A 187,037-nucleotide genomic window follows, 5' to 3' on the forward strand; every position below is an offset into this window, starting at 1 on the left:
TTCGGGCCCTTCGGCCCGGTGGGGAAATACACCTTGGTGAAGATCTCCAGGCCGGCGCGCCGTTGACCGGCCAGCGCCCTGCCCAGCACGACCTCGGCCGCGGTGTTCGCGTAGGTGTCGGCCGTGTCGAACGTGGTGATGCCGGCGTCCAACGCGGCGTGCACGGTCTTCACCGCCGCATCGTCGTCCACCTGTGACGCGTGGGTCACCCAGTTGCCGTAGGTGATCTCCGAGACCTTGAGACCGCTGTTGCCGAGGAAGCGATAGTTGACCATCACTCCACGCTACTGGGCGGCCACAGCCGCAGGGTCAGACCCCGGCGCGTACCGGTTCGCCCGCAGCCGCAGCGGGTTCGGGGGCGGCGGATGCGGGAACGGCGGATGCCGTCGCCGGCGCGGCCGCGGATGTCGCGGCATCCGCCGACGTGACGATCGCTGCCCGATCGCGGAAGCCCTCCGCGGTGACACGGTCGAGGTCGACCTGCCGGCGGATCGCGAGCGCCTTCTCGTACAGCGACGGCTCGCCGTAGCTGGTGAGCACCTTCACGATGACGGGCAGCAGTTCGATCATGAAGAACAGTGCGGCGATCAGCCAGTGCGCCCAGAAGATCGTGGGCTCCTTCTCGCCGAGTCGGTTCAGACCGGTGATCTGGCTGAGCAGGCCGATGGCACCGGCGTTGCCCTGCGCGACGGCATCCGCTCTGGCGTTGTACGCGGCGAGTGCGCGCTCGTAGGTGTCGCGCGCGGCCGGGAGCTGATCCCTGGCCTGCTCACGGTTGGCCGCCTCGGACGCGGAGGTGTTCTGCTTCGCGGCCGACTCCGCCGCGGACAGCTCGTCGTTGGCGGTGCGCAGCTGCGCGGCCAGCGCGTCGTAGGTCTGCTGCGCCTGGGCGAGCTGCGCCTTGGCGGCGTCGGAGCTGGAGCCCTCCCCGTTCACACCGGTGCAGCCGGGAACCGTGCCGGCGCCCTCACCGGTGAGCTCGCACTGGTACAGCGCGCGGGCGGAGTCGATGACCTTCTGCTGCTCGGCCATCTTCGCGGTGAGATCGTCGACCGTGGCCTGCGCGGCGGACGTCGTGGCCGACTCCGACTCGGTCCCGGCGACGATGCCGGTGGCCGCCTGGTTCTCGAGGGCTGCGACCCGTTCGCTCGCCGCGTCGAGGGCCTTCTTCTCGGGGCCCTTCTCCAGCGCGTCCTGATCGGACTGTGCCTGCACGATGTTGGTGGAGGCCACCTCTCGCGCGATGTCGTTGTGGAACACCTGCAGCACGAGCGGCTCGGCGACGAGGAACCCGATCAGCGCCGCCATGGCAACGCGCGGCAGCGCGAGACCGAGCAGCTTGCCGATGCTGCGCGTGGACGTCATGGTCGAGGTGAGGAACCGGTCGAGGTTGAAGATGATCGCCGCCCACACCAGCGCCAGCGGAACGGCGAACCACACCGCCACCTGCACCCCTGTGGTGAGGGCGAACAGCATGGAGATCGCCGACACCAGGGCGGTGCCGGCGAGCACGAAGAACATCTGCACGAAGCGCGGCGTCTCGCCCGGAACCCGGTCGAGCACGTCGCCCTCCGCGCCGCCCAGGATGGCGAGCGTGCGCAGACGTGACCCCGCGGTCCGCGGCTCGCGCTCGCGCTTCTGGCGCCGCGTGCGACGGGGACGGGGAGCGGATGCCGGTGCACCGGCCTCCGCTCCGGGCTCGCGCTCCCGGTCGATGACCTCGGTGGGATGAGTGGGCGCGTCGCCGGCATCCGTCGCCGGGGTCGCCTTGGAACCGGAGGGCTCAAAACTGCGGAGGAACTCGAGGTCGTCGTCGGTGACCGTGCCGTCGGGGGTGTCGGTCTCGAACGAGATCCGCCCCTGGGAATCCATCCGGCCCGGGCGATGCGCGGAGTAAGACATCCTTCGAGGGTACGAAAACGCGGCTGTGCGACTCCCGGGCGAACCCTGCACGCGGTTCTCAGGTTCGGGGTGCGCCCGGGCGCTCACGGTGTCAGGCTGGAGACATGAAGACGCTGCTGCTCGCCCGCCACGCGAAGTCGGACTGGGGGATGCCGGGCTTCGCCGACCACGACCGGCCTCTCAACTCCCGCGGTCTCCGTGACGCGCCGGAGATGGCGCAGCGGCTGGTCGATGAGGAGGTGCCCCTCGAGCGCATCGTGTCGAGCAGCGCGGTGCGCGCCCGCACCACGGCAGACGAGTACGCGACGGCATACGGTCTGCCGGTGGTCGAGGAGCCGCTGCTCTACGCGGCATCCGCTCGGTCGATCCTCGCGATCGCGGCCGCCCTGCCGGACGACTGCCACGTCGCGATGCTCGTCGGACACAACCCTGGTATGAGCGACGCCGTGTCGGAACTCACCCGCGAGTACGTACAGCTGGCGACATGTGCGATCGCGGAGTGCGCCGTCGACGTGGGCTCGTGGGCCGAGCTCATCGAGGGCGCCGGGCGCCTGCTGCGCCTGCGCGCCCCGAAGGACACCGCCTGACCGGAACGGCGCCGAGTGCACGGCATCCCGTCGAGTGCACGGCCGCGCAGCGCCGAGATCCGGTGCACTCGGCGCGAGGCGGTGCACTGGGCGCGGCGGGCGGGCGTCAGCCCATCGCGGCCGCGGCGGCCTCGTCCTCGGTCGTCGCGACCAGCTGCCCGCAGGCGCCGTCGATCTCCTTGCCGCGGGTGTCGCGGAGGGTGGTCGGGATGCCGGCGTCGTTGAGCCGCCGCACGAACTCGTCCTGCACGTCGCGTTCGGATGCCGTCCAGATCGACCCGGGCGTCGGGTTCAGCGGGATCGGGTTGACGTGCACCCACCCGCGGCCGCGGGCGTTGAGCTTGTCCGCGAGCAGGTCGGCCCGCCACGGGTGGTCGTTCATGTCCTTGATGAGCGCGTACTCGATCGACACGCGGCGGCCGGTCTTCTCGAAGTACTCGCGTGCGGCGTCCAGCGCCTCGTCGACCTTCCAGCGCGAGTTCACCGGGATCAGCTCGTCGCGCAGCTCGTCGTCCGGGGCGTGCAACGACAGGGCGAACGTGACCGGGATGTCCTCGTCGGCGAGCTTGCGGATCGCTGGAACCAGCCCGACCGTCGACACTGTGATGCCCCGGGCGCTCATGCCGAGACCCTCCGGTTGCGGGGCGACCATGATCCGCACGGCGTCGAGGACGCGCTTGTAGTTCGCGAGCGGCTCCCCCATGCCCATGAACACGATGTTCGTGACACGCTCGCCCTCGTGGCCCACGCGACGCGGGTCGCCCAGCCCTCCGTCGGCGATGACGCGGTTCGCGCGCACGATCTGCTCGATGATCTCGGCGGTCGACATGTTGCGGGTGAGCCCCGCCTGGCCCGTGGCGCAGAACGGGCAGTTCATGCCGCAGCCGGCCTGGCTCGACACACACAGGGTGATCCGGCCGGGGTAGCGCATGAGCACCGACTCGACCAGGGCGCCGTCGTGCAGCCGCCACAGGAACTTGATCGTGTCGCCGCGGTCGGTCTCCAGGCGCCGCACCTCGGTGAGCAGCGGCGGCAGCATGCCGGCGATGAGTTCCTCGCGCTGCGCGGCGGGCAGGTCGGTCATCGCCGCCGGGTCGGAGGTGTAGTGCGTGAAGTAATGGGTGGCGAGCTGCTTGGCCCGGAACCCGGGCAGGCCCAGCTCCTTCACCTTCTCGATGCGCTCGGCCGGCGTGAGGTCGGCGAGGTGCACCGGAGGCTTGCCGCGCTTCGGGCTCGCGAACTGCAGGAGCGGACGCCCCTCGGCATCCTTCTTCTGTGTCCAGCCCTCGGTCGCGGGGCGGACCTGGGGCGTGCCCGCAGGCGCGGTCGCAGGGCGCGTCACGCGCGTGCGGGGAGTCTCGGTCATACCTCCCAGGGTACGGTGTGGCGCATGGGAGAGACCTGGGCCGATGCCCGGGCCTAGACTCGGCCCATGGAGCTCTTCTGGCTCATCGCGATCCTTGTCGGCGTGGTCGTCGGCGCACTGATCATCGCCGCCGCGCTGCGCGGGATGAGACCGCGGATGCCGGAGGCGCAGACCTTCACCCCCGTGCCCGTGATCCGTTCGGGATCGGGCACTGCGACGAACACCACCCCGGCCGGCACCTCCCCCGAGGTGATCGCCGAGATCGACCGCCTCGTGGCGTTGGGCCAGCGGTCGAAGGCGATCAAGGTGCTCCGCACGCACGCCAAGATCGGCGCGAAGGAGGCGAAGGACCGCATCGCGCACTGGTCGATCAGCACCACGCCCCGCCACGCCGCCGCGGTGTCGCATGCGGAGCCGGCACGTTCTTCCGCCCCGCCGACCCGTGCCGCCTCGCCCACCCGCGCGTCGCTGCCGGCATCCGTCGCTGCGGAGGTCGACCGCCTGCTCGCCGCCGGAGACCCCGTCACCGCGATCAGAACCGTCCGCGCGCACACCCGACTCGGGCTGCGCGAGGCGAAGGACCTGATCGACGCGTGGACACCGCCCCACCGCCGCTGATCACTTGTCATTACAGGCCCGGCTCGGGGAGAATGGCCGGGTCACCGTCCCGAAGGAGCGCCATGTCCGATCGTCTCGCCCGCACCCGTGCCGCAGGAGTGCTCGCCGTGCTGCGGGCGCCCTCACCCGAGCAGGCGCTCGACGCGGCGGAGGCCATCATCCGCGGCGGCATCACCGGCATCGAGGTGACGTACTCCACCCCCGACGCCCCCGCGGTGATCCGTGAGCTCATCGCCCGGCACGGCGACAGCGCGTGCATCGGCGCGGGCACGGTCACCACCGCCGCGGAGGCGATCGACGCCGCCGACGCGGGTGCCGAGTTCCTGGTCAGCCCTGGCACGCTCCCCGGCCTGACCGGTGCGATGCTCGACACCGGGCGGGTGACCATGACCGGCGCGCTCACCCCGACCGAGGTCATGACCGCGCTCGAGCTGGGCGTCGACGTAGTGAAGCTGTTCCCGGCGTCACTCGGCGGCCCGTCGTACCTGCGCGCGCTGCGCGCACCGTTCCCGGACGCGCCGCTCATGCCCACCGGAGGCGTCAAGCCCGACAACCTCGCCGACTGGTTCGGCGCGGGCGCGGTGGCCGTCGGTGCGGGCGGCGACCTCGCAAACTCCGCGTCGATCGCCGCCGGCGACTGGGCCGACCTGGAGCAGCGCTCTGCCCGGTTCGCCGCGGCGCTGGCATCCGTCCGCCGCTGACCCCCGACGATGCTGCGCGCCGCCCTCGCCCTGACCGCCCTCGCGATCGCGCTGACCGGCTGCGCTCCTGACGCGAACGGGCCGAACGCACCCCACCCGACGGAGACGACCATGACCGATGCCACACAGGACCTCTTCGCCGCGGCCGCCGCCGGCGACGCCGACGCCGTGCGCGCGGCCATCGACGCCGGGGCCGACCTCGAGGCGCGCGGCCAGGACGGCATGACCCCGCTCGTCGCGGCGACCAAGGCGAACCACGTCGAGGCCGCACACGTGCTCATCGAGGCGGGCGCCGACGTCAACGCGAAGGACGACATCCAGGACTCCGCCTACCTGTACGCCGGCGCGCGCGGCCACGACGAGATCCTGCGGATGACGCTGGACAACGGCGCCGACCTGACCAGCACCAACCGCTTCGGCGGGACCGCGCTCATCCCGGCATCCGAGCGCGGGCTGCTCACCACCGTCGAGATCCTGCTCGACGCAGGAGTCGACCCGAACCACATCAACAACCTCGGCTGGACCGCGCTGCACGAGGCGATCGTGCTCGGCGACGGGTCGGAGAAGTATGTCAGGGTCGTGCGCGCCCTGATCGACGGCGGCGCCGACGTCACGATCCGCGACGGCGACGGGGTGCTGCCCCGAGACCTCGCCGCACAGCGCGGGTACGACGCGATCGTCGCTGAGCTGGAACGGTGATCGAGCTCGCACCGTGGGCTTGGGTGCTGCTCGGCCTCGGCGCGGTGGTCACAGGCCTGTCGAAGTCGGCGATCCCCGGCAGCGCGACCGTGTCTGTCGTGCTGTTCGCCTCGGTGCTTCCGGCGCGCACCTCGACGGCGGCCATGCTGCTGCTGTTCATCGTCGGCGACGTCTTCGCCCTCTCGGCGTACCGGCGCCACGCGCACTGGCCGACACTGGTGAGGCTCGCGCCGGCGGTCGTCGCCGGCCTCCTCGCGGGGTTCGCGTTGCTCGCCGTCGGCGACGACCGACTGGTGCGGCGGATGATCGGCGTGATCCTGCTCGCCATGGTGGCGGTCACCCTGTGGCGCCGGCACCGGGCCATGGCACCGGCGAAGGGACCGTTCGTGGCCGGCGGCTACGGCGCGCTGGCGGGGTTCACGACGATGGTCGCGAACGCCGGCGGACCGGTCATGGCGATGTACTTCCTCGCGACGCGCACGCCCGTGCAGGTGTTCCTCGGCACGTCGGCCTGGTTCTTCGCGATCGTGAACCTGGCGAAGCTGCCGTTCCTGGCCGGCCTCGGGCTGTTCACGCCGCAGGTGCTGCTCACCGACCTCGCGCTCGCCCCGCTCGTCGTCATCGGCGGGCTGGTCGGGCTCCGGCTCGCGAAGCGGATGCCGCAGCACCTGTTCGACCGGATCGTCATCGCGCTGACAGTGCTCGGCGCGGTCTACCTGCTGTTCTGACGACCTGGCCGCTCAGTCCAGGAAGATGTCCGGGTACAGCGCGTCGTCGGGCGTGCCCGGCACGGCCGCGTACTTCGAGAAGTCGGTCACGCCCTCGGCCTCGAGCACGTCCTCGACGATGAGTTGCTGCCCGGAGTACTCGCGCGCGGGTTTGGTCAGCACCGTGTACGCCGCGTCCGCGTAGATGTCCGCGGTGCGGCTGGCGGCCATCACCCGGTCACCGCCGAGGAGGTTCTGCACGGCGGCGGTCGCGATCGTGGTGCGCGGCCACAGCGTGTTGGCGGCGATTCCGGCATCCGCGAACTCCGCCGCGATGCCGAGGGTGACCATCGTCATGCCGAACTTCGCCAGCGAGTACCCGGTGTGCGCGCCGAGCCAGCGCGGGGTCGGGTTCAGCGGCGGCGACAGCGACAGGATGTGCGGGTTCGCGGAGTCCTTCAGCATCGGGATCGCCGCGCGCGACAGCATGAACGTGCCGCGGACGTTGACGTCCTGCATCAGGTCGTACTTCTTCGCCGAGAGGTCGAGGGAACCCGACAGGTCGACGACGCTGGCGTTGTTGACGACGATGTCGATGCCGCCGAACTCGCCGTGGGTCTTCAGGACCGCCTCTGTGATGTCGTCGTCGTTGCGCACGTCGCCGACGATCGGCAGGGCACGGCCGCCCGCCGCGCGGATGGCATCCGCGGCGGTGTGCACGGTGCCCTCGAGCTTCGGATGCGGGGAGTCGGTCTTCGCCAGAAGTGCGACGTTGGCGCCGTCGGCGGCAGCGCGGAGGGCGATCGCGAGGCCGATGCCGCGGCTGCCGCCGGACATCAGGATGGTCTTGCCTGCGAGGTCTGTCATGGTGCGTGCTCCTTACTTCGGGGCCATGCGGATGGCGCCGTCGAGGCGGATGGTCTCGCCGTTGAGGTACCCGTTGGCGATGATGTGCTCGACGAGCGCGGCGTACTCGTCGGGGCGACCGAGGCGCGCCGGGTACGGCACCTGCTCGCCGAGCGACTGCTGTGCCGCCTCCGGCAGACCTGCGAGCATCGGGGTCTCCATGATCCCGGGCGCGATGGTGCACACCCGGATGCCGTACCGCGCGAGCTCCCGCGCGATCGGCAGCGTCATGGCATGCACGCCGCCCTTCGAGGCGGAGTAGGCGGGCTGGCCGATCTGCCCGTCGAACGCGGCGACGCTCGCGGTGTTGACGATGACGCCGCGGTCGTCGTCGCCACCGTCCCGCCCCTGCCCAGCGGGGTTCTTCGCGATCACGGCGGCGGCCTGGGAGATCACGTTGAACGTCCCGACGAGGTTGATGCGGATGATGCGCTCGAACGCGGCGAGGTCGGCGGGGTTGCCATCGCGATCGATCACCTTCGCGGGCGGAGCGATGCCGGCGCAGTTCACCACGACCCGCAGCGGCGCTGCATCCTGCGCGGCCCGCACGGCGGCCGTCACCTCGTCGGCGCTGGTCACGTCTGCAGGGGCGAACGACCCGCCCAGCTCGGCCGCGATCTCGGCGCCCGCGGACTGCGGCAGGTCGACGATCACGACGTGCGCCCCGGATGCCGCCAGGCGCCGCGCCGTCGCGAGGCCGAGCCCGCTGGCGCCGCCCGTGATGAGCGCGCTGCTTCCCTGGATCTGCATCGTGTTCTCCTTCGAACGGCCCTGCCGGGGTGTCGCTGCGACTGAGTTTCAGCATACGTGACTCTCAGTACCAGCCTCTGGCGAGGCGCAGCGGCGAGGTGTTTGCTGAGCAGATGGAACTGCGTCGAAAGCGAGCCTACGACAGCGCCTCCCCTGATGACGGGTTCCGCGTCCTGGTCGACCGACTCTGGCCGCGCGGGGTCTCGAAGGGGAAGGCGGCGATCGATCTGTGGGCGAAGGACACCGCGCCGAGCCCGGAGCTGCGCCGGGACTGGCACGCGGCAGCGGATGCCGACTGGCACGTCTACGCCGACCGCTACCGCGCCCAGTTGGCCGACGAGAGCGCGGAGGCGCTGCGCGCCCTCGCAGGCGAGGCTCGACGGCATCCGGTCGTCACCCTCGTGTACGCGGCGCACGACCCTGAGCGCAACCACGCCGTCGTGCTGGAGGAGGCACTGCGCCCGCTGCTGTCAGCTCCAGACGAAACGGAAGGTCCCCGCGGCGACGGCCGCGCCGAGTGACAGCGCCATGATCAGGATGCCGGCGGCGAGCGCGACGGCATCCCGCCCGGAGAGTCGCGACGGGCGCGACCAGGTGCGCTCGATGCCCGACCCGAAGCCGCGCGCCTCCATCGCCATGGCGAGCTTCGTGCCGCGGCGCACCGCGAACACCAGCAGCACGAACGCCATCGAGAAGAACCGCCGCAGCGCGCCGCGGTCGCCGACGCCGCGGGCGCGGCGCGCCAGCGCCATGGTGCGCCAGTCGTCGACGAACAGTCCGAGCATGCGGGTGCCGGCGAGGATGCCGAGCACGAACCGGCTCGGCAGGCGCGCCACCTGCGAGAGCGCATCGGCGAGCTCGGTCGGGTCGGTGCGGCCGAAGAGCAGGATGGTCGGCAGCCCGAGCGCGATGACGCGCAGGGTGACCGCGACGGCAAGCGCCAGCGACCCCTCGCTGACCACCGCGAAGCCGAGGCGCCAGTAGATCTCCCCCTCGGGCTCCGCGTACAGCAGCATGCTGAGGCCGGCGAGCGGAGCGAACAGCACCACCGGCGCCATCCGGCGCAGCACGGTCACCGGATGCAGGCCGGTCAGCGGCATGCACAGCAGCTGCAGGGCGATCGCGGTCAGCGCACTGACCACGTCGATGGAGGCGAACAACGGCACCGAGAGCAGCACCGCGAGAAGCAGCTTGGTGACCGGGTTCACCCTGTCGAGCCAGGCGCCGCGTCGCACGAGCACATCGGTCATGCCAGCCGCCGTTCCGCGAGCTCGATGCGACGGCCGCCGAGGTGCTGGGCCACGGCGTCGTCGTGGGTGACCGCCACGATCGCGCGGCCGCGCATGATCTCCTCCTGCAGCAGTGCGACCAGCGAGATCCAGCCCCGCCGATCCTGACCGAACGTGGGCTCGTCGAGCACGATCACAGCGGGGGACGCCGCCAGCACGGTCGCCACGGACAGCCGGCGCTTCTGACCGCCCGACAGCGTGAACGGGTTGGCGAGGGCGAGCGGCGCGAGACCGAGCCTGTCGAGGAGCTCGTCGACGACGGCATCCGTTCTCGTGTCGTCCCAGCCGAGCGCCTTCGGGCCGACCGCGAGCTCGTCGCGCAGGGTCTGGGTGAGGAACTGGTGCTCCGGATCCTGGAAGACGGTGCCGATGCGGGTGAGCAGCTCGCGCGAGGTCCAGCGCGACGGCCGGCGCCCGCGCCGCCCGGCGAGTTCGGGTGCGGAGAGCACCTCGCCGGTGTGCTCGGGGAGGAGACCGGCGAGGGTGAGCGCGAGGGTGGACTTGCCGGCCCCGTTCGGGCCGGTGATGACCGTCGCCGTGGCGCGGGGCACGTGGACGTCCAGCCCGGCCTGCACCACGGTGCGCGCCTCCCGTGCGATCGCCAGACTTTCGGCGGAGAGCACGTCGGCGTGCGCGACGTCGGTGAGGACGGGCAGGTCGATGTCCTGCCCCGGCACCCAGACCCCGGCATCCGCCAGCGCCCGCCCGTGTTCGGCGAAGACGCGCGACGGGTCGCCGTCGGCGAGCAGCCCGCCGTCGGCGGACAGCACGATCACCCGGGTCATGAGATCCACCCACACCGGGGTGCGGTGCTCGATGACGACCAGGGTCGCGCCGGTCGCCTCGACCGTGCGCTCGACGCTCGCCCGCACCTCGCGGACGCCCTCGGGGTCGAGGTTCGCGGTCGGCTCGTCCAGCAGCAGCAGGCCGGGACGCATCGCGAGCGCGCCGGCCAGCACCAGCCGCTGCTTCTGCCCGCCGGAGAGCGCCTTGGTCGGGCGGTCGAGCGGAACGTCCAGCCCGACCGCGTCGAGCGCCTCGCCGACGCGGGCCGGGATGTCGGATGCCGGAATGCCGAGGTTCTCGCATCCGAACGCGACGTCGTCGCCGACTTTGGACAGCACGATGCCGGCGTCCGGGTCCTGCAGCACGAGTCCGACCCGGCCGCGGCTGACCTCGGGAGCGGCGCCGTCGATCAGCAGCGTGCCGGAGCGCTCGCCCTCGTCTGCATCGCCGAGCACGCCGGCCATTCCGGCGAGCAGGGTCGACTTGCCCGACCCCGAGGCGCCGAGCAGCAGCACCCGTTCACCGGGGTCGATCGTGAAGGTGACGTCGTTGACCGCCGGGAGCTTGCGCCCGGCGTAGCGCCAGCCCCACCCCGCCGCCTGCACGCGAGCCGGTGCGGCGTGGGTCATGCTCAGACCTCGCGGACGAGTTCTCGTCCGGCGGCGAAGCGGCTGAGCGCCCCGCTCGCGGCGAGCGCGCGCACCAGCAGCCAGCCGACGACGCCGGCCAGGATCGCACCAGACACGATCAGCGAGCCGAGGTAGATCGCGTTGAACTCGACCGACTTCAGGATGTTCGGCGAGCTGCCGTAGAACAGCTCGAACACCCAGGCCGCTGCGGCCGCGCCGATGCCCGCGAGCGCGGCGACGCCGATGCCGAATCGGCGGTACAGGAACAGGGCGAACACCAGTTCGGCGCCGAGGCCCTGCACGATGCCGGAGAACACGGTGGAGACGCCCCAGACGTTGCCGATCAGCATCGAGACGATGGCGGCGACCACCTCGACGACGAATGCGGCACCGGGCTTGCGGATCACCAGCCCGCCGACGACACCGCCGATCAGCCAGATCCCGACGGCGATGCCGCCGAAGCCCGGAGTGAGGGCGTCGGCAGCGCCGAACCAGGCGCCGCCGATGGCGTTCCATCCCCAGAACACGAGGCCGATCGCGACGCCGAGGACGGCTGCGACGACGATGTCGACGACGCGCCAGCGGAACGGGCTGGTCGCCGGTGCGGACACCGAGGTGTCGGTGGAACGGTGCGTGGATGTACTCATCTGAACTCCTCCCTGCGCTGGCATGACCCAGATCAGGTTCGACGGTCGAAGCGCTTTTCGCTTCCTCTCAGCCCGGCTTGCCGGACTCCCGTGGTTGTGTCTTCGATCATATCCCCTCCCGCCTGTCGGGGGTCGCGGCACTTCGTCACCAACAGGCGGATGCCGGTGGGGGCGGATGCCGGTGCGGTGGATGCCGGTGCGGTGGATGCCGGTGCGGGAGCACCCTGGGACACGGCGGATTCGGTAGCGTATCGGGGTGACCGTCTCCCCCGATCCCTCGCGCCCCGCGACGCGCCGTGACCGCCGCGAGCGCTCTCGACGGTCGGGAGTCTCCGCCGAAGGCGGCACCGGTTCTGCGGAGGGTCCGGCGGCCGGAAACACCGGCACAGCGGTGGGGACCACCACGGCGGTCGTCGAGGCTCCGGGTTCGGACGCTGTCGCGGTGGAGACGGATGCGGCGGATGCCGCAGGCGCTGACGTCTCGGGTGCTGATTCGGGTGTCGGGGACGAGCCGGCCGCGGAACCGGCATCCGTTCCCGTCCAGTGGGCGGACGAGTCCCGCCCGCCCACCGCGCTGACCTGGGTCGATCCGGCGGCGGTCGCGGCGGCATCCGCTGCTCCCGCTTTCGAGACCGCTGTCGCGCCGGACGCGGGCGAGGATCTGCTCGCCGACGCCCGCCTGCTTCCCGGGTGGCTGCGTCCGCGGCTGCTGGTGCCCGTCGGGATCCTGGTCGCGTTGTGCGGCTCCTACACCGGAGCGACCCTCCTGTCGCCGCTGGACGCGGTGGCGCCGACCGTCGAAGCCGTGCAGCTGGAGGTCGCCGCTGCGCCCGCCGCCCAATTGTCCTGGCCGCAGACCGGCAGTGCGGCCGTCGGCATCGAGGGCATGAGTTCGGTCGCGTCGACGACCGGGGCCGACGGGATCGCGAGCATCACGAAGGTGGTGTCGACGCTCATGGTGCTCGACAAGCTGCCGCTCAAGCCGGGCGAGCAGGGGCCGAGCTTCGAGTTCGGCATGAATGATGCCCGCGAGTTCTGGAGCTATCGGCGTGGGAACCAGTCCTCGCTCGACGTTCCGGTGGGCGGCAGCCTGACCGAGTACCAGATGCTGCAGGGCATCCTGCTCGGGTCGGCGAACAACTACATCGACCGCCTGTCCGATGAGATCTGGGGGTCGGATCGCGCGTTCGCGGAGGCGTCCGAGAAATGGCTCGCCGATCACGGGATCGAAGGGGTGCGCCTGGTCTCGCCCTCCGGTTTCGACGAGCGCAACGTCGCGACCCCCGAAGCCCTGGTCGAGATCGGTGAACTGGCGATGCGGCATCCGGTGTTCGCGGAGATCGTCGGGACCCGCACGGCGGAGATCCCCGGCGTCGGGACGGTAACCAACACGAACAGGATGCTGGAGGACCCGGGCGTCGTCGGCATCAAGACCGGTACCCTCGAGCACTGGAACATCCTGACCGCGAAGGATGTCGTCGTCGATGACACGACGGTCCGCGTAGTGGTGGCGGTGCTCGGTCAGGACAGCAACGGCGATCGCCTGGCCGTGACGCGTCAGCTCCTCGCGGAGACCGAAAAGGCGCTCGCCGAGCAGCCGACGACGGTCGAGAAAGGCACCGTCGTCGGACGGGTGACGACGGAGTGGGGCGAAGAGGCCGAGATCGTGACCGACGCCGACGCGGAGGTCGTGCTGTGGAACGGCGCCGCGGCGACCACCGGCGCGGAGTTCGACCTCGACGGCGAGACCGAGGCGGGTGCCGAGGTCGGCACGCTCACGGCGAAGGGCCCTGTGGACACCGCGCAGACGAGCGTCTCGCTGGACGAGCAGATCGATCCGCCCAGCATCTGGTGGCGCCTGACCCATCCGCTGGAGCTGTTCGGGCTCGACTGACGGCGCCCGCCGACGCTCAGGTCGCACAAACCGCCGGAAACACCGCGGGATAACGGCACCATTCGCGACCCGAACACGCACGCCGCGAGCCGAACGGCACCTTTCGCGACCCGAACACGGGAACGCCCGCCCCTCGAGGTGAGGAGCGGGCGTTCGTTGCACGGGTGGGGGCCGGTCAGCGCGGCTCGCCGGCGGGCTCCCGTTCGGCGGATGCCGCGGAGTCGGCATCCGGAGCGGCGCCGCCCTCGCTCGCCTCGGCCGCCTCGACGAGGAGCGCGGCTTCGGCGTCGACGTCCGCCGCGGCCTGCTCGAACTGGGACTGGTACAGCCGCCAGTACGCGCCCTGCTTCGCGATCAGCTCGTCATGGTCGCCCTGCTCGACGATGTCGCCGTGCTCCATCACCAGGATCAGGTCGGCATCGCGGATGGTCGACAGGCGGTGCGCGATCACGAACGAGGTGCGGCCCTGACGCAGCGCCGCCATGGCGTGCTGCAGCAGCAGCTCGGTGCGGGTGTCGACCGCGCTGGTCGCCTCGTCGAGGATCAGGATCGACGGCTGTGCGACGAACGCCCGGGCGATCGTGATCAGCTGGCGCTCACCGGCAGAGACGTTCGACGCGTCCTCGTCGAGCACGGTGTCGTACCCGTCGGGCAGTGAGTGCACGAATCGATCCACGTAGGTCGCCTTCGCGGCCGCCATGATCTCCTCGTCGGTCGCGCTCGCCTTGCCGTAGCGGATGTTGTCACGGATGCTGCCCGCGAACAGCCACGGGTCCTGCAGCACCATGCCGGTGCGAGAGCGCAGGTCTTCGCGGCGCATCTGCGCGATGTCCTGACCGTCGAGCAGGATCCGTCCGGAGTTCAGCTCGTAGAACCGCATGATGAGGTTCACCAGCGTCGTCTTGCCCGCCCCCGTGGGGCCGACGATCGCGACGGTCTGCCCTGGTTCCACCCGGAACGAGAGATCATTGATCAGCGGACGGTCCTCGCTGTACGAGAACGCGACGTTCTGGAACTCGATGACACCCTCTGAGCTGGGGCCCTGCGCCTGTTGACCGGCGTTCGACGCGTCGGCGGCATCGGGGTCCTGCTCGTCGGCGTCGAGCAGGTCGAACACGCGCTCGGCGGACGCCGTACCGGACTGCACCACGGCGGCCATGCCGCCCAGCTCGCTCAGCGGTTGACTGAACTGCTGCGAGTACTGGATGAACGCCTGCACGTCTCCGAGACGCAGGTTTCCACCGGCGACCATGAGCCCGCCGAGCACCGCGATGCCGACGTAGGTCAGGTTCCCGACGAACATCATGGCGGGCATGATGATGCCCGAGAGGAACTGCGCCTTGAAGCTCGCCTCGAACAGCTCCTCGTTCTCGACCTGGAACCGTTCCAGCGCGTCCTTCTCGCGTCCGAACACCTTCACCAGCGCGTGACCGGAGAAGGCCTCCTCCACCCGAGCGTTCAGCCGGCCGACCTTGCGCCACTGCGAACCGAACGCCTTCTGCGAGCGCGGCCCGATGATGCCGAAGATGACACCCATCAGCGGCAGCGACACGAGGGCGACGAGGGCCAGCTGCCAGGAGATGGAGAACATCATGATCAGCACGCCCACGACGGTGAGCACCGACGTCAGCGCGCCCGACAGCGACTGTTGCATGGTCTGCGTGATGTTGTCGATGTCGTTCGTGACGCGCGAGATGAGCTCGCCGCGCTGCACCTTGTCGAAGTACGACAGTGGCAGGCGGTTGATCTTCGCCTCGACCTGCTCGCGGAGACGCCACATGGTGCGGACCATGATCACGTTGATCACGTAGCCCTGGATCCAACTCAGCAGCGCGGAGACGACGTAGATCGCCAGAGCCGCCACGATGATCCAGCGGAGCCGCTCGAAGTCGACGCCGGCGCCGACCGAGAAGTTCTGCATCGCGCCGACCATGTTGGCGAAGTCGTCCTGACCGGCCCCGCGCAGCACCTCTACGACCTGTTCCTTGCTCGTCCCCTGCGGGAAGCCGGGGAAGTCCCCGAACCCCGTGCCGAGGATGTGCGAGATGAAGCCCTCGTAGACGACGTTGGTCGCCTCGCCGAGCACCTTCGGCGCAATCACGGCGAGCACGACTCCGATCGCACCGAGGAACGACACCAGGGCGAACCACACGGCGGACGGCCTGAGCAGCCCGATCATCCGCTTGAAGCTGGGGCCGAAGTGATCCGCCTTGCCCGGGGCGGGGCCGTCGAACATGCCGCCGCCCTCGAGACGTGCCTTCTCGGCGAGCTCCGCCTCCTCCCGCTCCGCCTCGGTCAGCTCCGGCTGCGTCGCGGCGCCGCTCGCCGCTCGGCGCCCGCGCGCGGCGGCCACGCGCTCACGGCGAGCAGCCTTCTTGTCGAGCTTGTCGGCGCTCATGCGTCCACCCCCAGCTGCGACTCGACGATCTCCTTGTAGGTCGCGTTCGATGCCAGCAGCTCTTCGTGCGTGCCGGAACCGACCATCGTGCCGTCCTCCAGCACGACGATGCGGTCGGCGTCGGTGATGGTCGACACGCGCTGCGCGACCACGATCTTGGTGACGTCGGGCAGCTCGCGCCACAGCGCCTGGCGGAGCCGGGCGTCGGTGGTGAGGTCGAGCGCCGAGAACGAGTCGTCGAACACGAGGATCCGCGGCTGGTGCACGAGCGCCCGCGCGATCGCGAGCCGCTGACGCTGACCGCCCGACACGTTCGTGCCGCCCTGCGAGATCCGCGAGTTCAGCCCGTCCGGCATCGCCTCGACGAAGTCACGGCCCTGCGCGATCTCCAGCGCCTTCCACAGTTCCTCGTCGGTGGCGTCCTCCCGCCCGTAGCGAAGGTTGGAGGCCACGGTGCCGGTGAACAGGAAGGGACGCTGCGGCACGAGCCCGATGCTCTTCCAGAGCGCCTCGACGTCGGCATCCCGCACGTCCACGCCGCCGACCCGCACGAGACCGCCGGTGACGTCGAACAGTCGCGGGATCAGCGAGACGAGGGTGGTCTTGCCCGATCCTGTCGAGCCGACGATCGCGACTGTCTGCCCGGGCTCCACCCGGAAGCTGATCCCGGAGAGCACCGGCGCTTCGGCGCCGGGGTAGGTGAACTCGACGTCCTCGAAGGCCACGGAACCGGGAGCGGGGAAGTCGGTGACGCCGTTCTCGGGGCGGGTCATCGACGACTCGGCATCCAGCACCTCGCCCACGCGCTCGGCCGAGACGGCGGCGCGCGGGATCATCATGGCCATGAAGCTCGACATGATGACGCCCATCATGATCTGACCGATGTACTGCATGAATGCGAACAGTGTGCCGACCTCGACATCGCCCTGGTTGACCTCGATGCCGCCGAACCAGATGACGGCGACGACTGTGACGTTCAGGATCAGCATGAACAGCGGGAACAGCAGCACGAACAGCGAGCCGACGTTGCGGCCGACGATCATGATGTCGGTGTTCGCGCCGCGGAACCGCTCCTCCTCGATGCGCTCCCGCACGAAGGCCCGCACCACGCGCACGCCGGTGAGCTGCTCGCGCATGATGCGGTTCACGGTGTCGAGCTTGCTCTGGTAGCTGCGGAACAGCGGGACCATCCGGCCGATGATGATGCCGGCGACGATGAGCAGTGCGGGCACCGAGACGCCGATCAGCCAGCTGAGGCCGACGTTCGTCTGGACGGCCATGATGATGCCGCCGATGGCGAGCAGCGGCGCGGTGACGAACATCGTCGCGCCCATCATCGCCAGCATCTGCACCTGCTGGACGTCGTTGGTGTTGCGAGTGATCAGCGAGCCGGCGCCGAACTGCGACACCTCACGTTCGGAGAAGCCGCTGACGCGGGAGAACACGTCGGCGCGAATGTCGCGCCCTGCCGACATGGCGGCGCGCGCCGCGAAGTAGGTGGCGATGACCGAGGCGACGATCTGGCCGAGCGAGATCATCAGCATGAACGAGCCGTGGGTCCAGATGTAGCCGATGTCGGCCATCGCGACGCCGCGGTCGATGATATCGGCGTTCAGCCGCGGGAGGTACAGCGAGGCCATCGCGCTGGCGAACTGGAACACCAGCACGCCGAGCAGGAGCCATCGATATCGTTTGAGATAGCGGAGCAGGATTCTTCCCAGCACAGGCGGACTTCCTTTTGGGATCGGGGCCGCGATCGGGCCACATGACAGGGTGCCACGAAGGTCCGACATCCGTATCCCCCTGAAGGATGACCTTCGCTGACAGCGAAACGAATCCCGGATCAGCCCAGGTTTCTGCACCGCGTCGAAGAACCTAACCGCACCCCGCGCATAGACTCGCAGGCATGCGAGAAGACGATGCCGCCGCGACCACCGTGCTGCTGGTGTGCGACTACTCGCTGAAGTATCTCGGCGGTGCGCAGACCGCGTTCGTCCGGCAGGCCGAGGCGCTGGCGAGCGAGGGGGTCGGCGTGGTCGTGCTCGCGCCGGATGCCGACGCGCTGCGGCCCCAGCCGGGTCGGGCGGATGCCGGAGAAGCGGATGCCGCTGCCGCCGCCGGCCCGGACGTCCTCGCCCGCGTCGTGACCGTCTCCCCGCCGCGACGCGGAACCATCCCTGTGCTCGACCTGCCGCTGCTCGGACGCGCCGCCGTGCTGGAGCCCCTGGTCGCGGCGACCATCCGCCGACACCGCGTCACCGCCATCGTCGTGCACTCCGAGTTCGCCCTCGCCGCCGCGGCTCTCTCGGTCGGGCGGCGGCTCGGCATCCCCGTGCTGCACACGGTGCACACCTTCTTCTGGCGGGCGCCCGCGGTGCTCGCCCCGTTCGCGCCGGTCGTGTCGGCGGTGCACAGCAGGCTGACCGGCATCCGCGGCGGCGACCGCGCGACGGGCAGCCATCCGCTCAACAACGCCCTGCGCACGATGACCCTGCGCATCGCGCAGCGCGCGGACATCGTGCTGTCGCCGTCGGTGCACCAGGCCGAGGCGCTGCGGGCCGCGGGCGCCGGACGCGTGGAGGCGTTCTCGAACGTGGCACAGCCGCTGCGGACGGCATCCGCTCACTCCGCCGGCGGACCGCTCCGGCTGCTCTGGGTGGCGCGCTTCGCCCCCGAGAAGCGGGTCGGCGTCGCGCTGGACGCGATGCGTCTCGTGATCGAGCGCCTGGGCGCGGGACGGGTGCACCTCGACGTCGCCGGCGGCGAGCACCGTCCGGTCACCGGCGTGACGTTCCACGGCGCGGTCCCTGGCACGAGGGTGAGCGAACTGATGGCGGGCGCCGATGCCGCGCTGATCACGTCGCTGGGCTTCGACAACCAGCCGATGGTCGCGCTCGAGGCGTTCGCGCACGGCCGGCCGGTGATCGTCAGCGATCCCGTGCTCGCGAAGGAGTTCGGCGACGCGGCGATCGGCACTCCGACGCCGGATGCCGAAGGGCTGGCCGACCTGATCGTGCGGCTCGAGGCGGACCGCTCGCTGCTCGACGCCCCGCGCGCCGGCGCGATCGAGTACGCGAAGGAACGGCAGCCCGCGGCGCACGTCGCCCGGTTGCTGCAGCTCATCGCGTCGGTGTGACCCGCGGGCGGGATGCTCGGTCTGCGTCCCCCACCCAGCATGGGATCCGAACGCAGGTACTGAGGCCCGCGAACCGGACTTCGGCTCCCACGCTGCGAGGTTCCACCGTCCGCTTCACCCGAACAGCGGGATCTGCGGCACGTACTCGCGGGCCGGTGCCCCGGCATCCGCGCCCAGCTCGGCGATCGAGGCGGGCTGCCACTTCGGGCTGCGGTCCTTGTCGATCACCTGTGCGCGGATGCCCTCGACGAGGTCCGGATGGTTGTGCACGAACCACATCACGCGGCGGTACTCGCCGACCAGCGCCTCCCGCACCGTCCGCATCCCCCGCGATTCGCGCACGGCGTCGAGGGTGACGGCGAGGCCGGTGGGCGCGAGCTCCTCGAGCGTGGCGAGAGCGGATGCCGCATCCTCGGCATCCGATTCGCGCAGCCGGTCGGCGATCTCGGCGACCGATCCGGCGGAGAAGGCGTCGTCCACCCAGGAGCGCGCCGCGGGCAGGCGGGACGGCTCCGGCGTCTCGTCGAAGAGCAGCACCAGTTCGTTCGGCGTCGAGGGGTCGGCCCGGTTGGCGAGCGCGTCACGCAGGGCGTCGAGGTTCTCCGACGGCACGAAGTGATCGGCGAAGCCCATCGCGATGGCATCCGCTCCGCTCATCGTCGTGCCGGTGAGGCCGAGGTACTCGCCGAGACGGCCGGGCGCGCGGCTGAGCAGCCAGGTGCCCCCGACGTCGGGCGTGAACCCGATGCGCGTCTCCGGCATGGCCAGGCGGGAGCGCTCGGTGACCACCCGCACGGCGGCGTGGCCGGCCAGTCCGATGCCGCCACCCATGGTGATGCCGTCGGCGAAGGCGACGACGGGCTTGGGGTACTCCGCGATCGCGGCGTTCATCGCGTACTCGGTACGGAAGAACTCCCCCGCGAGCTCCGGCTGCCCGCCGCGGATCTGCTCGTACAGCGCGCGAACGTCGCCGCCGGCGCACAGTCCGCGGTCGCCCTCGCCGTCGATGAGCACCGTCTGGATGTCGGTGTCGTCGCGCCACGCGTCGAGGGCGGCGGTGATCTGCAGGATCATGTCGGGGTCGAGCGCGTTGATCGCCCGCGGCCGGTTGAGCGTGATCCGGCCCAGGGAGTTCTCGGTGCGGACGAGGACGTGCTGCGGTGCTTCGGCGTCGGTCACGATCGTCAGGCTACCCCGCGTGGAGGGGTCGCCGCGGATGCCGCCGATGGGCGTTATCGGCAGGTGAACGGGCGAAATCCTGGGATTTCCGCAAAGATGGGGGGAACCGCCCTGATCAGAGAGGTCACGATGCACGAAGGACTGGTGCTCGAGTTCGCACACGTCACGAAGCGCTTCGGCGCCGTGACGGCCGTGTCGGATCTCTCCGTGCGCGTCGAGCCGGGGGCCGTCACCGGCTTCCTCGGACCCAACGGCGCGGGCAAGACGACTTCGCTGCGGATGCTGCTCGGGCAGATCCGCCCCACGTCCGGCACCGCGACGATCGGCGGGGTGAACTACTCGGAGCTGCGCAACCCCGCCCGCGCGATCGGCGCGGTCCTCGAAGAGGCCGCGTACCGGCCGCGGCGCACTGCGGCGCGTCAGCTGTCGATCGCCGCGAAGGCGAACGGCATCCCGGCCAGCCGGGTCGACGAGGTGCTGCGCCTGGTCGGTCTGCAGGACGACGCCGACACGAGGATCGGCGGGTACTCACTGGGCATGCGTCAGCGTCTCAGCGTCGCGACCGCCCTGCTCGGCGATCCGGGCGCCCTCGTGCTCGACGAGCCCGCGAACGGCCTCGACCCGGAGGGTATCCGCTGGATGCGTCTGCTGATGCGACGCCTCGCCGACGAGGGGCGCACCGTGCTGGTGTCGTCTCACGTGCTGAGCGAGATCGAGCAGGTCGCCGACAACGTGGTGGTGCTCTCGAAGGGCACCGCCGTGTACGCGGGCAGCATCGACGACCTCGCCGACCCGAGCGGCGCCGTGATCGTGGACGCTCACGACCGCGAGGGCCTGAAGGCGGCGCTGACCGCAGCCGGTCTGCCGTTCGACGTGCTGCGCTCGGGTCTGACGGTTCGGGGGTCGGATGCCGCGGCCGTCGGCGCCGTCGCCGCCGAGGCGGGCGTCGCCCTGACCACGCTGCAGCAGCGCGGGCCCAGCCTCGAGGAGGTCTTCCTCGACCTGGTCTACGGTCGCCGCGCCGACAGTCCGCGGCTCGACGAGGTCGCCAACCCCGTCGCGCACGCGCCGTCCTCTCAGCCGGATGCCGTCCAGCCCGGCGACCAGTCACTCGCGGCCGCCGGCGTGCCGCTGGCCGGCGCGGGTGCGGCCGCGGGTGCCGGTGCCGCGGCGGGTGCCGGTGCCGCGGCGGGTGCCGGTGCTGCGGTCGGTGCGATCTCGGACACCGGGGCGGATGCCGGTGGGGTTTCGGATGCCGGTGGCGCCGAGAACGCGGACGCCGAGGGCGGGAACACCTCGGACGCCGGTGACGGCGCGGAGACCGAGGAGCAGGGCCGCGGCGATGCCGTCGAGGCGGCGCAGGCGGGCGAACCGTTCGCCGGCGAGTCGGCCCGCGAAGACACGCACGCTGAGGGCGCCGACGCTGAGGGCGCCGACGCTGAGGATGCGGGCACTGAGGATGCAAGCGCTGAGGGTCCCGACACTGGGCGCCCGGACGCTGAGGATGCCGGCGCTGAGGATGCAAGCGCTGAGGGCCCGGACACTGAGGGCGCCGCTCCGCTCGCCGAGGGCGAGCCCGGTGAGCCCGAAGGTGAGCGGGGCGAGCACTTTGCGGCCGAGCCCGCCGAGCACGGCGAGGGCGAGCCGGCCGAGCACCTCGAGGGCGAGCCCGGCGAGCAGTCCCCAGGCGAGCACGGCGAGCAGCCCGAGGGTGCCCAGGGCGAGCACGGCGAGCCCGGTGAGGACGAGCAGCCTGGGGGCGAGCAATCGGCGTCCGAGAACGTGGACGACGACCAGGCCTGGAGCGACGGCGCCGGTCAGCCCGGCGCCGAAGATCGGACACTCGAAGACCGGACACTCGAAGGCAACGGCGACCAGCCCGACGATGAGCAGCAGCCCGAGGGCGAGCGCTTCGCCGCCGAGCACACCGACCACGGCCAGCGGCCGGAGGGCGCGCAGCACGGCGATGACGAGAACCGTTCCGAGCAGTCCGGAGACGACTTCCTGGCCGCATTGAGCACCGTGCGCATCGATTCTCCGGCATCCGATCAGGACGAGCGCCCCGAGCAGGTTGACGACCAGCGCGACTCCGACGAGACCGGGGATCAGCCTGACTCCGGCGACACGGCCGACCATGAAGACGACCGCACGCGCATGATCGAGCTTCCTCCGACCGGGCTGTGGGGCGACGCCGGGCGGGACGAGGACCAGAACCGCGACGACGCCGGCGGCCCCGATGTCCTGCCGATGGCGACACGGTCGGTCTCGCTTCCCGCGCCTGCCGACCGCCTGACGTTCACCGAGCTGATCACCGGCATCCCGGCGGCGCAGGAGTCCGGCGATGAGGAGTCCGGCGAGCCGGCCACCGGCACGGAGGCGCTGTCCGTCTTCGCGCCGCTGATGTCCGACGAGGATGATGACTCGACGGTCGATGACGACGACGATCCCCGCCTGGCGGCGATGCGCACGTCGCTCTCGGCGGCGGCGAGCCGCTTCTTCGAGGGCACCGCGCCCGACTACCCGTACGGCGACGTGCAGCAGCCCGATGCGGACGAGCGGCACGACCAGGGCGACGAGACGCGCGACGGCGACCAGGAGCACAGCGGCGGCGAGCCGTCACACGACCAGCACGGCGGTGACGAGCACCAGCACGACGGCGGTGATCACCACCACCACGGCTGACCGGATGTGACGGTCAGGCGGGCCGCGGGCGCGGCACCGGACGACGACGCGGCTTCTGCGTGCGCACCGGCGCCGTCGACGCGATGTCGGTGACCTCGGCGGGCTCGTCGGAGACCTCCAGCCGCAGTGCCTGGGTGAGCGCGAGTCCGTGCCGCGTGGACAGGATCAGACGCTGGTAGTCGTCGTCGCCCTCGAGGTCGATGACCACCCCCGGGCGGTGCCGACGGATCAACACGAAGTCGGTCGTGCCGGCGGCACGCCAGGTGCCGGCGGCGAGCACGCCGGGGATGTGCGTCCCGGGGCTGCGGACTCCCCGAAGCCAGGTCCAAGCGTCGTCGGTGAGCTGCACGCGGACGATGTGATCGCGCACGATGCGCACGTTGCCGCGGTGGAAGGCCATGGCTCGCTCGACGGGAGACAGCACGATCTCGAGCTGCGTCTGATCGAGCAGGAGTGTCACCATGCGTCCAGTCTGCCAGCGCAGCCCTGCAAGATGCCTGCGACTTGCTCACAAGCAGGCAACGATCCCCCGAACCGCCGCGTCGGCGTGTTCAACTCCGGATGAGGCGCGCCGCGTACGGCGTGTCACACCCCGACACGCCGCGCCGACGGCGTCCGATCCGGGATCCGGCACGGCGGCGCCAAGGACGGCCCGCCCGCGCCGACTCAGGAAGCGGATGCCGCAGCCGCGGCGGCGGCCGGAAGGGCGGCCTCGATCGCCGCGAGCTCGTCCTCGCAGTGCGCGGCCATGAGGAACCAGGCCTCGAACACGCTCGGCGGGAGGGCGACGCCCTGTTCGCGCATCGCGTGGAAGAACGGTGCGTACCGGAACGATTCCTGGGCCTGCGCCTGCGCGTAGTCGCGCGGGACGGCATCCGCGAACACGATCCCGAACAGGTTGCCGGCGCGCGGCACGGCGTGCACGACTCCGGCATCCGTCAGGGCCGCGTCCAGCGCCGTGGCGAGGCGGTCGGCGGCGGCGTCGACGGTGGCGTACACCTCCGGGGTCGCCAGCTGCAGGGTCGCGATACCCGCCGCGACGGACAGCGGGTTCCCCGACAGCGTACCGGCCTGGTAGACCGGACCGACCGGCGCGAGCATGTCCATGACCGCGGCGCGGCCGCCGAGCGCGGCGAGCGGCATCCCTCCACCGACCACCTTGCCGAAGGTGATGATGTCGGGGACGTACTGCTCGCCGGCCTGCTGCTGCAGACCCCAGAACCCCGCGGGGTGCACGCGGAACCCGGTGAGCACCTCGTCGAGGATCATCAGGGCGCCGTGCTCGTGGGCGGTGTCGGCGATGAGCTTGTTGAAGCCGGGCAGCGGCGGGACGACACCCATGTTCGCGGATGCCGCCTCGACGATGACCGCGGCGATGCGCGGCCCGTGCTCGGCGAAGACCGCGGCGAGCGCGTCGGGGTCGTTGTAGTCGATGACGAGCGTCTGCGCGGCGATCGGTGCGGGCACGCCGGCCGATCCGGGAAGTGCGAGCGTGGCGACACCGGAGCCCGCGGCGGCGAGCAGCCCGTCGGAGTGGCCGTGGTAGTGGCCGGCGAATTTCACGAGCAGGTCGCGTCCCGTCGCGCCGCGAGCGAGGCGGATGGCGGTCATGGTCGCCTCGGTTCCGGTGGACACCAGGCGCACCCGCTCCACAGGGCGCACGTCGCCGTGGCGCACCCGCTCCGCGATCAGCTGTGCCAGTTCGACCTCACCCTCGGTCGGCGCGCCGAACGAGAGTCCTCGGGATGCCGCCTCCTGCACCGCCCGGACGACGTCGGGGTGCGCGTGGCCGAGCAGAGCAGGGCCCCAGGACGCCACGAGGTCGATGTACTCGGCGCCGGCGGCATCCGTCACCCGCGCGCCGTTCGCGGAGGCGAGGAAGCGCGGCGTGCCGCCCACCGAGCCGTACGCGCGCACCGGGGAGTTCACTCCGCCGGGGATCACGGCACGCGCGGTGTCGAACAGGGTGTCGTTGCGGTCGGTCATTCGGGATCCTTCGTTTCGTCTCGTCGCTGCGCTCCTCGCTCAACGACCGGGAGAAGGGGTCAGCGCTCGGCGAGCCAGCGGGCCGCTTCGACGGCCCAATACGTCAGCACTGCGTCGGCGCCGGCGCGGCGGATCGACAGCAGCGATTCGAGCACGGCGCGGCGCCGGTCGATCCAGCCGTTCCCGGCGGCAGCCTCGATCATGGCGTACTCGCCCGACACCTGGTAGGCCCACACCGGCACGTCGACGGTGTCGCGCACCTCACGCAACACGTCGAGGAATGCCATGGCGGGCTTCACCATGACGATGTCTGCGCCCTCGTCCTGGTCGAACAGCGCCTCGCGCACGCCCTCACGCCGGTTGCCGGGGTCGAGCTGATAGGTGCGCCGGTCGCCCTGCAGCTGCGAGTCGACCGCCTCGCGGAACGGCCCGTAGAAGGCGCTGGCATACTTGGCCGCGTAGCCCAGCACCAGGGTGTCGTGGAAGCCCTCGGCGTCGAGCTCCTGACGCACGGCGGCGACCTGGCCGTCCATCATCCCGCTGAGTCCGAGCAGCTGCGAACCGGCACGCGCCTGCGCGAGACCCATCGCGACGTACCGCTCCAGAGTGGCGTCGTTGTCGACCGCGCCGGTGGCGCCGAGCACCCCGCAGTGCCCGTGGTCGGTGAACTCGTCCAGGCACAGATCGGTCTGCACGACCAGCGCGTCGCCGACCTCCGCCGCCACCGCCGCCGTCGCGACGTTGAGGATGCCGTCGGGGTCGTCGGCTCCGGAGCCGTGGGCGTCGCGGACCTCCGGAACACCGAACAGCATGATTCCGCCGACGCCGGTCTCCGCGGCATCCGTCGCCGCCGCGCGGAGCGAGTCGAGCGAGTGCTGCACCACGCCGGGCATCGAGCGGATCGGCTGCGGCTCGGACAGCCCTTCGCGCACGAACATGGGCAGCACGAGCTGGCGCGCCTCGAGCGACGTCTCGCGGACCAGGTCGCGCACGGGAGCCGACTGACGCAGCCGCCGCAGGCGGCTCTCCGGGTTCCGGGTCACGGCGCGAACTCGTCTGCGGCGTGCGGGAGCGTGAAGTGCGACACGGCGTCGATGAGCGCGTCGACGGTCTGCTTGTCGGCGACGACCGAGATCGGCAGGCCCGCCTTGCGGGCATCGGATGCCGTCCGAGGGCCGATCGCGGCGAGCAGCGTGGTGTCGGGGATGGACGGGAACTGCTCCCTGACCTGCTGCGCGACCGAACCGCTGGTGATGAGGATCGCGTTGATACGGCCGCTCTCGACGTCGCGCATGATCCGCTCGGTGACGGGGACACCCACCGTGCGGTACGCCACGACGCTGTCGACGTGGTGACCGGCGGCGAGCAGCGACTCGCTCAGCACGGGCTTGGCGATCTCGCTGCGGAGGGTGAGGATGCGACGGGCCTGCGGCTCGAGGGCGATCAGCTGCTGCGCCATACCCTGCGCGGAGTTGTCCTGCTCGGGCACCAGGTCGACCTCGTAGCCGACGGCCTGCAGCGCGGCGGCGGTGGTCTCGCCGACGGCGGCGACCTTGGTGCCGCGCGGGATGTGCACGCGATGGGCGAACAGCACGTCGACCGTGGTCGCGCTCGTGATGGTCAGCCAGTCGTACTCGCCGGCCTGCAGGCGGGCGAACGCAGCGTCGAGCGCCTCCTGGTCGGTGGTCGGTGCGAAGTTGATCAGCGGCGCGACGACGGGAACGGCGCCCTGCGAGCGCAGGCTCGCGGCGACGCCGTCACCCCAGGGGCCGCCGCGCGGCACGAGCACGCGCCAGCCGGCGAGCGGCTTGGCCGGTTTCGTTTCGGAAGCAGTCATCAGGATCACTCTCGGGGGAGGAGGTCGGCCGCTCCCTGTTCGAGCAGCCGATGAGCCACAGACGTGCCGATGTCACGGATCGCGCGCATCGGGTCTGCACCATCGGCAGCATCCGCACCATTGCCACTGCCGTTCCGTCGAATATACCCCCGCTCGAGCCGCTCGGTGACGTCGATGCCGATCCGGCGGTCGCCCGCGGGCTCGTAGACGACGGCTCGCACGCGCAGCGTGCCGTCCGTGACGGCGGCGTGCGCCGCCATCGGCGCCTGGCATCCGGCCTCGAGTCCGGCGAGGATGTCGCGCTCGACCGTCACGGCCATGCGGGTCTCCTCGTGGTCGAGGCGGGAGAGCGCCTCGAGCAGCTCGGCAGGAGCGTCGGTGGTCGTCTCCACTGCGAGCGCACCCTGACCGGGGGCGGTCGGCCACTCGGCGAGGCCCAACTCCTCGCGGCGGAGCGGGGTGTCGGGTCCAAGCCGGGACAGGCCGGCGGCGGCGAGAACGACGGCATCCAGCTCGCCGGATGCCACCCGCTCGAGTCTCGAGTCGACGTTGCCGCGGATGTCGACGACCTGGGCGTGCGGGGCGCGGCGGCGCACCTGCGCGATGCGGCGGGGCGCGCCGGTTCCGACGGTGCTGCCGCTGCGCAGTTCGTGCAGCGGGGTGCCGCCGCGGGTGATCACGACGTCGCGGGCGTCCTCACGCGCAGGGGTCGCGGCGATGACGAGTCCGTCGGGCACGGCGGTCGGAAGATCCTTGAGGGAGTGCACGAGCAGGTCGCACTCGCCGGCCAGCAGTGCCTCGCGCAGGCGGGTGGCGAAGACCCCGCGGCCGCCGATCTCGGAGAGGGATGCCCGGTTCGTGTCTCCCTCGGAGACGATCGGCACCAGCTCGACGGGGCGCCCGGCGATGCGCTCGAGGGCTGCGGCGACCTGACCCGACTGGGCGGTGGCCAGGGCGCTGCGCCGTGTGCCGAGACGGAGGGGGGTGGTCACTGCAGCACGTCGGCGATCTCGTCGAACCGCAGGCGGCGCCCGGTATAGAAGGGCACCTCCTCCTTCACGAAGCGTCGGGCCTCGGTGTAGCGCAGGTCGCGCATCAGGTCGACGAGCTCGGTGACGTCGTCGGCCTCCAGCGGCAGCAGCCACTCGTAGTCGCCGAGCGCGAAGGCCGCCACGGTGTTGGCGATGACGCCGGTGAACGCGGCCCCCTTGCGTCCGTGGTCGGCGAGCATGCGACGGCGGTCCTCCTCGGGGGCGAGGTACCACTCCGGGGTGCGCACGAACGGGTACAGGCACAGCCACTGCTTGGGCTCGACGCCGCGCAGGAACCCGGGCACGTGCTGTCGGTTGAACTCGGCGTCGCGGTGCACACCCATCACGTTCCACACGGGCAGCAGGCTGCGCAGCAGCTCGGTGCGGCGCAGGCGACGCAGCGAGCGCTGCAACTCCTCGGCGGTGTCGCCGTGCAGCCAGACCATCAGGTCGGCTTCGGCCTTCAGCCCGGAGACGTCGTAGAACCCGCGGACGGTGACACCGGCGTCCTCGATGTGCCCGACGATGGTCTCGAGCTCGGTCGAGTCGCTCTCGGAGACCGGGATGTCGGGGTTGCGGCGCCAGACGGCCCACAGGGTGTATCCGGACGGGTTCTGCTCTTCGGACATGCTTCCAGTCTGCCACCCTCAGCTGGGTGCCTGAGCCGGTCGAAGGGCCCCGCCCCGCGACGTCTAGCGCGAGACGGCGCGCGCGATCACCCAGACGACGCCGCCGATCGCCGCGGCGACGCCGACGACCGCGGCCGCCGCGCCGACCGGGTTCCGCTGCGCGAACTCGCGCGCGCGGACGATGCCGCGCTGCGAGGCCTGTTCGATGCGCCGCGGGAAGTTGCCTTTGATCTCGATGGCCGCCAGCGCCGCCTTCAACTCGGCGCGGGCCGACTCGACCGGGTCGATGATCCCGGCAGGCACCGCGGTGCGCGACAGGACGATGTCGCTGCTGGACTCAGAACTGGTCATTGCCGGCCTCCTTGACGATGCGGACGTCGGTCGCCACGGCTTGCCCCGGATTCTCGCGCTTCATGACCTTGCGGAAGCGCAGGATGCCGAGCAGTGCGAACACCACGGCGATCACCAGCAGCAACCCGAACACTGCCAGGGCGGACAGCCACACCGGCCACCACGAGGACAGGCCGGCGATCGCGAAGGTGAGCAGCACCGGGATCGCCCAGAACAGGAAGAAGAGCGTCAGGACGAACCAGACGCTGCCAATTCCGGCATCCTTGGCGGTGCGCGAGACCCACGCCTTGGCGGCGTTGATCTCGGCCGTGACGAGGTTGCGAACCAGCTCGGGAAGGTCGCCGAGCAGAGTCAGCAGGCTGTCGTCGGCCCGGTCGCGGTACGCCCGCCGCACGTCAGGAGCCGTTCTTCTTGGCGGCGCCCTTGCCGGTCGAGTCGGCGGCGGATGCCGTACCGGCGGACGAGCCCGGCTTCTTGGCGGTGTCGGTCTTGGTACCGCTCTTGTCCTCGCGCGCCTCCGCGACGTCGTCGACGGCGTCCTTGGTGGCGTCGATCGCGGAGTCGAGCTTCTGGCCGGGGGTGCCGGATCCGGAGACCGACTTGACGACCTTGACCGCGCCGTTCCAGACGGCACCAGGGACCGCGGCGGCCTGCGAGCGTGCGAACTCCTGCACCTTCGCGACCTGTTCCTGGACGGGCTCGAGGTTCCAGACCTTCTGCCACTGCGTCCTGATCTGCTCGAAGCGCTGACGCCCTGCGCGTGCGCCGAGCACGTATCCTGCGCCGAGTCCTACGATGAGTCCGATCTTCCCCTTCATGGGAGCCTCCTCCGGTTGTAGCGGCGGGGCCGCCGGCGTGCGCCGGTCGCGGCCGGGTTCCAGGCTAGCGGCATATTCCCGATTCGGCATCTAGTCTTGCGCGTCGGCTGATCGTGGAGTAAGAGACGACGATTCAGCGCCAGAGCAGGGCGTGCCGCAGGCGGTCGCCCTCGGCGACGGCATCCGGAATGACCTGTGCGAGTCCCGTGCCGGCGACCCACGCGCCAACGACGGCGAGACCGGGCACCTGCTGCACCGCCTGGCGGACGGCGTCGCGGCGCTCGGACGCGCCGATGAGCGAGGAGGGCTGCGCCTGCACGAAGCGGGAGCGGTGCGCGGCGACCAGTTGCTCGGGGCGCAGCGCGACGCCGAGCATGGCGGACGCCTCGTCGAGGGCGAGCCGCGCCGCCGCGTCGTCGTCGAGGGAGGAGGTGGCGGCGGGCTCGCCCTGGGTGCCGAACGACACCCGCACCACGTGCCGGCCGACCGCCGCTTCGCGCACCCAGCGCCACTTCGCGGACGAGTGGGTGAGCGCTTTGGCTGCGCGGCTGCCCGGTACGGTCAGCACACCGCTGCCGCGCGGGGCGATGTCGAGTTCCGGCGCGGCCAGCAGCAGCGTCACGATCTCGATCTCGGGAGCAGGCGCGGGCTCGCCGAGACCTGCCACGTGCTCCTCGAGCAGGGCACGCGCGGGAGGCTCGGCGGTGGCGACGATCACGCCGGTGGCGACGAGCGGCTCGGGTGCGGCATCCGTCTCGCCGTCGATCGCGACGGTCCAGGTCTTGCCGTCGCGGGTGAGACCGGTGGCGCGGACCCCGGTCCGCACCTCGGCGTCGTATTTCTCGAGGTCGGTGCGCAGCGCGTCGACGAGTCGGGTCATCCCTCCGGCGAGGCCGAGCACCGCGGAGCCGGGCCTGCCGGCCGCCTTCTCCTGCTGCTCCAGACGCAGCGCGGCGACCGCGCCGGTGAGCGAGCCGACGCGGGTGAGAGCGGCGTTCAGCCCGGGGGCTGCGATGTCGGTGTCGACGTCGTCGGGGTGGGCGGAGTAGACCCCCGCCGTGACCGGCGCCACCAGGCGGTCACGGACGCGCGCGCCCATACGCGAGGCGACGAGCCTGCCGAGGCTGCGCTCGTGCCCGATGGTGAGCGGCGGCCGGAGTCGGTCGAGATAGGCGCGCCACGCGCCGCGCCAGCCGATGATGCGGCGGACGTCGTCCTGGAACGGGTTGGCCGGGATGCCGAGGATGCCGCCGACCGGCAGCGGTGCGTCGGGCGCGTCCGGGATGCCGTGAAGCCAAGCACCGCCGCCTCCGGGCGCGACGACGGCGTCGGAGAGTCCGAGCTCGTCGACGAGTGCGCGAACGTGTCCGCCGCGGGTGGCGAAGCTCTCGGCTCCGGTGTCGACGACGACGCCGTCGAGTTCGGCCGAGCGGATGCTGCCGCCCAGCGCGTCGGCCGCCTCGAGCAGCGTCACCCGCATGCCGACCTTCGCGCATTCGCGGGCGGCGACGAGGCCGCCGATGCCTCCGCCGATCACCACGACGTGCTGCTCAGCGGCGCGGGCGGCGAGTTCGGCGGTGTGCTCGGAGGTCATGGGTCAATCCTTCCACCGCTGCGCGTGTGACCGCGGTCTTCGGGTCGTCGCGTGCGCCCACACCCCGGGTTGCCGCCCACACCCCGGCGTACCGGCGTCCGCGGCCCGGGGTATCGACGCGAACCCGGGGTGTCGCGAGCGCTGCGCGAGGCGCGCGGGCACACCGCATGCACCGCGCTCTGTGGTCAGCGCTCCCCGTGCGCCAGCTCCACGATCTTCGTGAGCTGATCCGGGTCGGTCTCCGGCGGAACGCCGTGCCCGAGGTTCAGGATGTGCCCCTTCGCGGCGCGGCCTCGGTCGATCACGTCGCGGACGTGCGCCTCCAGCACCGGCCACGGCGCCTGCAGCAGCGCGGGATCGATGTTGCCCTGCACGACGGCATCCGGTCCGATCAGGCGAACCGCCTCGTCGAGTGGCATCCGCCAGTCCACGCCGACGGCCGATGCGACGCCGCCAAGGCGCATGTCCCCCAGGAACGGCCCGGTGCCGACACCGAAGTGGATCGTCGGGAGTCCGATGTCGTCGAGCGCGGCGCGCGAGTGCGGCGCGACGAACGCGCGGTAGTCGGCGGGGCTGAGCGACCCGGCCCAGGAGTCGAAGAGCTGCACGACCGACGCCCCGGCGTCGCGCTGGATCTCGAGGAACCGCCGCGAGATGCGCGACAGCCAGCCCGCGAGACGGTTCCACGACTCGGGGTCGGCGTGCATCATGGCCCGGGCGCGCAGGTGCTCCTTCGACGGCCCGCCCTCGACGAGGTAGGCCGCGAGCGTGAACGGGGCACCCGCGAAGCCGATCAGCGGGGTGTCACCCAGGTCGCCGACGGTCAGGCGCACGGCCTCGGCGATCGCGGTGCCGTCCAGGTCGGCGGGATCGATCGCGGTGATCCGCTCGACGTCGGCCGTGGTGCGGACCGGACTGGCGAACACCGGGCCGCGGCCCGGCTCGATCTCGACCTCGACGCCGGCCAGACGCAGCGGGATGACGATGTCACTGAAGAACACGGCCGCGTCGACCTTGTGGCGGCGCACCGGCTGCAGGGTGATCTCGGCCGCGACGTCGGGCGTGAGGCACGCGTCCAGCATCCGCGTCCCGACCCGCAGCTCGCGGTACTCGGGCAGCGAGCGCCCCGCCTGACGCATGAACCAGACGGGGGGCTGAGCGGGGCGATCGCCTGCGAGGGCGCGCAGCAGCGGAGCATCGGAGAGGGGCATGCGTTCATCCTTCCACCCGCGTTCTATGGGATTTCTGCGTACGCGAGGGCAGCACATGACGCAGTAAGGCTCGCCTCAGATGCCGCGACACGCCAGGCCGCGTAGAATCGTGGGGTGCTGCTCTGCGTCACGGCGAGTCACAAGACCGCTTCATTCGACCTGCTCGAACGCCTCAGCCGCCACCCCGAAACCGTCGCCCCGACTCTCATCGAAGCCGGCGCGCAGGGAGCCGTCGTGCTCGCCACCTGCAACCGCTTCGAGGCGTACGTCGAGATCGACGACACCGAGACGATGGGATCGGAGGCGCTGCTCGAGGCCGTCGCGCAGGCCACCGGCATCCCCTGCGCCGACCTCGACGGCGCGTACAAGGTCATCAGCGACCGCCGCGTTCCCGAGCACCTTTTCGCCGTGGCATCCGGCCTGGAGTCGGTCGTGTCCGGCGAGGGCGAGATCGCCGGCCAGGTGCGGCGTGCCCTCACCACCGCACGCAAGAGCGGCACCACGTCCCCCGAACTCGAGCGCCTGTTCCAGCGCGCCAGCCAGGCCCAGCGCAAAGTGAAGAACGTCACCGCTCTGCACCGCGCCGGGCGCTCGCTCGTGCGCCTCGCCCTCGAGCTCGCCGACAGCCGCATCGCGGACTGGTCCGCCGAGCGGGTGCTGCTGGTCGGCACCGGCTCGTACGCCGCCGTCACCCTGGCGACCCTCCGCGAGCGCGGGGCCGTCGACATCTCCGTCCACTCGCCGTCGGGACGCGCCGCGATGTTCGCCGAGAAGCACGGCATCCGCGCCATCAGCGCCGACGAGTACGCCGACGTCGCGCAGCGCTCCACGCTGCTGATCACCTGCACGAACGCGACCGAGCCCGTGCTCGGACCGGAGCAGCTGCGCCGCGCGACCGGCGAGACGAGCGGATGCCCGGTGGGCCTCGTCCCCACCCACGCCGGCGCCCCGTTCAACCAGCTCGTCGTCGACCTCGGGATGCCCCGCAACGTCGACCCTGCCGTCGCCCAGCTCGAGGGCGTCGCCCTTCTCGACCTGGAGACGATCCGGCTGCACGCTCCGCTCGAGGAGTTGCACGCCACCGACGCCGCCCGCAGCGTCGTGCGCGAGGCGGCCGAGAAGTTCCACCTCGTCGGGTCGCGGCAGAGCGTCACCCCCGCGGTCGTCGCGCTGCGCACGCACATCTTCGGTCTGCTCGAGGCCGAGATCGAGCGCGCCCGCCGCCGCGGCGACGACGACGGCCGCGTCGAGCAGGCCATGCGCCACCTCGCCGGTGTGCTGCTGCACACCCCCACCTCCCGCGCCCACGAGCTGGCCGCCGAGGGCAGGGCAGACGAGTTCGTCGCCGCTCTCGAGACGCTGTACGGCCTGAAGACGGATGCCGGAGAGGCCGAGGAGTCCGCCACGGCGTGAGGCCCGCGGCGCCTGATGCGCTCTGATGCGCTTCCCTCGGATTTGTGCGCTTCGCTCGGATCCGATCCCGCGATTCGCTCCGAGTCAAGCGCATATCTCCGAGTGACTGCACGCACGGTGCCAGACTGGAACCATGGCCCTTCACATCACCGGAGACACCGCCGCCGACGATCTGCTCACCCACAACCCGCTGGCACTGCTGGTGGGGATGCTGCTGGACCAGCAGGTCCCCATGGAGACCGCGTTCGCCGGCCCACTCAAGATCCAGCAGCGCACCGGAGCGACGGATGCCGCAGCGATCGCCGGCATGGACCCGGATGCCTTCCTCGAAGCGTTCAAGCAGACGCCCGCGGTGCACCGCTTCCCCGGCTCGATGGCGGCCCGGGTGCAGACGCTCTGCCAGACGATCGTCGACGACTGGCACGGCGACGCCGCCGCCATCTGGACCGACGGCGACCCGGACGGCCCCGAGGTGCTCCGCCGGCTGAAGAAGCTCCCCGGGTTCGGGGAGCAGAAGGCGAAGATCTTCCTCGCCCTGCTCGGCAAGCAGTACGGGTTCACCGGCGAAGGCTGGCGTGAGGCGGCCGGCGACTACGGCGACGAGGGCTCGTTCCGTAGCGTCGCCGACATCGTGTCGCCGGAGTCGCTGACCAAGGTGCGAGAGCACAAGAAGGCGATGAAGGCCGCCGCGAAGGCCGCCAAGTGAGTGCCGTGCGCACCGGGGGCCGCGAAGTGAACGCCGAGGTCGCGGCGCTGATCGGCCGCGCCACCCCGGTGGCGCGCAGACGGGATGCGGAGACGCTCGCCGCCCTGATGCAGGAGGTGTCCGGACGCGAGCCGGTCGCCCGTGGCACGATCATCGCGTTCGGCTCCTGCCACTACCGCTACCTCAGCGGCACGGAGGGCGACACGGGGCTGCTGTCCTTCGCGCCGCGAAAGGCCGCGACGACCATCTACCTGCTCGACGGCATCGACGCGCACGCCGAAGCACTCGAGAAGCTGGGCCCGCACACCACGGGTGTCGGATGCCTGTACATCAAGGACCTCGAGCAGATCGACCTGGGCGTGCTGCGCGGCATCCTCGCCCGCTCGCTCGCCTGGGCCGAGGCCGGCGGCAGTGAGGGAATGCGCCTGACCGTCACAAGCTGACCGGGGCGCGCTCCCGAGGTTGCTGCCCCCCCCCCCCGAATACCGCCGAGACCCCGGGCCGCGGACGTCGCCAGGCCGGGGCGTCGACGACAGGTCGGGGTGTCGGCGAAGGGAGCAGGAAGCCACTTCCCGCGGCGGGGACTCGAACGCCCGCAGCGGCGGATGTAGTAGACAGGGGATGCCGCCGAGCAGACGCTCCGGCTCAGCCGACCGCCGAGCGCGGCGGGTGCGCACACCGGGAGGGACCGCCATTTCTTCGCAGCTCTCAGCCGACGCCCCGCTGCGCTTCGGCGCGAATCACACCCCGGCGAAGCACTGGATGCACTCCTGGCTGTCGCTGGACCTCGACGATGTGCGCCGCGACTTCGCGTCCCTCGCCGCTCTCGGACTCGACCACGTGCGACTCTTCCCGCTGTGGACCGCCCTGCAGCCGAACCGCACGCTCATCCGCGAGCAGGCAGTCGCGGACGTGCAGGCGTGGGTCGACGCCTGCGCCGGCGGCGCCGATCCCGCGTTCGTCACCTCGACGACGGCGACGGATGCCGAAGCGCTGGCCGCCGGCGGGATCACCGACCTCATCCGGCCCGGCGCCGGCGAGGCCACGGAGTACAGCTCACAGAACACCGTCGTCGGCTGACAGGAGCCCGCCGTGCACGACCACACCGCCCTCACCTTCGGCCGCGTGAACCGCGTGCTCATCGAGCGCGTGCGCCCCGCGATCCACTCGGCACGCATCCCGCTCCAGATCGCCGCGCACACCCTACCCGGTGAGCCGATCCCGCCGGCGGATGGCATCACCCTGGCCTTCGAGCCGTTCCAGGCGGGCAGCCTGTGGGGTCCGGCGTGGGGCACCACGTGGTTCCGGGTGCGCGGCGAGGTGCCCGCGGAGTGGGCGGGCCGCAGGGCCGAGGCACTCATCGACCTCGGATTCGACGTCAACATGACCGGATTCCAGTGCGAGGCGCTCGCCTACCGCCCCGACGGCACGCCCATCAAGGCGCTCAACCCGCGCAACCAGTGGCTGCCGGTCGACGCCGAGGCGGGGCAGGCGGTCGAGTTCTACCTCGAGGGCGCCGCGAACCCGGTACTGCTCGACTACCACCCGTTCCTGCCGACGCAGCAGGGCGACATCCTCACTTCGTCCCCCGAGCCTCTCTACCGGGTGCGCCACATGGATCTCGCGGTCTTCGAACCGGAGGTGTTCGAGCTCTCGCTCGACCTGGACGTGCTGCTCGAGTTGCAGGCGGAGCTGCCGGCGACCTCGCCGCGACGGATGCAGATCCTGCAGGCCTTCGACGACGCGCTGGACGCGCTCGACCTGCAGCGCATCGCGGAGACGGCATCCGACGCCCGCGCCCGACTGGACGACGTGCTGACGGCGCCCGCCGAGGCGAGCGCGCACCGCATCGCCGCCGTCGGCCACGCCCACATCGACTCCGCCTGGCTGTGGCCGGTGCGCGAGACGATCCGCAAGGTGGCGCGCACCGCGTCGTCGATGACCGCACTCATCGACGAGCACCCCGAGTTCGTGTACGGCATGTCGAGCGCCCAGCAGTATGCGTGGATCAAGGAGCACCGCCCCGAGGTGTACGAGCGGATCAAGGCCGCCGTCGCCGCCGGACGCTTCCTGCCGCTGGGAGGCATGTGGGTGGAGTCCGACACCGTCATGCCCACCGGCGAGTCGCTGGTGCGCCAGTTCTCCCAGGGGCAGCGGTTCTTCGAGCGGGAGTTCGGCGTCCGTTGCAAGGGCGTCTGGCTGCCCGACAGCTTCGGCTACTCCCCCGCCCTGCCGCAGCTGATGCGCCGGGCCGGATTCGAATGGTTCTTCACGCAGAAGATCTCCTGGAATCAGCGCAACGTGTTCCCGCACCACACGTTCCTGTGGGAGGGCATCGACGGGTCGCGCATGTTCACGCACTTCCCGCCGATGGACACCTACAACTCCCAGCTCAGCGGCATGGAGGTGGCCAGGGCGTCGCGCCAATTCAAGGAGAACCGTGTCGCCACCATGTCGCTCGCCCCGGTCGGCTGGGGGGACGGCGGCGGCGGCACGACCCGCGAGATGACGGGACGCGCCGCCCGCATGGCCGATCTCGAAGGCTCGGCGAAGGTGGAGTGGAAGCACCCCGACGCCTTCTTCGCCGACGCCCGCGCCGAGCTGACTGATCCCGCCGTCTGGGTCGGTGAGCTGTACCTCGAGCTGCACCGCGGCACGCTCACCAGCCAGCACGCCACCAAGGCCCTGCACCGTCGGGCCGAGCATGCCCTGATCGAGGCCGAGCTGTGGACGGCGACCGCGGCCGTGCGCCTCGGCGACGAATACCCGCACGACGAGCTGGATCGGCTCTGGCAGCTCGTGCTGCTGCACGAGTTCCACGACATCCTCCCTGGCACGTCGATCGCGTGGGTGCATCGCGAGGCCGTCGAGGTGCTCTCCGGGGTGCTGACGGATGCCAGGGCGCTGTCGTCCTCGGCGCGCGCGGCGCTCGCGGGCGAGGGCGAGCACGAACTCGTCTTCACGCCGACCTCCGTCGGCGGCGGGGTTCCCCTCGGCGCCGCGGCCCGTGCGTCGAGCGAGGACGGCGCAGCCGACCGAGTCGGCACGCGCCTCACGGAGACGCGTGACGGCATCCGCCTCGAGAACGACCTCGTCTCGATCCTCATCGACCGGAACGGGCTGATCACGTCGGCGGTCGAGCTGGCATCCGGGCGGGAGGCGATTCCGGCGGGCAAGCCGGCCAACCTGTTCCAGCTGCACCAGGACTTCCCCAACATGTGGGACGCCTGGGACATCGATCGTTACTACCGCAACCGGGTGGAGGACCTCACCGAGGCGTCGTCGATCACGGCATCCGAGGAGGACGGCGTGGCGACGCTGGTCGTCACCCGCGCGTTCTCGCAGTCGACTATCACGCAGACGATCTCGCTGGCGCCGGGTTCGCGCACGCTGATGCTGCGCACCGAGATCGACTGGCACGAGACCGAGAAGCTGCTGAAGCTGGCGTTCCCGCTCGACGTGTTCGCCCGCGAGACGCTCGCCGAGACCCAGTTCGGGTTCCAGCGCCGCGCCACGCACGTCAACACCAGCTGGGAGGCGGCGAAGTTCGAGACGTCCATGCACCGCTTCGTGCTCGCTGAGGAGGACGGCTTCGGCGTCGCGCTCGTCAACGACTCGCTGTACGGCTTCGACACCAGCCGTGACGCCGACGGCGACCACGTCACGACGACCGTGCGGCTCTCGCTGCTGCGCGCCCCGCGTTTCCCCGACCCCGACACCGATCACGGCCGGCACGAGATCGAGATCGGCCTCGTGATCGGAGCGGATGCCGCCGTCGCGACCGCCGAGGGCATCCGCCTGAACGCGCCGACGACGGTGGTGCGCGGTGCGCACGAGGTCGAGCCGCTCGTCTCCGTCGACGGCGACGGCATCGTGGTCAGCTCGGTGAAGCTGGCCGACGACCGCTCCGGCGACGTGATCGTGCGCGTGTACGAGGCGCTGGGGCGTCGTACCCGAGGAACGCTGAGCGTGGACTTCGCGCATTCCGGCATCCGCGAGGTGTCTCTGATCGAGGACGACCTCGACGACGCACGTACCGGCGGAGAACTGTCGCTGCGGCCGTTCGAGGTGCGCACGCTGCGCATCACGCGCTGAACGCCCCTTCGCATGCTCGACCGAATCCTGCGAACGGTGGAATGTCAAATGTGTACGAAACCGGACGCTGCAAGCATGCCAACCGAAGAGCCGCGAGGGTCGCGCGCTGGAGCACAGCGGTCTTGCTCTTTATGGTTGAAAGCAATTCGCTCTGGAGCACTCGACGAGTGTCGGGAGAACCGGAGGGGGTCAAATGAAAAAATTTAAGTGGGCCAGCGTCGTGGGCAGTTGCCTGCTGGCCGCGTCTCTTCTCGTGGCGTCATCGGCCAGCGCTCGCGTCGATGACGAGCATCTTCCTCGAGCAAAGTCTGTTCTGTCGACTTCAGAACTGGCGGCGATCGGTGCCAACCAGGATCAGGCTACCATCGACCGGATCATTTCGATGGCCAGTCCTCGGCAGAACGTTCAAGTTCTCCTGGATTTCGACACGAAGGAGTACGAGGCCGCCATTTTGGTCGATGAGACGCCGGAACAGAAGCTGAGAGCATTCTTGGGCGAGCTGGGGCGCCAGGCGCCGACGTCACAGGAATTCGGCGAGGCTTCAACGATGGGGTCGAACGGCGTCTACACCTGCCCCTACACCGCAGGTCCCAAGAGTACATCCTTCCACACCTACACCGCATACTACTGGTGCGGTTCTGGCTATTGGACAGGTGGACCGCTCACAGGGTGGACGCAGTACCGCAATTCCACCGCGAAATATCACCTTGTGGGTCCGAGCAACACGAACTGGATGACGTGCCCTGGCTACGCAACATGCACCATTTCCGGCACGACCAACCTGGGTTATGTCAGCTTTAGCTGACCGGCATACCATTTGCCACGGCGTGGAGCCGCGCACGAAGGGGACTTGAACCCTGCAAGACGGCGGCGACTCGGAGGTCGCGCAGGCCGGCTTAAGGGGATAGATTCCAGCGGCGCGTCAGCCGCCCTCGCTTCTTTGCTTCAGTGTGACAGCGGAGATCGAGGGCGGCTCTGGCGCCAGCTCTACCGCCTCAAGGTCCAACGGCGATGCTAACCCTTCACGGGCGCCAGCATCTCTCGCAGTGCAGCTCGCGCCCGCTGATACCGGCCCCGTGCCGTGGACGCCGGTAGATTGAGTATCTTGGCCGCTTCAGCAAGCGAAAAACCATCCCAATGCACCAGTCGGATGAGTTCCGCGAGCTCAAAGTCGAGCCGGTTGATGGCGTCTCTAATTTCCACGCCCAAGTCTGCAGGTGGCGCCGGAGACTGCGAAAGTACGTTTTGTAGTCGGCTCGCGAGCTTCGCTCGTCGGACGTTTCCGCGGATTGCATGCAGCACCGTGTTGCGAGCGATACCGAAAAGCCACATGCGTGCTTCATTGAGTTCAAGGGGCAAACTATCCACGCGGGCCCAGGCAGTCGCCATCACTTCCGCAAGCGCATCTGCCGCATCCTCGCGTTCAAGCCGACGCATGAAATACCGTAGCAAATCGGGCGAGGAGTCTTGCAACGCACGGGTCAGGCGCGTCCTAACGGAGCGCGAAGTCACTGGCATATCCCTTGGCCCTCAAAACTTGCCCATTTCGTATCCAAACCATGCGCCTCGAGGGCATCCTGGACGCGCAGGAACAGAGCCCAATTGTATGCGTTCTGATATATTTCATCATCTTCGAGCACATTATCTGCCGCTCCACTGTACGCCGCGCCATCCAGAATGTCGGCCGTATCTAAACGCAGCCCCGTAAGCGCGTCCCGAATTACCTCATTTGCCTCATCGGGTGCGCCTTGAACATTGCCGATCCGCCTCTCGCAGGATGCACCGCTCGGAAGCTCGTAATGCAATACCGCAAGAGGCTCTTCCTCCGCCCATCCGCTCCAGATGCCACTCGCAGCAGCAGCTGCCATCCCGCCGCCACTAATCAACACGGCGACGAGCGTTCCGATTGCGAGGCGCCTAGATCGGAAGCGACGCCCAGGCGCAGAGTGGTTCGCCATCCTCGTCGCTGCGAGGCGCTGCTCCGGGCTGAGCGGAGCTGCGGGGTCGGCCGCGCTCAAAAGCTGATCCAAGTGGTCAGGTAACAAGTCTCCTCGAACGTAGTCGTCCTATCCCGTACATTCCCGGATGACGTCGAATCGTCCACAGGTATTGCACACCGAGCACGAGTCTTGCGACGCACGCAGAGACGACGAAACCTCGCTCGAGCCCGTTCGAGGTGCGCACGCTGCGCGTCACGCGCTGAGCGCCGCGGGGGCTCCGCAGCCCCCGCCGATGTAACGGTGTGATAACGGGCTTTGCGTCAACGCGTTTGACGTTCCTAGCGTCGCATCAAACGTTTGACGACGCGGGTGGAGAACCTCTCGTCAAACGATTGATGAAGGAGTCGCCGTGATCACACTGAAGGACCTGGCCGCAGCCGTCGGCGTGTCGCCGTCGGCGGTCTCCCTCGTGCTGAACGACCTGCACCGCGGGCGGGTGAACGAGAAGACGGCGGCGCGCGTCCGCGAGATGGCGGACAGCATGGGATACGTACCGAACGCGCTCGCACGCGGTCTGCGCACGAAGAGGACGCACACCGTAGGCGTCTTGTCGGACGGGGTCGCCAGCGTGCCGTTCGCCGGCCGGATGCTGGAGGGCGTCCAGTCCGCGGCCTGGGAGGCCGGCTACCTCGCGATGATCATCGACACGACGAACCGCGCTGAGCTCACCGATCAGTCCTCCAAGTCCCTGCTGCAGCGCGACATCGAGGCCATGATCCTCGCGGCCGATTACCACCGCACCGTCGGTCTCACGGCCGTTCCGCCCGCGATGCCCGTCGTCGTCCTCAACGGCGTCCCTGCGGATGGTTCGGCCGCGGACAGCGTCGTACCGGACGAAGCGGGCGGCGCTCATTCGGCGGTAAGCAGCCTGCTCCAGGCGGGGCACCGGCGCATCGCCTTCTGCGTCGTCGGCGGGGATCGTTTCATCGCCTCCCGGCTGCGTCACGACGGCTACCGGCAGGCGCTCGTCGAGCACGGAGTCGACGAAGACGCGAGCCTGGTGGTCGAGGTCCCCGATCCGAGCACCACGCACGCCTACGAACCCGTGCGCCGCCTCTTGGAGCGCCCGGACCGTCCGACGGCCGTCTTCTGCTTCTCGGACCAGATCGCCTTCGCCGTGTATCAGGCGAGCGACGATCTCGGGATCCGAATCCCGGAGGATCTCTCGGTCATCGGCTTCGACGATCAGGAATTCATCGCCGACGCCCTGCGGCCAGGTCTCACCACGGTGCGCCTGCCGCATTACGCGATGGGCGCATGGGCGGCGCGGCGCGCGATCGAACGACTCCACGGTGACGCTCAGGGTCCCGCGATCGGCGTCACCGTTCCGTGTCCACTGATCGAACGGGGATCGGTGGCTCCGCCACCTCGCTGACCCGCACGTCGAGACATCCCCACAACCTCCGGCGCTCGAGGGCGCCGGTACCCGGCGCGCCCTGGCGCGCGCACCACATCCAACGGAGGAAACACATGGCAACCATCACGCGCACGGCGCTAAGGGTTGCGGTCGGCATCGCCGCCACCGCAGCCACAGCGCTCTCCCTGACGGCCTGCGGGGGCTCTGGCGGCGAGCCAGGCGGCGAGGGGGACGGCACCTTCACGATCCTGCAGTACGAGAACCCCGAGACGGCGCAGGGCCAAGGCTGGCAGCTCGCTCTGGAGATCTTCAAGAAGAAGCATCCGGACGTCAAGGTCGACTTCCAGACGACCAGCTTCGACGCGATGCGCCAGAACGCGAAGATCACGCTCACCGGCGATGATGTCCCCGACGTCATCGAGTTCAACAAGGGCAATGCCGACGGAGGCCAGCTCGCCGGCCAGGGGCTGCTCGCCCCTCTCACCGAGCAGGTGAAGAAGTACGGGTGGGACGAGAAGGTCAAGGGCTCCATGCAGGCCTTCGCCCAGTACGACGAGCAGGGGCTGGCGGGCTCGGGCGACTGGTACGGCGTCCCGAACATCGGCGAGTACGTGATGTTCTACTACAACAAGGACCTCTTCGCGCAGGCGGGCATCACCGAGGAGCCCACCACCCTCGAGGAGTTCGAGGCGGCGATGGACAAGCTGCTCGCGATCGGCGTCACCCCGATCTCGTCCTCGGCGTCCACCAGTCAGGGCTTCAACCAGATGTGGGTCTGGTACTCGCTGGTCGCCGCGGAGGCCGACCGCACCGCGATCGACGACTTCATGTTCCTACGCGAGCCGGTCGACTTCTCGAAGGACCCGTGGAAGGCGGGGGCCGACCGCTTCCAGGAGTGGATCGACAAGGGCTACGTCGGCGAACAGCTCGGCGGACTGAACTTCGAGCAGGCGACGGTGAACTTCCTCAGCGGCGAGAAGGCCATGCTGATCTGGAACCAGGGCGAGTTCTTCCGCATCCGCGAGCAGGCGACGTTCGACTGGGACTACTTCACGCTGCCCGGCGCGAACATGCAGATGGGCTCCAGCGGACACCTGTGGGGCGTTCCGGCGAACGCGAAGAACAAGGAGCTCGCCTACGACTGGATCGACATCACCCTCAGCGAAGAGGTGCAGAACAAGATCGGACAGCTGGGCGGCCTGCCGCTCGCCGGCGACGCCTCCACGATTGAGGACGACCTCACCCGCGAGTACACGGAGCGCTTCAACGAGCTCGTCGAGGCCGACACCCTCGCCTTCTACCCGGACTACCCGGTCCCCGGCTTCCTGGACTTCATCCAGTCGCACATGCAGGCGATGTCGAACCGCAACGAGACGGCGGACGAGTACACCGAAGAGCTGCAGAAGTTTTACGACGAGGGCCGCGAAGCCGCGCTCGCCGGCTGAACGCCCGCGGGGCCGCCCGTCAGGGCGGCCCCGCTCCCACCCGGTCTGATCCTCCCGAAGGAGACATCGATGTCGACGGCAGCCACCAGACGCCGACCGCTGGAGCGGCGCGGCGCGTACTGGCTCTACCTGATCCCGCTCGCGGCCGGCTTCCTGGCCGTGGTCGCCATACCGTTCGCGATGAACATCTACACGAGCCTCTTCCACTGGAAGGGAGGGCTCGCCCCGATGCGCTGGGCGGGCCTGGAGAACTACACCGACCTGTTCGCCGACGATTCGTTCTGGCGTTCGTTCCAGAACACCCTCGCCATGATCATGGCCATCACCGTGATCCCGACCATAATCGGCATCCTGCTGGCAGCGCTGCTGTTCGACTACCTGGGCCGCAAGTTCGGCGACAACGTCATCGCGGTGCTCCGGGCGACGTACTACCTGCCCCAGGTGCTGCCCATCGCCGTCGCCGGGTTCCTGTGGGCCTGGATCCTGGATACCCAGAACGGGTCGATCAACCTGTTCCTGAAGTCCATCGGCACCGCCAGTCTTCCCGACTGGCTCGGCGACTCACGGCTCGCGATCTTCGGGGTGATGCTCATGCTGATCTGGCTGCAGATCGGCTACCCGGTGGTGATCTTCATGTCGGCGCTGCAGCGGGTCGACCCAGAGCTGTACGAGGCGGCGGAGCTCGACGGCGCCGGCTGGTGGCGCCGCTTCGAGGCCATCACGATCCCGCAGATCCGCCCGGAGATCTTCGTCGTCGTGCTGACCGCGACCATCGCGGCGCTGAAGGTGTTCGCCCCGATCCTCATCCTGACCGGCGGCGGCCCTGAGGAGTCCACGATCGTGCCGTCGTACTACGCCTACCGCAACTTCTTCGAGCTGTCCCGCGTCGGGTACGGCTCGGCCATCGCCACTGTCATGTCGGTGGTCATCTTCATCGTCGCCGCGGTGATGCTGTGGTGGCAGCACCGCGAGAACCGGAATGAGGCCCGATCGTGAGCACGACACGCGTGATCACCACCTCCCGCACGAGCACCGCTCCCACGTCGACGCCGATCCGAAACATCCGGCGCACGCCGATGAACTGGCTGCTGCTGGGGCTGGCGATCCTGGTCGCCGTCGCGATGGCATCGCCGTTCCTGCTGCTGGCGCTCAACGCGTTCAAAACGGGCGCCGACTACTCCACGCACGGACCGCTGGCGTGGCCGACGACCTTCACGTTCGACGCCTTCACCGGCTACCTGCAGCGCGTCGACTTCGTGCGTGCATTGTGGAACTCGGTGCTCAGCTCCGCGGTGATCGCGTTCGCCGGCACCGGCCTCGCCCTGCTGGCCTCGTACGCCATCGGCATCGGCAGGATCAAGGCGAACACGGCGATCACGGCCGTCCTGCTCATCGCCACGATGATCCCGCACGAGGCGCTGATCTACCCGCTCTTCTACGGGGCGCAGGCGACGAAGACCCTGAACACGATCTGGTCGATCGTGATCGTCTTCACCCTGCTGTACGCCGCGTTCGGCACGTACATCCTGTCCAGCGTCATGTCGACCTTCCCGCGCGCCGTGCTGGAAGCCGCCGCCATCGACGGCGCCGGTCGCTGGCGGATCCTCTGGCAGGTGGTCTTCCCGATCGTCCGGCCGACGCTGTCGGTGCTGGTCGTGTTCACCTTCATCTGGAGTTGGAACGAGTTCTACATCCCGTTGATCCTGCTCTCCGACCCGGCGGCGCAGACGGTGCCGATCGCCCTGTCGACCCTGCGCGGACAGCATTCGATCGACATCACGGTCATCAACGCCGGTTCACTGCTGTCGCTGTTGCCGACGGTGGTGTTCTTCTTCCTGTTCCAGCGCACGATCAGCCGCGGTGTCTCTGCCGGCGCAGTGAAGTGACCGCATCCGCCCCCGACCTCCGAAGGAAAGAGAGAGAATGACCACTCCGTGGAACCGTCTACGCAATGACGGGACCCTGCGCAGCCACGCCATCAACGCTGAGAACCCGAAGGGCGAGGTCGGTGCGGCCGGCTCGGCGAGTTCGAACCTGGGACCGGGGCGCAAGGGCAGCGCCTGGTACGACCTTCCGGCGGGCAGCACGCTGACCCTCGCCGAGATCGAGGGGTCGGGCGTCATCCGACACATCTGGATGACGATCACCGACAGGACCGAGGCCGGGCCGTTCGTGCTGCGCGACGTGATCCTCCGCGCGTACTGGGACGGCTCGGATCATCCGCAGGTGGAGGTGCCGCTGGGCGACTTCTTCTGCAACGGCTTCGGGACCCGCGCTCTGGTCACGTCGGAACCGATCGTGGTCGCACCGACCGGCGGGATGAACTCGTACTTCCCGATGCCGTTCCGAAGCGGCGCCCGGATCGAGCTCGTGAGCGAGCACGCCGGGGACATCCAGGGCGTGTTCTTCCAGATCGACTACACCCTCGGCGACGACTTCGCGCAGTGGCCCGGCTACTTCCACGCGCAGTGGCGCCGCAGCAACGGCACGACGGCGCTGGGCGAGGACCATGTCATCGTCGACGGCATCGCCGGCTCCGGCACTTATGTCGGGACGTATGTGGCGCTCGCCTCCCTCCAGCGCTTCTGGTGGGGCGAGGGAGAGGTGAAGTTCTTCGTCGACGGGGACACCGACCTCCCGACGCTGTGCAGCACCGGACTCGAGGACTACGCCGGGGGTGCGTGGGGCTTCCAGAACGGCCTGCATCCGGATCCGGAGCCGCTGCCGATCACCTTCAGCGCCCCGTACTTCGGGTACCCGTTCGCCAGCGCCACCGACACCACCAAGGCCTCGGACTTCTGGACGCCGATGCTTCCCATGCACGGCATGTACCGCTGGCACCTGCCCGACCCGATCTTCTTCCGGGAGAGCCTGAGGGTCACTCTGCAGCAGATCGGCACCTGGTCGCACGGACTGTTCGAACGGTCGGACGACATCTCCACGACGGCGTATTGGTATCAGAACGAGATCGGTGCACCATTCCCGCAACTGCCGGGGGTCACCGCGCGTACGCCGCGCTGAGACGCCGGCATGCTGATGGACGCGACGGGCTCACCGCCTGACAGCATCCCGCCCTCGAGTGCACCGCACCGCGCCGGCGCGGATATGCTCGCTCTCGACGAGAGGGGACGTCGATGAAGAGGATCCTGGCTGCAGTCGTGGCGGTCGTCGCGGCCGTTCCGCTGCTCAGCGCGTGCACACCCGGGCCCGACCCCGAGGCGGCGAAAGCAGCGGTGGCGTACGCGCAGAAGCTGGACGCCTGGGCGGACGAGGTGGCGACGGCCGCCGCTGACGCGAAGACGTGGACCGCCGCGGAGATCGAGGCCGCCGGAGACGGTGAGATGCCGTACGAGGAGAAGGGCGTTGGCGCGGTTCTCGACGAGGTGCCGACCCTGAAGAAGTTCGACGCCGACGTCGCAGAACGGACCCCGGAGTACCGGAAGGCCGCGAAGGTGGCCGCCGCGGTCGAGGTGGCCACCGACGAGCTCAAGGGATTGGAGCCCGAATCGCTGCAGCAGCTGCGGCAGGCCGCGTTCTACGCCTACTGGGTCGTCGCCGACCTGTACTACAACACCCTCGGCGGCCCGGCCGCCGCGCGTCGCAGAGCGGATGCCGAGTCGTACGACTACCTGGACGACGATCGCAAGGCGAACGCCATCACGCGCGCTGCTGCCCTGGCGTTCGCCGAGGAGCGGGGGAAGCTGCTGGATGTCGCGATCGACAGCATCCAGAGCACCGAGAAGACCAGCGGCGAGGTCGTCATACCCGACACACCACTCGGCCGTTCCGCCGGTGCGTTCATCGTCGACTGGTTGAAGGAGGAGCGCGCGTTCCAGGCCGACGCCGTCGAGACGCTGTCGGCATTCGACGCGGTCGGCGACGTCTACCGGCCGTTCTGGCCGTTCGCGAACATCAACGCCGCCTTCCGCGTTCCCGCCGACGAGGCGGGACGGATCCGCCCGCTGCTGGTCACCGTGCTGTCCACCCTCGCCGACTCGCTCGGCGGGGGTGACGGCTCGCCGACGGCATCCGGCTCCCCCACGGCATCCGCTTCGCCCGCAGCATCCGGCTCGCCCGCGGCATCCGCGACACCTACCGCGACCCCGACGGCGTCGCCGAGCGCGGCCGCGCCCGCCGAGGTCGCGTCGGCGGGGGACGTGTACCGCAAGCTGCTCATCGACGGCTACATCCCGTGGAACGACGCCAAGGAGAGCCAGGACGCCGTCGTGAGCCGCCTCTGGATGCTGTGGCGCATCCGCGAGCTGGACCAGACGCCCGACCGCGCCTACGCGGCCGCCCGCACGATGCTGCTCGAGGAGCTCGACCGCAGCACGGAGGACACGGCGGTCGACTTCCGGCCGGGATTCAACCGGATGCTGCGGATGCTCGAACTGCACTCGGAGCTCTTCCGTCCCAGCCGTGAGCCGGCCGAGAACGAGTTCATGCTCGACGCGATGCAGGAGGCGGCCGTCTTCGCCAAGACGATGCGCACGTATCCCGTGACGGACGAGGTGGCGAAGGACTTCGACCGCCTGCTCGCCGAGTTCGGCCGCATCAACGTCGCCGTGTCGCGCGTGCTCGAGCAGACGCGCGACGCCGAGAACCCGTGGGAGCAGTACGACGCGCTCGGGGAGATCGCAGACGGCTACCAGGACGGAGCGTTCGATCTGCTGTCCACGTCCGCGACGATGCTCGACGACGACGCCGCGTTCTCGGCCCGGCTGGCGGAGCTCATCCAGGCGACCGCGCCCGGCCGGCACGGAGACTGACCGGACGCGATCTCGCGGCTCAGGCGCCGCGCAGGCGCTCTGCGAGGTATCCCTGCAGCGCGTCCAGGCCGATGCGCTCCTGCGCCATGGTGTCGCGGTCGCGCACGGTGACGGCGCGGTCGTCGAGCGAGTCGAAGTCCACGGTGACGCAGAACGGCGTGCCGATCTCGTCCTGCCGGCGGTAGCGGCGGCCGATGGCGCCGGCGTCGTCGAAGTCGACCGTCCAGTTCCCGCGGATCGCGTCGGCGACCTCGCGGGCGAGCGGCGACAGGCGCTCGTTGCGCGACAACGGCAGCACGGCGACCTTGACCGGCGCCAGACGAGGATCGAGCTTGAGCACGGTGCGGATGTCGGTGCCGCCCTTCGCGTTCGGCACCTCCTCCTCGACGTACGCGTCGACGAGGAACGCCATCATCGAGCGGGTCAGACCGAACGACGGCTCGATCACGTACGGCGTGTACCGCTCGCCGGAGGCCTGGTCGAAGTAGGTCAGGCTCTGGCCCGACGCCTCGGTGTGGCTGGACAGGTCGAAGTCGGTGCGGTTGGCCACGCCCATCAGCTCGCCCCACTCCTTGCCGGGGAAGCCGAAGCGGTACTCGAAGTCGATGGTGCCCGCGGAGTAGTGCGCCCGCTCGTCCTCTGGCACGTCGAACCGGCGCATGTTGTCGGGGTTCACGCCCAGGTCGATGAACCAGTCCCAGCACGCCTCGACCCAGTGCTCGAACCACTCCTGCGCCTCGGCCGGCGGCACGAAGTACTCGATCTCCATCTGCTCGAACTCGCGGGTGCGGAAGATGAAGTTGCCGGGCGTGATCTCGTTGCGGAACGCCTTGCCCACCTGGCCGATGCCGAACGGCGGCTTCTTGCGCGAGGCGGTCAGCACGTTCGAGAAGTTCACGAAGATGCCCTGCGCGGTCTCGGGGCGCATGTAGTGCAGGCCCGATTCGTCGTCGACGACCCCGAGATACGTCTTCACCAGACCGGAGAACGCCTTCGGCTCGGTGTACTGACCCTTGTTGCCGCAGTTCGGGCACGGGATGTCGGCGAGGCCGTTCTCTGCCTTGCGGCCCTTGCGCGCCTCGAAGTCCTCGACGAGGTTGTCGGCGCGGAAGCGCTTGTGGCAGCTGAGGCACTCGACCAACGGGTCGGTGAAGGTCGCGACGTGACCTGACGCCTCCCACACGCGCTTGGGCAGGATGATCGACGAGTCGAGACCCACCATGTCGCCGCGCCCGCGGACGAACGTCTGCCACCACTGCCGGCGGATGTTCTCCTTCAGCTCGGTGCCGAGGGGGCCGTAGTCCCAGGCCGAACGCGAACCGCCGTAGATCTCACCCGCTTGGAACACGAACCCGCGGTGGCGGGCGAGGGCGATGACCTTGTCAAGACGGGACTGTTCGGCCACGGTGGCTCCAATGGTCGGAAGGGTGCGGGGTGTGCGCACGGCGAAGCCGCGGCATCCCAATCCTATCCGCGCCGCCGAGTGCACTCCTTGCCGTCGAGTGGACCGGAAGATCGCGCAGCACGGCCGTGCACTCGCCGACATCACGTGCACTCGCCGAGTGCACGGGAAGGCTGCAGCGACGAGCGCTACTCCGTGAAGAGGTAGCCCCGCTCGACGTCGAACCCGGCGATGCGCAGGCCGCGACCGAGGAGCTCCTCCATCTGGCCGCGCAGGCGCAGGCGCCACTCGTGCGCGGCGGCGGGGTCGCTCTCGCGCATCCCCTCGATGTCCGACGGGATCTCCAGCGTCGCCACGACGGCGTCGGATGCCGGGGGCTGGGCGATGTCGGCCAGCGCCCACTCCACGTCGAGGCGGTCGCTCTCGTCACCGGCGTCCCCGCCGCCGAAGATGCCGTACTGGTTGACGACGTAGCTCGTGACGCGCGCGCCGAGCACCGTCAGGAAGAAGTGCGCGTTGCGCGCGACCAGCGGGTCGTAGGTCCAGGTGATGCGGCCGACCTCGCGCGAGAAGGCCCACTGCCGCTGGTGCTCCTTCAGCTCGCGGCCCCAGCCGCGGCCGCGGTACTCGGGCAGCAGCGCCGTGATGTGCGAGTGCATCGCCCGGCGCGCGGGCTCGCCGAAGAAGGCGATGGACGCGCCGACCATCTTCTCCTGATCGCCCTCCCCGTCGAAGAGGCCGACGACGTAGTTGCCCGACTGCTGCAGCGCCCGCAGGGTGCCGGCGTCGATGACGCGCTCGGGGCCCCGGATCGAGTCGAGCAGCGCCTGGGCGTCGAGGATGAGTTCAACGGTGTCGAGATCGCGGATGGTGCGCACGGAACCAGTCTGCCCTCCACAACGCTCAGGACGAAACACCGGCAGGATCCGGCTCGACTGCGCGGGGCGTCTGCACGGCGACCTCGCGTGCGAGCGCGCGGCGCAGTACGGCATCCACCGCCCAGCCGACCGCGGCGGCGACCACGATCGCCAGCGCGATCGCGAGGAGCGGCTGATTGTGCAGCCAGCGCCCCGCGACGATGCCGAACAGAGCGGAGTACGCCGCCCAGGTGACGCCGGCCGCGACGGAGAGCGGCACGAAACGGCGCAGTGGATAGCCAGTCGCGCCCGCAGTCATATTGACGGCGATGCGTCCGACCGGGATATAACGGGCCGTGAAGATCAGCAGTGCCCCGCGCCGCTCCAGCCCGCGACGCGCCCACTCCAGGATGGCGGCCACCCGGCGGGCGCGCATCCATCGGAACCGAGCCGTGCCCAGCTCGCGGCCGAGGAGGTAGGCGGTGTTGTCGCCCGCGATCGCGCCGACCGCGGCCACGCCGATGAGCAGCAGAACGGGCTCGCCTGTGGCGCTCGCGACGGTGGCGGCCCCCACGACCACCGTCTCGCTGGGCACCGGCGGAAAGAAGCCGTCGACGAGGCAGACGATGAACACGGCCAGGTACAACCAGGGCGACCCGGCCAGGTCGGCGACCAGGCCGTTCAATATCGCGAGAAGGTCCATGCCGGCGACGCTACGGACCAGGCCGGGCCCGCCGCACCGCACGGAAGGCAGGAGAACGCCTGACTTTCGTCAGGTCCGAGCAGGGTCCGCCATTCCTAGGATGAGAGGATGCTGCAGCGCACGGAACGGGCGACGAGCGGATCGTTGCCGGCGCCGATCGGCGCCGCGCTCCTGGTCGCCGCGACGGCCACCACGCTCCCCGTTGCAAAGTGGGGCGATTCGGCGCTCGTGCTGCTCCTCGCCCCAGCGGCGCTGGCCGGGTACGTCGCCGGGCGCCGCCTGCCGGCGCTCGCGCCCGCAGTGATCTCGCTGCTCGCTGCGCTGGCTCTGATGCTGCCCATCTCGTATCTGGCTCCCGACGACGCTCCTCTCGGGGACTGGATGGCGGCTGTGCTCATCGCACTGCTCGCCGTCGTGCTGCCGTGGTGGGCAGGACGGTACCGGCTGCTGCGGGCACGGCAACGCGAATCGGATGCCGCGGTGCTCGCCGGTCGGGCGCAGGCCGAGGAGCGAGCGCGCATCGCCGACGACCTGCACGACACGATCGGACACGAACTCGCCCTCATCGCCGTGCAGGCCGGCGCTCTCGAACTGGGGCGCGGGCTGACCTCTCAGCAGCGCACGCAGTTCCGAGGGCTCCGCGAAGCGGCGGTGCGCGCCAGTGAGCGGCTGCGCGAGGTCGTGCAGCTCTCCGGCTCTGACAGTACGAGCCGCCTTGACCCCCTCGGCGGTGACGGTATCGACGGGCTGATCGCGGGGGCGCGCGCCGCGGGGATGCCGGTCGAGGCGCGCATCGACAGCGACGCCCTGGCCGACGCGCATCCCCTCATCGCAGAGCTCGCCGCCCGCGTGGTGCGCGAGGGTCTGACGAACGCCGCCCGGCATGCCGTCGGCGCCGCCGTCAGGGTCGAGGTTGCCGGTGCGCAATCCGACGGTCTCTCCGTGCGGGTGTGGTCCGGTGCTGGCGACGCTGAGGTCCGCCCGGTGGGCGGAAGCGGTCATGGTATCCCGAGTCTGCGACGCCGTGCGGAACTGCTCGGGGCGGTGGTGACCGCGGATGCGCAGGAGGATGGCTTCGCCCTCACGCTGCATGCGCCGTCCCGGCCCGTAGCGCTGGCTCCGGCATCCGACGGCGTCGACCCTGCGCTGCAGTCCAACGCTCGGAACGCCCGGCGCGGTCTGCTTCAGACGGCGATGGTCCCTGCGGTGATCGTCGCGCTCGCCATGGCGGGATTCCTCGGTGTGCAGGCCATCACGGTCGCCCACACCGCGATCTCTTCCGGGGCGTACGCCCGCATGGAAGTGGGGATGACACGCACGGCGCTCGAACCGATGCTGCCCGCTGGAATACCGCGCCCCGCGCCGGTCGTCGACGAGGCGGAGGCCCCTGACGGGGCGCGGTGCGAGTACTTCGCCGCCCGCGACGGGTGGCTCCACTTCACCGACGCGACGTATCGCCTGTGCTTCCGCGCGGGCGTGCTCGTGCACAAGCTGCGGCTGGAGGCGCGGTGATCCGGGTGCTGATCGCCGACGACGAGGCGATGATCCGGGCCGGGGTGCGCGGCATCCTCGAGTCCGACCCCGGAATCGAAGTGGTGTTCGAGGCGGCAGATGGGCACGAGGCCGTGTCCGGTGCGCAGCGCCACCGTCCCGATGTCGCCGTTCTCGACATCCGGATGCCGGGCCTGGACGGTCTGAGTGCGGCCGCCGAACTCGCCGCCACTCTGCCCGCCACCCGCGTCGTGATCCTGACCACGTTCGGCGAGGACGACTACGTGGAGCGGGCGCTCGGCGGCGGAGCGCTGGGGTTCCTGCTCAAGGCGGCCGATCCCAGGGAGCTGATCGCAGGTGTGCGCGCGGTCGCCGATGGCGGAGCGTATCTGTCTCCCGCCATCGCGCGCCGGGTGATCGCGCCCTACCGGGAGGGACAGAGGGCACGCACTTCTGAAGCGCGACAGGCCGTTTCCGTCCTGACTCAGCGCGAACGAGAAGTGCTGGCGCTGCTCGGCTCCGGCGCATCGAATGTCGAGATCGGTCGCCAGCTGCACCTCGTCGAGGGGACGGTCAAGGGCTACGTCAGCGCCATCCTCGTCAAACTCGGCGCCCGAAACCGCGTGGAAGCCGCGGTGATGGCGCACCGATCCGGCCTCGTAGAGCTCTGACGGCGAGCCTGCTGCACATCAGTGCGCGTACTCCATCAGCTCGACGCCGAGCACTGCGCACGAACCAGCCTGCCCCTCGGAGCGGTCAGGACGAAACGCGACGGGGCCGCGTCATCGCGCGGGGAACGCCACGCCACCGCCCGCGGCGAGCGCGCTCGCAACGATCTCGAGGTACTCCTGCATCAACTCGTCGGGCATCGCAGGCATGCACTGCTCCCAGTAGGGCAGGATGGCGCCGCGCCCCTGCATCATGCCCGCCGGCCGCGCGTAAGCCCAGATGTGCAGGTGCGCCGATCCGTCGTTCCAGCGTGAGAAGTGGCAGCGCGCCACCGCCGGGATCGCCTTCGCCGCCTCGGAGACGCGCTGCAGGATCGGTCCGAGCCCCGCGAGCACGTCCATCGGAGCGTCCTCAAGCCTCACGTGCCGACGCGGGGCGATGGCGCCGACGAAAGGGAGCCCGCTGGGACCCTGCATGCCGCCGCTGACCCGCCACTCGTCGTCCTGCCAGATCGTGCAATCCGACGCCGGACGGCAGTGTCCGCATTCCGACGGGTCCAGCTCGCCGCCCCGGGGCTTCTCCGGCACCATCATCGGTTCGAGAGGCAGCAGCTCGAACGCGGCGATGCTCGGGGCGGGTCCGCTGCCGGGCACCCGGCTGGCGTCGAGGGTTTGCCCGATCGGCGCCCAACGATGCCAATCGGTGTCGGCGGGATGCTGTGCGGAGTCGCTCATCCGGCTATCGAATCATGAAGGGCACTCACCGCCGGGCAGCAACCCCGATTGCACGACGCGGTGTCGGCGGGAACCGGCTCAGATCCGCCGGTAGGTCACGTGCGTGACCAGCGAGGTCGCGCGCCCGCCCATGTCAGTGCGCGTACTCCATCAGCTCGACACCCAGCACACGGAACGCGTCGTGCGCCCGCAGGCGGTGACTGATCGACAGGTCGTCGAAGCAGGCGGTCATCGCGTACGCGACGCCGGCGCGCGGACCCGCGAGAACACCCGCTTCGGCCCGCACGCCGCGGTCGCGACCGGTCTTGTTGATGAACAGCAGGCCGTGCGAGTCGTGGTCGTGGGCGAACGGGTCGAGTCCCGTCGCCGCGCCGACGAGGCTCAGGTCCTGGTTCAGGCTCAGCCACTCCGACACCTGAGAGCTCACCGCGGCGTCGACGACGCTCGCGTTCACCAGGGACGCGAACTGCCTCGCGAACTCGCGCGTGGTGCCGACGGCGACGTGCGGGGCGTCGTCCGGCCCCCTGGTGTCGCGGAACCGGTCGAGCACGGCGCTGCGCGGCATCCCCAGAGACACGATCCGCGCCTGCACCCGCTCGTGGCCGACCAGGTCGAGCAGTGCGTTGGCGGCGTTCGGGTCGCCGGTGGCGGCCGCCATGACGGCAAGGTCGGAGACGGGCAACGCCGGCGCGCGCAGGCTGCGCCACAGGCCGGACCCCGTGACCATCCCGGCATCCGGCCGGTCGACCAGGCGCAGCGCGTCGAGCTCACCCGACTCCAGCGCCGCGGCGACCTCGACCAGCACCGGCACGACGCCCAGGCCGGCGATCGGCAGGGGAACGTGGTCGTCACCGGCGAGCACGGGCTCCGCGGTATCGAGATCCGCGACATGCACCGACACCTGCGCCCCGGACGCGGCGAGCTCCTCCAAGGCCCGGTTCGTCGAGCCGAACGAACGCCGGCCGACGGCCGCGCGACGCGGAACCCGGCGGCCGCGGCGCTGCGAACTGCGCAGCGCCGCGGGAGATCCGTCGGGGGGCTCGGGGGAAATGCCCACGCGTTGTCCTAACCGGGGAGGGGTGTGCGGCATCCGCCGGGCGCGCTCGGCCCGCGCGCCCCGGAATGATGGAGCCATCGTAACCCCGCCGCAGCACCGCGCTCGCCGGTCGCGGCGTTGTTCACCAGATCGTGACGCGCTCCTGCGGGGGAAGGTGCAGGGCGTCACCCTCGCGCACGTCGAACGCGTCGTAGAACGCGTCGATGTTGCGCACGATCTGGTTGCACCGGAACTCGTTCGGCGAATGCGGGTCGATCGTGAGCAGTCGGATGGTCTCGGCGTCGCGGCTCTTCTGCTGCCACACCTGCGCCCAGCTCAGCAGTAGGCGCTGGATGCCAGTGTAGCCGTCGATCACGGGAGCCTGCTGTGCCCCTGAGCCTGTCGAACCGCGCAGCGACAGCTCGTACGCCTTGATCGCGATGCCCAGTCCGCCGAGGTCGCCGATGTTCTCGCCGATCGTGAGGGCTCCGTTGACACGGTGCTCGTCGGGCAGGCCGGCGGGCACGAGCGGGTCGAACTGCGCGATGAGGGCCTTCGTCCGCTCCTCGAACGCGGCGCGGTCGGCATCCGTCCACCAGTCCTGCAGCCGGCCGTCTCCGTCGTAGCGACTGCCCTGGTCGTCGAAGCCGTGCCCGATCTCGTGGCCGATCACGGCGCCGATGCCGCCGTAGTTCGCGGCCGCGTCGCGGTCCGGGTCGAAGAACGGGTACTGCAGGATCGCGGCGGGGAACACGATCTCGTTCATGAGCGGGTTGTAGTACGCGTTGACCATCTGCGGCGGCATGAGCCACTCGTCGCGGTCGATGGGCTTGCCCACCTTCGCCAACTGGCGGTCGTGCTCGTGGATCGTGGCGCGGCGCGCGTTGCCGACCAGGTCGTCGGGCGAGATCTCGACGCCGTCGTACTCCTTCCACTTCTCCGGGTGGCCGATCTTCGGGCGGAAGGTGGCGAGCTTGTCGAGCGCCTTGCGGCGGGTCTCCTCGCTCATCCACTCCAGGTTCTCGATGCTCTGGCGGTACGCCTCGATGAGGTTGGCGACGAGCTCGTCCATCTGCGCTTTCGCGGCCGGCGGGAAGTGTCGCTCGACGTAGATCCTGCCCACCGCGTCGCCCAGCGAGCTCTCGACGAGCGAGACGCCGCGCTTCCAGCGCTCGCGGATCGACGGGGTTCCCGACAGCTCGGTGCCGTAGAACGAGAAGTTCTCGTCCACCAGGTCGTCGGTGAGGTACGGGGCGAGCCCGTGCACGACCTTCGCGCGCAGCCACGCCTTCCAGTCCTCCAGCCGCCCCTCGGTGAGCAGCGCACCCAGCCCCTCGAAGAAGCTCGGCTGGTAGACGACGACCTCCGCGAAGGCGGACGGGTTCTGGGGCGTCACGGCATCCCGCCACGGCGCGAGGTCCACCCCGACCAGCTGCTGGAACTCGTCCCAGCTGCGCAGGTTGTACGTCTTCACCGCGTCGCGCGAGGCGACGTTGTCCCAGTGGTGCGCGGCCACCTCGTGCTCGAGCGAGAACGAGCGGTCGGCGATCGTGGCGGCGTCGTCGAGCCCGGCGAGGGTGAGCAGCCGCTCGAGGTGCGCGCGGTACGCCGCGCGGGTCGCCTCGAAGGTCTCCTGCCGGTAGTAGCTCTCGTCGGGCAGCGACAGACCGCCCTGCAGCACGAACGGCACGTACCGCTCGGGGTCGCCCGGGTCGGGCTCGACGAACACGCCGATGAGGGCGGCGATCCCCTCCCTGTCGAAGGCGCCGACGGTCGCCAGGAACGACGGGATGCTGTCGACCGCGTCGACACGCGCCAGCTGCTCGCGCAGCGGAGCGAGTCCGAGCTCGGCGATGCGCGCGGTGTCCATGAAGCTCGTGTACAGGTCGCCGACCTTGCGGGCGAGGGTGCCCGGCTCGGCATCCGTCGACTCCTCGATGATCGCCCTCACGTCCTTCTCGGCCTGCTCTGCCAGCAGGTGGAACGATCCCCACCTCGCCTTGTCGTCGGGGATCTCGGTGCGGTCGAGCCACGCGCCGTTGACGTGGCGGTAGAGGTCGTCCTGGGGGCGGATGTCGGAGCTGAACTCGGAGACGGCGAGGCCGGAGGGCAGAACGTCTGTCATGCGCTCCAGCCTATGCGCCGCCTCCCCCGCGGCGGCGGCGGCGGAACATGCCCCGCCTCGGCTGCCGGTCGTCGGCGGCGGCTTTGGCTGCGGATGCCGCACCTGCGGCGCGTCTCTCGCGCCAGGCCGCGATCTCGGCATCGACGTCGCGCAGCTTCGTCACGACCGGCGGTCCGCCGAGCAGCTGGCGCCGCGCCTCGCGGACGCGTCGGTTGAAGTCCTCGACGACGGCGCGCACGTCCTCCTCGCGACTGAGAGTGTCGAGCTCGCCGTCGAGCTCGCGGTCTTCGACGCGCAGCATGAGCGCCGGAGGCCCGAGTCCCGACAGGTTCTCGTTCTCGATCTTGCGGCGGATCCACCAGTCCGGGTCGTGGTGCGTCCCGAGGCCGTCGATGGGCTTGCCCGCACCCGGGAGGTTGTCGAAATCGCCGCGCCGGATCGCCTGCTGGATCGCGGTCTCGACGTAGGCCGCCTTGTTCTGCGCGTTCAACGGCGTCGGCGGCTGATCGCGCGGGTCGCCGCCGTCGTCGCTGGAGCCCGGCATCCTCACCCTTCCAGGCTACGCGGCGATGTCGGAGGGTGTCCCTAGTCTGGGTTCAGCAGTTCGCACCGGATGGATGCGCGAGGGACGCTCGTTTCGAGCATGGATGAACAGGCCGGCTGACCCCGTTTGTCGAGTTATCCACAGATGTCGAATCTTTCTTCGAATGTCGGTGGGTGCGGAGTAGGTTGAGAGCATGTCGGAGCACCTGTCGCCGTTGTGTGAGGCCGTCGCGGCCCTGGACGCGGTGTGGGCGGATGCCGACGGGGCGGCCGACCTGTCGCGGTCGCAGCTGGTCGCGGTGAACGACGCGATCGGGCAGGTGCGCCGCCGCCTCGAGGCCCTGCACGCCGAGGTCGCCGCCGCGATCGCGCACGAGTCACGGCCGGAGCTGGGCCCCGATTCCCTGGCGAAGCAGCAGGGATACCGCAACACGGCTCAGTTGATCGCGGCCACGACCGGGTCGTCGGCGGGTGACGCCGCACGGCTGGTGCAGGTCGGCGAGGCCACGGCGGCGCGCGCCGACCTGGTGGGCTCGCCGCGTCCGGCGAAGTACCCGGTGGTGCAGGCCGCGCTCACCGCGGGTTCGCTCGGCGTCCCGGCGGCGAACCTGATCGTCGCGCTCCTGGACCGGGTGCGGGTGCGGCTCGACCGCGACCGGGTCGCCGAGGCGGAGCGGCGACTGGTCGAGAAGGCCGTCGGGTTGTCGCTGGACGAGGTGCGCAGGCTCGTCACCCGCGCCGAGGCGGCGCTCGGGCCCGAACTTCTCGAGCGCCGGGAGGAAGAGCGCCGCGCGAGACGGTCACTGACGATGTTCGAACGCGACGGTGAGCTGCACATCGCACTCGTCACCCCGGTCGAGGCGGGCTCGTCGATCATCGCCGCGATCGACGGCTACGTCTCCGCACAGTTCGCCGCCCGCAAAGACACTGTCGACCCCGGCGCACCGGATGCCGACCGCCGCACCGTCACCATGATGCGAGCCGACGCGCTCAACCACATCTGCGCGCACGCCCTGGGCTGCGAGGCCGCCGACCGGGTGCCCCTGGGCGGCGCCACCGTCGTCGTGCGGGTCGATCTGAAAGACCTGGAGGCCGGCACCGGCCACGCCACGATCGACGGCATCGACCAGCCCGTCAGCATCACCACCGTGCGACGCATGGCCGCGTCGGGTGGGGTCATCCCCTGCGTGCTCGGGTCCGACGGGGAGATCCTCGACTGGGGGCGCGAGCGCCGCCTGTTCACCCGGGCGCAGAAGCTCGCCCTCGTCGAACGCGACGGCGGATGCGCCATGTGCGCACTCCCACCCGGAATGACCAAGGTCCACCACCTCAGATGGTGGCACCGCGACACCGGACCCACAGACCTCGACAACGGGGTACTGCTCTGCGAAACCTGCCACCACCGCATCCACGACAACGGCTGGGACATCCGCATCGAACGCCCACCCGGCGCTCCACCGGGGTCGGCGAAAGCGGCGAAAGCGTCGAGACCGGCGAGAGGCCTGCCGGGTGCGGTGCACACCAACGCCCGGGTGTGGTTGATCCCCCCTGCGCACGTGGATCCCCAGCGCACTCCGCGCCTCGGCGGACGAGCGCGGTACGAGATCGCGGCCTGAGGGAGAAGTGTGCTCCGGCCCACCCGCCGTGCTCCGGCCACGCACCCCTGCGCTCCCCATGCTCCGGCGGCGTCGGCGCCCTCCCCTAGGCTCGAACGGTGGCGACCGCAGCACCCCCGTTCCTGAACCGCGAGATCCTGCGTCTCGCGATCCCCGCGTTCGGCGCGCTCATCGCGGAACCGGCATTCCTCATCGTCGACGCAGCCCTCGTCGGCCACCTCGGCACCGTCCCGCTCGCCGGCCTCGGCATCGCCAGCGCCGTACTGCAGACCATCGTCGGGCTGATGATCTTCCTCGCCTACTCCACCACTCCGGCCGTGGCTCGCCGCTTCGGTGCCGGCAACCCGGGCGACGCGGTGTCGGTCGGCATCGACGGCATGTGGCTGGCCCTCGGACTGGGAGCGGTGCTGGCGGCATCCGGCGCCGTCGCAACCCCGTGGATGGTGTCGCTGTTCCGCGCGACCGACCCCGTCGCCGCCGAGGCCCGCACCTACCTGATGATCTCGATGTGGGGCCTTCCGGCGATGCTCATCGTCTTCGCCGCGACCGGACTGCTCCGCGGCATGCAGGACACCATGACCCCGCTCTGGATCGCCGGCCTCGGCTTCGGCGCCAACGCGCTGCTGAACTGGCTGTTCATCTACGGTTTCGGCTGGGGCATCGCCGGATCCGCGTTCGGCACCGTCACCGCGCAGTGGGCGATGGTCGCCGCGTACGTGGTCGTGATCCGCCGCCTCGCCCTGCGCCACGGTGCCTCAATGAAGGCGCAGCGGGACGGCATCCGCGGTTCCGCACGCTCGGGCGGCTGGCTGTTCCTGCGCACGGTGAGCCTGCGCGTCGCGCTGCTCGCGACCGTCGGCGTCGCGACCGGAATCGGCACTCGCGAGCTCGCCGGCTGGCAGATCGTGTTCACGATCTTCTCGACTGCGGCGTTCGCTCTGGACGCCCTCGCGATCGCTGCGCAGGCGCTGATCGGCAAGGGCCTGGGCGCCGGCGACGAACAGCAGGTGCGTCGCGTGCTGCGGCGCACCGTCGCATGGGGAGCATGGTTCGGCCTCATCGTCGGCGGTCTGATCGCCGCGCTGTCCGGCGTGCTCGGCGTCGTGTTCACGGGGGATGCCGCCGTCGCCGCTCTGGTGCAGCCCGCGTTCCTCGTGCTGGCCCTCGCCCAGCCGATCGGCGGCATCGTGTTCGTGCTCGACGGCGTACTCATGGGAGCGAACGACGCCCGCTATCTCGCGATCGCCGGCGTGCTCAACCTGCTCCCGCTGTTGCCTGCGCTCTGGCTCATCTCCGCCACGGGCGTCGACGGCGCGGCCGGGCTCGTCTGGCTCGCCGTCGCGTTCTTCGGCGTCTACCTGACCGCCCGGCTGGGCACTCTGGGCTGGCGCGTGCGCACCGACCGCTGGATGCGCGCTGCGGCGTGACCGCCGCGGAGCGACCGCGGACGCCTCGGCGACCGGCGCCTCAGCCACCGGTGCCTCAGCCGCCGACGACCCGCGGACCGGCGACCGGGGCACGGCCCTCGCCTGCACGGCCCGCGACGACCGCCCGGTGCATCGCGTACCCCCAGGCCGCCAGGGCGAGCATCGGACCCCACAGCCAGAACGGGAAGATGAGCAGCAGCTGCACCGTGTCCTTCCCCGGCCCCGCCGCCTCGATCGCGAACCCGACGCCCGCCGCCGTGAACAGCACGCTCACCACGCTCGCCGGGATCACCGCGAGACCGACCGGAACCGGGTGTCCGCCCACCCCGGCGAGGATGCGAGGGAACCGCTCGCCCCACGGCAGCACCAGCCCGAGGGTGAGCACGCCGCCGGTCAGCATCCCGAGCCCGAGCAGCAGGCCCAGCACCCGTACCGACGGGTCGGCGTCGAAAACCTCGGCGGCGCCTCCGAAAGCCGGCCACGGGGTGAGCCAGCTCGCCCTGGCCACGACGTAGGGCAGCGCGCAGAGCGCGGCGACGATCGTGATCGCGACCCGGTGCCGCAGCACGAACGCGGCCACCCCACCGGCCGGCACGGCCGCCGACGCGGCCGAGACGAGGCTCCACGCGAGCAGGCCGGCGGCCGCCGCGACGTGGGCGAGCGACAGGCCTGCCTCGGTGAGCGCGGCACCGTAGACGCTCAGCAGCCGCGGGAACAGCGCGTCGGCGTCGTGCGCGACGACGGCGTAGACGCTCACCGCCCCGACGATCACGGCGAGCAGGATGCCGAGCCGCGGCCGCCGCAGCACCGTCAGCACGATGAAGACGACGATGCCGATCAGCACGGTCAGGGAGAAGCTGTACCCGGCCAGCGGGATCACGTCGCCGGGCGTCGCGGCGGCCAGCAGCGCCGCGGCTGTGAGCGCCGCGGCGCGCACCGCGCGAGGCGCAGCCCGAGACGCGGGCGGCGCCACCGGCATGCCGGGCGCCGCCCGTCGTGCCCCGAGCTCCGCGGCCGCAGCGACGCCGGCGACGGCGAGTGCGACCAGCGCCGCGGTCACCGCCACGGCGAGCTCGACCCCAGGGCCGAGCCGCCCGAGAAGGCTGACGGGGAGTCCGCCGAGGAAGCCGGGCACCAGCATCCGGAGCAGGTCGGCGACCGCCACGAAGGAGGCCGCGAGCGCCGTCGCGAGCAGGACGAGGAGACGCGTGCGAGTTGTCATGCCTCCAGGCTCGCCGTGCACCCGGCCGCCCGGCATCGCCCGCCCGGGCGCTCCTGCTCACCCGCCCGGGTGATTGCGTGCCGGGCCCGCCCGCGGCGGCCCATCACCGGCCGCCGCGCGCGATCACCGGCAACCCGCCCTCAGCCTCGCGGGCGCAGCACGCCGCTCTCGTACGCCCAGATCACCACGTGCACCCGGTCGGGCACCCCGAGCTTCGCGAGCACCGCCTTCACGTGCGTCTTCACGGTGTTCTCCGACAGGAACAGCTGCCGCGCGATGTCGTCGTTCGACGCGCCGGCGGCGAGCGCCAGGGCGACCTCCCGCTCGCGGGGGCTGAGCACGGCCAGGGCGTCAGCGGCGGGGCCGGCCGGCACCCCGTCACGGACGAAGCCGACGAGCGCGGCCGTCGCCCGCTGCGACATCACCGCGTCGCCGCGCGCTACGGCCACCGCGGCGTCCGCCAGCTCGGCTGCGCCGGCGTCCTTGGTCAGGAAGCCGCTCGCCCCCTCGCGGATGGCGGCGTAGACGTACTCGTCGAGGTCGAAGGTCGTCAGCACCAGAACGCGGGTCGACGGCCGCGCACTCAGCACCTCGCGCGTCGCGGCGATGCCGTCCATCCCCGGCATCCGTATGTCCATCAGCACCACGTCGACCGCGTGCGCGCGGACGTGCTCGACCGCCTCCCCGCCGGACGCGGCGGTCGCCACCTCTCCGATCCGCGGGTCGCGGGCGAGCACCACCGCGATCGCGTCGCGGAACAGGTCCTGGTCGTCAACGATCAGCACCCGCAACGTCATCCGTCCGCTCCGTCCGTCGGCAGCTCGAGCCGCACCGACCAGCCGCGCGGATGCCGCTCCCCCGCCGTGAGCGTGCCGCCGGCCAGCCGCACCCGCTCCGCGATGCCGATCAGGCCGATGCCGCTGCCCGCCCGCTCGCCGGCCGGAGCGCCCGCTCCTCCGTCGTCCGACACCTCCGCGCGCAGCGAGTGGCCCACCCAGTCGAGGCGCACGTCGACGCGCACCGGCGCGGCGGTGTGCCGGACGGCGTTCGTGAGCGCCTCGCGCACCGCATGGTGCAGCGCCACTGCGGCATCCGGGCGCAGCCGCCCTCGCGACCCGGTCTCGGAGACCCGCACATCGACGGCCGGCGTGCGCACGCTCTCGATGAGCGCGTCCAGCGACTCGATCGTCGGCAGCGGTTCGCGGGGCGCGCCGTCGGCGACCACCGCGCGCATGCCGCGCAGCGCGCCGCGGCCGGTGTCGACGACGATCCCGAGCGCGCGATCGCTGCGCTGCGGATCCGACTCGCGCAGCGCGCGGGCCACCTCGGCCTGCGCGACCATCACCGTCACCGAGTGCGCGACGATGTCGTGCAGGTCGTGGTTGATCCGCATGCGCTCGTCGACGATCGCCTGTGCGATGCGCGCCTGCATCCGCTGCTCGGCGTGCGTGCGCTGCAGGCGCACGACCAGCCCGATCGCCCACGCCGCCGCGACCGCGCCGCTGAGGCCGACGAAGGAGCCGACCCTCAGCATCGGGTCGTCGAAGCGGGGCTCGGTGAACGCGATCAGTCCCGCACCGAAGACGCCGCCCGCCAGCGCCGCCGCGCGCACGGCCGGCGCCGTCCGCAGGGCGACCTGCGCGATGACGAGCAGGTAGGCGGCCGCCGACGGGAACAGCGCGCCCGAGATCGCGGCAACGGCTGGGGCGAGCGCGAGCACCGCCATCCCGCCGCTCGCGACGCCGTATGCGACGAGCGGATGCCGCAGCGCGAGGAACGTCGCCGCGTGCAGCACGGCGTACAGGCCCGCGGCGAGCGCGACGACCGTCGGCGCGGGCCGCGACGACGGCTCGGTGAGCAGCGCGATGCTCGACGGCAGCAGCACGACCAGCGCGACGAGGGACACCACGACGTCGGCGCGCAGCCAGGCCCGCCGGTCGCCGGCCGCGGGGGAGGAATCGGTCCGCATCGCACCCATGGTCTCACCCGGCCGCCTGCGGCGGATCGCCCGCGCGGGTGATGTCGGCCGGCGTGCCGCCGGCACCACCCGTACGTCGGACGCCTACCGAACGGCCAGCAGCGGCACGGCCGAGAAGTCGGTGCGGTACACGTTCTCCTCCAGGGCGCGGGCGAGCGACAGCACCTTCATGTCGTCGTACGCGGGGCCGACCACCTGGACGCCCGTCGGAACGCCCGAGGCGGAGACCCCCGAGGGCACGCTGAGGACAGGAAGCTGGCTGAGCATGTTGAACGGGTAGGTCATGAACCACGCCTCCGCGATCTTCGGCGGGACGACCTCGCCGTTGATCTCGATGCTCAGGTCGAGCGGCGACCGGTCCGCGCCGACCGAGGGCAGAGCGGTGGTGGGGCACAGGAAGACGTCGTAGTCCGCCAGCAGCGGGCCCATCACGCGGTATATGTCGACGTGCGTCTCCAGGGCGTTCCGCAGATCGTCGACCGAGAGCCCGCGCCCGTGCTCGATCATGTCCTCGGTGTAGTCCGCCAGGTGGTGACGGTCCCTGTCGAACTCCGGCACGAACCGCGCCGCGGACCCACGGCTGGAGTTGATCGCGAGCCACGAGTCGAAGACCTCTGTCGTCCAGTCCAGCGCTACCTCCTCGACGGTGCAGCCGAGAGACCTCAGGCCCTCCACGAGCCGGAGCAGGTTGGCCCGCACCTCGTGATCGACGGGGAAGTAGCCGAGGTCGACCGAGTAGGCGACGCGCCACCCCCGGACGTCGGCGAACGCCCGGTAGTCGATGCGATCGGCAAGGCTGTCGATGTCCTCGGGGCTCTGGCCCGAGATGATCGACTGCATGAGCGCGACGTCCTCGACGGTGCGGGCGAGGGGCCCGTAGTGCATGTACGGGTCGAACGTGTTCGGCAGGTCGTTCGGGTTGCGCCCGAACGGCGCCTTGTACCCGTAGACGCCGCAGCAGGAGGCCGGGATGCGGATGGAGCCCCCGATGTCCGTGCCGTCGGAGAGGGTCGTCATCCCGGCGGCCAGGGTCACGGCCGCTCCCGACGACGAGCCGCCGGGGCCGTAGGCGGTGTTCCACGGGTTGCGCGTGACTCCCCACAGCGGCGTGTAGCAGTTGCCCGCCTCGCCGAACTCCGGCATGGTCGTCCGCGCATGCACGATCGCGCCGGCCTCGATGAGGCGGCGCACGCCAGGGTGGGTGGTGCTGACGACGTTGTCGCGGTACAGCACCGAACCGTAGGTCACGGTGTGACCCTCGATCGGCACGTTGTCCTTCACCGCGAGGGCGATTCCCTCCAGCTGTCGCGCGGTGCCGTCGCGGTACCGCTCGTCGGCGGCGCGGGCCAGGTCCATCGCTGACTCCCGGTAGACGGCCGTCAGCGCGTTCAGCCGGGGGTTGACCGCGTCGATCCTGGCCAGCAGCGCGGCCATGAGCTCGGACGGCAGGAGGGTTCCTTCCCGGAAGCGCGACAGGGCTTCGGTGGCGGACAGGTATTCGATGGGCAGAGTGCTCATGGGTTCCTTCTCGTGGTGAGTGGGGTGGCGCGCTCAGCGCATCGCCACGAAGTACTTGCGGGAGGGCTCGATCGTCTCCCAGGTGCCGCGGAAGCCCTTCGGGACCACGAAGGCCTCCCCCGCGCCGAACTCACGGCGCCGTCCGGCATGGTCCACGACCGCGACACGGCCCTCGAGCATCACGCAGAACTCGGTGTACGGCCATTCGTCGAAGGAGACGGCCCCGGGCCGGCCCTCCCAGAGTCCGCCGAGCGAGTCGTCGGCGATCTCCACCGCGCGGTACTCGGTCTCCGACCAGCCCGGGGTGACGGTCGTGTAGTCGGACGGGTCGGGCACGTGGGCGCGGGTGCTCTCGAACGTGACCGCCGTGACGTCGTCGATGCTCAGGGTCATCGGATTCCCGCCTTTCCGTTGAATCGTGAGATGCGCGAGCGAAGCGCCGTGGTCGCCTCGTCGAAGGGACGGATGAGGTAGCCGAGGTGGTCGTCCTCGCCGTGCCGGTGGTGCACCGCGCCGGGCCAGCTCGTCCGGGCGTGCTCGGAGACGTAGCGGCGCGCGCCTTCGACGATCGCGAGCATCGTGTTCGTCACGTCCGCGTCGAAACGCTCGTACTGGTCGCCCCGGGCGGCGTACACCGGCGACGTGTGGGCGAAGACGGGACGGCTCCAGGTGTCGGTGTGGCGCAGGATCCCCTCGCCGGCGCCCACGCAGCGAGCGGCGATCCAGTCCGAGGCGCCGATCTCGACGTCGCGGTCGACGCGGAAGGTCCGCGCCCCTTCGGGTACCGGCACACGCGCGATCACCTCACCGGAGCGGACGATCTCGACCGCCTCCACGGGGAAGACCGTCTCGAGCTCGATCGAGACCGTCACGGAGCGGGAGCCCAGCAGGGTCGCCCCCGGGCGGCGGCCGTCGACCGTCAGCCACAGCAGGGGGCCGGACGAGACCATGGTGTCGCCGTTCTTGATCGCCTCGCACCAGGCCCAGTAGTCCACGTCGGCGGACCCTGCGCCGACGCCGGCGTAGGTGCGCATGAGGCCGATCGGGACCTCACTGGTCATCTTGTCCGTGCCTGCGGCGAGCGGGATCCGGTAGCCGGCGTTGAGGTACCGGTAGTACTCGCTGAAGTTGTAGGGGTCGTAGGCGATGGTCTCCACCGCATCCAGGCGGCCCGTCGCCAGCAGCGCCGCCGTCTCGCCGTACGGCACCGGGAAGTGGGCCAGGACGACGGTCCCTCCCTGCGCGTGGCACTCGTCGGCCCAATGCGACAGCGTGGTCGCGAGCCCGCCGCCGAGCTCCGCCTCTTCCGAGCCGCCGGTGCACCAGGGCATGATCGGCTCCCTGAGGCCGAGCAGGTTGATGTGCCCGAGCATGTTCGTCCGGTTCTCCTGCCCCGCGAAGACGACGGTGTCGCGTTCCGCGGAGTACTGGGGGCGGCCGACGAACTCCTCCGTGCTGGTGAACAGGTGCCCCCACTGGGTCAGTAGAAGGTTCGTGACGTGCACGTCCTCGGCGCGGGCCTCCAGCTCGGCGCCCTGCGTGGAGACGAAGTGCACGTGCGTGTCACCGCTCAGGTATCCCCGGGAGCGCGCGTCGAACAGGCGGTCCAGCACCAGGTCGAGCTGCGACTGCCCTGGCTCGATGGTCACCTCGTGGCGCACGGGCTCGTATTCGAAGCCGCGGGAGACCTCGACAACGACGGGCCCCACCGGCAGCCAGCCCTCGCACCGACCGTCGATGAAGGCGTAGGTGTAGGCGCCCAGGCGGACGTCCCCGCCGATGTCGAGGTTCCACGTTCCGCCGTCGGAGTTGATGTGGGCGTGGTGGCCGTATGGGGCGATGGGGATGCCGTCCGCGGTCTGGAACCGGATGCGGCAGGGCACGACGGCTCCGGATCCGTCGCGCACCGCGGTGCGCACCCAGGCCTGGTCGCCGTCCGGCACCCGCACCGCCACCTCACCCGACACGTCGATGCGGCCGGCGGCGAGGAGGTCGCCCCAGCGGAACGATCCCAGCGACGTCTCCCCTTCGAGGATCTCGACGGTCGCCGAGGGGGAGGCGGAGATCTGGGTGTATCCGGTGCGCCAGTCGTCCCGGCGCGGCTCGCCCCATCCCGCAGGCAGGACGGCCGGCGCCGCGGCGGGATCCGCCGCCTCCGGCGTCGTCCGGTAGACGTAGGTGGCGCTTCCGCGGTCGACGACGGCACGGACCCGCTCTGTCACCGGGCGGTCGCGCAGCTCGATGAGGACCGGCCGGGCGACGGCACGCGTGAACGGCTCCTCGTCGAGGTCGCTCCGCGTGATCGCGCCGACGAGGATGGTCGCCGCCGTGGCGTTCACATGGACGGCCCGGATCTTCCGCTCCGGGTGCGGGTTCGGCATCGCCCACAGGTAGAACCGGTAGGGCAGGACGTAGGGGACCTTGGACTGCGGGTCCTCGATCTCCACCAGCCGCGCGCCGGTCTCGTCGTACCGGCCGCAGACGCGGTCCATGAGCTCGTGCTCGGCGTCGTTGCGCGCGAGGAACGGCGTCTGCCCCCAGTCCAGCGGGAGGGGTCGCCCGTCCCAGCGCCGCGGCGTGGGCCCGATCTCGTACCGCTGCCGGACGGTGTGCGACACCGTGCCGCCGTCCGCGTACTCGATCCGGTAGTCCGCGAGCTCCTCGCCCACCGATCCGCCCTCGAAGAGGTCGGTCTCGAGCACCGAGTGAGCGAACACGAGCCAGCGCGCCGACGCCTGCACCGGGACGGTCAGGGAATCGCCCGGGGCCACGAGAGCCACCGCCCGTTCGGCGTCGCCGAAGCGGAACGGCAGACCGTACAGGGTGCGGTCGCCGAGCGTGACGTCGCCCGGGTCTTCGAACACGTCGATTGGGGCATTGCGGATGCCGGTCAGGTCGAGGGGGACGTAGTCGGAGGTGGGATGGCTCAACGGTCGAGGGCCTTTCGGGTTCGTGCTTGTCGGAGTGGATCAGGGTGTCGACGCGTTCGGCGCGGCCGCGGCACCCTCGCCCTGGTCCTCGCCCTGGGAATCGGGCTCGGGATCGGGCTCGCATTCGGCGACGTTGACGCTGCCGAGGCGGGTGTAGCGTTCCGGCGCCCTGACCCGCAGATACAGGGCCCGGACGACGCCTCCGACGACCGCGACGACCGCCAGCCCGACGAGCACCTCGTTGACGAGGGGCGCACCGCCCGAGAACAGGTCGAAGTTGGCGACGACGAGAACGAGGATCGCCGTCAGCGCGAGGAACGAGAGCAGCGGCGCGATGGTGGTCCGCCACATGCCCGCCTCGCGGTGGTTGCGACGGAGGTACACCACGACGGCGAGGGAGCACAGCGCCCAGAGCGCGATGATCCCGAGGAAGCCGAGAGCGCTGCCCCACAGCAGCAGGCCGAGGTACGGGTCGATGTCGAGCGCGACGCAGAGCACGAGAACCACGGCCGCGAACACGGACTGGGCCAGCCCGGCGATCCACGGAGACCGGGTCACCGGGTGCACGGTGCCGAAGCGCTGCGGTATGAGCCCCTCGCGTCCCAGCGCGTAGAGGTACCGGTTGCTGGCGTTGTGCAACGCGAGCAGGGCCGCGAACGCGCTGAGAAGGAGAAGGACGACGGTGACGTCGACGAGCCAGCCCGGCGTGTACTGCTCGAAGAGCACCAGGACGAGCCCAGCCGGGTCCTCGCTCGCGGCGCCGGCGATCAGGTCGATGCCGTAGGCGGTTACGACGATGTACGCCATGACGGCGTAGAAGACCCCGATGAACGCGACGACCGCGTAGGTCGCCCTCCGCACCGTCCGCGCACCGCCCTTGACCTCCTCGGAGTAGATCACCGTGGACTCGAAGCCCATGAAGGCGCCGAAGATCAGGCCGAACATGGCGCCGTTCTCGAAGGTGAGCACGACCGACGGCGCGACCGGCTCCGCCGAGAATCCTGCGTGGCCGCCGCTGGCCACGACGGCGATGCCGAGGATGACGAGGACGATCAGCTCGCACATGAGGACGACGCTGAGCACCTTGGCGCTCGTCGTGATGCCACGGTAGCCCAGGTACGCGACGGCGGCGAGCGCCACGGCGGCGTACACCCACCATGGGGCGGAGATGCCGAAGAAGCGGCCAACGGTGTCGCCGGCGTACAGCCCCAGCGCGCCGTAGGTCGAGACCTGCAGGGCGTTGTACGCGATCACGGCCAGCAGGGCGGCGGCGGAACCCGCCTCGCGGCCCAGGCCTCGCGTGATGATCGCATAGAACGCCCCGGTGTTGCGGACATAGCGCATCATCGTCGTCAGGCCGACGGCGAAGAGCGCCATCACGGCCGCCGCGACGAGGTAGCCGCCGGGGACGGCCTCGCCGCCCACGAAGAAGTGCAGAGGCATCACAGCGACCACGAGCGTCAGCGGGGCGAGCGTGGCGAGGGCGGTGAACATCAGTTCGACGAGGCTGAGGGCGTTTCGCGCGAGTCCGGCGTCGGCGCCGGGTGCGGGCCTCGCCGAGACGGCGACGCGCGGGGAGTGATCCGTCATTGGAACGTCTCCTTGATGGGGGTGGGAGATCGGGTGGTTTCTCCAATATGACACAAACGATGCCCATGAGTAAACCCATCTTCCAGAACCGGAGCGGATCCCACGGGTAGAGTGAGCCCGGTCGACGTCGCCCGACCACCCGCAGACACTCACCAAGGAGAACGCCGTTGAGGCCACTGAGCCCTGCACCCTCCCGTGACCCGCTGGCGATCGGTCCGAAGATCCGGGCGACGCGCCTCGGGCAGGGCCTGACGATCGCCCAGGTCGCCGAGGCGAGCGGCCTGACCAAGGGCTTCCTCAGCCGCGTCGAACGCGATGAGACCTCCCCGAGCGTGGCCACCCTGCGCGCCATCTGCGAAGTGCTGTCGCTGCCCATCGGCGCCCTGTTCGAGCGACCGGTGTACGAGATGGTGAGCCTCGATGACGCCCCGCTGGTCAACATGGGCGCAACGCACATCGTCGACCGGCTGCTCAGCTCCCGCTGGGAGCACCGCGTGCAGATCCTGCGCTCGACGATGCCGCCCGGGGCCCCCGGAGGCAGCGACCTTTACACGGTGAACTGCGACATCGAGATCGTGCACGTGATCTCCGGCGCCCTCACGGTCCGCCTGGGCTCGGACCGGCACCACCTCGTCGCCGGGGACACGATGTCCATGCCCGGCCGGGAGCCCCACACGTGGGACAACGAGTCCGACGACACGACCGAGGTGATCTGGGTCCTCGTCCCCGCCCCGTGGAGCGGCTCGACGGGGACGACGACCCGGCTCTGAGCGGCGGTCAGCCCACGGCCGCCGCGCCCGACCTCGGGTCGGGCTCCGCCGCGAGCGCGCCGATGGCGTCGGCCAGCGCGATCACGGCCAGGCCGATGTCGGCGGGTGCGGCGTACTCCTCCGGCCTGTGGCTCACTCCGTCGCGGCAGCGGACGAACAGCATCGCGACGGGCGCAGCACCGGCGACGGTCTGCGCGTCATGACCGGCGCCGGAGGGCAGCCGCGGAGCGCTGAGCCCCAGCCCCTCCACCGATCGCGCCAGGGCGGCGGAGAGGGCCGGGTCGCACACGGTCGCTGACCCCTCGTACTCGGGCTCGACGGCGATGTCCACCGACCGTGCAGTCGCAACCGCCGCGATCCCGGCTACGACCGCTGCCCGGGCCCGGGCGAGCAGCTCGTCATCCGGTGCTCGCAGGTCGAGCGAGAACCGCACCAGCCCCGGGATCGCGTTCGCGGCCGCGTTGGCGATGACGAGCTCGCCCACCGTGGCCCGCACATCGGGCCCGGCTGCCAGGGCGGCCTCCTCGATGGCGAGGACCATCTGCGAGGCGGCGACCAGCGCGTCTCGCCGCATCGTCGCGGGGACCGTCCCGGCGTGACCCCCCGCGCCGGTGACCGTGATCCGGAACCGTGCCGCTGCGGCGATGGACGTCACGATGCCGAGGGCCGCTCCCATTGCTTCGAGCACGGGCCCCTGTTCGACGTGCACCTCCAGGTACCCGATCAGGTCGGCCGGGTCGTATCGCAGGCCGCCCAGCGGCGGGTCGCCGGGAAGTCCGAAGGCCACCAGGGCCTCGCGCAGGGAGATGCCGTCCTCGTCGCGGACGTCGAGCAGCTCCTGCGGCAAGGCGGTGGTCAGGGACAGCGACCCGATCGAGGCCTCCGGGAACCGCAGGCCCTCCTCATCGCCGAACGCCAGCAGCTCGACATCGAACGGGAGGGCGGCCCCGCGGCGCCGCAGCTCCTCCACCGCGAGCACGCCGACGACCACACCGAGCATGCCATCGTACCGGCCGGCGTCGGGCACCGTGTCGATGTGCGACCCGATGAGAAGCCGCCGCCGGCGGGCGCTTCCGGACTGGTGCACGACCCCGACGACGGTCCCGACGGGGTTGATCGTGGTCTCGGCTCCCGCAGCGCGCATCCATCCCTGCACCAGCTCCGCGGCCCGGCGGTGAGCGGGCCCGAGGTAGGGCCGGCTGAGGAGGCCGTCCTTGTCGGACAATCGCCCGAGCTCGTCGAGCATCCCCTCGGCGCGGAGGCCGAGCTCGACGCTCATCCCTGCCCCTGGTCGACCAGCGGAGGGGGGACGGCGCCGCGACGCTCCACGATCAGCCCGTAGTGCTGCGGCTGCCGGTGCATCTCGAAGTTGAACATGTAGTTCTTGATGTCCGCGCAGATGTCGAGGTCGATTCGCGCGGTGATCAGCTCGTCGCCCATGCTCGTGGCCTGGGCGACGATCTCGCCGGTGGGCGCGACGATGACGCTCTGGCCGAGCATCGTGGACCCCTCCTCTTGGCCGCACTTGGCGGCGGCGATGACGAAGGTGCCGTTCTGGTACGCCCCTGCCTGCATCACGATGTGGTTGTGGAAGCTCTGCAGGTGGTCGTGGTGGGGCACCTCAGGGTCCGCGATCGGGGTGTTGTAGCCGATCATGACGAGCTCGACGCCCTGCAGTCCCATCACCCTGTAGGTCTCCGGCCAGCGGCGGTCGTTGCAGATCGCCATGCCGAGGATGCCGCCGAAGGCCCGCCACACCGGGAACCCGGTGTCGGAGGCGTCGAAGTAGTGCTTCTCCAGGTGCTGGAAGTCCCAGTCCTCGCGCTGGTCGGAGTGGCCCGGCAGATGCACCTTGCGGTACTTGCCGATGATCCGCCCGTCCGGGCCGACGAGGATCGAGGTGTTGAAGCGCCTGGTCTCCGGGCCGCTCTCATCGAGCTCGGCGTAGCCGATGCAGAACCCCACCTCCAGCTCACGCGCCCTGTCGAACAGGGGCTGTGTCTCGGGCGAGGGCATCTGCCGCTCGTAGAACCCGTCGATCTCGTCCTGATCGTCCAGCCACCAGCGGGGGAAGAACGTCGTCAGGGCGAGCTCGGGGAAGACCACGAGCTGGCATCCGCGCTCCTTTCCCTCCTCGAGCAGGGCGATCAGGCGGGCGACCACCTCGGCGCGGGAGTCGGATCGGCTGATGGGGCCGAGCTGCGCGCAGCCGACGTCGAGTTTCCGTGTCATGCGTCGTGTCCTTTCGGGGGGTGGGTCGCGTGCCAGTGGCGGGCGATCTGGTCGCGTCGGCAGATCCAGACCTCGGGCAGCTGCACGATCCGGTCGATGAAGCGGGCGAGACCCGCCGCCCGCCCCGGTCGGCCGGTGAGCCGGCAGTGCAGCCCGATCGTGAGCAGCTTCGGGCTCGTGGCGCCCTCGGCGTACAGGTAGTCGAACGCGTCGCTGAGGTAGCGCTCGAACGATTCACCGTTCTCGAAGCCGGCCGGCGACGCGAACCGCATGTCGTTGGTGTCGAGCGTGTACGGGATCACCAGGTGCGGGCGCCCGTGCTCGACGTTCCAGAACGGCAGGTCGTCGCTGTAGTCGTCGGAGTCGTAGAGGAAGCCTCTCTCCTCGACCACCAGCCTGCGAGTGTTCTCGCTGATCCGGCTCCCGTAGTAGCCCACCGGACGGTGCCCGAGCAGCGCCTCGTGGCACGCCACGGCACGGGCGATGAACTGGCGCTCCCGCTCGGGCGGCATGTCGGCATAGTCGATCCAGCGCCAGGCGTGGCTGGCGATCTCCCAGCCGGCGCGGTCCATGGCACGCGCGGCGGCGGGGTTCCGCGCCAGCGCCATCCCGACGGCGAACACGGTGACCGGAACGCCGCGCTGGGTGAAGAGCCGGTGCAGCCGCCAGAAACCGGCGCGGCTGCCGTACTCGTACACGGACTCCTGGCCGAGGTCGCGCCGGCCGGCGAGGGGAGGGCTGTCGGGAAGCTCGCCGAGGAAACCTTCCGACACGGCGTCGCCGTGCAGGATGCTGCTCTCGCCGCCCTCCTCGTAGTTGACGACGAAGTTGACGGCGATTCGTGCCCCGCCCGGCCACCGGGGGTCGGGGGCGTGCCGGCCGTACCCCACGAGGTCGCGGGGGTACGGTGCCGCGTCGTCGAGCAGGTCGATCATCGGACGGCGACACCCTCTGGGTGGGCGTACGCGCCGAGCTTGCTGGTCCGCAGACCCGCGGCCGCCATGCCGTACACGAGGCCCACTGTGGCGGCGACCCCCTCGACCACGGGTGCGCGGAGCTCGCTCTCGAGCCACACGGCGGACTGCGCCATACCCGCGCAGCCGAGCACGACGACCTCGGCACCGTCGTCGAGCACCTGCTGGGCTGCCGTCAGCACCCTGGCGTTGCTGGCCGGGGAGCCGTCGAGCTCGAGCACGGCCATCTCGCACGAGCGGACCGACTGGAGCTTGCGATCCAGCCCGTAGCGCACGGCCATGTCCTCGATCATCGGGATGCCCGCCCGGGCCGTGGTGACGACACCGTACCGGATCCCCAGCACGCTCGCCGCGAGCATGGACCCTTCGGCGATGCCGACGACCGGGCCCGACGCGACCTCCCGGCACGCGGCGACGGCAGGATCGTCGAAGCAGGCGATGACGTGCCCGGCGCAGCCCTCGGCGACTCCCGCGACGACCTCGGCGACCACATGAGGCGACGCGGCGATCGTGTCGGCGGCCGTCTCTATCGAGAGCGGACCGTCGGCCGGCTGTGAGCACCGGAGTTCGAACCGGCCGCCGGCGGCGGCTTCCGCGGCGCGGGTCACCGCAGCCGTCATGCCCCGGGTGGTGTTCGGATTGACGACCTGGATCCTCATCCCTCGTCCCTCCATCCGCCGGCGATGATCTCGAGGGCGCGCAGCTGAACCGCGTATCCTTCGCTGAGGTGGGCGAGCTCGATGTACTCGTCTGGGGCGTGGCAGCGTTCGCCCAGACCCGCGCCGAAGTTGAGGATCTCGATCCCGTCGCGCGCGAAGTGGCGGCCGTCGCTGGCGCCCTCGCTGACCAGGAAGCCGGGGGTGTAGCCGAGCACGTCCTGCACCGCCTGCACATGGGCCTGCACGCCGGGGCCGTCCCGCCCGGGCTCGAAGCCGTTGCTCAGCACGAGCGGCTCCAGCACCCAGGTGCCCTCCGGCTCACCGAGAGAGCTCAGCACCTCGCGGATCTCCTCGATGACGTCCTCGGCCTCCTCCGACGGCAGGATGCGCCGGTCCAGCTCGAAGCGCGCCCAATCGGGCACGGTGTTGATGTCCTGGCCGGAGCGGAAGGTGGTGATCGCCATCGTGCTCTCGAACAGCGCGTCCCGCCGCTCGGCCAGGCGCGGCTGCAGCACGGACTCCAGCCCGTGCACGAGGCGGGTGGCCCGCAGCAGCGCGTTGTCGCCCCGACCAGGGGAGCCGGCGTGGAAGGCTTCGCCGTACACGTCGACCGCCACCCACACGACCCCCCGCTCCTCGCATCCGAGGTCGAAGCCGCTGGGGCCGCTGATGACGAGCACGTCGGGGGTGACGATGCCCGCGTCGCGGAGGTGCTTCGCGCCGCCGTCGGAGAGGTTCTCCTCATCGCCGACGAACGCGAAGACGATGCTGCCCTGCCGGGGACCGCCCTTCTCCATGACGGTGCGGGCGAGCTCGAGCATGATCGCGGCTGCCCCCTTGCAGTTCTCGGCGCCCAGCCCGTAGACGCGGCCGTCCTTGACGGTGCCGGCGAACGGGTCGACGGTCCAGTTCTCGGCGGTGCCCGGGCCGACGGTGTCGATGTGGGTGCACAGCACCACCTCGGGCGAGCCCGAGCCGATGCGCGCGACGACGTTCGAGGGCCCGTCCTGGGCGCGGCTGATGACGGGATCGTACCCGGCGTCGGCGAGGTGCGCGGCGATGACCTCGCAGACCGCCGTCGTGTCGCCTTCCGGCATGGCCGAGGGTGTCTCGAGCAGCGACACGAGCATCTCGACCATCCGCTCTGTCGTCACGGCTGTCGTTGTCATCAGAACTCCTCTGGGTGTCGTGGTGGTACGGGTGGCGCGAGGCTCCGGTCGGCGACGAAGCAGGCGACCGGGTGCCCGGGAACGTGGCCGGAGACCGTCCGCAGCTCGGGCCGCATGATCGCGCAGCCCTCCTCGGCCCACGGGCACCGGGTGCGGAAGGTGCAGCCCGACGGCGGCGAGATAGGGCTGGGGACCTCACCGGTGAGGCCGGAGGATCCCGGAGGGCGCGGGTCGTCGATGCTCGGCTCCGCGGCGATGAGTGCCCAGGTGTAGGGGTGCAACGGCTCGCGCAGCACGTGGTCCACCGGGCCGTACTCGACGATACGGCCCAGGTACATCACGGCCACGTCCGAGCACAGGCCCCGTACGGCGCCGAGATCGTGCGAGATGAAGATCATCGAGAATCCGATCTCGGCCTGCAGGCGCCGCAGCAGCAGCATCACCGAGGCCTGCACCGAGACGTCGAGCGCGGCGAGAGGCTCGTCGAGCAGGAGGATCTCCGGCCGCAGGGCGAGAGCACGGGCGATGCCCAGACGCTGGCGCTGGCCGCCGGAGAGCCCTCGGGGCCGGCTGTCGAGCACGCTCACGGGCAGCTCCACCATCCCGACGAGCTCCCGCACCCGCGCCTCGACCGCCTCGCCGGGCACCATGTCGTGGACGACCAGAAGCTCCCGCAGCATGCTCCGGATGGTCCGCCGCGGGTTCAGCGACGACGCCGGGTCCTGGAAGACCATCTGCACCCGGCGGCTGGTGCGCCGGTTGCGCCGGGCGGTCAGGGGGGCACCTTCCAGACGGATGCTCCCCTCGGTCGGCTCGGCGAGCCCGGCGATGGCTCGGGCCAGGGTCGACTTCCCCGAGCCGGACTCGCCGACGATGCCGAGGGACGAGCCGCGCGGCAGCGAGAGCCTCACGTCGTCGACGGCGCTCAGCACCAACGGCCGGCGCCGGAACAGCGGCCCGCGGTGACCGACCGTGAAGCGGACAGAGAGATCCTCGACGGTCAGGGCGTCGACGGTGGAGGCGGGTGCCGTGGCCGGCGGCAGTGTCATGAGTTCACCGCCGTGAGTTCGAGCGTGCGGACGCAGGCGTCGGCCCGCTGGTCGTTCACACCGGCGAGGTCGTAGGTCATGGTGCGGCACACCTCATTCGCGTGGGGGCAACGGGGGGCGAACCTACAGCCGTCGGGGAACGATCCCGGAGTCGGCGGCTGACCGCCGATCGGCCGCGCCCCGGCCGGGCTGGTCCGGGTCCTGCTCGACTCGAGCAGCGCCCTCGTGTACGGATGTCGCGGTTCGCGGAGCACGTCGCGCGTCGGGCCCGTCTCGACGATCTGCCCGGCGTACATCACCGCGACGCGCTGGCACAAGGTCGCCACGACGGCGAGGTCGTGCGTCACGAAGACGAGGGCGACGTTCCTCTCCTGGCGCAGGCGGTCGAGCAGGCCGAGCACCTGGTCCTGCACGGTCACGTCGAGCGCGGTGGTCGGCTCGTCGCAGAGCAGGATCGAGGGCTCATGCGCGAGGGCCATCGCGATCACCGCGCGCTGCCGCAGTCCGCCCGAGAGCTCGTGCGGCCACATCCGAGCGCGCCGTGCCGGATCGGTCATCCCGACCTCGGTGAGCAGCGCGACTGCGGCGGCCCTGGCGTCCCGCCGCGAGCAACGGCGAGTCGCCTGCACGACGTCGGCGATGGCGTCGCCGACGCGTCGAGTGGGGTTCAGCGCGGTGAGCGGCTCCTGGAAGATCATCGCCATCCGCGCGCCGCCGGTCACGACGTCGCCGCCGGTCTTCGCCACCCCCGGAGGCAGCACGCCGGCGACGGCCCGGAGGGAGAGGCTCTTGCCCGAGCCCGACTCGCCCACGAGTCCCAGCGACTCCCCGGGGGCGACCGAGAAGCTGAAATCGGTCACCGTCGGCGTCAGCGCCGACCCGTTGCGGACGGCGACCCGCAGGCCGGCGACCTCGAGGGCTGCCGCGGTCACACCCGGCTCCAATCGTCGAGCGCGTCGCTGATGAGCGAGAAGGCGGTGGCGGCGAGCACGATCATCAGACCCGGGAACGCGGTCAGCCACCACGCCGACTGCACGAACAGACGACCCTGGTTGATCATGAGGCCCCACTCCGGGGTGGGCGGCGCGACCCCGAGCCCAAGGAAGGACAGCCCCGAGAGCAGGATGAGCGCGAGCACGGCATCGGAGGCCAGGTACACGATGACCTGCGGAAGCGCGTTGGGCAGGACGTGCCGGAGGGCCACGCGGGGGCCGCCCAGCCCGCCCACACGCGCGGCGTGCACGTAGTCCATCTCACGGATCACGAGCACCTGCGATCGCACCAGGCGCGCATAGGCGACCCAGTTGATGATGGCAATCGCCGCCAGGAACGCGCCGATGCCCGGGCCGATGATGAAGACCACCACCACCATGAGGACGTAGCTGGGGAATGCCTGCAGCAGATCTCCGATGCGCATCACGATCGCGTCGGAGAGCCGCCCGCCGTACCCGGCGAGCAGTCCCAGCAGGGTCCCGGCGATCATCGGCAGCAGGGCCGCCCCCATGGCCAGCGGGATGTTGAGCGTCGTGGCGGCCAGCGCGCGCACGAGCACGGAACGGCCCAGGTCGTCGGTGCCGAAGGGGTGCTGCAGCGAGGGCGGGAGAAGGCGCTGTCCGAGGTCCTGGACCACCGGGTCCCCGGTGAGGTTGACGATCACTCCGGCGATGAGCATCGCCGCGATGATGGTGACCCCGATCGAGAGCTTGCGCGAGCGGACGCGCCTTCGCCTGGCGCCGCTGAATCCGGGGCGGCCGATCAGCTGCCAGACGGACTGGGTGTTCGCAGTCATCGCTGCCTCGCTCTCGGGTCGACCAGGGAGAGGAGGACGTCGGCGAGCAGATACACGAGGATGATCAACGTCCCGAGGACGAGGACGATCCCCTGCACGAGGTTCGCGTCGCGATTGGACACCGCGTTCACGAGCACCTGGCCGAGTCCGGGAAGGTTGAATGCCGTCTCGACGACGACCGTTCCGCCCAGCAGGAACCCGACGATCACCGCCATCAGGGGGATGCTGGGCAGCAGGCCGTTGCGGATGACGTACGCCCAGAGAAGGCGGCCGCGACCCACGCCGATGGCGCGCGCGGACAGCACGTAGTCGGACCCGAGCACCTCCAGGAGCGAGGAGCGGAGACTCCTCACCAGGATGGGCGACACGGAGAGCGACAGCGTCACGGCGGGCAGGATCACGGCGTTGAGCTGGCGGTCGAACCCGGCTGCCGGCCATCCGCCGACCGGGAACAGCCCGGTGGGCAGGGCCACCAGCACGATGAGCATCAGCGCGATCCAGAAGGTGGGCAGCGCCAGCCCGCCCACCGAGAACACACGGGCGATGCCGTCCGCGATGCCTCCGGGCCGGCGAGCGGCGAGCAGGGCCAGCGACAGCGAGACGGCGAGGGTGAGCAGGAGAGCGACGACCGCGAGTGCGCCGGTGACCGCGGCCGCCTTGCTCACGATGTCCAGCACCGGCGAGCTGCCGGTCAGGTTGTAACCGAAGTCGCCGCGGACGGCACGGCCGACGTAGAGGAAGTACTGCATCCAGACCGGCTCATCCAGGCCCATCGACGAACGCACCCGCTCGATGGTCTCGGCGCTGGCACGGGGCCCGGCGAGGACCCGGGCGGGATCGCCGGGCACCATGCGCAGCATGAGGAAGGTCAGCAGGCTGACCATGAGGACGGAGGGGATCGCCTGGAGCACCCGCCACCCGATGAACCGGAACTGTCTCATTGGTCTCGTCGGTCTCGAATCGGTCGCCTGTTATCGGAGGGGAGGGGTCAGTCCGCCAGGGTGTCGAAGTAGAACGTGCGGTAGAGCAGCGGTTCGAATCCCTTCACCCACGGCTGCGAGGCGTACTTCGTGCCGGTGTTGAGCAGGCCGATCATCCCGTTGTCGGTGGTGAGGAAGTCCTGCACCGCGCGCACATGCTTCTCCTGCTCCTCGGGATCGACCGTCGAGATGCCGGCCAGGAACTCGTCGTCCATGGTGGTGGAGGTCGATCCGGTCCAGCCGTACTGCACGGCCATCCATCCGATGGGGTCGAAGATCGACGGGGAGATCGCCGAGGGGCTGGTCAAGGTGAGCTCGAACTGACTCTCGCCCATCCGGGCGTACAGCGTGTTGTTGTCGGTGTTCTCCAGCTTCACCGTAATCCCCACTGCCGCCGCCTGCTGCTTGATGGTCTGGGCCATGATGTCCGACCGGTGGTCGGAGGGGTCGTAGAGCAGCGTGAAGGTCAGGTTCGCGACCCCCGACTCCTCGATCAGCCGCGCCGCGCGCTCGGGATCGTAGGTGTGGGGCGTGGTCGGGGCCACCCAGCCCGGCACGTTGATCGGGAGCACGCCCTCGGCGGGTACCGCGGTGTCCTCCAGAGTGATCGCGAGCGACTCGCGGTCGAGGGCGAGGGACAGCGCCTGCCGGATCCCGGGGTTGTCGAGGCCGGGCACGGTCATGTTGACCAGGAGGGCGTGCAGCTGCGTGGGGACGGTCTCGACGATGACGTCCTCAGGCAGCTGAGTCGCTGTCGCGGAGTCGATCTCGTCGAGCAGGTCGATGTTGCCGGCCTGAAACTCGAGCGCCCGCTGGTTGGTGTCGGCGATGGTCCGGATGACCACCTCGTCCAGAGGCGGTTCGCCGTCCCAGCCGTAGTAGTGCTCGTTGGGCACGAGCGTGATCCGCTCCGAGGTGCCCATCGGGTCCTCCCAGGAGGCGACCGCGTAGGGACCGGCGCCGATCGGCTTCTGGAAGAACGCCTCCTTGGACATGCCGGCGTAGTTGGCCGGGTAGATCAGGGAGGTGCACCACGTCAGCAGCGCGGGCAGGAACGCATCGGTCTGCTTCATGACGATCTTGACGGTCGTCTCGTCGACGGCCTCGGCGCGCTCGATGTTCGCGTAGTAGCTGCCGGAGAAGTCGCCGGCGATCCACTCGTTGATCGAGAAGGCCACGTCCTCCGGGGTGACCGGCTCCCCATTGCTGAAGGCCGCGTCGTCACGGATGGTCAGCACGTAGGCCTTCTCCGCCTCGTTCCATTCCCACTCGGTGGCGAGGCCCGGCGCGAGGCCGTCGCCCTCAGGGACCTCGATGCGCAGGAGGGTGTCGTAAACCGCGGCGTTGATCGGGATGGACGTGTCGATGCACTTGTCCCCCTCCCACCCGTTCGAGGCGGCGGGCCGCGCCCAGGTGATGGTGCCGGGGTGCGGCGAGTCGGGATCGTCAGCGCCGCCCTGGGCGCTCGAGCTGCTCGTGCAGCCGGCCAGCATGGCCCCCGCGAGCGCGATGCCGGTTGCTGCGACGAGTGCACGGGACGGAGAGAGGTGGCGCATGGGGAACTCCTTTGTTCTTGCGTCCGGGTAAACGCCATGTTACCTCTAGGAAACTCCGTTTGCATATAGGAAACCTTGATTCACGGGCAACGGATCGCCCGCGCGGGTGACGTCAGCCGGCGTACCGCCGGCACCACTCGTACATCACGATCGCGGCCGCAGCGCTGGCGTTGATCGAGCGCGTCGAGCCGTACTGGGTGATCTCGATGTGGCCGGATGCCGCCGCGAGCGCCTCCGCCGACAGCCCTGGCCCCTCCTGCCCGAACAGCAGCACGCAGCGCTCCGGCAGGTCGGCCCGGTCGACGGGCACGGCCTCGCCGACGTTGTCGACGGCGATGATCGGGATGCCCGCTTCCCGCGCCCAGCTGGCGAACGTCGCGACATCCTCGTGGTGCACCACGTGCTGGTAGCGGTCGGTGACCATCGCCCCGCGTCGGTTCCACCGCCGCCGCCCGATGATGTGCACGGTGTCGGCGAGGAACGCGTTCGCGCTGCGCACGATCGAGCCGATGTTCATGTCGTGCTGCCAGTTCTCGATCGCGACGTGGAACGGATGCCGTCGGGTGTCCAGATCCGCGACGATCGCCTCCATCCGCCAGTACCGGTACCGGTCGATCACGTTGCGGGTGTCGCCGTGCGCGAGCAGCTCTGGGTCGTACCAGTCGCCCTCCGGCCACGGCCCCTCCCACGGTCCCGCGCCGTAGCCGGGCTGGGCGGCCGAACCCGCCGGCGGGCCCGCATCCGGGCCCGCATCCGGGTCGCGGGTCTCGTCGTGCATCCGGCAAGGCTATCGCGGGCGCAGGCGCGCCTGAGGCGCTTTTCGGCACCCCGAAAACTGGCTATCATTTCGGCATGCCGAAAAATGTCCTCCGCACCCTCGCCGGGGTCGTCCTGGCAACGGCGTTGGCCGGCTCGGCTGCGGCCTGCACCGGCGGCGCCTCTCGCTCCGGGGCGGGCGGCTCGGGGGCTGAGCGCCCCGTCGTGCTGACGACCTTCACCGTGCTGGCCGACATCGCCGAGAATGTCGCCGGCGAGCATCTGACCGTGCAGTCCATCACGAAGCCGGGCGCCGAGATCCACGGCTACGAGCCCACCCCCCGTGACATCGCCAGGGCGTCCGAGGCGGATCTCATCCTCGACAACGGACTGAACCTCGAGGCATGGTTCGGCCAGTTCGTGGAGTCCGTCGACGTTCCCCACGTCGTGGTCTCCGAGGGCGTCGAGCCGATCGACATCTCCGAGGACGCCTACGCCGGCAAGCCCAACCCGCACGCGTGGATGAGCCCCCTGAACGTGCGGATCTACGTCGACAACATGGTCGAGGCCTTCAAAGAGCTCGACCCCGCCCACGCCGACGATTTCGCCCGCAACGGCGAGGCCTACAAGGCCCAGTTGCAGGCCGTGCGCGACGAGCTGGTCGCCGAGCTCGCAACGCTCCCCGAGCACCAGCGCGCGCTCGTCACCTGCGAGGGCGCGTTCTCGTACCTGGCTCGGGATGCCGGACTCACCGAGGCGTACATCTGGCCGGTCAACGCCGAACAGCAGGCCACCCCGCAGCAGATCACCCGCGCGATCGCGTTCGTGGAGCAGAACGACGTCCCCGCCGTTTTCTGCGAGTCCACCGTGTCGGACAAGCCGATGCGGCAGGTGGTCGAAGCTACGGGCGCCGCGTTCGGCGGCATCCTGTACGTCGATTCGCTGTCTGAGGCGGACGGCCCCGTCCCCACCTATCTCGACCTGATCCGGCACGATGCCGACACCATCGTGGACGCCCTCACCGGCGGTGCGTCATGACCGCAGACGCCATCGAGACGTCCGGGGTCGGCGTCCGCTACGGCGACGTCGTCGCCCTCGAAGACGTGTCGCTGCGGATCCCGTTCGGCACCGTGACCGCGCTGGTGGGCATGAACGGCTCCGGCAAATCCACCCTGTTCAAGGCCCTCACCGGCATGGTCAGGCCCGCTGGCGGCCGCGTGCTGCTCGACGGCACGCCGCCGTCCGAAGCTCGCCGGCGGCGCCTGATCGGATACGTGCCGCAGAGCGAGGCGGTCGACTGGGCGTTTCCGGTGTCGGTCCGCGACGTCGTCATGATGGGCAGGTACGGGCACCTGGGATTCACCCGCCGCCCCCGCCGGGAGGACCGCGAGATCGTCGACCGCGCCCTGGAGCGGGTCGAGCTGTCCGACCTCGCCGACCGCCAGATCGGGCGGCTCTCCGGCGGGCAGCGCAAGCGCGTGTTCGTCGCCCGAGGCATCGCGCAGGACGCCCGCATCCTGCTGCTGGACGAGCCGTTCGCCGGCGTCGACAAGAAGTCGGAGGCGATGATCATCCGCCTGCTGCGCGAATCGGCCGCCGAGGGGCGCACCGTCCTCGTCTCCAGCCACGACCTGCACGCCCTCCCGGGCCTGGCAGATGCCGCCGTGCTGCTGCTGCGGAAGGTGCTGTTCCACGGCTCCGTCGCCGACGCCCTGCGGCCGGAGCAACTCGCCCGCGCCTTCGGGCTCGACATCCTCGGACGGGAGGGCTCATGACACCGCTCGACCTGCTCCTCGAGCCGCTCCAGTACGAGTTCATGGTGCGCGCGCTGGTCACCACCGTCATCGCGACGATCGTCTGCGCGGTGCTGTCGTGCTGGCTGGTGCTAATCGGCTGGTCGCTGATGGGCGACGCGGTCTCGCACGCCGTGCTGCCCGGCGTCGTGCTCGCGTACGTCATCGGGGCGCCGTTCGCGCTCGGAGCGCTGGTGTTCGGTTTCCTCGCCGTCGCGCTCATCGGCCTCATCCGCGGGACCAGCCGCGTGAAAGAGGACGCCGCGATCGGCATCGTCTTCACCACCCTGTTCGCGCTGGGGCTCGTGCTGATCTCGGTGACGCCGAGCCAGACCGACCTGAACCACATCATCTTCGGCAACATCCTCGGCATCTCGCAGGCCGACCTCGTGCAGATCGCGATACTCGCCGCCGCCGCGTTCGTGCTGCTGATCCTCAAGCGCCGCGACCTCACCCTGTACGCCTTCGACCCCGGCCACGCGTTCGCGATCGGGCTGTCGCCGCGGATGCTGGGCGCCCTGCTGCTCGGACTGCTCGCGCTCACCGCCGTGGTGGCACTGCAGGTGGTGGGGGTGATCCTCGTCGTGGCGATGCTCATCATCCCCGGCGCAACCGCGTACCTGCTCACCGACCGGTTCGGCACCATGCTGGCGATCGCGCCCGCCGTCGCCGTACTGTCGTCGGTCGTCGGGATCTACCTCAGCTACTGGCTGGATGCCGCATCCGGCGGTCTCGTCGTGGTCGTGCAGGGCGCGGTGTTCGCCCTCGTCTACCTGTTCAGCCCCCGGCAGGGCGTCGTCGGCAGACTGCTGGCCGGCCGTCGACCCGCCGAGGCTCGCGGGTAGGCTCGAGCCGTGCCATCCCCCGCGTTCGACGACTACCTCAAGACGGTGTACGCGCACACCGAGTGGCAGGACGCGCCGATCACGCCGTCGCAGCTGGCGGGCGCCCTCGGCGTCGCCCCGTCGAGCGTCACCGAGATGGTGAAGAAGCTCGCCGCCGCCGGTCTCGTCTCGCACGTGCCGTACGGGGCGGTGCGGCTGACGGATGCCGGACGCCGCCGCGCCCTCGCGATGGTGCGCCGCCACCGCCTGATCGAGACGTGGCTGGTGCGGGACTTCGGCTACGCGTGGGACGAGGTGCACGACGAGGCGGAGGTCCTCGAGCACACCATCAGCGACCGGCTGCTGGAGGGCATCGACGAGCGGCTGGGCCGGCCGCGCTTCGACCCGCACGGCGACGCGATCCCCGACGCCCACGGTCGCGTCGAGCGCGAGCCGTTCGTGCTGCTCGCGGATGCCGCCCCCGGCCACACCGGGCGCGTGCTGCGCGTCAGCGACCGCGACCCCGGCCTGCTGCGGGCGCTGGAATCCGCGGGCGTCGACGTGGGACGGGAGGTGGCGGTGACGGCATCCGGCATCGTGCTCGACGGGGAAGCCGTCGATCTGCCCGCCGGCGCCGCCGAGGTCGTCTGGCTGAGTGCCTGAGTACCCGACGGCAATAGGCTGGCCGCATGGCTGATCGTTCCGAGATCGAATGCTGGCTGACCGACATGGACGGCGTGCTCGTGCACGAGAACGACGCGATCCCCGGGGCGTCGGAGCTGCTCGCCGGCTGGGAACGGGCCGGTGTGCCGTACCTCGTGCTCACGAACAACTCGATCTTCACCGCGCGCGACCTGTCCGCGCGGCTGCGATCGAGCGGCCTGAACGTGCCTGAGGACCGGATCTGGACGTCGGCGCTCGCCACCGCCGACTTCCTCGCGCAGCAGCTCCCCGGCGGGTCGGCGTTCGTGATCGGCGAGGCCGGCATCCTCACCGCCCTGCACGAGGCCGGGTTCATCATGACCGAGACCCGGCCCGACTTCGTCGTCGTCGGTGAGACGCGCAACTACTCGTTCGAGGCGATCACGAAGGCCATCCGGCTGATCAACGACGGGGCGCGCTTCATCGTCACCAACCCGGATGCCACGGGTCCGAGCGCCGAGGGGCCGCTGCCGGCGACCGGCGCGATCGCCGCGCTGATCACCAAGGCGACCGGCAAGGAGCCGTACGTGGTCGGCAAGCCGAACCCGATGATGTTCCGCTCCGCCCTGAACAAGATCGGCGCGCACTCCGAGACGACCGGCATGATCGGCGACCGGATGGACACCGACATCGTCGCCGGCATCGAAGCCGGCCTGCACACGGTGCTGGTGATGACCGGGATCAGCGACCGGAACGAGATCGAGCGGTATCCGTTCCGCCCCGACGAGGTCGTGCAGTCGGTCGCCGACCTGCTGCCGGACGTGCGGGAGGACTGACATGGGCGCCCTCGACGACGGCGAGCGGGTGGTGGCACCGGATGCCGCCAGCTGGCGCGCCTGGCTCGAGGCGAACCACGCGGTCTCGAAGGGTGCGTGGCTCGTACGGCCCCGTCCCGGCAACGACGATCCGCACGTCGAGTACGAGGACGCCATCCTGCAGGCACTCTGCTTCGGCTGGATCGACGGACCGGTGCGCACCTTCGACGAGCGCATCGCCGGTTTGTGGTTCGCGCCGCGTCGCCCGTCCAGCGGCTGGGCGGCGACGAACAAGGCCAGGGTCGCCCGGCTCGAGGCGGCGGGACTGCTCGCACCGGCCGGCATCCGGGCGATCGAGACGGCCAAGGCGAACGGCACCTGGACGGTGCTGGACGGCCCCGAGGCCGGGATCGAGCCCGACGACTTCGCGGCGGCGCTAGACGCCGTGCCGGCGGCCAGGGCGAACTGGGACGCCTTCCCGAAGTCGGTGAAGAAGCTCGGGCTCACCCAGATCGCGATGGCCAAGCGCGCCGAGACGCGCGCGGCGCGGATCGCGAAGATCGTGGCGGATGCCGCAGAAGGGAGACGCCCGTGAATCAGAGCGACCTGCTGTTCCTGGTGCTCATCGGCATCGGGCTGGCCTCGCTGACCCTGTTCGCCATCCAGCTGCTGAAGCGTCCCCGGCGCGACGACCGCGGCGAGTGGTACGAGGGCCCCTGGGACGACGACGACAAGCGCTGACCGCTCGCCGGGGGATCAGCGCAGGATGAAGGCGGCGGCGCCGATGAGCGGGCCCTCGTCGCCGAGCTGCGAGCGCACGACGCGGGTGCGCTGCGAGTACTCGTGCACCGCGGATGCCGTCAGGGCCCGCTGCACGAGCTCGATGTAGTCGTCGGAGACGCGGGAGAAGCCCCCGCCGATGGCGACGATGTCGAGGTCGATGAGCGTCGCCGCGTCGGCGAGCGCCTCGCCGACGGCGCGCGCCGAGCGCTCGATCGCCTGGCGGGCGACGGTGACGCCGGCGGCGGCATCCCGCGCGAGATCCTCACCGGTCCGACCCGGCCAGCCGTGCTGCTGCGCCCACGCGACGCTCGCCGGGCCCGAGGCGATCTCCTCCAGCGGCAGCCCACCCTCGCGCCGCATGTGGCCGAGATGGCCGGCGTTGCCTGTTGCGCCGGAGGCGTAGTGCCCGTCGAGCACGAACCCGCCCCCGACCCCGGTCGAGACGACGATCGACAGCGACGCGGCCGCGCCGACGGTGGCACCCAGCCACGACTCGGCGAGCGCGAGCGCGCCGCCGTCGTGGCCGAAGACGGTGGGCAGCTCGCGGCCCAGAGCGGATGCCGCGGCATCCCGCACCGCTGCGGCGAGCGGGTACCCCATGGCCTTGGGCATGTTGTACGGGTTGATGGCGCCGCCGGCGCGGTCGATCGGCCCGGCACTGCCCACACCCGCCCCGACCAGCTCGGCGCCGGCGGGCAGCGCGGCCAGTGCGTGCGCGACGACGTCGCGGATCGCGGCGTCGAGCGCGGCGGGATCGGCGTCGCGCCCTGTGGCACGGCGCATCCGGCTGCCTGCGACGAGGGCTCCGGACTCCGACACCAGCGCCGCCTCGAGCTTCGTGCCGCCGACGTCGACGGCGAGGGCGTGGCGGGTCACTGGGCGTCGAGTCCGAGGTCGTCGAGGTCGAACGCCGCCAGCCACTGCAGCCCCTCGGCCTCGATGGCGGCCTGTGCCCCGGTCTTGCGGTCGACGATCACGGCGACGGCGACGACCTCGGCGCCGTCGCGGCGCAGGGCCTCGACGGCCTTCAGCGCGGACTGGCCGGTGGTGGAGGTGTCCTCGAGCACGACGACGCGCTTGCCTGCGACGTCGGCGCCCTCGATCTGGCGGCCGCGGCCGTGGTCCTTGGGCTCCTTGCGCACGACGAACGCGTCCAGCGGGCGGTCGGCGGCGACCGAGGCGTGCATGACGGAGTTCGCGATCGGGTCGGCGCCGAGCGTGAGCCCGCCGACGGCCACGACGTCGAGGTCCTTGATCAGGTCGAGCATCACGCGCCCGATGGCGGGGGCGGCCCTGTGGTCGAGGGTGAGCTTGCGCATGTCGACGTAGTACGTCGCCTTCTTGCCGCTGGAGAGCGTGAAGTCACCGTGGAACACCGCCTCGTCCTTGATCAGGTCGAGCAGCGTCTGGCGGTCTGAGGCGAGGTCGGTCACGGCAACCAGTGTATTGCGAGCGGAATGTCGGCCGCGTGCCGTTCACAACTCAGGAACGGCGGGGCGGTCGAGGTCGTTTCGCAGCGGTTCCGGGTCGGTTCCGGCCCGGGTCTCCTGAGTTGTGAACACCGGGCGCGGCGGGGCTGGCACTGTCGGAGTCGCTGACCTAGCGTGGAGCGTGGAGGTCTCATGTTCTCTTACGATCCGTACGCCGCCCTGGCCGAGCTCCGTCCCGTGCCGGCGCTGCAGCTGACCAGCCCCGATTTCGAGGACGGACAGCCGCTCCCCGGCTTCGCCTGGTCGTCCGACCGTGCCGGGGAAGACCGCCACCCCGCACTGGAGTGGTCCGCGCCTCCGGCCGGCACGAAGAGCCTGGCGATCTCGTGCTTCGATCCGGATGCGCCGACCGGCTCCGGCTATTGGCACTGGGCGGCGTTCAACCTGCCCCCAGACCTGCGCTCCCTGCCGGCCGGGGACGGGACTGCGAAGAGCCTGCCCGCCGGCTCGGTGGTGCTGCCCAACGAGGCGCGTCTGGAGCGCTTCATCGGCGCGGCGCCGCCCGCCGGCACGGGCGTTCACCGCTACTTCTTCGTGATCGACGCGCTCGATGTAGACCGGCTGGAGCTGGAGATCGGCTCCACTCCAGCCGTGCTCGGGTTCAACCGCCACTTCCACACGCTTGCGCGCGGCGTGCTGGTGGGCACGGCGGACCCCGCCGAACGCTGAGCACGAGGGTCGAGCGCGGAGCGGGAGGGTCGCCGCCCCGCTCTAGGCTGGTTCCATGCGTCTGGCCACCTGGAACATCAACTCGATCCGCACGCGCGTCGCCCGCGCGGTCGACTTCGCGGTCCGCGAGGACATCGACGTGCTGGCTCTGCAGGAGATCAAGTGCAAGCCGGAGCAGTTCCCGTACGCGCCGTTCGAGGACGCCGGGTACCACGTCGAGGCGCACGGCTTCAACCAGTGGAACGGTGTCGCGATCGCGAGCCGACTGCCGATCACCGACGTGCGCACCTCGTTCGCCGGCCAGCCCGGATTCGCGAAGGGGCATGAGGGGCCCGATGCCCCCATCGAGGCGCGCGCCCTGGGTGTGATGGTCGACGGCGTGCGGGTGTGGAGCCTGTACGTGCCGAACGGCCGGTCGCTGGGCGACCCGCACTACCACTACAAGCTGCACTGGCTCGAGGCGCTGCGCATGGCGACCGCCGAGGAGCTGTCGGCGAACCCGGATCTGCCGCTGGCGCTGGTGGGCGACTTCAACATCATCCCGTTCGACAAGGACAACGGCGACCCGGCGATCGTGCCCGGCTTCTCGACGCACGTGTCACAGCCGGAGCGCGACGCGTTCTTCGCGCTCGAGTCCGCCGGCGTCACCGACGTCGTGCGCCCGCTCATCCCCGAGGGGTACACCTACTGGGATTACCAGCGCCTGAAGTTCCCCCGCAACGAGGGAATCCGCATCGACTTCGTGCTGGGTTCGCGCACCTTCGCGGATGCCGTCACCGGCGCGACCATCCACCGCAACGAACGCAAGGGCGAGCAGCCCAGCGACCACGTGCCGGTCGTGGTCGACCTCGACCTCGGCGCGAGCGCTGTCGACGACGATCTGCCGATGATCTTCGCGTGACGGCATCCGGCATCCGCCTCATCGCTACCGATCTCGACGGCACCCTGCTGGGTTCGGACGGGCGGGTCAGCGCGCGCACGCGGCGTGCGCTGGACGCCGCGAGGGATGCCGGGATCGCGACGATCCCGGTGACGGCGCGGCAGCCGATCGGCCTGCGCCCGATCGCCGAGGAGGCGGGCTTCGACGGCTGGGCGCTGTGCGGCAACGGTGCGTACGGCGTGCATCTCACCACCGGCGAGCACCTGTTCGCGCAGGAGATCCCCGCCGAGGTGCAGCGCCAGCTCGCCGAGGCGCTGCGGGCGGTGGTGCCGGACCTGCTGTTCGCGAGCGTGCGCGATGCCGGTGAGGGCTTCGTCGCGCAGGACGGCTACGCCGCCCTGGCGAAGCTCGCCGACCACAAGCGCGACCCCGCGACGATGGGCGCGGTGACACTCGACGACGTGCTGGCGGCTCCGAGCCTGAAGCTGGTGATCCGGCATCCCACCCGGCCGATCGAGGAGGTGTTCGACGCACTCCGCTCGCTGGGTCTGACCGGCTTCGAGACCACGATGTCTGGTGCGCCGTTCGTCGAGGTGATGGCGCAGGGCGTGAGCAAGGCGACCGGGTTGGCGCAGGTGTGCGAGCGCCTCGGCATCGACCGCTCCGAGGTGCTCGCCTTCGGAGACGCGCTCAACGACCTCGAAATGCTCGAGTGGGCCGGCCACGGCGTCGCCGTCGCCAACGCGATCGACGAGGTGCGGGATGCCGCCGACGAGGTCACCGCCTCGAACGACGACGACGGTGTCGCGATCGTGATCGAGCGGATGCTGCGCGGCTAACCGATCGTCCCCCGGTGAATCAGCCACGAGATTGTTGTCGCGACAATGTCACTGAGAGTTTGGCCCCAGTCACCCGATACCCAGAGTTGCTCGTGACCTACGACGGCACGAGCCATCATCTGCGCGTCACGTATGCAGGCCGAGCGCGCATCCCTCTTGCCCGACTTCCAGCTGTGGTACACCTCCGCCATCCACATGCGGAGGGCCATGTCTGGCGATGGTACGTCCACTGTCCAGTCCACTGTGCTCGCACAGTACTTCAGGACCCGAAAGGCAGCCCGATCATCAGTCTTCTCATGAGAGAGCCCTTCCAGCTGCGCCCGGAGATCTGCTGCGAGGAGCCCCGGGTCAGCCATGGCTCGCATCATTGGCGTGCCGGCCGCAAGACGGATCGTCTCACGTTCAGTCGCTGAAACGCCATCTCCGAGGGGCGGCACGGTCAGGAGCGACCCCTCGTGGGGCCCGCTGATTACATGGATATAGTCCTGACCGAAAAACGCTTCGGCTAGTGCGTCCGCCTCACGGCCCTCCGTCTGGTTGACAAGCTCAGCCCGAGTGTCGAGTGCTAAGTCACGCGGCACGATATTCCGTTCGACGCTGAGTACATACCGATGGGGAGTCCAACACGCGAATTCCGCAAACTCGTCAGGTTCAACGTCTTCGTAATCCAGCGCCAAAACACTGCCAGCGAACTCGCCCCCCTTCACATTTCCAATAGTCGCCCACATATCCGTCCCTAATGTTCGATGTGAAGACCCCGGCCTGCGCCGCGATGACCGATGACCGAATACCTCCGATGAGTGTAGGTGTGGTAGTTCCAGCCACTCCGAGTGTAAGCGGCTCTTCGGACATTCGGTGGGGTCATGAGGTGAGTCCGCCGGCGGCGAGGAGCATGCGCAGCCGATAGTTGTGCCGGTTGCGGAAGCCTCTGGCGAGGCGGCGTTGGAGCTCGATGATCCCGTTGATTGCTTCGGTGCCGCCGTTGTTGGCGCGGGCGGTGGTGAAGTAGGCCAGGAACGCTTCCTTCCAGCGGCGGAGGGTGCGTCCCAGGCGTGCGATCTCGGGGATCGGGCAGGTGTGGAACGACTCGATGACCTTCTGCGCGACCCGCCGCCCCTCGGCGAGATCCTTGGCGTGGTAGGCAGAGCGCAGCTGCTGGGCGCATTGCCAGGCGACGAATACCTCGTCGTGGGCGGGGTCGGCCTCGATCGCCGCGGCCAGTCGGGTGCGTTGCTTGTCGGTGAGGTTCTCCGCTCCGGCGCGGAGGATGGTCTGGATTCCGTAGAGCGGGTCGCCCTTGCGTCCGCGATGTCCGAGAGTGTCCTGCTGGACACGTCGGCGGACCTCGTCGACCGCTTGGGTGCCGAGCTTGACGACGTGGAACGCGTCGAGCACCGCGGTGGCGTCTTCGAGCTGGTCATCGATCGCGCTCTTGTAACCGGCGAACGGGTCCAGGGCTGCGACCTTCACGTTGTTCCTGAAGCTCTCACCGCGTTGGTTGAGCCAGTCCTTGTAGGCCTTGCATGATCTGCCCGGCACCAGATCCAGCAGCCTCGCCCGCGTGTTGCCGTTCTCGTCACGGGTGAGGTCGACCATTCCGGTCAGTTCCTTCGGGCCGCGGTTGCGAGGATCGACATGGTGCCAGACATGCTCGTCAACGCCGAGGCTGGTGACCCCATCGAAGCGGGACTCGTCGCCGGCCAGCTTCAGCAGTTCGGGTTCGACGGCCCGCCATACACCCGAGGTGTGCGAGCAACGCATGCGGGTGAGCGTCGCGACGACAGCGACAACTGTCGCAGCGACCATCCCGAAGACCTTGTACGTCCAGTCGCCAGGTGAGAACCACAAGATCACGACCGCCAAGACGAATCCAAGCAAGAACCCGCTTCGCCAAACTTCAACAAAGAATCGCCTCACGTCTATCCTGCACACTTCCCAGCGACCGAACTTTCATGGGGCGCATTACAACTGCGACACGTTTTATGAAGTGCGAGCACGTTTAATGTCAGGACGAAGCTTCCTTCTTGAGGGCGATTTTATACCGAAAGGCTAGGACGTTCTCCCACCAACACCGATTCCTGCCGGTATCCCAGCCACCAGCGCCGGCTTCTTAGAGACGGTTCGCGTTTGTCATAAGTCAGCGGAAAGTTGTCGATTTCCCACCACTTGGCGATCAGAAAGGGTCCGAGCATCGCCGTCACTTCATAGGTACAACATCGGTCAACCTTCTCCATGAACCGCAAAATATCCTCATCGCGGGGGGAGAGGCTCGCATCAATTTCTCGCGCGCTCGCACCGATTAGATACTCTCCTGGCATTTCTTCAACAAGCCAGTGAATCTTTGTGACCTCTGCATGTAACGACACCATCGGAGGATCCCGGTCAAACGAGAACTCGATAACGACAGTGGATGGAAGTCGCTTTCGTATCTCCGATTCGAGTCGAACGAGACGTGATTCGCTATTCAAAAAGTTATCACTCTTCCGTATCCACCCCATCTGACATTTGATTTGTGCACGAATATTCGACTCGTGTGACGACCCGGGCCAGACGCACGCCAAACCACAGGAGTTCCCTTTCCGGAGGATTTGGACCATCCCATCCGATATCGCCCCCGATTAACAGTAAGGTCAAACTTGCTCTTCTTGCCGAACATCTTGGAATTCACTCCAAGAGTCTTACTCCTCGCCTGCAGCCCGACGAGCGCCCTTCCAGCCGGAGTTCGTGTTATCACCGACGCAAGCTTTGCCCCAGGTATGAATCCCACAGCAGCGCCTGCCGCCTCGAGGAAGTTCCCAGTGGCCGCCAGGCCTATGACCGAAGCCGCCGTTGCGATCATCCCAATTGGGCCCGGGATTATTGAGAGGAATCCAGCAACGCGGGATACGGTCTCAACTCCGCGTTTGAGCGTCCCCCAGAAATCCGACGCCATCCCACTCAGATCACTATCGCCGGCGGGGTCGGTGGGCCAGACGTAGTCGTTGTCGACGCCGCCTTCGACGGGGTCGATTTGGAGGAATCGTCCGAGGGCGGGGACGTAGAGGCGGGCGCCCATCTCGATCATGAGGACGGTGGATTCGGCTTCGGCGGTCTTGCGTGCCGCCTGGTGCCATCCCGTCGCGCCATCGTTCTGCCCGGCGCGGTTGGCCGCGATGGTGCCGATAGCGTAGGTGGTCATGTCCAGTGCCTGCCCGAAGGGTTCGAAGACCTGCATGGCGCCGTGACTGGTGCCGTTGCCGGTGACGAGGGTGTGGCCGAGCAGATTCGGGTACTGCCAGACCGCGGTCGCGGCAAGCGTCACGGACACGCCGCCCGGCAGCGCCAGGGTACGGGTGAGTGCGGTGCCGGTCTTTGTCGCGAAGGGCACGTCATCGTCACCGTCGTACAGGTACGTCGTGGTCGAAGCGGCATCCCCCGCAGTCGGTCCGAGCGGGTCTACGGTGCGGGACACCACCCGTCCGTCAGCGTCACGCTGGATGGTCACGGTTGTGCCGTCCGTGTAGGTGGACCCGGCATGCTGGCCAGCAGCGTCGTAGCTCAGGGTGACGGCCCCGAGTTTGGTGGTGTTCCCCGCGACGTCGTAGGCGATATCCGTCGCAGCGAGTCCGTCAGCGATGCTGTCAGCTCCCGCGATCGGGTTGGTGACGATGGACGAGAGGAGCCGGTCGGCCCAGTCGTACTGGTAACTCGTGGTGGTCGTTACCGGTGTGCTGGTTCCCATAGGTGTGTACACGTCGGTCATGCTGGTGCGGTTACCGGATCGGCCGGCGGCGGTGTTCACCCCGGGTGAGCCCGATCCGGCGAACGCGTAGGTGAGCTCGTGCCCAGGAATCTTGGCATTCACCAGGCGACCCGCGGCGTCGTACCCGTACGTCGACGTGTACGTGTCGGTTCCGTCCGTCATCGTCTCCTGGACGATGCGGCCGCTGTTCGAACGAGCAACCGTGTCGGTGACCGTCGCCCCGCCCGGGAACGTCCAGCGTTGACTGATCGTGCGACCGGCGCCGTCGCGATCGATCTGGTCGAGTCGCGACCCGCCCGCATACGTGACGGAGGCCAGTTCGCGTGCGGTGGCCGGTGCGGTCGGGGTGCTGTAGGTGAGGGTGGCGTAGTCGATGGCGTCGATCGTGACTTTCAGCGGCTTACCGTCCGCATCATACGACATTGCTGTTGTCGTCGCTGTGCTGCCGGAAGGGGTGGTTGCCGTCTGTGTGACGCGGCCGGTGAGGGCCTCGTAGGTGGTGAGGGTCGTGGTGCCGAAGATGTCGGTGTAGGAGGTGACGCGGCCGAGGAAATCGGTCTTCGTCGTGATCTTTCCGCCCGTTGACCCGGCGACCGCGGTGTCAGTCTCGACCACCGTCAGCCCCGAGTTCGTCGGTGTGTAGGAGGTGGTGGCGGTGCGGGCGGTGGTGCCGGTCTGCCCGACCGTGGTCTGCGAGGCCACCCGCCCGCGCGCATCGAGAGTCGTGCACGACCAGCCGGTGTCGCCGGTGGTCTTGGTCGCGACGGTGCGGCCCATCACGTCGTACCCGTAGTACGTCATCACGGGGGTGCCGGATTGCGGGGTGGGTCCGGTGGTGGATTTCGCGAACTGGAACTGGTTCACCCCGGCGGCTGCCGCGCAGACCCCGGCCGGTGCGAGCTCCCCGGCAGCGTAGTATTGCGTGGTCGTCGCCGCGGTCGCGGGCGCGCCGGTCGTGTTGCCGGCGGGGAGGGTGCGGGTCAGTCTGCGCAGCCAGCTCGATGTGCTCGGCGCCTCGTACCCGACGGTCATCTTGAGTGCGAGGCCGGTCGGGTCGAGGGTGGACTCGGTGCGGGCGCCCAGCCACGGGTGCTGGTACCCGGCGGTCATCGTCACGCCCGGGGCGGCGGCGCCGGCCACGGTGGTGGCGTCGTCCACGGAGGTCTGGGTGACCAGGCCGTAGTCGGGGCGCAGCTGCGCCCCCGGGATCACTGCGAATGTGCTCGCGCCCGGCGTCTTCCATTTCAGATGCAGCTCGGCGACGGAGGAGGCGTCGAAGTACTCGAGACGGATGCGCCGTGTCTCACCGGCCGTGACGGTGAACGCACTTCCAGTCGTGTCGGTGGCCACCTGGCCCACCCAACGATCCATGTTCAGAACATCATCCACCCACACCCGCACGCCGTCGTCGCTACGAGCCTGCAGCGTGTAAGTGCCGGCTTGCGGGAAGGTGATCAGCCCCGTCAAGCGTAGCGACCAGTTGTCGGCCGGCAGCGCTCCGCCGGCGGCGGCCGTGCCCCAGTTGCGGGTCACGGCGCCTGATGTATCACCAATCCCGAGGCCGAAGAGGGCGGGCTTGCCCGAGAGTGCCCGGTTCGGGTAATACGCGGCTTGCAGGCCTGTCATCCCGCCGTCGTAGACGGTGCTGGCGTGGGTTGGCACGATTCCGCAGCCGACGGTGCCGGCCGGGTTCGCGACCGGGTGTCGGTCGGTGCCGTAGCAGGCGGTAGGGGCCGGCCCGTACGTGTCGGTGGCGCGGTCGTTGGCGTCGTAGATGGTGGTGCTCTTGCGCAGCGACGGGTCGGTGCTCGACAGCAGCAGGTCCTTCGTGGCGTGCCACTCCTGCGTGGCCCTGACCCCCATGACCGATGTCTCGGATGTCTGTCGCCATGCCGCATCGAACGCGCTCACCGTGCTCCCAGTGATCCCCGCCGTGGTGACCGCCGTCTGGCCAGCATGGTAGGTGAAACTGCTCGACGGCCGCTGCGCGGACGTCACCCCGTCGGGCGCGGGGAGGGTGATCTTCGTCGCCTTCCACGCCGTGGGAGCGCTCGCGCCGGTCACTCCAGCGTCCAGCGGAAGCTGCGCGTAGTCGATCACCGTAGTAGATGCCACGCTCGCGGCGAGCCCTGCGTCGAGGATCGCGTCATTGGCCAGCGAGTCACGGATCGTGGTCAACAGCCCGGCCGGATTGTCGTACCCGAAGGTGGTCCACTCTCGGCCGGGATCCTGGATCGCAGCAAGTTGACCGAACCCGTTGTAGTACAGCTGCGTCTTCCTGCCGTCGGGGTACTCGATCTGGCACAGCATGTCCGCCGGGGGCGCCACGTACCCCGCATTCGCATCGGTCGCGCACCCGAAACCATCGACGCCCTGGTACCTCAGCTGCACCGAGCGCGCATACGTCGTCACGCCGTTCGCCGTGGATGCGGAGGCCGGGTCGTTGATGGACCGCACCACCCCGTTCGCATCAACCACCGAGACGGGGCTGGCGGGCTTGAGCCCGTCGGCAGGGGGCGTGGATGTCTCGACCCGGCCCTCCTTGGTGAACTGATGCACCGTCCCAGACTCATCCGTCACGACCACCCGGCCGGTCGCGTCGATGGACACGACGTCGTACTCGTTCACCGGCGGCTTGTACCCGCCGGTCGACTGCTTGGTGTGCGTGTGTACTTTGCCCGACGTATCGGTCAGGATCACCGCCGAAGTGGTGACTTGCGCCGATGCCCACGTCGTCGCGTCCCCGGCAATCGGGGTCGATGACCGCCACCCGGCCGGAAGGGTCTGCACGTCCTTGGTGAACCAGTCTGGCGGAACGACGTACTCGCTCGTGCCGTCCTTCACCCACAGTTCCGCGACAGCCTGGCTCGAGCGCTCGAAGAACTCGACCTTGATCGAATGCGCGCGCCCCGAGTATCCGCCGACCGGAGCGGGCGCCCACTCGGTCACGGCAGCGCTCAGATTCCATTTGTCGAGCACCAGCTGGCCGTCGATGTAGAGCTTCGCCCCGTCATCACGGCGCAACCCGAACTGGATCGGCTTGCCGAGCAGTGCCGCCGGAAGAGTGACGTACCCGGTCCACCTGGCAAGGAACCCGTCCTTGGGAACAGCATCCGCTGGGGACTCCAGCCCCCAGTTGAACGACACCGAGGAGTCCGTCCGCACGATCACCGGCTGTTTCGGCGACCCATCAGCTTTCGTGAACTTGTAGTCCGTGGCCGCGGTCGGCACCGGGTCGCTCGGGTTGTTGCGGGCGTCGAAGTACTCCGCCTTCAACCCCCGGTTCGCGTCGGGTGCCTCTTGGCTGTTGTAAGAGAACGACATGCCCATCGGACCACCCAAAGTGGTCACCGTCGGCGACGCGAAACCCACATTCACGTTCCCGCTTGCCAGATTCAATGCGAGCGGACCGACCGTCTCGAACGGCGACGGACCCGACGCCCCCAACCGGCGATCGATCTTGACGGTGCGCTTCCACGTCTTCGGCGAGTACCTGTTCTCCCCGTCATACGACGCCAGCACCCATGTGTAGACACCGCCGTCCTCGAATGTACCCGCCGGTACCTTCCACGACGCCTTGCCCGACGCGTCCGGAACGATCAGCGGCGACGTCACCACGGTGCCCGTCACTCCGTCCTGGCCCGTGGCGACCGTGAACTCGTACTTCATCGGCGTCGTCGAATCCGAATCGACGAGGGGCACGCCGGAAACCTGCAGATCCGGGGTTAGTGACGTGAGCGTCTGCGGCGACGTCGCCACGCTGTTGCCCGGGGTTGCGGAGGTCGGAGCGGAGGGCCACGGGACCTGGTTTGTCGTGAACGACCACGCCCCCGTCGACCGCAACGTCGATTGCCCCAGATGCGTATCCCAGCCGGCATCGCGCACGTACGCGCGCCAGTAATACTTCACCCCTGGCTTCAGCACACCCTCGGGAACCACCAGCTGCGACGACGTCGACTCCGGCGACTCGTACACCATCAACGACGGGGTGAAACCGGAGTCCAGACCGATCCGGAACGAGTACCGTAGCGCCGAACCCGTGACCCCGCTCGCGGTGGACTTCAACGTCGGAGTGAGGGTAACCCCGGTCGCCCCGTTCGCCGGAGAGGCACCGGCACCCGTGACGATGCTCGGATTCACGTGCCCGTGATACTGCACCCACAGATCCGACACGACCTTCTTGTGCGAATAGGTAGACGTCTCACCCCCCGTGAGCATGAAGGCCACGTTTGTCGCCTTCGCCGTGCCGAACCGGGAAGCCACATAGTTCTGGAACGTCGCGGCCGTGACATTCACCGCGCCAGTCCCCAGCGAGTACGTCGCCAACTGCGAACCGAACCCGGTGTAACTCCACTGCGTGCCAACCTTGACCGTACCGGACGCGGTGTTGGTGCTGTAGCCCGCGTAGTCGATCCCCAGATTCGCGCCCTCGATCAGCGTTCCCACCGAGCCGCCACCGGCGAAGTTCTCCACACCCCGCCAGTAGTAACCGTTCGACACCTCAGCTGTGTTGCCCACATGCAGTTCATTGATGTACTGGGCGCCATTCGACTTGTACGAGTTCTTGTTCACCGGAGTAACCGTGATGCTCGGATCGATGGTCACCGGATAAACCCGCTCGTCCGACTGCAACCAGGCAGAATCCGCCGTCACCGAGTAACGCCAAGAACCATCAGCCGCCTCGGTCAGCGACGCGTCCAGCACGACCTCGTCCAGCTCACCCTCGTGCTTGGGCTGCGCGGAGTCCCATCCCACAGGGGTCGGACTGACCATGACCACTTCGCCCGTGGCATCCACCAGCTCCAGGACATCAGTATCCGTCAGCCGAGGCGTGAGGTGCCGGCATCGATCTTCCACGTCCACGTGTCGCGATCCTTGGGTGGACGCTTCTTGAGAATCACCGAATCTTTGATCGCCGTCTTGGTGAGTTCGTACTCCAGGTCCTCACCATCGGCAATGTCACGGAACGCCATCGACGACCAGTCATCCCAGAACCAGAAAGGCGATTCCGTCCGACCCGCCCCAGCACCCAGCAGCGACAGCGACACTTCGTGCCCATCGCGCTGAACGATGAGGCGACGGCGACTGCTGTCGACTTCCTCGAACCGGGGCGCAAGCGGATGCGCCTGCACAACCCAACCATCACCCGAGTGGTGAAAATCCGGCTTTATCTCCGCCCACTCACCCCGACTGTCCCGTGCGTTCAGAGGCATGGCCGACAACTGCGCAACCGTCGCCCCCTCCCCGTTGACATACTCGTTCCGGTACTCGTGCCGCGCCTTCAACGTCAGTCCCGACCGGTTGACCGGCCCGGCGGCCGGCGTCGACGACTCGCTCTCTGCCGGTACCGGCGACGGCGTCGCCTCCGAGGGCGACGGGGCGAAATCACCCGCCGGCACCTGAGGCTCGATCGCATCCGCCTTCTGCGATTCCAGCGCTGGGGCGACACTAACGGCAGGCTCAGCGGCAACCGCCTCCTCATAAGGAGCGATCAGCAACCCACCGACTACAGCGACCGCCGCGACCATTGCAAGCAGCCAGAAACGTGCGATACGCGCCATCGCGTAAGGCCTCTCTCAAGAGGGGCAGTGCCCGAGAACGAAGAACACCGTCCTCCGGGGTGAGAGAGACGTAAGCAATGAATACCGCAAAGTGGGAGAATCCTGCAAGTCGGAAGTTACGCGTGTCACCCGAGGCTGCCGACCTCCGGCTCACCCGGCAGCGGCGCGTAGCGCAACAGCAGCGTGCCGCCGTCGCCGGACTCGGCCTGCAGGAGCTTCAGCCTCGACGGCACCGCCCCTTCGGGGAACACCTTCTTGCCCTGGCCGAGCACGATCGGGTACACCCACAACTGCAGCTCGTCGTACAGGCGCTTGGCGAGCAGGGTCTGCACGAGGTCGATGCTGCCGATCACGTGCACGTCCCGGTGACGCTCCCGCAGCCCCGCGATCTCCGCCCCGAGGTCGTCGCCGATCCGCGTCGAGCCCTGCCAGCCGAGCTCGATCCCGGCATCCCGCGACGCGACGTACTTCGGCACGCGATCGAAAAGCTGGCCGATCCAGCCCTCGGGGCCGGTGGTGTGCTGCGGCCAGTACCCCGCGAAGATGTCGTAGGTGCGCCGGCCCAGCAGCAGCGCGTCGAGGGTCTGCATGCCCTCGGTGACGCTGCGGCCGACGGCCTCGCTCGGCAGCGGCGCCTGCCATCCGCCGAACCGGAAGCCGCCGCTCGGGTCCTCCTCCGGCCCGCCGGGCGCCTGCGCGACGCCGTCGAGAGTGGTGAACAGGTCGATGATGATGCGTCCGCTCATGAGGTGCTCCCTTGCAGCTCGGATGTGACCGGTGCGATGTGGAAGGTGGTGGCGAACGCGTTCAGCATCCGCTTCTCGCCGCGCACCACGGCGACGATGTCCTGCGCGATCGCCTCGTCGGGCGTCACCTCTCCCCCGATGAGCAGGCGGATGCCGGGGCCGGCGACGATCACGGCATCCGGCTCGCCCTCCGGCATCCGACCCCCGACGGGCGGCGCGGGCGGTGCCAGCTGCGCGACCGACAGGCCGCCGTCGCGCACGATCACGCGCAACGCCACATCGCCGACGTGCAGCTCGATGTCGAGATCCTCGGCGCGCTGCGGCTGGAAGGAGGTCCGCAGCGCCATGGTGATCGAGTCCGGGGTGACCACGTCGTCGGGCGAGGGGTCTCCCATGGCCTGGAACCCCCAGCGGCCGAGCGCCAGGATGATCGGCTCCAGCGCCCGGCCGTAGGGGGTGAGTTCGTAGACGAGGCCGCAGTGCATCAGCGGGACGCGACGCACGACCCCGCCTTCCTGCAGCTCCTTCAGACGCGTGGACAGGATGTTGGTGGGAATGCGCGGCAGGCCCTGCTTCAGATCGGTGTAGCGGCGAGGACCGACGAGCAGGTCGCGGACGATGAGCAGCGCCCACCGCTCCCCGACCAGCTCGATGGCCGTCGTCACCCCGCAGTACTGGCCGTAGCTGCGCGCGGCCACGTCAGGCCGACTCGCCGGCGTTCTGCTCGGCCATGTACGCCTCGGGCCCCTTCTCGGCGGCTTCGTCGGACATGTAGAGGAACTCGACGATGTTGCCGTCCGGGTCCTCCAGGCTTCGCGAGTACATGAAGCCGTAGTCCTGCGGCTCGCGGGGCTCGGTGCCGCCGGCGGCGAGGCCCTTCGCGGCGACGTCGTCGACGTCCTCCCGCGACTCGCGGCTGAGCGCCACGAGCACCTGCGCCGCATCCTTCGGGTCGACGATGGGCTTGTCGGTGAACTGCGCGAGGTGCGGCCGGGTGACGACCATGAAATACACGTCCTCGCTCCAGACGATGCACGCGGCGTTCTCGTCGGTGAACAGCGGGTTGAGGTCGCAACCCAGCGCCGTATAGAACGCCTTGCTGCGCTCGAGGTCGCTGGTGGGCAGGTTGACGAAGATCTTGGTCACGATGACTCCTCTGTCGATATCGTTCGGCTCGATTCGTGAACCCCGGTCGGATTGCTGAGCCTGTCGAAGCATACTTGCAAATAACAACCATGCTTGTCAATAGCAAGTGGCCATCCGCCCTGCGACGGATGCCGTCGCCCTGCGCTCGCCCGTACGGTGGATCCATGCCGGCATCCGCCTCGTTCACCCGCGTCCCCACCCAGCGCGAGCTGCAGCAGGATCTGCTGTTGGCCGCCGCGCTGCTGGTGGGCGGGATCATCAGCGCCGGGCTGTCGACCGTGGCCCGCGTCTACGGCGACGAGCAGGCGCCGATGTGGACGGCGCTGGTCTCGGTCGCTGCGGTGTCCGCTCCGCTCGCCGTGCGCCGCCGCTGGCCGGCTGCGGTCGCCATCGTCGTCGCGCTGGTCTTCTTCGTGAGCGTCACGCTACACGTGCCGGAGATGTACGTGCTGAACATCGCGATGTTCGTCGCCTTCTACACCGTGGGCGCCTGGATGCCGAACCGTCGTGCCGCGATGATCGTACGGGTCGCCATCATCATCGGCATGTTCGTGTGGCTGGTCGTGGCCATGTACCGCGAAGCCATCGAACAGGCGGCTGAGGCCGGGGTCGCGGCCGGGCTGTTCTCGCCCTACGTGGCGGTGATGATGCTCCAGCTGCTGCTGAACGTCCTCTACTTCGGCGGGGCGTACTACTTCGGCGAACGCTCTTGGCATGCGGCCGCCCAGCGCCACGCTCTCGAGGAGCGCACCCGGGAGCTCGAGCGCGAACGCGAGGTCACCGCCGCACAGGCCGTCGCCCTCGATCGTGTGCGCCTGGCCCGCGAGCTGCACGACGTGGTCGCGCACCACGTCTCGGTCATGGGAGTGCAGGCCGGGGCCGCGCGATTGGTGTTCGATCAGGATCCCCAGCGCGCGAGGGAGATGCTCGCCGGCATCGAGGAGGGTTCGCGCGAGGCGACCCGGGAGTTCCGCCAGCTGCTGGAGACCCTGCGCGCACCCGGGGATGCCGTCGATGAGGCTGCCTCCACGTTCGGCGTCGACGACATCGCCCAGCTCGTCGCCGCGTCGACAGAGGCCGGCCTGCCGACCGAGCACCACGTGATCGGCGACCCCGTACTGGTGCCGCCGACGGTCGGCGTGAACCTGTACCGCATCGCGCAGGAGGCGCTCACGAACGCTCGACGGCATGCCGGTGCTGGCGCGAGCGCCGATGTACGGGTGCGGTACGAGCCGGATGCCGTCGAGCTCGAGGTCGTCAACACCGGTCGCCCCGTCGGGCCCGTACGCCCCGGGCTCGGGCAGCTGGGCATGCGCGAGCGCGCGCACGCGTCGGGAGGCGCAATCGAACTGCAGCCGCGCGCTGAGGGCGGTTTCCGGGTGCGCGCCACGCTGCCGCTGTCCGCGGCGAAGGAGAGCGTGCGATGACGGCGACGCGGGTACTGCTGGTCGACGATCACGCGATGCTCCGCGCCGGCTTCCGCACGATCCTCGGCACACAGCCCGACATCGAGGTCGTCGGCGAGGCGGCATCGGGCGCCGAGGCCGTCGCCCTCGCCGCCGAGTTGCGCCCCGACGTGATCACGATGGACGTGCAGATGCCCGACATGGACGGTCTGGACGCCACGCGCCGGATCATCGCCGACCCTACGATCCCCGCGGCCGTCGCGATCGTGACGACCTTCGACCGCGACGACTACCTGTTCGACGCGCTGCAGGCGGGCGCCAGCGGCTTCCTGCTCAAGAACGCCGGTCCCGAAGAGCTGATCGCCGCCGTACGGTCGCTCGCCGCGGGCGACGGGATGCTGGCGCCCGAGGTCACCAGGAGAGTCCTGCGAAGATTCGCGGGCCCTTCGACGGGCGAACGACCCCACCCTTCGACAGGCTCAGGACAGGCCCCAGGGGCCCAACGGTTCCCCGCCGAGCCGCTCACCGAGCGTGAGGCGGAGGTGCTGCACCTGATGGCCGACGCCCGCAGCAACGCCGAGATCGCCCGGGCGCTCTTCATCGGGGAGGCCACGGTGAAGACGCATGTCTCGCGCGTGCTGCAGAAGCTCGGCGCCCGCGACCGCGTGCAGGCCGTCGTGCTCGCCCATCGCCACGGCTTGGTGTAGCCATCCGCCGCAGGGCGGATGCGGGGCGATCAGCCCGGCGGGGGATGCCCCGGCATCCACCCCTCCCTAGCGTTGAAGCATGACAGGACTGCTGCAACTCGACGGCATCACCAAGAGCTACGGCTCCCGGCTGGTGCTCGACGGCATCCGCTTCGGCGTCGCTCCGGGGCGACTGACCGGATTCGTCGGCGGCAATGGGGCCGGCAAGACGACCACCATGCGGATCATCCTCGGCGTGCTCTCCGCCGACGGCGGGACGGTCACCCTCGGGGGCACCGCGCTCACCACCGCTGACCGACAGCGATTCGGCTACATGCCCGAGGAGCGCGGCCTGTACCCGAAGATGAAGGTGCTCGAGCAGGTGGTGTACCTCGCCCGCCTGCACGGTTTCGGCAAGGCGGATGCCACCACGCGCGCGACCGCGCTGCTCGAAGAGCTCGGACTCGGCGAGCGCCTCGATGACACCATCGAGTCGCTCTCGCTGGGCAACCAGCAGCGCGCGCAGATCGCCGCCGCTCTCGTGCACGACCCGCAGGTGCTCATCCTCGACGAGCCGTTCTCGGGTCTTGATCCGCTCGCCGTCGAAGTGGTGGCGGGAGTGCTGCAGAGTCGGGCTGCGCAGGGCGCCGCGATCCTGTTCTCCTCCCACCAGCTCGACGTCGTCGAACGGCTGTGCGACGACCTGATCATCATCGCCGGTGGCACCATCCGCGCGTCCGGGTCCCGCGACGAGCTGCGGGAACAGCACTCCACCGACCGATACCGTCTCGTCGCCAGCGGCGACACCGGCTGGCTGCGCGGCGAACCCGGCGTGACGGTCGTCGACTTCGAGGGCGGCACCGCACTGTTCGACGTCGACGCACCGGCCACCGCCCAGCGGGTGCTGCGCACCGCCCTGCAGCACGGCGACGTCAGCTCGTTCGCCCCTCAGCAGCCTTCCCTCGCCCAGATCTTCAAGGAGGTCATCCAGTGATCCCGACGACTGCCCGCGTTGCGGCATCCACTCCTTCGGCGATCTGGCTGGTCGCGGAACGCGAGATCGGCGCCAAGCTGCGCAGTAAGGCGTTCCTGATAGGCACCGGCATCCTGCTCGCCCTGGCACTCGCCGGCGTGCTCTTCGGCGGGTTCGCGGGCAAGTCGGCGGGACAGACGGCTGTCGCCGTCACGGCCGAGACCGCCGAGGTGGTGCAGGGCGTCGATCTCATCGATCCCACCGAGGTCGCCGACCGCGCAGCGGCCGAAGAGCTCGTGCGCTCGGGCGACGTCGAAGCGGCCCTCGTACCCTCTGACGACGGGCCCTTCGGATACACGATCCTGGCGCTCGAAGAGGCTCCTCGCACACTGGCGATGATGCTGTCGCAATCCCCCGAGGTCGAGATCCTCGAGCCGCAGACCACCGACCCGATGATCCGCTACTTCATCGCCCTCGGCTTCGGCCTGGTGTTCCTCATCGCGGCATCCACCTTCGGCGGGACGATCGCCCAGAGCGTGGTGGAAGAGAAGCAGACCCGAGTCGTCGAACTGCTGATCTCGGCGATCCCGACCCGCGCCCTTCTAGCAGGGAAGATCGTCGGGAACACGGTGCTCGCGATGGGCCAGATCGTGCTGCTGGCAGCGATCGCCGTGGTCGGCCTGATCGTGACCGGGCAGAACGAGCTGCTCGCCGGGATCGGCGGCCCCGTGGTGTGGTTCGCCGTCTTCTTCGGGCTCGGCTTCGTCCTGCTGGCGGCCCTGTTCGCGGCGGCCGCCGCGATGGTGTCGCGACAAGAGGACATCGGGGCGACGACGATGCCGATCACGATGCTCGTGATGGCCCCGTACATGCTGGTCATCTTCTTCAACGACAACCCGCTGGTGCTGACGATCATGTCGTACGTGCCGTTCTCGGCGCCGGTCGGGATGCCGATGCGGCTCTTCGTCGGCGAAGCCCAGTGGTGGGAGCCGCTGGTCTCGATCGTCGTGCTGCTGCTGTCGTGCGTGGCGGCGATTCTCGTGGCGGCGAAGATCTACGAGAACTCGCTGTTGCGAATGGGTGCACGGGTGAAGCTGCGGGAGGCACTGCGAGGCTGAGGGAATATGCGCCCGCATAGAATGGTTGCAACCAACGGACGATGAGGTCCTCCCGCATTCGAACCGATCCGAAGGGCCTCATCTCGTGAGCACTCCCGTCCTCGACCGCACCGCCCAGACCGAGCACCCCGTCCTCGACGTCCTCGCCGACCGGTGGAGCCCGCGCGCCTACGATCGTCACGCCCCGATCGACGAGGCGAAGCTGGCGTCCGCGCTCGAGGCGGCGCGCTGGTCGCCGTCGGCGTACAACCTGCAGCCGTGGCGATTCGTCGTCGCGCGGCGCGGCAGCGAACTGCATGCCCGGGTGCTCGAGACGCTCATCGGGTTCAACCAGACCTGGGCGGGTGCGGCGGCCGCCCTCGTCGTCGCAGTGGCGGAGACGGCGGATGCCGACGGCAAGCCGATCCCGCACGCCGTCTACGACCTCGGGCAGGCCGTCGCACATCTGTCGGTGCAGGCGCACCATGACGGGCTGGTCGCCCACCAGATGAGCGGCTTCGCACCCGGTCAGCTCCGCGACCTCCTCGACCTCGAAGAGCGCTTCGTTCCCACGACGGTCATCGCCCTCGGTGAGCTCGGTGACGTCTCGCAGCTTCCCGAGGCACTCCAGGAACGCGAGGTCGCACCGCGCGTCCGCCGTCCGCTGGCCGAGACGGTCATCGCGAGCGCCTGAGCAGCTGACCCCTCCTGGGGCCGTTCGACCGGCTCAGGGACCCAGGAGGGCTCAGCTCAACGCGGGAGGCGGTCGCCCCGCGCGAGAGCGTCCGCCGCGCGCACCAGCCCGAGGTGCGAGAACGCCTGCGGCGTGTTGCCGACCTGGCGCTGCGCGCGCGGATCGTACTCCTCCGAGAGCATCCCCACGTCGTTGGCGAGCGAGCAGAGCCGCTCCATCAGCGCCCGTGCCTCCTCCATGCGACCGGTCGAGGCGTACTGCTCCACGAGCCAGAACGAACAGGCGAGGAACGGGCTCTCGTCACCGGACAGTCCGTCGACTCCGGTCTCGGTGCGGTACCGCAGCACCAGACCGTCGTGCATCAGCGTCTGCTCGATGCGCTCGACGGTCGCGAGCATGCGTGGATCGTCCGGCGCGCAGTAGCCGACCTGCACGAGCAGCAGCAGCGACGCGTCCACCTCGTCGGTGCCGTAGTACTGCGTGAAGTGCCCGTTCACCACACCGTGCTCGTCGATCTCCTCGCGCATGCGGTCGCGCAGTCCGCGCCAGCGCTCGACGGGCCCGGGCAGCCCGTGCTCCTCGACGGCGCGCACCCCCCGGTCGAAGGTCGCCCACATCATCACCCGCGAGTGGGTGAACATGTGCGGTTCGCCGCGGATCTCCCACAGGCCGTGGTCGGGACGCTCGAGCTGCTCCGATACGAAGCGCACCAGCTGCCGCTCCAGCGGCCACGAGAACTCGGCCTCGTTGAGCCCGGCGCTGCGAGCGGCCGAGAGTGTGACGAGCACCTCGCCGACGACATCCGCCTGGTACTGCCCGGCCGCTCCGTTGCCGATCCGCACCGGCCGCGAGCCCTCGTACCCCGGCAGGTCGGGGATGATGCGCTCGGTGAGGTCGCGCTCTCCGGCCAGCCCGTACATGATCTGCAGATCGGCGGGGTCGCCCGCGACGGCCCGCAGCAGCCACTCCCGCCAGCGGTCGGCAAGGCCCAGGAAACCGTGCGCGAGCAGCGCCTCCAGCGTCAGGGCGGCGTCGCGCAGCCACACGTAGCGGTAGTCCCAGTTGCGCTCCCCGCCGATGTCCTCCGGTAGAGACATGGATGCCGCGGCGGCGATGCCGCCGGTGTCGTGGTTGGTCAGCGCCCGCAGAATCAGCAGCGACCGCACGACGAGCTCGCGGTGCGGTCCGTCATGCTCGATACGGTCGGCCCAGCCCTGCCACCATGCGCGGGTCCGCTCGAGCGCGTCGTCGACGTCGAGCGGCTCGGGAACCTCACGATAGGACGGGAACCACGTCAGGTGCAGGTCGCGCACATCGCCAGCCGAGACGGAGACCTCCCCGCGGTGCTCGTGATCGGCGGCTTTCAGAGGGGCGCCGCGCATCGCAACGGCATCCGGCCCCGCCATCGCTACCAGCCGCGGCTCGTCGGCCGAGCCGGTCTGCCGCACCCACGGCATCGCCCGGGAGTAATCGAAGCGGATGCTGAGCCGCTGGCCGAACGTCATCTCGCCCTGCACGCCGACGACGCGACGGACGAGGTCGATGCGGCGGATCTCGACGTGCGGATCCGGGTCGATCGGCATGAAATCGTGCACCTCGGCGATCGCACCACCGACCTCCCAGCGCGTGACCAGCACGAACGTGTCGCGGTCGTAGTGCCGGGTGCACGTCGCGTCGGGATCGGTCGGCCGCACCTCCCACCGGCCGTGCGCTTCGTCGCCCAGCAGGCGGGCGAAGACCGACGGAGAATCCAGGCGGGGCAGGCACAGCCAGTCGATGGAGCCGTACCTCGACACAAGCGCGGCGGTACGGCAGTTGCTCAACAGTGCGTAGTCTTCGATCAGTTCGGCCATCTCGCGAAGTCTCGCACTTGCCCGACTGCCGGTGCCAGGGGGTTGCGTGGCCCGGCCTCCTGGATAAGGTCGGGACATGCCGAACACGACACTGTTCATCCTCGGCGCCTCCGGCGACCTCACCTCGCGCCTGCTCCTTCCCTCGCTCGCGGCGCTGCTGAGCAAGGAGACCGACCGACGCGTCGCCCTTCGCGGGGCGGGTGCGGAGCAGTGGGATGCCGGGCAGTGGGCCTCACTGGTGCGAGCGGCGTTCTCCAGCGCCCCCGACGCGCTGGAACAGGTCGAGATCGGCGAGTACATCGCCGCCGACGTCACCGATCCGACGGCGGTCGCCGCGCTCGTCGAGAGCCTCGCCCCGTCGACCGTGCTGTACTTCGCGCTGCCGCCGGCGATCACGACGGCGATGATCGATGCGATGAAGGGCGTGACCCTTCCGGAGGGCACCGTGCTCGCGATGGAGAAGCCGTTCGGCGAGGACGAGGCGAGCGCGCGCGAGCTGAACGAGAAGCTCACCGCACTCGTGCCGGAACGGCAGATCTTCCGCGTGGATCACTTCCTCGGCCGGTCGACCCTGCTGAACCTGCTCGGCGTCCGGCTCGCCAACCGGATCTGGGAGCCGGTCTGGTCGGCCGAGCACATCGATCACGTGCTCATCCGCTTCGATGAGAGTGTGGCCCTCGAGGGCCGCGCCCGCTACTACGACCATGCCGGTGCCATGATCGACATGATCCAGAGTCATCTGCTGCAGGTGCTCGCCCTGCTGGCCATGGATCCGCCGGCCACCCTCGGCGAGCGCGACCTGCGAGACGCCAAGGCCGCCGTGCTGCGGGCGACTCGGGTGTTCTACGACGACCCGGTCGGCTTCTCGCGGCGTGCGCGCTACACGGCCGGCCGGATCGGCGAGCGTGAACTGCCGTCCTACGCCGACGAGGAGGGTGTGGACGAGGCCGCGCAGACCGAGACGCTCGCCGAGGTGACGTTCGAGATCGCGAGCGATCGCTGGGCCGGCGTGCCGTTCGTGCTGCGATCCGGCAAGGCGCTCACGCGCAAGTGGTCCGAGATCGTGGTCACGTTCAAGCCCGTCCGGCATGTGCCGCCGGGGCTGGACGGCCGGCCGGAAGACGGCGGGCGCCTGACGTTCTCGCTCGGGCCTGACGAGATGCATCTGCGTCTGCACGTGACCGGCGGTGACGACCCGTTCGAGCTGCGCGAGGAGGATCTCGTCACAGATCTGGGCGAGGGCCAGCAGCGCTCGTACGAGGAGGTCATCGAAGAGCTGCTCGACGGCAACGTGGCGCTGTCGGTGCGAGCCGACGAGGCCGAGGAGTGCTGGCGCATCATCCAACCGGTGCGGGAGGCATGGAAGCGCGGCGATGTGCCGCTGGAGGAGTACGCCGCCGGCTCGACCGGGCCGAAGGCCTGGGCGACATCGACGTCATCGTGACCGGGTCGAATCGGGAATCGTCGGGAGGGAACATGGCAGAAGATCGGCTGACCGTGCACGCCACGAACACACACCTCTACCGGGGTGCGCGGCTGCTCGCATCGATACCCGCGGAGGAGCTCGGCTCGGGCCCCCGCGGGCTCCGCATCGTGTTTCAGGACGGCGTGGACGTTCCCGCCGAGCTGATGCAGAGCGACACCGGTGAACTCGCGATCGATGTACCGGAGTACCGCACGGCGGCCGGCTCGACGATCACCACCCGGCTGTGGCACGTCACGATCGACGACCTCGAGGACGGGTCCGCGATCGTCGTGGGCACGAAGGTGTGAGGCGGTGAGCGCGGGGCAGCCGCAGGTCACGCCGATCATCGTTCACGGAGCGCGGACGAACAACCTCCGTGACGTGTCGCTCGAGGTGCCGAAGAAGATCCTGACGGTGTTCACCGGCATCTCGGGGTCGGGAAAGTCGTCGCTGGTGCTCGACACGATCGCCGCAGAGTCGCAGCGGTTGGTGAACGATTCGTACTCGACATTCATCCGCGCGCGGCTCCCGCAGATGCCGGCCCCGGACGTGCAGGCCATGGACGGCCTCACGTTCACCGTGCTCATCGACCAGCGGCGCTTCACGGGAAACTCGCGCTCCACGGTCGCCACGGCGACCGACCTCGCTCCGCTGCTCCGGCTCGTCTTCTCGCGCATCGGCGAGCCGTCGGCGGGCTACTCCCCGGCGTACTCGTTCAACGACCCGTCCGGCATGTGCCCCACCTGCGAGGGACTGGGGACGGTGTACGACATCGATGAGGAGCAGCTCATCGACCCGGAGAAGAGCATCGACGAGGGACCGGTGCGCTTCAGCATGTTCCGGCCGGGGGTGTACCGCTGGAAGCGGTTCGCCCACGCCGGGCTGTTCGACCGGTCGAAGCCGCTGAAGGACTACACGTCCGACGAGATGGACCTCTTCCTCTATGCCGACAAGCTGAAGCTCGACAACCCCGACCCCGAGTTCCCGAAGAGCGCCCGCTTCGACGGAGTGATCACGCGCATGCGCGACGTGTACCTGAAGCAGGGGCGCCCGAAGATGTCGGCCGAGGTGCGGGAGGAACTGGATCGGCTGATCACGGTGCACGTCTGCCCTGATTGCCACGGCGCGCGCCTGAACGCGGCCGCGCGGGCGAGCAAGATCGACGGGCGCTCGATCGTCGACTGGATGGGGATGCCAGTCTCGGAGCTGCGCGCGCTGGTCGAGAAGACCAGCGATGCGCGCGTCGCTCCGGCGCTCGGCGGCATTCGGAACGTGCTCGACGCTCTGCTCTCCGTCGGTCTCGGCTACCTCACCCTCGATCGGGAGTCCTCCACGCTGTCGGGCGGCGAGGCGCAGCGGGTGAAGATCGTGCGGCACCTCGGCAGCGCGCTCACCGACGTCACCTACGTGTTCGATGAACCCAGCACCGGCCTGCATCCTGCCGACATCCAGCGCCTCGTCGCGTTGCTGAAGCGCCTGCGCGACCGGGGGAACACGATCCTGGTGGTCGAGCACCACCCGCAGGTGATCGCCGTCGCCGATCACGTCGTCGACCTCGGGCCCGGAGCGGGGGCGGACGGTGGGCGCATCCAGTTCGAGGGCACATCGCAGGGCCTGCGCGAGGGCGACACGATCACCGGCCGCCTGCTCGCCGAGCCGCTCCACCTGCGTCGCGACCCGCGGTCGCCACGCGGGTCGGTACGAGTGACGGATGTCCGCGCACACAACCTGACCGGATTCGATGCAGACATCCCGCTGGGCGTGCTCACCGCCGTCACGGGGGTCGCAGGATCCGGGAAGAGCTCGTTCGCCACCGTGGAGCTGCCCCGGCAGCATCCGGAGTTCGTCGTGGTCGGGCAGGACCCGCTGCGGGGCGGGGTGCGCTCGATGTCGCTCAGCGTGCTCGGGATAGCGGATGCCGTGCGCGAGGCGTTCTCGAAGGCGACCGGCCTGGATGCCTCGTGGTTCAGCTTCAACGCGAAAGGCGCCTGTCCGGCCTGCAGAGGCAAGGGCCACATCACGACCGAACTGGCCTTCCTCGACGACGTCTCCACACCGTGTGACGCCTGCGGCGGGCTGCGCTTCAACGACACGGCGCTGGGTGCAGAGTTGAACGGTCGGTCGATCGCCGACGTGCTCGCCGCGACTCCCGCCGAGGTCGCGGAGATCTTCGCCGACGACCCGGGCATCTCCGACGCACTGCAGTGGGTGGAGCGAACCGGTCTCGGATACATGGCCGTCGGCCGATCGCTCGACACGCTCTCCGGCGGCGAGAAGCAGCGGTTGCTGCTGGCGCGGCATCTCAGCGATCCGCGCCGTGACCCCAAGGCGCCGATCGTGCTGGACGAGCCGACATCAGGCCTGCACCCGAACGATGTCGACACCATCAACAGCCTCTTCGACGATCTCGTCGGCGAGGGCACCACGCTCGTGGTGGTCGAGCACAACATGCGGGTCGTCGCGCAGGCCGATCACGTCATCGACATCGGCCCGGGTGCCGGATCCGAGGGCGGACGGCTGGTGTTCCAGGGTTCGCCGGCCGACCTCGTCGGGCTTGAGGAATCGCTCACCGGGAGGGCGCTGGAGGCGGCGACGGCGCCAGCCGCTGCGGGCTGACCACCGTCACCGGTGTCAGCCCGCAGCCAGTTCCTCCGCGCGCACGACCGCAGCCTGCGTCGCACGGTCGAGGATGCTGTCGATGTTCGCGGCGTCCAGCACCTCGAGCGCGGCCTGGGTGGTGCCGCCGGGGCTGGTGACCTGAACCCGGAGATTCGCCGGGGTGTCGCCGGTCGCCGTCAGAAGTTCGACAGCGCCGCGCACGGTGCCCTCGACCAGCAGCTTCGCATCCTCGTCCGAGAAGCCCCGCGCACGGGCGGCATCGGCGAACTTCTCGATGAAGTGGAAGACGTAGGCGGGCCCGGAGCCGGAGATGCTGGTGAGCGCGTCGATGCGCTCCTCATCCACGACGAGCACGTCGCCGATGGTCGAGAAGAGCACCTTGGCCCGCTCAAGGTCCCGCCCATCGGCCCGGGAGCCGGGCGCGATGCCGGTGACTCCCGCCCGAACACGAGCGGGCGAGTTCGGCATGACCCTGACGACGGCGACGTTCTCGGGCAGGTGTTCCTCGAGCGCGGAAGTCGGCACGCCGGCGGCGATCGAGATCACCGTGACATCGTCGCCCAGGGAGTCGGCGATCTCGCGAAGGAGATCGCGGATCTGGTGGGGCTTGACCGCCACGATCACGATGCCGGCGCCGTCGACGGCGCGCCGGTTCGCGGTGGGGTCGACCGATCCGTCGTACCCGGTGATGCCCGGGTGCAGTGACGCCAGCTCGGACACCCGCTCAGACCACTGGTCAGAGATCCGGATCCCACCGCGGATGTCGATGCCGGACTCCACGAGCCCGTGCAGGATCGCGCCACCCATCGCTCCGACGCCGAGCAGGGCGATGCTCGGAAGAACGTCGCCCTGCTCGGTGTTTCGCGTTTCGCTCATCTCAGCGAGTGGCCGCAGACCGGCCGGGGGTCGCCGCCGGCATCGGACGGTCGAAGTCGGGGCACTCGGCGGCTTCCTCGAACGTCTTCTCGATGGACTGGACGTACTCCTCGGGGAACTTCTGCTCGCGGAATCCGTTCGGCACGCGCTCCCAGTAATAGCGCGGCGGGCGCATGCGCTTGCCAGGCTGCTGCAGCACGTAGGTGAAGCAGTCGTAGTAGTTGCCGTCCTCACCCTTGGCGGTGAGGAAGACGATGTCGAAGTCGTCGAAGTCGTCGTTCACACGGTCATCGTTCACCTCGTAGACCATGCCCTGGGCGGTCTTGCCGAGCGCCGACCCACGATCGGCGAGGTGGCACCATCCGCGATCCTCGCGGTCACCGGCGGCACGGAACTGGATCTCGTGGTTCGCCACGCTCGCCTTGGTGATCGGCTTGGACTCGGGAAGGTACTTCGCACGCTCTTCGTCGAGCAGGTAGGTGCAGTATCCGAAGTAGTACATCTTCTCTCCTTGGTCTTCCGGTTGGTCTTCCGGCGCGATCCGCGCGTGTACACGCTACTGTATACCGTTCTGGCCATGGTCGCGAGTTCCGAGCGTATGCTGGTGAGGCTCATGGCTACAGACACCACCGGCATCCCCGTCTTCGATTCGCGCCCCCGCGGGCGAGCGATGTTCTCATCCCTGCGCAATCGCGCCTACCGACTGTTTCTCGCGAGTCAGTCGCTGTCGACGATCGCGGTCTGGGCGCAGCGTATCGCCGTCGACTGGACACTGATGGAGCTGACCGGCGACATCACCCTCGTGGGCATGCTCGTCGTGCTGCAGTTCGGGCCGGTGCTCCTGCTCGGGATGTGGGGAGGCGTGCTGGTCGACCGCTACCCGACGAAGATGCTGATGATGGCCAGCCAGTCCCTCGCATTCGCCGTCTGCGCGACGCTCGCCGTGGTCGCACTGTCGGGGGCGCTCGCACCCTGGGTCCTCTTCGCGTGTGCCGGCGTGCTCGGCCTCTCCGCAGTGGTGGATCAGCCCGCGCGCCAGGTGCTGGTCGGTCAGGTCGTACCGGGGAAGGACCTCTCCAACGCGATCAGCATGAACTCGATCGTGTTCCAGGTGGGCGGGATGATCGGGCCGGCGGTCAGCGGGCTGCTGCTGGCGGGCCCCGGGGCGTCGGCGGCCTTCCTCGTTGCGGCGGCACTGCACCTCGTGGCGCTCGTTTCGATGGGCGTGCTCTTCGCCACGGCGACTCTGATCCCGCGCGCGAAGGGTGCGCGCGGGCGCGGGCAGATCGTCGCCGCTCTGCGCTACGCGGCGTCGAAGCCCGAGATCCACGTGACGCTCACGCTGCTGGTGTTCGTGTGCGTGGTCGGGCTGAACTGGCCGGTGATCCTGGTGTCGATGATGACGACCGAGTTCGCATCCGGGCCGGACGGGTACGGATTGGCGAACACCGCCCTCGCAGCCGGCTCCCTCCTCGGCGCGCTCGCATCGCTGCGACGCGTGCACCGCGGGCTGCGCACGGTGATCCTCAGCGTCTCGGTGATGTGCTTCCTGCGCTTGCTGTGCGGGTTCGCTCCCGCTGAATGGACCTTCCTCCTCGCCGTCGGTTCGACCGGTGTCGGTCTGATCCTGATGTGGACGGCGGCCAATTCACTGTTGCAGTGGTCGAGCAACACCGGCATCCGTGGTCGGATCATGTCGCTCTACCTGATGATCGCCGTCGGCGGCCAGGCACTCGGTGGCCCCTTGCTCGGGTGGGGCTGCGCGACGGTCGGCCCGAGGGCGACCCTGGTGATCTCCGCCGCGATCCCGCTGCTGGCGGCGGGAGTGCTCACCCTGCTGCAGCTGCGCAGGACACGCTGATGGCGTGGATACACTTCTCGACAGAGCGAAAGGACGCACTGTGACACGAACGGCTTTCAGCGCGGAGCACGCGGCCGACCAGGTGCATGTCCGTCTGCGAGATGCGATTCTGAGCGGCGAGATGCGCCCCAATCACCGGCTGGTCGAGGTGGACCTCGCCGCGGAGCTCGGGGTCAGTCGCACCCCGGTGCGCGAAGCCCTGCTGCGCCTTCGCCACGAAGGTCTGGTGGTGCGACGAAAGGGATGGGTGGTCCGCGACCACGACCCGGCGGAGGTCCTGGAGTACCTCGAGGCTCGTGCGGCACTGGAATCGGTCACCGCCGGCCTCGCTGCCACACGTATCACCGAAGAGCAGCTGAAGCAGTTGCGCGAACTGCTCGATGCGATGTCGGATCGAACGCGATCCCGGCGCGAGATCAACACCCTCAACAGCCACTTCCACGCGCTCATCACCGAGGCTGCGGGCAACTCCGTCCTTACGACCTTCGCCCGAAACACCGACATCAACTACTGGACATTCACCACCCCGATCGTGTTCACCGAGGCCGACGACCAGCGCGTGGATGACGAGCATCGCACGCTGCTCGACGCTCTCGAGCGGGGCGATGCCGATGCCGCGGAGAAGGTCGCGAAGACGCACGTGCTGGCGACGGCGGGAATCATCGCGCGATCCCTCGGCCTCGACATGCGTTGAAAATCGACAAGCTCGTCGAACGCTGCGCAGTCAGATACATCTCTGTATACTGAACCGCATGCACGAAGACTCTGCGCCCCTACCCGGTCCGTTCCGCCGTCTCCACCACGTGTGCGTGATCGTCCGCGACCTTGAGAAGTCCGTCGAGTACTACGAGAAGCTCGGCATCGGACCGTGGTACGACTACCCGAAGTCGAGCCCGTACGTTGAACTCGAGGTACCCAGCGAGGAGGGCACCAAGGCGATGCGCTACAAGTGCTGCGACCTGCAGAACTTCCAGCTGCAGCTGTGCGAGCCCAGCGAGCACGACACTCCGCAGCGCCGCTTCCTCGACGAGCGCGGCGAGGGCGTCTTCCACCTGGGCTTCGACGTCGATGACCTGCCAGGGTCGGTGCAGCAGGGCCGCGACCTCGGCCTCGACATCATCTCGCGCGGGCTCCGCGAGAACGGCACGGGATTCTGCTACTTCGACACCCGCGACGGGGCCGGTACGATCCTCGAGATCCGCAAGAGCTAAGAAGTCAGATCCGCGCTGCCGACTCGCTCAGGCACGACCATCCGGCGACCCCAGGGCATTCGGGAGGCGCCGAACACGATGACGCCCGCGAGGATGATCGCCAGTGCGATCCAGCCCGTCGCGCTGGGCCGCTCGTGCAGCACGACGACGCCGAGCAGCACCCCGACTGCGGGCTGCAGATACGTGTTCATGCTGGTCGCAGTGGATCCCCACGTGCGGATGAAGTAGAAGAACAGCACATAGGCGAACGCCGAGCCGAGGATGCCGAGCTCGAGCACCGCGATCAGCGGAATCAGCCCCAGATCTTCGACGTGCCAGCTGCCGGTCATCGTGGTGACCGGCGCGAGCCACAGCATCCCGAATCCGAGTTGCAGGAACGCGACCATGATCGGATCGACGGACGAGACGAACGTGCGCGTGTAGATGTTGGCGACCGCGTAGACCGCCGAGGTGACCACGATCACGACGGGCCAGAACCATCCGCCCCCGCCGCCGCCGCCGGCCGTGAGCAGCACCACTCCGCCGAATGCCAGCACGATCCCGACGAGCCTCAGCGTGCTGAACTTCTCTGCGCGGGTGACGAAGGTCGCGAACAGGAAGACGAAGATGGGCGTCGTGCTGGACAGCACGATCGCCGTGGACGAGTTCACCCAGACCTGCGCCCAGGTGAGCAGCGTGTACGGCATCGCGATGCTGATGAGGCCGAGAACCACGAAGTGCCCCCAGAGGCGCCGGGTCTGGGGCAGCCGGCGTCTTGTCAACACCACGACGAGCCCCAGGACGACGGTGGCGAGCACCATCCTCAGCTGCACGAGCAGGAAGGGGTTGAAGGCGCGAAGCGCGAGCGCGGTGAAGAAGAAGCTCGAGCCCCAGATCGTCGTCATCAGGGCGTAAAGCCCGATCCGGCCGGGCGTGACGAGCTCACCCGGCCGGGCGACATGGCCGCCGGTCATGTCACTCGGACATCCTCGCCAGGAACGTCCTGGTCCGCTCGTGCTCGGGGTCGTTGAGCAGCTTCTCGGCCGAACCCGCTTCGAGGATGCGCCCTTCGACCATGAAGATGATGTAGTCGGCGATCTCGCGTACGAGCGGGATGTCGTGCGTGGCCATGAGCATCGTGCGATTGTTCTCGGCCATGCCCTTGATGACGGCGGCGACCTCCACGCGCAGCTCCGGGTCGAGCGCGCTGGTCGGCTCGTCGAGCAGGATCATCGCCGGCTCCATGGCCAGCGCCCGGGCGATCGCGACACGCTGCTGCTGACCGCCGGACAGCTGAGCCGGAAAGCGGTCCTCCTTGCCCTCGAGACCGACCTTTGCGAGATAGTCCAGCGCGACCTCACGCGCCTGACGGCGCGGCGTCTTGAGCACCTCGACCTGCCCGTACACGACATTGTCGAGCGCCGTCATGTGGCGGAAGAGGTTGAAGTTCTGAAAGACCATCCCGACCTTGGCGCGCTGCTTGGCGGCTTCCTTGTCCGAGAGTTCGTGCAGCTCCTTGCCGACCTTGCGATACCCGATCAGCTCGCCGTCGATCTCGACGGTGCCCGAGTCGATCGGATACAGGTTGTTGACGCAGCGCAGGAAGGTCGACTTGCCCGCCCCGGACGGGCCGATCAGCGCGACGACCTCGCCCTCGTGCACCTTCACCGACACGTCCTGCAGCACCTTCACCTCGCCGAAGGATTTGTAGACGTGGCTGGACTCCATTTTGAGAATGTTGTGTTCAGTCATGTGATCACCTCGCAGGGAATCGGCGCTCGAGGACCTGCTGGAGGATCGAGATCAGGGCAGTGAGGACGAGATACCAGAACGCGGCGACCAGCAGCAGTTCCAGGTACTTGAAGTTCGCATAGTAGATCCGGCTCACTGTCAGCAGGATCTCCATGTAGCCGATGGTGTAGGCCAGCGACGTGTTCTTGATCATCATGATGTACTGGTTGCCCGTCGCCGGGAGGACGATGCGGAAGGCTTGGGCCAGCACGATCTGCACCGTGATCTTCCAGCGCCGCACGCCGAGCGCCCGCGCCGCGTCCCGCTGACCCTGGTCCACACCCAGGATGCCGGAGCGGATCACCTCGGCCATGTACCCCGTCTCGGCGAGCGAGAGGGCGAACAGGCCGGCCATGAACGGCGTGAAGAAGCTGCTCGCCGACTCGTTCACGAAGACGATGTCGGTGAACGGGATGCCGATCGTCACCTGTCCGACCATGCGCGGGATCGCGTAGAACCAGATCAGCAGCTGCACCAGCATCGGGGTGCCGCGGAAGATGAAGACGTACACGGATGCCACGGCCGAGAGCACCCGGTTCTCCGAGATCCTCATCAGGGCGACCAACGTGCCGAGGACGAGGGCGATCGCGGTGGCGAGTGTCGCCAGCGTGAGCGTGTTCCAGACACCGATCAGCAGCTGCGGGCCGATCAGGTACTGCGCAACCGTGGCGAAATCGAACACGCCGGAGGTGATGAATCCGGTGAGCAGCCAGCCCACGAGCAGCAGGACGACCACGCCCTGCAGCACCTGGCCCCACGGGGTGCGTCTCCGCACCGGGAAATACACATCCGGCATCTGGGCCAGAGTCTGTGTTCTAGTCATGCGAAGACTTTCGGGATCGGGACGAGCGCCGGGCGCTCCGTCGATGCGATCCGGTGGGCGGGCTCGGCCCGCCCACCGGATGCGGTCACGGGGTTGCGTCGAGGTCGCCGTTGAAGGCGGGCTTGTCGAGGCCGCCGGCGGTGATGCCCCACTCGTCGAGGATCTCGTCGTAGGTGCCGTCCTCCATCATCGCCTGCAGCTGCTCGTAGACAGCGTCGCGGAGTTCGGTGTTCTCCTTCGTGAAGGTGTAGTTGATGAGGTAGTCGACCAGCGTGTAGTCCCCGATCGGCACGAAGTCGTTCGGGTTCTCCTTGACGATGAACTGCGTCTGGGCGACATCGGGGGTGTAGGCCTCGATGCGACCGGAGAGCAGGCCCTGCAGCCCGAGCGGCGTGGAGGTGTAGTACTGCACGTTGATTGGGGTGTCGCAGGTCTCGTTCTCCTTCGCGACCGCAGCCTCGAGCGTCGACGAGCCTTCCAGCATTCCGATCGTCTGGCCGCACAGCGACTGCGCGTCGGCGTACTTGCCCTCGTCCTCCTTGCGCAGGATGAAGGTCGCACCGGACTGGAAGTAGCCGACCATGTCGACCTGCTCGAGGCGCTCGGGGTTCGGGCTCATGCCACCCGAGCCCATGTCGAACTGGCTGGACTGCAGGCCGGTGATGATGGCCGAGTAGTCCACCTGCACCCACTCGGTCTCGAGTCCCAGCCTGCTGGCGATCTCGTCGACGAAGTCGACACTGAAGCCCGTGACCTGATCCTCCCCCTCGGGGAAGAACTCGCCGGGGATGTAGGACTGCTGGGAACCGATCTTCAGCACGCCCGGGGTCAGGGTCTCGACGGCTGGTTCACCGCCGCCTTCTCCCTCGGTATCGGCGGGCGCGGGCTCGTTACCCGCATTGACCGTGCAACCGGTCAGCAGAAGCGCGCCGGCGGCGGCCAGGGCCAGAGTGAGGCGCGTGACGCGCCGCCGTGACATCTTTGTCATGATCTGTTCCTCTCAGGGGTGATCCGCTCGGGTTGCGGTCGTGCTGTCTTGAGGTGAAGGTGCAAGCAGCATGTCTCCACTTCGGTATACAGACATGTATATCGTACAGCCGATCACAGCGGTGTAACGTCTAGGCGATCCACGGCATAGCATCGAATACAACGGGTGGGAGCGGGAGGACGCGTGGCACAAGTTGCCGGATATGGGCCTGGAGCCCTTTTTCAGTTGCTACGCGACGGGCAGGCCCGCACGCGCTCGGAACTCGCGGACCTAACCGGCCTGGCACGTTCGACCATCGCAGCGCGCGTCGATCTCCTATTGACTTCCGGCCTCATCCGCGCCGCCGGGTCCGGCACCTCGACCGGTGGCCGCCCCCCGTCCCGTATTGAGTTCAATCCAGGAGCAGGTGCCGTATTCGCCATCGATCTCGGCGCCACCCACGCGAGCGTCGCGATTACCGATCTCGGCGCCACAGTTCTCGACATCCAACACCTCCGGCTGCGAATCGATGCTGGGCCGGAGTCGGTGCTTGACCGCTGCCTCGCCACGCTGGCCGAGTTGTTGGCCGCAAACCGCGCGCTCGAAGGTGTCCAGCTCGCCGGCATCGGGATCGGCGTACCGGGGCCTGTGGAGCACAGCACCGGCCGGCCGATCAATCCGCCAATTATGCCCGGCTGGAACCAGTTCGATATTCCGCACTATATTCAGCAGCGCTATCCCGTACCCGTGCTCGTAGATAACGACGTAAACATCCTCGCTCTAGGCGAGCACGCACTCAGCTGGTTCACCGCACGCGATCTCGTCTTCGTCAAAGTGGCCACAGGCATCGGCGCCGGTATCATCTCGGGAGGCGAAATCCAGCGAGGCGCGGCGGGCGGAGCGGGCGACCTCGGGCACGTACAGGTACCCTATAGCAAGGACTCCCCGCGCCCGCCCGAGGACGAGCGCGACTTGGAAGCGATCGCGAGCGGCACTGCGATCGCGGAATCGTTACGTGAACGAGGGTTAGACGCGCCAGACAGCGCCGCAGTCGTCAAACTCCTGAATGCGGGCAATACCGACGCGATAATGGCAACTCGCCAGGCAGGGCGGGAGGTAGGCGAGGTACTAGCCACCGTGGTCAATCTGCTCAACCCGTCGATTATCGTCATCGGCGGAAGCATCGCGCGAGCTGGCGAGCACCTCCTCGCCGGTATCCGTGAGGTCGTATACCGCCGCTCGATTACGCTCGCCACACAGCATCTCGCGATTGTCCAATCGCAAGCGGGAGACTCGGCCGGCGCGCTCGGCGCGGCGATCATGGTGAGCCGCCATGTGCTGACGGAAGAGTCGGTCGAATCCATGCTCGACCCTGGGCGGCTCCCCACACGGACCGATCGCTGAAGGCGCCAAGAGTGCCGACTGTGCTATTGGTTGCTGAACGCCGCATCGAAGGACGTCTGCGATCCGGACCATAGCAGGGACCGTACGAACCCAACCGCTTGCGCAGCGCCATGCATACGGTCCATGCCGGCATCCTCCCACTCGATCGAGATCGGGCCGGTGTATCCAATCGCGTCGAGCGCACGGAACGAATCTTCCCACGGAACGTCGCCATGGCCGGTGGAGACAAAGTCCCAGCCGCGCCGCGGGTCGCCCCAGCGCAGGTGTGATCCAAGGGCGCCCGCACGGCCATTCCGAGGCCGTATACGCGTGTCTTTGCAGTCGACATGATAGATCCGGTCCTTGAAGTCCCATATGAACCCGACCGGGTCGATGTTCTGCCACATCATGTGCGACGGATCCCAATTGAAGCCGAAGGTTGCGCGGTGGTCGATTGCCTCCAGCGCGCGAACAGACGTCCAGTAGTCATACGCGATCTCACCGGGGTGCACCTCGTGCGCGAACCGCACACCCTCGGAGTCGAACACGTTGAGGATCGGGTTCCAACGCGCGGCGAAGTCCTCGTAGCCGCCCTCAATGACAGATGCCGGTACCGGCGGGAACATCGCCACGTACGGCCAGATCGACGAGCCGGTGAAGCCGACGACGGTGTCCACATCGAGCTTGCGCGCCACCCGCGCAGCGCGCTTCATGTCCTCGGCCGCCCGCTGCCGCACGCCTTCAGCGTCGCCGTCGCCCCATACGTAATCCCTCAGGATCGCCTTATGCCGGAAGTCGATCGGAGCGTCACACACCGCCTGTCCGGCGAGGTGGTTGGATATCGCGAAGGTCTTCAATGCGTTTCTGTCCAGGATCTCCAGGAGCGAGGCAACGTACTTGTCGTCCTCGTCTGCTCGCCGAAGGTCAAGGTGATCGCCCGATGCGGCGATCTCTAGACCGTCGTAGCCCCAGCTAGATGCCAGGCGTGCCAACTCCTCGAAGGGCAGATCGGCCCACTGACCAGTGAACAGTGTGACTGGGTGCTGTGCCATGGGCTCTCCTTGCTGCTGGTCTCACATCTTTATGCATTCGCGACCTCGACCCATGCCCCGCTCTGCGCGGATGCAAGGACCGCCTCGGTGAGGACGGCCGCGCGCGCACCGTCTGCGAAAGTTGGCATGCCATCGGGGGATTCGCCACGTGTAGCCGCGTAGACATCGGCGACGAACGCGTTGAACGCATCCTGGTAGCCCATCGGATGCCCGGGAGGCAGCAAGGAGAGACCACGATCGCCTGCCGCCTGAGGATCCCTCATCAGTAGCTGAGAGCCATCGGCCGCGCCGAGCCATAGCTGCTCTGGATTCTCCTGCTCGAAGCGCATGCTCCGCCGAGTGCCGTGCAATTCGAGAACCAGGCCGTTCTTCCGTCCCGGGGCAAGCTGGGACACCAACAGCGTGGCGAGCGCACCGTCGCCCATCTCGGCGAGAACCGCGACGACGTCCTCGTTCTGCACCCGCTCGCCGTTGCGAGTAGGAAAGACGGTGCGGGTACGGGCGACCACGGCGCGGATGCGCGACCCGGTCACGAACTCGAGCAGATCGCACAGGTGGGATCCAATGTCGGCGAATGCACGGGAGGATCCACCAAGCGCTAGGTCTGCCCGCCAATTGGTGTCTGATTCGTTCGACAGCCAGTCTTGGAGGTAAGAACCGTCGATCGTGAGCACGTCCCCAACCTGTCCGTCCGCCACGATGCGCCGCGCCCGGCGCACCATCGGATGGTAGCGGTACACAAAAGGTACCGCGCCGATCAGGCCGGCCGCATCCACCATTCCCGCGACCATCCGCGCCTCCTCAACGCTCGTCGCCAATGGCTTCTCACAGATCACGTGGCATCCCGCGTTGAGCGCTTCAAGAGCTTGCACGACGTGCTGCCCGTTCGGGGTGCAGATATGAACGATGTCCGAGGCAGCGATTACCTCGCCGATCGTCTCCGCGGCCATCTCGATACCGAGCCGGTCGGCAGCGCCCTGAGAGCTCGCGAGGTTCGACGAGCGCACGCCGACCAGCCTCGCGCCAGCTGCTCGCGCGGCTCGGCTGTGCACCGCTGCCATAAACCCCCCACCGACGAAGCCTGCACGAACCTCCTCGCCCGTCGCAATCGGCTCTTCCGACGCCAACACTGTAGCTGCCGACATCTCGACTCCCTCCTATCCTTGCGGTCGACCATTCGCGGCCGGACCTTATCGACGGCAGGTTCCACAAGCGATCTGGCCCGCGGAACCTGCCGTCGCCCGTCAGCCGCGCCGCTTGCCGTCCATGGCCACGAACAGAATCACAATCGGCTCGTCTTCCGACGCCGACCAGATCTGGTGGTTCGGCTGGGCCGGCAGCACAAAGGAGTCACCGGCACGAAGCGGCGTCACCTCGTTGCCCTCCAGGAAGACGAAGCCGTTACCGCGGATCACGTGGAACAGTTCGGCTTCTCCCTCTGGGTGCGCGAGGTCTTCGGGGCTCGTGCCCTTCGGGAGGGCGCCGTACGCGCAGACTCCGAGGAAGACTCCATAGTCGTCAGCCGAGACGAGATTCGTCCAACATTCGGTGATCTCGTCGAACTGGTATGACTCCGCGTCTTCCAGGTTGTTGACCTCGATCTTGCTCATCGTTCTCAGTGCCTTTCGTTCAGGTGTGCAGTGGTGTCTGTTATGGTCGGTCGGTGAGTGGGCGCGTGGCCCGGTGTCAATTTGTCAGCCTGCGGTCGTCCTCCTCAGTTGAAAGTGTCGCGCGGTGCGGGTCCCAGTCGGCGGGCAGCGGGGGTGCGACCGTGGTCGTGCTCTCCACCGTCTCGCGGCGGCGCGCCCGGGCGGAATCGAGCGTGGCGAGCATGGCGTCGAGCACGTGGAACGCCTGCTCCCCGCTCGCCCGCTCGGGCCGTCCCGCGCGAATGGCCTGAGCGAGCTCTGCGACGCCGATGCCGTGGTTGGTGGTCACACCGCTCGCGGGGATCGTGCGGACATCGTCGCGGCCGCGATGCAGTCGCAGCTCTCCGTCGTACATGTTGGGGTCGGGGGCGGTCAGGGTGCCGGTGGTGCCGGCGATTTCGAAGAGGACGCGCGGCAGCTTCGAGTCGAAGCTGAACAGGCACTGCGCGCTCGCGCCGGATTCGAACTCATAGATGGCGGACACGTGCGTCGGCACCGACACGTCGAAACTCTCCCCGGCCCGCGGCCCTGTGGCGATCGTCCGCCGCGCCCGCGCCTGCGAGGTGCTGGCGGACACGGCGGCGATGGGGCCGAAGATCTGGACCAGGGCGGTGAGATGGTATGGCCCGATGTCGAACAGCGGACCAGCGCCCTCCTGGAACAAGAAATCGGGATTCGGGTGCCAGCTGTCCGGTCCGGGAGTCTGCATCACGCTCAGGGCGGTCAGCGGCTCCCCGATCTCGCCCGCCTCGACGAGCCGACGCAGCGTCTGCACTCCTGCGCCGAGAAAGGCGTCCGGTGCCGTGGCCACCCGGCGATCGGCCGCAGCGGCACAGCGCAGCAGTTCCCGGCCTGCGTCACGGTCGAGGGCGAACGGCTTCTCGCTCCAGACGTGCTTCCCTGCCTCGACGACCGCGATGCCGACCTCGGCGTGCGCCGCGGGGATCGTGAGGTTGACGACGATCTCCACCTCGGGGTCGGCGAGCAGCTCGGCCACCGTGCCCGCGCGAGGGATGCCAAAGGTCTCGGCCTGGGCCGCGGCGCGGGGGACGTCGATGTCGGCGACGAAGCGCACGTCGACATCCGGGAACGAGGTGAGGTTCGTGAGGTAGCGGCTGCTGATCACTCCGGCGCCGATGACCCCGACGCCGACGGGCCCGCTGTTCACTGACCGCCGCCGTGCTCGAGCCGGGATAGGTATGCGAAGCTCTGCACGACCGCGTCGAACCGATCCATCCGGCTGTCATCGAGCTCGATGACGCGGAGCGCCTGCGGCGCCGCGGCGAGGATCGCCGGGATGTCCAGCGAGCCCTCGCCGACGGGTACCTGATCCTTCTTCTCCGCGGTCGCCGGGCCGTCCTTGACGTGGATGGCGACCACACGGTCACCGAGACGGGACAGGATGTCGACCGGATCCTCGCCGCCGACAGCCACCCAGTACGTGTCCACCTCGAGAACCACGCCGGGGTCGAGCAGAGTAGCGAAGTACTCCAGCGCCGGTCGGCCGTCCACCCGGTTCAGCAGCTCGTGCGCATGATTGTGATAGCCCACCCTGACCCCGTGCCTTGCGGCCACCGCGGCGGCGGCGTTGAGGCGCTCCGCGGTCCGCCGGATGTCGGCCGGGTCGGTCCAGAACTCGGGCGCGACGACAGGATCGATCACGGTGCCGATTCCGAAGGACGCCGCGGCGGCGGCCACATCCGCGATGGAGTCGTCGCGGATGAACACCTGGTGCGTCGTGGGCGCCTGCAGGCCAGAATCCTTCAGTGCGTCTCCGAGACCCTCTGCATCCTTGATCCGGTAGGGCTCCACCTTCGTCAGGCCGACCTCCGCGAGGCGGGCCAGGGTACCGGGCAGGTCGTCGCCGACCAGTTCGCGCAGTGTCCAGAGCTGGACGGAGATGTTGTCGGTGGGGATGTGGTCGGTGGGCATGGTGGCGAGATCCTTCTCGTAGTCGCAGGAGCGGGTCGGTCAGGGCAGCGGTGGGATGACTTCGGAGGGCAGCGGAGGCACGACTGCGGGCGGCGACACGAGCTCGTCGGGAGCGGCCCGGCGCACCTGGGCGATGAAGCGCCGCGTGCGCTCCTCGCGCGGATTGTCGAGGACCTCCTCGGGCGTTCCATGCTCGACGACGCGCCCCGCGTCCATGAAGACGACCTGGTCGGCGACCTCGCGCGCGAACCGCAGTTCATGCGTGACGACGATCATCGTCATGCCGCGGTCGGCGATGTCGCGCATCACGTCGAGCACCTCCTGGACCAGCTCGGGGTCGAGCGCGGAGGTCGGTTCGTCGAAGAGCACGAGGTCCGGGTCGCCGGCCAGCGCCCGGACGATCGCGACGCGCTGCTGCTGACCGCCCGAGAGCTGTCGCGGGTAGGCCTTGGCCTTGTCGCTCAGCCCGACCTGCTCAAGCAGCGCCATCGCGCGCTGCTTGGCCACCTTCGGCTTCTGCTTGAGGATGTTAATCGGCGCTTCGACGATGTTCTGCAGAACGGTCATGTGCCCGTAGAGGTTGAAGTGCTGGAACACCATCCCGATGCGTGACCGCATCCGGTTGATTTCGCCCTCCTTCGCATCGTAGAGACGACCGTTGGCCTCGCGATAGCCCGCGAGGCGGCCGCCGATGAAGATCCGGCCCGCGTCTACTGCGATGAGGTGATTGATACACCGCAGCAGCGTGCTCTTCCCGCATCCGGAGGGACCGATGATGCAGGTCACGGTGCCCGGCTCCGCGATCAGGTCGATCCCGCGGAGCACCGGAGTGGAGCCGAAGCTCTTGGTCACGTTCTCAATCCGCAGGGCTGCGCGCGAATTCGTCATCTCGGCCATCTCCTCTGGTCGCCGGTCACGCCCGCCGGAACGACAGGTTACGAAGGAACTTGGAGCGCAAGCTCGTGCGGCCCCCGCCGGTCTGATTGCGCTTGGCGAGTTCACGCTCGATGAAGTGCTGTCCGACGGAGGCGATCGAGACGATCGTGATGTACCAGGCGCAGGCGACGAGCAGGAGCTCGATCACGTAGTAGTTCTGGTTGTAGATGATCGTCACCTGGGTCAGCAACTCCGCGGCGGCGATGACCGAGACGATCGAGGTCGCCTTCAGCATCGAGATCGTCTGGTTGCCGAGCACCGGGATCAGCGACGGGACCGCCTGCGGAAGTATGATCCGCCGCATCGCCCGCAACGGGCTCATCCCCTGGGCAAGAGCGGCCTCGCGCTGCCCCGGGTCAACTCCGAGGATGGCCCCCCGGATGTACTCGGCCATGTAGGCGCCCTCGTTCAGCGTGAGCGCCAGCGCCGCACTGAAGAACGGAGTCATGATCTGGTTGGTGCTGATCGCCCACGGCCCGAACTGGAACGTCGGGATGAACAGCGCGAGGTTGAACGCGATGATCACCTGCACCAGCAGTGGCGTGCCGCGGAAGATCCAGATGTACACGTTCGCGAGGAGTCGAACGCCCTGGATGCGAGACATCTTCGAGAACGCGGCGACGATACCGAGGAGGGTGCCGAGCACCATCGAGATCACTGTCAGCACCAGGGTGAGCTTCACCCCCTCGATGACCTGAGGGGAGAACAGGAACTCGAAGAAGGCCGACCAGACGAGATTCGGGGAGTTGATGAAGCCGTACGCGAGCAGCGCCAGCAGGGCGAACCCGGCGATGGTGAGCAGTGCGCGGAACGGACGGAACTGGAAGGTGGTGTGCACGGGCGTGTCATCGTCCACGCCCGACACCGCCCCTTCGCGCCCCGCGTCGTGCGTCAGCCGGTCGGCTGCGGGTGGGTTCTCTACGTGCATCTTCTCGCCTCGCCTCTCTTCGTCGGGAGGTCGGTCTCTTCGATGGGTGAGCGCCGGGACGCCCGGTCACTCCGTGGCGGAGTTGACCTTCGGCGCGTCCCAGAGCCAGCTGTCCGGGTAGTCCCACTTCGCCATGATTTCCTGGTACTCCCCGTTGTCCATCAGCTCCTGGAGGGCAGCGACCACCGCGTCGCGGATGGAATCGTCGCCCTTCGGGGCAGCGAACGACGCCGGCATGTTGGCGATCCCGTAGGTGATCTTGTCACCCAAGGTCTCGAACTTATCGGTGTTGCCGGAGTGAACGCCGTCCCAGTTGTGCTTGAGGTTCAGCGCGAACACCGCACCGCCGGCGGTGACGTCGGCCCGGTCGGAATCCACGGCGAGCAGTGCCGCAGGTCGATCGGGGAACGTCAGAATCTCGATCTGCTCATCGGCGGCGCACTCCTCGCTGGAGTACGTCTTCCAGAACGTCTCATCCGTCGAGCCGACGACGAAGGCGGCCGTCTTCCCGCACATGTCCGGGAAGTCGTTGATCTCGGACGGGTTGCCCGACTTCACGATCAGGGTGCTGCCACCGCCGCCCATGTAGTTGATCATGTCGACGACCTTCTGGCGTTCGATCTTGTCCTGGAAGCCGCTGACGCCGAGGTCATAGCGACCGGACGCAACCCCGGTGATGATCGACGTGAACGCCGCCGCCTCCTGGCGGAACTCGACGCCGAGGAGCGGCTCCATCGCCTTGATGAGATCGTGCTCGATACCGGCCCATTTGGTGGTGTCGCCGTTGGGATGGTAGTTGGTGGGGGCTCCCCACTGGGAGTCGGTGGCGACGATGACATAGCCGCGCTCCTTGATCGCGGCGGGAACAAGGTCACTCAGCTCGGCTGCCGGCTTCTCCCCGGCAACCTCTGTGGCGTTCTCGCCCGACTTCGGCTCGGCAGCCGCACACCCTGAGAACATCAGAAGCGTGGCTGCGGCAGTCGCTGCGAGCGCGGTTCGCAGGTAGGTGTTCATGTCGAAACGATCTCCTTTGAACGTTTACGGTGGACTGCGGGTCAGTCCGTATACAGTCCAGTATGCGCCGACTTCTGGCGAATAGCAAGCAAAAGTTGCGAGGTATTCGTCCGACTTCGGGAGATAGTTTGAGACCCGCAGCTACATGAAATCGGGGCAAGGCGAATCACCCATCCCGCGTGACCGCGGATGCCGGGCTCAAGAAGACGGGTGCCGCTCCACCCACCCCCCGTCCTGCGCTCGCATCACTACTCGTCGAGCAGCTCGGCCTCGATCACGTCGTCCTCGTCGCCCGTCGCGCCCTGCGCACCCGGGCCGGCGCTGGTGAGCGCCAACCCTGAGCCGTCCACCGCGACATCCACCCGCACCGTGTCGCCATCGCGCACGTTGCCCGACAGCAGGGCGGTCGCCAATCGGTTCTGCACCTCACTCTGGATCAGTCGGCGTAGCGGGCGCGCACCGAACACGGGATCGTAGCCGCGCTCGGCCAGCCACGCCCTGGCATCCGGGGTGACGGCGAGGGTGAGCCGGCGGTCATGCAGGCGCCGCTGAAGCTGGTCGACGGCGAGTTCGACGATCTGCGCGAGGTCGTCCTCGCTCAGCGACGAGAACATGACGATGTCGTCGAGCCGGTTCAGGAACTCGGGACGGAACGACTGCCGCACCAATGCCATCACCGACTCGCGCTTCTGCTCGACCGACAGCGTCGGGTCGATGAGGATCGGCGAGCCGATGTTGCTGGTCAGCACCAGGATGACGTTGCTGAAGTCGACCGTGCGCCCCTGCCCGTCGGTGAGCCGCCCGTCGTCGAGCACCTGCAGCAGCACGTCGAACACCTCGGGGTGCGCCTTCTCCACCTCGTCGAGCAGCACGACGCTGTACGGGCGCCGCCGCACGGCCTCGGTGAGTTGGCCGCCCTGTTCGTAGCCGACGTAGCCCGGAGGGGCACCCACCAGCCGCGAGACGGAGTGCTTCTCGCCGTACTCCGACATGTCGATGCGCACCATGGCGTGCTCGTCGTCGAAGAGGAAGTCGGCCAGCGCCTTGGCGAGCTCCGTCTTGCCGACGCCGGTGGGGCCGAGGAACAGGAACGATCCGGTGGGGCGGCCGGGGTCGCTGATGCCGGCGCGCGAGCGCCGGACGGCATCCGACACCGCCTTGACGGCATCCTTCTGGCCGATCAGCCGCTTGCCCAGCTCGGACTCGAGATGCAGCAGCTTCTCGCTCTCGCCCTGCAGCAGCCGACCGATCGGGATGCCGGTCCACGCCGCGATCACGGCGGCGATGTCCTCGTCGGTGACCTGCTCGTTGACCATCCGGCCCTCGGTCGACGCCGAGGCCTCGGCCTGCTCCGCCTCGGCGATCTCGCGCTCGAGCCGCTTGATCGTCTCGTACTCGAGCTTGGATGCGGTGGTGTAGTCGGCGCGGCGCATGGCGAGGTCGCGCTGTGTGACCGCGTCGTCCAGCTGCTTCTTCAGCTCGCCGACCCGGTTCAGTCCCTGCCGCTCGCGCGCCCAGCGCTCCTCGAGGGCGGCCAGGTCGCGCTCCATCCCGGCCAGCTGCTCGCGCAGCGTCGCCAGGCGCTCCTTCGAGGCGTCGTCCTTCTCCTTCTTCAGCGCCAGCTCCTCGAGGCGCAGCCGGTCGACCTGGCGCTTGAGCTGATCGATCTCGACCGGCGACGAGTCGATCTCCATCTTCAGCCGCGACATCGCCTCGTCGACCAGGTCGATCGCCTTGTCGGGCAGCTGCCGCGCCGGCAGGTACCGGTTCGACAACGCGGCGGCAGCGACCAGCGCGCTGTCGGAGATGGTCACTCCGTGGTGCGCCTCGTAGCGGCCCTTGAGACCGCGCAGGATCGCGATGGTGTCCTCCACGCTCGGTTCGCCGACATACACCTGCTGGAACCGCCGCTCGAGCGCGGCGTCCTTCTCGATGAACTCCCGGTACTCGTTGAGCGTGGTGGCGCCGATCATGCGCAGCTCGCCGCGCGCCAGCATCGGCTTGAGCATGTTGGATGCCGCCACCGACCCCTCGCCGCCGCCGGCGCCCATGAGCACGTGCAGCTCGTCGATGAAGGTGATCACACGACCCTCCGACTCGGTGATCTCCTTGAGCACGCTCTTCAGCCGCTCCTCGAACTGCCCGCGGTACATCGCACCGGCGACGAGGGCGGAGATGTCCAGCGCGACGAGCTCCTTGTCCTTGAGGGATTCGGCGACGTCCCCCGCGACGATGCGCTGAGCCAGACCCTCGACCACCGCGGTCTTGCCGACACCGGGCTCGCCGATGAGCACCGGGTTGTTCTTGGTGCGCCGGGTGAGCACTTGACTCACCCGACGGATCTCGTTGTCGCGGCCGATCACCGGGTCGAGCTTGCCCTGCCGGGCGCGGTCGGTGAGGTTGATGCCGAACTGCTCGAGCGCGCTCTGCTGTTCTTCCTGCTGCTGTGCGGGGTTGACCATCTGCTCCTCCTGGGAGAACTCCTTCTGTCAAAACTTGAGTGAACCTGACTCAAGTTTACCAGCAGGAGGGGGCGATGTCAGCCCCGCGCGGCGATCACGGCGTCCCATACCGCGTCCGCCACCGCCCGCTTCGACCCCGACGCCCTGGCCAGCACGTCACCCCGGCCGCCGATCACCTGGGCGGTGTTGTCGGCCGACTCGAAGCCAAGCTCCCAGCCGACCTCGTTCACGACGAGCAGATCCACGCCCTTGCGCTCCCGCTTGCGGCGGGTGCGGTCGAGCAGGTCGTCTTCGTCGGCCGGGGTCTCGGCGGCGAAGGCCACGATGGTCTGACCCGGCCGGCGTGCGGCGGCCAGCCCGGCGACGATGTCGTCGTTCTCGACCAGCTCGATGCGCGTGAGCGGCCCGGCCTCCTTGGTGAGCTTGGCCTCGGCGACCTGCGCCGGGCGGTAGTCGGCGACGGCCGCCGCCATCACGACCACGTCGGCCTCAGCAGACTCCCGACGCATCGCCTCGCCGAGCTCGGCCGCCGTGCCGGCGTGCTCTATGCGCACGAGCGGATGCCGGACGGCGTCTTCCAGCACCCGCGTCTCGACGTGCGCGGCGACCAGCGCGACCTCCGCACCGCGATCCGCCGCCGCGAGGGCGAGCGCCACCCCCTGCCTCCCGCTGGAGCGGTTGCCGAGGAAGCGCACCGGGTCGATCGGCTCGCGCGTCCCACCGGCGGACACGGCGACGCGGAGCCCGGCGAGGTCGCCGGCACGGTCGCCGCTCCTGCCGATGGCGGTGAACGCCTGGGCGATGATGTCCTCCGGCTCCAGCATCCGCCCCGGGCCCGAATCGCCGCCGGTCAGCTCGCCGTCGGCGGGACCGGCGATCGTCACCCCGCGGTCCCGCAGGGCGGCGACGTTGGCCTGGGTGGCCGGATGCCGCCACATCTCGGTGTGCATGGCCGGGGCGATCACCACCGGCGCTGTGGTCGCGAGGAGCGTCGTGCCCAACAGGTCGTCAGCCAGACCCGCAGCCATCTTCGCGATCGTGTTGGCGGTCGCCGGCGCGACGATCACGAGCTCGGCCCGCTGCCCGAGAGCGACGTGGCGCACCTGGGCCACATCCTCGTGCACGCTCGTAGTGACCGGGTTGCGGCTGATCGACTCCCAGGTCGGCACACCGACGAAGCGCAGGGCGTCGGCGGTCGGAACGACCGTGACGTCGTGGCCCTCCTTGATGAGCATGCGCACGAGATGAACCGTCTTGTAGGCGGCGATGCCGCCTGTGACTCCGACCACGATGTTCACGGTTCCGATTCTGCCTCAGCGCGGACGACCTGCGGCGCGCTGTGTAGCAATTCCACGATACGGATTAAAGATTTGCTATTGCGGAATAATGCCTCTGCCGCCTACAGTTCCTACATGCCCTCGCCGAGCGGCATCCAGACTCAACTCGATGACGAGCAAGAGAGGTCTCCCCCATGAGGATCACGGATCCGTCCACCCCTACCGCCACCATCGGCGTCCCCGTCAAACGCCAGCCGTTCTACAAGTCGCTGTTCTTCCATCTCGCCATCGCGGTCGTCCTCGGCGTCGCGATCGGGCACTTCTTCCCCGACATCGGGGCCCAGCTCAAGCCGCTGGGCGACGGGTTCATCCGTCTGATCAAGATGATCATCGCCCCGCTGATCTTCCTGGTGATCGTCACCGGCATCACGGCCGTCGGCGACGTCAAGGCGGTCGGCCGGGTGGGCGTCAAGGCGCTCGTGTACTTCACCGCCGCCACCGGCTTCGCCCTCGTCTTCGGGCTCGTCGTCGCCAACCTGATCCAGCCGGGCAAGGGCCTCGACATCGATCCGGCCTCACTGAGCGAGGACGCCCTGGAGGGCAAGACCGGCGAGCCCAAGGGGGCCGCGGAGTTCCTGCTCGGCGTCATCCCCGAGAGCGTCGTCAATGCCTTCGCGACCAACTCGCTGCTGCAGGTGCTGTTCTTCGCCATCTTCTTCGGCGCCGCGATCATCGTCATCGGTCCGAAGCGCTGCGCGCCCATCCTCAGCCTGTTCGAGCTGGTGCTCGAGCTGATCTTCAAGATCATGGCCTGGATCATGCGCATCGCCCCGATCGGCGCCTTCGGCGCGATGGGCTTCATCATCGGCCAGTACGGCATCGAGACGCTCAGCACCTACGGCGTGCTGATACTGGCCTGCTACGGCGCCGCGATCGTCTTCATCGGCCTGCTGTTCCTGGTGGCGTGGCTCTTCGCCGGCGTGAACCTCTGGTCTTTCATCAAATACATCAAGGACGAGCTCCTGCTGGCGCTCGGCACCGCCTCCACCGAGGCGGTCATGCCCCGCATCATGACGAAGCTCACCAACGCCGGCTGCTCGCGCGCCACGGTGGGCCTGGTCGTGCCGACCGGCTACTCGTTCAACCTCGACGGCGCGGCGATCTACCTCTCCATCTCGCTGCTGTTCCTCGCCCAGGCGTTCGGCCACGATCTCAGCTTCGGCCAGCAGCTGGCCGCCCTCGGGATCCTCCTGCTCACGTCCAAGGGCATGGCCGGCGTTCCCGGCTCGAGCTTCCTCGCGCTGTCGGCCACCGCCGCCGCGCTCGGCATCTTCCCGGTCGCGGGCGTCGCGCTGCTGCTGGGCGCCGACCGCCTGATGGACTCGATGCGCGTGAGCGTGAACCTGCTGGGCAACTGCGTGGCGACGTTCGTGGTCGCGAACTGGGAGAAGCAGTTCGACCGCAAGGTGATGAAGGCCGCCTTCGCCGGCGCGATCACCAACGAGGACTCCGCGATCATGCTGGGCGCCGACGAGGAGTTCGAGCGCGTCAACGCCGAGCGGATCGCCCAGGGCAAGCCGCCGCTTCCCAAGTTCGGCGGCGGACCCTTCGAGGACGAATACCCCGAGATCCGGATGGTCGATGAGATCCGTCTCCACGACGGTGTCGTTCGGCCCGAGGCCGACCCGAAGCCCTGACCCGCATCGTCCCGCAGGCGCCGCTCCACCGTGTGGGGCGGCGCCTGCTCATGTGCATGAGCCTAGACTCGGCCGCGTGTGCACCGTTGTGATCGATGTCTCCCGCCCCACCCGTCTGCTCGCCGTGCGTGATGAGGATCCGCAGCGCGAGTGGGACGACATGGGCGTGTGGTGGCCGGAACACTACCCGGGCGTCACCGGCATCCGCGACCGCCGGGCCGGCGGCGCGTGGCTCGCCCTCGACCCGGCCAGCCGCCGCCTTGCGGTGCTGCTGAACCGGGCGGACGTACTGGACCTGCCCGAGCGCGAGGTGGTCTCGCGCGGTGCGCTGGTGCTGGAGTCGGTCGCCGGCCGCTCGCCCGAGCCGCCGCTGCGCACGCACGGCTTCAATCTGCTGGAGGTGTCGCCGGAGCGTGCCAGAGTCCTGTCGTGGGACGGGGCCGAGCTCACCGAGACGCCTGTCGTCGACGGGGTGCACATGATCGCGCACGACGGCCTCGACGACCCCGCCACCGCGCGCATCGCCGCCTGGCTGCCGCGGTTCCGCGCCGAGCACCCGTCGAGCGACGACCCGGACTGGTCGGCGCGCTGGCTCGACTTGCTCGCCGAGAGCGGCTCGCTCTCCCCCGACGACGACCGCGCGATCATCCGCGACAACCACGCGCACGGGTACCCGACCATGTCGCTGCTGTACTGCGTCGCCGCCGTGTCGGATGCCGGGGCGGTCGCCCGCTCGTACACCCTCGCTCGACCGGGCCAGTGGAGCTGACCCGGACCGCTAGCCGGGCGGGCTCGGGTCGTGGTGGTCGACCACTCCGTACAGGCGGTGGTTCACCGGGTGGTAGGTGTTGCGCCCGGCCGAGAACAGCCGCTCGCCGTGGAACCCGCGGCGCACCTCCTGCAGCACCGGCGTGCCCGCAGGCAGCCGCATGAACTCGGCGAGCTCCTGACCGAGCGACTGCGCGCTGATGTCGTACTCCACGCGGTCCATCGTCCAGCCGTTCTCGTGCAGCAGCGCGTCCAGGCTGTTCGTGGTGAGGTCACGCCGCTCAAAGCAGAGCGCTTCGGGCAGGAGATAGGTCTCGAGCCCGGCGATGGGGGTGTCGTTCGCGTAGCGCTCGCGGACGATGCGCAGCAGCGGCGTGCCGACCGGGAACCCGGTGAGCGCGGCGACCTGGTCGTCCGCGATCACCGGCTCGAACTCGGTCACCACTGAACGCGGCTGACGATGGCTCAGCGCGATCGCCTGGAAGATGGTGTGCGAGGTCTCGGGGCGATAGCCGATCGCCGGCGACTGCTCCACTCGCGTCCCGCTGCCCTGCACCCGCGACACGATCCGGCGCTGCTCGAGGTCGTCCATGGCGCGGCGCAGGGTGGAGCGCGCGACGCCGAAGCCCTCGCAGAACTGCTGCTCGGTAGGCAGGGTGTCGCCGGGGATGACGATGCCACGGCGGATGGCGTTCTCGAGCTGGTCGATCACCTGTACGTAGCGCGGTGCCCTGCTGGTGGCGGGGATAGCACGGAACACTTCGTCGAAGTGGATCCGACGCGGGGGCCGCGTCACCTCCGATTGTCCGGCCATTCTCCGGAGTCTAGTGCGGAAGGGGGTGCCCCACTCCGAGTGCAGCACCCCCCTGGCCCCCGGCATCAGCGACTCACCGGCTGCTGCGCCAGAAGTCCAACCATTCCGAGATGCTCGAGAAGTCGTCGCTGAGGTACTCAGTGCTGTACGGCTGCAGCTTGCCCTCGTCGGCCAGCGCGAGCAGACCGTGGCGGTCTTCGGCCGGCTTCACGTCCGGCGAGAACGAGGCCTTGCCGTCGGGCATGACGAACTCCATCCCCTCCTGCGAGGTGGCGAAGTGGATGTAGAGCTTGGCCGCGTTCGGGCTGTCGGTGTTCGAGGCGTACGCCATCGACTGCGGAACGGTCCAGCCTGCATACGGCTCGAGGTCGGTGCAGACGGCCTGGGCGTAGCCCTTGTCCTCGTTGTTGCGGTACTTCGAGCCCGGGATGAGGGCGATGGCGGGGTCGGGCTGCCCCTCGCCGCCGACAGCGTCGGAGGGCGCCTCGGCGTCCTTGCCGACGATCGGGGAGTTCTGCGCGAACCGCTTGAGCCACTCGTGGACGGCCGACTCCTCGTCGGTGTCGATCTCCTCGCCGAACTGCGCCTCGTAGGCATCGGCGAATTCGTCGTCGTGGTCACGTGCCGACTGGTTCCAGCCGATCGGGTAGGTCGCGAACTTCTCCGGGTCGGGCAGCGCGACGCGTCCCTTCCAGTCCGGCTCCGTGAGCTCCCACACGTTCTCAACGGGGCAGCCGTCGGGGAAGGCGGCGGCGTTGTAGGTCCACACGTACGTCTCGTACAGGTTGAGGAAGGGGTAGCGCGCCTCCTCAGGGAGCTTGTCGTACATGTCGCCCGGCACCCAGTTGGTGAGGAGGCCGTCCTCGATGAGCGAGTACACGCCGGCGACCTCGGCGGATGCCAGCACGTCTCCGATGACGTTGCCCGACTTCCCCTCTGTGCGGACCTTCTCGATCACGTTGGTCTCGATCTTCACGCCGGTGGCCTCGATGCCGTACTTCGCCGTGAATGCCTCCGCGATCTGGACGACCTTGCCGGTCTGGTCGTAGATGGTGATCGGGCCCTCCTTCTTCGCCGCGGCGACGAGCTTCTCCAGGTCGAAGCCGTCGGCGGTCTCGTCGGGTGCCAGGGAGACCTTCGGCTTCGCGTCCTCCACGGGCTTGCCGCCGGCGGCGCCGGGAGGGGCGCAGGCCGCCAGGGCGACGGCGGTGAGCGCGAGGCCCGCGAACGCACCGGCGCGCCGCGGACGAGGCATGGTCAGGGATGTGGATCGCATGATGGGTTCCTTCGTTTCGGGTGGGTGATGTTCAGGCCAGAGCCCCGGCGGCCGGCCGGGTCTGCAGTCTCATGAGGGTGTCCAGCAACGGGAAGTCGGCGCCTGCCACCGTGCCGCAGTAGTTGGCGTTGAGGTGGTCGGCCCGGCGCGGCAGCTCCTCGCCGCCGCCGTAGGACCGGTAGACGCCGCCCGCGCGGCGCAGGATGAGGGAGGGCGCGGCGACGTCCCACGGGTGGATGCCGAAGCCGAAGGCGGCATCCGCCCAGCCGGCCGCCACATGGCAGATGGCGATCGCGGCGCTGCCGAGGTCGCGGACATGCGAGTACGTGTCCTGCAGTCGCGCGAGGGTCTCGAGCTTCTCCTCCCGGTCGCGCTGCAGGTCCTTGGCCGGAGGGAAGGTCGCGAGCACGGTCGCACGGTCCGGTGCGGTCATGCCCTCCGCGCGCAGGGGAGCGCCGTTCAGGAAGGCGCCGCGGGAGTCCGCCCGGAAGACGTGCCCGGCGATGGGGTCGAAGACCACTCCCGCCACCACCTCGTCGGCGACCACGGCCGCGATGCACACCCCCCAGAGCGCGATGCCCCTGGCGAAGTTCGAGGTCCCGTCGATCGGGTCGATGTACCAGGTGAGGTCGCCCCCGCCGGTCTCGCCGTCCTCCTCGCCCACGATCCTCGAGCCCGGGGACCGCGCCCCGATCACCTCACGGGCGCGGATCTCGCTGCGGCGGTCGTACTCGGTGACGAAGTCGTGCAGGCTGCTCTTCGCCTGGAACTCGAGGCCGGGCGTGCGGAAGCCCTGCGCGGCCACGGCACCGGCTTCGCGAGCCGCCTCCTCTGCGATGTCGGCCAGCTCGATCGATGCGTCGATCATGCGGATGCCACCTCCATGCGGCGCCCCTGACGGTCGAACACGTGCAGCGCGGGGCCGGCCACGCTGAGCACGACCCGATCTCCCGGCCGAGCCGCGCTCTGCACCGACGAGGTGGTGTACACCCGCCGACCGGCGATGCGCACCTCGGTGATCCAGCTTCCGCCGGTGGGCATCACGGAGTCGACGACACCGTGCATCACCAGATCGCCTGCGCGCAGCTCGTCCCCGGGGGCGTGGATGCGCACGGACTCCGGCCGGATGCCGAGCGAGCCGAGCCGGGCGGGGTCGACGCGCCGCGAGAGGTACGCGTGCGCCTCCACGGCGTCGTCGGCAACCGGGTCCAGCTCGAAGAAGTTGATCGGCGGCACTCCGAGGAAGTTGGCCACGAACCGGTTCGCGGGGCGGTCGTAGATGTCCAGCGGGGTGCCGACCTGCTGCAGCTCGCCGTCGAACATGACGGCCACCCTGGTGGCCAGCGTCATCGCCTCCCACTGGTCGTGCGTGACGAAGACGATGGTCGAGTTCGTCTCCTCGTGGATGCGCTTCAGCTCGGCCCGCATCTCCAGCCGCAGCCGCGAGTCGAGGTTCGACAGCGGTTCGTCGAGCAGCATGGTGTGCGGCTGCACCGCCAGCATCCGGGCCAGCGCCACGCGCTGCTGCTGCCCGCCGGACATCTGCGCGGGGTAGCGGTCGCCGTACTTCGTGATGCTCAGCGACTCGAGCACCTCGGCGATGCGCTTGTCCCTCGTCGCCTTGTCGAGCTTCTTCAGCTTGAGACCGTAGTCGATGTTGTCGGCGACGGTGAGGTGGGGCCAGAGCGCGTAGTTCTGGAACACCATGCCGAGATCGCGCGCCTCCGGAGCCACGAACCGACGGGCGGCGGGGTCGTCGACGACGCGGTCGCCGATCGTGATCGAGCCGGCGGTCGCGTTCTCGAGGCCGGCGATCATGCGGATCGTGGTCGTCTTGCCGCACCCGGAGGGGCCGAGCAGGCACATGAAGTCGCCGTCCTCGATGGTCAGATCGAGACCGTCGACCGCGTTGGCCGCGCCGCCGTAGCTCTTGGCCACGTCGTTGAGAGTGATCGTTGGCATGGTTCTCAGGCTCCTAGTCCGCGAGAGAGATCGGTTTTCATGACCTTCTGCACCGTGTAGGTGCCGGCGAAGGCCAGGGCCGACACGATGAGCACGACCCCGTTGCCGGCCTGCGAGTAGCCGAGGTCGAGCAGTCGGATCGACAGAGTGGTGAGGACGTCGAGGCCGGGCACTGTGAGGATGATCACCAGGCTCAGGCTCTTGATGCCGGAGATGAAGGCCATCACCATCGCCACCGCGACGGCGCTCTTCTGCACCGGCAGCACGATGGTGCGGAATCGGTGGAACCAGCCGGCGCCGGCGACCCTGGCGGCCTCCTCGGTCTCGCTGCCGAGCTGCATCATGGCCGAGATGCCGGAGCGGGATGCGAACGGCATCTGCTCGGTGAAGTAGATGATCACCAGCAGCAATGCGGTGCCGTACAGCGCCGGGATGGGCCCGCGCTGCTCGCCGAACAGTGCCATGTACGCGGTGGCGAAGGCGATGCCGGGCACGAGGTAGGGGAGGAAGAGCATCTGCCGGAGCCCTCCGGAGATGGCGCGGGAGTCGGACCGCACGACGACGTATCCGGCGAGCAGGCCGACGATGCCGGCGAGCACCGACGAGGACCCCACGATCCAGAAGCTGTTCCACGTCGCCTGCCAGACGTCGGAGTTCAGCAGGATGCCGTTCGGGAAGCCCAGGGTGTCGAGGTCGGTGCCGACCCACCAGTCCAGCGTGAAGTTGGACGGGGAGAAGTCGCCGGGGCGTCGCATCAGGGTCGACAGGATCAGCACGAGCAGCGGAACTGCGACGCTCACCAGGAACAGCACGCCGCAGGCGAGGGTCGTCAGCGGACGAGCGTGCTTGAGGTCGACCACGGTGCCGGCGCTGCCGCTCTTGCCCGTGATCGTGACGAAGCGCTTGGCCTCCTTCACGAAGTGCACGTCCACCCACAGCGAGATGGCTCCGATCAGCACGATGACGGCGGCGATCACCGCGGCGGCGCCGCTCTGGTTGCTGTAGATGCTGCGGTAGAGGCTGGTCGCGAGGACGTTCATGTTGATCGGCAGGCCCAGTACATACGCCACGCCGAACTCGCCGATGACCTTGGCGAGGATGAGGGTGATCGCCGAGATGATCGCCGGCCGCAGGATGGGCAGCACGATGCTGAACGCCGTGCGCACCTTCGACGCACCGAGGATCTGCGACGATTCCTCGAGTGTGGAGTCGAAGCGCTTCAGCGCATTGCCGACGAGGAGGATCACGAACGGCGTGAAGTGCATCACGAAGATGAGGATGATCGGCACGTGCCCGTAGGCGAGCCAGTCGGGAACGCGCACGCCCATCGCTTCGAGCCATCCCACCTGGCCGCCCGCGGTACGGTTCTTGAACAGTGTGAGCCAGGCGAGGGCGAACGTCCACGACGGCAGCATGTACGGCACGATGAGCGCCGTCGCGAACCAGCGGCGTCCCCACGTGTTGGTCCGCACCAGCAGCCAGGCGATGCTGAGACCCAGCGCCAGCGCGAGCACGATGCTCACCCCGGCGATGACGAGGGTGTTGATCAGCGGCTCCCAGAAGATGGCTGCCGCCTGCGGCGACACGAATACCCGCCAGAAGTAGTACGACGTGAGCGTGCCCTCGGGCTGCTGCGTGATGTCCTCGTCGGGCTCGCCGACCATGACACTCTCGGCGAGCAGTGCCACGATCGGGATCACGATCAGGTAGCCGAACAGCACCAGACCGAGCAGGCCGATCGCATTGGTCGGATTGGCCATGAGATCGCGGAGCCGCTGGCTCAGGGGACGGCGGGGTCGCCGAGGACGCCGCCGTGCAGGGCTGTCCCCGTCCGTGGGCGCCGGCGTGAGGATGTTTGTCGTCAAGACGTCCTCGTCTCTGTCCTGATCAATTGGTATCTAAAAGGGTATGTTTAGGGACATTAGGGGACGGATGCCGACGATGTCAAGCGCGGCGCGATCGAATTGTTTCGATGTCGGGATGAATCGCGACGCCGCGCCTCCGGCATCCGCCTAGACTCTCCCTCGTGTGCACGGTCGTCATCGATGTCTCCACCCCGACCCGCCTGCTCGCCGTGCGCGACGAGGATCCGCAGCGCGAGTGGGATGACATGGGCGCGTGGTGGCCGGAGCACTACCCCGGCGTCACCGGCATCCGCGACCGCCGCGCGGGGGGCGCATGGCTCGCGCTCGACCCGGCCACCCGCCGCCTCGCCGTGCTGCTGAACCGGGCGGACGTGCTGGATCTACCCGCGAGCGAGGTGGTCTCACGGGGCGGACTGGTGCTGGAGTCCGTGGTCGGGCGTTCTCCGGAGCCGCCGTTGCGCACGCACGGCTTCAACCTGCTCGAGGTGTCACCGGAGCACGCCAGGGTGCTGTCGTGGGACGGCGTCGAACTGACCGAGACGCCGGTCGTCGACGGGGTGCACATGATCGCCCACGACGGACTGGACGACCCGGCCACCGCCCGCATCGCGACGTGGCTGCCGCGGTTCCGAGCGGAGCGCCCCGCTCCTGACGACCCGGACTGGTCGGCGCGCTGGCTCGAGCTGCTCGCCGAGAGCGGCGAGCTGTCGCCGGAGGACGACCGGGCGATCATCCGCGACAACCACGTGCACGGCTATCCGACGATGTCGCTGCTGTACTGCATCGCGGCGGTGTCGGATGCCGGGGCCGTCGCCCGTTCGTACACGCTCGCGCGTCCGGGGCAGTGGGGCTGACGCCGCGGGGTGCGCCGGTCAGGCCGGGGTGAGCTCGGCCACGGCATCCGCCTCATGCATGCCGGTGGTGCAGGAGAACCGGGCACGGTAGGCGGTCGGGGTCGTCCCGAGCACGCGCGCGAAGTTCTGCCGCAGCACGGCGGCCGAACCGAAGCCGCACTCCTGGGCGATCCGCTCCAGGCCGAGGTCGGTGCGTTCCAGCATCCGCTGCGCCTGGATGAGCCGCTGGCGGGTGAGCCAGGATGCCGGGGTCGCGCCGAACTCGGACTTGAACCGGCGCGCGAAGGTGCGCGGCGACATGTGGGCGCGCACCGCGAGCTCTTCGACGGAGAGCTCGTCGCGGAGGTTCTCCACCGCCCACTCGGCGACGGCGGCGAGCGAGTCGCTGGGCGCCGCGGGCAGCGGGCGGTCGATGTACTGCGCCTGCCCGCCGTCGCGCTGCGGCGGCACCACCATGCGGCGGGCGATGCGGTTGGTCAGCTCGGCGCCGAGCTCGATGCGCAGCAGGTGCAGGCACGCGTCGATGCCTGCGGCGGTGCCGGCGCTGGTGATGATGCGGCCGTCCTGCACGAACAGCACGTCGGGGTCGACGTCGATCTGCGGGTACATCGATGCCATGGTGTGCGCGTACATCCAGTGCGTGGTGGCACGGCGCCCGTCGAGCACGCCGGCGGCGGCGAGGACGAATGACCCGCTGCACACGCTGAGCACCCAGGCGCCACGGGCGACGGCGGCGCGGGCCAGCTCGATCAGCCGCTGATCGATGTGCGCCCACTTCTGTCGCGGCAACGGGCAGAAGACCACCAGGTCGGCAGTGTGCGCGAACGACAGATCGTGCTCGACGTTCACCGAGAAGCCCAGCTTGGAGCGCACCGCGCCGGGCTGCGGCGCCACCACCCGGAAGTCGAAGTTCGGCACGCCGTCGTCGCTGCGGTCGAGCCCGAACGCCTCACAGGCGAGGCCGAACTCGAACGGCGCGAATCCGTCGTCGATGACGCAGGCGACCGTCTTCATGGCGTCCTCCTCGGCGCTTGGTATTGGCAGGATTCCTGCGAATGGTGTCTTGACAGCCACTCGTGACCAATTGGCTCTGATCGTAGCATTTCTGCCATGTTCATCGCCATCCTTCTTCTCGCTCTCGTCCTCTGGGCCGCGGTGGCCACCGTCGTCGAGTGGCGTCGGGACGGCTACCGTGCCGTGCCGACCGACTGGTCGCGCGTGGCAGGGATCGACCCTTCGCAGCGACCGGAAGCCACCACCCTGTACCGCTGACTCCGCGCGGACCCGCGTCGGCTCAGTCGGGGAGCGGCTCGCCCCGGTAGAGCGCCTCGAATGTGTCGAGCGTGCGGTTGATGTCGTGCACGGCGACGCCGTCGAGCGACGCCCTCTGCATCCGCTCGTACTCCTGCGGCACCGCCGTCAGTACCCGGGTGAGTTTGTCGGCGAGGTCGTCGACGTCGCCGGGCTCGAACAGGTAGCCGTTCTCGCCGTCGTGCACCAGGTGCGGCAGCGCGACCGCGTTGGCGCCGACCACCGGCAGCGCCGAGGCCATCGCCTCCATGGTGGCGATGGACTGCAGCTCGGCGATCGAGGCGATCGCGAAGACCGAGGCGCGGGAGTACAGCTCGCGCAGCTCGTCGTCGCTGACCTGGCCGTGGAAGGTGACCCTGCCGCCGAGTCCGAGTTCGTGCGCCAGGTGCTCCAGGCTCTTGCGCTGGTCGCCGCCGCCGACGATGTCGAGGTGCGCGTCGACGTCGGGACCGAGCTTCGTGAGTGCGCGGAGCAGCACATCCACCTGCTTCTCGGCGGTCAGGCGGCCGACGAAGATGACGCGCTGCTTCTCCCGCGGCCCGATCACCGGACGGTAGTGCGACCGGTCGATGCCGCAGCTGATCGGCACGACGCCCTGGATGTCGATGGTGCGCTCGAGGAAGTCCGCGGCCTTGCGCGTCGGGGTGGTCACCGCGCGCGCCATCTCGAAGGTGCGCTTGGCGTCGGCCCACGCGAGCTTGAGCACGATGTCGTCCACGAACTTCGGCATGGTGGTGTGATCGAGGATGTTCTCGGCCATGACGTGGTTCGTGGCGACGACCGGGATGCCGCGTTCGCGGGCGATCCGCATCAGACCGCGGCCGATGATGATGTGCGACTGGATGTGCACCACGTCGGGCTTGACCTCGTCGAGCACCTTGCGGGCGTAGTGCTTGGACCGCCACGGCCACACGAAGCGCAGCCAGTCGTGCGGGAGCCAGCGGACCGACGGCAGCCGGTGCAGCGTCATCGGCTGCCCCTCGATCGTCTCGGTGTGCGTCGCCGAGCGGCGGTACGCGGTGTTCGGCGCGACGACGTGCACGTCGTGTCCGCGCTGCACGAGTCCGGCGGCGAGGCGCTCCGCGAAACGGGCGGCTCCGTTGATGTCGGGCGCGAACGTGTCGCAGCCGATGAGGATCTTCAGAGGACGGGCGTCGGAAGCCGGGGCCTGGTCGCCGGGATGGTCGTCGGAAGATGTCACGGAGGGGCTGCCTATCTGTAGCTCTCGGGGTTCGGTTGCCACGCTGGGGCACAGTCACGCCACGCCGTGGTCGCGGGTGGCGCTGGCAACTCTACCCGAGCAGCCTGCGGGAACGAGGGAGGCGGGCCGCCGCTCCCAGCCGGGGCCGGGCTCGCTCACGTAGCGTGAGGTCATGCGCCTGATCTCCTCCGCCGACCCGGCCCTGTGGATCCCCGTCACCGAGTCGTTCGGGCTGCGCGGCCGTCGGCACCGCAAGGCCGCGATCCGGATGCTGATGGGCCAGGCCCGCGCCGCCGTGGGCGGCGAGGCCAGGCCGGGGTCGCGGTTCGGCGCGTGGGTCGCCAGCCAGGCCGCGCCGCTCGCGATGCGCAAGGCTGACGGCCGCGTGTTGGCCTGGACGTGGCGCGCCGAGCCGGAGCTCGTGGTCGCGATGGCGACCGTGCAGCAACTGACACCGCAGCTGCGCACGGCGCGGGCCATGATGCCGATGGAGTACGACGACACCGAGAGCTTCCCGACACCGCTGGGCGCGGGCGAGAAGCTGCTCATGCCGATGCCCCCGAACCCGGGGTCGCCGCCGACGGCGACGTACACGTGGGACACCGGTACGCACCTGGTGACGCTCACCGCCGTGTGCAGCGATCGCGAGCGGTTCGGAACGCTCGAGCCGGCGCTGGATGCGCTGGCGCGCAGCATCCGCATCGCCGACGACCTGACCACGGGCGAGGGGGACGTGCTGCGGCTTCCGCCAGCCTGAGCGCAGCGCGTCATCGGCAGCAAGCGGCGCGGTACTCTCAGGAGCAGCGGGAGCCGGCCGCTGGACGCCGCGGCCCGCCGCACACCGGGCCGAGGGAGCGACCATGCAGGACATCGTTCTGACGATCCTCACGGCGGCCGCCCTCGGCACGCTCGCCCACACCCTGCGGGTGCCACCCCTCGTGGGCTTCCTGATCGCCGGGTTCCTGCTGGGCGGGGTCGGGCTGGAGCCGTTCGCCGGGTTACCGCAGCTGGCGGAGATCGGCGTCGTCCTGCTGCTCTTCACAATCGGCCTCAAGTTCGATCTCCGCTCCCTGCTGCGGCCGGAGACGTACGGCACCGCCACGATCCACCTGGTGCTGCTCACGCTGATCGGCATGGGCACTGTCGGCCTGCTGGCGGCGGTCGCGCTGGGCTCGCTCGAGGGTGGCTGGCGCGAGGCTGCCGTGCTCGGGTTCGCCCTGTCGTTCTCCTCCACGGTGCTGTGTGTGAAGGTTCTGGAGGACCGTTCCGACGACGGGTCGTTCTACGGGCAGACCGCGATCGCCATCCTGGTGACGCAGGACATCATCGCCGTCGCCTTCCTCACGGCGAGCGCGTCGGAGCCGCCAAGCCCGTGGGCGCTGCTGCTGGTGCTGCTGATCCCGGCATCCTGGCCGCTGCGTCGCGTCCTGAACCACTTGGGCCACGGCGAGCTGCTGGTGCTCTTCGGGGTTGTCATGGCCCTCGGACCCGGCTACTTCGCGTTCAGCGCGCTCGGAGTCAAGGGCGACCTCGGCGCCCTCGTGATGGGACTGCTGTTCTCGACCCATCCCCGCGCGATCGAGCTCTCCAAGGCGCTGTTCAGCGTCAGAGAGCTCTTCCTGGTCGGATTCTTCGTGATGATCGGAATGACCGCGACTCCGACCTGGGTGGACCTCCTGCTCGCGGTCGGCCTCTGCGTGGTGCTGCTGCCGATCACCTTCGTCGGATTCGTCGTGCTCGGGCGGATGTTCGGCCTGCGCAACCGCACCACGATCCGCACGAGCCTGGTGCTGAGCAACTTCTCCGAGTTCTCGATCATCGTGACCGCCGTCGGCGCCGCGGGCGGGCTGGTCTCGCAACGCTGGCTGACGATCGTGGCGGTCGCCGTACCCCTGAGCATGGTCGTCTCCTCGCTCGTCAACACACGCAGCCTCAACCTCACGGACGCCCTCAGCAACCGCCTGCCCGAGCAGGACGTCAGCCGCCTGCGGCTGGCCGACCGGCCGATCGACACCAGCGACGCCGACGTCGTCGTACTGGGCATGGGGCGGGTCGGGCGCGCCGCGTACACGCGGCTGGCCGAGGCGGGCGGCCTGAAGCCGCTCGGCGTCGACAACGACCACCTCGTGGTGCTGAGGCTGAAGAGCGAGGGATACAACGTGGTCGAGGGCGACGCAACCGACCACGAATTCTGGAGGCGCATCGTCGCCGGCGGCTTCGTCAGGACTGTCCTGCTGGCGATGCCGATCCACGACTCGAACATGTTCGCCCTGGCTCAACTGCGCGCCGCCGGGTTCGACGGGCGGATCTCCGCCGTCGCGCAGCATCAGGATCACCTCGAGCACCTGTCGCGCGAGGGTGTGGGCGCCGTGGTGAACATCTACGGCGGCGCCGGCGCGGCGCTGGCCGACGCCACGCTGGAACTCCCCCTCGACGACGAGTGAGGTCCGCCGCTGCGGCCGCTCAGATCCGTACGTCGCCGGCGAGGTGCACCTTGATGCCCATGCCGTCGAACATCGCCGCCTTGGCGATGAGGGCCTTGTCGGCCGTCTCGGCGTCGGGGGCGTAGACGACCTGGGCATGGTTGGCCTTGTGCCGTGCCATGAACTGGTCGCGGGTCTGGCCGTGCAGCACCACGTGCGCGATCGGCCACTCCGGGTTGGTGGCGTTCTTGCGTCGCTGGGTCTCCTCGTCCGGCAGCTCGATCACCGAGCCGCGGAACAGGTCCGCCTGCAGGATGCCGTCGGCGATGTACACGCGCGAGACGACGATCTCACCCGGCTTCGAGACGCCGTTGATGGTCGAGCCGCCGGCAGGGAAGAAGACGTGTCCCTGCCGCCAGCCCTCGGCCTTGTCCCAGCCGCCGAGGTGCGAGGCCGGCACGGAGCCGGAGATCTCGTACACCCACACGAACTGCCCGTCGTACTCCTCGCCCCAGCGCACGTCGTGCAGGGTGTTGTCCGGTACGAGGCCCATGGCCCGCCACACCCGGTCGGTCACCAGCGCGTCCACCGCGACGCCCTCGTCTGCCTCGTTGAAGTGCGGGAACGCGCGTCCGGCGAACAGCTCGCGCAAGCCGTCGCGGGACAGCACCGGCGGGCGCTCGGTCGAGTTCAGGATCCCCTCGGCGAGATCGGATGCCGGCACGAGGTCCTTCAGCCCCTGCTGATACTGGATGCCGACGGCATCCAGTCCGAAGTCGTCGGCGATGCGCAGGGCGGCGATGTACATCTTCAGCTGCCACTGCACCTGCTCACGGGTGAGCTCCGTCGCCGGGTCCTCGCCGTACTTGAAGGTCATGCCGCGGTCGGTGAGCCACGTGTAGGCGGCGTCGGCCTCCTCCTCTGTGACATTGAGCATCTCCGCGTACAGCGCGGACTGCGACAGCCGCTCCTTGTAGATGCCGGTGCGGTTGAGCAGCTCGTCGTCGAAGATCGCGTTGTACATGCCCATGCAGCCCTCGTCGAAGACGCCGATGATGGCCTTGTCGGCGAGCAGCTCCGCGGCAAGCGCACGCCCCAGCTCGGTCTCGGGGGTGTCGGGCAGCTCGGGAAGCGGGCGGACGTGCGAGGCGTCGTGGGTGATACGGCCGGTCTCGGTCCACTCCTTCAGGCCCGCGCGGAACCAGTCGTCGGTGAAGTCGACCGACCAGATCGTGGCGTACTCCTTGCCCATCTTGGTCAGGCCCGCGTTCAGGCCGAGGAGCCCGACGAGGCCGGGCCATTCGCCGGCGAAGTTGGCGACGGTGAGGATCGGGCCCTGGTGGGTGCGCAGCCCCGCGAGGACGTGGTGCGAGTACTGCCAGACCGCCTCGGCGACGATGAGCGGCGCATCGACGGGGATGCTCTTGAACACCTCGATGCCCATGCGCTGGCTGGAGATGAACCCGTGGCCGGTCGCGGGGTCGACGTCGTTGGCCCGGACGACGTTCCAGCCGAGGTCGTTCAGCACCCCGGTCACGCCCTTCTCGAGCTCGACCTGCGTCGGCCAGCCGGCGACGTTGGCGGACTCGCGCAGGTCGCCCGAAGCGATGAGGTAGGCCGTCTTCGGCGCGGATGCCGGGCGGGATGCCGGGGAGGGGAGGGTGTAGCTCATGGTGTGCTCCGGTTCTGGGATGGCGGTCAGTGGGTGTGCTGCTCGGCGGCGAGCTCGTGCACGACGTCCTTCGTGGCGTCGTAGAGGCGCAGGTAGCGGTCGAACAGCGCATCGTAGGCGGCGCGGGCGCCCGGGTCGGGGGTGATGGTCTCGGCCACCGGGTTCCAGTCGTCGATCCGCGGTTGCGCCTCGGCGGGGGCGGTGGCGGATGCCGCGAGGAACGCGGCACCGTAGCTCGCGCCGATGGTGGTCTGCGGAACCTGCTGCGCCAGCCCTGTGGCATCCGATACGGTCTGCAGCCACAGCCGCCCCTGCGTGCCGCCTCCGACCGCGACGATGCGCCGGATGTCGGCGCCGGCGGCGCGCATCGTCTCGACGTTGTGACGCACGCCGAGCGCCGTGGCCTCGAGGGCTGCGCGGTAGAGGTCGCCGCGGCCGTGCCGGAGGGTGAGGCCCGCGATGACGCCGCGTGCGTCCGGGTCCTGGATGGGGGTGCGCTCCCCGGCGAAATACGGCAGCATCACGAGTCCGCGGGCGCCGGGGCCGGAGGCTTCGGCCTCGGCGAGCAGCTGCGGGTAGTCGGCCGTGGTGAGCTCCTTGAGCCAGGCCGTCAGCGCACCGGAGGTGGACAGCCCGCCGGCGAGGTTGCGCGTGCCCGGGAACGCGCCGGCGGTGGTCCACATCGACGGCGTGCGCAACGTCTCCTCGCCGGTGGCGACGAGGAACATCGTCGTGCCGTACATGAGCATGAGGTCGCCAATGCCGTGCGCGCCGACGCTGACCGCCTCGGTCCATGCGTCGATGGTGCCGGCGATGACCGGGGTGCCGACGGGGATGCCAGTGACCTCCGCGGCCCCGGCAGTGACGGTGCCGGCGATGTCGCCCGCCCAGGCCAGCGGGGGCTGCTCGAGCGTGCCGGCGTACCGCTGCCACCACGGGTCGTGCCACTGCTCCCCCTCGATGTCGTACAGCGGGGAGACCTGGCTGGCGGACTGATGGTCGAGAACATAGGCGCCGGTGAGCTTCCGCGCGAGCCACGAGGCGGGCATGAACAGCCGGCGCGCACGGGCCCAGGCGTTCGGCTCCTCGTCGGCGATCCAGGCGATCTTGGGCCCGCCGGCCTGCGAGGTGAGTGTCGAGCCGCCCACACGGGTGATCTCGTCGTCTCCGAGCTCGCCGGTGAGGCGGGCGATCTGGGCGGTGGCGCGAGTGTCGACCCCGTACAGGATCGCCGGGCGCACCGGCTCGTCACGTTCGTCGGTCAGCAGGATGCACGGGCCCATGCCGCTGACGCCGACGGCGGTGACCTGGATGCGCTCATGGGTCCCTGAGCCTGTCGAAGGGCCGAGCAACTCCCGAGCGATCTGAACGAACTCGTCCCACCAGACGCGACCGTCCATCTCCACCCAGCCGGTGTGCGGTCGATCGACCTCGTGGCTGCGAGTGGCGCTCGCAAGGATCGTGCCATCTTCGGCGACGAGCACGCCCTTGCTGCTGGATGTGCCGATGTCGACGCCGAGTGTGCAGCGCATCTCGTCCTCCCTGACCGGTGTGTGACCTCGTCCACGATACGCGAAATCGATTTCATCACGCAATGCCGCACGAGTCGGCGGACCGCGGATCAGTCGCCGGCGGAAGCGGGGTGCAGCTCGCCGCCGAGCACGATGTTGCGGGGCGGTGCGTCTCCGCCGCGCACCCGCTCGAGCAGCATCCGCGCGGCCGTCATCCCCATCTCGCGGGCGGGCAGGCGCACGACGGTGACCGCCGAGGGCGAGAGGGTGGTGAACGGCAGACCACCGATGACGGCGACGGCGAGCCTCGGCGGTGTGAGCGCGTGTTCGCTGAGCACCTGGATCGCGCCCACGCCGATCAGGTTGTTGCCCGCGACGACGGCATCCGGCGGATCGGGCAGGGCGAGCAGCCGCTCCATCGCCTCGCGCCCGCCGTCGACCCGGAAGGAGGAGAACAACAGCAGCTCCCCGGGCGGTTCGACACCCGCATCGCGATGCGCCTGGCGCCATCCCTCGGCTCGCTCGGCGGCGGTCTCGATGTGTTCGGGCCCACCGATGTACGCCACGCGGCGGTGGGAACGCAGCAGGTGCGAGGCCGCCGCGTATCCGGCATCCCGATTCGCCATCACCACGCTGTCGATCTCGCGATCGGCGTGCCGGTCGACGGCGACGACGGGGCGGCCGGCCGACTGGATGGCGTCGAGGTCCGAGCGATCCGAGGCGGGCGCGAGGATCACGCCTGACATGTGCTCCGCGACCGCGATGCCCAGATACGTCGCCTCCTTGGCCGGCTCGGCGTCGGAGTTGCACAGCACCACCGAGTAGCCCGCTTCGGACGCCACGTCTTCGACGCCGCGCGCCAGTTCGGTGAAGTACGGGTTCTCGATGTCGGGGATGATCAGCCCGATCACCTCGGAGCTGCGCCGCCGCAGGGTGCGAGCCGTGCGGTTGGGCACGAACCGCAACTCCCGGGCCGCGGCCCGCACGGCGTCCACCTTCTCCGCCGACACACTCGTCCCGTTGAACACGCGCGACACGGTCGCCGGAGACACGCCGGCGGCGCGTGCGACGTCGTAGATCGTGGCCATGGCGGTCCTTTGCGTGATGGCGGGCGAGACTTCTGACATTACCGGCGTCTGGTCGTGTCCCACACGCGCCTCAGGCGTGCGCGCGCACCACGCGCGCGACCTCCTCGCGTCCGGCGTCGTCCGGCTCGGCGATCGCCATCCGGCAGTGCGCGTCGGTGACGCCGAGCACCCGGTAGCCCTCCTTCATGCGCGCCATGTCGCCGCCGATCAGCGCGACGACCTCGTCGACGGCATCCTGAGCCGCGGCGACGGCGGTGGCGTCGCCCGAGCGAGCCGCGTCCGCGAGCGCGCGGAACGGCTTCGGCGTCACCGCCGAGACCCCCGACACCACGCCCTGGGCACCCACCCGGACGGCGGCGACCAGGTCACGGTCGGCGCCGGTGTACAGGTCGAAGTCCTCGGGCACCACCGCGCGGTAGGCGGCGAGGTCGTCCAGGCTGAGCTCGCTGACCTTGGCGCCCACCACGTTCGGCAGCTCGGCGAGGCGCGCGAGCAGCTCGGGTGAGACGGGGTTGCCGCTGCGCGCCGGGTAGACGTACACGTACAGGCGCCCGTCGCCGACGGCATCCGACACCTGACGGAAGTAGTCGAACACCGCATCGTCGGTCGAGCGGAGGTAGTACGGGGTGAGCGCGGCGAACTCGCGCACCCCGAGGGCGCGAGCGACGCCGACCAGCCGCACCGCTTCGAACGCGCTGGGACGGCCGACGTGCACGATGACGCGCATCCGGTCGGCAAGCTCCTCCATGGCCGCAGACACGAGCGCGGTGAACTCGTCGACGTCGACCGCGGGAAACTCTCCGGTCGTGCCCAGCACGAACGCCCCCTCGTTGCCGGACTGACCGACGTAGCGGAAGATCGCGCGCGACCCCTCCGGATCGAGCGATCCGTCGCGGTGGAACGCGGTGGGGATCGCGGTGAGGATGTCGTAGCGGGTCACTTCTCGTTCTCCTTCTTGGCGCGGCGCCGGCGGCGCGGCATGGTGTCGTCGGGGTTGCGGACGGTCGAGGTCAGCAGATCCGGTTGAGCGGCGAGCTCGTCGCGAGCGGCGGCGAGCTGCGCGATGCTGGCGGTGTCGAGCACCGAGTCCTCGAGCGAGGCCCGCTGCGCCCGCGGCTTCCGCGCGGCGCGGACGGCCGGCATCACGATGGACAGCACCGCCAGCAGGATCAACGCGATGGCGATCGGGCTGACCACCTCGAAGAACGGCCGCGTCGGCAGGATCGCGAGGGTCCGCGCCAGGTTCTCCTCGGCCAGCGGCCCGAGCAGCAGGCCCAGCACCACGGGGCCGGCCGGCACCTGCATCCGCTTCAGCAGCACGCCGATCACGCCGAACACGAGCATCGTGATCACGGTCGACAGGCTGTTCGAGGTGGCGTAGGTGCCGATGATGCAGAAGATGAGGATGCCGCTCCACAGGTATGGCTGCGGCACGTCGAGCAGTTTCACCATGCCCTTCATCCGCACCAGGCTGAGCGCCAGCGACAGCAGCGTCGCGATGAGCATGATGCCGGCGATCGAGACGACGAGCTCCGGCCGGTTCGAGAACAGCGTCGGCCCGGGCGTGATGCCCCAGATGATCATCGACCCGATCATCACCGCCATCACCGAGTCACCGGGGATGCCGAGCGCCATCGTCGTGGTCAGCGACCCGCCGAGAGTGGCGCTGGATGCGGTGTCGGCGGCGGCCACTCCCTCGATCGAGCCCTTTCCGAACAGCTCGGGGTGCTTCGACACCTTGCGCGCCCGCTCCCAGCCGATCAGGCCGGCGATGTCGCCCCCGGCGGCGGGGATGAGGCCGACGCCGAGGCCGACGGCGCCGCCGACGGCGGTGGCCCTGCCGCCCTGACGCAGTTCCGACCCGTTCGGCCACCAACGCCCCAGGCTGGAGATGGGGCGGGTCCGCGACGCGCGGTGCGTGAGCAGCTGATCGAACAGTTCGGCGATGCCGAACAGCCCGATGATCACGGCGATGAAGTTGACACCCTCGACCAGTTCGAGGAAGCCGAACGTGAAGCGCTGGTCGGCGGTCGCCTGGTAGGTCCCGACCGTGCCGAGCATGAGTCCGAACAGACCGGCCAGGATGCCCTTCAACATCGACTTCGACGAGATGCCGATCATGATCGCGATGCCGAAGACGACCAGCGCGAACAGCTCGGGCGACTTGAAGTAGTCGCGGGCGAAGCTGGCGATCGGCACCGCCGCCACCGAGAACAGCACGAGGGAGGCGAGGATGCCGACGGCCGACACGATCGCCGAGATGGTGAGCGCGAGGCCCGCCCTGCCCTGCTTGGCCATCGGATAGCCGTCGAGGGTGGTGGCGATGGATGCCGGAGTGCCCGGCGTGTTGATCAAGATGGACGGCACCCGGTCGCCGAAGTTCGCCGCGACGTAGATCGTGAGCAGCACGGCCAGGCCCTGTACCGGCTCCAGCGTCATGGTGAAGCCGGCGGCGAGCGCCACCGCCATGGTCGCGGTGATGCCGGGGAACGCGCCCACCATGAAGCCGAGCACGAGCCCGACGCCCATGTACAGCAGGATCGACAGGTCGAGCAGGGACTGAATGCCCTCGACGAACGGGTTCACAGCGGGATCCTCAGGAGCATGCCGAACACGACGTAGACGAACGCGGTGACCACCACCGAATAGACGATCAGGCTCGGCCAGCGGCGGTGCCCGTAGACGAGCATCAGGGCTGCCATCAGCAGCCCGGCCGCGATCGGGAAGATCTCGATCCGGTAGCCGACCAGGATCACCGCGCCGAGCGACCACAGCGCGATGAACGCCACGGTGGTCGCGAGAGTGGCGGCCACCCGCGCGAGGCCTCCGGGCTGGATGCGCTCGACATCCTCGCGCTCCGGCGCCGGGCGCGTGACGGCGATCACGAGCAGCAGCACGGCGACCGTCACTGCCGAGACCCCCAGCACCATCGGCCAGAACCGGGCGTCGATCTGCCCGGCCGCGGCCTCACGGCGCAGCGGGATCTGCGTGGCCAGCACGAGGTAGCCCGCGGCGACCGCCAGGGCAATGGCCGCGAACGCGATCTCCAGGGGGCGGGATGCCGCCGCCCCCTGGTACTCGTCGTGGACGGCGTCGGCCATCAGCCCAGCAGGTCCTGGAACAGCGTGAACTGCTCGTCGACGTACTCGGTCCACTCCTCGGAGTCTCGGTAGACGATCAGGTTCCCGGCGTCCTCCTGGAACTTCTGGTACCCCTCCGACTCGACGGCCTCCTTGATCGCGGACTCGAGCGTGTCGTGCACGTCCTCCGGCAGGCCCTGGGGCGCGTAGATGCCGCCCCAGCCGCCGAACTCGACCTTCTCGCCGACGGCCTCCTCGACGGTCGGGACGTCCTCGGCGTCCGGGTGGCGCTCGTCGTGCATGACGGCGAGGATGCGCACCGCCTCGCCCTGTGCGAGCGCCTCGCCCAGTCCCGAGACCGCGGCGACGGTCTCGCCGGATGCCGCGGCCGAGACGGCCGTGGCGCCGCCGTCGTACGGCACGGGGGTGAACTGCGCGCCCGTGGCTTCACCGAGGCCGAGCGTCGCCGCCTCCCAGATCGAGCCGGCACCGGAGTTGGCGACCGTGACCGCGCCTGTCTCGGCCTTGGCGATGAGGTCCTCGAGCGATTCGATGCCGCTGTTCGCCCCGACGGTGATGACACCCGGGGCGAGCATGATCTGGCCCAGCAGGTCGTAGTTCTCGGGCAGGACGTTCGCATCCTGCGTGGTGTTGAGCATGGCGATCTCGACGGGTGCGAAGCCGATGACGTATCCGTCCGGCTTCTGCGAGCCGACGTACTCCATCGCGAGGGCACCGGCGGCGCCGGGCATGTTCTCGGGGATGACGCTGACGTCGAGGATCTTCTCCAGCTCGGTCGCGAGTGCCCGCGAGGACAGGTCGGAACCACCGCCGGGGTTGGCCTGGATGATGAGGCGGATGTCCTTCTCGGGGTAGCTCGACGCGGCCTCCCCCTCCTCCACCTTGGTGCAGCCGGCCAGGACGACGACGGTTGCGGCGACGGCCGCCAGCGCTGCGGCGGCTCGGGTCTTGCGGATGCGGGGCATCGTTGCTCCTCGGTGCGTGGGCCGACCGGGTTGTCGACGCGCCCGAGCGTAGCAGTGTCGACTGTTAACAGTCAACACTGAGGCCACACAGATGGCCGGACGATGGCGCCCGGCTCAGCGCGGCCGGTGCTCCAGTTCGCTCAGCATCCGGTCGCGCGCGCCGTCGAGGTGCGCGGTGAGCACCTTCGCCGCCTTCGCCGGCGAGCCGCTGCGCATCACGTCGAGCAGCAGAGCGTGATCGGAGGCGGATTCGTGCAGGTCCTCGTCGTGGTTGATGGTCACCTCGAGCAGGGCCGAGAACGTGGGGAGGTACTGCCGCCACACCCCCTCCAGACGGGGGTGGTCGGCGAGCGCGTAGATCTGGGTGTGGAACTCGAGGTCGGCGGTGACGAAGGCGGGGTGGTCACCGGCATCCGCCGCCTCCGCCATCGTCTCGACCGCACGGGTGATCGCCTCCCAGCGCGCCGGATCCTTCTCGCGGATCGCGCGGCTCAGGGCGAGCTGCTCGAGCGCCCCGCGCAGGCTGTACAGCTGGTCGACGTCATCCTTGCTGAGCCCCACGACGTAGATGCCGCGCGGGCGGTGCACCTCGACGAGCTTCTCGAAGTTGAGCTGCGTGATCGCGTCACGGATCGGTCCGCGGCTGACCGCGAACTCCTCGGCGAGACCCTCCTCGGTGATGCGTTCGCCCGGTGAGAGTTCCCCGTGCACGATCCGCCGGCGCAGCACCCTGGTCACCTGCGCGCCGAGCGACTCTCCGCGCTTCACGTCCTCCGACACGCGCCCTCCCTCTGTCGACTGTTGACAGAGTACAGGGCGCGTGCCGAGGTGCTACTTCGTCGCCTTCTCGTACGCCCGCATCGCGGCATCCTGAGCGTCGGAGAGCGCCTCTTCCGGCGTCTTGTCGCCCAGCAGCGCGGCGGTGATCGCGTTGTTCAGCTCGTTCTGGATCTCCTGCCCGGCCGGCGAGGAACCGAACGATTGCCCGTACTCGACCACCTCGTAGTACGTCGAGATCACCTGGTCGAACCCGGCGTTGCCGCTCTCGACGACCCACTCGTCGCGGATCGCCTTGTCGGACTCCGGCGAACCGGTGAACAGGCCGGTGTTGACGCCGCCGTCGGCCTTCCGCGTCTCGGCGCGGGCCTCCCCGGCCGCCATCCACGCGTCGTCCGATGTCAGGTGCACCATCCAGGCGCACGCGGCCGCGGGGTTCTTCGCCCCCACCGGGATGACGAACGCCGTGCCCGACGCCACCGAGAACGGTTCACCGTCTGCGTTGCGGAACGGCACGGCCTCGAGGTCGAGCTGGTCCATGTACGGCGACAGCACGTTCGGGTACCACTGCGCGTTCACCTGCGCCCCGACCTGCCCGGCGACGAACTGGTTGTTCTCGCCGAAGGTGTCGAACGAGTCGGTGAAGCTCTTCACCGCGGCGAAGCCGCCCTGCGCGTCGGTGATCTTCTTCAGCATCTCGATGCCGGCGATGTTGCTCTCGTCGTCCAGCGTGGGCGCGCCCTTGTCGTCGTTCAGCTGCCCGCCCATGCCGAGAATCCACAGTCCGCCCTGCCCGGTGGCAACCGGGTCGAATCCCAACCGCGTGGGCACGCCGCCCGACTCCTGGTACATCTTGCCGATCGCCTCGAGCAGCACGCCGGGCTTCGAGGTGTCGATCTGGTCGGCGGTGACGCCGGCCTCGTTCATCACCTTCTTGTTCAGCAGGATCGCCGGCGGCTGGTAGAACTGCGGCACCGCCCAGATGGCGTCCTCGTAGGCGACGTCGTCCACCACGAACGGGTACCAGTGCTCGCGCGGCTCCACGTCGTGCGCGGCGAAGCACTCGTCCAGCGGCAGGATGAGATCCTGCGCCGCGTACGTGGTGACGTATCGCCGATCCATCTGCACCACGTCGGGCACGTCGCCGCTGGCGAGGCGGGTGGTGAACTTCTGCGCGTCGAACGCAGTGGCGTCGAGGTCGATCTCCACGCCGTCCAGCTGCTCGGCGGCGTAGTCGAGCCGGGACTGGCCGACGTCGTCGGCGTTCTCGAAGCCCCACGCCTTGAGCGTGCCGGTCGGGTCGGCACCGAAGTCGGCCCCCTCGGCCTGCTCCTCGGCACCTCCTCCGCCACAGCCTGCCAGCACCACGACGGATGCCGTCAGCGCGGCGATCCCCAGAATGCGCGTGCGCATGTCATTCCCCTTTCGTTCCCACTCATCCCTTGCGACCCTGCGTCGCGACACCCTCGATGAAGTACCTCTGCCCGAAGGCGAAGAGGATGAGCATCGGGAGCGTGACGACGAGGGACGCGACCATGACGTACTGATAGTCGCCGTGTCCGCCCGCGGTCGGGCTGTATTTGGTCATCGCGTACGCGATGCCCAGCGGTGCGGTGAACTCGTCCACCGAACCGGCGTTCAGGTAGATCAGCGCGGCCTGAAGGTTGTTCCAGCTGGCCTGGAACTCGAACAGGAACACGATGATGAATGACGGGATCGACAGGGGCATGGCGATGCGCCAGAACAGCCCCCAGTAGCCCGCGCCGTCCAGTCGAGCGGCCTCGAACAGCTCCCGCGGCAGCCCGAGGAAGAACTGCCGTTGCAGGAAGATGTAGAACGCGGAGCCGAACAGGTTCATCCCCCACAGCGGCACCCAGGTGCCGAGGAACCCGGTCTGTTTCCAGATCAGGTAGATCGGGATCATGGTGACCGCGCCCGGCAGCATCATCGTGGCCAGCACCAGCCCGAACAGCAGCTTCCGGCCCGGGAAGCGGAAGTACGCGAAGCCGAAGGCGACGATCGAACTCGAGATCGACACGGCGGTCGCGGCGAGCAGCGCGATGGCGATGCTGTTCCACATCCAGCTCATCAGCGGCAGCTGGTTCCACACCTCGACGTAGTTCTCGGGCATGACGGTCTTCGGGATCAGCGCGTTGTCGAAGACCTCGCCGCGCGGCTTGAGGCTCGCGGCGATCAACCAGACCAGGGGGTAGAGGAAGACCAGCGTGAAGCCGATGAGCACCCCGGTCAGCAGGACGCGTGAGAGCAGGCTCTTCGGCTGGGAGATGCGGCGCCGCCACTTCGAGCGCCCGGGCAGCGTGGTGGCGGTGACCGTTTCGGGGCCCTGGTCGGGTTCGCCCGTGCGCGGAACCATCCGCAGCGAGGAGGCCATCAGCGCTCCCCCTCGTAGTACACGAAGCGGTTGCCGAACTTCACCTGAATGACCGTGACGATCATGATGATCACGAACAGCAGCCAGGCCATGGCCGCGGCGAAGCCGAAGTCGAACTGGCGGAACGCCTGCTGGAACAGGTAGATCGCGTAGAACAGCGACGCCTCCGGCGACGAGTTGCTCTGATCCCGCCAGAACAGGATGAACGCCTGGTCGAACACCTGGAACGCCGCGATCGACAGCACGATGACGTTGAAGAACATCGCGCCCGAGATCATCGGCAGCGTGATCGCGAAGAAGCGCCGCACAGGCCCCGCACCGTCGAGCGCGGCCACCTCGTACAGCTCGGCCGGCACGTTCTTCAGCGCAGCGAGGAAGATCACCATGGTGCCGGCGACCGTCCAGAGGGTCATGATCACGATGCTCGGCTTGACCCAGGCGGGGTCGACGAGCCACTGCGGCCCCTCGATGCCGAACAGGCGCAGGAACTGATTGACGGCACCGTTGTTGCCGTTCAACAGCAGGAAGAACATCGCCGCCGTGGCGACCGGCGGCGTCATCTTCGGCAGGTAGTACACCGTGCGGAAGAAGCCGGCACCTCGGCCGACCCGGTTGAGCAGCATCGCCAGCACGAGTGCGAACACGATCTCCAACGGCACCGCGAGCACCGCGTAGAACAGTGTGTTGCCGAGCGAGACCGCCACTCGCGGATCCTCGAAGAGCCGCGCGTAGTTGTCGACGCCGGTCGGCCGGGCCGTGTTGGTGGCGAGGTTGTAGTCGCCGAACGAGATGTACAGGCTGTAGACCATCGCGCCGGCGGTGAAGACGAGGAACCCGATGATCCATGGGGAGATGAACAGGTAGCCGGCGATCGCCTCGCGCCGGTCGTAGCGGTCGCGCCCTGGAGCACGAGTCCTCTCCATGGTCCTCTTGGTCCCCGCCACTGCACACCCCCCTGTCCGGCCGTGCCCTCATCCTCGGGTCGGGGTGTGAGAGACGACGAGGCCCTTGCCCAAGTGAGGGCAGTTGTGCAAGCCCCCTGCCTTCTGATGGCCGTTCGATAAGATCGATTCACGCGCTTCTCGGCGTTTCCGCAGCCGAGCGCCCGCATTCTGAGCACGGTCACCGTCGATTCGGCGACGCCGATCGACACCTCTCAGCGACCCTCCGACCGTGTCTCGCCCGACACGTGAAGGAGGACGATGATGACGACACTCTCGGCGCTGCCCAGCCCCCGCCACCGCAGCACCGACCTGCTCACGCGGCCGGACGTGCTGCTCGACGGAGGGCTGCTGCATCTCGTCCACGACGACGTCACCCCGTGGCAGGCGCGGATCGACGACCTGCGCGTCACCGCCGACGCTCTGGACGCAGCGGGTATCCCGGTGCTGCTGATCCGGCGCGACCGGTCCACGCCCGCACTGGTCGTCGACGCGGAGCACCGGCGTGCGGTGGTGGACGCGCTGCGTGAGCACCTTCCCGCCGATCCGTTCTACGTCAAGGCGAAAGGACTCCCGCCGGTGCCCGTGGAGGACGCCGCGCCGCCGGCATCCGCTCCGTCCGCTCTGCGGGTGTACCGACCCCGCATCACCCCGCAACGCACCCTGCGATACGGGACGAGCCTGGCCGCCCGCATCGAGTTCTGGAGGTTCGGGGACCAGTTCGTCGAAGCCCCGGCCGACAACGCGCTGACCCGCGACGTCATCCCCGCCGCCGACCTGCGGTACGCGACCGTGCAGCGGTACGGGCGATCGTGGCGCACGCTGGACGGGATGTTCGACGCGCACCCGGACGAGTTCCGTGAGGACGTGGACATCGTGTTCTCGTGGGTGGACGGATCCTCCACCGACTTTCAACGGCAGCGGGCCGCGCAGCTCGCCGCGCATGTGGTGGGTGAGGGCGATGACGGGCCGGCGCGCTACCGGCACGTCGACGAGCTCCGCTACGCGCTGCGCAGCGTGCACATGTACGCACCGTGGATCCGGCGGATCTTCATCGCCACCGACTCACCGGCGCCGCGCTGGCTGGCCGACCACCCGAAGGTCAGGATCGTGCGCAGCGAGGAGTTCTTCGCCGACCCGTCGGTGCTGCCCACGCACAACTCGCACGCGGTGGAGGCGCAGCTGCACCGCATCCCCGGGCTCTCGGAGCACTTCCTGTACTCGAACGACGACATGTTCTTCGGGCGGATGGTCGAGCCGGAGCTGTTCTTCACCCCGGCCGGCACGACCAAGTTCGTGGAGAGCGAGGTGCGCATCGGTGTCGGCGACCCGCTGACGGAGCGCAGCGGCCACGACAACGGGCTGCGCGTGAATCGCGCGCTGCTACGGGAGCGCTTCGGTCGCACCATCGTGCGCGACCTCGAGCACTGCGCGGCGCCGCTGCGGCGCAGCATCCTGTTCGAGATGGAGGAGGCGTTCCCGGAGGAGTTCGCCCGCACCGCCGCGGCGCGGTTCCGGTCGGTGTCGGACATCTCGGTGACGAACAGCCTGTACCACTACTACGCGATGTTCACCGGACGGGCCGTACCCACCACCGAGGCGCGGGTCCGCTACGTGCAGACGACCATCACGGGCGCACTGGAGCGCATCCACCGGCTGACCGAGCGCACCGATCTGGACATGTTCTGCCTCAACGATGGGTGGGAGACCGAGGTCCCCGAGCAGCTGCGGATGCGGGCCGTGCGGCACGCGCTGGAGCGACTGTTCCCGATCAGGGCGCCGTGGGAAAAGTCCGACGAGATCGCCGGGTCGGGAGCGGATGCCGCGGGCGCGGCCACCGGCTGACGCCGGCGCTCAGCGGCGGCCGGGGTCCGGCCGATCCTCGTCGGCGCGGGGTGCGGCGTCGGGGCGGCCGGCATCGCTGTCCTGAGCCGTCGGCACGATCCGCGGCCGCCACAGCATGAGCTCGGTGGAGCGGCGGATGCGACGCCCGGACGGCAGTGTGATGACCTGGCCGGACGCCCCGGCGGCGAACACGCGCACGCCGGGGCGGTTCTCCCGCTCGGCGCGCAGCGCGCTCTCCAGCTCGGTGACGCGGCGGCGCAGCATCCGCACCTCGTCCTCCAGATCGAGGAGCTTGGCGATGGCGGGCAGGCTCATCCCCTCGCCGGACATCCGGGCGACCTCGCGCAGCTGCTGCACGTTGCGCAGCGAGTAGCGGCGCGAACCGCCGCGGGTGCGGCCCGGCACGACCAGGCCGATGCGGTCGTACTGGCGCAGCGTCTGCGGGTGCATGCCGGCCAGCTCCGCCGCGACGGCGATCGCGAAGAGCGGTGCATCCTCGTCGTCCGGGGTCATCCTCGCCACCTCGCTCCGCTCAGCCTCGCGCCTTGGCCATCAGATCGGCGCGCGGGTTCTCCTTGGGTTCGAGCTCATGGAACCGCTCGAGCGACTCACGGGCGGCGCCGTCGAGGTGCGACGGGACGACCACCTGCAGTTCGGCGAGCAGGTCGCCGGTGCCCTTGGCGCTCGTGATGCCCCTGCCCTTGACCCGCAGCACCCGCCCGGACGGGGTGCCCGCGGCGACGCGCAGCTTGACGACGTCGCCGCCGAGGGTGGGGACCTCGATGGTGGCGCCCAGCGCGGCCTCGGTGAACGTGACGGGCACCGTCACGCGCAGGTTGAGCCCCTCACGGGAGAACACCGGGTGCTTGCGGACCTTGACTTGCACGACGATGTCGCCGGGTTCGCCGCCGTCGGGCGACGGCCGGCCGCGGCCGCGGAGGCGGATCTTCTGCCCGTCGGCGACGCCGGCGGGGATCTTCACCTTGAACGGCTTGCCGTCCTCGGACTGGAGCGTGATCGTCTCGCCCTGCGCCGCCGTGACGAAGTCGATGGTCGTGCGTGCCGTGACGTCGGCGCCGCGCTGCGGACCGCCGAAGCCGCGGTAGCCGCCCGACGTCTGGCCGAACCGACCGGAGCCGAACGTGCTGCCGCCCTGGGTGAACATCGAGAAGATGTCATCGAAGTCGGCGGTCTGCCCGCGTCCCTGACCGAACCGGCTGAACACGTCCTCGAACCCGCCCGCGCCGCCGGAGCCGGGTGCGGTGAAGCGGGCACCCGACCCCATGGCACGGATCTCGTCGTACTCGCGACGCTGCTCGGGGTCGCTCAGGACGCTGTACGCCTCACTGATCTCCTTGAACTTCGTCTCGGCCGCGGTGTCGCCCGGGTTGGCATCCGGGTGGTACTTGCGGGCGAGCTTGCGGTACGTCTTCTTCAGCTCGGCGTCGGAGACGTCCTTCGAGACGCCCAGCGTCTTGTAGAAGTCCTTGTCGAACCAGTCCTGGCTAGCCATCGATCACCTACTCCGCAGGGACGGCGACGACGACCTTCGCAGGACGCAGTTCGACATCTCCGAGCCGGTAGCCGACCTCGACCACCTCGAGGATGGTCGACGTGGTGGCGCCCGGGGTGGGCTGCTGGAAGATCGCCTCGTGATGCTGAGGGTCGAACTCCTCGCCCTTCTCGCCGTAGGCGACCACGCCGAGCCGTTCGACGACCGTGCGCACCTTCTCGGCGATCGCGGCGAACGCGGAGCCCTCCGCGAGGTCGCCGTGCTGCTGCGCCCGGTCGAGGTCGTCCAGCACCGGGATGAGGCCCTTGGCGGCCTCGCCCTTGGCACGCGCGATCTCGATGTGGCGCTGCTCCTCGGTACGCCGACGGTAGTTGGCGTACTCCGCCTGCAGCCGCTTGAGGTCGTTGAGCAGCGCGTTCTCGGCGTCGGCGATGCCGGCATCCGGGTTGCTGTCGGGGGTGGTGGCGTCCTCGACCGGCCCGCCGTCGGCGGGGGCGGCGTTCAGGATGTCCTCGACCGTGAGGTCGTCGTCCGATCCCTCCGCCGCGGCGGCCTCGGTCGAGTCGGGGTTCACCTGCGGCTCGGGGCCGGATGCCGCAGCATCCGACCCCGCACCCTCAGGCTGAACCTCGTCGTTGTTGTCGTCGAAGTTCTTGTCCGTCATGATTACTTCTTCTCTTCGTCCTCGTCCACGACCTCGGCGTCGATGACGTCCTCGTCGTCAGACGTGGCGTCACCGGCCGGAGTCTCGCCGTCAGCGCCGGACTCGGTCCCTGCGCCTGTCGCAGCGTCCGCCTGACCCTGAGCGTAGATCGCCTCGCCGAGTTTGGTCTGCGACTGCGACAGCTTGTCGAAGGCGGACTTCACCGCCTCGTCGTCCTCGCCGGCCAGGGCGGTCTTGAGGGCGTCGACGTCGCCCTGCACCTCGGACTTGACGTCCTCGGGCAGCTTGTCCTCGTTGTCCTTGATCAGCTTCTCGATCGAGTAGGCGAGAGTCTCGGCCTGGTTACGGGTCTCGGCGGCCTCGCGGCGCTTCTTGTCCTCCGCTGCGTGCTCCTCGGCCTCGCGCACCATGCGGTCGATGTCTTCCTTGGACAGCGACGAGCCGCCGGTGATCGTCATCGACTGCTCCTTGCCGGTGCCCTTGTCCTTGGCGGACACGTGCACGATGCCGTTGGCGTCGATGTCGAAGGTGACCTCGATCTGCGGGATGCCGCGCGGAGCGGGGGCGATGCCGGTGAGCTCGAAGGTGCCCAGCGGCTTGTTGTCGCGGGTGAACTCACGCTCACCCTGGAAGACCTGGATGGCCACGGACGGCTGGTTGTCGTCAGCGGTGGTGAAGGTCTCGCTGCGCTTGGTCGGGATGGCCGTGTTGCGCTCGATGAGCTTGGTCATCATGCCACCCTTGGTCTCGATGCCGAGGCTCAGGGGGGTGACGTCGATGAGCAGCACGTCCTTGCGCTCACCCTTCAGCACACCGGCCTGCAGGGCGGCGCCGACGGCGACGACCTCGTCCGGGTTCACGCCCTTGTTCGCCTCCTTGCCGGTCTCGCGCTTGACGAGCTCGGCGACGGCGGGCATACGGGTCGAGCCGCCGACCAGCACCACGTGGGCGATGTCGGACACCTTGATGCCGGCCTCGCGGATGACGTCCTCGAACGGCTTCTTGGTGCGGTCGAGGAGGTCCTTGGTGAGGTCCTCGAACTTCGCGCGGGTGATGGTCTCGGACAGCGAGACGGGGCCGCTCTCGGTGAGCGACAGGTAGGGCAGGTTGACGCTCGTGCTGGTCGAGGAGCTGAGCTCCTTCTTCGCCTGCTCCGCGGCCTCCTTGAGTCGCTGCAGGGCGATCTTGTCGCCAGAGACGTCGACGCCGGTGGTCTCCTTGAACTGCTTGATCAGGTAGTCCACGACGCGCTGGTCCCAGTCATCGCCGCCGAGGCGGTTGTCACCGGCGGTGGCGCGCACCTGGATGGTGGAGAAGTCGTCGTCCTTGCCCACCTCGAGCAGGGAGACGTCGAAGGTTCCACCACCGAGGTCGAAGACCAGGATGAGCTCGTCCTCCTTGCCCTTGTCGAGGCCGTAGGCGAGGGCGGCGGCGGTCGGCTCGTTGATGATGCGGAGCACGTTCAGGCCGGCGATCTCGCCGGCCTCCTTGGTGGCCTGACGCTCGGCGTCGTTGAAGTACGCCGGGACGGTGATGACGGCATCCGTCACGGTGTCACCGAGGTAGGACTCCGCGTCGCGCTTCAGCTTCTGCAGGATGCGCGCGGAGATCTCCTGCGGGGTCCACTTCTTGCCGTCGACGTCGAACTTCCAGTCGGTGCCCATGTGGCGCTTGACCGACGAGATGGTGCGGTCGACGTTGGTGACGGCCTGACGCTTCGCGGTCTCACCGACGAGCACCTCGCCGTCCTTCGTGAAAGCGACGACCGAGGGGGTGGTGCGAAATCCCTCGGCGTTGGCGATGACCTTCGGCTCGCCGCCCTCGAGGACGCTGACGACGGAGTTCGTCGTACCGAGGTCGATACCGACAGCACGTGCCATGTGATTCTCCTTCTTGTTGAAGCCAAGTCTTCTGCGGCTGGTCACGGGGCGACTCCGTGAAACCTGAGCCGCGATGACTCAAGACTACGCCCGGGTGGCGGATGCTGTCAACAAAGTTGATATGAGGAGACTCAAGTTCGGGTAAGGTCAGGCCAGGAGCCGCCCCCACTTCGCATCGAGAAGCGGCGCCCCGGCGAGCACCAGGCAGTGCCAGAGGGTGACCGCGACGGAGTCCAGCACGGGCACGCCGCTGCGGTCCTCGACCTCCGCCGCGATGGGCGCGCCGTACAGGTTCGTGCAGAGGTATACCAGCGCGGCGGGGCCGGCTTCGGCCAGGTCGAGGGACGGCGCCACCAGGCTCTCGGGCACGACCCGCCCGAACGACTCGTTGTCGCTCAGGCCGAGCGCCCGGTGCCCGGTCACGGCGATGCCGTGCTCCGCGTACCGTGCGGCGACCTGCTCGTTGACATCGCTGGTGTAGGGCGTCAGCAGGCCGATGTCGGCGATGCCGAAGCGCTCGAACGCCTCGAGGTAGGCGAGCGTCGAGGTGGTGGCCGGGATGCCGGTGGCGCGGGTGATCTCCGCCGCGATGGCGCGGTCGTGGTCCACCCCGAGCCAGGAGCCCGAGGTGCCGTTCCACGCGATCACGTCCACGTCCGCGGTGGCCAGGAGCTCCGCCGCGGCACGCATCCCCGCCGCGTCGAACTGCTGGTCGGAGCCGGCGTCCAGCGCGATGCGCGTCACCGGGATCCGGGTCGAGTGGACCGTCACGTCCTCGCGCCCCTCCAGGATCCGGTACGTCATCGGCTCCAGGCAGGTGTTCGACGAGGGCGTGATCATGCCGATCCGCGTCGGCGGCGCGTCGCTCAGCACTGCGGTGCTCTCCATGGTCACGCGTCCTTTCCGGCGAGCACGGGTACGGCATCCGCTCTTGCGGCGTCGTCGCCCTGCGCGTGCCGTCCGATCAGGCGTCCGACTGCGCCGGGGTCGTGGAAGCCGTCCTGGTCGAGCACGACCCGGCCGGCGGCGATGACCACCTGGGGCCAGCCGCGCAGCATCCGTCCGTCGAACGGCGAGAAGTCGGTGCCCATGTGCAGCGCGCCGCCGTCGACGCGCCGGCTCTCCTCCGGGTCGAAGACGACCAGATCGGCGTCGAAGCCGGGCGCGATCCGCCCCTTCCGCGCGAGGCCGTGGATGCGCGCGGGCCCGGTCGAGAACAGGTCGGCGAACCGGGCGAGCAGTGCGTCGTCGGCCGGGGCGTCGCCGGCCAGGGCGCTGAAGCCGGCCGGCATCCGGGTCTCCACGCCGGGTAGCCCGTGCGGCATCTCACGCACGTCGTCGGTGCGCTCGCGCTTCTGGGTCAGGTCGTAGCAGGAGTGGTCACTGGACAGGGTGTCGACGGAACCGTCGGCGTACCGCTCCCGCAACGCGGCGACGGTCTCGGCCGAGCGCATCGGTGGGCAGCACGCGAACCATTCCGGGTAGCGGGACGCGTACACCCCGTCGTCGAGCAGCAGGTAGTGCGGGCAAGTCTCGGAGTACGCCTCCACCCCCCGCGCGCGGGCCTCGGCGACGAGATCCACGGCGCCGGGGGTGGACTGGTGGACGAAGTACACCGGGGTGTCGATGTACTCGGCCATCGCCAGCACCTCGCGCACGGAGGTCTCCTCTGCCAGCTCCGGGCGGGTGTGGTGCAGGTGCTCGATGCCGATGCGTCCGGCATCCGCATGCTCCTCGGTGCAGTCCACGATGATCGCGTCGTGCTCGGCGTGGATGATGGTCAGCCCGCCGAGACGGCGCATCTCCTTCATCACCCGGAGGACGGTGTCGTTGTCGCTCATCGTGGACCCGCGGTTGGTCATGTACATCTTCACCGACCGGATGCCCATCGCGGCGAGCGCGTCCAGCTGCTCCGGCACGGTCTCGTCCCAGGTGATCACCGAGCCGTGAAGCGCCACGTCGCAGCGCGCCTCGCGGGCGAGGTCACGCTTGTTGCGTGCGGCCTCGAGCGGCGTCTCGGTGGCGTCGCGCGGGATGCCGAAGTCCATGATCGTGGTGGTGCCGCCCCACAGAGCGGCGCTCGTCGTGATCGCGTAGTCGTCGAGCGTGCGGAACCGTCCGGTGATCTGGGCGACGTGGCAGTGCCCGTCGATGCCTCCGGGGATGACGGCGCGTCCGTTCGCGTCGATCGTGCGTCCGGCGGCGGGGATCGGGGCGGAGATGTCGAGGATGTCGTCGATGCGCCCGTCGGCGATGACGACGTGCCCGGTGAAGACGCCGTCGGCGTTCACGATCCGGGCGTTGGAGATGACGAGGTCGGTCATGGTCACTTCCCTCCCGCCACGACGGCGCCGGCGCCCTGCGCGATGTCGAGCGCGCGGTCGAGCGCCGCTGAGAGGCCCGAGCGTGCTTTGACGGGCGGCGGGGCGAACGCCCCCGCGCGATGCGCTCCCGAGTCGAGACCGACCACCGCCTCCGCGAGCCGCACGCCCGCGGCGATGCCGTCCACGACGGGCACCGGGATCTGTCCGGCCACCTCGCGGGCCAGCCCGGCCAGGGGTGCGCCGGCGAGGATGATGACGTCTGCGCCGTCCTCGGCGACAGCGCGCTGCGCCAGTTCGACCAGGGTCGGCCCGAAATCCTGCTGCACGCTGCCGATGCCGCCGAGCGCCTCCCGGATCGAGCGGATGGAGGCGAGCCGCCCGGCTAGGCCGAAGCCCTCGACGCATTCGCGATACCACGCGGTGATCCGGTCGGAGATCGCGATGATCGAGAAGCGGTACCCCTGCAGCGCCGCCGCGCAGAGGGCGGCCTCGGTGATGCCGATCACCGGGATGTCGACCAGCTCTTTCAGTGCCGGCATCCCCGGGTCGCCGAACGCGGCGACCACGACGCCGTCGATCTCGCCGGCGTCGATCTCTCCGGCGTGGGCGGCGATCACCTCGGCGACGGCGCCGGCCGCGATGAGCGATTCCAACCGCGTCTCGATGTACTGCACGCCGTACGGCGCGGTCTGCACGATCAGCTCGGTACCGGAGGCGGCCGAGCGCGCCGCTTCGGCGCGGATGAGCTCGGTGACCTCCGCACTGGTGTTCGGGTTGATGATCAGAAGTCTCATGTCGTTCCTGTCGGTGGCCGTGGCCGCCGACGGCGGCTCACGTGGTTTCTGGATACTGCTGGCGATATTTCGCGATGTGCTGTGCGGACTGCGCCGCGGCCCGTTCCGGATCTCCACTGGCGATGGCCTCGAGCAGTCGCTGGTGCTCGTCCACGAGCTCGGGGAGGTCGCGCACGTGCCGGAACAGCCAGTGCATGCGGCCCTGCAGCGGCTCGAGGGCGGTGCGCAGGAACGGGTTGCCGGCGATGCGGGTGACCTCGTCGTGGAACTCGCTGTTCAGCGCGTGCGTCTCGGCGAGACTGCCCCTGGCCAGCGCATCCTTCGCCTGTGCGACCAGGCCGGAGAGCCGGTCGATGTCTTCCGGGGTCGCGCGCTGCGCGGCCAACCGGCAGGCGAGCACCTCGAGCGCGCTCCGCACGCTGAACAGGTCCTCCACCTCGTCCTCGTCGAGCTTCGCGACCACGGAGCCCTTGGTCGCCGGTTCGGTGACCAGGCCCTCCTGCTGCAGCATCCGCAGCGCCTCGCGGACGGGGAGCCGCGAGACGTTGAACTCCGCGGCGAGATCGCGCTCGACCAGCCGCATCCCGGGGGCGTACGCCCCCTCGAAGATGCGGTTCCGCAGGGTGTCTCTGATCACCTCGCGCAGCGGCCGGTTCCGCTGATTCAGTTGTGTCTGCACCACGGGCTGATCCTCCCCCTGTCGTGGGATCCCAGCCTACCGATGCTCCCCGTCCGCGAACCGGGCCAAGGTCCGGTTCGCGGACGGAGGTGCTCATGCGCGTACGAGGCGCTTGCTGTAGTCCAGCGTGAGGACCGATACGCCCATCACGATGGCCGATCCCACGAAGTACAGCAGCGCCCAGGTGTAGCCACCGGTCGCGCCGACGATGAATCCGACGATGATCGGCGTGGAGAGGCCCGCGATGTTGCCGCTGAGGTTCATCGCCCCGCCGAGGACGCCCGCGTTCAGGGGTCCACCGAGGATGGCAGGGACCGACCAGAACAGACCGACCCAGCGCAGGAAGAAGAGCACGACCGACAGCAGCACCACGGCGGTGATCGGGTCGCCCACGATGGTCACGCCGACCAGGCCCAGGGTGACGACCAGGGCCGAGGTGCCGAGCAGCGAGCGCATCACCAGGTTGGTTCCGAGACCGCGTCCGCGCAGGTTGTCGGCGAGCAGGCCGCCGAGGATCTCGCCGACGAAGCCGGCACCGAAGATCACGAGGGTCGACCATCCGATGGTCTTGAGGTCGAAGCCCTTGGCCTCGGAGAGGTACAGCGGACCCCAGGTGAGCAGACCGTAGAAGACGCCGTTGAAACCGAGCCAGCCGAAGCACATCGCCCAGAAGGAGCGGAAGCGCAGGTACTGCACGAGCCCGCGGCGGGTGACACCGGCGGGGACGGACGCGGCCTCCTCACGGTGCGACGCCTCGAGGTACTCGGCCTCGGCGTCGTTCACGGCGCGGTGCTGGCGCGGGTTGTCGCGGACGTACCACCAGACGACGAGCCCGAGCAGCACGGTGGCCACACCGGCGATGATGAAGGCGGTGCGCCACGAGCCCGTGGACATGATCAGCCAGGTGATGAGGATGCCGCCGAGGCCCGCGCCCAGCGGAGCACCCGCGTCCAGGATGGTCGCACCCCGGCCGCGCTCCTTGTGGTGCATCCACAGCGCGTTGAGCTTGCCGCCGGCGGGCATGACGCCGGCTTCGGTGACGCCGATCGCCGCGCGGGCGATGAACATGCTCAGGAAGTTCGTCGCGAGGCCCGACAGCGCGGTGGCCGCTCCCCACCCGACGCAGGACGCGGTCATCATGGTGCGCGGACCGAATCGGTCGATGAGGTAGCCGACGGGCACCTGCATGAGCGCGTACGTCCAGAAGAACGCGGAGAGCAGGAACCCGACCATCTCGGGGGCGAGATCGAACTCCTTCTGAATGATCGGGAGCGCGACCGAGATCGAGCCGCGGTCGATGTAGTTGACGGCGACGAGGATCAGCAGAAGCACGAACAGCTTCCATCTGACCCTGGTCGGCTTGACCGAGGTCGCGGTCGGTTCGGCCACCGGGGTGGTCTCCGCCACGGTGGTCTCTTTCTGAAGGGACACCGGGGTCCTCCTTCGCTTCGTCGAGAAGGGCGTGGCCGACAGTCTTCGTCGGCCGTCATGGGGATCTTTCCTGGGATCCCACACTGGGATCCCACGGCGACAATATGACGCGACGCCGAGGCCGTCAAGAGCGGAGCTTCATATCGTCCTGACCTCGCGGCCGACGACGATACCCTGGTCTCCTCCCCATTCAGGAACCCGAGGGCATGAGCGCCGCGAAGACACCCCCCGCATCCCCCGCACGTCCCGAAGACGCCCGCCTCGGCGTCGGCCCGAATCTCGCGTACGGGTTCCAGCATGTGCTGACCATGTACGGCGGCATCATCGCCCCGCCGCTCGTGATGGGTCAGGCGGGCGGGATGAGCCAGGCCGAGATCGGGATGCTGGTCACCTGCGCCCTGTTCATCGGCGGCCTCGCCACGCTGCTGCAGACGCTCGGGCTGCCGTTCTTCGGTTCGAAGCTGCCACTGGTGCAGGGCGTGTCCTTCTCCGGCATCGCCACGATGCTCGCGATCCAGGGCGACGGCGGCATCCAGGCCGTGATGGGCGCTGTCATCGTGTCGTCTGCGATCGGCCTGCTGCTGGCGCCGGCGTTCGCGATGATCCTGCGGTTCTTCCCGCCGGTCGTGACGGGAACGGTCATCACCTCGATCGGCTTGTCGCTGCTGCCGGTCGCCGCCGGCTGGGCGATGGGCCCGAGCCCGGACGTCGAGGGGTTCGGCTCCCCTGCGAACCTCGGCCTGGCGGGGCTCACCGTCGTGCTGGTCGTCGTGCTCACGAAGCTCGGCACGCCGACCATCGCACGGTTGAGCGTGCTGCTCTCGCTTGCGATCGGCACGCTGCTCGCGGTGTTCCTCGGCGCTGCCGACTTCTCCGCGGTGCCCGAGGGGCCGATCGTCGCGTTCCCGACGCCGTTCGCCTTCGGCGCTCCGACATTCGACATCGCGGCGATCCTGTCCATGATGATCGTGATCCTCGTCACGTTCACCGAGACGACCGCCGACATCCTGGCGGTCGGGGAAGTGGTCGGCACGAAGGTGGATGCGAAGCGGATCGCCGCCGGCCTGCGCGCCGACATGGTGGCGAGCGCTGTGTCGCCGGTGTTCAACTCGTTCACGCAGAGCGCGTTCGCGCAGAACGTCGGTCTCGTGGCGATCACCGGTGTGAAGAGCCGCTTCGTCGTCGCCACCGGAGGCGCGATCCTCATCGTGCTCGGAGTGCTGCCCGTGCTGGGCAGGGTCGTGGCCGCCATCCCCACGCCGGTGCTGGGCGGTGTCGGAATCGTGTTGTTCGGCACGGTCGCCGCGAGCGGCATCGCGACGCTCGCGAAGGTCGACTACCGCAACAACCTCAACATGCTCGTCGTCGCCGGCGCGCTCGGCATCGGCCTGCTGCCGCTGGTGCGCCCCGACGTGTACGCCGGCTTCCCGGACTGGTTCACTGTCATCTTCAACTCCGCGATCAGCTCGACCACCGTGGTCGCGGTGCTGCTGAACATCGTGTTCAACCACCTCGTACGGGATCCGGACCGCAACGACGGGCGCAACGAGTTCGTCGCCGCATCGGAGCACCCGACGACGGAGCACCCGACGACGTAGCCGCCGGTCACCGTCCGCCGGGCGGGCCGACGAGCAGCAGTACGACGAACACTGCGGCGACCGCGGCCACGAGGACCAGCGCAAGCACCCACGGACGCCGCAGCAGCCAGCGCATCGTGCGGTCGTACCAGGTGCGGTCGCGCGGGTCATCGGTCTCGGCCAGGCGCCAGTGGCCGACGAGCCGGCCGGTGCGGTGCAGCTGGATCTCGACGGGGATCGTGGCGTAGGGGATGACCGCGCTGACGATGGCGGCGATCGCGACGCCCGGCATCCAACGCTGGTGGAAGGCGAGCAGCACCGCCGTCGCGCCGTAGGCGAGAAAGACGAACCCGTGGATGCCGCCGGCGGCGGTGACCAGCACGCCGGACTGCCCGACGGCGCGCGCGATCAGCGCCCCGATCAGCAGGGTCCAGGTGATCGCCTCGGCGATCGCGAGGACGCGGAACAGACGGGCAGGCGTGCGGAACATCGGTCTCCTCGAGGTCCCGTCCAGCCTATGCAGGCGGGCGGGACGGACCCGCGGCCTCAGAAGGGCGGGTCGGGGTCGCGGTCGTGGAGGGTGATGGTGTTCTGCGGGGGTGGTCGGTCGATGTGGACGCGGCCGGTGGGGCTGGTCCAGGCGAGCACCCCGCCGGGGCGGGCTTCGACGTGCCAGGGACTGTGATGCTTCAGCACATGGTGGCGCCGACAGAGCTCACTGAGGTTGTGGGTGGCGGTGGGGCCGCCGGCAGATGCCGGGATGGTGTGATCGATGTCGCAGTCCCTCGCCGGGTACCCGCAGGTGAGGAAACGGCAGCGTTTGTCGCGGGCGTGCAATAGACGGCGCAGGCGTGCGGAGGGCCGGTAGCGGTCCACGGCGAGCACGGCGCCGGTGATCGGGTGGGTGAGCACCCGGGCAGATCCACGCCCACCCCGGATGCGGCCAGCGCGCGCTCCAGGTCGTGGGCGTCGAGACCCATCAGGGTGAACACCGGGACGGTGACCTCGACGTGCGCGGTGATCCGGGCCAGCAGCCCGTCGGGGGTGTCGTGCCCGGCCGGGATACCGGTGAGCACCAGCTCGGCCAGCAGATCCGCCCGCAGCTGCCCCATCGACCGGTCATCCGCGACGAACACCGCCGACGCGTCAGCGCAGACCTCCGCCGCCGCAGCGGCATCGGCGGCGTCGGCGCGGGCCCTGTCGGCCGCGGGGCCGAACGCCGATGGCTCCCATTCCGCCCACGTAGTCGCCGGCTGCTGGTGGACGGCGGGAGTCACGGCATCCGTGTGGTGGATGATCGTCGCGCCCGCCACGCGCGCGTCCGCGACCTCCCGCGCGTTGAGGTCCTTCCGCGCGGCGGCCATGCCGCTGAGTCGGTCCAGCATCGCGTGCGCGCGCGCCGAGGAGGTCACCGCGATGAACTGCGAGTTCCCATCCGACAGATCCCGCACCCACACCCCGTGCTTGGCCGTCGCGTTCCGGTGCCGTTCCTCCGCCGGCACCGGCTGGAACTGCTCCGCCAACCCCCGCGCGATCGGGCGCAACCGGTTCGGCGACTCCCCCTCCGCGACCTCCAGCACCCGCTCCGCGTACGCGGCCCGGTCCCGCGCGTCCTGCAGATGCTCCCCCGCCTCCAGGATCACCCGCGTATGGCCGGCGCTGATCCGCCCCGCACCCTGCGCCGCCCACACCTCCGGGAACCAGGACACCAGCCAGTCGGCATCCGCCATCCGCCGCTGCACCGTCCGGTCACTCACCCGCAGCACCCCGGCAAGCTCCGCCGCCACCGCCCGCGCCGTCAGATCCGACGCGTCCACCCCGCCCGCGTTCTCCGCCATACGCAACGACACCTGCGACGCCAACGCCAGCATCCCATCCCGCGCGGCCTGCACCCCCGCCAGGGTCTGCTCGATCACCGCCACCGACGACACGATCTCGTCCAGCAGAGCGACATCCTCGTCACTGGCACCGAGCAAAGCTTCCATACCCCCAGTACACCAGGGGCCACCGACACTGGAACCCCAGATCCGCCACCGAAACTCAGCCCGCAGATCACGAATCCATAACGGTCTGGATCACGCCGGATGACGCCCGACGCACGCCCGAAACGCGACACCGCTAGGCTCACCGGTCATGACGCAACCCGCGCTGCTCGCGGTCTCTCACGGCACATCGGATGCCGCCGGAGCCGCCGCCATCGCCCGCCTGGTCGACCGGGTGCGAGCCGCCCTGCCCGACATCGACGTGCACGAGGCGTTCGTCGACGTGCAGCAGCCCGAGGCGGCATCCGCTCTCGCCGCTCTCGACGGCCCGGTCGTCGTGGTGCCGCTGCTGCTGTCGAGCGGCTTCCACGTCAGCGTCGACATCGGCTCGCTGGCGCGCGAGGACGTCGCGATCGCCCCGCCGCTCGGGCCGGACGAGCGCCTCGCTGTCGTGCTCGCGCGTCGACTTTCCGAGGCGGCGCCCGCCTCAGAACCCGAGGTCGTGCTCGCCGTCGCGGGCTCCCGCGACCCGGCATCCGAACGCGACGCCGACGCGATCGGCGGTCTGCTCGCCGCCCGCCTCGGCCGGCCGGTGGCCGTCGCGTACCTCGCCGCGCGCGAGCCGCGACTGACGGATGCCGTCGCGCAGCATCCGGATGCCGTCGTGGCGTCCTACCTGCTCGCGCACGGCTTCTTCCACGATCTCGCCGTGCGCCAGGTCGCCGGGCACACCGTCACCGAGCCCCTGCTCGACGACCGGGATGCGCCGGACGAGCTGGTCGAGCTGGTCGTGGCGAGGTACCGGGACGCGGCGGGGCGCCTCGGCTGAGGTTTCCGCGGCTGGGCCCTTCGATCCCCACGCCCCACTCCGGCCATCGCTGCGCGATGCCACCCGAGCGCGTGGGCCGGGCTCAGGGACCCAGCCCGGGCGCACACGTACGCGCCCATGAAACAACACGAAGCCGGGTGAAGCCCCCTCCGTGACGAACTGTGACCTCGCGTGTCACGCCGTTCGTCATGTCCTGGCATCCGCCGCCGCCCGCTCCTTACCGTGATCAGCACCGATCCACGAGAGCGAGCCCCCATGACCCTCGAAGCCACCACCCGCGGCGCCAGGACGCGCACCGCACGGGTGCCCACGAAGCCGCACGGCCAGTGGCTCGTCGACGGCACCGAGCCCCTCAACGCGAACGAGGAGTTCAAACTCGCCGACGGCGGGCTGAACGTCCGCGAGCGCATCGAGACGGTCTACGCCGCCGGCGGCTTCGCGTCGATCGACCCGACCGACCTGCACGGCCGGTTCCGCTGGTGGGGCCTGTACACGCAGCGCAAGCCCGGGATCGACGGCGGCCGGACCGCCCAGCTCGAGCCGCACGAGCTCGAGGACGAGTACTTCATGCTGCGGGTGCGCATCGACGGCGGCCAGCTGACCACGCAGCAGCTGCGCGTCATCGGCGACGTCTCCCGCGAGTTCGCGCGCGACACCGCAGACATCACCGACCGGCAGAACGTGCAGCTGCACTGGGTGCGCGTCGAGGACGTGCCCGAGATCTGGCGGCGCCTCGAGGACGTCGGCCTCAGCACCACCGAGGCGTGCGGCGACGTGCCCCGCGTCATCCTCGGCTCTCCGGTGGCCGGCATCGCCGCCGACGAGCTGATCGACCCGACCCCGCAGATCGCCGAGATCGCCGAGCGCTTCATCGGCGACGAGACGCTGGCGAACCTGCCCCGCAAGTACAAGACCGCGATCACCGGGCACCCCAGCCAGGACGTCGTGCACGAGATCAACGACTGCGCGTTCGTGGCCGTCGAGCACCCCGAGCTGGGCGTCGGCTACGACCTGTGGGTGGGGGGCGCCCTGTCGACCGTGCCGCGACTCGGCGAGCGCCTCGGCTCCTTCGTCACCCCCGACCGCGTCGCCGAGGTGTGGCACGGCGTCACGCGCCTCTTCCGCGACTACGGCTACCGCCGCCTGCGCAACAAGGCCCGCCTGAAGTTCCTGCTCGCCGACTGGGGCGTCGAGCGCTTCCGCCAGGTGCTCGAGACCGAGTACCTGGACGCGCCGCTGCCCGACGGCCCTGCGGCACCGAAGCCGGCCGGGCAGGGCGACCACGTCGGCGTGCACCGCCAGAAGGACGGCCTTTTCTACGTCGGCGCCGCACCGCTCGTCGGCCGCGTCTCCGGCACCACGCTCAGCGCCCTGGCCGACCTCGCCGAAGCGAACGGCTCGCAGCGCGTCCGCACCACCCCACACCAGAAGCTGCTCGTGCTCGATGTGCCGGAGGATCGGGTCGAGTCGCTCGTCACCGGACTCGACCGACTCGGACTGTCGGCCCGGCCGAGCCTGTTCCGACGCGGCACCATCGCGTGCACCGGCATCGAGTTCTGCAAGCTGGCGATCGTCGAGACCAAGGTGAACGCGGCGAACGCGATCGCCCAGCTGGAGGAGCGCCTCGGCGCCCTCGAGCCCGAGATCGGCCGCCCGATCACCCTGCACGTGAACGGATGCCCGAACTCGTGCGCCCGGATCCAGGTCGCGGACATCGGTCTCAAGGGCCAGCTCATCACCAACGCTGAAGGACGCCAGGTGCCCGGGTACCAGGTGCACCTCGGCGGCGGCCTGGCATCGCAGGACCGCGCGGAGGCCGGCCTCGGCCGCACCGTGCGCGGCCTGAAGGTCGAGGCGGACGGCATCGCCGACTACGCCGAGCGCATCATCCGCCGCTACCTCGCCGACCGCGCCGAGGGCGAAACGTTCGCGCAGTGGGCGCACCGCGCCGACGAGGAGGCGCTGCAGTGACCCGCCGCGACGCCGACGCTCTGCGCGCCCTCGCCGCTGACGGCGCGGCCGCGCTGCGCAGCGGGCGGCCGGACGAGGCGACCCCGGGCGAGGTCGTCGCGTGGGTCGCCGAGAACTTCGCCGTGCGGGATGCGGCCGTCGCCTGCTCGATGGCGGATGCCGCCCTGCCGCACCTCGTCGCCGAGCGGCTGCCCGGCGTGGACGTGCTGTTCCTGGACACCGGATACCACTTCGCCGAGACCACCTTCACCCGGCACGAGGTCGCCCGCACGCTCGACGTGCGGATCGTCGACGTCAAGCCTCAGCAGACCGTCGCCGAGCAGGATGCCGAGTTCGGGCGCGACCTGTTCGCGCGCGACCCCGGCCTGTGCTGCGCTCGGCGAAAGGTCGAGCCGCTGCACCGCGCCCTCGGCGCGTACGAGGTGTGGTTCACCGGCGTGCGCCGCGAGGAGGCGCCCACCCGTGCTGCCACGCCGCTGGTCACGTTCGACGAGCGCAACGGCCTCGTCAAGGTGAACCCGGTGGCGGCGTGGACGTTCGACGACCTGCTCGGCTACGCCGGCACCCACGACGTCGTCGTCAACCCGCTCGTGATGAACGGGTACCCCTCGATCGGCTGCGCCCCCTGCACGCGCGCCGTCGCCCCTGGAGAAGACCCCCGCTCCGGCCGCTGGGCCGGACTGGCCAAGACAGAATGCGGACTCCACGTATGACCATCACTGATCTCGTTTCAGCGCAGACCGCTGCGCCGTCCTCGCTCGACGACCACGCCGGGCTGCTCGAGCGCCGCGAGGCGCTGGACCTGCTCGAGGCCGAGGCGATCCACATCATCCGCGAGGTCGTCGCCGAGTTCGAGCGCCCGGTGCTGCTTTTCTCCGGCGGCAAGGACTCGGTCGTCGTACTGCACCTCGCCGCCAAGGCGTTCGCGCCCGGACGCATCCCGTTCCCCGTGCTGCACGTCGACACCGGCCACAACTTCCCCGAGGTCATCGCGTTCCGCGACGAGACCGTCGAGCGGCTGGGCCTGCGGCTCGAGGTCGCCTCGGTGCAGGACTGGATCGACGACGGCCGCCTCACCGAGCGCCCCGACGGCACCCGCAACGTGCTGCAGACCCGCCCGCTGCTGCACGCCATCACGCGTGGCCGCCACGACGCCGTGTTCGGCGGCGCCCGTCGCGACGAGGACAAGGCCCGGGCCAAGGAGCGCATCCTCTCGCTGCGCGACGAGTTCGGGCAGTGGGATCCGCGCAATCAGCGCCCCGAGCTGTGGAGCCTGTACAACGGCCGGCACCTGCCCGGTCAGCACGTGCGCGCCTTCCCGATCTCGAACTGGACCGAGCTGGACGTGTGGCGCTACATCGCGCGGGAGAGCATCGCGCTGCCGCCGCTGTACTTCGCGCACCAGCGCGAGGTGTTCCGCCGCGACGGCATGTGGTGGGCGGTCGGCGAGTTCAGCCGGCCTCGTGACGGCGAGCAGGTGGAGCGGCGGCTGGTCCGCTACCGCACCGTCGGCGACATGAGCTGCACCGGGGCGGTGGAGTCGGATGCCGTCGACGTCGACGCCGTCGTCGCCGAGGTCGCACGCTCCACCCTCACCGAGCGCGGCGCCACGCGCGCCGACGACCGGATCAGCGAGGCCGCCATGGAGGATCGCAAGAAGGACGGGTACTTCTGATGCCAACGACCATCGAGAACGGCGTTTCATCTCGCACCGCCTTCGGCGGCGCTCGCTCAACGACCGGGGAGGAGGGCGCACTCGACGGCGCTCGCTCAACCACCGGGACGACCGGGACCCTGTTCCGGTTCGCCACGGCCGGGTCGGTCGACGACGGCAAGTCCACACTCGTGGGACGCCTGCTGCACGACGCCAAGGCGATCCTGTCCGACCAGCTGGAGCAGGTGGCCCGCACCTCCGCCGAGCGCGGCTTCGCGCACGGCGAGTTCGACTTCGCGCTGCTCACCGACGGACTGCGCGCCGAGCGCGAGCAGGGCATCACGATCGACGTCGCGTACCGCTACCTGGCCACCGATCGGCGCACGTTCATCCTCGCCGACTGCCCCGGACACGTGCAGTACACCCGCAACATGGTCACCGGCGCCGCCACGGCGGATGCCGTGGTCGTGCTGGTCGACGTGCGCAAGGGCGTCGTGGAGCAGACGCGGCGGCACCTGGCGGTCGCCTCGCTGCTGCGGGTGCCGAACGTGATCCTCGCGGTCAACAAGATCGACCTCGCCGACTACGACGAGCAGGTGTTCCGCGCCGTCGAGGCCGACGCCCAGGCCGTGGCCCGCGAGCTCGGGCTCGACGGCGCCCACGTCATCCCCGTCTCGGCGCTGCAGGGGGACAACGTCGCCGAAGTGTCGGAGCGCACCCCCTGGTACGACGGCCCCGCGCTGCTCGAGCTGCTCGAGACCCTCCCGACCGAATCGGAGCTGGAGGGCGAGCAGAGCCCGTTCCGCCTGCCTGTGCAGACCGTCATCCGTCCTCAGGGCGGGCTGGCACCGGGTGAGGATGCCGTCCTGCTGCGCGACTACCGCGGCTACGCCGGCCGCATCGCCTCCGGCACGATCAGGGTCGGCGACGCGGTCGAGGTGTTCCCCGGCGGCCACGTCACCACCGTCACCGGCATCCGGGTGGCAGGGCGGGAGACCGACCGCGCGCAAGCAGCGGACTCGGTCTCGGTGACCCTCGCCGACGACCTCGACGCCGCCCGGGGCGCGGTCATCGCCGCCGCCGGGACGGCACCGCGCGGAACGCGCGAGGCGGAGTTGGAGATCTTCCAGCTCGACAGCCGCCCGCTCATCCCGGGCGACCAGCTGCTCGTCAAGCACGGCACCGCCATTGCTCGCGCACTGATCACCGACGTGCTCTCGCGCCGCGACCTGGAGACGCTCGACCAGCAGCGCACCGCGGAGTTGCGCGTCAACGACATCGGCCGGGTGCGCATCCGCTTCGCGGCCGAGCTGCCGCTGGAGCGGTACGCCGACGACCGCGAGGCCGGCGCGCTGCTGCTCATCCACGCCGGCGACGGGGCCACCCTCGCCGCCGCCACCGTCATCACCGCGGGCTGAAGCCCGCCCGACCAGCCTGCGAAGGAGGCGACAGTGAACACCATCCGCACCACCGCGGCCCTCACCATCCTGGGAGTGACCGCGGCCATGCTGGCCGGCTGCCAGGCGGCATCCGCGCAGCAGCACGGCGAGACGGACCAGCTGCGCCTCGGCTACTTCGCCAACCTCACGCACGCGCCGGCACTGGTCGGCGTCGAGGAGGGCCTGTTCGAGGACGCGCTGGGCGACGTCGAGCTGCAGACGCAGATCTTCAACGCGGGCCCCGCGGCGATCGAGGCGCTCTCGGCGGGCGCGATCGACGCCGCGTACGTCGGCCCCAGCCCCGCCCTCAACACGTTCATCCAGTCCGGCGGCCAGTCCGCCGTGATCGTCGCGGGTGCGGCATCCGGGGGTGCGGCGCTGGTCGTGCGCGACGGGATCGACGACCCCGCCGATCTCGACGGCGCCACGCTGGCCACCCCGCAGCTCGGCAACACGCAGGACGTCGCGCTGCGCAGCTGGCTCGCCGACGAGGGCTTCGAGACCTCGACCTCAGGCGGCGGCGACGTGTCGATCACCCCGACCGAGAACGCGCAGACCCTCAGCCTGTTCCAGGCGGGTGACGTGGACGGCGCGTGGCTGCCCGAGCCGTGGGCGTCACGGCTGGTCATCGACGCGGGCGCGCATGTGCTGGTCGACGAGCGGGACCTGTGGCCGGACGGCGAGTTCCCCACGACGGTGCTGCTGGTGCGCGCGGAGTTCGCCGCGCAGCATCCGGATGCCGTCGAGAAGCTGCTCGAGGGGCACCTGGCCTCCCTGGAATGGATCGAGACCCACCGGGCCGGGCTCGGCAGCGCGATCAACGCCGCCCTCGACGAGGCGACCGGCAAGACGCTCAGCGAGCCGGTGCTCGACCGGGCGCTGGAGAGCGTCTCGTTCGGTGCGGACCCGCACGCGTCGGCGTTCGAGGAGCTCGTCGCCGACGGCATCGCGGCCGGCACGCAGAAGCAGGGCTCGATCGACGGACTGTTCGACCTGGCAGCGCTGAACCGACTGCTCGAGGAGGCCGGCGCGCAGCCGGTCGATGACGCCGGCCTCGGGAGGGACGACGGATGAGCACCGAGCCGACCGTCACCGCCGACCGCGCCCTCACCGCCGAGCGCGTCACCACCGCCGAGCGCATCGCCAGCGCAGGCCCCCTCTCGCCGAGCTTCGACGGCGTGATGCCGCCGCACCCGCCGCAGCAGCTGGTCGCGCCGATCGTCCGGATCGACCACGTCTCGAAGCGCTACGGCGCCGGACCCCTGGTGCTCGACGACATCTCGCTGGACATCGCACCGGGCGAGTTCCTCTGCCTGCTCGGCGCATCCGGCTGCGGCAAGTCCACGCTGCTGAACCTCATCGCCAGGCTGGAGCCGGTCTCGTCCGGCAGCATCACCACCCCGGACAGCGGGGCGGCCGTGATGTTCCAGGAGGCGGCGCTGATGCCGTGGCTGAGCGCCGCGCGCAACGTCGAGCTGGCGCTGCGGCTGCGCGGGATGCCGCGCGGCGAGCGTCGCGCCGAGGCGCGCCGACTGCTGGAGACGGTGAACCTCGCGGACGCCGCCGACAAGCGGCCGCACGAGCTGTCGGGCGGGATGCGGCAGCGGGTCGCGCTGGCACGCGCCCTCGCCCAGCAGCGCCCGGTGCTGCTGATGGACGAGCCGTTCGCGGCTCTGGATGCCATCACCCGCGACCTGCTGCACGAGGAGCTCGAGCGGGTGTGGCGGGCGACGGGGCGCACCATCGTGTTCGTCACGCACAACGTCCGCGAGGCGGCCCGCCTGGGCCAGCGGGTGATCCTGCTGTCCAGCCGTCCCGGCCGGATCGCCGGCGAGTGGCACGTGAAGAGCGCAGGGCCGCGGCGGATCGAGTCGCCGGAGGTGTCGGCGCTGGCCACCGAGATCACCGCCGAGCTGCGGAAGGAGATCCGCCGCAATGCCCAGTGACGTCCTCGCCGGTCTGGACCGGTTGCAGACCGCCGACGCCGAGACCGGCCCGCGCTGGCGTACGGTGCTCGGCAAGGCCCTGCCCCCGGTCGCCCTGCTGTTCGCGCTGCTCACGGCCTGGCAGCTGTACGTCGCGCTGGCCAGGCCGCGCCCGGACATCACGCCCGGTCCTCTCGACGTCGCCGCCGCGATCGGCGACTCGTGGGCGCAGGGCCGGGTGCAGGAGGCGGTGACCACCAGCCTGGAGCGCGGGCTGATCGGTTTCGCGATCGCGATCCTGGTGGGCACTCCGATCGGACTGCTGCTCGCGGAGTGGCGTCCGCTGCGTCGGGCGGCCGGTCCGCTGATCTCCGGGCTGCAGGTGCTGCCGTCGGTGGCGTGGGTGCCGGCCGCCATCATCTGGTTCGGCCTCTCGGATGCCACGGTGTACTTCGTGATCCTGATGGGCGCGATCCCCTCGATCGTGAACGGTCTGCTGTCCGGCATCGACCAGGTGCCGCCGCAACTGCGCCGAGTCGGGACCGTACTCGGTGCCACGCGGTGGCAGCTCGCCACCGAGGTGGTGCTCCCGGCGGCGATGCCCGGCTACCTGGCCGGCATCAAGCAGGGCTGGGCTTTCGCGTGGCGCTCGCTGATGGCCGCCGAGATCATCGCGGTCGGCGGCACGATCGGGTTCGGACTGGGCACGATGCTGCAGCAGTCCCGCGAGCTGGCCGACCTCGCCGGCGTGCTCGCCACCATCCTGCTGATCCTCGGGATCGGCATCCTCGTCGAACTCATGCTGTTCGGGCCGCTGGAACGGCGGATGCTGCGCCGCCGCGGCCTGCTCACGGAGGGAACCTCATGACCATCGGAACCGTCACCCTTGTCGGCGCCGGCCCCGGCGACGCCGGCCTGCTCACCTTGCGCGGCATGCGCGCGCTCCGCACGGCCGACGTGATCGTCGCCGACCGGCTCGGCGCGCGACGCGTGCTCGACCAGCTCGCGGAGGAGGGCGAGACCCTCCGCGCCGAGGTGATCGACGTCGGCAAGACGCCCGGCCACCACCCGGTGCCGCAGGAGCGGATCAACGCCCTGCTGGTGCGCCTGGCTCGTGAAGGCAGGAACGTGGTGCGCCTGAAGGGCGGCGACCCGTTCGTGTACGGACGCGGCCGCGAGGAGCAGCTGTACTGCGAGGCGGAGGGCGTGCCGGTCGAGGTCGTCTCCGGGGTCACCAGCGCCGTCTCGGTGCCGGCGCTGGCCGGCATCCCGCTCACCCACCGCGGCGTGGCCGCCGGCTTCACCGTCGCCAGCGGCCACGACCCGCTCGACGAGCTGCCGGGCGGGCGCGACCACACCGTGGTGCTGCTGATGGGCGTCGGCACGCTCGCGCACGCCGCCCATGTGCTGTCCCGCGGTGAACGAGGCGGCGGGTGCCCGGTCGCGATCGTCGAGGACGGCTTCGGAGAAGGACAGCGGGTCACCGTCGCGACCCTGGACGACGTGGCCCACGTCGCCGCGGCGCGCGGGGTGCGCAACCCGGCCGTGATCGTCGTCGGCGACGTGGTGCGGCTGAGCCCGCACGCGGCGGCCCTCGCTCCGCACACTCTGGGGGTCGACACGCCGGATGACGGACGAAATGCCGCCCGGCATACGACATCCGGTGTGTCGACCCCCGAACCGGAACCCGCCGACACCTCCCTGGTGACCCGTCTCGTCGCGGCGCTCGAGGCCGGCCTGGCCATCGACGCCGGCACCCCCGTCGCACGCACCCGCTGAGGCTGCGCTCCCCACCCGAAAGGCCTGTCATGACCACTGCTCCCCTGCGCGTCGCGATCGTCGGCGCCGGCCCGGCCGGCATCTACGCCGGAAACATCCTGCACACCGCCCTGCGTGACGCCGACGGTGCCACCAGCGGGGTGGAGATCGACCTGTTCGACTCGCTGCCCGCGCCGTACGGACTGATCCGGTACGGCGTCGCGCCGGACCATCCCCGGATCAAGGGCATCGTCTCGTCGTTGCACGAGATGCTCGACGCGCACGACGAGGGCGTGGAGCGCCGCCGCATCCGCTTCCTGGGCAACGTCGAGGTGGGTCGCGACGTCGCCCTCGACGAGCTGCGCAGCCGCTACCACGCCGTGATCCTCGCCACCGGGGCGATCCGCGACGCGGCGCTGCCGATCCCCGGGATCGACCTGCGCGGCTCGTACGGCGCCGCCGACTTCGTCGCCTGGTACGACGGTCACCCCGACGTGCCGCGCACCTGGCCGCTGGACGCGCAGTCGGTCGCGGTGATCGGCAACGGCAACGTGGCACTCGACGTGGCGCGGGTGCTCGCCAAGCATCCGGAGGACCTGCGCAGCACCGAGGTGCCGGACAACGTGCTGGAGGGTCTCGAGCGCTCGGCGGTCTCCGACGTGCACGTCTTCGGTCGCCGCGGGCCCGCCGACATCAAGTTCACCCCCATCGAACTGCGCGAGCTCGGTGAGGTGCCGGGGGTCGACATCGTGGTGCACGACGAGGACTTCGACGGTGTCGACCCGGCATCCGCTCCCAACAACCAGCTGAAGGTGATGCTGCGCACGCTCAACTCGTGGCGGACCAGGCCGGCGATCGGGGCGACGCGGCGGCTGCATCTGCACTTCTGGCACGCGCCGGTGGAGGTCACGGGCGACGGTCGGGTCGAAGGCATCCGCTTCGAGCGCACCGCACCCGACGGACGGGGCGGCATCGTCCGCACCGGCGAGTTCCGCGACTACCCCGTGCAGGCGGTCTACCGTGCCGTCGGCTACTTCGGCTCGGAGGTGCTCGGCGCGCCGTTCGATGCGCGCCGCGGCGTGGTGCCGAACGAGGAGGGCCGCGTCGACGGCATCCCGGGTCTGTACGCGACCGGTTGGATCAAGCGCGGCCCCGTCGGCCTGATCGGGCACACCAAGTCGGACGCCACCGAGACGATCGGGCACCTGCTCGCGGATGCCGCGGCCGGGCGCCTGGCCGCGCCGACCGAGGACGGCGACATCACCGCTCTGCTCGACGAGCGCGGCGTCGAGGCGACGACGTGGGACGGCTGGCTCGCGCTGGACGCGCACGAGCGCGCGCTGGGCGAGAGCCACACGCACGTCAGGGAGCGGGTCAAGGTCGTGCCGCGTGAGGAGCAGGTGGCGATCTCGCGGGACGGGGTGCTCACCCCGTGACGTATGTGATCGCTCTTCCGTGCGTCGATGTGAAGGATCGTGCCTGCATCGACGAGTGCCCCGTCGACTGCATCTACGAGGGGGAGCGCTCGCTGTACATCCACCCCGATGAGTGCGTGGACTGCGGCGCCTGCGAACCGGTGTGCCCTGTTGAGGCGATCTACTACGAGGACGATCTGCCCGACGAGTGGCAGGACTACTACACGGCCAACGTGGAGTTCTTCGAGGAGATCGGCTCGCCCGGCGGCGCCGCCAAGGTCGGCGTCATCCACCACGACCACCCGCTGGTCGCGGCGCTGCCTCCGCAGGACGGCGGCCATGACTGAGTACGACGTCCTCATCGTCGGCGGCGGGCCGGCAGGGTTGTCGGCGGCGCTGAACCTCGGGCGCTCGCTGGCCCGCGTGCTCGTGGTGGATGCGGACCGACCGCGCAACGCCGCCACGCTCAACTCGCATGGTTTCCTCACTCGCGACGGCGTACCTCCATCGGAACTGCGTCGGCTGGCGCGGGAGGAGCTCGCCGCGTACCCCAACGTCGAGATCCGCTCGCGTGTGCGGGTGGCCGGCCTGCGGCAGACGGGTGCCGGGTTCGAGGCCGGCATCGGCAGGCGCGAGGCCACGGAGACGGTCACGGCGCGTGCCGTGCTGCTGGCCACCGGGTTGCGGGAGACGCTGCCCGACGTGCCGAATCTGCGCGGCTTCTACGGCATGAGCCTGTTCAGCTGCGCCGCGTGCGATGCGTGGGAGCTGCGCGGCCGGCGGCTCGCGCTGATCGGGGAGTCGGCGGACCTGGCCGATCGCGCCCGGCTCATCGCGCGCTGGACCGAGAGCCTCACCGTGTTCACGCACGGATCGGATGTCGTCAGCACGACGGAGGAGGCGGAGCTGGCTGCCGTGGGCGTGGCCGTCGAGCGCTCGCCGATCGTCGAGCTGGTCGGTGATCGGGGAAGGCTCGACGGCATCCTCCTCGCGGATGGGGTCCGGCACGACATCGACGGCGGGTTCGTGCGCCCGGAGTGGGATTCCGACCTGTCGTTCCTCGACGGCATCCTCCCTGCGCGCGACGACGACGGCCATCTGTGCACCGACCGCTCGGGTCGCACCGATGTTCCGGGGCTGTATGCCGCGGGCGATGTCGCAGCGCCCGGCCCGCAGCAGCTGATCGTGGCCGCCGGTGCCGGTGCGCGCGTGGCAGCCGTCATCGTGCACGACACCGTGGGCGTCGCCACCGCGCACTGACCCGGCTGCGCGGTCGTTCCCTCCCGGTCGTTGAGCAAGCCGGTGTCCCGGTCGTTGAGCGAGGGCGCGCGGAGCGCGCCCGAGACGAAACGCTCCAGCCCCGTTCTCGGTCGAGCGAGCCCCGCCGGAGGCGGAGCGAGACGAAACGCGTCACTCTCATGGGTCGCCCGTTTCCGGTCGTTGAGCGAGCCCCACCGCCGCAGGCGGCGCGAGACGAAACGCGTCACTCTCATGGGTCGCCTTCCCCCGGTCGTTGAGCGAGCACCGCCGGAGGCGGAGCGAGACGAAACGCGCCGCGTTCGGCGCGGACCCCGGTTTCCGGTCGTTGAGCGAGCACCGCCGCAGGCGGCGCGAGACGAAACGCCGGGTTCAGAAGGGTGCGTCGATCTGCGGTGGTGGGGTGGCCCAGGCATGGTCGCGCCATGCTGGTTCGTGCGGCGGGGGTGGGTCGGTGTCGGTGAAGGTGACGGTGTTCTGCGCGGGTGGGCGGTCGATGTAGACCCGTCCGGTGGGGCTGGTCCATTCCAGCAGCCCGCCACCGAGCTGGGTGACGTGCCACGGGGAGTGATGCTTCAACACGTGGTGGCGTCGGCACAGGGTGCCGAGGTTGGTTTCGTCGGTGGGGCCGCCGAGGGCGGCGTCGTGGGTGTGGTCGAGGTCGCTGTGCCGGGCGGGCATGCCGCAGCAGGTGAACCGGCAGCGTTGATCCCGGGCCCGCAGGT

General features: G+C 69.6%; 172 protein-coding genes, 2 pseudogenes and 1 riboswitch (1 of these 175 cut by a window edge). Of the genes and pseudogenes, 68 read left to right on the forward strand and 106 right to left on the reverse strand.

Annotated elements, in window-relative coordinates; genetic code table 11:
• A protein-coding gene (locus RIF65_RS09795) for an aldo/keto reductase family protein (RefSeq protein WP_309066192.1) crosses the window boundary here: on the reverse strand, positions 1 to 275 show its 5' portion. 739 nt of this gene lie to the left of the window's left edge; the window shows 275 of its 1,014 coding nt (coding positions 1-275); it begins with the start codon at positions 273 to 275; its stop codon lies off the left edge, out of view.
• A 34-nt stretch (positions 276 to 309) separates the two neighbouring features.
• Positions 310 to 1,902, reverse strand: coding sequence for a DUF4407 domain-containing protein (locus RIF65_RS09800; protein ID WP_309066191.1), 1,593 nt, complete (start codon positions 1,900 to 1,902; stop codon positions 310 to 312).
• A 104-nt stretch (positions 1,903 to 2,006) separates the two neighbouring features.
• On the opposite strand from RIF65_RS09800, the gene RIF65_RS09805 reads away from it, so the two are divergent.
• On the forward strand, positions 2,007 to 2,489 hold the full coding sequence (locus RIF65_RS09805; RefSeq protein ID WP_309066190.1) for a SixA phosphatase family protein: 483 nt from the start codon (positions 2,007 to 2,009) through the stop codon (positions 2,487 to 2,489).
• Positions 2,490 to 2,595: 106 nt separating this feature from the next.
• Here RIF65_RS09805 and rlmN read toward each other — a convergent pair whose 3' ends face one another.
• On the reverse strand, positions 2,596 to 3,855 hold the full coding sequence (gene rlmN / locus RIF65_RS09810; protein WP_309066189.1) for a 23S rRNA (adenine(2503)-C(2))-methyltransferase RlmN: 1,260 nt from the start codon (positions 3,853 to 3,855) through the stop codon (positions 2,596 to 2,598).
• 66 nt (positions 3,856 to 3,921) lie between these two features.
• Here rlmN and RIF65_RS09815 point away from each other — a divergent pair, with 66 nt between their 5' ends.
• The 4 genes from RIF65_RS09815 to RIF65_RS09830 all read left to right on the forward strand — a co-directional run bounded on the left by RIF65_RS09815 (position 3,922) and on the right by RIF65_RS09830 (position 6,601).
• Positions 3,922 to 4,473: a hypothetical protein gene (locus tag RIF65_RS09815; protein ID WP_309066188.1), complete on the forward strand. Its 552-nt coding sequence runs from the start codon at positions 3,922 to 3,924 to the stop codon at positions 4,471 to 4,473.
• 62 nt (positions 4,474 to 4,535) lie between these two features.
• Entirely contained in the window at positions 4,536 to 5,174 is a 639-nt protein-coding gene (locus RIF65_RS09820; RefSeq protein WP_309066187.1) for a bifunctional 4-hydroxy-2-oxoglutarate aldolase/2-dehydro-3-deoxy-phosphogluconate aldolase, read from the forward strand.
• 111 nt (positions 5,175 to 5,285) lie between these two features.
• Positions 5,286 to 5,873 (forward strand): ankyrin repeat domain-containing protein, encoded by a 588-nt coding sequence (locus tag RIF65_RS09825; RefSeq protein WP_309066186.1) that lies wholly within the window; start codon positions 5,286 to 5,288, stop codon positions 5,871 to 5,873.
• Positions 5,870 to 6,601: a sulfite exporter TauE/SafE family protein gene (locus tag RIF65_RS09830; RefSeq protein WP_309066185.1), complete on the forward strand. Its 732-nt coding sequence runs from the start codon at positions 5,870 to 5,872 to the stop codon at positions 6,599 to 6,601. Before RIF65_RS09825 ends, RIF65_RS09830 begins: the two co-directional genes overlap by 4 nt.
• Positions 6,602 to 6,613: 12 nt before the next feature.
• On the opposite strand, the gene RIF65_RS09835 is transcribed toward RIF65_RS09830, so the two are convergent.
• On the reverse strand, positions 6,614 to 7,447 hold the full coding sequence (locus RIF65_RS09835) for an SDR family oxidoreductase (protein WP_309066184.1): 834 nt from the start codon (positions 7,445 to 7,447) through the stop codon (positions 6,614 to 6,616).
• Positions 7,448 to 7,459: 12 nt separating this feature from the next.
• Positions 7,460 to 8,236 (reverse strand): SDR family NAD(P)-dependent oxidoreductase, encoded by a 777-nt coding sequence (locus RIF65_RS09840; RefSeq protein WP_309066183.1) that lies wholly within the window; start codon positions 8,234 to 8,236, stop codon positions 7,460 to 7,462.
• A gap of 113 nt (positions 8,237 to 8,349) precedes the next feature.
• On the opposite strand from RIF65_RS09840, the gene RIF65_RS09845 reads away from it, so the two are divergent.
• On the forward strand, positions 8,350 to 8,757 hold the full coding sequence (locus tag RIF65_RS09845) for a DUF488 domain-containing protein (RefSeq protein WP_309066182.1): 408 nt from the start codon (positions 8,350 to 8,352) through the stop codon (positions 8,755 to 8,757).
• On the opposite strand, the gene RIF65_RS09850 is transcribed toward RIF65_RS09845, so the two are convergent.
• The 3 genes from RIF65_RS09850 to RIF65_RS09860 form a co-directional block, all read right to left on the reverse strand.
• Positions 8,707 to 9,486: an energy-coupling factor transporter transmembrane component T family protein gene (locus RIF65_RS09850; protein WP_309066181.1), complete on the reverse strand. Its 780-nt coding sequence runs from the start codon at positions 9,484 to 9,486 to the stop codon at positions 8,707 to 8,709. The genes RIF65_RS09845 and RIF65_RS09850 overlap by 51 nt on opposite strands.
• Positions 9,483 to 10,940, reverse strand: coding sequence for an ABC transporter ATP-binding protein (locus tag RIF65_RS09855; RefSeq protein ID WP_309066180.1), 1,458 nt, complete (start codon positions 10,938 to 10,940; stop codon positions 9,483 to 9,485). Before RIF65_RS09855 ends, RIF65_RS09850 begins: the two co-directional genes overlap by 4 nt.
• A 2-nt stretch (positions 10,941 to 10,942) precedes the next feature.
• A complete protein-coding gene (locus RIF65_RS09860) occupies positions 10,943 to 11,587 on the reverse strand; it encodes an ECF transporter S component (protein WP_309066179.1) in 645 nt (214 codons plus the stop codon).
• Positions 11,578 to 11,689: riboswitch (TPP riboswitch) on the reverse strand. It overlaps the preceding gene by 10 nt.
• Before the next feature lie 154 nt (positions 11,690 to 11,843).
• Here RIF65_RS09860 and RIF65_RS09865 point away from each other — a divergent pair.
• Positions 11,844 to 13,481: a D-alanyl-D-alanine carboxypeptidase gene (locus RIF65_RS09865; RefSeq protein WP_309066178.1), complete on the forward strand. Its 1,638-nt coding sequence runs from the start codon at positions 11,844 to 11,846 to the stop codon at positions 13,479 to 13,481.
• Positions 13,482 to 13,656: 175 nt separating this feature from the next.
• On the opposite strand, the gene RIF65_RS09870 is transcribed toward RIF65_RS09865, so the two are convergent.
• Together RIF65_RS09870 and RIF65_RS09875 are read right to left on the reverse strand one after the other, a co-directional pair.
• Positions 13,657 to 15,879, reverse strand: a complete 2,223-nt coding sequence (locus tag RIF65_RS09870; protein ID WP_309066177.1) for an ABC transporter ATP-binding protein — start codon at positions 15,877 to 15,879, stop codon at positions 13,657 to 13,659.
• A complete protein-coding gene (locus RIF65_RS09875; protein WP_309066176.1) occupies positions 15,876 to 17,603 on the reverse strand; it encodes an ABC transporter ATP-binding protein in 1,728 nt (575 codons plus the stop codon). The genes RIF65_RS09870 and RIF65_RS09875 overlap by 4 nt, the downstream gene beginning before the upstream one ends.
• 182 nt (positions 17,604 to 17,785) lie before the next feature.
• On the opposite strand from RIF65_RS09875, the gene RIF65_RS09880 reads away from it, so the two are divergent.
• The gene (locus RIF65_RS09880; RefSeq protein WP_309066175.1) at positions 17,786 to 19,015 is read left to right on the forward strand and encodes a glycosyltransferase family 4 protein; all 1,230 of its coding nucleotides are present in this window, start codon (positions 17,786 to 17,788) and stop codon (positions 19,013 to 19,015) included.
• Positions 19,016 to 19,129: 114 nt separating this feature from the next.
• Here RIF65_RS09880 and RIF65_RS09885 read toward each other — a convergent pair whose 3' ends face one another.
• On the reverse strand, positions 19,130 to 20,194 hold the full coding sequence (locus tag RIF65_RS09885) for an enoyl-CoA hydratase/isomerase family protein (protein WP_309066174.1): 1,065 nt from the start codon (positions 20,192 to 20,194) through the stop codon (positions 19,130 to 19,132).
• 129 nt (positions 20,195 to 20,323) lie between these two features.
• Between RIF65_RS09885 and RIF65_RS09890 the strand changes: the two genes are divergently transcribed.
• Positions 20,324 to 22,876 carry an ATP-binding cassette domain-containing protein gene (locus RIF65_RS09890; RefSeq protein ID WP_309066173.1) on the forward strand — a complete coding sequence of 851 codons (2,553 nt, stop codon included), beginning with the start codon at positions 20,324 to 20,326 and terminating at the stop codon, positions 22,874 to 22,876.
• A 13-nt stretch (positions 22,877 to 22,889) separates the two neighbouring features.
• On the opposite strand, the gene RIF65_RS09895 is transcribed toward RIF65_RS09890, so the two are convergent.
• The 11 genes from RIF65_RS09895 to hemE all read right to left on the reverse strand — a co-directional run bounded on the left by RIF65_RS09895 (position 22,890) and on the right by hemE (position 32,333).
• Positions 22,890 to 23,339 (reverse strand): hypothetical protein, encoded by a 450-nt coding sequence (locus RIF65_RS09895; RefSeq protein WP_309066172.1) that lies wholly within the window; start codon positions 23,337 to 23,339, stop codon positions 22,890 to 22,892.
• 203 nt (positions 23,340 to 23,542) lie between these two features.
• Positions 23,543 to 24,862 (reverse strand): glutamate-1-semialdehyde 2,1-aminomutase, encoded by a 1,320-nt coding sequence (gene hemL, locus RIF65_RS09900; RefSeq protein ID WP_309066171.1) that lies wholly within the window; start codon positions 24,860 to 24,862, stop codon positions 23,543 to 23,545.
• Positions 24,863 to 24,921: 59 nt separating this feature from the next.
• Positions 24,922 to 25,905 carry a porphobilinogen synthase gene (gene hemB / locus RIF65_RS09905; RefSeq protein WP_309066170.1) on the reverse strand — a complete coding sequence of 328 codons (984 nt, stop codon included), beginning with the start codon at positions 25,903 to 25,905 and terminating at the stop codon, positions 24,922 to 24,924.
• Positions 25,902 to 26,699 carry a uroporphyrinogen-III synthase gene (locus RIF65_RS09910; RefSeq protein ID WP_309066169.1) on the reverse strand — a complete coding sequence of 266 codons (798 nt, stop codon included), beginning with the start codon at positions 26,697 to 26,699 and terminating at the stop codon, positions 25,902 to 25,904. The genes hemB and RIF65_RS09910 overlap by 4 nt, the downstream gene beginning before the upstream one ends.
• Before the next feature lie 5 nt (positions 26,700 to 26,704).
• A complete protein-coding gene (gene hemC, locus RIF65_RS09915; RefSeq protein WP_309066168.1) occupies positions 26,705 to 27,691 on the reverse strand; it encodes a hydroxymethylbilane synthase in 987 nt (328 codons plus the stop codon).
• Complete coding sequence (hemQ, locus tag RIF65_RS09920; RefSeq protein ID WP_309066167.1) at positions 27,688 to 28,359, reverse strand: hydrogen peroxide-dependent heme synthase; 672 nt, start codon at positions 28,357 to 28,359, stop codon at positions 27,688 to 27,690. Before hemQ ends, hemC begins: the two co-directional genes overlap by 4 nt.
• 63 nt (positions 28,360 to 28,422) lie before the next feature.
• Positions 28,423 to 28,710, reverse strand: a complete 288-nt coding sequence (locus RIF65_RS09925) for a hypothetical protein (RefSeq protein WP_309066166.1) — start codon at positions 28,708 to 28,710, stop codon at positions 28,423 to 28,425.
• Positions 28,697 to 29,104, reverse strand: a complete 408-nt coding sequence (locus RIF65_RS09930) for a phage holin family protein (protein ID WP_309066165.1) — start codon at positions 29,102 to 29,104, stop codon at positions 28,697 to 28,699. Before RIF65_RS09930 ends, RIF65_RS09925 begins: the two co-directional genes overlap by 14 nt.
• Before the next feature lies 1 nt (position 29,105).
• On the reverse strand, positions 29,106 to 29,528 hold the full coding sequence (locus tag RIF65_RS09935; RefSeq protein ID WP_309066164.1) for a hypothetical protein: 423 nt from the start codon (positions 29,526 to 29,528) through the stop codon (positions 29,106 to 29,108).
• Between the two features lie 133 nt (positions 29,529 to 29,661).
• Positions 29,662 to 31,122 (reverse strand): protoporphyrinogen/coproporphyrinogen oxidase, encoded by a 1,461-nt coding sequence (locus tag RIF65_RS09940; RefSeq protein ID WP_309066163.1) that lies wholly within the window; start codon positions 31,120 to 31,122, stop codon positions 29,662 to 29,664.
• Positions 31,123 to 31,307: 185 nt separating this feature from the next.
• Positions 31,308 to 32,333 (reverse strand): uroporphyrinogen decarboxylase, encoded by a 1,026-nt coding sequence (hemE, locus tag RIF65_RS09945; protein ID WP_309066162.1) that lies wholly within the window; start codon positions 32,331 to 32,333, stop codon positions 31,308 to 31,310.
• Positions 32,334 to 32,447: 114 nt separating this feature from the next.
• Between hemE and RIF65_RS09950 the strand changes: the two genes are divergently transcribed.
• From RIF65_RS09950 to RIF65_RS09975, 6 genes are all read left to right on the forward strand, one after another.
• Entirely contained in the window at positions 32,448 to 33,746 is a 1,299-nt protein-coding gene (locus RIF65_RS09950; RefSeq protein ID WP_309066161.1) for a glutamyl-tRNA reductase, read from the forward strand.
• Between the two features lie 133 nt (positions 33,747 to 33,879).
• Entirely contained in the window at positions 33,880 to 34,452 is a 573-nt protein-coding gene (locus RIF65_RS09955; protein ID WP_309066160.1) for an HhH-GPD-type base excision DNA repair protein, read from the forward strand.
• The gene (locus RIF65_RS09960) at positions 34,449 to 34,895 is read left to right on the forward strand and encodes a DUF1801 domain-containing protein (protein WP_309066159.1); all 447 of its coding nucleotides are present in this window, start codon (positions 34,449 to 34,451) and stop codon (positions 34,893 to 34,895) included. Before RIF65_RS09955 ends, RIF65_RS09960 begins: the two co-directional genes overlap by 4 nt.
• Positions 34,896 to 35,073: 178 nt before the next feature.
• Entirely contained in the window at positions 35,074 to 35,532 is a 459-nt protein-coding gene (locus RIF65_RS09965; protein WP_309066158.1) for a hypothetical protein, read from the forward strand.
• Positions 35,533 to 35,544: 12 nt separating this feature from the next.
• A complete protein-coding gene (locus RIF65_RS09970; protein WP_309066157.1) occupies positions 35,545 to 38,547 on the forward strand; it encodes an alpha-mannosidase in 3,003 nt (1,000 codons plus the stop codon).
• A gap of 193 nt (positions 38,548 to 38,740) precedes the next feature.
• A complete protein-coding gene (locus tag RIF65_RS09975) occupies positions 38,741 to 39,352 on the forward strand; it encodes a hypothetical protein (protein ID WP_309066156.1) in 612 nt (203 codons plus the stop codon).
• A gap of 209 nt (positions 39,353 to 39,561) precedes the next feature.
• Here the strand turns inward: RIF65_RS09975 and RIF65_RS09980 are convergent, their stop codons facing one another.
• Together RIF65_RS09980 and RIF65_RS09985 are read right to left on the reverse strand one after the other, a co-directional pair.
• A complete protein-coding gene (locus RIF65_RS09980; protein ID WP_309066155.1) occupies positions 39,562 to 40,065 on the reverse strand; it encodes an RNA polymerase sigma factor in 504 nt (167 codons plus the stop codon).
• Entirely contained in the window at positions 40,056 to 40,415 is a 360-nt protein-coding gene (locus tag RIF65_RS09985) for a hypothetical protein (RefSeq protein ID WP_309066154.1), read from the reverse strand. Before RIF65_RS09985 ends, RIF65_RS09980 begins: the two co-directional genes overlap by 10 nt.
• 481 nt (positions 40,416 to 40,896) lie before the next feature.
• Between RIF65_RS09985 and RIF65_RS09990 the strand changes: the two genes are divergently transcribed.
• From RIF65_RS09990 to RIF65_RS10015, 6 genes are all read left to right on the forward strand, one after another.
• Positions 40,897 to 41,922 (forward strand): LacI family DNA-binding transcriptional regulator, encoded by a 1,026-nt coding sequence (locus RIF65_RS09990; protein ID WP_309066153.1) that lies wholly within the window; start codon positions 40,897 to 40,899, stop codon positions 41,920 to 41,922.
• Between the two features lie 95 nt (positions 41,923 to 42,017).
• The gene (locus tag RIF65_RS09995; RefSeq protein ID WP_309066152.1) at positions 42,018 to 43,349 is read left to right on the forward strand and encodes an ABC transporter substrate-binding protein; all 1,332 of its coding nucleotides are present in this window, start codon (positions 42,018 to 42,020) and stop codon (positions 43,347 to 43,349) included.
• Between the two features lie 69 nt (positions 43,350 to 43,418).
• Positions 43,419 to 44,345: a carbohydrate ABC transporter permease gene (locus RIF65_RS10000; RefSeq protein WP_309066151.1), complete on the forward strand. Its 927-nt coding sequence runs from the start codon at positions 43,419 to 43,421 to the stop codon at positions 44,343 to 44,345.
• A complete protein-coding gene (locus RIF65_RS10005; RefSeq protein WP_309066150.1) occupies positions 44,342 to 45,235 on the forward strand; it encodes a carbohydrate ABC transporter permease in 894 nt (297 codons plus the stop codon). The genes RIF65_RS10000 and RIF65_RS10005 overlap by 4 nt, the downstream gene beginning before the upstream one ends.
• A gap of 37 nt (positions 45,236 to 45,272) precedes the next feature.
• Positions 45,273 to 46,370, forward strand: coding sequence for a glycoside hydrolase family 172 protein (locus RIF65_RS10010; RefSeq protein ID WP_309066149.1), 1,098 nt, complete (start codon positions 45,273 to 45,275; stop codon positions 46,368 to 46,370).
• A 113-nt stretch (positions 46,371 to 46,483) separates the two neighbouring features.
• Positions 46,484 to 48,118, forward strand: coding sequence for a hypothetical protein (locus RIF65_RS10015; RefSeq protein WP_309066148.1), 1,635 nt, complete (start codon positions 46,484 to 46,486; stop codon positions 48,116 to 48,118).
• A gap of 19 nt (positions 48,119 to 48,137) precedes the next feature.
• On the opposite strand, the gene RIF65_RS10020 is transcribed toward RIF65_RS10015, so the two are convergent.
• From RIF65_RS10020 to RIF65_RS10030, 3 genes are all read right to left on the reverse strand, one after another.
• On the reverse strand, positions 48,138 to 49,523 hold the full coding sequence (locus RIF65_RS10020; RefSeq protein WP_309066147.1) for a glycine--tRNA ligase: 1,386 nt from the start codon (positions 49,521 to 49,523) through the stop codon (positions 48,138 to 48,140).
• A gap of 185 nt (positions 49,524 to 49,708) precedes the next feature.
• Positions 49,709 to 50,398 carry a GNAT family N-acetyltransferase gene (locus RIF65_RS10025; RefSeq protein WP_309066146.1) on the reverse strand — a complete coding sequence of 230 codons (690 nt, stop codon included), beginning with the start codon at positions 50,396 to 50,398 and terminating at the stop codon, positions 49,709 to 49,711.
• A 25-nt stretch (positions 50,399 to 50,423) separates the two neighbouring features.
• A complete protein-coding gene (locus tag RIF65_RS10030; RefSeq protein ID WP_309066145.1) occupies positions 50,424 to 51,080 on the reverse strand; it encodes a DedA family protein in 657 nt (218 codons plus the stop codon).
• A 108-nt stretch (positions 51,081 to 51,188) separates the two neighbouring features.
• On the opposite strand from RIF65_RS10030, the gene RIF65_RS10035 reads away from it, so the two are divergent.
• Together RIF65_RS10035 and RIF65_RS10040 are read left to right on the forward strand one after the other, a co-directional pair.
• Entirely contained in the window at positions 51,189 to 52,592 is a 1,404-nt protein-coding gene (locus RIF65_RS10035; RefSeq protein ID WP_309066144.1) for a sensor histidine kinase, read from the forward strand.
• Positions 52,589 to 53,242, forward strand: coding sequence for a response regulator transcription factor (locus RIF65_RS10040; RefSeq protein ID WP_309066143.1), 654 nt, complete (start codon positions 52,589 to 52,591; stop codon positions 53,240 to 53,242). Before RIF65_RS10035 ends, RIF65_RS10040 begins: the two co-directional genes overlap by 4 nt.
• Before the next feature lie 111 nt (positions 53,243 to 53,353).
• Here the strand turns inward: RIF65_RS10040 and RIF65_RS10045 are convergent, their stop codons facing one another.
• The 4 genes from RIF65_RS10045 to RIF65_RS10060 form a co-directional block, all read right to left on the reverse strand.
• The gene (locus RIF65_RS10045; RefSeq protein WP_309066142.1) at positions 53,354 to 53,974 is read right to left on the reverse strand and encodes a hypothetical protein; all 621 of its coding nucleotides are present in this window, start codon (positions 53,972 to 53,974) and stop codon (positions 53,354 to 53,356) included.
• Between the two features lie 133 nt (positions 53,975 to 54,107).
• Positions 54,108 to 55,064 (reverse strand): serine hydrolase, encoded by a 957-nt coding sequence (locus RIF65_RS10050; protein WP_375142146.1) that lies wholly within the window; start codon positions 55,062 to 55,064, stop codon positions 54,108 to 54,110.
• Positions 55,065 to 55,152: 88 nt separating this feature from the next.
• On the reverse strand, positions 55,153 to 57,135 hold the full coding sequence (locus RIF65_RS10055; RefSeq protein WP_309066140.1) for a M13 family metallopeptidase: 1,983 nt from the start codon (positions 57,133 to 57,135) through the stop codon (positions 55,153 to 55,155).
• Between the two features lie 10 nt (positions 57,136 to 57,145).
• On the reverse strand, positions 57,146 to 57,679 hold the full coding sequence (locus RIF65_RS10060) for a J-domain-containing protein (RefSeq protein WP_309066247.1): 534 nt from the start codon (positions 57,677 to 57,679) through the stop codon (positions 57,146 to 57,148).
• Between the two features lie 193 nt (positions 57,680 to 57,872).
• On the opposite strand from RIF65_RS10060, the gene RIF65_RS10065 reads away from it, so the two are divergent.
• Together RIF65_RS10065 and RIF65_RS10070 are read left to right on the forward strand one after the other, a co-directional pair.
• A complete protein-coding gene (locus RIF65_RS10065; protein ID WP_309066139.1) occupies positions 57,873 to 59,294 on the forward strand; it encodes an HNH endonuclease in 1,422 nt (473 codons plus the stop codon).
• A gap of 98 nt (positions 59,295 to 59,392) precedes the next feature.
• Positions 59,393 to 60,721: an MATE family efflux transporter gene (locus tag RIF65_RS10070; protein ID WP_309066138.1), complete on the forward strand. Its 1,329-nt coding sequence runs from the start codon at positions 59,393 to 59,395 to the stop codon at positions 60,719 to 60,721.
• A gap of 55 nt (positions 60,722 to 60,776) precedes the next feature.
• Here RIF65_RS10070 and RIF65_RS10075 read toward each other — a convergent pair whose 3' ends face one another.
• The 7 genes from RIF65_RS10075 to RIF65_RS10105 form a co-directional block, all read right to left on the reverse strand.
• Positions 60,777 to 61,943 (reverse strand): hypothetical protein, encoded by a 1,167-nt coding sequence (locus tag RIF65_RS10075; protein ID WP_309066137.1) that lies wholly within the window; start codon positions 61,941 to 61,943, stop codon positions 60,777 to 60,779.
• Positions 61,944 to 62,083: 140 nt separating this feature from the next.
• Entirely contained in the window at positions 62,084 to 62,740 is a 657-nt protein-coding gene (locus RIF65_RS10080; protein WP_309066136.1) for a response regulator transcription factor, read from the reverse strand.
• A complete protein-coding gene (locus RIF65_RS10085; RefSeq protein WP_309066135.1) occupies positions 62,737 to 63,912 on the reverse strand; it encodes a sensor histidine kinase in 1,176 nt (391 codons plus the stop codon). Before RIF65_RS10085 ends, RIF65_RS10080 begins: the two co-directional genes overlap by 4 nt.
• 93 nt (positions 63,913 to 64,005) lie before the next feature.
• Positions 64,006 to 65,439 (reverse strand): amidase, encoded by a 1,434-nt coding sequence (locus RIF65_RS10090; protein ID WP_309066134.1) that lies wholly within the window; start codon positions 65,437 to 65,439, stop codon positions 64,006 to 64,008.
• Positions 65,440 to 65,472: 33 nt separating this feature from the next.
• Positions 65,473 to 65,832 carry a cupin domain-containing protein gene (locus RIF65_RS10095; RefSeq protein WP_309066133.1) on the reverse strand — a complete coding sequence of 120 codons (360 nt, stop codon included), beginning with the start codon at positions 65,830 to 65,832 and terminating at the stop codon, positions 65,473 to 65,475.
• Positions 65,829 to 68,369 carry a CehA/McbA family metallohydrolase gene (locus RIF65_RS10100; protein ID WP_309066132.1) on the reverse strand — a complete coding sequence of 847 codons (2,541 nt, stop codon included), beginning with the start codon at positions 68,367 to 68,369 and terminating at the stop codon, positions 65,829 to 65,831. The genes RIF65_RS10095 and RIF65_RS10100 overlap by 4 nt, the downstream gene beginning before the upstream one ends.
• A gap of 39 nt (positions 68,370 to 68,408) precedes the next feature.
• Positions 68,409 to 69,959, reverse strand: coding sequence for an APC family permease (locus RIF65_RS10105; RefSeq protein ID WP_309066131.1), 1,551 nt, complete (start codon positions 69,957 to 69,959; stop codon positions 68,409 to 68,411).
• Positions 69,960 to 70,126: 167 nt separating this feature from the next.
• On the opposite strand from RIF65_RS10105, the gene RIF65_RS10110 reads away from it, so the two are divergent.
• On the forward strand, positions 70,127 to 70,729 hold the full coding sequence (locus RIF65_RS10110) for a helix-turn-helix domain-containing protein (RefSeq protein ID WP_309066130.1): 603 nt from the start codon (positions 70,127 to 70,129) through the stop codon (positions 70,727 to 70,729).
• A gap of 7 nt (positions 70,730 to 70,736) precedes the next feature.
• On the opposite strand, the gene RIF65_RS10115 is transcribed toward RIF65_RS10110, so the two are convergent.
• The 11 genes from RIF65_RS10115 to RIF65_RS10165 all read right to left on the reverse strand — a co-directional run bounded on the left by RIF65_RS10115 (position 70,737) and on the right by RIF65_RS10165 (position 81,915).
• Positions 70,737 to 72,008 carry a hydantoinase/carbamoylase family amidase gene (locus tag RIF65_RS10115; RefSeq protein ID WP_309066129.1) on the reverse strand — a complete coding sequence of 424 codons (1,272 nt, stop codon included), beginning with the start codon at positions 72,006 to 72,008 and terminating at the stop codon, positions 70,737 to 70,739.
• Positions 72,005 to 72,961 carry an N-carbamoyl-D-amino-acid hydrolase gene (locus tag RIF65_RS10120; RefSeq protein ID WP_309066128.1) on the reverse strand — a complete coding sequence of 319 codons (957 nt, stop codon included), beginning with the start codon at positions 72,959 to 72,961 and terminating at the stop codon, positions 72,005 to 72,007. Before RIF65_RS10120 ends, RIF65_RS10115 begins: the two co-directional genes overlap by 4 nt.
• Positions 72,958 to 73,896: an allantoinase PuuE gene (puuE, locus tag RIF65_RS10125; protein WP_309066127.1), complete on the reverse strand. Its 939-nt coding sequence runs from the start codon at positions 73,894 to 73,896 to the stop codon at positions 72,958 to 72,960. The genes RIF65_RS10120 and puuE overlap by 4 nt, the downstream gene beginning before the upstream one ends.
• Positions 73,893 to 74,594 (reverse strand): aspartate/glutamate racemase family protein, encoded by a 702-nt coding sequence (locus tag RIF65_RS10130; protein WP_309066126.1) that lies wholly within the window; start codon positions 74,592 to 74,594, stop codon positions 73,893 to 73,895. Before RIF65_RS10130 ends, puuE begins: the two co-directional genes overlap by 4 nt.
• Positions 74,591 to 75,763 (reverse strand): M20 family metallopeptidase, encoded by a 1,173-nt coding sequence (locus RIF65_RS10135; protein WP_309066125.1) that lies wholly within the window; start codon positions 75,761 to 75,763, stop codon positions 74,591 to 74,593. The genes RIF65_RS10130 and RIF65_RS10135 overlap by 4 nt, the downstream gene beginning before the upstream one ends.
• Positions 75,763 to 76,812: an ABC transporter ATP-binding protein gene (locus RIF65_RS10140; protein ID WP_309066124.1), complete on the reverse strand. Its 1,050-nt coding sequence runs from the start codon at positions 76,810 to 76,812 to the stop codon at positions 75,763 to 75,765. The genes RIF65_RS10135 and RIF65_RS10140 overlap by 1 nt, the downstream gene beginning before the upstream one ends.
• A complete protein-coding gene (locus RIF65_RS10145) occupies positions 76,809 to 77,744 on the reverse strand; it encodes an ABC transporter ATP-binding protein (RefSeq protein ID WP_309066123.1) in 936 nt (311 codons plus the stop codon). The genes RIF65_RS10140 and RIF65_RS10145 overlap by 4 nt, the downstream gene beginning before the upstream one ends.
• Positions 77,741 to 78,601, reverse strand: coding sequence for an ABC transporter permease (locus RIF65_RS10150; protein WP_309066122.1), 861 nt, complete (start codon positions 78,599 to 78,601; stop codon positions 77,741 to 77,743). Before RIF65_RS10150 ends, RIF65_RS10145 begins: the two co-directional genes overlap by 4 nt.
• The gene (locus tag RIF65_RS10155) at positions 78,598 to 79,542 is read right to left on the reverse strand and encodes an ABC transporter permease (RefSeq protein WP_309066121.1); all 945 of its coding nucleotides are present in this window, start codon (positions 79,540 to 79,542) and stop codon (positions 78,598 to 78,600) included. Before RIF65_RS10155 ends, RIF65_RS10150 begins: the two co-directional genes overlap by 4 nt.
• A gap of 47 nt (positions 79,543 to 79,589) precedes the next feature.
• Positions 79,590 to 81,137 (reverse strand): ABC transporter substrate-binding protein, encoded by a 1,548-nt coding sequence (locus RIF65_RS10160; protein ID WP_309066120.1) that lies wholly within the window; start codon positions 81,135 to 81,137, stop codon positions 79,590 to 79,592.
• Between the two features lie 112 nt (positions 81,138 to 81,249).
• Complete coding sequence (locus RIF65_RS10165; protein WP_309066119.1) at positions 81,250 to 81,915, reverse strand: TrmH family RNA methyltransferase; 666 nt, start codon at positions 81,913 to 81,915, stop codon at positions 81,250 to 81,252.
• 74 nt (positions 81,916 to 81,989) lie between these two features.
• Here RIF65_RS10165 and RIF65_RS10170 point away from each other — a divergent pair, with 74 nt between their 5' ends.
• From RIF65_RS10170 to RIF65_RS10200, 7 genes are read left to right on the forward strand one after another with little or no spacing between them, the layout of a single operon-like run.
• A complete protein-coding gene (locus RIF65_RS10170; protein ID WP_309066118.1) occupies positions 81,990 to 82,931 on the forward strand; it encodes a metal ABC transporter substrate-binding protein in 942 nt (313 codons plus the stop codon).
• Complete coding sequence (locus RIF65_RS10175) at positions 82,928 to 83,668, forward strand: metal ABC transporter ATP-binding protein (protein WP_309066117.1); 741 nt, start codon at positions 82,928 to 82,930, stop codon at positions 83,666 to 83,668. Before RIF65_RS10170 ends, RIF65_RS10175 begins: the two co-directional genes overlap by 4 nt.
• The gene (locus RIF65_RS10180; RefSeq protein WP_309066116.1) at positions 83,665 to 84,531 is read left to right on the forward strand and encodes a metal ABC transporter permease; all 867 of its coding nucleotides are present in this window, start codon (positions 83,665 to 83,667) and stop codon (positions 84,529 to 84,531) included. The genes RIF65_RS10175 and RIF65_RS10180 overlap by 4 nt, the downstream gene beginning before the upstream one ends.
• Before the next feature lie 9 nt (positions 84,532 to 84,540).
• Positions 84,541 to 85,173, forward strand: a complete 633-nt coding sequence (locus RIF65_RS10185; protein WP_309066115.1) for a metal-dependent transcriptional regulator — start codon at positions 84,541 to 84,543, stop codon at positions 85,171 to 85,173.
• A gap of 26 nt (positions 85,174 to 85,199) precedes the next feature.
• Positions 85,200 to 85,988: an HAD-IIA family hydrolase gene (locus tag RIF65_RS10190; protein WP_309066114.1), complete on the forward strand. Its 789-nt coding sequence runs from the start codon at positions 85,200 to 85,202 to the stop codon at positions 85,986 to 85,988.
• A gap of 1 nt (position 85,989) precedes the next feature.
• A complete protein-coding gene (locus RIF65_RS10195) occupies positions 85,990 to 86,562 on the forward strand; it encodes a YdeI/OmpD-associated family protein (protein ID WP_309066113.1) in 573 nt (190 codons plus the stop codon).
• Positions 86,559 to 86,708, forward strand: coding sequence for a hypothetical protein (locus RIF65_RS10200; RefSeq protein ID WP_309066112.1), 150 nt, complete (start codon positions 86,559 to 86,561; stop codon positions 86,706 to 86,708). Before RIF65_RS10195 ends, RIF65_RS10200 begins: the two co-directional genes overlap by 4 nt.
• A 15-nt stretch (positions 86,709 to 86,723) precedes the next feature.
• Here the strand turns inward: RIF65_RS10200 and RIF65_RS10205 are convergent, their stop codons facing one another.
• Both RIF65_RS10205 and pyrE read right to left on the reverse strand, forming a co-directional pair.
• Complete coding sequence (locus RIF65_RS10205; RefSeq protein WP_309066111.1) at positions 86,724 to 87,626, reverse strand: ROK family protein; 903 nt, start codon at positions 87,624 to 87,626, stop codon at positions 86,724 to 86,726.
• A complete protein-coding gene (pyrE, locus tag RIF65_RS10210) occupies positions 87,623 to 88,183 on the reverse strand; it encodes an orotate phosphoribosyltransferase (RefSeq protein ID WP_309066110.1) in 561 nt (186 codons plus the stop codon). Before pyrE ends, RIF65_RS10205 begins: the two co-directional genes overlap by 4 nt.
• Before the next feature lie 189 nt (positions 88,184 to 88,372).
• Between pyrE and RIF65_RS10215 the strand changes: the two genes are divergently transcribed.
• The 3 genes from RIF65_RS10215 to RIF65_RS10225 are packed head-to-tail and all read left to right on the forward strand — an operon-like array spanning position 88,373 to position 90,628.
• Complete coding sequence (locus RIF65_RS10215) at positions 88,373 to 88,909, forward strand: YbhB/YbcL family Raf kinase inhibitor-like protein (protein WP_309066109.1); 537 nt, start codon at positions 88,373 to 88,375, stop codon at positions 88,907 to 88,909.
• 55 nt (positions 88,910 to 88,964) lie between these two features.
• Positions 88,965 to 89,810, forward strand: coding sequence for an exodeoxyribonuclease III (locus RIF65_RS10220; RefSeq protein WP_309066108.1), 846 nt, complete (start codon positions 88,965 to 88,967; stop codon positions 89,808 to 89,810).
• Positions 89,807 to 90,628, forward strand: a complete 822-nt coding sequence (locus RIF65_RS10225) for a Cof-type HAD-IIB family hydrolase (RefSeq protein ID WP_309066107.1) — start codon at positions 89,807 to 89,809, stop codon at positions 90,626 to 90,628. The genes RIF65_RS10220 and RIF65_RS10225 overlap by 4 nt, the downstream gene beginning before the upstream one ends.
• A gap of 861 nt (positions 90,629 to 91,489) precedes the next feature.
• Here the strand turns inward: RIF65_RS10225 and RIF65_RS10230 are convergent.
• The 7 genes and pseudogenes from RIF65_RS10230 to RIF65_RS10260 all read right to left on the reverse strand — a co-directional run.
• Positions 91,490 to 92,413, reverse strand: a pseudogene (locus RIF65_RS10230) (ISL3 family transposase); the annotation flags it as partial.
• 251 nt (positions 92,414 to 92,664) lie between these two features.
• Positions 92,665 to 92,997, reverse strand: coding sequence for a hypothetical protein (locus tag RIF65_RS10235; protein ID WP_309082585.1), 333 nt, complete (start codon positions 92,995 to 92,997; stop codon positions 92,665 to 92,667).
• A 95-nt stretch (positions 92,998 to 93,092) separates the two neighbouring features.
• Entirely contained in the window at positions 93,093 to 99,233 is a 6,141-nt protein-coding gene (locus RIF65_RS10240) for a PA14 domain-containing protein (RefSeq protein ID WP_309082587.1), read from the reverse strand.
• Positions 99,191 to 99,931: a hypothetical protein gene (locus tag RIF65_RS10245; protein WP_309082588.1), complete on the reverse strand. Its 741-nt coding sequence runs from the start codon at positions 99,929 to 99,931 to the stop codon at positions 99,191 to 99,193. Before RIF65_RS10245 ends, RIF65_RS10240 begins: the two co-directional genes overlap by 43 nt.
• Before the next feature lie 125 nt (positions 99,932 to 100,056).
• Positions 100,057 to 100,677: a dihydrofolate reductase family protein gene (locus tag RIF65_RS10250; protein WP_309082590.1), complete on the reverse strand. Its 621-nt coding sequence runs from the start codon at positions 100,675 to 100,677 to the stop codon at positions 100,057 to 100,059.
• Positions 100,674 to 101,375 (reverse strand): winged helix-turn-helix transcriptional regulator, encoded by a 702-nt coding sequence (locus tag RIF65_RS10255; RefSeq protein WP_309082592.1) that lies wholly within the window; start codon positions 101,373 to 101,375, stop codon positions 100,674 to 100,676. Before RIF65_RS10255 ends, RIF65_RS10250 begins: the two co-directional genes overlap by 4 nt.
• 1 nt (position 101,376) lies before the next feature.
• On the reverse strand, positions 101,377 to 101,823 hold the full coding sequence (locus RIF65_RS10260) for a VOC family protein (RefSeq protein ID WP_309082594.1): 447 nt from the start codon (positions 101,821 to 101,823) through the stop codon (positions 101,377 to 101,379).
• Between the two features lie 164 nt (positions 101,824 to 101,987).
• Here RIF65_RS10260 and RIF65_RS10265 point away from each other — a divergent pair, with 164 nt between their 5' ends.
• The 5 genes from RIF65_RS10265 to RIF65_RS10285 all read left to right on the forward strand — a co-directional run bounded on the left by RIF65_RS10265 (position 101,988) and on the right by RIF65_RS10285 (position 106,679).
• Positions 101,988 to 103,250, forward strand: coding sequence for a sensor histidine kinase (locus RIF65_RS10265; protein WP_309082596.1), 1,263 nt, complete (start codon positions 101,988 to 101,990; stop codon positions 103,248 to 103,250).
• Complete coding sequence (locus RIF65_RS10270; RefSeq protein WP_309082598.1) at positions 103,247 to 103,936, forward strand: response regulator transcription factor; 690 nt, start codon at positions 103,247 to 103,249, stop codon at positions 103,934 to 103,936. Before RIF65_RS10265 ends, RIF65_RS10270 begins: the two co-directional genes overlap by 4 nt.
• 88 nt (positions 103,937 to 104,024) lie before the next feature.
• A complete protein-coding gene (locus RIF65_RS10275; RefSeq protein ID WP_309082639.1) occupies positions 104,025 to 104,909 on the forward strand; it encodes an ABC transporter ATP-binding protein in 885 nt (294 codons plus the stop codon).
• A complete protein-coding gene (locus RIF65_RS10280; RefSeq protein ID WP_309082600.1) occupies positions 104,906 to 106,006 on the forward strand; it encodes an ABC transporter permease in 1,101 nt (366 codons plus the stop codon). Before RIF65_RS10275 ends, RIF65_RS10280 begins: the two co-directional genes overlap by 4 nt.
• An 85-nt stretch (positions 106,007 to 106,091) precedes the next feature.
• Positions 106,092 to 106,679, forward strand: coding sequence for a nitroreductase family protein (locus RIF65_RS10285; protein WP_309082602.1), 588 nt, complete (start codon positions 106,092 to 106,094; stop codon positions 106,677 to 106,679).
• A gap of 56 nt (positions 106,680 to 106,735) precedes the next feature.
• Here the strand turns inward: RIF65_RS10285 and RIF65_RS10290 are convergent, their stop codons facing one another.
• Positions 106,736 to 108,532, reverse strand: coding sequence for a glycoside hydrolase family 15 protein (locus tag RIF65_RS10290; RefSeq protein WP_309082604.1), 1,797 nt, complete (start codon positions 108,530 to 108,532; stop codon positions 106,736 to 106,738).
• Between the two features lie 76 nt (positions 108,533 to 108,608).
• On the opposite strand from RIF65_RS10290, the gene RIF65_RS10295 reads away from it, so the two are divergent.
• From RIF65_RS10295 to RIF65_RS10305, 3 genes are read left to right on the forward strand one after another with little or no spacing between them, the layout of a single operon-like run.
• Positions 108,609 to 109,976, forward strand: a complete 1,368-nt coding sequence (locus RIF65_RS10295) for a glucose-6-phosphate dehydrogenase (RefSeq protein ID WP_309082606.1) — start codon at positions 108,609 to 108,611, stop codon at positions 109,974 to 109,976.
• Between the two features lie 32 nt (positions 109,977 to 110,008).
• The gene (locus RIF65_RS10300; RefSeq protein ID WP_309082608.1) at positions 110,009 to 110,305 is read left to right on the forward strand and encodes a hypothetical protein; all 297 of its coding nucleotides are present in this window, start codon (positions 110,009 to 110,011) and stop codon (positions 110,303 to 110,305) included.
• A gap of 4 nt (positions 110,306 to 110,309) precedes the next feature.
• Positions 110,310 to 112,613 carry an excinuclease ABC subunit UvrA gene (locus tag RIF65_RS10305; RefSeq protein ID WP_309082610.1) on the forward strand — a complete coding sequence of 768 codons (2,304 nt, stop codon included), beginning with the start codon at positions 110,310 to 110,312 and terminating at the stop codon, positions 112,611 to 112,613.
• A 15-nt stretch (positions 112,614 to 112,628) separates the two neighbouring features.
• Here RIF65_RS10305 and proC read toward each other — a convergent pair whose 3' ends face one another.
• Both proC and RIF65_RS10315 read right to left on the reverse strand, forming a co-directional pair.
• Complete coding sequence (gene proC, locus RIF65_RS10310; protein WP_309082612.1) at positions 112,629 to 113,492, reverse strand: pyrroline-5-carboxylate reductase; 864 nt, start codon at positions 113,490 to 113,492, stop codon at positions 112,629 to 112,631.
• Between the two features lies 1 nt (position 113,493).
• The gene (locus tag RIF65_RS10315) at positions 113,494 to 113,994 is read right to left on the reverse strand and encodes a hypothetical protein (protein ID WP_309082614.1); all 501 of its coding nucleotides are present in this window, start codon (positions 113,992 to 113,994) and stop codon (positions 113,494 to 113,496) included.
• A gap of 111 nt (positions 113,995 to 114,105) precedes the next feature.
• Here RIF65_RS10315 and RIF65_RS10320 point away from each other — a divergent pair, with 111 nt between their 5' ends.
• From RIF65_RS10320 to RIF65_RS10330, 3 genes are read left to right on the forward strand one after another with little or no spacing between them, the layout of a single operon-like run.
• A complete protein-coding gene (locus RIF65_RS10320) occupies positions 114,106 to 115,353 on the forward strand; it encodes an MFS transporter (RefSeq protein WP_309082616.1) in 1,248 nt (415 codons plus the stop codon).
• Positions 115,354 to 115,393: 40 nt separating this feature from the next.
• Positions 115,394 to 116,047, forward strand: coding sequence for a GntR family transcriptional regulator (locus RIF65_RS10325; protein WP_309082618.1), 654 nt, complete (start codon positions 115,394 to 115,396; stop codon positions 116,045 to 116,047).
• Between the two features lie 58 nt (positions 116,048 to 116,105).
• Positions 116,106 to 116,564 carry a VOC family protein gene (locus RIF65_RS10330; RefSeq protein WP_309082619.1) on the forward strand — a complete coding sequence of 153 codons (459 nt, stop codon included), beginning with the start codon at positions 116,106 to 116,108 and terminating at the stop codon, positions 116,562 to 116,564.
• On the opposite strand, the gene RIF65_RS10335 is transcribed toward RIF65_RS10330, so the two are convergent.
• The 4 genes from RIF65_RS10335 to RIF65_RS10350 form a co-directional block, all read right to left on the reverse strand.
• Positions 116,561 to 117,517, reverse strand: a complete 957-nt coding sequence (locus RIF65_RS10335; RefSeq protein WP_309082621.1) for a DMT family transporter — start codon at positions 117,515 to 117,517, stop codon at positions 116,561 to 116,563. The genes RIF65_RS10330 and RIF65_RS10335 overlap by 4 nt on opposite strands.
• 1 nt (position 117,518) lies before the next feature.
• Entirely contained in the window at positions 117,519 to 118,295 is a 777-nt protein-coding gene (locus RIF65_RS10340; protein WP_309082623.1) for an amino acid ABC transporter ATP-binding protein, read from the reverse strand.
• 4 nt (positions 118,296 to 118,299) lie between these two features.
• Positions 118,300 to 119,157 (reverse strand): amino acid ABC transporter permease, encoded by an 858-nt coding sequence (locus RIF65_RS10345; protein WP_309082624.1) that lies wholly within the window; start codon positions 119,155 to 119,157, stop codon positions 118,300 to 118,302.
• Positions 119,158 to 119,242: 85 nt separating this feature from the next.
• Positions 119,243 to 120,145 carry a transporter substrate-binding domain-containing protein gene (locus RIF65_RS10350; protein WP_309066921.1) on the reverse strand — a complete coding sequence of 301 codons (903 nt, stop codon included), beginning with the start codon at positions 120,143 to 120,145 and terminating at the stop codon, positions 119,243 to 119,245.
• A gap of 183 nt (positions 120,146 to 120,328) precedes the next feature.
• Between RIF65_RS10350 and RIF65_RS10355 the strand changes: the two genes are divergently transcribed.
• Positions 120,329 to 121,528: an ROK family protein gene (locus RIF65_RS10355; protein ID WP_309066920.1), complete on the forward strand. Its 1,200-nt coding sequence runs from the start codon at positions 120,329 to 120,331 to the stop codon at positions 121,526 to 121,528.
• Positions 121,529 to 121,551: 23 nt separating this feature from the next.
• On the opposite strand, the gene RIF65_RS10360 is transcribed toward RIF65_RS10355, so the two are convergent.
• The 10 genes from RIF65_RS10360 to coaBC form a co-directional block, all read right to left on the reverse strand.
• A complete protein-coding gene (locus tag RIF65_RS10360; protein WP_309066919.1) occupies positions 121,552 to 122,559 on the reverse strand; it encodes a sugar phosphate isomerase/epimerase family protein in 1,008 nt (335 codons plus the stop codon).
• A gap of 29 nt (positions 122,560 to 122,588) precedes the next feature.
• Positions 122,589 to 123,704, reverse strand: a complete 1,116-nt coding sequence (locus tag RIF65_RS10365) for a Gfo/Idh/MocA family protein (protein WP_309066918.1) — start codon at positions 123,702 to 123,704, stop codon at positions 122,589 to 122,591.
• 99 nt (positions 123,705 to 123,803) lie between these two features.
• Positions 123,804 to 124,169: a cupin domain-containing protein gene (locus RIF65_RS10370; protein ID WP_309066917.1), complete on the reverse strand. Its 366-nt coding sequence runs from the start codon at positions 124,167 to 124,169 to the stop codon at positions 123,804 to 123,806.
• A 76-nt stretch (positions 124,170 to 124,245) separates the two neighbouring features.
• Positions 124,246 to 125,376 (reverse strand): Gfo/Idh/MocA family protein, encoded by a 1,131-nt coding sequence (locus RIF65_RS10375; RefSeq protein WP_309066916.1) that lies wholly within the window; start codon positions 125,374 to 125,376, stop codon positions 124,246 to 124,248.
• On the reverse strand, positions 125,373 to 126,140 hold the full coding sequence (locus RIF65_RS10380) for a sugar phosphate isomerase/epimerase family protein (RefSeq protein ID WP_309066915.1): 768 nt from the start codon (positions 126,138 to 126,140) through the stop codon (positions 125,373 to 125,375). Before RIF65_RS10380 ends, RIF65_RS10375 begins: the two co-directional genes overlap by 4 nt.
• A 39-nt stretch (positions 126,141 to 126,179) precedes the next feature.
• Positions 126,180 to 127,037, reverse strand: coding sequence for an amino acid ABC transporter ATP-binding protein (locus RIF65_RS10385; RefSeq protein ID WP_375142144.1), 858 nt, complete (start codon positions 127,035 to 127,037; stop codon positions 126,180 to 126,182).
• A 16-nt stretch (positions 127,038 to 127,053) separates the two neighbouring features.
• On the reverse strand, positions 127,054 to 128,004 hold the full coding sequence (locus RIF65_RS10390; protein ID WP_309066914.1) for an amino acid ABC transporter permease: 951 nt from the start codon (positions 128,002 to 128,004) through the stop codon (positions 127,054 to 127,056).
• 66 nt (positions 128,005 to 128,070) lie between these two features.
• Positions 128,071 to 129,018 (reverse strand): transporter substrate-binding domain-containing protein, encoded by a 948-nt coding sequence (locus tag RIF65_RS10395; RefSeq protein ID WP_309066913.1) that lies wholly within the window; start codon positions 129,016 to 129,018, stop codon positions 128,071 to 128,073.
• 248 nt (positions 129,019 to 129,266) lie between these two features.
• Positions 129,267 to 131,480 carry an ATP-dependent Clp protease ATP-binding subunit gene (locus RIF65_RS10400; RefSeq protein WP_309066912.1) on the reverse strand — a complete coding sequence of 738 codons (2,214 nt, stop codon included), beginning with the start codon at positions 131,478 to 131,480 and terminating at the stop codon, positions 129,267 to 129,269.
• Positions 131,481 to 131,557: 77 nt separating this feature from the next.
• Positions 131,558 to 132,778 (reverse strand): bifunctional phosphopantothenoylcysteine decarboxylase/phosphopantothenate--cysteine ligase CoaBC, encoded by a 1,221-nt coding sequence (coaBC, locus tag RIF65_RS10405; RefSeq protein WP_309066911.1) that lies wholly within the window; start codon positions 132,776 to 132,778, stop codon positions 131,558 to 131,560.
• Between the two features lie 173 nt (positions 132,779 to 132,951).
• Between coaBC and RIF65_RS10410 the strand changes: the two genes are divergently transcribed.
• Both RIF65_RS10410 and RIF65_RS10415 read left to right on the forward strand, forming a co-directional pair.
• Positions 132,952 to 134,454, forward strand: coding sequence for a cation:dicarboxylate symporter family transporter (locus RIF65_RS10410; RefSeq protein WP_309066910.1), 1,503 nt, complete (start codon positions 132,952 to 132,954; stop codon positions 134,452 to 134,454).
• A gap of 76 nt (positions 134,455 to 134,530) precedes the next feature.
• On the forward strand, positions 134,531 to 135,223 hold the full coding sequence (locus tag RIF65_RS10415; protein ID WP_309066909.1) for an NRDE family protein: 693 nt from the start codon (positions 134,531 to 134,533) through the stop codon (positions 135,221 to 135,223).
• A gap of 9 nt (positions 135,224 to 135,232) precedes the next feature.
• Here RIF65_RS10415 and RIF65_RS10420 read toward each other — a convergent pair whose 3' ends face one another.
• From RIF65_RS10420 to RIF65_RS10440, 5 genes are all read right to left on the reverse strand, one after another.
• A complete protein-coding gene (locus tag RIF65_RS10420; protein ID WP_309066908.1) occupies positions 135,233 to 136,036 on the reverse strand; it encodes a GntR family transcriptional regulator in 804 nt (267 codons plus the stop codon).
• Between the two features lie 73 nt (positions 136,037 to 136,109).
• Positions 136,110 to 137,312: an ABC transporter substrate-binding protein gene (locus RIF65_RS10425; protein ID WP_309066907.1), complete on the reverse strand. Its 1,203-nt coding sequence runs from the start codon at positions 137,310 to 137,312 to the stop codon at positions 136,110 to 136,112.
• Positions 137,313 to 137,343: 31 nt separating this feature from the next.
• Positions 137,344 to 138,180 (reverse strand): inositol monophosphatase family protein, encoded by an 837-nt coding sequence (locus tag RIF65_RS10430; RefSeq protein WP_309066906.1) that lies wholly within the window; start codon positions 138,178 to 138,180, stop codon positions 137,344 to 137,346.
• A complete protein-coding gene (locus tag RIF65_RS10435; RefSeq protein WP_309066905.1) occupies positions 138,177 to 139,274 on the reverse strand; it encodes an ABC transporter ATP-binding protein in 1,098 nt (365 codons plus the stop codon). The genes RIF65_RS10430 and RIF65_RS10435 overlap by 4 nt, the downstream gene beginning before the upstream one ends.
• Before the next feature lie 5 nt (positions 139,275 to 139,279).
• On the reverse strand, positions 139,280 to 141,034 hold the full coding sequence (locus RIF65_RS10440) for an ABC transporter permease (protein ID WP_309066904.1): 1,755 nt from the start codon (positions 141,032 to 141,034) through the stop codon (positions 139,280 to 139,282).
• A 266-nt stretch (positions 141,035 to 141,300) separates the two neighbouring features.
• Between RIF65_RS10440 and RIF65_RS10445 the strand changes: the two genes are divergently transcribed.
• Complete coding sequence (locus RIF65_RS10445) at positions 141,301 to 141,993, forward strand: NRDE family protein (protein ID WP_309066903.1); 693 nt, start codon at positions 141,301 to 141,303, stop codon at positions 141,991 to 141,993.
• Between the two features lie 18 nt (positions 141,994 to 142,011).
• Here RIF65_RS10445 and RIF65_RS10450 read toward each other — a convergent pair whose 3' ends face one another.
• Positions 142,012 to 143,007, reverse strand: coding sequence for a GlxA family transcriptional regulator (locus tag RIF65_RS10450; RefSeq protein WP_309066902.1), 996 nt, complete (start codon positions 143,005 to 143,007; stop codon positions 142,012 to 142,014).
• A gap of 96 nt (positions 143,008 to 143,103) precedes the next feature.
• Here RIF65_RS10450 and RIF65_RS10455 point away from each other — a divergent pair, with 96 nt between their 5' ends.
• The gene (locus RIF65_RS10455) at positions 143,104 to 143,265 is read left to right on the forward strand and encodes a hypothetical protein (protein ID WP_309066901.1); all 162 of its coding nucleotides are present in this window, start codon (positions 143,104 to 143,106) and stop codon (positions 143,263 to 143,265) included.
• A 22-nt stretch (positions 143,266 to 143,287) separates the two neighbouring features.
• Here RIF65_RS10455 and RIF65_RS10460 read toward each other — a convergent pair whose 3' ends face one another.
• Positions 143,288 to 144,505 carry a glycosyltransferase gene (locus tag RIF65_RS10460; protein ID WP_309066900.1) on the reverse strand — a complete coding sequence of 406 codons (1,218 nt, stop codon included), beginning with the start codon at positions 144,503 to 144,505 and terminating at the stop codon, positions 143,288 to 143,290.
• A gap of 172 nt (positions 144,506 to 144,677) precedes the next feature.
• Between RIF65_RS10460 and RIF65_RS10465 the strand changes: the two genes are divergently transcribed.
• Positions 144,678 to 145,262 (forward strand): hypothetical protein, encoded by a 585-nt coding sequence (locus RIF65_RS10465; RefSeq protein WP_309066899.1) that lies wholly within the window; start codon positions 144,678 to 144,680, stop codon positions 145,260 to 145,262.
• Positions 145,263 to 145,365: 103 nt separating this feature from the next.
• On the forward strand, positions 145,366 to 146,949 hold the full coding sequence (locus RIF65_RS10470; RefSeq protein ID WP_309066898.1) for a cation:proton antiporter domain-containing protein: 1,584 nt from the start codon (positions 145,366 to 145,368) through the stop codon (positions 146,947 to 146,949).
• Between the two features lie 19 nt (positions 146,950 to 146,968).
• Here the strand turns inward: RIF65_RS10470 and RIF65_RS10475 are convergent, their stop codons facing one another.
• From RIF65_RS10475 to RIF65_RS10525, 11 genes are all read right to left on the reverse strand, one after another.
• The gene (locus RIF65_RS10475) at positions 146,969 to 148,600 is read right to left on the reverse strand and encodes a fucose isomerase (RefSeq protein WP_309066897.1); all 1,632 of its coding nucleotides are present in this window, start codon (positions 148,598 to 148,600) and stop codon (positions 146,969 to 146,971) included.
• A 26-nt stretch (positions 148,601 to 148,626) separates the two neighbouring features.
• Positions 148,627 to 150,132 carry an FGGY-family carbohydrate kinase gene (locus RIF65_RS10480; protein WP_309066896.1) on the reverse strand — a complete coding sequence of 502 codons (1,506 nt, stop codon included), beginning with the start codon at positions 150,130 to 150,132 and terminating at the stop codon, positions 148,627 to 148,629.
• Positions 150,133 to 150,221: 89 nt separating this feature from the next.
• Entirely contained in the window at positions 150,222 to 151,199 is a 978-nt protein-coding gene (locus RIF65_RS10485; protein WP_309066895.1) for a LacI family DNA-binding transcriptional regulator, read from the reverse strand.
• A 70-nt stretch (positions 151,200 to 151,269) separates the two neighbouring features.
• Positions 151,270 to 152,139, reverse strand: a complete 870-nt coding sequence (locus RIF65_RS10490) for a dihydrodipicolinate synthase family protein (RefSeq protein ID WP_309066894.1) — start codon at positions 152,137 to 152,139, stop codon at positions 151,270 to 151,272.
• Positions 152,136 to 153,785: a tripartite tricarboxylate transporter permease gene (locus RIF65_RS10495; RefSeq protein WP_309066893.1), complete on the reverse strand. Its 1,650-nt coding sequence runs from the start codon at positions 153,783 to 153,785 to the stop codon at positions 152,136 to 152,138. The genes RIF65_RS10490 and RIF65_RS10495 overlap by 4 nt, the downstream gene beginning before the upstream one ends.
• Positions 153,782 to 154,300 (reverse strand): tripartite tricarboxylate transporter TctB family protein, encoded by a 519-nt coding sequence (locus RIF65_RS10500; protein WP_309066892.1) that lies wholly within the window; start codon positions 154,298 to 154,300, stop codon positions 153,782 to 153,784. Before RIF65_RS10500 ends, RIF65_RS10495 begins: the two co-directional genes overlap by 4 nt.
• Positions 154,300 to 155,265 carry a tripartite tricarboxylate transporter substrate binding protein gene (locus RIF65_RS10505; protein WP_309066891.1) on the reverse strand — a complete coding sequence of 322 codons (966 nt, stop codon included), beginning with the start codon at positions 155,263 to 155,265 and terminating at the stop codon, positions 154,300 to 154,302. Before RIF65_RS10505 ends, RIF65_RS10500 begins: the two co-directional genes overlap by 1 nt.
• A gap of 114 nt (positions 155,266 to 155,379) precedes the next feature.
• On the reverse strand, positions 155,380 to 156,045 hold the full coding sequence (locus RIF65_RS10510; protein ID WP_309066890.1) for a GntR family transcriptional regulator: 666 nt from the start codon (positions 156,043 to 156,045) through the stop codon (positions 155,380 to 155,382).
• Positions 156,046 to 156,096: 51 nt separating this feature from the next.
• On the reverse strand, positions 156,097 to 157,455 hold the full coding sequence (locus RIF65_RS10515; protein WP_309066889.1) for an extracellular solute-binding protein: 1,359 nt from the start codon (positions 157,453 to 157,455) through the stop codon (positions 156,097 to 156,099).
• 22 nt (positions 157,456 to 157,477) lie between these two features.
• Positions 157,478 to 158,434, reverse strand: a complete 957-nt coding sequence (locus RIF65_RS10520; protein WP_309066888.1) for a carbohydrate ABC transporter permease — start codon at positions 158,432 to 158,434, stop codon at positions 157,478 to 157,480.
• A complete protein-coding gene (locus tag RIF65_RS10525; protein ID WP_309066887.1) occupies positions 158,434 to 159,357 on the reverse strand; it encodes a carbohydrate ABC transporter permease in 924 nt (307 codons plus the stop codon). Before RIF65_RS10525 ends, RIF65_RS10520 begins: the two co-directional genes overlap by 1 nt.
• A gap of 282 nt (positions 159,358 to 159,639) precedes the next feature.
• Between RIF65_RS10525 and RIF65_RS10530 the strand changes: the two genes are divergently transcribed.
• Positions 159,640 to 161,220, forward strand: coding sequence for a stealth conserved region 3 domain-containing protein (locus RIF65_RS10530; RefSeq protein ID WP_309066886.1), 1,581 nt, complete (start codon positions 159,640 to 159,642; stop codon positions 161,218 to 161,220).
• 9 nt (positions 161,221 to 161,229) lie between these two features.
• Here RIF65_RS10530 and RIF65_RS10535 read toward each other — a convergent pair whose 3' ends face one another.
• From RIF65_RS10535 to RIF65_RS10575, 9 genes are all read right to left on the reverse strand, one after another.
• Positions 161,230 to 161,733: a heat shock protein transcriptional repressor HspR gene (locus RIF65_RS10535; RefSeq protein WP_309066885.1), complete on the reverse strand. Its 504-nt coding sequence runs from the start codon at positions 161,731 to 161,733 to the stop codon at positions 161,230 to 161,232.
• Between the two features lie 19 nt (positions 161,734 to 161,752).
• Positions 161,753 to 162,733 (reverse strand): DnaJ C-terminal domain-containing protein, encoded by a 981-nt coding sequence (locus RIF65_RS10540; RefSeq protein ID WP_309066884.1) that lies wholly within the window; start codon positions 162,731 to 162,733, stop codon positions 161,753 to 161,755.
• Positions 162,734 to 162,740: 7 nt separating this feature from the next.
• Positions 162,741 to 163,397 carry a nucleotide exchange factor GrpE gene (locus tag RIF65_RS10545; protein ID WP_309082630.1) on the reverse strand — a complete coding sequence of 219 codons (657 nt, stop codon included), beginning with the start codon at positions 163,395 to 163,397 and terminating at the stop codon, positions 162,741 to 162,743.
• Between the two features lie 2 nt (positions 163,398 to 163,399).
• Positions 163,400 to 165,277 carry a molecular chaperone DnaK gene (dnaK, locus tag RIF65_RS10550; RefSeq protein WP_309066882.1) on the reverse strand — a complete coding sequence of 626 codons (1,878 nt, stop codon included), beginning with the start codon at positions 165,275 to 165,277 and terminating at the stop codon, positions 163,400 to 163,402.
• A gap of 147 nt (positions 165,278 to 165,424) precedes the next feature.
• The gene (locus tag RIF65_RS10555) at positions 165,425 to 166,165 is read right to left on the reverse strand and encodes a maleate cis-trans isomerase family protein (protein ID WP_309066881.1); all 741 of its coding nucleotides are present in this window, start codon (positions 166,163 to 166,165) and stop codon (positions 165,425 to 165,427) included.
• Positions 166,166 to 166,167: 2 nt separating this feature from the next.
• Positions 166,168 to 167,601: an amidohydrolase family protein gene (locus tag RIF65_RS10560; protein ID WP_309066880.1), complete on the reverse strand. Its 1,434-nt coding sequence runs from the start codon at positions 167,599 to 167,601 to the stop codon at positions 166,168 to 166,170.
• 2 nt (positions 167,602 to 167,603) lie between these two features.
• Positions 167,604 to 168,395, reverse strand: coding sequence for an aspartate/glutamate racemase family protein (locus RIF65_RS10565; protein WP_309066879.1), 792 nt, complete (start codon positions 168,393 to 168,395; stop codon positions 167,604 to 167,606).
• A gap of 37 nt (positions 168,396 to 168,432) precedes the next feature.
• Positions 168,433 to 169,077 carry a GntR family transcriptional regulator gene (locus RIF65_RS10570; protein WP_309066878.1) on the reverse strand — a complete coding sequence of 215 codons (645 nt, stop codon included), beginning with the start codon at positions 169,075 to 169,077 and terminating at the stop codon, positions 168,433 to 168,435.
• 90 nt (positions 169,078 to 169,167) lie between these two features.
• Positions 169,168 to 170,505 carry an MFS transporter gene (locus tag RIF65_RS10575; RefSeq protein ID WP_309066877.1) on the reverse strand — a complete coding sequence of 446 codons (1,338 nt, stop codon included), beginning with the start codon at positions 170,503 to 170,505 and terminating at the stop codon, positions 169,168 to 169,170.
• A gap of 206 nt (positions 170,506 to 170,711) precedes the next feature.
• Here RIF65_RS10575 and RIF65_RS10580 point away from each other — a divergent pair, with 206 nt between their 5' ends.
• The gene (locus tag RIF65_RS10580) at positions 170,712 to 172,103 is read left to right on the forward strand and encodes a nucleobase:cation symporter-2 family protein (protein WP_309066876.1); all 1,392 of its coding nucleotides are present in this window, start codon (positions 170,712 to 170,714) and stop codon (positions 172,101 to 172,103) included.
• A 7-nt stretch (positions 172,104 to 172,110) separates the two neighbouring features.
• On the opposite strand, the gene RIF65_RS10585 is transcribed toward RIF65_RS10580, so the two are convergent.
• The 3 genes from RIF65_RS10585 to RIF65_RS10595 are packed head-to-tail and all read right to left on the reverse strand — an operon-like array spanning position 172,111 to position 174,067.
• Complete coding sequence (locus RIF65_RS10585) at positions 172,111 to 172,572, reverse strand: DUF3817 domain-containing protein (protein ID WP_309066875.1); 462 nt, start codon at positions 172,570 to 172,572, stop codon at positions 172,111 to 172,113.
• A 56-nt stretch (positions 172,573 to 172,628) separates the two neighbouring features.
• Positions 172,629 to 172,856 (reverse strand): HNH endonuclease signature motif containing protein, encoded by a 228-nt coding sequence (locus RIF65_RS10590; RefSeq protein WP_375142148.1) that lies wholly within the window; start codon positions 172,854 to 172,856, stop codon positions 172,629 to 172,631.
• Positions 172,772 to 174,067 carry a DUF222 domain-containing protein gene (locus RIF65_RS10595; RefSeq protein ID WP_309066873.1) on the reverse strand — a complete coding sequence of 432 codons (1,296 nt, stop codon included), beginning with the start codon at positions 174,065 to 174,067 and terminating at the stop codon, positions 172,772 to 172,774. Before RIF65_RS10595 ends, RIF65_RS10590 begins: the two co-directional genes overlap by 85 nt.
• Before the next feature lie 148 nt (positions 174,068 to 174,215).
• On the opposite strand from RIF65_RS10595, the gene RIF65_RS10600 reads away from it, so the two are divergent.
• From RIF65_RS10600 to RIF65_RS10655, 12 genes are all read left to right on the forward strand, one after another.
• Positions 174,216 to 174,893, forward strand: coding sequence for a sirohydrochlorin chelatase (locus RIF65_RS10600; RefSeq protein ID WP_309066872.1), 678 nt, complete (start codon positions 174,216 to 174,218; stop codon positions 174,891 to 174,893).
• Between the two features lie 255 nt (positions 174,894 to 175,148).
• Positions 175,149 to 176,864, forward strand: a complete 1,716-nt coding sequence (locus tag RIF65_RS10605; RefSeq protein WP_309066871.1) for a nitrite/sulfite reductase — start codon at positions 175,149 to 175,151, stop codon at positions 176,862 to 176,864.
• Positions 176,861 to 177,577 carry a phosphoadenylyl-sulfate reductase gene (locus RIF65_RS10610; RefSeq protein WP_375142145.1) on the forward strand — a complete coding sequence of 239 codons (717 nt, stop codon included), beginning with the start codon at positions 176,861 to 176,863 and terminating at the stop codon, positions 177,575 to 177,577. Before RIF65_RS10605 ends, RIF65_RS10610 begins: the two co-directional genes overlap by 4 nt.
• Positions 177,574 to 178,539 carry a sulfate adenylyltransferase subunit CysD gene (gene cysD / locus RIF65_RS10615; protein WP_309066870.1) on the forward strand — a complete coding sequence of 322 codons (966 nt, stop codon included), beginning with the start codon at positions 177,574 to 177,576 and terminating at the stop codon, positions 178,537 to 178,539. Before RIF65_RS10610 ends, cysD begins: the two co-directional genes overlap by 4 nt.
• On the forward strand, positions 178,539 to 179,936 hold the full coding sequence (locus RIF65_RS10620; protein ID WP_309066869.1) for a sulfate adenylyltransferase subunit 1: 1,398 nt from the start codon (positions 178,539 to 178,541) through the stop codon (positions 179,934 to 179,936). Before cysD ends, RIF65_RS10620 begins: the two co-directional genes overlap by 1 nt.
• 33 nt (positions 179,937 to 179,969) lie before the next feature.
• Positions 179,970 to 181,031, forward strand: a complete 1,062-nt coding sequence (locus RIF65_RS10625) for an ABC transporter substrate-binding protein (RefSeq protein ID WP_309066868.1) — start codon at positions 179,970 to 179,972, stop codon at positions 181,029 to 181,031.
• A 107-nt stretch (positions 181,032 to 181,138) separates the two neighbouring features.
• Positions 181,139 to 181,903, forward strand: a complete 765-nt coding sequence (locus tag RIF65_RS10630; protein ID WP_309066922.1) for an ABC transporter ATP-binding protein — start codon at positions 181,139 to 181,141, stop codon at positions 181,901 to 181,903.
• Positions 181,893 to 182,750 (forward strand): ABC transporter permease, encoded by an 858-nt coding sequence (locus RIF65_RS10635; protein ID WP_309066867.1) that lies wholly within the window; start codon positions 181,893 to 181,895, stop codon positions 182,748 to 182,750. The genes RIF65_RS10630 and RIF65_RS10635 overlap by 11 nt, the downstream gene beginning before the upstream one ends.
• Complete coding sequence (cobA, locus tag RIF65_RS10640; protein WP_309066866.1) at positions 182,747 to 183,661, forward strand: uroporphyrinogen-III C-methyltransferase; 915 nt, start codon at positions 182,747 to 182,749, stop codon at positions 183,659 to 183,661. Before RIF65_RS10635 ends, cobA begins: the two co-directional genes overlap by 4 nt.
• A 29-nt stretch (positions 183,662 to 183,690) precedes the next feature.
• Positions 183,691 to 185,076, forward strand: coding sequence for an FAD-dependent oxidoreductase (locus tag RIF65_RS10645; protein ID WP_309066865.1), 1,386 nt, complete (start codon positions 183,691 to 183,693; stop codon positions 185,074 to 185,076).
• Positions 185,073 to 185,402, forward strand: coding sequence for a ferredoxin (gene fdxA, locus RIF65_RS10650; RefSeq protein ID WP_309066864.1), 330 nt, complete (start codon positions 185,073 to 185,075; stop codon positions 185,400 to 185,402). The genes RIF65_RS10645 and fdxA overlap by 4 nt, the downstream gene beginning before the upstream one ends.
• Entirely contained in the window at positions 185,395 to 186,315 is a 921-nt protein-coding gene (locus tag RIF65_RS10655) for an NAD(P)/FAD-dependent oxidoreductase (RefSeq protein WP_309066863.1), read from the forward strand. Before fdxA ends, RIF65_RS10655 begins: the two co-directional genes overlap by 8 nt.
• Positions 186,316 to 186,684: 369 nt before the next feature.
• Here the strand turns inward: RIF65_RS10655 and RIF65_RS10660 are convergent.
• Positions 186,685 to 187,037, reverse strand: a pseudogene (locus RIF65_RS10660) (HNH endonuclease signature motif containing protein); the annotation flags it as partial.

It is taken from the genome of Microbacterium sp., assembly GCF_031180975.1.
GTDB lineage: Bacteria > Actinomycetota > Actinomycetes > Actinomycetales > Microbacteriaceae > Microbacterium.

Coding starts and splice junctions, on each gene's coding strand:
- RIF65_RS09800 (WP_309066191.1), bottom strand. CDS start 1,902: ATGTCTTACTCCGCGCATCGCCCGGGCCGGATGGATTCCCAGGGGCGG.
- RIF65_RS09805 (WP_309066190.1), top strand. CDS start 2,007: ATGAAGACGCTGCTGCTCGCCCGCCACGCGAAGTCGGACTGGGGGATG.
- rlmN (WP_309066189.1), bottom strand. CDS start 3,855: ATGACCGAGACTCCCCGCACGCGCGTGACGCGCCCTGCGACCGCGCCT.
- RIF65_RS09815 (WP_309066188.1), top strand. CDS start 3,922: ATGGAGCTCTTCTGGCTCATCGCGATCCTTGTCGGCGTGGTCGTCGGC.
- RIF65_RS09820 (WP_309066187.1), top strand. CDS start 4,536: ATGTCCGATCGTCTCGCCCGCACCCGTGCCGCAGGAGTGCTCGCCGTG.
- RIF65_RS09825 (WP_309066186.1), top strand. CDS start 5,286: ATGACCGATGCCACACAGGACCTCTTCGCCGCGGCCGCCGCCGGCGAC.
- RIF65_RS09835 (WP_309066184.1), bottom strand. CDS start 7,447: ATGACAGACCTCGCAGGCAAGACCATCCTGATGTCCGGCGGCAGCCGC.
- RIF65_RS09840 (WP_309066183.1), bottom strand. CDS start 8,236: ATGCAGATCCAGGGAAGCAGCGCGCTCATCACGGGCGGCGCCAGCGGG.
- RIF65_RS09845 (WP_309066182.1), top strand. CDS start 8,350: ATGGAACTGCGTCGAAAGCGAGCCTACGACAGCGCCTCCCCTGATGAC.
- RIF65_RS09850 (WP_309066181.1), bottom strand. CDS start 9,486: ATGACCGATGTGCTCGTGCGACGCGGCGCCTGGCTCGACAGGGTGAAC.
- RIF65_RS09855 (WP_309066180.1), bottom strand. CDS start 10,940: ATGACCCACGCCGCACCGGCTCGCGTGCAGGCGGCGGGGTGGGGCTGG.
- RIF65_RS09860 (WP_309066179.1), bottom strand. CDS start 11,587: ATGAGTACATCCACGCACCGTTCCACCGACACCTCGGTGTCCGCACCG.
- RIF65_RS09870 (WP_309066177.1), bottom strand. CDS start 15,879: ATGAGCGCCGACAAGCTCGACAAGAAGGCTGCTCGCCGTGAGCGCGTG.
- RIF65_RS09880 (WP_309066175.1), top strand. CDS start 17,786: ATGCGAGAAGACGATGCCGCCGCGACCACCGTGCTGCTGGTGTGCGAC.
- RIF65_RS09890 (WP_309066173.1), top strand. CDS start 20,324: ATGCACGAAGGACTGGTGCTCGAGTTCGCACACGTCACGAAGCGCTTC.
- RIF65_RS09895 (WP_309066172.1), bottom strand. CDS start 23,339: ATGGTGACACTCCTGCTCGATCAGACGCAGCTCGAGATCGTGCTGTCT.
- hemL (WP_309066171.1), bottom strand. CDS start 24,862: ATGACCGACCGCAACGACACCCTGTTCGACACCGCGCGTGCCGTGATC.
- RIF65_RS09910 (WP_309066169.1), bottom strand. CDS start 26,699: ATGACTGCTTCCGAAACGAAACCGGCCAAGCCGCTCGCCGGCTGGCGC.
- hemQ (WP_309066167.1), bottom strand. CDS start 28,359: ATGTCCGAAGAGCAGAACCCGTCCGGATACACCCTGTGGGCCGTCTGG.
- RIF65_RS09925 (WP_309066166.1), bottom strand. CDS start 28,710: ATGACCAGTTCTGAGTCCAGCAGCGACATCGTCCTGTCGCGCACCGCG.
- RIF65_RS09935 (WP_309066164.1), bottom strand. CDS start 29,528: ATGAAGGGGAAGATCGGACTCATCGTAGGACTCGGCGCAGGATACGTG.
- RIF65_RS09940 (WP_309066163.1), bottom strand. CDS start 31,122: ATGACCTCCGAGCACACCGCCGAACTCGCCGCCCGCGCCGCTGAGCAG.
- hemE (WP_309066162.1), bottom strand. CDS start 32,333: ATGCCCCTCTCCGATGCTCCGCTGCTGCGCGCCCTCGCAGGCGATCGC.
- RIF65_RS09955 (WP_309066160.1), top strand. CDS start 33,880: ATGGCCCTTCACATCACCGGAGACACCGCCGCCGACGATCTGCTCACC.
- RIF65_RS09965 (WP_309066158.1), top strand. CDS start 35,074: ATGCCGCCGAGCAGACGCTCCGGCTCAGCCGACCGCCGAGCGCGGCGG.
- RIF65_RS09975 (WP_309066156.1), top strand. CDS start 38,741: ATGAAAAAATTTAAGTGGGCCAGCGTCGTGGGCAGTTGCCTGCTGGCC.
- RIF65_RS09980 (WP_309066155.1), bottom strand. CDS start 40,065: ATGCCAGTGACTTCGCGCTCCGTTAGGACGCGCCTGACCCGTGCGTTG.
- RIF65_RS09985 (WP_309066154.1), bottom strand. CDS start 40,415: ATGGCAGCTGCTGCTGCGAGTGGCATCTGGAGCGGATGGGCGGAGGAA.
- RIF65_RS09995 (WP_309066152.1), top strand. CDS start 42,018: ATGGCAACCATCACGCGCACGGCGCTAAGGGTTGCGGTCGGCATCGCC.
- RIF65_RS10000 (WP_309066151.1), top strand. CDS start 43,419: ATGTCGACGGCAGCCACCAGACGCCGACCGCTGGAGCGGCGCGGCGCG.
- RIF65_RS10010 (WP_309066149.1), top strand. CDS start 45,273: ATGACCACTCCGTGGAACCGTCTACGCAATGACGGGACCCTGCGCAGC.
- RIF65_RS10015 (WP_309066148.1), top strand. CDS start 46,484: ATGAAGAGGATCCTGGCTGCAGTCGTGGCGGTCGTCGCGGCCGTTCCG.
- RIF65_RS10030 (WP_309066145.1), bottom strand. CDS start 51,080: ATGGACCTTCTCGCGATATTGAACGGCCTGGTCGCCGACCTGGCCGGG.
- RIF65_RS10035 (WP_309066144.1), top strand. CDS start 51,189: ATGCTGCAGCGCACGGAACGGGCGACGAGCGGATCGTTGCCGGCGCCG.
- RIF65_RS10045 (WP_309066142.1), bottom strand. CDS start 53,974: ATGAGCGACTCCGCACAGCATCCCGCCGACACCGATTGGCATCGTTGG.
- RIF65_RS10050 (WP_375142146.1), bottom strand. CDS start 55,064: ATGCCGCACACCCCTCCCCGGTTAGGACAACGCGTGGGCATTTCCCCC.
- RIF65_RS10055 (WP_309066140.1), bottom strand. CDS start 57,135: ATGACAGACGTTCTGCCCTCCGGCCTCGCCGTCTCCGAGTTCAGCTCC.
- RIF65_RS10060 (WP_309066247.1), bottom strand. CDS start 57,679: ATGCCGGGCTCCAGCGACGACGGCGGCGACCCGCGCGATCAGCCGCCG.
- RIF65_RS10065 (WP_309066139.1), top strand. CDS start 57,873: ATGTCGGAGCACCTGTCGCCGTTGTGTGAGGCCGTCGCGGCCCTGGAC.
- RIF65_RS10075 (WP_309066137.1), bottom strand. CDS start 61,943: ATGACAACTCGCACGCGTCTCCTCGTCCTGCTCGCGACGGCGCTCGCG.
- RIF65_RS10080 (WP_309066136.1), bottom strand. CDS start 62,740: ATGACGTTGCGGGTGCTGATCGTTGACGACCAGGACCTGTTCCGCGAC.
- RIF65_RS10085 (WP_309066135.1), bottom strand. CDS start 63,912: ATGCGGACCGATTCCTCCCCCGCGGCCGGCGACCGGCGGGCCTGGCTG.
- RIF65_RS10090 (WP_309066134.1), bottom strand. CDS start 65,439: ATGAGCACTCTGCCCATCGAATACCTGTCCGCCACCGAAGCCCTGTCG.
- RIF65_RS10095 (WP_309066133.1), bottom strand. CDS start 65,832: ATGACCCTGAGCATCGACGACGTCACGGCGGTCACGTTCGAGAGCACC.
- RIF65_RS10105 (WP_309066131.1), bottom strand. CDS start 69,959: ATGACGGATCACTCCCCGCGCGTCGCCGTCTCGGCGAGGCCCGCACCC.
- RIF65_RS10115 (WP_309066129.1), bottom strand. CDS start 72,008: ATGAGCGTCGAGCTCGGCCTCCGCGCCGAGGGGATGCTCGACGAGCTC.
- RIF65_RS10120 (WP_309066128.1), bottom strand. CDS start 72,961: ATGACACGGAAACTCGACGTCGGCTGCGCGCAGCTCGGCCCCATCAGC.
- puuE (WP_309066127.1), bottom strand. CDS start 73,896: ATGATCGACCTGCTCGACGACGCGGCACCGTACCCCCGCGACCTCGTG.
- RIF65_RS10130 (WP_309066126.1), bottom strand. CDS start 74,594: ATGAGGATCCAGGTCGTCAATCCGAACACCACCCGGGGCATGACGGCT.
- RIF65_RS10135 (WP_309066125.1), bottom strand. CDS start 75,763: ATGACAACGACAGCCGTGACGACAGAGCGGATGGTCGAGATGCTCGTG.
- RIF65_RS10140 (WP_309066124.1), bottom strand. CDS start 76,812: ATGACACTGCCGCCGGCCACGGCACCCGCCTCCACCGTCGACGCCCTG.
- RIF65_RS10150 (WP_309066122.1), bottom strand. CDS start 78,601: ATGACTGCGAACACCCAGTCCGTCTGGCAGCTGATCGGCCGCCCCGGA.
- RIF65_RS10155 (WP_309066121.1), bottom strand. CDS start 79,542: ATGAGACAGTTCCGGTTCATCGGGTGGCGGGTGCTCCAGGCGATCCCC.
- RIF65_RS10160 (WP_309066120.1), bottom strand. CDS start 81,137: ATGCGCCACCTCTCTCCGTCCCGTGCACTCGTCGCAGCAACCGGCATC.
- RIF65_RS10165 (WP_309066119.1), bottom strand. CDS start 81,915: ATGCACGACGAGACCCGCGACCCGGATGCGGGCCCGGATGCGGGCCCG.
- RIF65_RS10170 (WP_309066118.1), top strand. CDS start 81,990: ATGCCGAAAAATGTCCTCCGCACCCTCGCCGGGGTCGTCCTGGCAACG.
- RIF65_RS10175 (WP_309066117.1), top strand. CDS start 82,928: ATGACCGCAGACGCCATCGAGACGTCCGGGGTCGGCGTCCGCTACGGC.
- RIF65_RS10180 (WP_309066116.1), top strand. CDS start 83,665: ATGACACCGCTCGACCTGCTCCTCGAGCCGCTCCAGTACGAGTTCATG.
- RIF65_RS10190 (WP_309066114.1), top strand. CDS start 85,200: ATGGCTGATCGTTCCGAGATCGAATGCTGGCTGACCGACATGGACGGC.
- RIF65_RS10195 (WP_309066113.1), top strand. CDS start 85,990: ATGGGCGCCCTCGACGACGGCGAGCGGGTGGTGGCACCGGATGCCGCC.
- RIF65_RS10215 (WP_309066109.1), top strand. CDS start 88,373: ATGTTCTCTTACGATCCGTACGCCGCCCTGGCCGAGCTCCGTCCCGTG.
- RIF65_RS10220 (WP_309066108.1), top strand. CDS start 88,965: ATGCGTCTGGCCACCTGGAACATCAACTCGATCCGCACGCGCGTCGCC.
- RIF65_RS10235 (WP_309082585.1), bottom strand. CDS start 92,997: ATGGTGTCGTTACATGCAGAGGTCACAAAGATTCACTGGCTTGTTGAA.
- RIF65_RS10245 (WP_309082588.1), bottom strand. CDS start 99,931: ATGGCGCGTATCGCACGTTTCTGGCTGCTTGCAATGGTCGCGGCGGTC.
- RIF65_RS10250 (WP_309082590.1), bottom strand. CDS start 100,677: ATGAGCGGACGCATCATCATCGACCTGTTCACCACTCTCGACGGCGTC.
- RIF65_RS10265 (WP_309082596.1), top strand. CDS start 101,988: ATGCCGGCATCCGCCTCGTTCACCCGCGTCCCCACCCAGCGCGAGCTG.
- RIF65_RS10270 (WP_309082598.1), top strand. CDS start 103,247: ATGACGGCGACGCGGGTACTGCTGGTCGACGATCACGCGATGCTCCGC.
- RIF65_RS10290 (WP_309082604.1), bottom strand. CDS start 108,532: ATGGCCGAACTGATCGAAGACTACGCACTGTTGAGCAACTGCCGTACC.
- RIF65_RS10295 (WP_309082606.1), top strand. CDS start 108,609: ATGCCGAACACGACACTGTTCATCCTCGGCGCCTCCGGCGACCTCACC.
- RIF65_RS10300 (WP_309082608.1), top strand. CDS start 110,009: ATGGCAGAAGATCGGCTGACCGTGCACGCCACGAACACACACCTCTAC.
- proC (WP_309082612.1), bottom strand. CDS start 113,492: ATGAGCGAAACGCGAAACACCGAGCAGGGCGACGTTCTTCCGAGCATC.
- RIF65_RS10315 (WP_309082614.1), bottom strand. CDS start 113,994: ATGTACTACTTCGGATACTGCACCTACCTGCTCGACGAAGAGCGTGCG.
- RIF65_RS10320 (WP_309082616.1), top strand. CDS start 114,106: ATGGCTACAGACACCACCGGCATCCCCGTCTTCGATTCGCGCCCCCGC.
- RIF65_RS10330 (WP_309082619.1), top strand. CDS start 116,106: ATGCACGAAGACTCTGCGCCCCTACCCGGTCCGTTCCGCCGTCTCCAC.
- RIF65_RS10335 (WP_309082621.1), bottom strand. CDS start 117,517: ATGACCGGCGGCCATGTCGCCCGGCCGGGTGAGCTCGTCACGCCCGGC.
- RIF65_RS10340 (WP_309082623.1), bottom strand. CDS start 118,295: ATGACTGAACACAACATTCTCAAAATGGAGTCCAGCCACGTCTACAAA.
- RIF65_RS10345 (WP_309082624.1), bottom strand. CDS start 119,157: ATGACTAGAACACAGACTCTGGCCCAGATGCCGGATGTGTATTTCCCG.
- RIF65_RS10350 (WP_309066921.1), bottom strand. CDS start 120,145: ATGACAAAGATGTCACGGCGGCGCGTCACGCGCCTCACTCTGGCCCTG.
- RIF65_RS10360 (WP_309066919.1), bottom strand. CDS start 122,559: ATGGCACAGCACCCAGTCACACTGTTCACTGGTCAGTGGGCCGATCTG.
- RIF65_RS10365 (WP_309066918.1), bottom strand. CDS start 123,704: ATGTCGGCAGCTACAGTGTTGGCGTCGGAAGAGCCGATTGCGACGGGC.
- RIF65_RS10370 (WP_309066917.1), bottom strand. CDS start 124,169: ATGAGCAAGATCGAGGTCAACAACCTGGAAGACGCGGAGTCATACCAG.
- RIF65_RS10380 (WP_309066915.1), bottom strand. CDS start 126,140: ATGCCCACCGACCACATCCCCACCGACAACATCTCCGTCCAGCTCTGG.
- RIF65_RS10385 (WP_375142144.1), bottom strand. CDS start 127,037: ATGGCCGAGATGACGAATTCGCGCGCAGCCCTGCGGATTGAGAACGTG.
- RIF65_RS10390 (WP_309066914.1), bottom strand. CDS start 128,004: ATGCACGTAGAGAACCCACCCGCAGCCGACCGGCTGACGCACGACGCG.
- RIF65_RS10395 (WP_309066913.1), bottom strand. CDS start 129,018: ATGAACACCTACCTGCGAACCGCGCTCGCAGCGACTGCCGCAGCCACG.
- RIF65_RS10400 (WP_309066912.1), bottom strand. CDS start 131,480: ATGGTCAACCCCGCACAGCAGCAGGAAGAACAGCAGAGCGCGCTCGAG.
- RIF65_RS10410 (WP_309066910.1), top strand. CDS start 132,952: ATGAGGATCACGGATCCGTCCACCCCTACCGCCACCATCGGCGTCCCC.
- RIF65_RS10420 (WP_309066908.1), bottom strand. CDS start 136,036: ATGGCCGGACAATCGGAGGTGACGCGGCCCCCGCGTCGGATCCACTTC.
- RIF65_RS10425 (WP_309066907.1), bottom strand. CDS start 137,312: ATGCGATCCACATCCCTGACCATGCCTCGTCCGCGGCGCGCCGGTGCG.
- RIF65_RS10430 (WP_309066906.1), bottom strand. CDS start 138,180: ATGATCGACGCATCGATCGAGCTGGCCGACATCGCAGAGGAGGCGGCT.
- RIF65_RS10435 (WP_309066905.1), bottom strand. CDS start 139,274: ATGCCAACGATCACTCTCAACGACGTGGCCAAGAGCTACGGCGGCGCG.
- RIF65_RS10440 (WP_309066904.1), bottom strand. CDS start 141,034: ATGGCCAATCCGACCAATGCGATCGGCCTGCTCGGTCTGGTGCTGTTC.
- RIF65_RS10450 (WP_309066902.1), bottom strand. CDS start 143,007: ATGAAGACGGTCGCCTGCGTCATCGACGACGGATTCGCGCCGTTCGAG.
- RIF65_RS10455 (WP_309066901.1), top strand. CDS start 143,104: ATGTTCATCGCCATCCTTCTTCTCGCTCTCGTCCTCTGGGCCGCGGTG.
- RIF65_RS10465 (WP_309066899.1), top strand. CDS start 144,678: ATGCGCCTGATCTCCTCCGCCGACCCGGCCCTGTGGATCCCCGTCACC.
- RIF65_RS10470 (WP_309066898.1), top strand. CDS start 145,366: ATGCAGGACATCGTTCTGACGATCCTCACGGCGGCCGCCCTCGGCACG.
- RIF65_RS10475 (WP_309066897.1), bottom strand. CDS start 148,600: ATGAGCTACACCCTCCCCTCCCCGGCATCCCGCCCGGCATCCGCGCCG.
- RIF65_RS10480 (WP_309066896.1), bottom strand. CDS start 150,132: ATGCGCTGCACACTCGGCGTCGACATCGGCACATCCAGCAGCAAGGGC.
- RIF65_RS10485 (WP_309066895.1), bottom strand. CDS start 151,199: ATGGCCACGATCTACGACGTCGCACGCGCCGCCGGCGTGTCTCCGGCG.
- RIF65_RS10500 (WP_309066892.1), bottom strand. CDS start 154,300: ATGGCCGACGCCGTCCACGACGAGTACCAGGGGGCGGCGGCATCCCGC.
- RIF65_RS10505 (WP_309066891.1), bottom strand. CDS start 155,265: ATGCCCCGCATCCGCAAGACCCGAGCCGCCGCAGCGCTGGCGGCCGTC.
- RIF65_RS10515 (WP_309066889.1), bottom strand. CDS start 157,455: ATGCGCACGCGCATTCTGGGGATCGCCGCGCTGACGGCATCCGTCGTG.
- RIF65_RS10520 (WP_309066888.1), bottom strand. CDS start 158,434: ATGGCCTCCTCGCTGCGGATGGTTCCGCGCACGGGCGAACCCGACCAG.
- RIF65_RS10525 (WP_309066887.1), bottom strand. CDS start 159,357: ATGGAGAGGACTCGTGCTCCAGGGCGCGACCGCTACGACCGGCGCGAG.
- RIF65_RS10530 (WP_309066886.1), top strand. CDS start 159,640: ATGACGACACTCTCGGCGCTGCCCAGCCCCCGCCACCGCAGCACCGAC.
- RIF65_RS10535 (WP_309066885.1), bottom strand. CDS start 161,733: ATGACCCCGGACGACGAGGATGCACCGCTCTTCGCGATCGCCGTCGCG.
- RIF65_RS10540 (WP_309066884.1), bottom strand. CDS start 162,733: ATGGCTAGCCAGGACTGGTTCGACAAGGACTTCTACAAGACGCTGGGC.
- RIF65_RS10545 (WP_309082630.1), bottom strand. CDS start 163,397: ATGACGGACAAGAACTTCGACGACAACAACGACGAGGTTCAGCCTGAG.
- dnaK (WP_309066882.1), bottom strand. CDS start 165,277: ATGGCACGTGCTGTCGGTATCGACCTCGGTACGACGAACTCCGTCGTC.
- RIF65_RS10555 (WP_309066881.1), bottom strand. CDS start 166,165: ATGGAGAGCACCGCAGTGCTGAGCGACGCGCCGCCGACGCGGATCGGC.
- RIF65_RS10560 (WP_309066880.1), bottom strand. CDS start 167,601: ATGACCGACCTCGTCATCTCCAACGCCCGGATCGTGAACGCCGACGGC.
- RIF65_RS10565 (WP_309066879.1), bottom strand. CDS start 168,395: ATGAGACTTCTGATCATCAACCCGAACACCAGTGCGGAGGTCACCGAG.
- RIF65_RS10580 (WP_309066876.1), top strand. CDS start 170,712: ATGAGCGCCGCGAAGACACCCCCCGCATCCCCCGCACGTCCCGAAGAC.
- RIF65_RS10585 (WP_309066875.1), bottom strand. CDS start 172,572: ATGTTCCGCACGCCTGCCCGTCTGTTCCGCGTCCTCGCGATCGCCGAG.
- RIF65_RS10595 (WP_309066873.1), bottom strand. CDS start 174,067: ATGGAAGCTTTGCTCGGTGCCAGTGACGAGGATGTCGCTCTGCTGGAC.
- RIF65_RS10600 (WP_309066872.1), top strand. CDS start 174,216: ATGACGCAACCCGCGCTGCTCGCGGTCTCTCACGGCACATCGGATGCC.
- RIF65_RS10605 (WP_309066871.1), top strand. CDS start 175,149: ATGACCCTCGAAGCCACCACCCGCGGCGCCAGGACGCGCACCGCACGG.
- cysD (WP_309066870.1), top strand. CDS start 177,574: ATGACCATCACTGATCTCGTTTCAGCGCAGACCGCTGCGCCGTCCTCG.
- RIF65_RS10620 (WP_309066869.1), top strand. CDS start 178,539: ATGCCAACGACCATCGAGAACGGCGTTTCATCTCGCACCGCCTTCGGC.
- RIF65_RS10630 (WP_309066922.1), top strand. CDS start 181,139: ATGCCGCCGCACCCGCCGCAGCAGCTGGTCGCGCCGATCGTCCGGATC.
- RIF65_RS10635 (WP_309066867.1), top strand. CDS start 181,893: ATGCCCAGTGACGTCCTCGCCGGTCTGGACCGGTTGCAGACCGCCGAC.
- cobA (WP_309066866.1), top strand. CDS start 182,747: ATGACCATCGGAACCGTCACCCTTGTCGGCGCCGGCCCCGGCGACGCC.
- RIF65_RS10645 (WP_309066865.1), top strand. CDS start 183,691: ATGACCACTGCTCCCCTGCGCGTCGCGATCGTCGGCGCCGGCCCGGCC.
- RIF65_RS10655 (WP_309066863.1), top strand. CDS start 185,395: ATGACTGAGTACGACGTCCTCATCGTCGGCGGCGGGCCGGCAGGGTTG.